Source organism: Klebsiella sp. K47, from assembly GCF_051858335.1.
Lineage (GTDB): Bacteria > Pseudomonadota > Gammaproteobacteria > Enterobacterales > Enterobacteriaceae > Klebsiella > Klebsiella pneumoniae.
The window spans coordinates 1-230686 of record NZ_JBPYUI010000004.1 but is presented as its reverse complement, the minus strand read 5'-3'; the positions used below and the strand labels follow the sequence as shown (position 1 = coordinate 230686).

Genomic DNA, 230686 nt, shown 5'->3' with positions numbered 1-230686 from the left:
CAGCGATTTCGCTGCAGTCCTGGCGCTTCGTGCTGGCGACGGCGGGGGGCATGCTCTCCACCGTGCTGATGATGCCGCTGGTCAACTTTATCGGCGGCGAAGACAAAGCGCTCGGCTTCCAGGGGGGCATCGCGGTGCTGTCGGTGATTGCCTTCCTGATGCTGGCCTTCTGCTTCTTTACCACCAAAGAGCGTGTCGAAGCGCCGCCGAGCAGTACCTCGATGCGTGAAGACCTGCGCGATATCTGGCGCAATGACCAGTGGCGGGTGGTTGGCGTGCTCACCATCCTCAATATCCTCGCGGTCTGCGTTCGCGGCGGCGCGATGATGTATTACACCACCTGGATCATGGGCTCGGCGGCGCTGTTCACCGCCTTCCTCACGACCTACTGCGTCGGCAACCTGATTGGCTCGGCGCTGGCGAAACCGCTGACCGACTGGAAATGCAAAGTCAGCGTCTTCTGGTGGACCAACGCCCTCCTGGCGGTGCTCAGCGTGGCGATGTTCTTCGTACCGATGGACGCCGAAATCACCATGTTTGTCTTTATCTTCGTCATTGGCGTACTGCACCAGCTGGTGACGCCAATCCAGTGGGTAATGATGTCCGACACCGTCGACTACGGCGAATGGTGTAACGGCAAACGCCTGACCGGCATCAGCTTCGCTGGCACCCTGTTTGTGCTCAAGCTGGGACTGGCGCTGGGCGGCGCGCTGATCGGCTGGATGCTGGCCGGCGGCGGCTATGATGCCGCCGCTAAAACCCAGAACAGCGCCACCCTCACCATCATTATCGCCTTGTTCACCCTCGTTCCGGCGGTGTGCTACCTGCTGAGCGCGGTGATCGCCAAACGCTACTACACGCTGAAAACGCCGTTCCTGAAAAAAATGATGGCCGAGCTGGCCGAGGGCGCGCGTCGCAACGAACAAGATTTCACCGCCGCCCCGATCGACAAAGAATGGCAAAACTAAGAGGACGTTTTAATGAAAATCAGTGATGGAAACTGGCTCATTCAACCAGGGCTCAACCTGATCCAACCCGTACAGGTTTACGAGGTGGAGCAGCAGGGGAATGAAATGGTGGTCTATGCCGCGCCGCGCGATGTCCGCGAACGCGCCTGGCAGCTGGATACGCCATTGTTCACCCTGCGCTTTTTCTCGCCGCAGGAAGGGATAATCGGCGTGCGCATGGAGCACTTCCAGGGCGCGCTGGATAACGGCCCGCACTATCCGCTGAACGTGCAGAAAGACGTCCATGTCGAAATAGAAAATACGGCCGGGTTCGCCGAGCTGAAAAGCGGCAGCCTCAGCGTGCGGGTGACTAAAGGCGAATTCTGGGGGCTGGATTTTCTGCGCGACGGCGTGCGTATCACCGGTAGCCAGCTAAAAAACAACGGCTACGTGCAGGATAGTAAGACCCAGCGCAACTACATGTTTGAGCGCCTCGACCTCGGCGTCGGCGAAACCGTCTACGGCCTCGGCGAGCGCTTTACCGCCCTGGTGCGCAACGGCCAGACGGTAGAAACCTGGAACGAGGACGGCGGCACCAGCACCGAGCAATCCTACAAAAATATCCCGTTCTATCTGACCAACCGCGGCTACGGCGTGCTGGTCAACCATCCGCAGCGCGTCTCCTTCGAGGTGGGCTCGGAGAAAGTCTCTAAAGTCCAGTTCAGCGTTGAAGGCGAATACCTCGAGTACTTCGTGATCGACGGCCCGACGCCGAAAGCGGTGCTTAACCGCTATACGCAGTTCACCGGCCGCCCGGCGCTGCCGCCGGCATGGTCGTTTGGTCTGTGGCTGACGACCTCGTTCACCACCAACTATGACGAAGCGACGGTGAATAGCTTCATCGACGGTATGGCTGAGCGCCATCTGCCGCTGCACGTCTTCCACTTCGACTGCTTCTGGATGAAGGCCTTCCAGTGGTGCGATTTTGAATGGGATCCGCTAACTTTCCCGGACCCGGAAGGGATGATCAAGCGCCTGAAGGCGAAAGGGCTGAAGGTTTGCGTGTGGATCAACCCGTACATCGGCCAGCGCTCGCCGGTGTTCAAGGAGCTGAAAGAGAAGGGCTATCTGCTGAAGCGCCCGGACGGTTCGCTGTGGCAATGGGATAAGTGGCAGCCGGGGCTGGCGATTTATGACTTCACCAATCCGGAAGCCCGCCAGTGGTACGCTGACAAACTAAAAGGCCTGGTGGCGATGGGGGTCGATTGCTTCAAGACCGACTTTGGCGAGCGTATCCCGACCGACGTCCAGTGGTTTGATGGTTCCGATCCGCAGAAAATGCACAACCACTACGCCTTCATCTATAACGAGCTGGTGTGGAAGGTGCTGAAAGAGACCGTCGGCGAGCAGGAGGCGGTGCTGTTCGCCCGCTCCGCCTCGGTGGGCGCGCAGCAGTTCCCGGTGCACTGGGGCGGCGACTGCTACGCCAACTACGAATCGATGGCGGAAAGCCTGCGCGGCGGGCTGTCGATCGGCATGTCCGGCTTCGGTTTCTGGAGTCACGATATCGGCGGTTTCGAAAACACCGCGCCGGCCCACGTCTACAAGCGCTGGTGCGCTTTCGGCCTGCTCTCCAGCCACAGCCGGCTGCACGGCAGCAAATCCTATCGGGTGCCATGGGCCTACGATGACGAGTCCTGCGACGTGGTGCGCCACTTCACGCAGCTGAAATGCCGCATGATGCCTTATCTCTATCGTCAGGCGGCGCTGGCCAACGAGTGCGGCACGCCGATGCTGCGCGCGATGCTGCTCGAGTTCCCGGACGATCCGGCCTGCGACTATCTCGACCGCCAGTATATGCTGGGCGATTCGGTCCTGGTGGCGCCGGTGTTCTCCGAGGCCGGCGAAGTGCAGTTTTATCTGCCGGAAGGGCACTGGACGCATCTGTGGCATAACGATGAATTGCCGGGTAGCCGCTGGCATAAGCAGCATCACGATGCGCTGAGCCTGCCGGTCTACGTTCGCGACAACAGCCTGCTGGCGCTGGGCAACAATGACCAGAAGCCGGATTACGCCTGGCATGAGGGCACCGCCTTCCAGCTGTTCCACCTTGAGGATGGACGCGAGGCACGCTGTGACGTTCCGGCGGCAGACGGCTCGACGATCTTCACCCTGAAGGCCAGGCGCCAGGGCAACGCCATCGCCGTGAGCGGCGAAGGCGAGGCCCGCGGCTGGACGCTGTGTCTGCGCAATATCCCGCAGATCGCGGGCGTGCAGGGCGGTACGCAGACCGGCAGCGAATGGGGGGTGGTAGTGAGCGCCGAGGGCAATACGCTGACGATTACGTTGTAAATAGGTTAACAGCAGCAGCCCTCTTCGCCCGGCGGAGAGGGTTTTTTTATTCCATTTTTGTACAAAAAGTAACGTTCATTTCATAGTGGTGACTCAGGCCGCAGACGCGGTTGTCGAACGGTGTTAGCGTATTCTGCCGCTGAGAGGAGCCCGCCATGGACGTAGAAAATATCTTTCGTGACGTGAAGCTAAGCAAAACGGAAATGACCGTGCTGCGCTTTATTCAGAACGACCCGGAGCAGTGTATCCGCCAGGGAGTTCGCGCTGTGGCTGAACAGTGCTACAGCAACCCCTCTTCCCTGGTCCGGCTGGCAAAGAAACTGAAGTTCAGCGGCTGGCTGGAGCTGGTCTATTTCATCAAGTTCAATATCACCATGCCGAAGCTCGATGTCACCAACGATATCGACTACATGAGCGTTCAGCCGGAAGAAGCGCTGACGCCGCTGCTGGCAAGCCTTAAACAGCAGCGCATCCTGATCCACGGCAGCGGCTTTTCACAGCTGATCGCCCAGTATATTTACAACAAGTTTCTCGTCACCGGCGTGAATGCCAGCCTGGCGCTGTGGCCCGATTACGAAATCCTCGAACAGAAAAACGCCGCCTGCTTCGACTCCATCTGGATCATTTCTAAATCCGGGCGCAGCAGCTCGGCGCTCAACTGGGTTAAGGCCCTGGAGGGGAAGGAGATTAATCTGGTCTGCTTTACCGGCGACTACCAAAGCCCGCTGGCGCAGGCCGCGGATACGGCGTTTATTATTCACGACCCGCAGAAGTTCGATGATGATATTTACTGGAGCAACCCGTTTTTCGGCTACTGCATCTTAGGCTTTGAGCGACTATTGAAGATGTGGTTTACCAGTCTACGTAGCAATAGTTAGCCCCCGCTAAGCGCGGTGCGAGCGGGGGGAGTTCCCGGATGGCGGCTGGCGCCTTATCCGGGCTACCGGGTGATACGGCTATTTTGCCGGGTGGCGGCTTACGCCTGACCCGGCCTACATAAAACACAAACCGCTCCGTTCGTAGCCCCGCTAAGCGCGGTGCGAGCGGGGGAATCCCATCGGCAGCGGATTACCGCCAGGCGGCGAACTGCTCATCGTCGAGATAGGCTTCGACCAGGGTTTTCGCCAGCGAATAGGAACCGATCAGCGGGTGCGCCATCAGCGCCCGCACCGCCAGCGATTTATCCTGCTGCAGGATCGCCGCCACCGCCAGCCGCTCATACTCCTTCACGCAGGCAATCATATTCTTCTGCGCTGTCGGCACCTTCACCGGCGTCACCGGCTTGAGGCCATCCCGGCTCAGGTCGCAGCTGATCTCGATCACGTCGTCCGGGCGTAAAAAATCGAGCGTGCCATTATTCTGGATCGACACCACGATCCGCTTGGTGGTGGTGCTGTTCACCGCTTCCAGGATATCCAGCGCCACTCCGGCATAGCCGCCGGTGTCCGGCTCTTCGATAAACTGGCGCAGCGTCAGCGGTTCGCGGGTGTGGAATTTCTCCTGCCGGGATTCGTTCTGCATATAGCTGTTTTCCCGGCGCAGATAATGCTGCATCCAGATGGTGAAGGCGGCCTCCGGTTGCGTTCTGGCATCCACGGTGCGCAGCGCCTCGCGCATCTCCTGATTGATGCGGGCGATCTGCTCTCCGCGCGTCTCGCCGGCCCCCTGAATCGCCTTCAGCGCCTCGTCGCGATAGTAGTAATAATAGAGATATTCATTGAGGAGCTGATTATCGCAAAGCCGTACCAGCTCCGGGGAGAAGTACTGCATCGCCGTCTTCTGGTACAGTTCCGGGCTGGCGATCAGCCGTTCGGTCACCTCTTCCCCACGGACGGTGAAGTGGGTAAACCAGGAGAAATGGTTCAGCCCATAGCATTCCACGCTGAGGTCGCGCTCCTCACAGCCAAGGATCGCCGGCAGTTCACGAATCAGCTCGGAGGGGGCATCGCAGATCCCATAGACCCGGCGCTTAAAGCCGGACTTAATAATCGCTTCCGTCACCAGACCTGACGGGTTGGTAAAGTTAAACAGAATAGCGTCTTCGGCGGCATGTTCTTCGATCAGCCGGCAATAGCGAAGGATCGCCGGGATCGAGCGCATGGCCATCGCGAAACCGCCGGCGCCGGTGGTCTCCTGGCCGAGAGTGTTATGCTCAAGCGCAATACGTTCGTCGCGAATGCGGCTTTCATCGCCGCCAACCCGCAGGGTGGTAATGATATAGTTGGCGTCCTGCAGGGCTGCGACCGGGTCGGTGGTGGTACTAAACTGAATATCCGGGCGAATGGTATTAAATACATAGCGGGCAATTTCGCCAAATATCGCCAGATTATCAGCAGAGTTATCGAGAAAAACGACTTCTGTTAAACCAATGCGGTGAGCGTTATAGGCCAGAGATTTCGCTAAAAATGCAGAGCGAACGCCGCCCCCGCCTAATACGGTTAATTTCATAAATACTCCTCATTAATTTTCTGCTAACCAGTTATCAACCCGGGAACGTACCTGTCCCACTTTGACGCCATAAATAACCTGAACTTCATTTCGATTGCGTACGACGCCGTTGGCGCCGGTATTTTTTAATTGCGTGTCATCAACCCGCGCCATATCGCGCACGGCCACGCGCAGGCGAGTAAAACAATTATCGACGGAGAGAATATTTTCCTTGCCCCCGAGGCCGCGGATAATGTCATCGGTGACCGACTGCGGTTGCGCGACTTTCTGGCGGTACTCTGCTTTGCTGTAGAGCTTCACGTTCTCGTCATCTTCCCGGCCCGGCGTTTTCAGGTTCAGCTTCACCACCAGGGTGCGGAAAATCACGTAGTAGACGGCGAACTGGCCGATACCGATAAGGACATAGCCCGGCCAGCGCGTTAAGGAGACCGGCAGCGGCAGGTTATAGATCAGAAACTCGATCAGGCCCGATGCACCCCAGGGACGTACGGTGAAGATGTCGCAAATGGCCTGCGAGGCAGCGGTTAACGTTGCGTGGATCACCCACAGCAGCGGCGAGACAAACAAGAAAGTAAACTCAATCGGCTCGGTGATGCCGGTCAGCATCGAGGTGATAATCGCCGGCAGCAGAATCGCCTTCGCCATCGCTTTCTTCTCCGGTTTCGCGGTGTGGTAGAACGCCAGCGAGGCGCCCGCCAGGCCAAAGATAGTGGTCATCCCTTGCTGCGAAAAACGTAATGCGTCGTTCATGACCGGCGTCAGGTCGGGATGGCGCATATAGGCGAGGAATATGGCCTGGGTGCCGGAGACCACCTGACCATCCACGTTCAGCGTGCCGCCAATCTGGGTGAGCTGGAAGGGGGACCAGACGAAATGGTGCAGGCCGGTGGGGATAAGGAATTTTTCAAAGAAACCATAGACGAAGACCCCGGCGACCCCGGCATTTTTCATAAAACCGGTGAGGGCGGAGATGCCGTGGGTCATAAAGGGCCAAATCCAGGTAAAGGCGATGGCGTAGAAGATAACCACCGGCGTCATCGCCACCAGCGTCAGCTTGGCGCCGCCGTACATCGACAGCGCGCCAGGCAGCTCAATGGCAGAGACTTTATTGTGCACCCACGCAATCGTGCAGCCGAGAATAATGCCCAGGAAAACGCCCATATCCACCACCACAAAGCCCAGCAGCTGGGTTTGCCCGGTGCCATAATATTCACCGTTAATTTTTTCGGCGAGTCCATGGGTGTGTTCCAGCCAGGAGTGGTTGGCGCCAAGAAACATAATAAAGCACATCACTGAAACCAGTGCGACTTCGGTTTTTTTATCCTTTGCCAGGCCATAGCTGATGCCGACGCAAAATAATAAGCCGAGGTTGCCAAATAAAGGCCAAAAGGTGTCGCCGAGCATTTGCCCAAGCTGATGTAAGAAACTGGTTTCAGCAATTAATGTCGGATTAGTTAATACTGAACTGAGGGCCAGAATTAAGCCAATGACCGGCAAGAACAATACGGCGCCGATCATGGCCCGGGAGAATTTTTGCATATTCTCCAGAATACGCTGACGTATTTCAGGCATGAATGATCCTTTTATATTTTTGTAGGTACAGGGAGCGGTTTTTTATCGACTTCCAGTGATTTGGTTATAGCAACTCTGATATTTGAAAGGAACCTGTTGCGCTAAATAGGTACAGATAGCCGCGTATTGCACACAGGTTTCAGGACTCGCACCCCAACTCTCTCCCTGAAAGGGAGAGAGTTGTCAGAGTGGAGTTTTGCCGGGAAGCAATCCCTCTCCCCATAGAGGAGAGGGAATGGGCATCGCTATGGGGTGACGGGAGTGGGCGCTGGCGCGGCGGGGGCGGGGCTGACCTCGCCGTTGCGCATGATTTGCGCCACCTGCTGTTTCTCCATATTCACGGCGCTGAGCTGCCCGTTGACCGTCGGTTTGAGCGGGGCATCGGCCTGCACGCTGCCGCTGGCGGTCAGCTGGAGATTGCCATCCCCGCTTATAGGTAGCGACGGCCAGCCCCAGGCCTGCAGAATATTCAGCGGCACGCCGCGGCCGCTGAAGCTCAGATTGACCTGGCGCTGCGGCAGCTGGGATACCGCGGCGGTGGCCTGCAAAATGCCGCGCTCGGTGAAGGCGCTAAGCTCAGTGATATTGACCGTCGAGGCTGTGGCGTTCAGTTTGAGTGATGGGCGGCGCACGTCGATCCGGTTGAAAGTCGCCGCCGCGGCGTTCAGCGTCGCGCTGCCGTTCCATACTCCCCAGCTACCGTTTTTCACCAGCTGTAGCTCGCCGCCATAGCCATCGAGGGCGGTAATTTGCCACGGGAAAGCAGGGTCCACATCGATGATCAGATTGCGGCTGGCGCTGAATTTTTTCAGCGTCAGGCTTTGCAGCCAGGCTGGCAGCGGCGTCATCCACAGCTGTTTCCAGTTCGCCGGCAGCGTGTACTCCAGTCCGGCGAAGGCGGTGTCGTCGAGCACCAGGGCGTTCCCGGCGCGCAGCCAGTTGCCGGAGGTGCGCACCATGCCGCCCTCCCAGCGCGAGGAGAACTGGCGCAGCGCAATGCCCTGGGGAGAGAATTCGGCATTGAGGATCGGGTCGAAAAGATGCAGCGAGCCGTAGATAAATTCGCTGGCGTTCATCGACAGCGTGCCGTCCTCGCTCTGCCAGCCGCCGTGGCTAAGGGTCAGGTTGCGCAGGCTCAGGTCGAGGTCGGTTACCGCCCAGTCCGGTCCCTGCAGGCGGGCGTCGGTGATGTCCAGGCGGCCAATCTGCAGAGAGGGGACCGTGGTTAACGGCGCGAAAAACTCGGTCAGCGAGGCGGGGCTCTGCAGTCGAATCTCGTTGAGCTGGAGGTTATCCACCCGCCAGCTGCCATCGGCGCTGCGTTTGGCATTGCCGGTTAAGGTGCCGCGGGCGACATCGGCGCCGAGGGTGGAGAGGGTGACCTCGCCCTGATCAATCTTACCCTGAATCAGAACGTTGCTGGCTTCGACGCCATTGAGCGTCATCGAGCCCGCGCTCATCTGGATCTGCGCCGTTTTCCCCAGCACATTGCCCGCCTCCGGCGTCCATGGGCTGACGCCGCCGGTGACGCGCTGCGCGCTGAGCGCCCAGCCGGTTTCCGGGCTGTTGAAAGCCATATTGCGCAACATCAGCCGGTCGGCAGCGAACGGCAGGTCTGCAGAGTGGGGTGACAGATTCAGAGTGCCGTCGTTAAGGACTATCTCATCCGCATGCAGCGGATCGCTAAACTGGCGGGTGCTGAAGCCAATATCGACCGTTTTTGCCACCAAAGTGGCAGGCTTGCCTTCCCGACCAAAGGTGACGTTTCGCAACTGCACATGAAGGGGGGAGGAGAAATCGTGCTCCATCTCATCGAAGGAGACCTGCCAGCCGGTGCCATTGCTGAGCCAGGCGCTGGCCTGGCGGGCGCCCCAGTGGGTTTGCAGCAGGAACCACGCGCCAATAATGACGAGCAGCAGAGCGACTAGCAGCCAGAGAATCAGCTTTCCAAGAAATTTCATGGTCTTCCATTCTGTGAGATGCACATCACCGTGTTATGCCCGATTTAGGCGCACTTCTCAAGGCAGGCGTGGTTTATTTCCGTGATGGGGCAGGTGGTTGGAGGACGTCCCGGCCGATGCGCGACCGGGAACGCATGAGATCACGCCTTTTCTGGCGGGAAAATTAAATTCAGAACAATCGCCGTGATACCGCCGGCGGCAATCCCGGAGGAAAGCAGGTTTTTCAGCCAGTCCGGGGCGAACTGCAGGATCAGCGGTTGCTGCGACACGCCGAGGCCTACCGCCAGCGACAGAGCGATAATCAGGATCGCCCGACGGTTCAGCGGTTCACGGGAGACGATGCGCACGCCGGACGCGGCGATGGTGCCGAACATCACCAGCGTGGCGCCGCCGAGCACTGGCTCAGGGATATGCTGGACAAAGCCGCTCACCGCTGGGAACAGGCCGAGGACGATCAGCATCAGGGCGACCACAAAGCCGACGTAGCGGCTGGCGACCCCGGTCAGCTGGATCACGCCGTTGTTCTGGCCGAAGCAGGAGTTCGGGAAGGTGTTGAAGACCGCGGAAACGAAGGAGTTCAGGCCGTTAGCCAGCACGCCGCCTTTCAGGCGTTTCATATACAGCGGACCCGAGACCGGCTGTTCGGAGACGTCGGAGGTGGCGGTGATATCGCCGATGGTTTCCAGGGAGGTGATCATAAACACCAGCATCAGGGGCAGCAGCAGACTCCAGTCGATGCCGAGGCCATAATAGAGCGGCGTCGGGACGGTGATGAGGCTGCTGTTGGTCGGGACGGTGTTGGCTGGCAGCATGTCGAGGAACCACGCCGCCAGATAACCGGCAGCCATGGCAATCACTAGCGAGGCGATGCGCAGGTACGGGTTGCGCTGGCGGTTGAGGATAATAATCAGCGCCAGCACGATACCCGCCAGCAGCAGATTTTTCGGCGCACCAAAGGTGTGGTCAGCCATCGCCGCGTAGCCGCCGCCGATGGAGGTCAGTCCGACCTGAATCAGCGACAGGCCGATAATCATCACCACCACGCCGGAAACCAGCGGGGTAATGATACGGCGCGCCAGGTGCAGGATCCGGGAGAGGACCATTTCGGTGCAGCTGGCCAGCATCAGGGTGCCGAAGAGGGCGGCCATCATGGTGGGGACGTCGGCGCCGCCGGTTTTCAAGGCGGTACCGCCCATGATCAGCGGGGCGACAAAGTTGAAGCTGGTGCCCTGGATGGAGAGCAGTCCGGAGCCGACCGGGCCCCAGGCTTTGATCTGAATAATAGAGGCGACGCCGGAGGCGAACAGCGACATGCTGATGATATGTTGGGTATCTTGCGCCGGGAGACCGAGAGCCTGGCAGATTAACAGCGCCGGGGTGATCACCGCGACAAACATCGCCAGCAGGTGCTGGAAGGCGGCGAACAGGGTTTGCGGTAGCGGCGGGCGATCTTCGAGGCGGTAGATTAATTCGCTGGCTGGTTTATGCGCAACCGGTTGCGCATTTTCTGACTCTGCGGTGTTAACGGACATCACAAGCAATCCCAAGGTGGCAAAGCGGGAATTTTATCGGACTGTAGACCAAAAGCAAACGTTTGCCAGCGTTTGCTCATAAAAATTTATACCGTGAATATGCGCAACGAGGTAATTAACATTTTGTATGCTAAATCGCATCATTAAGGATACAAAATATCTTTTTCTGTCAATTTTTCCGCCGTTCTGCGTAAAATCCCCCTCTGACTCCTCATGATGAGAAGCTAAAGACACCAGGAATATCGTCGCGTGTGAATGGATCATGCGCCCATAAGGAGCTTTTTATGTTTCATCTCGATACCTTATCGACGCTCGTTGCCGCAACGCTCGTGCTGTTACTCGGCAGAAAACTCGTACAAACCGTTCCCTTCCTTAAGAAATACACTATTCCTGAACCCGTTGCCGGCGGTCTGCTGGTGGCGCTGGCGCTGCTGGCGCTGAAAAAAAGCATGGATATCGAAATTGATTTCGATATGAGTCTGAAAGATCCGCTGATGCTGGCGTTCTTCGCCACCATCGGTCTTAACGCCAACCTCGCCAGCCTGCGGGCCGGCGGCAAGGTGCTGGGCACTTTCCTGATCGTGGTGGTTGGCCTGCTGCTGCTGCAGAACGCCCTCGGTATCGGCATGGCGACGCTGCTGGGGCTGGATCCGCTAATGGGTCTGCTGGCCGGGTCGATTACCTTATCCGGCGGCCACGGCACCGGGGCGGCGTGGAGTAAGCTGTTCGTTGAGCGCTACGGTTTTGCCAACGCCACCGAGGTGGCGATGGCCTGCGCGACCTTTGGCCTGGTGCTGGGCGGCCTGATCGGCGGCCCGGTGGCGCGTTATCTGGTGAAGCACTCTTCCTCACCGGACGGGACACCGGACGATCAGGTGGCGCCAACCGCCTTTGAAAAGCCGGACGTGGGGCGGGTGATCACCTCGCTGGTGCTGATCGAAAGTATCGCCCTGATCGCCATCTGTCTGACGCTGGGCAAGGTGGTTGCGCAACTGCTGGCGGGGAGCGTCTTCGAGCTGCCGACCTTCGTCTGCGTGCTGTTTATCGGCGTGATCCTCAGCAACAGCCTGGCGCTGGCGGGGTTGTATCGGGTGTTCGATCGCGCGGTATCGGTGTTGGGCAACGTCAGCCTGTCGCTGTTCCTCGCCATGGCGCTGATGAGCCTCAAGCTGTGGGAGTTGGCCTCGCTGGCGCTGCCGATGATTATTATCCTGGCGGTGCAGGCGCTGGCGATGGCGCTGTATGCGGTGTTCGTCACTTATCGGATGATGGGCAAAAACTACGATGCCGCGGTGCTGGCAGCCGGGCATTGCGGGTTTGGCCTGGGGGCAACGCCGACGGCGATCGCCAATATGCAGGCGATTACCGACCGTTTCGGGCCATCGCATATGGCCTTCCTGGTCGTGCCGATGGTGGGGGCGTTCTTTATCGATATCGTCAACGCGCTGGTGATTAAGCTGTACCTGCTGCTGCCGATGTTTGGTTGATAAAAAACCCGGAAGCGGTGCTGCGCACCTGTCCGGGCTACAAGATCGTGCTGTTTGGGGTTTTGTAGCCCGGCTCAGGCGTTTACGCCGCAAGCCGGGAATAACTTCACAATCTTACGCTTCGTCGTGCTCTTCCCACGCTAACGCGCGTTTCACCGCTTTCTTCCAGCCGCTGTAACGATAGTTACGCTCAGTAGTTTCAATCCCCGGGCGGAATTCGCGCTCAATCACCGCTTTCTCCTGCAGTTCATCCAGATTCTGCCAGAAACCGACCGCCAGACCGGCCAGATAGGCCGCGCCCAGCGCCGTCACTTCGCGTACTTCCGGACGCTCGACACGGGTGCCGAGGATATCGGACTGGAACTGCATCAGGAAGTTGTTAGCCACCGCGCCGCCGTCTACGCGCAGGGCGTGCAGACGAATGCCGGAGTCAGCCTGCATCGCTTCCAGCACGTCGCGGGTCTGAAAGGCGATGGACTCCAGCGTCGCACGGATAATGTGGTTGGAGTTCACGCCGCGGGTGAGGCCGAAAATCGCGCCGCGGGCATACGGGTCCCAGTACGGTGCGCCAAGACCGGTGAACGCGGGTACCACGTATACGCCGTTGGTATCCTTCACTTTGGTGGCGAAGTACTCGGAGTCGAAGGCATCGCTGATGAGCTTCATCTCGTCGCGCAGCCACTGAATAGACGCCCCGGCCATAAACACCGCCCCTTCCAGAGCGTAGTTCACCTCGCCGCGCGGGCCGCAGGCGATGGTGGTCAGCAGACCGTGGGTGGAGGTGACCGCTTTTTCGCCGGTATTCATCAGCATAAAGCAGCCGGTGCCGTAGGTGTTTTTCGCCATCCCTTCCTTGACGCACAGCTGGCCGAACAGGGCCGCCTGCTGGTCACCGGCGATCCCGGCGATAGGAATACGGGTCCCGCCTTTACCACCGATGTTGGTCTGGCCGTACACTTCGGAAGACTTGCGCACTTCCGGCAGCATGGCGCGCGGAATGTCCAGCGCGTCGAGCATCTTGTCGTCCCAGTCGAGGTCGTGAATGTTGAACAGCATGGTACGTGAGGCGTTGGTGTAGTCGGTGACGTGCACGCGGCCCTGGGTCATCTTCCAGATAAGCCAGGTGTCAACGGTGCCGAACAGCAGCTCGCCGCGCTTCGCACGCTCACGGGAACCTTCGACATGGTCGAGGATCCATTTCACCTTGGTGCCGGAGAAGTACGGGTCCACCACCAGGCCTGTGGCCTTGCGGATATACTCTTCCATCCCGTCACGCTTGAGCTGCTCGCAGATCTCCGCGGTACGGCGGCACTGCCAGACGATAGCGTTGTAGATGGGTCTACCGGTCTCTCGCTCCCACACCACCACGGTCTCACGCTGATTGGTGATGCCGATGGCCGCGATCTGATCGGAGTTGATATCCGCTTTGGCCAGCGCTTCGACCAGCGTCGAGCTTTGGGAAGCCCAGATTTCCATCGGGTCGTGTTCGACCCAGCCTGGCTTAGGATAAATTTGTTCAAATTCTCGCTGGGAGACGCTGACGATATTGGCATCATGATCCATCACAACGGCCCGGGAGCTGGTAGTGCCCTGGTCAAGCGCAACGATATATTTTTTGTCGGTCATAGTCGGTGTCCCGTAGTCAGATTACAGCGAAGCTTTATGTTGAGCGGTGGAAGAGGAGGGGCTCTGTTGCTCTTCCTCCACGCAGGTGTCGCAAGGCAGGTGACGGCCAATCAGCTTACGATAGCTGAATGCGCCCAGCGCCGCGCCGACCACCGGTGCGCACAGCGGCACCAGGAAATAAGGAATATCTTTGCCGCCGGTGAAGGCGACGTCACCCCACCCCGCCAGCCAGGCGAAGGCTTTCGGGCCGATGTCACGCGCCGGGTTCATGGCGAAGCCGGTCAGCGGTCCCATGGAGGCGCCAATCACCGCAATCAGCAGGCCAATCAGCAGAGGGGCCAGCGGGCCGCGCGGTATGCCGTTGCCATCGTCGGTCAGCGCCAGGATGACGCCCATCAGGATAGCGGTAATCACCATCTCTACCGCGAAGGCCTGCACAAAATTGATGTGCGGGTTCGGGTAAGTGGAGAAAATGCCGGCCAGATCGAGGCTTTCCACGCTGCCGCGAATCATATGGTGGGTGGTTTCATAATCGAGGAAAAGATTGTAGTAAAGCCCGTAAACTAATGCCGCAGCGCAAAAGGCGCCAGCGAATTGCGAAATAATAAAAGGAACCACTTTGCGGCCTTCGAAGCAGGCGAACAGCCACAGCGCGATAGTCACCGCTGGGTTAAGGTGCGCACCGGAGACCCCGGCGGTCAGGTAGATCGCCATGGCGACGCCCAGACCCCAGATGATGCTGATTTCCCATTGTCCGAAGCTGGCTCCCGCGACCTTGAGCGCAGCCACGCACCCAACGCCGAAAAAGATCAACAACCCGGTACCGAGGAACTCTGCGATGCACTGGCCTTTTAAGGTTGATGTTTGGCTCATAATCGAATCCTGAAGCGTGGTGATGATTATTGTATGTAGGGTGGTCACAGACGACCATATTGCCATGTAGGCATAGTGTTAATTTATCGTTAACGAGCAAAAACGAGAAATATCGAACTTCAAATGTGTGTGCCTCGTCAAGAAAATGAGCGTTTTCGCGCCATTTGCGCGCATTGAGAGCGCTGCCGGAGCGTTTCACCACGCATTTTGTTAACCATAAAATTAACATTGACCCATGAACTACGAGCGAACTGCGCTGAAAGCACCAGGTAAAGACTGAAAAGTGTTGCAAACCGCAATCTACGCGGCTTGCCGCTGGACAGGGGCGGCGGGGATTCATACAATCGACGATAACACCGCTATGTGCGCTAATTTTCGTTAAGGCGGGACCGCGTATACGAAACACGAGTTTCTATCAACGCCTTGCAAGTTCAGGAGAGGTATGACGATGTCATTAGAAGTGTTTGAGAAATTAGAATCTAAGGTTCAGCAGGCGATTGATACCATCACTCTGTTGCAGATGGAAATCGAAGAGCTGAAAGAAAAGAACAACACCCTGGTGCAGGAAGTTCAGAGCGCGCAGCATGGTCGTGAAGAGCTGGAGCGCGAAAACAGCCAGCTGAAAGAGCAGCAGCAGGGCTGGCAGGAACGTCTGCAGGCGCTGCTGGGTCGCATGGAAGAAGTCTAATCGCTTCGCGCCCTCTCCCGCCCGGGAGGGGGTCATCCTTACTCGCGTCTTTATATCCGCAAGTTATAGCCAATCTTTTTTTATTCTTTAATCATTGAATCGCTTTCTGGCACGCTTAACCCATCACAACACACATAAAGAGAGCGGTGCGATGAATAAGTGGGGCGTAGGGTTAACTCTGTTGCTGGCATCCGCCAGCGTTCTGGCAAAAGACATTCAGCTATTAAACGTATCTTATGATCCAACGCGCGAGCTGTACGAACAGTACAACAAAGCGTTTAGCGCACACTGGAAGCAGGAGACCGGCGACAACGTGGTGATCCGCCAGTCGCATGGTGGCTCTGGCAAACAGGCGACCTCGGTGATTAACGGTATTGAAGCGGATGTGGTCACGCTGGCGCTGGCCTACGATGTCGACGCTATTGCTGAACGCGGCCGCATCGATAAAAACTGGCTGAAACGCCTGCCGGATAACTCTGCGCCGTATACCTCCACCATCGTGTTCCTCGTCCGCAAGGGCAATCCGAAACAGATCCATGACTGGAACGATCTGATCAAACCGGGTGTGTCGGTCATTACCCCGAACCCGAAAAGCTCCGGCGGCGCCCGCTGGAACTACCTGGCGGCCTGGGGCTATGCCCTGCATCAGAATCACGGCGACCAGGCGAAAGCCCAGGAATTCGTCAAGGCGCTGTATAAAAACGTGGAAGTGCTGGACTCCGGCGCGCGCGGTTCGACCAATACCTTCGTAGAACGCGGCATCGGCGACGTACTGATCGCCTGGGAAAACGAAGCGCTGCTGGCGACCAACGAACTGGGCAAAGACAAGTTTGAAATCGTGACCCCAAGTGAGTCGATTCTGGCTGAGCCGACCGTCTCGGTGGTCGACAAAGTGGTGGATAAGAAAGGCACGCGTCAGGTGGCGGAAGCGTACCTGAAGTATCTCTACTCGCCGGAAGGCCAGGAGATTGCGGCGAAGAACTTCTACCGCCCGCGCGATCCGAATGTGGCGAAGAAATATGCTAACGAATTCCCGAAACTGAAGCTGTTTACCATCGATCAGGAGTTCGGCGGCTGGACGAAAGCGCAGAAAGAGCACTTCTCCAACGGCGGCACCTTCGACCAGATTAGCCAGCGTTAATTCTCTTGTCCCTGCTTGCGCTACGCTTAGCAGGGCTACAGTTTTGCGCGGTGCGTAGCCCGGGTAAGGCATCAGCCGCTACCCGGGATAACGCCCCGTCCACCATCTGTTTTCATTTAGTCATCAAATTACGCTACTCTTCCGCTTCAGGCTTAACAGGGAATGAAAATGAGAAGAGTAAGATACTTTTTGCTGGCGCTGCTGGTGGCGATCCTCGCGGCGCTGGCGGGCGGCTACTACTGGCTGCACTCTGGCAACCCGGACGCATTACGCAAGATTGTCCTGCAGCAGTGCGTACCCCATCAGCAACAGCAGCAAAACCCGTCGCCGTGCGCGGAAGTGAACCTCAAGGGCGGCTATGTGCTGTTTAAAGACCGTAACGGCCCGCTGCAGTATTTGCTGATGCCGACCTACCGCATCAACGGCACCGAAAGCCCGCTGCTGCTGGATCCGTTGACGCCGAACTTTTTCTGGCAGGCCTGGCAGGGGCGTGAAATCATGAGCCAGCGCCACGGCGCGCCGGTTCCTGATAACGCGGTATCGCTGGCGATCAACTCGCGCAGTGGACGTACGCAAAACCATTTCCATATTCATATCTCCTGCCTGCGCCCCGATGTGCGCGCGCAGTTAGATAAGGATGCCGCAGCGATCAGCAGCCGCTGGCTGCCGCTACCGGGCGGGCTTCAGGGCCACGAATACCTGGCGCGCCGGGTGACGGAGGCGGAGCTGGCCCAGCGTAGCCCGTTCCTGATGCTGGCGGAAGAGGTGCCGGAGGCGCGTGAACATATGGGACGCTTCGCGCTGGCAATGGCGCAACAGAGCGACGGCTCGCTGGTGCTGCTTGCGACGGAGCGTAACCTGCTGACCCTGAACCGGGCTTCAGCGGAAGAAATTCAGGATCATCGCTGCGCCATCCTTAACGCAAACCACTAGTTCTGGCGTTTACCTGTCTTACCTGTCGTCGTATTCTTGCTGAAAAAAACGACAGGAGACAGGCATGTCGCTCTGGCTTACCCACCCGCTGTTCCTTCCTTCATTGATTGTCGGCGTCACCATCGTGCTCTGGGCGACGTCGCTGCTGCCGGAATTTATCACCGCGCTGCTGTTCTTCTCAGCGGCAATGATGGCGAAAATCGCTCCGCCGGAGGTGATCTTCGGCGGCTTTGCCTCTTCGGCGTTCTGGCTGGTGTTCAGCGGCTTTGTGCTCGGCATCGCCATCCGTAAAACCGGACTGGCGGACCGGGCGGCGCAGGCGCTGTCGGCCAGGCTCACCGACTCCTGGCCGCGGATGGTCGCCAGCGTGGTACTCCTGAGCTACGCCCTGGCGTTCGTGATGCCCTCCAACATGGGGCGCATCGCGCTGCTGATGCCGATCGTGGCGGCGATGGCCCGCCGCGCGGGCATTGCCGACGGCAGCCGCGGCTGGTTCGGCCTGGCGCTGGCGGTGGGGTTCGGCACCTTTCAGCTGTCGGCAACGATTTTGCCCGCCAACGTGCCGAATCTGGTGATGAGTGGCGCGGCGGAAGGCTCGTACGGTATCCATCTGAATTATGTTCCCTATTTACTGCTGCATACGCCGGTGCTTGGCTGGCTGAAAGGGGCGGTGCTGGTGGCGCTGATTTGCTGGCTGTTTCCCGGCAAGCCGCATCCACCGCGCGACCTGGCGCCGCTGCCGCCGATGAGCCGCGACGAGAAACGTCTGGCGTGGCTGCTGGCGGTGGTCCTCTCGCTATGGGTGACCGAGAGCTGGCACGGCGTCGGCCCGGCGTGGACCGGCCTGGCGGCGGCTGTGATCACGCTGCTGCCGCGGGTGGGCTTTATTAACGGCGAGGAGTTTGCCAGCGGGGTGAATATGCGCACCTGCATTTACGTCGCCGGGATTCTGGGGCTAGCGATCGCCGTCACCCAAACCGGGATTGGCGGCGCAGTGGGCAATGCGCTGCTGCAGGTGATGCCCCTGGATAAAGACAATCCTTTCACCAGCTTTCTCGCCCTGACCGGGATAACCAGCGCGCTGAACTTTATTATGACCGCCAACGGCGTGCCGGCGCTGTATACCACCTTTGCCCAGAGCTTTGCCGACGCCACCGGTTTTCCGCTGCTAAGCGTGATTATGATTCAGGTGCTGGGCTATTCCACGCCGCTGCTGCCCTATCAGGCGTCGCCGATCGTGGTGGCGATGGGGTTAGGCAAGGTCCCGGCGAGGGCGGGGATGCAACTGTGTCTGGCGCTGGCGGCGGTGAGTTATCTGATTTTACTGCCGCTGGACTACGCCTGGTATCAGCTGTTGGGGAAACTGTAACGGCAAAAGAAAGCCCGGCTTGCGCTGTGCTAGGCCGGGCTCCCACGTTTTGTCAGTCAACCCGGTCGCGTGTCGCCACCGGGAAAAGCGAATTACGCTTTTTTCGCTGCTTCTGCTGCTTTAACGATCACCGCGAAAGCGTCAGCTTTCAGGGAGGCGCCGCCAACCAGCGCGCCGTCGATGTCCGGCTGGGTGAACAGCTCTGCGGCGTTGCCAGCGTTAACGGAACCGCCGTACTGGATGATCACTTGCTCAGCGATTTTGGCGTCAGCTTTAGCAATGTGGTCACGGATGAATTTGTGCACCGCCTGCGCCTGAGCCGGGGTCGCTGATTTGCCGGTACCGATAGCCCATACTGGTTCGTAAGCGATAACCACGCCTTCGAAAGCGGCAGCGCCCTGGGTTTTCAGCACGGCGTCGATCTGACGCGCGCAAACTTCTTCCGTTTTGCCCGCTTCGTTTTCGGCTTCGGTTTCACCGATGCACAGAACCGGGGTCAGACCCTGCTCTTTCAGCACCGCGAATTTCTTCGCGATCAGCTCGTCGGATTCTTTGTGGTAGGTACGACGCTCGGAGTGGCCGATGATGATGTACTGCGCGCCGATATCTTTCAGCATTTCGGCGGAGGTTTCACCGGTGAATGCGCCGGACAGGTTCACGTCAACGTTCTGCGCGCCCAGGTGAATGTGGCTGCCTTCTGCCGCGCGCTTAGCCAGGTCCAGATACATTTCCGGCGGGGCGATGGCAACTGCACAGCCGCTTACGCCAGCCAGCTCGGTACGCAGGTTCGCAACCAGTTCGTTTACCATGTGGCGGCTGCCGTTCAGTTTCCAGTTACCCATCACTAAAGGATGTCGCATTTTAATTCTCCACGCTACTTAAGCGAATTAAGGAATATAGCCGCCCCAGAGGGCAGCATGGTCTGTGAAACAGTATAGAGACTCGTCACTGGAAAGGCTTTGCTTTTTGTCATTTATTGTTACCTTCCAGCGTTTCAGATAGCGCCAGCTTAATCGGTTCAATGGCGAAGGTCAGGCCCTTTTCCCCATGATCTGCCACCACATAGCGCACGGCGCCTTCGGTATCGGCGAAGTAGCGCTTGCCCTTGCCGGCGGCCAGCAGTTTCTGCAGTTTTTGCTGGCTTTGCGCCTGGCTAAAAGTCGGCACGAAGGCGCGGATCATGGCGCTCATATACTCCAGCGCTTTGGTCCTGGCCGCCTTTTGCTCCGGCCCCTGGATCGGCAGCCAGGTGATCTGCATGGATTTGATCTTCAGCGTGCCGCGCTCCAGCGCGGTGGAGGCATAGAGATTTTCGTTAATTTTGCTGGCGGCGCGGGTCAGGTTAGCCCGATCGCGACTGGTGGCGATGGAACGGAATTCGTTCAGAGGCAGCTTTGGGTTATCGGCGTTGAATTTCTCGCGGAACTGACTGATCGACTGGTCAAAGCTCGGCGCGCCGGCGAGCAGGTAGGGCGCTGCCGCGGTCGTCGATTCGCTCTCTGCGGACAACGCGTGCGGGCCGACGGCAAGGCCCATCAGCCCACTTAACCACAAAATTGTCCACTTCTTCATGCCCGTCGTTCCTTTTTTTGCCTGCTGACGATTAAATCGGGAAGCGCGGCGCTTGTCAAAAAGTCACGACGCCAGGGTAAACTACGCAGACGATGATGATAAGGAAAAACGCATGACCCTACAGCAGTGGTTATTCTCAATTAAAGGGCGCATTGGCCGCCGCGATTTCTGGATCTGGATTGCCATCTGGCTGGTGACCATGAGCGCCCTGTTTACCCTGGCAGGCAGCAATCTGCTCAACCTGCAGACGGCGGCGTTTATTATCGTCTGCCTGCTGTGGCCGACGGCGGCGGTGGTGGTCAAGCGGCTGCACGATCGCGGCAAATCCGGGCTGTGGGCGCTGCTGATGGTTCTGGCGTGGATGCTGCTGGCGGGGAACTGGTCGATGTTGCCGCAGGTCTGGCAGTGGGGCGTCGGGCGCTTTGTGCCGACGCTGATTATCGTCATGATGCTGATCGACCTGGGGGCGTTTGTCGGCACCCAGGGCGAGAATAAGTTCGGCAAGGAGACCCAGGACGTGCGCTGGAAAGCGGACGCCTGATTACCAGTAGTGCTCCGCCGTCATATGGCCCGGCCGGCGACGCAGATGTTTGGTCATCTGCCGGGTCTCTTTTAACAGCTGTTGGGTATCGCGCACCATTTGCGGGTTGCCGCACAGCATCACATGGCTGGTGTCAGTGGTCATCGGTAGGCCGACGGCCTCTTCCAGCGCGCCGGTTTCAATCAGAAACGGCACCCGGCCGGTCAGCGAGCCTTCCACGGTTTCGCGGCTGACCACCGTCTGAATACGGAGTTTGCCGGCATAGCGCTGCTCCAGTTCGCGCATTAGCGGCAGATAGCTCAGGTCCGCGGCGTAGCGGACGGCGTGGACCAGCACCAGGTTGTTAAAGCGCTCAAGGTCCTTGCCTTCCTGCAAAATTGACAGGTACGGCCCCAGCGCAGTGCCGGTCGCCAGCATCCACAGGGTATCGCAATCCGGTACTTCCTCGAGGACGAAGAAACCTGCCGCTTCACTCACCACCAGGACTTCATCGCCCGGCTTCAGCGCCGCCAGACGCGGGCTCAGCTTGCCTTCCGGGACGGTGACCAAATAGAACTCGAGGTCGGGATTGCCGGGGGCGTTGACGTAGGAGTAGGCGCGCTGCACGCGTTCGCCGTCGATTTCCAGCCCGAGCTTGGTAAATTGCCCGGCGGTAAACGGATGAACAGGCGCCCGCACGTATAAACTGAACAAGGCGTCCGTCCAGTACTCCACTTTTGTCACTTTGCCGCTAACCCAGTCCGCCATCGTCTTCTCCTGTTGCCAAGCGATGCCTTATCTTCGGTCCAGACGAGCCAGATTTCCACCCCGAAGGCGCAAGAAAGCTCTATTGATCAAATATAAACGAAGAACAGGGCAACCGCCTGCGGACGGTTGCCTGGGAGAGAAAAAGCGGTATTACAGGATGTGCTGCTGAATGTCCGGATCTTTACGGTCGAGGTAATGAATCGACTGGATACGACGGATAGTGCGCGACTTGCCGCGGATCAGCAGCGTCTCGGTGGTGGCCATGTTGCCCTTGCGGGTGATGCCGTCCAGCAGATCGCCTTTGGTGATCCCGGTGGCGGAGAAGACGACGTTATCGCTGCGCGCCATTTCATCCAGACGCAGCACTTTGCCCGCTTCAATGCCCATGGTTTTGCAGCGCGCCAGCTCATTTTCACCGATGCGGCGGTTCTCTTCGTTATCGCCCTTCACGTGGTGGCGAGCCAGCAGGCGCCCCTGCATATCCCCGTCGAGGGCGCGGATCACCGCGGCGGAAACCACCCCTTCCGGCGCGCCGCCGATGCCGTACAGTACGTCGACTTCGCTATCCGGCATGCAGGTGAGAATAGAGGCCGCGACGTCGCCATCGGGAATAGCGAACACGCGCACGCCCAGCTGCTGCAGCTGGGCAATGACCGCGTCGTGGCGCGGTTTCGCCAGCACGGTGACGGTCAGCTCGCCCAGCGGCTTGTTCAGGGCGCGGGCGATATTGTGCAGGTTCTCTTCCAGCGGCAGATTGAGATCGATAGCGCCTTTAGCGCCCGGGCCGACGATCAGCTTTTCCATATACATATCCGGCGCGTTGAGGAAGCAGCCCTTATCGCCGACCGCCATCACCGCCAGGGCGTTGGCCTGGCCCATCGCCGTCATGCGGGTGCCTTCGATGGGATCGACGGCGATATCTACCGCATCGCCCTTGCCGGTACCCACTTTTTCGCCGATATAAAGCATCGGCGCTTCATCGATTTCGCCCTCGCCGATGACGATGGTGCCGTCGATATTGACGAGGTTAAGCATAATGCGCATGGCGTTAACCGCTGCGCCGTCGGCGGTATTCTTATCGCCGCGGCCCAGCCATTTATAGCCCGCCAGCGCGGCGGCTTCGGTGACACGCGAAAATTCGATGGCCAGTTCTCGTTTCATAATCCACTCGTTGTGTAGAAAAGTTGCCCGCAGCGCGGCAAAAGCGCGCTACGCGTTGGAATAGCGTTCGGTTTCCGGCATCCAGCGCTCGATAAGCGCCTGGGCCTGCAGCGGATAGCGTTCATGAATGTGGCGAGCAATGCGTTGAACATCGGGGATCATCGCCTGATCGCGCAGTAAGTCCGCCACTTTAAATTCGGCGTTGCCGGTCTGGCGGGTGCCGAGCAGCTCGCCGGGACCGCGAATTTCGAGGTCTTTCTGGGCAATGACGAAACCATCGTTGCTGTCGCGCAGGACCTGCAGACGTTTCTGCGCCGTTTTGGAGAGCGGCGATTTATAGAGTAGCACGCAGTGGGAAGCGACCGCGCCGCGCCCGACGCGCCCTCTGAGCTGGTGCAGCTGCGCCAGACCCAGACGTTCCGGGTTTTCGATAATCATCAGGCTTGAGTTAGGCACGTCGACGCCGACTTCAATCACCGTGGTGGCTACCAGCAGATGCATCTCGCCCTGCTTGAAGGCCTGCATCACCGCCTGCTTCTCCGCCGGTTTCATCCGCCCGTGGACGAGGCCGATATTGAGCTCCGGCAGCGCCAGTTTGAGCTCTTCCCAGGTGGCTTCCGCCGCCTGGGCTTCCAGCAGATCGGACTCTTCAATCAGCGTACAGACCCAATAGGCCTGGCGACCTTCATGGGTACAGGCGTTGCGCACACGGTCGATAATATCGCTGCGCCGGGTGTCGGGGATGGCGACGGTGGTCACCGGAGTTCGGCCTGGCGGCAGCTCGTCGATAATCGAGGTGTCCAGATCGGCGTAGGCGGTCATCGCCAGGGTGCGGGGGATCGGCGTGGCGGTCATGATCAGCTGATGCGGGTGGAATCCCTGCTGCTGACCTTTCTCCCACAGCGCCAGCCGCTGATGCACGCCGAAGCGGTGCTGTTCGTCAATAATCACCAGCGCCAGGCCGTTAAACTGCACCTGCTCCTGGAAGATGGCGTGGGTGCCGACAATCATCTGCACCTCGCCGCTGGCGATAGCCTCCTGCTGCGCCTGACGGGCTTTGCCTTTCTGTTTGCCCGCCAGCCAGCCGACTTCTATGCCCAGCGGTTCGAACCAGTTGCGGAAGTTATTGGCATGCTGCTCGGCAAGCAGTTCGGTGGGCGCCATCAGCGCCACCTGTTTGCCGTGGACGATAGCGCGCAAGGCGGCCAGGGCAGCGACCAGCGTTTTACCGGAGCCAACGTCGCCCTGCACCAGGCGCATCATCGGCACGTCCAGCGCCATATCGTGTTCAATCTCGGCGGTAACCCGCGCCTGCGCGCCGGTGGGCTTAAAGGGCAGGGAGGCCAGCAGTTGGTTTTTCAGGGTATCGTTGGCGCCGAGCGGCAGGGCGTGATAGCGCTGGGCGCCTGCCCGCAGCGCCAGCATGCTGAGGTTATGCGCCAGCAGCTCTTCCAGAATCAGACGCTGCTGCGCCGGGTGCTTGCCGCTTTCCAGCTCGCTAAGTTGCAAGGAGGGCGGCGGGCGGTGCAGCGTACGCAGCGCCTCCGGCAGGCTCATCATCCCCTGCGCCAGCTCCGGCGGCAGGAGTTCGCTAATCGCGCAGGTTTCCAGGAGCTCAAGCGCCTGATCGGTGAGCTTGCGCAGGGTCGCCTGCTTGATGCCTTCGGTGGTCGGATAGACTGGGGTTAACGTTTCCTGCAGCTCCGGAGTACTCATATCGCCTTGGACGCGATATTCCGGGTGGATCATCTCGGCGCCGTACTTCCCGCGTTTGGCTTCACCGTAGGCCAGCACCCGACGACCGGTCGCGAGGCTGTTTTTCATCGCCGCGTTGAAGTTGAAAAAGCGCATGGTGAGGATGCCGGTGCCGTCGCTGATCTGGCAGGTCATCATCCGCCGGCCGCCGAAGGTGATATTGCTGTTGAGCACTTCACCTTCCACGGTGGCATAAACTCCGGGAAGTAGCTCGGCTATCGGGTAAAGATGGGTGCGATCTTCGTAGCGTAAAGGCAGGTGCAGCAGCAGATCCTGTACCGTATGCAGGCCAATCTTCGCCAGTTTGCTGCTCTGCGCAGCGCCCACACCGGTGAGTGAACTGAGCGGAACGGCATCTAACAGGCGGCCTGACATTGGGTTTACCTCGCAGCCTGCATGGTAGCCCACCACGCGGCATCGGCTTCCACTTCGCCCTGCTCGTTAACGTGGGGGTAAGGCAGACCTTTTTGTCTGGCGACGCGGGCCAGCACCGGATAGCCGCCTTCGAACAGCAGGCGCTGCTGCTCTTGTGGCGGCAGCATGCTGTTGGCGCGTTGGTACATCCCGGCATTCTGCCGCTGGCGCTGCGCCTCGTAGAGGATCAGCGCCGAGGCGACGGAGACGTTCAGCGACTGCACCATGCCGATCATCGGGATAATGATGTCCTGATCGGCCAGCGCCAGCGCTTCCTGGGTGATGCCGGTTTTCTCCTGGCCCATCAGGATGCAGGTTGGACGCGTATAGTCGATTTCACGAAAATCGATGGCTTTGTCGGAAAGGTGAGTGGCAAGAATTTGCATGCCCTGGCCTTTCAGGTGGCCGACGGCATCTGCGATAGTGCGGTGGGTTTTAACCTGCACCCAGCTGTTGCTGCCCGCGGCGGCGGAGGCCATGGTACGCATCCGGCTGCTCGGCCAGACGGCATGCACTTCGTGTACGCCAACGGCATCTGCGGTCCGGATGACCGCAGAGACGTTATGAGGCTTATGGACCTGCTCCATGCAGACCGTCAGGTCAGGCTGACGCCTGGCGAGCATCTCGCAGATACGCTCGTAGCGCTTTGAGTTCATAAAGCTAGTTTCGGTTACGGGTGACTTTAATCACGTCCGGCATGACGCGGATTTTGCGCATGATATTCGCCAGATGCACGCGGTCGCGCGCGGTCAGGCGGATAAAGGCGCTGTATACGCGGCCATCTTTCTCTTCCGTATTCAGGCTCTGGATATTGGAAGACGCGGTGTTGATCGCCGCCGTCAGGTTAGCCAGCGCGCCCTGGTGGTTAAACATGTCCACCTTGATTTCGGTGATGAACTCCTGAGCGGTCTCTTTATCCCACTCAACCGCCATAAATTTCTCCGGCTCTTTCTGGTAGCCGCGAATGTTACGACATGATTCATGGTGGATAACCAGCCCTTTACCCGGGCTGACGTGGGCGATAATCGGGTCACCTGGAATTGGACGACAGCACTTGGCGAAGGTGATCAACACGCCATCGGCGCCTTTGATTGGCAGATGACCGTGGTTCGACGCGTTAGCCGGTACCGGCGCCGCAGCGGCTTCGCCCTGCTGCAGGTTTTTTGCCACCACGACGCTCATGGCGTTGCCCAGACCGATTTCCGCCAGCAGATCGTCAAGCGAGGCCAGCTTCATGCGATCGAGTTCGCGCTGGATATTCTCCGGTGGGATCTCGGCGAGTTTGCGGCTTCCGCCCAGCGCGTGATTGAGCAGACGACGGCCAAGGCTGACCGAATCGTCGCGCTTAAGGTTTTTCAGCAGCTGACGGATCTTGGCGCGCGCTTTCGAACTGACGACAAAGTTCAGCCAGGCGGCGTTCGGGCGAGCGCCCGGCGCGGTGATAATTTCGACAGTCTGACCGCTGGAGAGCGGCTGCGACAGCGGATAGGGCTGACGGTCGACGCGCGCGCCGACGCAGGCATGACCGATATCGGTATGCACCGCGTAGGCGAAGTCCACCGGCGTGGCGCCGGCAGGCAGTTCGACAATGCGCCCTTCCGGGGTGAAAACGTAAATCTCATCGGGGAACAGATCGGATTTTACGCTCTCGATAAATTCAAACGAGCTACCGGCGCTCTGCTGCAGCTCCAGCAGGCTTTGCATCCAGCGCTGAGCGCGGATTTGCGCGGTGGTGCTGCTTTCGCCGCCGTGCTCTTTATAAGCCCAGTGCGCCGCTACCCCCATCTCCGCCATCTGGTCCATGTCTTCGGTACGAATTTGTACCTCGACCGGGACGCCGTGGGGGCCGATCATCGAGGTGTGCAAAGACTGATAGCCGTTCGCTTTCGGAATGGCGATGTAATCTTTGAAACGACCTGGACGCGGTTTGTAGAGGCTGTGCATCTGGCCGAGCACGCGATAGCAGATATCGGCATCATGGACGATAACGCGGAAGGCGTAGATATCCATGATCGAGTGAAAACGCTGCTCTTTAAGCACCATTTTGCAGTAGATGGAGTACAGATGCTTTTCGCGACCGCTGACGCGGCAGGGGATCCCCGCTTCCTGCAACCGTCCTTCGATTTCGGAGAGGATTTTTTGGATCATCTCTTTACGGTTGCCGCGCGCCGCTTTGACCACCTCTTTAATGACGCGGTAGCGATTAGGGTACAGTGCTTCAAAGCCCAGCTCTTCGAGCTCGGTTTTGATGTGATGGATACCTAAACGGTGCGCCAGCGGGCTGTAAATTTCCAGCGTTTCGCGGGCGATGCGGCGGCGTTTATCCGGGCGCAGCGAGCCCAGAGTACGCATGTTGTGGGTGCGGTCGGCAAGCTTGATGAGGATGACGCGAATGTCCTGCACCATCGCCATGATCATTTTGCGAAAGTTTTCGGCCTGCGCCTCTTTCTTATCGCGGAACTTGAGCTTATCAAGTTTCGACACCCCCTCTACCAGCTCGGCGACGCTTTTACCAAAAAGCTGTTCCATGTCCTGATAGGTGGCGGGGGTATCTTCAATCACATCATGCAGCAGCGCGGCCATCAGCGTTTCATAGTCGAGCTTCATCTCGGCCAGAATGCAGGCTACCGCGACCGGGTGCGTGATATAGGGTTCACCGCTTGAACGTGTCTGACCCTCGTGAGCGTCACGTGCAACGAGATACGCCTGCCGCAGACGCTTAATCTGGTCTTCCGGCAGGTAGTTTTGAATCAGCTGATTCAGGCTTTCAAACAGATACAAGGGCGACCCGCTGTGTGATTAACGACGACCTTCAGCAATCGCGGTAACGGCTTGTAATTCAGCGGCTTCCTGCTCTTGCTGTTCCTGGCGCTCACGTACGTCGAGGATCTGGTTGTTGATCAGACCTTCTTCGATTTCGCGCAGTGCGATAACGGTGGTTTTATCGTTTTCTTCCGGTACCAGCGGATCCTTTCCGCCAACCTGCATCTGACGAGCGCGACGCGCGGCGACCAGTACCAGGTCAAAACGGTTACCAATTTTCTCTACAGCGTCCTGAACAGTTACGCGTGCCATACTTAAAATGCTCCACAGGTGAAGAAATGACTGGGCATGATACTGAATGTGGGTTCAGTCTGCCAATAGTTTGGTGATTAAAGCGCCATGTCGCTGCTTTTGGCGGCTCATGCGCAGACGTTCAGCGCGGATGATATTTTTCAGGTCGCTCAGGGCGGTGTCAAAATCATCGTTCACAATCAGGTAATCATATTCCGCGTAATGGCTCATTTCCGCAACGGCCTGGGCCATCCGTTTCGCGATCACCTCTTCGCTGTCCTGGCCGCGGCCGCGCAGGCGACGGTCCAGTTCATCTTTTGACGGCGGCAGAATAAAAATACTGCGCGCGCCGGGCATGCTTTTACGGATCTGCTGCGCGCCTTGCCAGTCGATATCGAGGAAGACATCGACGCCGGTCGCCAGCACCTGCTCGATCGCTTTACGCGACGTGCCGTAATAGTTGCCAAAGACCTCTGCATGTTCCAGAAACGCGTTTTCGCCAATCATCGAGCGGAATTCGTCGTGATTCACGAAGAAATAGTGTTCGCCGTGCACTTCACCCGGACGCGGCGCCCGCGTGGTATGGGAGACCGATACCTGGGTGTCATACAACGGTTGGGTTTTTAATAAAGCCTGAATCAGGCTGGATTTACCCGCGCCGCTAGGGGCGGAAACAATATAAAGCGTGCCTTGAGCCATGAGTGTCTTTTGTATGTGGTTATCGAAAGAGGTCCTACATACGAGCCTATTATACACGTCGCCGCGGCGTGACGCAGTCATTGTCACACTTTTTGCCGCTGTTTCTTTCATTTTGCCTGCCGTTTTCCTGCATTCGCCAGCCTTTGCTGCAATGAGGCGTAAATCCTGGAAGGCGTTTCGCAAGGCGAAAAAGCTTCCGTCGCGGCTCGCGGCATTCTGCAGCAGACTCTCCGCTAGGTGATGGAGGAGGGGACTGCAATGCGTAAAGGAGGGTGGTGGCTGGCGTTAGGGATGTTCTCTGCCAGCGCGCTGGCGACGTGTCCGGACTGGCCGCCGGCCAGAGGAAGGCAGGAGACATCCCGCCTTCATCAGCAAATTGTCGCCTGGAAAGAGGCTTACTGGCGGCAGGGCGCCAGCGGAGTGAGCGATGACGTTTACGACCAGCTCACCCTGCGCCTGGCGCAGTGGCGACAATGCTTTCCGGGCGCGACGCCTGAGGATGACGATCTGCCTCCGCCCACCGGCGATGCGCGTCATCCGGTGGCCCATACCGGCGTGCGCAAGCTGGCGGATGAGGACAGCGTTGCCCGCTGGATGAAAAATAAATCCGACCTGTGGATACAGCCTAAAGTGGACGGCGTGGCGGTGACTCTCGTTTATCGCCAGGGGCGTCTGGTTCAGGCCATTAGCCGCGGCGATGGTCTACGCGGTGAGGCATGGACCGCCCGAGCGCGGCAGATCCCGGCGCTGGCGAAAGTGATGACCGGTGAACTGGCCGACAGCGTACTGCAGGGGGAACTGTTTCTGCGCCGGGACGGCCATGTCCAGCAGCAGGCCGGGGGGATGAATGCGCGGGCGAAAGTCGCCGGGTTGATGATGCGAGCCGACGCGGCGGCGGCGCTCAGCCAACTGGACGTCTTTATCTGGGCCTGGCCAGACGGTCCGTCCGATATGCGCCGTCGTCAGCAGCTGCTGGCGCAGGCGGGGTTTAAGTACAGCGGACAATATACCCATCCGGTGTCGCGCATCGAGCAGGTGGCGCAGTGGCGCCAGCGCTGGTATCGCTCGCCGCAGCCCTTCGTCAGCGACGGTGTGATTGTGCGCGAAGGACGCGAGCCGCCGGGACGAGTCTGGTCGCCCGGAAAGGGCGAGTGGCTGGCAGCCTGGAAATATCCTCCGGCATCGCGGGTGATGCAGGTACGGGCGATCCGTTTCAGTACCGGCCGCAGCGGCAGACTCAACGTGGTGGCCGAGCTTGAGCCCCAGCGGCTGGATGATAAACGCGTGCAGCGGGTTAACGTTGGCTCTGTGTCCCGCTGGCAGATGCTGGATATTGGGGTTGGCGATCAGCTGCAGATCAGTCTGGCAGGGCAGGGTATTCCTCGGGTCGACGCCGTCGTCTGGCGGACGGCCGAGCGCCATAAACCGACGCCGCCGCCGGCGAAATTTAATGCGCTAACCTGCTATTTCGCCACCCCTGAGTGCAGCGAACAGTTTCTTTCCAGGCTGATCTGGTTGTCATCAAAGTCCGCCCTGAATGTCGATGGCGTGGGGGAAAATTTATGGCGCGTCATTCAGCAGCAAAACCCGATGACGCATATTTTTTCCTGGCTGGCGCTTACCGTTGAGCAGCTGCAGGCGGTGCCAGGGATTTCCGCCGCCCGCGGGCAGCACCTCTGGCATCAGTTTGATCTCGTTCGCAAACGACCTTTTATCCGCTGGGTGCTGGCGATGGGGATCCCGGTGCCGCAGGGGGCGCTGGCGCAGCTCGAAAGCGAGAACTGGCATTTGCTGGCGGCAAAAAGTGAAGCGCAATGGCGCACGCTGCCGGGCGTGGGGGAGATCAGAGCCCGCCAGCTGGTGGCTTTCCTGCACCATCCGGACGTGGTGGCGCTGGCGCAATGGCTTAGCGGGCAGCGCATCCCCGGATTTTAAGGCGGTTAGTGGGCGTCATGGGTGTAGTGGAAGACCGGTAGCCCCAGTTTCCAGCGTAGCGCCAGCATGCGGGCGGTAAAGCCGAACAGCAGTGTAGCCAGCACCACCACATCGTGGCTGCTGACGTAATGTTGCAGAGCAATATAGAGTACGGCTGCGGCAAAGGAGATCCCGGCATACAGCTCTTTCTGGAAGACCAGCGGAATGCGTTTGCAGAACATATCGCGCAGTACGCCGCCGAAGACACCGGTGATCACGGCGGCAATAGAGGCGATAACCGGGCCTTCGCCCATGTCCAGGGCGATCTGCGCGCCGATGATGGAAAACACGATCAGCCCCAGCGCGTCCAGCACCAGAAACAGCCGACGAAGGTGCGGCATCACCGGAGCGGCAATGGTCGTGAGGACGGCGGCGACGGCGACAATGATGACATATTCGGGATGCTTCACCCAACCAAGAGGATAGTGCCCCAGCAGGATATCGCGAACGGAACCCCCGCCCAGCGCGGTCGCAGTGGCGATAATGATGACGCCAAACGTATCCATCCGCCGGCGCCCGGCAGCCAGTGCGCCGGTCATGGCTTCCGCGGTGATACCGATTAAATACAGAACATGAAGCAGCATAGATCCCCCCAGGTAATGGCGGGCAGGTTAACGATTTGTGCGCAGGATCACGATTGAGATTTTCTAAAGCGAATCATTTACGCCAGGAAAAATTAATGGAAATAGTATCTGTGATGGCTTGATTTAAAGGTTTATTGATTTTTTAGGGATTTTTATTTATTAGAAAAAGTAATGCTAAGTGAAGCGATGGGTATCACTATCGAAAACACTATGATTACGCAATGTTTAAGTCTCGTCCTTTATTCTTTTATTTTTCCTTTTCAAGGCCAGAGAAAATGAGCGTCGCCGCCGGGAATAAAAATCATCTGATCCGCCTGATAGCCGTGGTATTAACCGGGATTCTGGCCGGTCTGTCCGGCATGGTTTTGGCACTAATTTTACACGCGATTCAGCACCTGGCTTTTGGTTACAGTTATGGGCAGATCGTCGGTTCGGTGTCATTTTTACAGGGCGTCACGGAGTCGTCCTGGCCACGCCGCATCGTGGCAATCGTGGCCGGCGGCGCCGTCGCCGGATTTGGCTGGTGGCTGCTTGGTCGCTATGGGCAGAGGCGGGTTTCCATTGCGGCGGCGGTGGCCAACCCCTGCGTACCCATGCCCGCGGGCACCACGACGATCCACGCGCTGCTGCAGATCGTCACCGTAGCGCTGGGCTCCCCGCTTGGCCGCGAAGTGGCGCCCCGGGAAATGGGCGCGCTGGGGGCGGGGATGGTGGCGCGTAAGCTGCGCCTGCTGGAAGATGAAACCCGCACGCTGATTGCCTGTGGGGCGGGCGCGGGTCTGGCGGCGGTCTATAACGTCCCGCTGGCCGGGGCGTTGTTCAGCCTTGAGGTCATGCTGCTGTCGTTTAGCTGGGAAAAAACGCTAGCGGCGATAATGACCTCGGCGATTGCCGCCTGGACGGCCACCCTGGGGTTAGGGGATGAATCGCAATACCATTTTGTTTCCAGCGCGCTTCCGCACACCTTTCTCTGGTGGGCGATTCTGGCGGGCCCGATTCTTGGCACCGGCGCCTGGCTCTTTCGCAAAGCGACCAGCGCGGCGCGTTCACGCGCGCGAAGTAACTGGCAGATGCCGGTGTTCTGTCTGCTGGGGTTTTCTCTTCTTGCCATCCTGAGTCTTTATTTCCCCGAGCTTCCGGGCAATGGCAAGGGTCCAATGCAGCTGGCGCTCAGCGACGGGCTGCCTCTCTCCATGGTCGCTGTCCTGTTAGTATTGAAGATGGTGGTGATTCTGGCGGTGCTGCGCGGCGGCGCGGAGGGTGGATTGTTAACCCCAGGGCTGGCGGTGGGCGGATTGGTCAGCCTGCTGCTCTGCGCGCTCTGGCAGCTCGGCTTCCCTGGCGGTGATAAAAGCAGCTTCGCTGTGGTGGGGGCGGCCGCGTTTCTCGCCGCCTCCATGCAGATGCCGCTGACCGCGGTGGCGCTGGTGATGGAGTTTACCCACATGGATCACAGCTATCTGGCTCCGGCGCTGCTGTGCGCGGCAGGGGCGTTTTTAACCTGCCGGGCGCTGGATAAAAAATAGGCTTACCGAGCCGCGGTGAAAGTCAGGGAGGGGCCCGTTGATCCTGAAAGTAAAATCAGCCGCGTTTTTCCCTGATGGTTGCCTCATGGTTAATAAGCCATATTTTTCGTGCAATGCCGCCGCCGTAACCGGTCATCGAACCATCTTTGCCGATAATTCGATGGCACGGGATGATAATCGCGACGCGGTTAGCGCCGTTTGCAGCAGCCACCGCGCGCGTGGCCGTTGGTTTACCTATCTCCATCGCAATCGATTGATAATGCGTCGTCTCACCGAAGCTAACGTGCTGTAAACGGCGCCAGACCGCTCGCTGGAATTCGCTGCCTGGGGTATCAAGCGCCACCTCGAACGATTGACGCTGTCCGGCGAAATACTCCGTTATTTCCTGTTGCGCCTGCCTGGTGTGGGCATTTTCACCTGCGATGATGCTGGCGTTGAACCGCCGCTGCAGGTCGCTGAATTCTGACTCCAGCGCTCGTCTGTCGACAAACTCCAGCAGACAAATTCCCCGTTGCGTTGCACAAACAAACATTGGCCCTAACGGGGTGGTAAAACGATGAATTAAAACAACCTGGCGTTGCGCGCTGGGTGCGAAACCGGTCAATTTTTTGCAGGTATAGCCGAAGCCGCTTAAGGACTCGTAACCGCTATCGAAAGCGACATCGGTAGTTGAGCGGCCTGCTTTTAATTCCTGAAGCGCCATATTCAAACGCTGCATCCGTTGAAAAGCCTGAAAGGTGATCCCGTGGTTTTGCAGGAACCAGCGGCGAACGCGTTCCGGGCTAATATCGTGCTGACGTAGCTCGCTATCGCTGAGGCGGACCTTTGGAGCTTCTCGCAGCAGGCGGAGCGCTTGTTCAACAAAGGCGGGGGCCGTCCGGGCATTCTCCGTCGGGCGACAGACTTTGCATGGCCGGAAGCCGGCATCCAGCGCGGATTTAAAGTCATTATAAAATTCGACGTTTTCCCGCCGGGGTTTTCGCGCCCGACAGACCGAGATACAAAATACGCCGGTGGTTTTCACGCCGACGAAAAAAACGCCGGTGAATTCCACCGCGCGTTCAAGCAGCGCCTGATACCAGATATCGCACTGCATGCTGTCGGTAATTTTCATGGTCAAAAAACACCTGAGAAAGAGTGTTGGGTTTGCACCTGACATAATAAGTCTTTCAGTCTGGCCTGCGTCGCAGCATAAATAAAATTGCCCATCGAAATTCGTTTTACGCCCAGTGTCGATAAGGTGCTGAAGTCAGCCAGCTCAGGCATACACATTACGTTTAAGGGTAAAGGCACGTGGTGAACGATGGCGGTAATATCCTCCGCGCGGGTGACGCAAGGCACAAAAAAACCGCATGCGCCGTGTTTGGCGTAGAGTTGACCGCGATAGAGCGTTTGAACCAGCGCATCTTGTACGTTGAGAAGAAAGGTATCGGTGCGGACATTAACAAACAGACCGGGACAGGCGCGGGTGATTTCCTGCAGTTTGACGGCAAAGCGCTCCGCATCGTCAAGACGACGCGTACTATCCACCACATGACTATCCTCGAGATTTATTCCACTCACGCCGAGATGCGCCAGACGCCGGATATTGTCAATGATGTGGCTGGTTGTCGCGCCGTAGCCCGCCTCTAAATCGACGCTTAACGGCAGTTCGCTAACGGTTTTGATGCGTGAGACGACATAAAACAGCTCGTCAAAACTCATCTCTTCGCCATCTTCATACCCTAACATTGCGGCGATAGCAGCGCTGGAGGATCCCAGCGCCTGATAACCAGCCTGCTGAGCAGCCTGAGCGCTGCTGGCATCCCAGACATTGGCAAGCAACAAAGGTTGGTTTTGCTGGTGAAGCGCATTAAAGTCCATTCTTTTCTCTCGCGGTAGTGTTTTCCTGACTGTGCCGCGTTGTGCTTATTTGCCACAACCGAAAACTGGACGACTATTTTTTATAAGTAGATTCTTATCATTCGCCCGTGAGAGAGATAAATAAAAAGGCCATGATTTATCATGGCCCTGGATACCGAAATACATTAACAAACGAGAAAGCGTTACTCGATATTCTGGATTTGCTCGCGCATTTGCTCGATGAGTACCTTCAGCTCAATCGCGGAGTTGGTCACCTCGGCGTTAATCGATTTTGACGCCAGGGTGTTCGATTCACGGTTGAACTCCTGCATCATAAAGTCGAGACGGCGACCCACAGCTTCTTTCTTCTTCAGAATGTTATAGGTCTCTTTAACGTGCGCTTCGAGACGGTCCAGTTCTTCGGCAACGTCGATACGCTGCGCCATCAGCACCAGCTCTTGCTCAAGGCGGTTATTTTCCAGCTGCACTTCCGCATCTTCCAGCTTGGCGACCAGACGCTCGCGCTGCCACTGGAGAATTTCCGGCATATGAGCGCGAACTTTCGCTACTTCGCCGCTCACGCCTTCAAGCCGCTGCTCGATAAGCGCTTTCAGGGCCTGGCCTTCCGTTTCGCGGGCGACGATGAAGTCGTCCAGCGCGCCGTCAAGAGCGGCCAGAATGTCGGCGGCGATGGCGTCGAGATCCTGCTCTTTGGCGGCCATCACGCCCGGCCAGCGCAGGATATCAACCGGGTTGATTTCCCCTTCATCGCTCTGCATTTTCACCCAGTTGGCAGCGTTTACCAGCTGTTTAGCCAGCTTTTCGTTGAGGATGAGTTCACCCTGAGCGCTGGGATCTTGTTCAAAACGCAAGGTGCATTCGACTTTACCGCGAGTCAGGCGGGCGCGAATGCGCTCGCGTACCACGGGCTCCAGACTACGGAACTGCTCCGGCAGGCGGAAGTACGTTTCCAGATAGCGCTGGTTTACCGAGCGCAGCTCCCATGCGGCGCTACCCCAGTCACCCTTGATTTCACGGCGGGCATAGGCGGTCATACTGCGGATCATAGGCGTTCCTGTTTTCGTAATAATGAATGCAAGGATTATAGCCGTGCGGGCGGTGACTTAACAGGAATAGTGATGAAATACTTCAAGGACGATTGTTTTAAGGGATATCGCCGCAAAGTTATTTTCGCCAGGGGCTGTAGGTGGGGTTATATATTATGGGAATCCGTAGTTAATATTTTCTGATATTAGATGCGGGCATGGAATTCGGATGCCTTTGTACAAATGCATATACCGCCAGACAAGCTATTCTGTGAGTTTTAGGAAGTATAACCACCAGAAATGAGATAGGGTATTACCTTTAAGCATTATGTATGTTTTTTTTGCATTGATTACTATAAATTTATTAAAACTTTGATGATTGTATTTATGGTGAGAATACTGTTGTATTAATTATATCTAATTGTTTTGTTTTGGCCTTTTTAAGTTTTATGCGGTATTGTCCGACTGAAAGAACGCTAGTATAGTCGTTTAAGATGAGTTCTATAAAAAGGATTTTAATATGGACGCTATCTTTGACAGAGTCGTAAGGGAATTTTTTCCAAATACAACCATACCTTTTTGGAAAAAATGGCTGTTCAGGACGGCATTTGGCAATAAGGTATTTTCTCGCTTAATATATAACGAGCGACTCGTTAATAAAAATGGGGTCGAGTGGGTTAATGCAGTTGTTGAACTCCTTGAGTTGAAATGTGAAAGCGAACACCACCAACTTAACAACATACCTGGGCATGGGGCTACGGTTGTTATTTCAAATCATCCGACGGTTATCGATGGACTTAGCTTAATACATACGGTCTCCCGAGTCAGGAGTGATATAAAAATAATAGCTAATCACGTTTTGCCAATTATATTCCCCCAGGTATCGGAACTTACCATTGGAATTGAGAATATGGCCGGTAAGATGAGCCATAAAAAATTCCGCGAGATGAACGATCACCTGCGAAAAGGAGGCGTATTGATTATATGTCCTGCGGGTAAGCTGGCTAACTGGTCTCTTTCCGGGTTACAGGAGCATAAGTGGAACCCCGGTTTTTTACAGCTTGCTATGAGAAATAATGCAGCATTGGTACCAATTCATATTACGGGAGCAAACAGTAAGATTTATTATCTTACTGCAACATTCTGGCGGCAACTGTCGAACATGATGGTTATTCGTGAAGCTCTCCGCCATCATGGCAAGACCATGAAAATCAATATAGGACAGCAAATAGCCTTATCCTCGTTTAAAGAATACAATAAAGATCTTTCTGCCGCGGCAAATGTATGTTTGACGCACCTCCAGAGTATAGCGAAGAATGGCCCGGCTATGTTAGATACGATTGCGCCGCAAGAATTAGAACCAGGTAAAAAGGAGCTAATTAGCGCAATAGAGGAGTGCGAAATATTAAGGCAGTTTGAAGACGGTAGAAAACTAGTGATATATCGCTGTAATACTAACCGAACCTCACCTATTATTGATGAGTTAGGGCGCTTACGCGAACGCTGTTATCGCGATATTGGTGCCGGAACTGGTAACGACCGAGATAACGATGTTTTTGATGAAAGTTATTATCATATCATTTTGTGGGATCCTTCTGATGTGGAAATCCTGGGAGCATATCGTGTTATGCCCGTTGGCGAGCAGCTGGCCCAACATGGTGTAACAGGCCTCTATAGCAACAGCTTGTTTAAATACCATGATAATGCCTATTCCTGTTTAGAGAAGTGTGTGGAAATTGGCCGCGGCTTTATTCAGAAACCTTATCAAAAAAGTAAGGTGCTTGATTATTTATGGCAAGGGATATTTGACTTTATAAAAAGATATCCGGACTATAAATACTTGCTGGGTGTGCTGACCATTCCTGGAACTTTTCCTGAAAAAGTACAGAAACTCATCATCAGTTTCTATAATATATACTTTTCCTCGACAGCTGATTTTTGTTCGCCGATAGCATTGTTCACTGCCGAAAATGTACAGGATGATACTCCATTTTGTGGCGAAGATTTTAGAGCAGACTGGAGCATGCTCAATCACCTGCTGAGAGAAGAAGGTTATGAACTTCCCTGGCCTTTTAAACAGAGTGCTAAATGGTTCTCCCCGGGCGGATCGTCGATTCTTGCATTCACAAAAGATGATTCTTTTAATTCGATAGCTGGGTTAAATCTGAGCTCTATAGATAAATTGAATGAAAGCTACGTTAAGCATTATTTAAAAGATTAAACTGACGATGGCTGTACGGTCCTGGAGCGAGCGTGCCTTAATCCAGACCGTAATGATAAGGGAAATGATATACGTATGGATGCGTTTTAATGCGAAAGCCAATAAATATATTTATTATATTGATATCGGTGCTGATACTCACCGGATGTGATAACAAATCAGATAACATGTTATCCGGTTATTCACATGGAGAATTTGTATACCTTTCATATTCTGGTAATGAAAAAATAGAACGGATCTTGATCAATAAAGGAGATAACGTCGCCGCAGGACAGGAGTTAGTGAAGATTGAGTCCTTCGATGCGCAAAATATTTTCCTGCGCGCTGAGGAAAAACTATCAGCAGAGAGCGCTCTATTACGAAATCTGGAATCTGGAGAACGGCCTGAAGAGCTGGATATTATACGTTCGCAGATTAAAAAAGCACAATCGGCAGAATCCCAGGTAAAGCGGCAGCTTGGGCGATATCGTAATCTTTACGCCAATCATGCCATATCGCTTGCGGAATGGGAGGATATCCGGGATGAATTAACTCAAAAAGGCGCACAGGTTGAAGAGTTAATTAATCAACTCAAAGCACGGCAACTCCCTGCCCGGCAGGATGAGATTAGCAAGCAGCGCTCAATGGTGGCCGCGGCAAAACTCGAACGGGATAAGGCGCTGTGGGATGTCCAGCAAACGACGATTGTTTCTCCGGTCAATGCTAAAGTCTTCGATATTATTTATCGTGCCGGGGAGCGCCCTTCTGCTGGTAAACCAATAATCAGTCTGTTACCTCCTGAGAATATAAAAGTACGCTTCTTTATACCCGAAGCGAAGCTCGGTAAATTTAAAATCGGATCTAAGGTAAAACTTATATGCGATGGTTGCGCTGAGCCCATTGCTGGCGTTATTAACTATATCAGCCCTGAGGCCGAGTTTACGCCTCCAGTTATTTATAGTACGAAACGTCGTGAGAAGCTCATTTTTATGGCGGAGGCTATCCCTGCGCTGCAGCAGGCAGGGCGGATGAAAATCGGCCAACCGTTTGATGTGGAGATTATTGGCGATGAATAATCTTTGTATTGATGTAAAAAATCTCAATAAACATTTTGGCGAGCATCACGTCGTAAAGGATTTCTCTTTACAGGTAGCAAAAGGCGAGATCTATGGTTTTCTCGGTCCGAACGGTAGCGGAAAAACGACATCGATTCGAATGATGTGTGGTTTGATTACGCCGGATTCCGGTGAAGGTACTTGTCTGGGTATGGATATCTTTACGCAGCGGGAAAAAATAAAAAAAAAGATAGGCTACATGACCCAGTATTTCTCAATGTGGGGAAATTTAACTATTCGGGAAAACTTACTTTTTATTGCGCGGTTATATAGCCTCGATCGGCGTAGAGAGCGGGTTGAACGTGCGCTTTCTGAGTTAGGCCTCACTGCCCGACAGCACCAGCTGGCTAAGGAGCTTTCTGGGGGCTGGAAGCAAAGAATGGCCCTCGCCGCCTGTATGTTGCATGAACCTGTTTTGCTATTTCTGGATGAGCCGACTGCTGGCGTGGATCCCAAGGCGCGGCGAGAGTTCTGGCAAATGCTGCACCAGCTCTCTGACCGGGGGATCTCGATACTGGTGAGCACGCATTATATGGATGAGGCTGAGCGCTGCCATAAGGTTGCCTATCTATCTTATGGTCGGCTGCTGGCGAATGGCACTATTGCGTCGATTATCGCCTCCCAGAATTTGATCACCATGCGAACCAGCGGCGCCGGTCTGACGCTGCTTGAAAGCCAGCTACAGCGCTTGCCGGATATTGAGCAAACGGTCATTTTTGGCAATCAGCTTTATATTACATCCAGAGATGAAGCGAAGTTAAAATCCGCGCTTTTTGCCTTTACGCAACAGGGTTATGAGTTCTGTAAGGTGGATACCAATCTGGAAGATGCATTTACCTACTTGATGAAAAATAATTGTGAAAAAAATTAATTTTAGCTTCTCCATTACGCGGTGGATTGGCGTGGTTATTAAGGAAATTCACGAGCTACGCCGTGATAAAGTCAGCATCAGTATGGTGCTCCTGACACCTCTTTTTCAGCTGATCATTCTTGGCTATGCCATCAATATGGATCCGCATAATCTTCCGACCGCCTTACTAAATTATGATACCGAACGCATGAGTCAAATCTTTGTGACGGAAGCGCAAAATACCGGGTATTTTTCGATGATTCCTGTCGATTCAGAAGAGGCGGCGCAGAAAGCCTTTGTGCGGGGGGATGTCACTTTTATCGTGACGATCCCTGAGGGGTTTACGCGCAAGTTACTGCGTGGAGAAAAGCCACAACTATTAATTCAGGGGGATGCCATCGATCCGATCACCACGGGGAATGCGCTCAGCGCCCTTGTGCAGGTGGTGAAGTCGATGTTTCAGCACGATTTGCCGGGCGACATGCGTGTGGTGCAAAAAGAGGATGATTTCGAGCTTATCATTCATCGCATGTTTAACCCTGAGGGGATAACCCAGTTTAATACTATTCCCGGTATTATGGGGTCTATACTCAGTACAACGTTAATCCTGATGACCGCCCTGTCTATTACCCGCGAGCGAGAAAACGGGGCGTTAGAAAATTTACTGGTCTCTCCGTTGTCCGGGCTTGAGGTCATTATTGGGAAAATAACGCCTTTTGTTATCATTGGTCTGTTTCAGGCGACGTTAATCCTGATTGTCGCCGTTTTGTTGTTCGATATCCCCCTTCACGGTAGCGTCTTCCTACTATTTTTTGTGCTGTTAATTTATGTCTTTCTTTGTCTGTCAATTGGTATCGGTATTTCTGGCTTAGCACAAAACCAGCTGCAGGCGCTGCAAATGTCGTCATTTTATTTCATCCCTTCACTTATGCTGTCCGGATTTGTCAGCCCCTTTATTAGTATGCCAGACTGGGCGAAAGCCATTGGCTCCTGTTTACCGTTGACCTACTTCATCCGCCTGGTTAAGGGCATTATGCTGAAAGGCTATTCAGCAACGGCATTGTTGCCTGACCTCTTGCCGCTGATAGGCCTGGCGGTGATTGTCATTGGTGTGGGGTTGAAATCTTATCGTAAAACGCTGGACTGACATTATCGGCGCGTCCGGCTGGAGTGGGCATAGGCTTTTTGCCATGAAATTCGTATAATGCGCCCTCACATTCGTTTCAAGCCGGAGATTTCTATCATGCGTCCAGCAGGCCGTAGCGCTAATCAGGTGCGTCCCGTCACCCTGACCCGTAATTACACAAAACACGCTGAAGGCTCCGTGCTGGTCGAATTCGGTGATACCAAAGTGCTGTGCACTGCCTCTATTGACGAAGGCGTTCCGCGTTTCCTGAAAGGCCAGGGCCAGGGCTGGATCACCGCTGAATACGGCATGCTGCCGCGTTCTACGCACACGCGTAACGCGCGTGAAGCGGCAAAAGGCAAGCAGGGCGGCCGGACGATGGAAATTCAGCGCCTGATTGCCCGTGCGCTGCGCGCAGCGGTTGACCTGAAAGCGCTGGGCGAATTCACGATTACTCTCGACTGCGATGTACTGCAGGCCGACGGCGGCACCCGCACTGCCTCCATTACCGGTGCCTGCGTGGCGCTGGCCGATGCGCTGAATAAGCTGGTCGCCGCCGGCAAGCTGAAAACCAATCCGATGAAAGGGATGGTGGCCGCGGTCTCCGTCGGTATCGTAAATGGCGAAGCCATCTGCGATCTGGAGTACATCGAAGACTCCGCCGCGGAGACCGACATGAACGTGGTGATGACCGAAGATGGCCGTATTATTGAGGTGCAGGGCACTGCGGAAGGTGAGCCGTTTACCCATGAAGAACTCCTCACTCTCCTGGCGTTAGCCCGAGGGGGGATCGAGTCCATTATCACGACGCAGAAGGCGGCGTTAGAAAATTAATGATTAAGGCGACTGAGAAGTCGCCTTTTTTTTGCGCTTTATCCTTCATCACACCTGCGAAGGGGAGCGCGCAGTCTGACAATGATGAAAAGTACCAAAGGAGCGAATCCATGAAGCCGTATCAGCGCCAGTTTATTGAGTTTGCGCTTAGCAAGCAGGTTCTTAAGTTTGGCGAATTCACGCTGAAATCCGGGCGCAAGAGCCCCTATTTCTTCAACGCCGGCCTGTTTAACACCGGGCGCGATCTGGCTCTGCTGGGCCGTTTTTATGCCGAGGCGCTGGTGGATTCCGGAATTGAGTTTGACCTGCTGTTTGGCCCGGCCTACAAAGGAATCCCAATCGCCACCACCACCGCGGTGGCGTTAGCCGAGCATCATGACCGCGATCTGCCTTACTGCTTTAACCGCAAAGAGGCAAAAACCCATGGCGAAGGCGGCAATCTGGTCGGTAGCCCGCTGCAGGGCCGGGTAATGCTGGTGGATGATGTGATCACCGCCGGTACGGCGATTCGCGAATCCATGGAGATTATCCAGGCCCAGGGCGCGCAGCTGGCGGGCGTTCTGATCTCCCTGGATCGTCAGGAACGCGGCCGCGGCGAGATCTCCGCCATTCAGGAAGTGGAGCGGGATTACGGCTGCCAGGTTATCTCAATCATCACTCTGAAAGAGCTGATCGCTTACCTGGAAGAAAAGCCGGAGATGGCGGAACACCTGGCGTCAGTTCGCGCCTATCGTGAAGCCTACGGCGTCTGATGATGCGCCCGGCAGCCTCGGCTGCCGGATTTCCGCTATATCAGCTTAGCGCCCTGCGCATTGACGTACAGCGAATAGATTGACGTGCTGGACGCCATAAACAGACGATTGCGCTGTTCGCCGCCAAAGCACAAGTTCGCGCAGCGCTCTGGCAGTTTAATGGTGCCGATATGCTTACCCTGTGGATTGAAGATCCGCACGCCGTCGAGTTCTTCGTTTCCGCTTCCCCATCCGCACCACAGATTGCCGTCTGCGTCGCAGGCGATCCCATCGGCGGTACCGTTCCCACAGTCGAGATATACCCGTTTATTTTTCAGCGTATTGCCTTCCACATCCCACGCCAGAATTAAGCGGTTCGGTGTCGCCCGGCTTTCCACCACGTATAAGGTCTTTTCGTCCGGCGAGAAACACAAACCATTTGGCCCTTTTACGTCGCCCAGTACCACGCTCAGTTTGCGGCTTTCCGGCTCCAGACAATAGACGTTTTGCGGCAATTCTGATGTTGCTTTGTGGCCTTCGTAAAAACCACTGATGCCAAATGGCGGATCGGTAAACCAGATGGTGCCGTCTGACTTCACAACGATATCGTTTGGAGAATTGAGGCGATGACCCTGGTAGCTATCGGCCAGTACGGTAACAGACCCATCGTATTCGGTACGCGTAATGCGGCGGGTGTCGTGCTCGCAACTGATTAAGCGCCCCTGTCTGTCGCGGGCGTGACCATTGCTATAATTGGCCGGGTAGCGAAAGACGCTGGTTTCTCCGCTGACTTCATCCCAGCGCATGATGGCGTTATTCGGAATGTCGCTCCACAGCAGCATTCGCATGTCGCCGAACCAGACCGGGCCTTCCGCCCAGCGGAAGCCGCTGGCGATGCGTTCGACCTTTGCGCTGGCAAGCATATAGCGACGAAAGCTATCATCGACGGCCACGATGCGTGGGTCCGGATAGCGTTCAGAGGGGGCCCATGCTGCGAAGCTTTTTTGACTGACCAGTAGCGATGCGGTTGCCAACCCGCCTATCTTCAGTAAATCCCGCCGTGACGTCGCCATCAAATCTCTCCTTGTCGGGTGGTGTTGGGGGAGGGTGAAATGTTCAGCAAGCTGGATAGTAGGAAAGGAAAGCGGAAACGCGCATTGGGCAATTCAACCAATGGCCCTGGGATTTGCGACAAACTTACGCAGATTGCGAGGAGAATCATGCAGCCTGGCGGCTGCATGTGAGGATTTACTGCAGCTGTGCGGCGACCAGCGGCCAGCGGGCGTCGAAATCATCCGTCGGACGATATTTGAACTCGCTGCGCACAAAGCGCGACAGCATGCCCTCGCAGAAAGCCAGCAGCTGGCTGGCCAGCAGGGTTTCGTCGAGGGTGTAGCCTTCGCCTTCGCGCATTTTTTTCTCGCGCATTACCTGGCGTAGCTGCGCTTCGATGCGCTCAAAAAGCTGGTTGATGCGACCCTGAAGCCGGTCCTGTTCGAACATCAGCGCGTGCCCGGTGAGGATACGCGTCAGCCCAGGATTACGCTCGCCAAAGCCAAGAATCAACAGAACGATCAGGCGCAGGCGCGCGGTGGTGTCCTTTTCATCTTTCAAAATCAAATTGATGCGCGTAATCAGACTGTCTTCAATGAACTCGATCAGGCTGTCAAACATGCGGGTTTTGCTGGGAAAATGGCGATACAGCGCGGCTTCAGAGACGCCGACGGAAGCCGCCAGTTTCGCGGTGGTAATACGCTGACTACCATCGCTGGATTCCAGCATCAGCGCCAGAGATTGAAGTATTTCTTCGCGACGATTCCGTTTCGCAGTTTGCTTTTCTGCCATGTTTTAAAATACCCCTGAAAATAAGCACTTGTCAGGCAGACATCCACAACGCGACCGCAAACCAGGGCTTGCGGTAATGTTATTGCGTTATGCGCGTTGGGATGCAGATTCCGTGTTGCTGGGCTTATTTACGCCCTGAGTGACCGAAGCCGCCTTCGCCGCGGTCGGTGGCATCGAAGGATTCCACCAGGTTAAATTCCGCCTGAACGACCGGCACAAAGACCATCTGTGCGATACGTTCGCCCGGCTCGATAATAAAGCTCTGCTGACCGCGGTTCCAGACGGACACCATCAGCTGCCCCTGGTAATCGGAGTCGATAAGGCCCACCAGGTTGCCCAGGACTACGCCATGCTTATGACCCAGGCCGGAGCGCGGCAGGATCACCGCCGCCAGAGAGGGATCGGCGATATGAATCGCAAGGCCGGTCGGCAACAGCGTGGTTGCGCTCGGCGCCAGCTCTACGGCGTCGTCGAGACAGGCTCGCAGGTCAAGTCCGGCGGAGCCGGAGGTGGCATAGGTCGGCAGCGGAAATTGCTGGCCGACACGCGGGTCCAGAATCTTAACGTCGATTTTTTTCATCATAACGGGTCACGATCTCGTCGAGTAATAATTGGCCCAGGAGTTCCTTGCGCTCAAGTGGTAAGCGCTTTTCCCCATCCTGCCAGAAAAGGTGTAGTGCGTTGCTGTCGCTGTTAAAGCCCTGATTAGGCTGGGAAACATCGTTGGCGCAAATCAGGTCGAGGTTCTTGCGGGCACGTTTTTGCCGCGCATATTCTTCCACATTATTCGTTTCGGCGGCAAACCCAACGACGTAGGGGCGATGTGATTTTAGCGCCGCGACCCCGGCCACGATATCCGGGTTTTTAACCATTTTTATTGTTAATTCATCACCTTGTTTTTTTATTTTATCTTCGGCGATGACGGCGGCGCGGTAATCCGCTACCGCGGCGCAGCCAATAAAAATGTGCTGCTGCTGGGCGCCAGCCTGGACGGCCGCTTCCATCTCCAGCGCGGTAGTGACATCAATGCGCTGCACAAACGGCGGGGTCGGTAGCGATACCGGCCCGCTGATCAAGGTCACGTTCGCGCCCCGCTGCGCTGCGGCGGCGGCAATCGCGAAGCCCATCTTGCCAGAGCTGTGGTTGGTGATATAACGCACCGGATCCAATGGCTCACGGGTCGGGCCCGCGGTAATCATGAGGTTGAGATGTTGCAAATCTTTGACAGGGGGGGCGAAATGCTGCGCGGCCATGTCTACGATAGTTAACGGATCGAGCATTCTCCCCGGGCCGACGTCGCCGCAGGCCTGGCTACCGCTGTCTGGTCCCCATAGCAGCAGCCCGCGGGTAGCGAGCGTCTGCAGATTATGCTGGGTGGCCTGCGCGCGATACATCTGCTGGTTCATGGCGGGCACCACGGCAACCGGGGATGGGGTGGCAAGACAGATCGTCGACACCAGATCGTTGGCCATGCCGGCCGCCACGCGAGCGATTAAATCGGCGGTCGCTGGGGCGAGGATCACCAGGTCGGCCCATTTACCGAGCTCAATATGGCCCATTGCCGCTTCCGCCGCCGGATCGAGCAGGCTGTCGGAAACCGGATAGCCGGATACCGCCTGCAGGCTGAGTGGGGTGATGAACGCTTTTGCCGCCTCCGTCATCGCGACACGCACTTCCGCGCCGCGTTCACGCAGCCGGCGCACCAGTTCCGGGGTTTTATACGCCGCGATGCCGCCGCTGACGCCCAGGACGATTTTTTTACCCGCCAGAGTCATCATGATGTCTTCCTGTTGCCGTAGACCAGAATCCGCGCATCTTATCACAATCCTGCCGCCGTCGTGCCTCTGCCGGGCATTCACTTTGCGAGCGGCTACGCAGGGTGAAAATCGGCGGGTCGGCAGCGCCGTCAGGCTGTGCCAAGATAGGCTGATTCATCCAGGAGGGCGCATGGACGGAATGGAAAATCTGATGCCACGGGAGAAGATGCTGCAATACGGCATCGAAACGCTAACGGATGTTGAGCTGCTGGCGCTTTTTCTGCGCGTCGGCACGCGTCGTCAGGATGTGCTCAGCTATGCCCAGGCGTTACTGCAGCGTTTTGGCTCACTCTACGCTCTGCTTTCCGCTGATAAAGCGCAACTGATTGCTGTGGACGGACTGGGGCTGGCGAAATATGCGCAACTGAAGGGCATTGCCGAGCTGGCGCGACGCTATTTTAGCTCGCAGCTGGTCGAGGAGGCCGCGCTGGTCACCCCCTCGATGACGCGCGAGTTTTTACAAAGCCAGCTGACGGAAGAGGAGCGCGAGATCTTTATGGTGATCTTTTTAGATAATCAGAACCGGGTGTTGAAACATAGTCGTCTTTTTTCTGGTACTCTTAGCCACGTTGAGGTGCATCCGCGAGAAATTGTACGCGAAGCCATCAAAGTGAACGCCGCCGCCGTGATCCTTGCGCATAATCATCCCTCCGGTAGCCCGGAGCCAAGTCAGGCCGACAGACTGATTACCGAAAGGGTGATAAAATGTTGTAGATTCATGGAGATACGCGTGCTTGATCATCTGGTTATCGGCCGCGGTGCGTATGTATCTTTTGCCGAACGTGGCTGGATTTAGCCCCGAACTGGCGATCCTTCGGGATCTTTGTCTGTTCGGGACTTGAGCACATCGCCGAGTCAGCGTATACTACGCCACCTTTGAGAATCTCGGGTTTGGCATTTGGGCCTGGCAGTCGAGAGTTCACATTGAACTGCGATGACCAGGCTGTAAAGCCTGACGAGGCGCCAATACCCCATACGAAGCTCGAGCTAATTTGATTTTTGGAGAATAGACATGTCCCGAGTCTGCCAAGTTACTGGCAAGCGTCCGGTGACCGGTAACAACCGTTCCCACGCACTGAACGCGACTAAACGCCGTTTCCTGCCGAACCTGCACTCTCACCGTTTCTGGGTTGAGAGCGAGAAGCGTTTTGTCACCCTGCGCGTATCTGCTAAAGGTATGCGTGTAATCGATAAGAAAGGCATCGATACAGTTCTGGCTGAACTGCGTGCCCGTGGCGAAAAGTACTAAGTACTTAGAGGAAATAAATCATGGCTAAAGGTATTCGTGAGAAAATCAAGCTGGTTTCTTCCGCTGGTACTGGTCACTTCTACACCACCACGAAGAACAAACGTACCAAACCGGAAAAAATGGAACTGAAAAAGTACGATCCGGTTGTACGTCAGCACGTTATCTACAAAGAAGCTAAAATCAAATAATTTTAGCCTCCTTGTATAAAAACCCCGCTTCGGCGGGGTTTTTTGTTTTTAAAACTCCCCCATATTGCTTTCACATACTCCCTTTTCAGTCACCTGTCCGTGAAGCACAATACGTCGGGTAAACGGAGGAAAATCATGCCTGAATTACCAGAGGTTGAAACCAGCCGCCGCGGCATCGAGCCGCACCTGGTTGGCGCAACCATTCTGCACGCCGTCGTGCGCAACGGACGGCTGCGCTGGCCGGTTTCCGAAGAGATTTATCGCCTGAGCGACGTTCCGGTTCTCAGCGTGCGTCGCCGCGCCAAATACCTGCTTCTGGAGCTGCCGGACGGCTGGATCATCGTCCATCTTGGGATGTCGGGGAGCCTGCGCATCCTGAGCGAAGAGCTGCCTGCTGAAAAACACGATCACGTTGACCTGGTCATGAGTAACGGCAAGGTGTTGCGCTACACCGATCCACGCCGCTTTGGCGCCTGGTTGTGGACCAGAACGCTGGAAGGCCATCCGGTACTGGCCCATCTTGGCCCGGAGCCGCTCAGCGACGCGTTCAACGCCGACTATCTCCAGCAAAAATGCGCGAAGAAGAAAACCGCGATCAAACCCTGGCTGATGGATAACAAGCTGGTGGTGGGCGTGGGGAATATCTACGCCAGTGAATCGCTGTTCTCCGCCGGGATCCATCCTGACCGGCTGGCGTCCTCGCTGTCGCGGGAAGAGTGTGAGCAGCTGGTGAAGGTGATTAAGCTGGTCCTGCTGCGTTCGATAGAGCAGGGCGGCACCACGTTAAAGGATTTCCTGCAAAGCGATGGCAAGCCGGGCTACTTCGCCCAGGAGCTACAGGTCTATGGCCGCAAGGGCGAACCCTGCCGGATCTGCGGCACGCCGGTCGTCGGGACCAAACATGCCCAGCGGGCGACCTTTTATTGCCGTCAGTGCCAGAAATAGTCTCAGGAACAGGAATGTTTGTCGGCCAGGTCAGCGGGCCTGCGGGTGCGCATCTGGTGGGCCGGGGGCGTTTGTAGTCCAGGTCAGCGTAGCGCCATCTGGCACAAAGACCGGGACAGAGCCGGTGTGAATGACCCAGCGGCGCAGTGCTGCGCCAGCCAATATGGCTCATGTCCCGGCAGATGCGTTACTTCAACTTATTCAACAGCGCCTGATGCACATTAGCTGGCAGAAAGTGAGAAACGTCGCCCTGGTGGCGCGCCACTTCCTTCACCAGTGAGGAAGAGATAAACGACCACTCTTTGCACGGCATCAGAAACACGCTCTCAAGGGTGGGCATCAGGTGGCGGTTCATATGAGCCAGCTGCATCTCATACTCGAAATCCGCCACCGCCCGCAGGCCGCGGATCAGGATATTGGCCTGCTGCGCGCGCGCGAAATTGGCCATCAAATCACTGAAGCCGATAACCTCCACGTTCACCAGGTGGGCCGTCGCCTGCTCTGCCAGCGCAATGCGCTCATCAAGGCTGAACATCGGCTTTTTACTCGGGCTGGCGGCGATAGCCAGCACCACTTTATCGAACATACTTGCCGCGCGGGTGACAATATCGATATGACCGTTGGTGATGGGGTCGAAGGTACCCGGATAGATCGCTTTTGTGCTCATGATGACTCTTTCTCCGAGTAGCCGTGGCTCAGCGCCCACAGCTCGGTATATTTCGTAAACGTATACTGCGCGTTGACCATCGCCAGTAACCATCCCTGTTTACCGTCCAGCACCCCACCGCGCAACAGCAGCGTCTTGAGGAACGCGCCCAGCGTATGGCTGAAAATCCCTGCCATCGAGGTCTTCTTGCCCTTCTGGTGACGCTCAAGCGCCCACGCGGCGGCATACGCCAGCTGTTTTTGCTGGAAGCCAGCGAAGTCGCGGCAGGTCAGGTGCAGGAGATCGCCGGTCAGCGGAATAACCTCGGCGCCCAGGCTATCCAGCGATTCATGGACCAGATTATCGTTATAGCGGTAACGGGCGCGTTCGTACAGGCGCAGGACGCGATCGGGATACCAACCGCTGTGGCGCATAAAGCGTCCGAGAAAATAGTTACGGCGGGCGATGCTGTAGATGGCGCCGCGCTGGGGGGCGTCCAGTACCTTAAGAATAGCCTGCCTGAGTTCTGGCGTGACGCGCTCATCGGTATCGATCATCAACACCCAGTCACCGGTGGCGTAATCCTGCGCGCGCTGGCGCTGAATGCCATAGCCTCGCCAGTCGGTATGGGTATAGACCTGGGCGCCGAGGCGGCGGGCCAGCTCAACGGTGTTGTCGGTGCTGCCGGAGTCGAGGACGATAATTTCATCCGCCCAGCTAACGGAGCCCAGACAATCCGGCAGCAGGTCGGCGGCGTTTTTAGCGATCATCACCACGGAAAGCCGGTTCGACATTAATGACTCCGCTGCGGCAGGTAAGGTTGCAGTAACTGTAGCAGACGCGACAGCGCGCCCTGGTTCTGGTGCAGCACTTCCACTGCGTGACGGCCATACCACAGACGGTAATCTTCATCGGTCAGGAGCGTGGACACCTCCCTGACCAGCGAATCGGCATCGGTAACGGTGATCAGGCCATCGTCCTGCTGCAGCTTGGCGCAGATATCTTTGAAGTTGAAGGTATGCGGGCCCATCAGCACCGGAATGGCGTGCGCCGCCGGCTCGAGCGGGTTATGGCCGCCGCGCTCCACCAGGCTGCCGCCGACGAAGGCGAGGTCGGCAATGCCGTAGAGCAGCATCAGCTCGCCCATGGTATCGCCAATGACTACCTGGGTACTGGAGGAGGGGATCTCGCCGGTGCTGCGCAGAGTAAAGCTCATCCCAGCCTTTTGTACCATCTCACGGGCGTCGGGGAAGCGCTCCGGATGGCGGGGAACAAGGATCAGCAGCAGGTTCGGGAAAGTCTCCAGCAGTTTTTTATGCGCCTGGAGGATGATTTGTTCTTCACCGTCGTGGGTGCTGGTGGCAATCCAGACCTTGCGGTGCGGTGCCCATTGCCGACGCAGCGTCACCGCCCGGGCCGCCAGCTCTGGCGTTACGGAGATATCGAATTTCAGGCTGCCGGTGACCGCCAGCTGGTTGCGCTTCAGCCCCAGAGAGAGGAAGCGGTTACCATCTTCTTCATTCTGCGCGGCGATAAGCGTAATGCGGCTCAACAGGCGGCGCATAAAGCCGCCCAGTTTGGCATAGCCTTTGGCGGAACGTTCGGACAGGCGCGCGTTGGCGATCACCAGCGGGATCTTACGCTTATGCAGCGCGGCCACCATATTCGGCCACAGCTCGGTCTCCATAACGATCACCAGCTTCGGCTGAACGGTGTTCAGGAAGCGGTTCATGGCGCCGGGCAGATCGTAGGGCAGATAGACGTGATGAACATCTTTGCCAAACGCCGACATGGCGCGCTCGGAGCCGGTCGGCGTCATGGTGGTGACAGTGATCGGCAGAGAAGGGTAGCGGTGGCGCAGGGCGCGGACCAGCGGAATGGCGGCTAAGGTCTCGCCGACGGAAACGGAGTGCAGCAGAATGCCATCCGGCTCTACCTTGTTCTGACAGAAGCCATAGCGTTCCGCCCAGCGTTTGCGATAGGCAGGAGCCTTACGACTGCGCAGCAGCAGCCGCAGCCACACCAGCGGCTGAATAAGGTAAAGTAGGGTGGTATAAAGCAATTCCAAACTATTTATCCGTTCTCTGTTTTGGCGGGCAAATTCTAAGCATTTAGCCCGCGTAAAGCTATCTCTTTGGCGGAAACAGCGGGTTTTTGGTCTATCCCGCGTGGCGATAACGCTTAATACGCAGATAACGGCGTCCCAGGCGCCAGCGTAAACGGAAAGTACAGGCGTTTTTCCAGATTAACCGCCAGATACCGCGGTCGAAGAACTCGTTAATAATAACATGCTTTTTGGACTCATCTTTCATGCTATCGAAGGTATGGATGATCCCCAGGCCTTCTTTGGCGATCTGCCAGCGACAGGCGGCGATATGGCGTACTTTATCCGGGTAGCGCTGGTTAATCGCCTCCAGCATCTCCAGAATCTTCATATAGTGGCGCGCCGAACGCATCAGCGTGTCGTCGTTGTCCGGCTTATGCGACACCGACTCAGAGTGAATGTAGTAATCATAGAACTGCTGACTGGTGTACTGCACGCGCTCCGCGGCCAGCAGGGCTTCTGTGGTCCATGGGATATCCTGATGGCGCAGGCCAGGCTCGAAATGGAAGTGATGCTGGCGGATAAAGTCGTGACGATAAATATTAAGCCAGGTGACGTGCAGAAACTTCCGCGAGTCCAGGGCCTGCTTAAGCCAGACATGGCCCGGCAGCACACCCGTCGAGGGCAGGCGATCCAGTGGGAAGATCGGGTGGCTCTCGCGGCGCTTTTCGTACACATAGGTGCCGTTGCAGGTGGCGATATCGAGATGTTCTTTCTCGGCCATCTCCAGCAGCGTGCGATACATGCCCGGATAGAGTTTGTCGTCGATATCCGGAAACGCGAGATATTTGCCGCTGGCGGCGGCGAGGCCGGTATTGCGCGCGACCGAGACGCCCTGGTTTTCCTGCTCCAGCACCTGGACGTTCTGCAGCCGCTCCTGCCATTCGGCGATCACCGCCAGGCTGTTGTCTGTCGAACCATCGTTCACCAGGATCAGTTCATAGCTGTCCAGCTGCTGCTGTTCAATGCACTCAAAGAATTGCGCTAGAAATTTCTCACCGTTGTAGACGGCAGCCACGATGCTCAATAAAGGCGTTTGACTCATAAATCTTCGATCCTGGTTAACTAACGGCGTCAGGTGCGCTGCAGCTGACGGTACTGCTGACAAATGGATACGACGCTGAATTTTTCCAGCGCGGCATCGTCGATGGCCGGCGGGTTATGGTAAATGCTTTGCATCGTCTGAGCCAGCGCCGGACTGGTGAGATCCGCCAGACCGCGGGCAAGTTCGCCGGTGAGGATCTCGGTGACGCCGCCGGGGCAGCGGGTGCTGGCGACAGGAGTATGTAACAGCAGCGCCTCCACCACCACATTGCCGAATCCTTCGCTATCGGAGCTCAAAACCAGCATCCGTGCGCCTTTGATCCACGGTAAGGGGTTTTTCTGAAAGCCTTTGAACCACACCCGATCGTCAATGTGCAGCGTTTTTGCCAGCTGGCGCAGGCGCTGCTCTTGCTCCGGTTTTCCCTGGCCTAGCAGCACCAGCGGTGCGTCGATGCCGCTCTGCGCATAGGCTTCAAGCAGGCGGTCATGGCGTTTGCCCGGATGGAAGCGACCGACGTGAATCAGGTAGTCACCGTCCGGGCGCTCGCTATCGGCTTCCGCCTCGGCGCGCAGGGCAGTGATATCGAAGGGATTGTAGATGGTTTTCAGCTGTGCCGGGCGCAGGGCAAACTCTTCCACCAGATCTCGCCCCACCGCGTCGGAAACCGTCACCACGTTGCGACCCTGATAAATTCGCTTAATTTTCTGCTGCTTCATCCAGCGGTCAAAGCCGGTGCGGTGCCCGAGATAGGAGGCAGAGAATACGCCGTGCAGACAGAACCAGACGTTACGCTCGCGCAGCGCCCGGCTGCGGGCGACGATGCGGTCGGTTTTGTGCAGGTTGGAGAGCACAAGGTCAAATTGCCCCTGCTGTTCGGCCCGCACGACTGCGGCATCCAGCTGGCGGGCGCGGCGGGACAGCTCGGTCAGCTTGCGCCACGGTTTACGGCAGCGATCGGCAACTACCTGGTAGTCGAGCCCCTCGGGCAATGGGTACTCGCAGACATCGCGCAGCGAAATGAGCGACACCCGATCGCCGTCGCGCAGGAACTGTGCCGCCAGGGTCAGGACCACTTTTTCCGCGCCGCCGCCGGGTAAACCGTCAATCACAAATAAGATGCGCATCGTTAATTCACCAGATCCTGATAAAGAGAAAGCAGCTGGGTTGAGAGTCGCTCGCTGGTGCAGGCCATAATGCGCTCGCGGGCGTGACCGCCTTCCGCGGAGCTCAGCGCGCGCGCGGGCAGGGCCATTACCGCCTGCTGTAGCGCCGGGATATCCAGAGCGTCGCAGACGTAACCATTGTGGCCGTCAACGATAAACTCCGCCCCGCCGCAGCCGGTGGTGGTGATCACCGGCAGACCGCAGGCCATCGCTTCGAGAATGACGTTGGGGAACGGATCGTAGAGGGTGGGCAGCAGCAGACCATCGGCCATCTGATAGAAGGGCAGCGTCTCCGACTGCATGCCGAAGAAGCGCACCCGCGCTTCGCAGCCGAGACTCTTCGCCAGCGCCTGATAGCGCGGCTGATCCTTATCTTTGCCAACCACCAGCAGATAGCGATCGGTGGGGGCGATGGCGCGGATTGCCGCCGCCAGTCCCTTGCGCTCAAAGCCGGAGCCGACGTAGATCAGGCAGGTCGCCTGCAGCGGTAGCTGCCATTTGGCGCGTAAGGCGGCAAAGGTGTCTTCGTCCGGCGGCAGGAAGCGCTGGTTGTCAATGGCGTTGTAAATAACGTGGATCTTCTCCGCCGGCAGGCCAAAGTCTTCGATAATCTCGCGCTTGATCATCTCGGCGTTGCAGATCACCCCGCGCAGGAGTGAGTCTTCATACATCTCGCGTTCCGCCTGCATGACGTAGCGGTGGTAACGGTCGGCGAACAGCAGGCGGCTTTTCCAGGCCGGTAAAATGCGCGAGCGCTGCTGCAGCCAGCGGCGATGAACGCCATCGCCAGCGCGGTAGAGATCGCAGCCGGGAATACGTTCATGGCTCTGCACCAGGTCGAAGGACTCGCGCTGCCAGAGCGCGCGCGCGGCGTTGGCAAAGCCGCGCTCGCGGCTGATGCGCCCCCATTTACGTGGGTTACAGATATGGATCTGCCAGTCCGGTTTCACCGGCCCCTGCCATTCGCGGGTGATGACGTTCAGTTGCAGATGACTGCTGTCGAGGGCTTCCAGCGCGCGGGAGACAAACCGTTCTGCGCCGCCGTCCGGGCGGTACTTCTGCCGCACCAGAGCCAGCCTGAATTTACTCATGCCAGTACCTTTTTCGCCGCCGCGATCACGGCGTCGGTAGGAATTAAATCAAGATAACGTTCGTCGGTGTTGGTGTTGATAGCGTCCGGATCGGGCAGCGGACCGAAGTCGCCGGCCCAGATCACCTCGCCTTTCGCCTGCCACGGACGCCAGAAGGTCAGCTTCGAGGGACCGAACAGGGCGACCAGCGGAGTGCCAAGGGCTGCAGCCATATGCATCGGCACCGAGTCGACGCCGATAAACAACCGGGCATGATCGATCACCGCCGCCAGCTGGCGCAGCGTTAACTGGCCGGCTAAAGAGTGTAGTCGCGCCTGCGGGCAGCCGGCGATGATGGTATCCACCATCTTCTTCTCTCTTGCATCGGGGCCGGAGGTGAGCACCACCGCGTATCCTTCGGCGGACAGCGCGTTGATCAGGGCGCTCATCCGATCTTCGCGCCAGCATTTAAAGAACCAGCGCGACGTCGGCTGGATGACGATGTAGTGTTCCCGGAAGTCCTCCGGCAGCAGGGCGCGGCTGGCGGCCCAGTCTGCTTCGCTGTAGCCCATCCGCGTCGGCGCATCGTTCAACTGGAGACCGAGCGGAGCGAGAATAGAGAGATTCTGCTGTACCGTATGCAGCTGGTTGTGCTGTTGGGTGGAGGCCAGCGCGGTGTGGCAATAGCGCCAGACCGGGTGGCGGCGCTTCGGAAAATCAAAACCAATCCGCGTCGCGGCGCCGGTCAGTTTGCTGATAACCGCGCTCGGCCACTGGTCGGCCAGGTTAAGCACCATATCGTACCGCTGCTGGCGCAGCGTCTGAATGAGCTGCCATTGCATCTTCAGCTGATACCTTTTTCCCTGCTTTTTCCAGCGGCGATCGAGACCATAAATATGGTGGATATCGGGGTTGGCTGCGAGCATATCCCGGGTCTCTTCATACAACAGGACATCCACGCTGGCGGCGGGGTACTGCTGTTTCAGCGCGTGAATAAGCGGCGTGATCAGCAGCATGTCGCCATGATGGCGCAGCTTAATGACCAGGATCCGCGCCGGGTTCAACGGGCCGCGGGAGAGGGTTTCAGGCGTCATACTCTGTTCTTCATCCAGGATAAGGGTTCCGATTCTAGGGGATCAGACAGATTGAGAGAAGCGTTGTATTGCTCTACCATGACCCGATACGTATGGCCTGAGGACGTTTTCGTGCACAATCCCGCATTTCTCATCACGATTGATACAGAGGGCGATAACCTCTGGCAAAAACATGACAGCATCACCACCGAGAATGCGCGTTATCTTCCGCGTTTTCAGCAGCTTTGCGAAAAGTATGGCTTTAAACCGGTCTATTTGACCAACTATGAAATGGCCATCGACCCCTTTTATATCGAATTCGCCAGAGACGTGATTGCCCGCGGCACCGCGGAAGTCGGCATGCATCTGCATGCGTGGAACAGCCCGCCGACCGAGCCGCTGACCGCAGATGACTGGCGCCATAAGCCTTATCTTATTGAATACAGCGACGCTATGATGCGTGAGAAGGTCGACTATATGACGCGTCTGCTGGAGGATACCTTCCAGACCAAAATGGTTAGCCATCGCGCCGGGCGCTGGGCCTTTGACGAGCGCTATGCGCGTCTGCTGGTGGAGTACGGGTATCAGGTGGATTGCTCGGTGACCCCGCGGGTGAACTGGAAGACCGCCAAGGGGGCGCCGCAGGGCGATGGCGGGACCGATTATCGCCGCTTTCCGCAGCATGCCTATTTCCTCGATGAAAATGACATCAGCCGCGAGGGTCACTCGCCGCTGCTGGAAGTGCCGATGAGCATCCAGTACAAGCACTCAGCGTGGATGAACAGCGTGAAGCAGGGCTACGACCGCCTGCGCGGCAAAGTGCGATCCCCCTCCGTACACTGGCTGCGACCGATGGGCGGCAATGTGGAGACGATGAAAAAAGTCGTCGAACAAACGTTGACGCAGGGCAATGACTACGTGGAATATATGCTCCACTCTTCAGAGTATATGCCCGGCGGCAGCCCCACGTTCAAGAATGAACGGGATATTGAGCGTTTATACGCTGACCTCGAAGCCTTTTTTAGCTGGCTGGCGCCGCAGGTGAAGGGCATGACGTTGGCAGAATATTACCAGCGGAAAATTACACAGCGCTAACACAGCTCAAGGTACCGTATGCGTATCCTTAAACAATTAACGCGGAAAAAGAATGCCTTTTTCCGCGGCATTAAATTTAATTTAATTAACTATCGATACAGAAATAAGCCGGCGCGTAAAGCGTTCGACCCAGCGGCTGTGCGCCGCGTACTGCTATTGCGTCTGGATGATAAAGTCGGTGATATGGTGGTCACGACAGGTTGCGCCAGAATACTGGCCGAACGGGGATATCAGGTTTCGGTGTTAACCGGACCAATATGCAGCGAAATATTAGCAGGCTCAGAATTCATTCAGCAAGTATATTTATATCGGCCCCGCATGTCCTTAAATACGTTGCGGGCGGCGGGTTTTGATGCGGTTATCGATTTTGATGACGTGACCAGCTATGAACGCTTTAAATTACTCGCCGATTTACGGGCGACCAGCGTGATTGGTTTTAATAAAGAGCCCTATAAACTTTACGATCACTCAATCGCTTTTTTTGACGGCAACAGCCATATTTCCCTGCGCTATAAGCAGGTGGTGAAGCTGTTTGGCATCGTTGACGACCGCCCGTATCACTATCATCTCCCCGGCTGCCGCCATGAGCGGGAGAAAGTGGCCCGCTTGCTTTCTCAGGCCGGAGAGGTCGAACTGCGTATCGCCATTAACCCTTTTACCGCCTCCGAGGATAAAGACTTCTGTCGTCACCAGGTGGCGACCCTGGTCGAGCGGCTACATGCTCTGCCTTACCGGGTCTGTATCGTGATGGTGGGGCGCAGTGAAAAAATCCGCCAGCTGGGGCTGGATATGGCGCTGTACATCGCCGACAGCACCATCAACTCCGCCGTAGAAGTGATCCGCAGCTGTGATTTAGTCATTACGCCGGACACCTCTATCGTGCATATTGCCCGGGCTTTCGATAAGCCGATGGTGGCGGTCTATAACAAACGCAAACTCAAGAATACCGGGCTGCCCGGCTATCACATCTGGGCGCCGGGCTATGACAAGGCGAAGCAGATAGTCTGTGAAGAAGCGAATGTCGCCGATGTGGCGATTGAGTCGGTGTGGCCCGTGATTAAAGAGCAGGCCGACCGGCTGGTCGCCGCCCGCAGTTAATTTAAAAAGTTAATATAAAAAGGGCCGCTGACGGCCCTTTTTGTTAGCGTTTTTCCGCCAACCCTTTGCTGAGCGCAATGCCCAGCGGCAGCCAGAACAGCACCCAGGTTTCCCGGGGATTGCTGATGATAAACATCCCCTGCGAGGCCATAAACACCAGCGCGTAAAACAGGATCGCCAGACTGTAGCGGCTGTCGGTATGGCGCTTGCGCCACGCCTGCCATAGCCCGCAGGCAATGATCGCCAACAGCAGCAGTAACCCCACGATGCCGCCTTTCAGCAGGGCGCCCATATACACACTGTGGGTGGTGGTGATGTGCTCGCCGCTGTAGTTGATGAAATCCAGTTCATAGCTGAAACCGCGCCCCAGCCACGGCTGGCTGGCCATCTCCGACAGCGTATGGTGCCAGATGCTCAGGCGCAGCCCGCTTTGGGTGCCCAGCTCCTCGAAACGGGCGAGCAGCATGTCGCCCACCGGCGTCATGACCAAAAGCAGCGCTACCAGCACGGCCAGCGCCGCGGCGATCAGCAGGTTGCGGCGGGTGAAGACGTGCAGGTGCAGCGTACAGCCGACCGCCAGCACCAGGGCGATGATCGGCCCGCGGCTTTGGGTGAGCAGCAGCATCACCAGCATGATGACCACCGGCAGATAGAGCCAGTGGCTGGCTTTTTCTTTCAGTAGCATGCCGCAAATTAAAATGCCGATGCCGCAGTAACCGGCAAGGTCGATAACGTTCGTTGGTCCGGGGTTCTCGGGGGAGACCGCTCGTTCGGTGAGAACCAGCGTATGGTCGATAATCAGCGTCCACAGGGAGAGCACGGTGATCCCGCCGACCACCGCCAGCATCGCCAGTCGGCGGGTTCGTCCGTCCCTGAGCAGCATCGTCATCAGCAACAGATACCCGGTCAGATACACGCCGTGGGTGATCGGCGAGTCAATATGCTGCGGCGTATGGCCCCACACATTACTGAGGGCGTAATAGATAAAGAAAGCCGCCAGCAGCGTCCAGGTCTGCCACTGCTCGCGTAACACCCCGGCCAGCGCCTGGCGGTTTTCCTGGCGTACCAGCGACAGCAATAGCAGCAGGATCGATAAATGCAGCAGATTATTGGTCCGGGTGGACATGCAAAAAATCGCGCTGAAAAATAAAAACAAAGGAAAGACAATCGAGTAACCCTGTCTGGCGAAGTTACTCACTTTTAAAGTACTCATTAAACGCAACCTTTTCGAAGATAGTATCCGGCACAGCGCTTTCTGGGGAAAAATTAATCACCCGAATCTGGCGTTGCTGCAGTACCTGCGCGGCATGCGCAAAGGAGGGCATGACGAGGGTATCCACTTTTGTTGCCAGGTAAGAAGGCAATTTTTCTTGTTGTGTTTCGTAGAATCGCGGCTGGTTAAAGTTGGTCATATCCAGGCCGCTCACCAGGATAGTATTGAAGCCCAGCCAGGCGAGAATTTGCAGCGCCCAGTAGACCACCGTGCCGGCATCAAAGATGCCCTGGCGAATATCGGTGCTAAAACAGATATCCGGGCGCTGAGGATGAAAGCACATCGCCGCATTCTGCTGGTAAGTGCGCTTTATCGCTTCGCTGGCGACTTTCGGCTGGTAAATCTTATAGCAACCGTCCTCAATCAACGCCAAACGGCAGCGCAGCGCGTCCCCATAGCGATCGACGATTTTGGCGATCCCGTGCATGGTGGTGAACAGCAAAATATCCGGCTGGCTGACAATGGCGCGGATAATGTCCGGCTTCTTATCGAAAAATTCCATGTCGACGATGGTATAGAGCGAAAAGTGCAGCCGGTCGGCAAGATGCCAGGCGCCATTGACGCCCATCACCGGGATCGTTTTCGACAACAGGGAAAAATCGATATTGCGGGTTGAGGGGCCGGTGGCGGTCAGCAGGACTTCGCCCTGCATACTGTTTTTCAGCGCGCTCAGGCTGACCAGCGGCACCGTTTTCCCTTTATAGCGTAACGCGCTGATTTCGCCGCTTGGCGCACGCGCAATACGGGTAAAAGGCCACAGATTTTCATTGTGGCGATACGCGCGAGGGCGCGTATAGCGGTAGATCTGCTTAAACAGGGATCCCATCAGAGCAGCCCCTGATTTTGCAGGAGAAGATGAATCCGGCTGGCCGCAATATCGCCGGTGCTGGCGCTGTTTTCCGGCCGCACGATATGCTGGTTTTTACCGTATCCGCCAATCAGCCCCGGGTCGGTCGGGCCGTAGAGCGTAAAGTTCGGTTTATCCAGCGCGGCGGTCAGATGGCTCAGCCCGGTATCGACCGAGACGACGGCCCGGGCGCCGGCCAGAACCTGCGCCACCTGCTCAAGGCTCATGCGCGGCAGCACTTCAACATACTCCCGGCCTTCCGCCAGCCGCTTCGCCCGCGCCTCTTCGTGCGGGGCCCCCCACGGCAGCTTAATGTGGACGCCGCTGTCGGCCAGCAGATCGAGAAGCTCCTGCCAGCGGGTTTCCGGCCAGTGCTTATCGTCGCGGGTGGTAGCGTGCAGAAACACCAGATAGGGCGCGGCAGCGCTAGCCTCGTGCTGCAGGAAATGGCGCGCAATGGCGTAATCCCCCTGGGCCTGGGGTTTCGCGTAGCCAAGGCTTTTGGCGAACAGCTCACGGGTACGCTCCACCGCGTGCTGCTGTTTCGCGATATGGTGGCGGCGGTTGTAAAACAGGCTCGCCAGCGGCTCGCGGGCCGTTTGCCAGTCCATACCGTGCTTGACGCCGTGCGCCAGGCGAGTAACCAGCGCGGCGCTTTTCACCAGCCCCTGGGCGTCGATGATGGCGTCATACTTTACCGCCTGAACGGCCTCGCGAAAGGCTTGACGCTCGGCTTTGATCGGCGCGGAGAACCAGGCTTTGCGCCAGCGGCGGATCGCCACCGGGATCACCCGTTCGACGCTTTTATGCCAGGAGGGGATCTGCGCGAAACCCTCTTCAACCACCCAGTCGAAGCGGATGCCGGGGATAGCCTGCGCGGCGTCGGTTAGCGCGGGCAGCGTGTGCAGCACGTCGCCCATGGAGGAGGTTTTAACGATCAATACCCGCATCCGTTACGCTTCCTCGTGCTCGGTTTTTTCCGCTAACAGTTCGTTCAGCTCTTGCAGGACGCGTTCTGGGGTGATGTCGATCAGGCTCTGATGATAGCCTTCGGCGGCATCGCCTTTGCGCACCTTGTGGTAGCCGGTAATCAGACGGATAACCCGCGCTTTATGCGACAGCGGCGGGGTAAAGTCCGGACTGCTCGGGCCATACAGCGCCACCAGCGGGCGGTCCAGCGCTGCGGCGACGTGCATCAGCCCCGAATCGTTAGTCACTACAGCTTTACAGGCGGCGATCAGAATGACCGCCTGCTCCAGCTGGGTTTCACCCGCCAGATTACGGCACCAGGCCTGCTGCTCGCTGCTGAGGGCGGCGATGATCTCTTTGCCGGCCTCGTTATCTTTCGCCGAGCCGAATAACGCAATCTGATAGCCATCGTCGATAAGCTTTTTCGCCAGCGCAGCATAATGATAGTGCGGCCAGCGTTTGGCCGGGCCGAACTCCGCGCCGGGGCAGAAGCCGACGATCGGCCGATCGTTGGACAGGTTAAAGGCGCTGCAGGCCTGCGACTTTTCCCCTTCGTTGACCTGCAGCTGCGGCCACAGCAGCGGCTGCGGCAGATCTTTGGCGCAGCGCATCACGCCGTTGTCGTAGGCCAGCGCCACGTAGCGTTCCACCATCAGCGGCCAGGCGTCTTTGTCCAGCACCCGGGCGTCGTTGAGCAGTCCGTAGCGCATCTCGCCGCGCCAGCCGGTGCGCAGCGGGATATTGGCAAAGAAAGGGACTAATGCCGATTTAAACGAGTTCGGCAGCACGTAAGCGCGATCGTAGCGACGCTCGCGCAGGCTGTGGCCGAGCTTACGGCGTTCGCCGATAGCCAGCGCGCCGTGACCCAGCGGCATCGGGATCGCTTCGTTCACTTCCGGCATGCGCGAAAGCAACGGACGGCACCAGGCTGGCGCCATCACGTCGATAATCGCCTGGGGATAGCGCGCCCTGAGCGTACGATAAAGACTTTGCGACATCATCATGTCGCCCACCCAAGACGGGCCTACCACCAATATTTTCATGCTTGTTTCTTACGCGTCGCGGTTTAGCCAGGCCATATATTCCGTTACGCCTTCGGCAACGGTTTTGAACGGTTTGTCATAGCCCGCTTTGCGCAGGTTAGTCAGATCCGCCTGAGTGAACGCCTGGTAGCGGCCTTTCAGTTTGTCCGGGAACGGGATGTACTCGATGCTGCCTTTTTTGTGGTACGCCAGGGTCGCATCGGCGACGGCCTGGAAGGATTCCGCACGGCCGGTGCCGAGGTTAAAGATGCCGGAAACGCCGTTTTCCCAGAACCACAGGTTGACGTCAGCCACGTCGCCCACGTAGACGAAGTCGCGCTTGAAGCCGTCGCTGCCTTCAAACAGTTTCGGGCTTTCGCCATTATTCAGCTGGGTATTGAGGTGGAAAGCGACGCTCGCCATGCTGCCTTTGTGGCCTTCGCGCGGCCCGTAGACGTTAAAGTAGCGGAAGCCGACGATCTGCGAATTGGCTTCCGGCAGGATCTGGCGGACGTATTCGTCGAACAGGAATTTGGAGTAGCCGTAAACGTTCAGCGGCTGTTCGTACTCGCGGGACTCGATGAAGTCGCTGGTGCGTCCGCCATAGGTGGCCGCGGAGGAGGCGTACAGGAACGGGATTTCGCGCTCCAGGCAGTAGTGCAGCAGCTCTTTGGAGTACTGATAGTTGTTGTCCATCATGTACTTACCATCCCACTCGGTAGTGGAAGAGCACGCGCCTTCGTGGAAGATTGCTTCGATTTCACCGAACTCTTCACCCGCCATAATCTGGATCAGAAAGTCTTCTTTATCCATGTAGTCAGCGATGTTCAGGTCAACCAGGTTTACAAACTTGGTGCCGTCTTTCAGATTGTCGACAACCAGAATGTCGGTGATGCCTTTGTCATTCAGCGCTTTAACGATGTTGCTGCCGATAAAGCCTGCGCCGCCGGTAACGATGATCATAACTGTACCTTTGAAGTTGAGAGCCCGGAGACAATCCGGACATGAATGCTCTTATCATATCACCACATGAGCAAGCCTACAGCCATTCGCAGAATAAGGTGCTGGGCTGACGTGATTTATGCTGCAAATAATTCATTCAGGCCTGCATCATCTCGTATCAGCGTATAGCTTTGGGTAATATGTGCCAAATTTTGCCGAATCTGGAGAGTTGCAATGCGTGGTGATTTCTACAAACAGTTAACTAGCAATCTGGAGACCGCTCGGGCCGAAGGGTTGTTCAAAGAAGAGCGCATCATCACCTCGGCGCAGCAGGCGGACATTACCGTCGGCGACAGCCACGTGATTAACTTCTGCGCCAATAACTATCTGGGTCTGGCGAACCACCCGGAACTGATTGCCGCGGCGAAATCCGGCATGGACAGCCACGGTTTCGGGATGGCCTCGGTACGCTTCATCTGCGGCACCCAGGATACGCATAAGCAGCTGGAGAAGAAGCTGGCCGATTTCCTCGGTATGGAAGACGCGATCCTCTACTCCTCCTGCTTCGACGCCAACGGCGGCCTGTTTGAAACGCTGCTCGGCCCGGAAGACGCCATTATCTCCGACGCCCTGAACCATGCCTCGATCATCGACGGCGTGCGTCTGTGTAAAGCGAAGCGCTTCCGCTATGCCAACAACGATATGCAAGAGCTGGAGGCGCGTCTGAAAGAAGCTCGCGAGGCCGGCGCGCGTCACGTGCTGATCGCCACCGACGGCGTGTTCTCGATGGATGGCGTGATCGCCAACCTGCAAGGCGTTTGCGACCTGGCGGATAAATACGATGCGCTGGTGATGGTCGATGACTCCCACGCCGTCGGCTTCGTCGGCGAAAACGGCCGCGGCTCCCACGAATACTGCGATGTGATGGGGCGCGTCGATATCATCACCGGCACGCTGGGTAAAGCGCTGGGCGGCGCCTCCGGCGGCTACACCGCCGCGCGCAAAGAGGTGGTTGAGTGGCTGCGCCAGCGCTCCCGTCCGTATCTGTTCTCCAACTCTCTGGCGCCGGCCATCGTGGCCGCCTCCATCAAAGTGCTGGAGATGGTTGAAGAGGGGGCAGACCTGCGCGATCGCCTGTGGGCTAACGCGCGTCTGTTCCGCGAAAAAATGACCGCGGCAGGCTTCACGCTGGCCGGCGCCGACCACGCCATCATTCCGGTGATGCTGGGCGAGGCGGTGGTGGCGCAGAACTTTGCCCGCGAGCTGCAGAAAGAAGGGATCTATGTCACCGGCTTCTTCTATCCGGTGGTACCGAAAGGCCAGGCGCGTATTCGCACCCAGATGTCGGCGGCGCATACCCCTGAACAAATTGAGCGTGCGGTGGAAGCCTTTACCCGCATCGGCAAACAACTGGGCGTCATCGCCTAATAAGGGTATGAGATGAAAGCGTTATCCAAACTGAAAGCGGAAGAAGGCATCTGGATGACCGACGTACCGGAACCGGAAGTCGGCCATAACGATCTGCTGATTAAAATCCGCAAGACCGCCATTTGCGGGACCGACGTGCACATCTACAACTGGGATGAGTGGTCGCAGAAGACCATTCCGGTGCCGATGGTGGTCGGTCACGAATATGTCGGCGAAGTGGTGGGGATTGGTCAGGAAGTGCGCGGCTTTAAGATTGGCGACCGCGTCTCCGGCGAAGGGCATATCACCTGCGGCCACTGCCGTAACTGCCGCGCGGGCCGCACCCATCTGTGCCGCAACACCATCGGCGTGGGCGTCAACCGCCCGGGCTGCTTTGCTGAGTATCTGGTGATCCCGGCCTTTAACGCCTTTAAAATCCCCGACAATATCTCTGATGACCTGGCGTCTATCTTCGACCCGTTCGGCAACGCGGTGCACACCGCGCTCTCCTTCGATCTGGTCGGGGAAGACGTGCTGGTTTCCGGCGCCGGTCCGATCGGCGTGATGGCGGCGGCGGTAGCGAAACACGTCGGCGCGCGTAACGTGGTGATCACCGACGTCAACGAGTACCGTCTTGAGCTGGCGCGCAAAATGGGCGTTACCCGCGCGGTGAACGTGGCCAAAGAGAACCTTAATGACGTGATGGCCGAGCTGGGGATGACCGAAGGTTTCGATGTGGGTCTGGAGATGTCCGGCGCGCCGCCGGCGTTTCGCAGCATGCTGGATACCATGAACCACGGCGGCCGTATCGCGATGCTGGGTATCCCGCCGTCGGATATGTCCATCGACTGGACCAAGGTCATCTTCAAAGGGCTGTTTATCAAAGGTATCTATGGTCGCGAAATGTTCGAAACCTGGTACAAGATGGCGGCGCTGATCCAGTCTGGTCTGGATCTCTCACCGATCATCACCCACCGCTTCGGCATTGATGACTTCCAGAAAGGTTTTGACGCGATGCGCTCCGGCCAGTCCGGTAAAGTGGTTTTGAGCTGGGACTAACCCCCCATGCTGGCGTAAAAATCAGCAAAAAAGGCGCCTGCGGGCGCCTTAATTTAGATTTGGATAACATTTTTAGCCTGCTTAATATTAAGCGCACAATTTCTACATCGATTTTACGGTTATTCGCTTATACAGTGTGTTTAGTCGCAGTTTAACTTTGTAACTATCATGCTTAAACTCTCCGTATGCTTACTGACCTGTAACTCTGCGCGCCTGCTGATGGAGGTACTGCCGCCTCTGCTGAAGGTTGCCGATGAATGTATCGTCGTCGACTCCGGCAGTACCGACGAAACCGTCGCTATTTGCCAGCAGTTTGGTCTCACCGTCCATCACCATGCCTATAAAGCCCACGGCGCGCAGATGAACTATGCCATCGGGCTGGCCAGCCATGACTGGGTGCTGTGCATGGACAGCGACGAAATTCTTGATAATGACGTGGTGACGGCCATTCAGGCGCTAAAAGCGGGGGAGGAGCCTGACCCGACCTGCGCCTGGCGTCTGCCGCGCTACTGGTTTGTGCTAGGCAAACAGGTACGGACTATCTACCCCATTTCCTCACCGGATTATCCGGTGCGCCTCTTTAATCGCCAGCAGGCGCGGTTTAACGATCGGCCGGTGGATGACCAGGTGGTCGGACACGCGAGCTCCGTCAGGCTGCCGGGCTTCGTTCGCCACGATACCTTTTATTCGCTGCATGAAGTGTTTAATAAGCTGAACAGCTATACCACCCGGCTGGTGAAGTACCAGCAGATTAAACCTTCGCTGACGCGGGGGATCGTCAGCGCCATTGGCGCTTTCTTTAAGTGGTATCTGTTTAGCGGGGCGTGGCGCTATGGCAAGGTCGGCGTGGTGACCGGCCTGTACGCGACGTTTTACAGCTTTCTGAAATATTTTAAGGCGTGGTACGCCCACGAAGATAACCAGGCGCCCGTCGCGCAAAAGCGAACGGACCCCTGAGTAGTCTAGTTGCCGGGGTTGTCCCAGCCCTGCCATTTGAGGCGATAGTACTGGATCAGCGCGCTCTGGCTGATGCTATCGCTGAGGATAGTGAAGAAGCGACTGGCGTTCACAGGCTCCAGCGGGCGCTTCGGTTTGCAAGACTTCACGCCATGGAACGGATTACGCGGCTTCTGCTGCGTTTGTTGCGCGGGCGGCTGGGCGTAGTTTGGCGTCGAGTTGTCGACCTGCGGCTCGTTGAGCAGGCTGCTCGGGCGCACCAGCGTGATATCCGGCGGCAGGTTATAGACCATCTGCTGCAGCACCCGCACCGTCGTCGGATGCGGATGGCCAATGGCTATCGCCGAACCGTTGCGCCGCGCCAGGGCGATGGCGCGATTGAACTGGTTGCGGATATCGGCTTCATTCTGCGTATCGTCGAGAAACACTTTGCGCTTAATCACCTTCACGCCGGTACCCTGCGCGGCGCGCATGGCCTGGGTGTTGCCGATGGTGACGCTGTCGAGAAAATAGAGATTGTAGCGCTCCAGGGCCTGCATCACCTTCTGCATGCCAAACAGGTTGGAGGTCATCGCGCTGCCCATATGGTTATTCAGCCCGACGGCGTAAGGGACTTTGCCGTAAGCCTCGCGAATAATGCGCTCGATCTCCTCGCTGCTCATTTCGGGACGCAGGGTGTCTTTTTCCAGCGGCTGTTTGCTGAGCGGTGCCATTGGCAGGTGGATGAGCACTTCATGGCCCTGATTATGCGCTTTAGTGGCCATTTCCCGGGCGTGCGGCGCGTTCGGCAGCACGGCGACGGAGATAGTTGCCGGCAGCGCCAGCACCTGATTCTCGGTCTGCGGGCGGTAGCCAAAATCGTCAATAACGATGGAGAGTTTGCCAGCGAACGCTGGCGCCGCCAGAGCCAGCGAACCGGCTACGGCAAGAGCAATTGCGCGAAATTGAAGCAAAACTTATCTTCCCAACCACGGCTGTGGATTGACCGCCTGACCCTGGCGGCGAATTTCGAAATAGAGCGACGGACGGCCCTGACCGCCGCTGCTGCCTACGAGCGCGATAGGCTGGCCGGCACGCACCTGGGTACCAACGCTGACCAGCGCGCTTTGGTTATAGCCATACAGGCTCATGTCGCCTTTGCCATGTTCGACCACCACCACCAGACCATAGCCCTGCAGCCAGTCGGCCAGAATGACCCGACCATCGGCAATGGCTCTGACTTCGGTGCCTTCAGACGCGGCGATAACCATCCCTTTCCAACGTAGTTCACCTTGCAGCTGTTCGCCATATCGATGAAGGAGCGGACCGCGAACCGGCCAGAACGCCTGACCGCGCGGCGAGCCCAGCCCGCCGGTGCGTGACATCAGCGAACGCTCGCTTTCCGTTGGTTTATAGGTGGTGCCTTTGCGCGATGCTTCCTGCTGGCGGTCGCGCACCGCCTGCGCGTCGCGTGCTTCCCGATCGGCTCGGGCTTTGGCGGCAGCCTCCGCCTGGGCGATACGACCGCGTAGGCGCGATTCGTTAGCCCGCAATTCACTTAACTGTTGCTGACCTTGCTGAATGGAGGATTCCAGTCCGGAAAGGGTCTTTTTCCGTTCGTTACGCGCCTGCTCCAGCTTCGCCTGCTGGGCCTTTTGCTCGTAGACCAGCGTCTGCTGCTGGCTCTGCTTCTCTTCGAGCATCGACTTTTGCACCGCCATCTCTTCGCGCGTTTTCTTCAGTTCCGCGATAGTCTCCTGGCGGGCCTGGTTGAAATAGCTGAAATAGACCTGCATCCGCTGATTGCGCTGGCCCTCTTCACCGCTGAGCACCATCTGGATGCCGGTATGCGGCCCCTGGCGGAAAGCGGCATCGAGCTGCGCGGCGAGGTTCCGCTCCTGAGACGCGCGCTGGCGCTCCAGCTTCGCGAGAGCGGCGTTCATCTCGTCAATCTGCTTATTGAGCTGGTTCAGGCTATCCTGGGTTTCGCGCAGTTTGCGGGCCGCGGCGGCGATCGCCTCTTCCTGCGCTTTGAGCTGGGCGAGCAGGCTTGCGCGCTGCTGCTGCTGTTGCTTAATCGCCCGCTGCCTGGCGGCGATGTCGGCCTGGATGGACTTTAGCTGATCGCGATCGTCGGCATGCGCAGATGACGCGCACAGCAATACGCCAGCGCTGAGCGCGCTGGCGTAAAGGACGGATCGAACTGCCGCTGCGATCCATGTAGTTGAATACATCGCCTTTCCCCTCATGGGGAAGGATTATTCCACGATGAACAGCGGCTTGCCAGTCATCTCTTGCGGGATTTCCATTCCCATCAGCGACAGCATGGTCGGGGCGATGTCGGAAAGTTTGCCGCCGTTGACCGCTTTGACCGCTTTATTACCGACGTAGATCAGCGGAACCGGCAGATTGGTATGGGCGGTGTGCGCCTGGCCGGTGGCCGGGTCGCGCATCTGCTCGGCGTTGCCGTGGTCGGCGGTGATCAGCAGCTGGCCGCCAACGGATTCCACCGCCTGAGCCACCTGGTCGATGCAGCGATCCAGCGCTTCAACCGCTTTTACGGCAGCTTCCATCACCCCGGTATGGCCAACCATATCGCCGTTCGGGTAGTTACAGATGATGGTGTCGTATTTTCCGCCTTTGATGGCGGCGACCAGTTTCTCGGTCAGCTCGGCGGAGCTCATTTCCGGCTGCAGATCGTAGGTCGCCACTTTCGGCGAGTTAATCAGGATCCGCTCTTCGCCTTTAAACGGCTCTTCTACGCCGCCGTTGAAGAAGAAGGTGACGTGAGCGTATTTTTCAGTTTCGGAGATGCGCAGCTGGGTTTTATCGTGCTTCGCCATCCACTCGCCGAAGGTATTGGCCAGCGAGGCGGGCGGATAGGCGCAGGCGACTTTGATGTCGGCGGCGTATTCGGTGAGCATCACGAAATCGAGATTAACCACTTTCTTACGCGCAAAGCCGTCGAAGTCGGCGTTGACGAAGGCGCGGGTGATTTCACGCGCGCGGTCGGCACGGAAGTTCATGAAGATCAGCGCGTCGCCGTCTTCCATCGCGGCATCGGCCTGGCCGGCGGCGCGGATAACGGTGGCTTTCACGAATTCGTCGTTTTCGTCACGGGCGTAGGCGGCCTGCAGACCCGCGACGGCGGTATCGGCCTGGAATTCGCCTTTGGCCAGGGTCAGCAGATCATAAGCTTGTTCTACGCGATCCCAGCGGTTGTCGCGGTCCATGGCGTAATAGCGGCCGATGAGCGATGCGATGCGACCTTTGCCCAGCGCGGCAAATTTGGCTTCGAATGTCGCCAGCGTTTTTTCCGCACTGCGCGGCGGCGTATCACGGCCGTCGAGGAAGGCGTGCAGGTAGATCTTCTCAGCGCCGCGCTCTGCCGCCAGCTCCACCATCGCCATGATGTGATCTTCGTGGCTGTGGACGCCGCCTGGCGACATCAGGCCCATGATATGTACTGCTTTGCCGGCGGCAACCGCTTTATCGACCGCGGCGGTCAGTACCGGGTTGGCGAAGAAGGTGCGTTCTTTAATTTCCACATCGAGACGGGTCAGGTCCTGATAGACGATACGACCGGCGCCCAGGTTGACGTGGCCTACTTCGGAGTTCCCCATCTGACGGTCCGGCAGGCCGACTTCGAGGCCGGATGCATCGATCAGGGTATGTGGACGTTTGGCCCACAGCGCGTCCATTACCGGCGTTTTAGCGCTATAAATGGCGTTATCCTGTTGGTCTTCGCGATAGCCGTAGCCATCCAGAATCACCAGTACCATAGGTTTTTTAGAAACCGACATTGCGACAACCTCATGCTCAAAGACAGAAATTTTGCGTAATTTTACTACAGCTGAATCGTTTAAATCCCCGTGAAAGATCAAAGAAAGGGAGCGGCCGGGCCGCGCCGGGTCAGCGAGAGCGGCTTTTTTTCGCCACCGCCCGCAGAAAATACATTACATCGCGCTCACTGGCTGTAATTGCCGCAAGGCACAGGTATACTCCTTTCCTGGTTTTTTTCTCACTTAGTCGGGAGTTGTAACCCCCCATGCAAGAAATTATGCAATTCATCGGCCGTCACCCGGTCCTGAGCATCGCGTGGATCGCGCTGCTGGGTGCGGTAGTGTTCACCACCTTCAAGGGGCTGATGTCGAAAGTTAAAGTCATCACCCGTGGTGAAGCGACGCGTCTTATCAATAAAGAAGATGCGGTGGTGGTCGACCTGCGTCAGCGTGACGATTTCCGTAAAGGCCATATTGCCGGCGCTATTAACCTGCTGCCCAGCGATATCAAAGCCAATAACGTCGGCGAGTTGGAAAAACACAAATCGCAACCCATTATTGTGGTAGACGGTTCCGGCATGCAGGCGCAAGAGCCCGCCAGCGCGCTGAACAAAGCCGGGTTTGAAAAAGTCTTTGTACTGAAAGAGGGCATTGCTGGCTGGAGCGGCGAAAACCTCCCTCTGGTACGCGGCAAATAACTTACCTCGCGTGGTGATGCCGCCGCGTTTTCTCCTTCATGCCTGACGTGAAGGGAACACAGGCTGCGGCGTAAAACCCTCAGGGTAACAACAGGAGTGAAGTCATGGCCAATATTGAGATCTACACCAAAGCGACCTGCCCGTTCTGCATCCGCGCGAAAGCGCTGCTGAACAGCAAAGGCGTAACGTTCCATGAGTTGCCGATCGATGGCGATGCCGCGAAGCGTGAGGAGATGATCCAGCGCAGCGGACGGACGACGGTTCCGCAGATTTTTATTGATGCGCAGCACATTGGCGGCTGTGACGACTTGTATGCGCTTGATTCACGTGGTGGACTTGATCCCCTCTTGCGCTAATTTTTGCGCGCTTTCCCTGGCGGAAGCGCGTATTTAAGGACAACACGAAAGGGTTTTACTATGTCAGAACAAAACAGCACCGAAATGACCTTCCAGATCCAGCGTATCTATACCAAAGATATCTCTTTTGAAGCGCCGAACGCGCCGCAAGTTTTCCAGAAAGACTGGCAGCCGGAAGTTAAACTTGATCTGGATACCGCCTCCACCCAGCTGGCTGAAGGCGTTTATGAAGTGGTGCTGCGTGTGACCGTGACCGCTGCGCTGGGCGAAGAAACCGCGTTCCTCTGTGAAGTACAGCAGGGCGGTATTTTCTCCATTGACGGCATCGAAGGCACCCAGATGGCGCACTGCCTCGGCGCATACTGCCCGAACATTCTGTTCCCGTACGCGCGCGAGTGCATCACCAGCCTGGTTTCCCGCGGTACCTTCCCGCAACTTAACCTTGCGCCAGTGAACTTCGACGCGCTGTTCATGAACTATCTGCAGCAGCAGGCTGGCGAAGGTGCTGAACAACATCAGGATGCCTGATGAACGCACTTAATGCTGCAATGACTGTGATCGGTGCCGGCTCTTACGGCACCGCTCTTGCCATCACCCTGGCAAGAAATGGCCACCACGTTGTGCTGTGGGGCCATGACCCGAAACATATCGCGACGCTGCAACACGATCGCTGCAACGCCGCGTTCCTTCCCGATGTGCCTTTCCCGGATACGCTGCATCTTGAGAGCGACCTGGCCACCGCGCTGGCCGCCAGCCGCGACATCCTTGTCGTGGTGCCGAGCCATGTATTCGGTCAGGTGTTACGCCAGATTAAACCGCTGATGCGTTCCGACGCGCGGCTGGTGTGGGCCACCAAAGGCCTTGAGGCCGAAACCGGCCGTCTGCTGCAGGACGTGGCGCGTGAAGCGCTGGGCGATGATATTCCGCTGGCGGTGATCTCGGGGCCAACCTTCGCCAAAGAGCTGGCCGCCGGCCTGCCGACGGCGATTTCGCTGGCGGCCACGGATCCGCATTTTGCGGAGGACCTTCAGCGCCTACTGCACTGCGGCAAAAGCTTCCGCGTCTACATCAACCCGGACTTTATCGGCGTGCAGCTCGGCGGCGCGGTGAAAAACGTCATTGCCATCGGGGCAGGTATGTCGGACGGCATCGGCTTCGGCGCCAATGCGCGTACGGCGCTGATTACCCGTGGGCTGGTGGAAATGTCCCGCCTCGGCGCGGCGCTGGGCGCCGATCCGGAAACCTTTATGGGCATGGCCGGCCTCGGTGACCTGGTGCTCACCTGCACCGACAACCAGTCCCGTAACCGTCGCTTCGGCATGATGCTCGGCCAGGGTATGGACGTGCAGAGCGCCCAGGACAAGATTGGCCAGGTGGTTGAAGGCTACCGCAATACCAAGGAAGTTCGCGTTCTGGCACAGCGTTTAGGTGTCGAAATGCCAATAACCGAGGAAATTTATCAGGTATTGTATTGCGGAAAAATTGCGCGCGAGGCAGCATTGACCTTATTGGGTCGCGCCCGCAAGGACGAGCGCAGCAGCAATTAGCTTTCCTTTGTCACCTGAATGACCCTGCCAGCGCAGAACTGGCAGGTCATTACTATATCGCCTGGAGTATGCAATGCCGTGTGAAGAACTGGATATCGTCTGGAATAATATTAAAGCCGAAGCCCGGGCTTTGGCTGACTGTGAGCCGATGCTCGCCAGTTTTTACCACGCAACGCTACTCAAGCATGAAAATCTCGGCAGCGCGCTGAGCTATATGCTGGCCAACAAGCTGGCTTCCCCGATTATGCCGGCGATCGCCATTCGCGAAGTGGTGGAAGAGGCCTACGCCGCCGATCCGGAAATGATCGCCTCCGCCGCCTGCGATATTCAGGCGGTGCGCACGCGCGACCCGGCGGTGGATAAATACTCCACGCCGTTGCTCTATCTGAAGGGTTTCCATGCCCTGCAGGCCTATCGTATCGGCCACTGGCTGTGGACTCAGGGGCGACGCGCGCTGGCGATTTTCCTGCAAAATCAAGTCTCCGTCTCTTTCCAGGTGGATATCCACCCGGCGGCGAAAATCGGCCGCGGGATCATGCTCGACCATGCCACCGGCATTGTGGTCGGCGAAACGGCGGTGATTGAAGATGACGTCTCTATTCTGCAGTCGGTCACCCTCGGCGGGACCGGTAAAACCAGCGGCGACCGTCATCCGAAAATTCGCGAAGGCGTAATGATTGGCGCCGGGGCGAAGATCCTCGGCAATATTGAAGTCGGGCGTGGCGCGAAGATTGGCGCCGGTTCGGTGGTATTGCAGCCGGTTCCGCCGCACACCACCGCGGCGGGCGTACCGGCGCGTATCGTCGGCAAGCCGGAGAGCGACAAGCCGGCGATGGATATGGATCAGCATTTCAACGGCATCCACCACACCTTCGAGTACGGCGACGGGATTTGATGTATTGCCCTGCTAAGCACAGAAATGTAGCCCGGATAAGGCGCAACGCGCCGTAATCCGGGAACCGCTCAGGTTAGCTGCGCAAGACCGCGCCAGGATACCCCAGCTGGCGCCAGGCTTCATACACCACCACCGACACCGCGTTTGACAGGTTCATACTGCGGCTGTCCGGCATCATCGGAATACGGATTTTCTGCTCCGGCGGCAGGGCATCGAGGATGCTGGCCGGCAGACCGCGGGTTTCCGGGCCAAACATCAAGAAATCGCCGTCCTGATAGCTCACTGCGCTGTGCGCAGGCGTGCCTTTGGTGGTCAGGGCGAACAGACGCTGCGGCTGCGCGCTGGCGACAAACGCCGCGTAATCCGCATGGCGCTGCACGGCAGTGAACTCGTGATAGTCCAGTCCGGCGCGTCTCAGGCGTTTATCGTCCCAGGTGAAGCCCATCGGCTCAATGATATGCAGACTGAAGCCCGTGTTGGCGCACAGGCGGATAATATTCCCGGTGTTCGGCGGGATCTCTGGTTCGAATAACACGATGTTCAGCATACTGCCCCCTTAATTGCGGGGGGCAGAATAGCAGATATTTGGCGAACCCTCACCCTGAGGGAGAGGGGCGGCGTAAGGGAAAACGTGGAGAATTACGCGGCGTTATTCTGCTTCAGCGCATCGAAGGTCTGCAGCGCTTCGGCGTTCTGCACCAGCGAATCACGGCTGATTTCACGGATACTTTTCGCCCCGGTGAGGGTCATCGCCACTTTCATCTCTTTCTCGATGAGGTTCAGCAGATTCGCCACGCCCTGCTTACCGTGGGTCGCCAGGGCGTACAGGTAAGCGCGGCCCAGTAGCACGCTGTCGGCGCCCAGAGCGATCATCCGCACCACGTCGAGCCCGTTACGGATGCCGCTGTCGGCGAGAATAGTGATGTCGCCTTTCACCGCGTCGGCAATTGCCGGCAGGGCGCGGGCCGAGGAGAGCACGCCATCGAGCTGGCGGCCGCCGTGGTTGGAGACGACAATGCCGTCAGCGCCGAAGCGCACCGCATCGCGGGCGTCCTCCGGATCGAGGATCCCTTTGATCACCATCGGACCGTCCCAGAAATCGCGGATCCACTCCAGGTCTTTCCATGAAATCGACGGATCGAAGTTATTCGCCAGCCAGCCGATGTAATCCTCAAGCCCGGTCGGTTTGCCGAGATAGGCGGAGATATTGCCCAGATCGTGCGGGCGACCGTTAAGGCCGACGTCCCACGCCCACTGCGGATGGGTGACGGCCTGCCAGTAGCGGCGCAGGGCGGCGTTCGGGCCACTCATGCCGGAATGGGCGTCGCGGTAGCGGGCGCCGGGAGTCGGCATATCGACGGTAAAGACCAGCGTCGAGCAGCCGGCGGCTTTGGCGCGCTCCAGCGCATTGCGCATAAAGCCGCGGTCGCGCAGGACATACAGCTGGAACCACATCGGGCGCTTGATGGTCGGGGCGACCTCTTCGATCGGGCAGACGGAAACGGTAGAGAGGGTGAACGGAATGCCTTTGTCGTCCGCCGCGCCGGCGGCCTGCACTTCGCCGCGGCGGGCGTACATCCCGCACAGCCCGACCGGCGCCAACGCCGTCGGCATCGCCAGCTTCTCGTTGAATAACGTCGTTTCCAGACTCAGGTCCGACATATTGCGCAAAATACGCTGGCGCAAGGCTACATCGGAAAGGTCCTCGACGTTGCGGCGCAGGGTATGTTCGGCGTAGGCGCCGCCGTCAATATAGTGGAACAGAAACGGCGGCAGGATACGCTGTGCGGCGGCGCGATAGTCGCTGGCGGCGGAAATAATCATCACGAGTTCTCCCTGGAATTTTCATTGTGGTCACCGGGCAGGCGGGTAATTCGCGCCTGGCGGGCCTGGTCTTCATCAAAACGTTTGATGGTGGCGTGGACAAAGCCTAAGTGGCCCATCATCGCCTGGCGCGCCGCCTCGGCGTCGCCGGCGACAATCGCCTCCATGACGGCCTGGTGCTGTTCGGTCAGGCGGGCAAACACCGGCGGCACCTGATACATGCGCTGGCGGCTCTGCTTAACGGAGGAGTGCAGCAGGTCGAAAAAGCCGCGCATGGTTTGCAGGAGCACCACGTTATGCGAGGCTTCGGCGATCGCCAGGTGAAAGCGGACATCCGCCTGCGAGGCGATATCCGGGTCTTCACTCTGGGTCGCTTCAAAGCACAGACGAATTTTTTCTTTATCGGCGTCGGTGGCGCGCATCGCCGCGTGCCACGCGGTGCTGGCTTCGATGGCGTGGCGAGCTTCGAGGATATCGAAGCTGTAGTCCGGGTCATCGGCCAGCAGCGTCTTCAGCGGCTGGACGATGTTTTGCTCTGACCACGGCTCATGCTGAAAGCGGACGAAGGTGCCGCCGCCGCGACGGCTCAACAGCACCCCTTCATTGACCAGCATCGCCAGCGCTTCGCGCAGGGAATTGCGTGAGACGCCGAGCTGGGCGGCGAGCTGGCGCTCGGCGGGCAGTCGCATGCCCGCCTCCAGCTGTTGTTCTTCAATCAGCGCCCGGACGCGACGCGCCACGTCGTCGGCCAGGCGTTTAGGCATCACTATCACGGGATCATCCAGGTTAAAACGTAGGCCTGCAGCGTGGTGATCAGCCCCACCATGCAGGTGAAGATCAGGCTATGTTTGACGGTAAAGCGGAACAGATCCGACTCTTTGCCCACCAGGCCTACCGCGGCGCAGGCGATGGCGATCGACTGCGGGGAAATCATCTTGCCGGTAACGCCGCCGGTGGTATTAGCCGCGACCAGCAGAATATCGGAGACGCCAATCTGCTGCGCCGCCGTTGCCTGCAGCGCGGCGAACAGGGCGTTAGACGAGGTGTCCGAACCGGTCAGGAATACCCCCAGCCAGCCAAGGAACGGCGAGAAGAAGGTAAACGCGTGGCCGGTATGGGCCAGCGCCAGGGCCAGGGTCGACGACAGCCCGGAATAGTTAGAGATAAAGGCGAACGCCAGCACCATGCCGATAGAGTAGATCGGCAGCGCCAGATCCTTCAGCGTCCCGGCGAAGGTGGTCAGCGCATCTTTCGGCTTCATGCGCAGCCAGACGATGGACAGCAGGGCGGCGAACAGAATGGCGGTGCCAGTTGCCGACAGCCAGTCGAATTTATATACCGCGGCGTAGGGCGTTGCGGCGCTAACCACCGGCGGCATACGGGCAACCATTTTGTCGAGGAATGGTACCGAAATATTGATAACGAAGTCATACATCGCGCCGCCAGGAGCGAACAGCGCTTTGAATGGCGGCACGCTCCACAGGGTCACGGTGGCGGTCAGGAACAGGAACGGCGACCAGGCGCGGATCACTTGTCCCGCCGTGTAGCGTGTGCGGGCCAGCGTCATATCCACCTGCGAGGCGCCGAGATCGCCGAAGCGGAAGATGCGTACCGGATGCCAGCGTTTGAGGAACAGGGTCAGACAGACCAGGGAGACCAGCGACGAGATGATATCCGGCAGCTCCGGGCCAAGGAAGTTAGAGCTGAGGTACTGGGCAATAGCGAACGAACCGCCTGCGACTATCACCGCCGGCCAGGTCTCTTTAATGCCGCGCCAGCCATCCATAATCGCCATGATCCAGAACAGCACGATAATGGTCAGGAACGGCAGCTGGCGGCCCACCATCTGGCCGATGGCGAAGCTATCGATACCGGTCACCTGGCCGGCGACCAGAATCGGGATGCCCATCGCACCGAAGGCCACCGGCGCGGTGTTGACGATCAGGCACAGGCCAGCCGCATACAGCGGGTTAAACCCGAGACCAACCAGCAGCGCGGCGGTAATCGCCACCGGTGCGCCGAAACCCGCCGCCCCTTCGAGAAAGGCGCCGAACGAGAAGCCGACGATCAGCATCTGCAGGCGCTGGTCCGGCGTAATCGACAGAATCGATGAGCGGATGATGTCGAACTGTCCGGTCTTCACCGAGATTTTATAGACGAAGACCGCGGCGATAATAATCCACGCGATAGGCCACAGGCCGTAGAAGAAGCCGTAGACCACCGAGGCTAAGGCGCGGTCCACCGGCATTTTATAGAACAGTAAGGCAACGACCAGCGCGATTGCGACGGTCCAGGTGGCAGCGATGTAGCCTTTCAGTTTGAGCTTAATCAGCGCAAAAAAGAAAAACAGAATCGGTAGCGATGCGATAAGACTGGATAGCCAGATATTACCGGCGGGATCGTAGTTTTGTTGCCAGAGATTCATGCAGGGTCTCCATCGGGCCGCCAGGAGAGGAGGGCTGAGTCTGCGCTCATTGCCGATCCCATCGAAGGTAAAATTGGCCCGGCCAATTAAGGGTATCAGGGTTGATGACAACGAATGGTTAATCAGATGTTGCTCACAAGCAACGGGTTTGTGATGGGTTTTGACGGATTTGTGAACTGCAAGGGGGTGGATGAAATTATTGGTTGGACCAATCGACCCGGCTGAAGGTAAAAATGTGGGGGAGTGAAGACAGAATAGCCCTCTCCGTACGGAGAGGGCTGGGGATCAAAATTCGCTGCGGGCGAAACCGGTCATCTCTTTCAGACCCATTTCCCGGCCCAGGGCGGTCATCGGATGGACAACCACCAGGCCGCGAACGCTTTTCTTCAGCTTGCCCATATCGGCCTGCTCTTTTTTGGTAATCGCGCGGCGAAACGGCAGGCTCATCAGCTTCTGCGCCTCTTTGCTCAGCTTCTGGCTCTGGACGGAACGCAGACGTTCAATCTCCGTTTCCAGAGTGGCTTTTTCTTTTTCCAGTTCAGCGTATTTATCGGCGGCTTCCACCAGCGACAGCTCGGCCTGCTGGTGGCGGATGGCGTCGAGACGATCGCTCAGACGCTTGATTTCATTCTTTTCGACTTCTTTCATGGTGATTTGATCTGTTAATAAAGGGGCTTCATTCGCCTATAGTATGTGCCGTGACCGCTATTGTTGATAGCTATTTATCAAAAATTCGCCGTTTGTCGCCCGCGGAATGCAATATCATTTATCGCTAATAATTTGAATTTTATTAATATTCCGCCTAATACCCGTTCTAATTTCATTTCTGTGAAGCCTGTCGGCAGATAAGCACGTTTTCCTTAACCCACGCCGGTGAATTGGCTAATGCTTAATCAGATTATTCCCAAAAGGAGGACGTGATGGCAAAGATCGGCGACGGCGTACCACGTTTAATCGACAAAGCGGTTGATTTTATGGCTTCCAGTCAGGCGTTTATGGAGTATTTGAAAAAGTCTCCGCGTCTGCAGCATGTACCGCGAGACATTCCTCAGGATAAGGAAGCGTTGTTCCTGCAGCGTCTGGAATATTATCGTCAGCTTTACCGGCCGACCTGCGACCAGACGGAACCGGAATCAGAGCGTTGATTTCTGAAAGGCTTTTTTTAAGCTGATTCGTGAAATCAGCTCAGTCAGGGACAGCACCATCGTTGAGCGCACCATCTGCTGGTAACGCAGTTTCTGCATTGCCAGCAGTTCGGCATCGCTGTCATCAAATTGCGGCGTTGGCGGCAGGGCGGCGACGCAGTGCAGCTCGCCGAACGGACCGATAATTTCGTCGTCGGTAAAGCTGTACTCATTGCCGTCGTGGTTAAGCTCTTCGCGCAGGGCCATCAGCAGCTCGGCGTCTTCATATTCGGCACGACTTATCACCCCAAGGCCATAAATCAGCTTCAGGCGTACAGAGAGATCGCCGAGCGGCCCGCTGCCCTCCAGCAAGGGCTCGACGGCGTATTTCACCGCGTAGTCGTCTTTACGGAACACCTGAAGCACCAGAATATTGACCGCTTCCGTTAACAGCTCGACGGTGGCGATCAGGAAGCTTCGTACGGTTTTGCCAGCATTCAGACGCTCAAGCACACGGTTTTCAAATGCTTGTGTTTCTTCCATCATTGCCTGCATATCTGACAGGAGTCGTAATGGGCGCGACGTCGGCCGCGCCAGGTTGTGCATCATTTTTCCGCGTTGTAGTCGTTAACGGCCTCCGCGACGACATCACTTGCGGCATCCAGGCCGGAAATCTGCGCCAGCGCGGCCTGCGGCCCCTTGTCGGCGATCAGTGCCGCCAGCTCCTGCGCCTGCGGATCGTCTTCGCTACGGAAATGCATCGCCGCCGCAATCCCTTTCACCAGGTTGCGGTGCGGCAGCCCGTATTCCAGTGTACCCAGCAGCGGCTTAATTAAACGGTCGCCAGCGCTCAGTTTGCGCAGCGGCTGACGGCCAACGCGCTCAACATCGTCTTTCAGGTACGGGTTCTCGAAACGGCCAAGTATTTTCTGGATATAAGCCGCGTGCTTCTGCGGGTCAAAGGCGTAACGTTTGATCAGCACCGCGCCGCTCTCTTCCATCGCGCCCTGCACGACGGCACGAATTTTCTTGTCGAGGATCGCGTCGCGAATCGTCTGATGGCCCGCCAGTTTTCCGAGGTAGGCGGTTATAGCATGCCCGGTGTTCAAGGTGAAGAGCTTGCGTTCGACAAATGCCATCAGGTTATCAGTTAATTCCATCCCCGGGATAGTCGGCAGCGCGCCCTTGAACTGAGTCTTATCGACAATCCATTCGCTAAAGGTTTCCACGGTGACTTCCAGCGGGTCATGAGTGGCGGAAGCCGATGGCGGCACAATACGGTCAACGGCAGAGTCGACAAAGCCGATATGCGCTTCCACCCACGCTTTATCTTCTTCCGCCAGCGCGTTAAACACGTGGCCTTTTAACTGCGTGGTGCCGCGCACCATATTTTCGCAGGCGATGATGTTCAGCGGGCGTTCGGTGCCCTGCGCTTTGCGCTGCGCCAGCCCTTTGGCGATCGCTGGCGCGATGCGCTCGAGCACGACGGGACCGACGGCGGTGGTGACCAGATCCACCTCAGCGATCAGGTCCACAACCTCATCGCCGATGCTGCTGACGGCATTGACGCCGGAGACGGTGTCCACCTGCTCATTCTCACCGACGACGTGAACCTGATAGCTATGACGGGCATTCAGGGCATCAAGTACGGTCTGATTGACATCGGCAAACGTCAGTTCGATGCCCGCGTCGGCCAGCAATTTACCGATAAAGCCACGTCCGATATTACCTGCGCCAAAATGTAATGCTTTCATAGTATTAACCTTCAATTAATGTTTTCACCTGAGAGGGCTGGGGTGAGGCCTTTCCCCTCACCCCAACCCTCTCCCAAAGGAGAGGGTTGGATAGCGCTGATTATTTATTTAACAGTGCCAGAACTTCGTCGACGCTGGTGGTTTTCGCCAGGCGCTCAATCACGGTTTCGTCATCCAGGGCGTTAGTCAGACTGGTGATAACCTGAATGTGCTCGTTATTACGAGCGGCGATGCCGATGACCAGACGCGCGACTTCATCTTCTTCTTCACCGAAGCGCACGCCTTCCGGGTACTGGCAGAAGACGACGCCGGTTTTCAGCACGCGGTCCTTCGCTTCGATGGTGCCGTGCGGTACCGCGATGGACTCGCCGAGATAGGTCGAGGTCAGTTTTTCGCGATCCAGCATCGCCTGCACATATTCCGGCTCGACGTAGCCGCCTTTCACCAGCTGCTCACCGGCGAAGCGAATGGCTTCTTCTTTGGTGGCTGCTTTGCGACCGAGGAAGATGTTATCCGCGCCCAGCTGGAACAGGTTGTTGTTAGTATCGTCAAAGCTGTCTTTCAGGCTATCGGTGACTTTGACTTCGTTGTCGATGTGGCGCTGGGCCGCGACCAGGCGCTCGGTCAGGCTGGTGTACAGACCGCTGTCGAGGAAGTTGGTCAGCGAAATATGCTGCGCCTGCGGTACCTGGCGCATGGCGCGCTCGGTAAGGTCGCGGTGGGTGATGACCAGGTCAACATCCGGCGGCAGGTTATTGATTGCGCTGTTGGTGACCGAGATGTTGCTCAACCCGGCATCCTGCACTTTCTTGCGCAGTACCCCGGCGCCCATGGCGCTGGAACCCATCCCGGCGTCGCAGGCGACGATGATTTTACGCACATGGCTCAGGTCGTTGGTGACATTGCCGGCCGCCAGCGGGCTGGCGCCTTTGGATTCCGCTTTCATGTCATGCATACGACGCGTTGCGGCTTCGATATCGTCTTCTTCTTTGACTTTGCTGGTCTTGAGCAGAACCGCAGAGACCACGAAGGAGACCGCCATCGCTGCGATAATCGCGGCGATGTTAGCGAAGTAGGCGCCTTTCGGCGTCATCGCCAGTACCGCCAGGATAGAGCCTGGGGAAGCCGGGGAAACCAGACCGCCATTGAGGATAGTCAGGGTGAAGACACCGGTCATCCCGCCGAGGATAACGGCCAGGATCAGGCGCGGGTTCATCAGTACGTACGGGAAGTAGATTTCATGGATACCACCCAGGAAGTGGATGATAGCCGCCCCGCCTGCAGACTGTTTTGCGCTGCCGCGGCCAAAGAACATGTACGCCAGCAGAACGCCCATCCCTGGACCCGGGTTAGCTTCAATCAGGAAGAAGATGGATTTACCCAGCTCGTGGGACTGCTGAATACCCAGCGGCGAGAAGATACCGTGGTTGATGGCGTTGTTAAGGAACAGGATTTTTGCCGGTTCGACGAAGATAGACGCCAGCGGCAGCATGTCGTGCGCCACCATAAAGTTAACGCCAGCCGCCAGAATTTTCGACAGAACTTCGACCGCCGGGCCGATGCCGAGGAAGGCCAGAATGGCGAGGATCATCCCGATGATGCCGGCGGAGAAGTTATTCACCAGCATTTCAAAACCGGATTTGATCTTACCGTCTACCCAGTTATCGAATTTCTTGATGCAGTAGCCGCCCAGCGGGCCGGCAATCATGGAGCCGAGGAACATCGGCATATCCGCGCCGACGATAACGCCCATGGTGGTGATCGCCCCGACCACGCCGCCACGTTCGCCGCCGACTAATTTACCGCCGGTGTAACCGATCAGCAGCGGCAGCAGGTAGGTGATCATCGGACCGACCAGCTTCGCCAGCGTTTCGTTTGGCAACCACCCTGTCGGAATGAAAAGCGCGGTGATGATACCCCACGCGATAAACGCGCCGATATTCGGCATCACCATATTGCTGAGGAAACGACCAAAGCTTTGCACTTTGATCTTGATATCGGATGACATAAAACACCCCTTCTTCTGTTTTGCGTAGCGCGCAGGCTTAAAGCCCGAGGTTTGTTGTTAATGTGGCGGCAGAGGTAGCCGGGCCCTGATTGATAGTGCGAAATCTGGCACTGAATCGTTTAGCTGTCCAGCCAGCGCCCTTTTATGTGATTTGGATCACATGAATATAGGGGGCTAAGAGGGTTTTGTAGTGATGATGATCACAAAATTACTGTGTAAAAAAACAACACAGCGCCTTTTTAGCCGCTGATTCGCCTTTTTGTGTGATATTTGTCACATTTTTGTTTCGTGTTTTTGTTGTTTGTTTGTGATTTTGATCACAAAGAATTTCGCGAGGGGTTTACGCCGCTGTGATCTCGGCCCGGTTTTGCTTCCACGCCGGGATGACCCTGTAACTAAGCAACCTTAATTGCCGAATAACTTTTTTACGCCGGATGGCATAAATGAAAGGCGTGAATTATCCTCAAAATAGCGGGGCGAATATTAGTATATTGTGAATAAAATCATATAAATAATCCCGTAAAGCCGAACCGATAGAGCCACTCAGCGCGTCGAGAAAGGCGAGGCGCTATTTACGATTGACCCGGCGTCCAATCAGGCGCGAGTCGACCGCCTGCAGGCCAACCTGGTAACGACGCTGTACTGTATTAACGTCCCCAAGCCGCAGCTCTCTGAGGCCCAGGCCAATACCACCCGCGTGTCGACGGAACGCGATCGCTTGAACAAGGGCTATCAGCATTACCCGATGGTATCTACGCGCAGGTGGCGCTCTACTCCGACCATTTCACCCACGTCTCGGTGATGCGTAAAGTGCTGCTGCGGATGACCAGCTGGATGCACTACCTCTATCTCGATCATTAATGCGATCGGCGGCAGGTTGAGCCGGACGCTCACCTGCCTTTTGTCCTGCCCTGAGCCATACTCATATCTTTGTTGGCGATAATTTGTTGGCGATAAGGAGCAGGCTATGAAACTGATCGGCAGCTACACCAGTCCCTTTGTGCGCAAAATATCGGTGATCCTGCTGGAAAAGCGCATCCCTTTTGAGTTTGTCAACGAATCCCCCTACAGCGAAAGCAACGGTGTGGCGCGCTATAACCCGCTGGGCAAGGTACCAGCGCTGGTGACGGACGACGGTGAGTGCTGGTTTGACTCCCCGGTCATCGCCCAGTATCTGGAGCTGCTGGGCGTGGCGCCGCCGATGATCCCCGCCGACCCCAGAGCCGCTCTCAGGATGCGCCAGCTAGAGGCGCTGGCGGATGGCGTGATGGAGGCCGCCCAGGCGCTGGTGCGTGAAAAGGCTCGCCCGGGCGCGCAACAGTCAGAGCAAGAACTGCTCCGCCAGCGGGAGAAAGTGGCTCGCGGTCTCGACAGGCTGGAAGCCTGCGCGGCAGACGGAACGCTGCGCGGCGACGAGGTTAATCTGGCGACCATTTCCACGGCCTGCGCCATTGCTTATCTGAACTTTCGCCGGGTCGCGCCCGGCTGGTGCGCCACCCGGCCGCAGCTGGTGAAGCTGGTGGATGCGTTGTTCCAGCGCGCCAGCTTTGCGCGCACTGAACCGCCGCGGACTTGACCCAGGCAGGTAACAGTTTGCGCAAGGAGGCGTTACAATCGCCGCTGATTGTTGACTCCCTCTCCCGTCGGGAGGGGGGAAAATAACTTACCGCCAGGCCCATTCATGACTACCGAAATTCGTGCGCTTTATACCCGGCTTCCGGCCATTGACCGCTTACTACGCGACCCCGCTTTTTCTCCCCTGCTGGCGCAGCACGGCCATTCGCAGGTGGTGGCGCAGCTGCGCCAGATGCTGGATGAGGCGCGGGAGCAAATCCGCCAGTATCAGACACTGCCGGACTGGAGCCATGACTGGCCGAGCGCCTGCGCGCAGCGGCTCACCGCCGGCCGGCAGAGCGCCCTGCGTCCGGTGTTTAATCTCACCGGTACGGTATTGCATACCAATCTGGGGCGCGCCATTCAGGCGGAGTCGGCCGTGGAGGCGGTCGCCAGCGCGATGCGCGCGCCGGTGACGCTCGAATATGATCTCGACGACGCCGGGCGCGGCCATCGCGATCGCGCCATTGCCGATCTGCTGTGCCAGATCACCGGCGCGGAAGACGCCTGTATCGTGAACAACAACGCGGCGGCCGTTCTGCTGATGCTGGCGGCCACCGCCAGCGGTCGCGAAGTGGTGGTCTCTCGCGGCGAACTGGTGGAGATCGGCGGGGCATTTCGCATCCCCGACGTGATGCGCCAGGCGGGTTGCCAGCTGCAAGAAGTGGGTACCACCAACCGCACCCATGCCAAAGATTATCGCCAGGCGGTGAATGACAATACCGCGCTGCTGATGAAGGTCCACACCAGCAACTACAGTATTGAGGGCTTTACCAAAGCCGTCGACGAAGCGGAGCTGGCGGCCATTGGTCGCGAACTGGATGTTCCGGTGGTAGCCGACCTGGGCAGCGGGTCGCTGGTGGATCTCAGTCAGTATGGCCTGCCAAAGGAGCCGATGCCGCAGGAGATGATCGCCGCCGGGGTGAGCCTGGTCAGTTTCTCCGGCGACAAGCTGCTCGGTGGCCCGCAGGCCGGGATTATCGTCGGCAAACGCGCGCTGATTGCCCAGCTGCAAAGCCATCCGCTGAAGCGGGCGCTGCGCGCCGATAAAATGACCCTCGCGGCGCTGGAGGCTACGCTGCGCCTCTATCAGCACCCGGAGGCGCTGAGGGAGAAATTGCCGACGCTGCGCCTGCTCACCCGTCCGGCGGAGGAGATCCGCCGGCTGGCTGAACGCCTGCAGCCTGACCTGGCGGCACACTATGCTGATTTTGCCGTCAGCGTGGCAGCCTGCCAGTCGCAGATTGGCAGCGGCTCGTTACCCGTCGACCGCCTGCCCAGCGCGGCGTTGACCTTTACCCCGCATGACGGCCGCGGTAGCCGGCTGGAGGCGCTGGCGGCCCGCTGGCGCGCGCTGCCGTGTCCGGTGATTGGCCGCATTTATGACGGTCGGCTCTGGCTGGACCTGCGCTGTCTGGAAGATGAAACCCGCTTTATGGAGATGTTGTTACGATGATTATTGCCACCGCTGGACATGTTGACCACGGCAAAACGACGCTGCTGCAGGCGATAACCGGCGTGAATGCCGATCGTTTGCCGGAAGAGAAAGCGCGGGGAATGACGATCGATCTCGGCTATGCCTACTGGCCGCAGCCGGACGGGCGGGTGCTGGGATTTATTGACGTTCCCGGGCACGAAAAGTTTTTGTCCAACATGCTGGCGGGGGTGGGGGGTATTGACCATGCGCTGCTGGTGGCGGCCTGCGATGACGGGGTGATGGCGCAAACCCGCGAACACCTGGCGATCCTGCAGTTGACCGGAAAGCCGACGCTGACCGTGGCGCTGACCAAAACGGACCGCGTGGCGGCCGCCAGGGTGGCGGAGGTTCAGGCTGAGGTCGAGCAGACCCTGGGCGAGCTGGGCTTTGACGCCGTCGCTTTCTTTCCCACCGCGGCGGCGGAAAACATCGGTATTGCGGAACTGCGCAGCCATCTGCTGCAGCTTGCGGAGCGCCCCCGCCCGCAGCAGCAGCGGTTTCGCCTGGCGCTGGATCGCGCTTTTACCGTCAAAGGCGCGGGGCTGGTGGTCACCGGGACGGCGCTCTCCGGCGAAGTACAGGTCGGGGATACCCTGTGGCTTACCGGCGTCAACACGCCGATGCGCGTCCGCGGCCTGCATGCCCAGAATCAAGCGGTTGAGCAGGCGCACGCCGGGCAGCGCATTGCGCTGAATATTGTCGGCGATGCGCAAAAAGAGGCAGTGCACCGCGGCGACTGGCTGCTCTCCTCACCACCGCCGGAGCCAGCAGAACGGGTGATTGTCGAGCTGCAGTGCCATACGCCGCTCAGCCAGTGGCAGCCGCTGCATATTCACCATGCTGCCAGCCACATTACCGGCCGGGTGTCGCTTCTTGAGGGCAACCTGGCGGAGCTGGTGCTGGATACTCCGCTGTGGCTGGCGGATAACGACCGGCTGGTGCTCCGCGATATCTCCGCTCGCTTGACGCTGGCGGGCGCACGGGTGGTGACGCTGGATCCTCCGCGTCGCGGCAAACGTAAACCGGAATATCTGCAGTGGCTGCACGCCCTGGCAGCGGTCGGCGCTGACGATGCGCAGGCGCTGGAGCTGCATCTGCAGCGGGATGCCGTCCGGCTTGAGCACTTCGCCTGGGCGCGGCAGCTCAGCGAAGCCGGAATGGCGGCCCTGATCCAGCGACCGGACTATCTGCAGGCCGGACAGCGCCTGCTTAGCGCGCCGCTTGCCGCCCGCTGGCAGCGAAAATTGCTGGATGCCCTTGCGCGCTACCATGAGCAGCATCGAGACGAGCCGGGCCCTGGCCGGGAGCGCCTGCGCCGCATCGCGCTGCCGATGGAAGATGAAGCGCTGGTGCTGCTGCTGATTGAGCAGATGCGCGAGAGCGGCTTAGTCCACAGCCATCACGGCTGGCTGCATTTGCCGGAGCATAAAGCCGGGTTTACCGACGAGCAGCAGGCGGTCTGGCAGAAGGTGGAGACTCTGTTCGGCGACGATCCGTGGTGGGTGCGCGATCTTGCGCGCGAAGTCCATGTTGAAGAGTCCCTGATGCGCGCGGTGCTGCGCCAGGCGGCGCAGCAGGGGATGATTACCGCGATCGTCAAGGATCGTTACTACCGCAACGATCGCATTGTGCAGTTCGCCCAGCGGGTGCGCGAGCTGGATCGGCTGCGCGGTTCAACCTGCGCGGCGGATTTCCGCGATACCTTAAACGTAGGGCGGAAGCTGGCGATCCAGATCCTGGAGTATTTCGATCGGATTGGCTTCACCCGCCGTCGCGGCAACGATCATATCCTGCGCGATAAGGCATTGTTCCGGTAATCATTAACGTCGGCTCCCCGGCGGACTTCGTGCCGGGGAGCTGGCGAAAAGAACTTGTTAAAACCACTACGTGAGACCGCCGAAGCAATTTCGCGTGAGCTGGGTTTCACGGTGCGTGAAGCGTCAGGCAAATGACCACATCCTGCCGGCCATCTGACAAAAAACAGCGCTGATTCCATTCAGGATCAAAGCGCGGGCAGGGGATATTCTGGCACCCTGCGGTTTTATCCCCAGGGAGCAGAGGATGAACCAGTTTCTTATTGCCAATGCCCAGCGGTGCATCGGCTGTCGTACCTGCGAAGTGGCCTGCGCGGTGGCGCACCAGCAGGCGCAGGATGTCGCCGCCCTGTCGACGAACCATTTCGCGCCGCGTATCCGGGTGGTGAAAAGCGGTGACATATCGACGGCGATGGCCTGTCGGCAGTGCGAGGATGCGCCCTGCGCCAGCGTTTGCCCACAGGGGGCGATTCAGCGCGACAATGACGTCTGGTGGGTCGACCAGCGGCGCTGCATCGGCTGCAAAAGCTGCATGGTGGCCTGCCCGTACGGCGCGATGACCGTTACGGTAATGAACCAGCAGGCGCAGGCGTTGAAATGCGATCTATGCCATCACCGCGCCGAAGGACCGGCCTGCGTGGCCGCCTGCCCGACGCAGGCGCTGCGGGTGATGGTTCCCGCGGAGCTGGAAGCGCTATGCGCGCAAAAACGCCAGCGGCTGGCGCTGGCGTGAATGGGGTCGCTGACGAACGTTACCCGCCCGCGGCGTCCGAGACTATGCTTCCTGTTCGCGCCAGGCAAATTCAACCTCTTCGGCGAGGATTTTCACTCCGGCTTCGATTTTTTGCGGGTCCGGTACATAGTTCATGCGCATACACTGGTGGGTGTGCGGCCACGGTTTATCCAGACCAGGGAAGAAGTAATCCCCCGGCACCATCAGCACGCCGCGCTTTTTCAGCCGCTGATACAGCAGCTCGGTGGAGATCGGCAGATCCTTAAACCACAGCCAGAGGAAGATTGCCCCCTCCGGTTTGTGAATAAGGCAGCGCTCCTCCGGCAGATAGCGGCGAATAATGGCGATGGTTTCCTGCACCCGCTGGTAATAGAAGGGCTTGATCACCGTCTCTGACAGGCGCAGCAGATCCTGTCGTTTAATCATTTCGCACATCATTGCCGGCCCGATGCCGCCAGGGGCGAGGCTGATAATGCCGTTCATGTTGCTGATGGCGGTGATGATTTTTTCGTTGGCGATGATAATCCCGCAGCGGCTGCCCGGCAGGCCCAGCTTGGACAGGCTCATACACAGCACGATGTTCGGATTCCACAGCGGTCGGGCGTCGCTAAAGATAATGCCCGGGAACGGTACGCCGTAGGCGTTATCAATCACCAGCGGGACCCCGTGCTGATTCGCCAGCGCATCCAGTTTGATCAGCTCTTCATCAGTGATGACGTTGCCGGTCGGGTTGGTGGGGCGCGAGACGCAGATCATCCCGGTCTCTTCCGTCACCTGCAGATGCTCAAAATCAACATGGTACTTAAACTGGCCTTCCGGCAGCAGTTCGATGTTCGGCCGGGTGGCAACGAACAGATCCTCTTCCAGACCGGCATCGGCGTAGCCGATATATTCCGGCGTCAGTGGGAACAGTACCTTACGGGTGGTGCCATCTGCCCGACGGCCTGCAAACAGATTAAATAAGTAGAAAAATGCGCTCTGACTGCCGTTTGTTAGCGCAATATTCTGTGGTTCGATCTCCCAGCCCAGCTCGTCGCGCAGCATATTCGCCAGCAGAGCCAGCAGCTCGCTTTTGCCCTGTGGACCATCATAATTACAAAGCGCATCAAGGGCTTTGCCATTATCCAGCATGTCGGCCAGCAGCTGCTGGAAGTAGTCATTCATTTCCGGGATCTGAGCGGGGTTGCCGCCGCCCAGCATAATAGCGCCCGGCGTGCGCAGACCGTCATTAAGGTCTTCCATCAAGCGGGTGATGCCTGAATGACGGGTGAATTTGTCGCCGAAAAGGGAAAATGTCATCGCGAATAGTCTATCGGTGGTTCTGGAAAGTGGCTAACCATAACGCCAGCGCTGGCGTGGTGCAAATCGGCGGGAGGAGGCGGCTTTTTATCTTTATCCTGTAAATTGCTATTTTGTTAGCGTTTTGTTCTGAATGGCTCCCCGCCAGGGCGGAGAGCCACCTGTGGATTACTGCTGCTGTCCGGCCCAGATGACCATCACTTTGTCTTCACCGCTCTCACGCACGAACCCGTAACCACGCGACATCGACAGCGTTGTCTGTTTGCCCATGCCGATTGCCGGATGGCGAGCGCGGAACTGGCCGATCTTCTGCCAGTGGGTAACGCTGCGGGCCGCCTTGCCGTTGACATCCTGCCAGTTCATCTCCGAGCGGGTACCCTGCAGCGGGTCCGAGCCGGTGGGGCCGAACGGGCGCGATGATTCGTCGCCATAGAAAATCTGCACGGCGCCAGGGGCCAGCAGCAGTAGCTCCGCCGCGGTGGTGCCGCCTTCGCGGAACAGCCGCGTATCGTGCGAGGAGAGGTAGCTCAGGACGTTAAAGCTCTGCAGCTTGTCCGCCATTTGCTGCCAGGTGAGGTCAATATTGGCCATACAGGTCGCCGCTTTCGCCGCCTGGTCCTGGTAGTCGAAATTGATCATCGCATCAAAACCGTGGCGATAATAATCGCTCTGCATCACTCCATGTCCCCAGGCTTCGCCGGTCATCCAGAACGGCGCCGCATCCAGCGCTTTATCCGGATTGGCTTTCTTCCACTCCGCCAGCGCGGCGGTGGCCTGGGTTTTTAACTGCTGCCAGGCGTCCATCTCCACATGTTTGGCGGTATCGACGCGGAAGCCATCGATGCCGTAGTCACGTACCCACTGGCTCAGCCAGTGTGTCAGATAGTCGCGCGGCGTATAGCCCGGGATCGCTTTCGCTGCGGTGTCTGGTTTATGGTTATAGAAGTTCGGCAGGCCTGAGACCTCCTTCGATTCGGTTTTCAGGTCCGGCAGGAAGGCCAGCGACATGGTGAGATCGTCATAGCCCGGATTGTCGTAATCGCCGATATCGGTGCGGATCCACTTCTTACCCCACCATTTCTCCCACCCGGCTTTGTCGCTGAAGTTGATATAGTCGTTAAAGCTGTGCCAGGTCTGTCCAGCGCCCGGCTTCCAGTCCGTCCAGCGCTCGCCGAGAGTTTTTTTCAGCTCATCGCCTTGCAGATACAGGGAGCCGAACTGGAACTCCTGCATGTCGGCCAGGGTGGCGTAGCCGGCATGGTTCATCACCACGTCGAACAGAATACGTATTCCGCGCTTATGCGCTTCATCCACCAGTCGGCGGAGATCCGCTTCGGTCCCCATGTTGGCGTCCAGTTTCGACCAGTCCTGGGTGTAATAGCCGTGATAAGCGTAGTGAGGGAAATCGCCCTTCGTGCCGCCGCCGACCCAGCCGTGGATCTGCTCGAGCGGGGAGCTGATCCACAGGGCGTTAACTCCCATCTGCTGCAGATAATCCAGCTTGCTGGTTAATCCCTGCAGGTCGCCGCCGTGGAAGGTTCCGATCTCCTGCATGCCGTCTTTATGGCGACCATAGCTGTTGTCGTTGGCCGGGTTACCGTTTACGAAGCGATCGGTCAGGACGAAGTAGACGGTGGCATTGTGCCAGTCAAACGGCGCCGGGGCGGCCGTCTCGGCGCGCTCAAGCAGCAGCAGACCATTGCTGCCGAAGGCGGGCTGCAGGGTGATTTTGCCGCCGCTGACGGTCGCGACATTGCCGCTGTAGAAATCGCGGACCTTGCTGCCCTCGGCGAAGGTTTTGCTGACGTCGATGGTCAGCGGTTTTCCGTCCCACTTCGGACACTGGCGGATCTGCGGCGCCGCGGCGCTGGTCTCTTTTTCCTCCAGCGAAATCATCATCGTTGGCGTGCCGGAACGGGTATCCACCTCCAGGGTATACAGACCCTGGCGGAAGATGCGCCATTGCGGCGGTGTGCCGCGACAGGGCTCCATGGACAGCATCTGGTTGAGCTTAATGCCGCCGGAAGGCTGCCAGCACTGCTGGTCAAAATTTAGCTGCAGGGGACGTGTACCCTTCTCAACCACTTTCTGGCTGATGAATCGGCCGGTCCCTTCTTCGGTAAAAGCAGGAAAGTCGGTGGTAGTCCAGGCGGCAAAAGCCATCCCAGGCACGAATAACGTGGCAAGCGCAGCGAGTTTCATTGCGAGATCCTGTGAGCGGTTTTTATCTAGTGTGCCTTGTCGCCGCGCGGGTGAACTCCTCCTGACGCGCGTTTTACCAGGAGGATGAAAAGGGGTGAGTGACACCGCTCAAAAAATAGGCTAAAAATGAGACGAAGCTAGCATTTTCGCGCTGGCGATGCGCCGCAGAAACCGATTTCAGATGACAGCAATTCGGAATTGGACTATTTCTGTTGATGCCCTCAGTGCGTATTTTTGATACTATTAGCGATTCAGCTATCGTTTTTTTGTGAAAAACAAGGTGTTGGAATGCATATATCCGACCAGGAGACCTGATGATATCGAATCCCATACGACGATATGGGGCCGCCATACTTATGTTACTAACCTGCATCTTTTCAGGTAGTGTGTTGGCGACAACGCACACAGCGACAAAGAGTCATAAAGCCCCAACGGTAAAGAAGATAAGTAGTACTAAGGTAAGCAGTAAACAAGAGTATTCTCGCAATAGTGTAAAGAGCAGTTCACTTCCTGACTTGCGAAAATACCCTTCCGGAACACCAAGGAAAAAAGCGTTTCTCCGGACGGTCATGCCTTATATTACCAAGCAGAATCAGGCGATTACTGCGGATCGTAACTGGCTTATTTCCAAGCAGTACGATGCTCGCTGGTCACCGACTGAGAAGGCGCGCCTGAAGGATATCGCTTCCCGTTATAAGGTGAAGTGGTCAGGCAATACGCGTCATGTGCCCTGGAACGCGCTGCTTGAGCGTGTCGACATTATTCCGAACAGCATGGTGGCGACCATGGCGGCGGCGGAAAGTGGCTGGGGTACCTCCAGGCTGGCGCGCGAGAATAACAACCTGTTCGGCATGAAGTGCGGCGCCGGTCGCTGCCGCGGCGCGATGAAAGGTTACTCGCAGTTTGAGTCGGTAGAGCAGTCGGTGCAGGCTTACGTAACAAACCTGAACACCCACCCGGCCTATTCTTCTTTCCGCAAGTCGCGCCTGCAGCTGCGCAAGGCGGATCAGGAAGTAACTGCCAGCACCATGATCCATAAGCTGAAGGGGTATTCGACCAAAGGGTCGAGCTACAACAACTATCTCTTCGCGATGTATCAGGACAATCAGCGGCTCATCGCCGCCCATCTGTAATCAGGATGCCCGGCCTTGTCGCCGGGCATTTTTTTACCCTACAGCATCACCTCGCTGTGCCGATCGCGGTACTCCTTCGGCGTCACGTCGTACTCCTTCTTAAACACCGAATAGAAATATTGCAGCGACGGATAGCCGCACATCTGCGAAATCTCATTGATCGACAGACTAGTGGACACCAGCAGGCTGCGCGCCTTTTCCAGTTTTTCGCTGTGGATCACCGTGTGGATGGTCTCCCCGACCTCCTCTTTGAAGCGTTTTTCCAGATTAGAACGAGAGATGCCCACGGCGTCGAGCACCTGTTCCACCTTGATGCCTTTGCAGGCATTGTTGCGAATGTAATGCATCGCCTGTATCACGGAGGGATCGTTTAACGACCGGTAGTCGGTGGAGCGTCGCTCAACGACGCGCATCGGCGGGATCAGCTGGCGTTGCAGCGGGAGGGCCTCGTTATTCAACAGCCGGTGGAGTAATTTTGCCGCCTGATAACCCATCTGGCGGGTGCCCTGGGCGACAGAGGAGAGGGCGACGCGAGAGAGATAGCGGGTTAGCTCCTCGTTATCGATGCCGATAACGCACAGTTTCTCTGGCACCGGGATATGCAGCAGCTCGCAGGCCTGCAGGACGTGGCGGGCGCGGGCGTCGGTGATGGCGATGATGCCGGTTTGCGGCGGCAGGGTTTGCAGCCAGTCGGCGAGCCGGTTTTGCGCGTGCTGCCAGTTCTCCGGCGCTGTCTCCAGCCCCTGGTAGACCACGCCGCGATACTTCTCCTTCGCGACCAGCTGGCAGAAGGCATACTCGCGCTCTACCGCCCAGCGTTTACCGCTGGAGGCGGGGAGTCCGTAAAACGCGAAGCGGTGCACCCCTTTTTCCTTCAAATGGAGAAAAGCGCTTTCCACCAGCGCGGCGTTGTCGGTGGCGATATAGTGGACCGGCGGGTACTGCTCTGGCTGATGATAAGATCCGCCGACGCCGACGATGGGCACGTGGACATCGGCCAGCAGCTTTTCGATTTCGGGATCGTCATAGTCGGCGATAACGCCATCGCCCAACCACTCTTTGATGTTTTCGATGCGTGCCCGAAAGTCCTCTTCAATAAAGATATCCCATTCCAACTGGGAGGCCTGCAGATACTCGCCGACACCTTCAACTACCTGGCGGTCATAAGCTTTGTTGGCGTTAAATAACAGCGTAATACGGTGACGCTTTTCAAACATAGATAATGTTCCTGCTCTAACCCCGGTCATACCCCTTCATTCAAGATGTTGCCGATGGCCTGACTTACCACTCATCCCGGCCACGTACGCCGGTACGCGGCCGGGGGCGCCGTCTGCAACCCGAATGATGTTGGGTATACACTACCGGCTAATGCCCGAGATATTTCAAGCGCCTTATGGCGAAGTTTGGCGGTAGCGCAAAGAATTCAGACATTCTTCAGAGAGTCTCTCCTTATGCGCGCCGCTTGGTGGCAGAGTCCATCCACACCGCCAGCAGCAAAATGGCGCCTTTAACGATATATTGCCAGAAGGTGGCGACGTCCATCATGCTCATGCCGTTATCCAGGGCCGACATAATAAACGCCCCCATTACCGCCCCGGCGACGCTGCCGATGCCGCCCGCCAGGCTGGTGCCGCCGATGACGCAGGCGGCGATGGCGTCCAGTTCGGCGATATTGCCCGCCGAAGGCGACCCCGCGCCGAGCCGTGAGCTGAGGATTAGCCCGGCAATGGCGACCATCAGGCCGTTAATGGCAAACACCGCCAGCTTGGTACGCTCGACGTTAATCCCGGACAGACGGGCCGCCTCCAGGTTGCCGCCGATGGCGTAGATGCGGCGACCAAAGGCGGTGCGGGTGGCCATAAACAGGCCCGCCAGCAGCAGGGCGGCGAGGATCAGCACCGGGGTTGGTACGCCGCGATAGTCATTGAGCAGCCAGATTGCGCCCAGCACAATCACCGCGGTAATGGCCTGGCGGCCGACGGCGGCGGTGGAGGACGAGGTCGCCAGACCTAACGCCTGCCGGCGCATCCGCCCGCGCCACTGCCAGACGATAAACACCGCCATGCCGACAACGCCGATGCCGAAGCCGATGCCGTCTGGCAGGTAGCTTTGGCCGATCTGCGACATCGCCGGACTGGTGGGCGAGACGGTGGTCCCGTTGGTGATGCCGATCAGAATGCCGCGAAACGCCAGCATCCCGGCAAGGGTGACGATAAACGAGGGCACTTTGCGATAGGCTACCCACCATCCGTTCCACGCCCCGAGCAGCAGGCCCATCACCAGCGTCACCAGAATGGTGAGCGGCAGCGGCCAGCCGAGCCAGACGTCAAAGATCGCCGCAGCGCCGCCCAGCAGCCCCATCATCGAGCCAACGGAGAGGTCGATTTCTGCCGAAATAATCACAAACACCATGCCGACGGCGAGGATGCCGGTGATGGCCGTCTGCCGCAGCAGGTTGGAGATATTGCGTGCGCTCAGGTAGGCGCCATCGGTAACCCAGGTGAAAAACAGCATAATGACGACGATGGCGGCGATCATCACGAAGACCTGGAGATTCAGCCCCTTCAGCGCCGGCAGGGCCGCGGGGGCGGTTGGGGTGAGTTTGATTTCAGACGACGTGTTCTTCGACATGGCGTTCGCTCCTCAGCGCGGCTTCCATCACCTGTTCCTGGGTCAGATGTTGATTAACCAAATTGGCTTTTAGTCTGCCTTCGTGCATGACCAGCACCCGATCGCTGAGACCGAGCACCTCGGGCAGTTCGGATGAAATGACAATGACCGCGATGCCCTGCTGCACCAGCTGGTTAATCAGTTTATAAATTTCATACTTCGCCCCGATATCGATGCCACGGGTGGGTTCGTCGAGGATCAGAATGCGCGGATTGAGCAGCAGACAGCGCGCCAGAATCGCCTTTTGCTGGTTGCCGCCGCTCAGACGGCCAATCGCCAGCTCCGGCGAGGAGGTTTTAATTTTCAAACGCTGAATGGACTGCTGAATGCAGTGCTGCTCGGCGGCGTCGTCCAGGCTACTCATTGCGCCGGTGAACTGGTTGAGCGCCGCGAGGGTAATGTTTTTGCCCACCGCCATCACCGGCACGATGCCGTCTTTTTTGCGGTCTTCCGGCACCATGGCGATGCCGTGGGCAATGGCCTGCTGGCAGTTAGAGATGCTCACCGGCTGGCCATCAATAAAGATCTCCCCTTGCCAGCGCCCCGGCCAGACGCCGAACAGGCACTGTACCGCCTCGGTACGTCCGGCGCCGACCAGCCCGGCGATACCGAGGATTTCTCCGCGACGCAGGGAAAATGAGACGTCATTGACCCGTTTAATATGGCGGTTTACCGGGTGCCAGGCGGTTAAATGTTCAACCCGCAGGATCTCCTCGCCGTGGGCGTGCGGCTCGCTGGGATAGAGCGCGGTGAGCTCGCGGCCGACCATCATGGTGATGATATCGTCTTCGCTCATGCCGCTGGCATCGCGGGTGCCGATGTGCTGGCCGTCGCGGATCACGCAGATCGTATCGGAGATCGCTTTGACCTCATTGAGCTTATGCGAGATATAGATGCAGGCGATATCGTGGTTTTGCAGATCGCGAACGATCGCCAGCAGCGTCGCGGTTTCTTGTTCGGTTAAGGAGGCGGTCGGTTCGTCGAGGATCAGCAGGCGAACCTGTTTATTCAGCGCCTTGGCGATCTCCACCAACTGCTGCTGACCAAGGCCGAGGTCGCCGATGCGGGTATCGGGGGAAATGGGCAGATTGACCTGCGCCAACAGCTTCTGACAGCGCAGCGTCATGGTTTCATAATCCAGCAGACCATGGCGGGATATCTCGGCGCCGAGGAAAATATTCTCCAGCACGGTGAGATGTTTCACCAGCGCCAGCTCCTGATGAATAATGGCGATGCCTTTGCGTTCGGTATCGCGAATATGGTTTGCCTGCAGCGTTTCGCCGGCAAAAATAATCTCGCCCTCATAGCTTCCGTGCGGATAGATACCGCACAGCACCTTCATCAGCGTCGATTTCCCCGACCCATTTTCACCGCATAACGAGACCACCTCGCCTGCGTTCAGGCGCAGGCTGACGTTATCCACGGCTTTAACAGCGCCGAAGGTTTTGGTGATGTTCTTCATTTCGAGTAGCCAGGTCATAAAGACTCCGCAACAGTGATATCCGGCGGGATGAAAATGACGCCCCGCAGCGGGGCGTCAGCCATTACAGTTCACTCTTTTTATGGAAACCGTCTTTAATCACCGTGGCGTCGATATTCTCTTTATTCACCTCAATTGGCGTTAACAGGCGCGAAGGGACGTCTTTTAAGCCGTTATTCAGCGTGGTATCGGCCTTCGGCTGCTTATCGTTACCCAGCTCAACGGCGATTTCAGCGGCGTTGGTGGCCAGGGTGGTTATCGGTTTATAGACGGTCATCGTCTGGGTACCGGAAATAATGCGCTTCACGCCCGCCAGGTCAGCATCCTGACCGGAGATCGCCACTTTGCCGGCCAGCCCCTGGGCGGTTAAGGCCTGGATGGCGCCGCCGGCGGTGGCGTCATTGGAGGCGACCACGGCATCGATCTTGTTATTATTCGCCGTTAGCGCGTTTTCCATTATTTTCAGCGCGTTCTCCGGCAGCCAGCCGTCAACCCACTGATCGCCGACAATCTTAATTTTGCCATCATCGACATACGGCTTGAGAACCTTCATCTGTCCGGCGCGGAACAGTTTAGCGTTATTATCCACCGGCGAACCGCCCATCAGGAAATAATTACCCTGCGGCACTTTGTCGACCAGACTTTGCGCCTGCATTTCACCAACTTTTTCATTATCGAAAGATATATAGAAATCAATGTCGGCATTATTAATCATACGGTCATAGGCCAGGACTTTAATACCTTCCTGCTTGGCTTCTTTAATAACGTTACTGAGTACCTGGCCGTTATAAGGAATAATGACTAACACATCGACGCCGCGGTTGATCATGTTTTCAATTTGCGACATCTGCGTTTCTTCATTGCCATTAGCGGACTGGACAAAAACTTTGGCGCCTAAGGATTCCGCTTTATTGACGAAAATATCACGGTCTTTCTGCCAGCGCTCCAGACGCAGATCGTCGATGGCCATGCCAATCTTCACTTCTTTCGCCATCCCCGCCATGCTGGCGAGCAGGAGGGAGCTGGCGCAAAGCGTAAGGCAAAGGTTCTTTATCTTCATAATAACGATACCTTTTTTGTAAGGGTAGGTAAGACGAACGGAAAATAATGTTTGATACATGAGGTTGCGGATACGTTACAGATTCTTAACGCGGAAAGCAGGGCTGGCAATTACCGGTTCTTATTTTGCCGTTATGAAATTTCGTTTAATGTGCAAATTATGACGGCGATCGTATTTTATTCATGCACGCTCTTATTATTGCACTGGACTGTCTCTGACAAAGCGGCGCAACGGCGACTGGATATTATTTTTGCGAGCTGGCGCACGTTTGTGGATTCTCTCAATGGCGGTGTGAAATAACGTAATTGAGGAAAATGAAAGCGAAATTCTATATTGGCTTAAACCCGTCATACTTCAAGTTGTAGGTGGGTTGGTGACATTCGTTGCTCCGCCCCCGGTTACCGGGGACTCGCGCTCCTGCCGCCTTCCTGCAACTCGAATTATTTAGGGTATCTGATTGGTTATTCGCCGCATCTCTGAATATGGAGTTCTCTATGCAGACCTATTTCGATCAACTCGATCGCGTTCGTTACGAAGGCCCGAAATCCACTAACCCGCTGGCTTTCCGTCATTACAACCCGGATGAACTGGTGCTGGGCAAACGGATGGAAGATCATCTGCGTTTTGCGGCCTGTTACTGGCACACCTTCTGCTGGAATGGCGCCGATATGTTTGGCGTGGGCTCCTTTGATCGTCCCTGGCAGCAGCCTGGCGACGCCCTGGAGATGGCCAAACGCAAAGCCGATGTGGCGTTCGAATTCTTCCATAAACTCAACGTGCCTTACTACTGCTTCCACGACGTTGACGTCTCGCCGGAAGGCGCTTCGCTCAAGGAGTACAGCAATAACTTCGCCCGGATGGTCGAGGTGCTGGCTGAGAAACAGCAGCAGAGCGGCGTGAAGCTTCTGTGGGGGACCGCAAACTGCTTTACCAACCCGCGCTACGGCGCCGGCGCGGCCACCAACCCGGATCCGGAAGTATTTAGCTGGGCGGCCACCCAGGTGGTCACCGCCATGAATGCCACCCATCAACTGGGCGGTGAAAACTATGTGCTGTGGGGCGGTCGCGAGGGCTATGAAACCCTGCTGAATACCGACCTGCGCCAGGAGCGTGAGCAGATTGGCCGCTTTATGCAGCTGGTGGTGGAGCATAAGCATAAAATCGGCTTTAAAGGCACGCTGCTGATTGAGCCCAAACCGCAGGAGCCGACCAAGCATCAGTATGACTATGATGCCTCTACCGTTTACGGCTTCCTCAAACAGTTTGGTCTGGAAAAAGAGATTAAACTGAATATTGAAGCTAACCATGCCACGCTCGCCGGCCATTCGTTCCATCATGAAATTGCGACGGCCATTGCGCTGGGGCTGTTCGGCTCCGTTGACGCCAACCGCGGCGATCCGCAGCTGGGCTGGGATACCGACCAGTTCCCGAACAGCGTCGAAGAGAACGCGCTGGTGATGTATGAAATCCTCAAAGCGGGCGGCTTCACCACCGGCGGGCTCAACTTTGATGCGAAAGTGCGCCGGCAGAGCACCGACAAATACGATCTGTTCTATGGTCATATTGGCGCGATGGATACCATGGCGCTGTCGCTGAAGGTCGCGGCGCGGATGATCGAGGACGGCGAACTGGATAAGCGCGTGGCCAGACGCTACGCCGGCTGGAACGGTGAGCTGGGGCAGCAGATCCTTAACGGGCAGATGACCCTGAGCGATATTGCCCAGTATGCCGCTCAGCATCAGCTGGCGCCGCAGCATCGCAGCGGCCAGCAGGAACAACTGGAAAACCTGGTCAACCATTATCTGTTTGACAAGTAATCATGCGGCGGCGCCCGGGGTGACCGGCGCCGCAACCAGGATGCTCTGTTCGCGCCACGCTCAGCCGTGGCGCGCGTTTAAGGAGAGGGAGTATGTATATCGGCATCGATCTGGGGACGTCGGGCGTCAAAGCCATCCTGCTCAATGAGCAGGGTGAGGTAGTGGCATCGCATACCGAAAAACTCACCGTCTCGCGTCCGCATCCGCTGTGGTCGGAGCAAGATCCCGAACAGTGGTGGCTGGCGACGGACACGGCGATGAAAGCCCTGGGCGCGCAGCATAGCCTGCGCGACGTGAAGGCGCTGGGCATTGCCGGGCAGATGCACGGCGCCACCCTACTGGATAAATCGTTACAGGTGTTGCGTCCGGCCATTTTATGGAATGACGGCCGCTGCGCCGAAGAGTGCCAGCTGCTGGAAGACAAAGTCAGCGCTTCCCGGCAGATCACCGGCAACCTGATGATGCCGGGCTTTACGGCGCCGAAGCTCTTATGGGTACAGCGCCACGAGGCGGCAGTGTTCAGCCAGGTCGATAAAGTGCTGCTGCCCAAGGATTATCTGCGCCTGCGCATGACCGGCGAGCTCGCCAGCGATATGTCTGACGCCGCCGGCACGATGTGGCTGGACGTCGCCCGGCGCGACTGGAGCGACGAGATGCTCGCCGCCTGCGATCTCAGTCGGGATGCGATGCCGGCGCTGTTCGAAGGCAGCGACGTCACCGGGCAACTGCGACCTGAGGTGGCGCAGGCGTGGAATATGCCGCCGGCGCTGGTGGTGGGCGGCGGGGGCGACAACGCCGCGGGCGCGGTCGGGGTCGGCATGGCCGATGCCGGTCAGGCGATGCTGTCGCTGGGTACGTCAGGCGTCTACTTCGCCGTCAGTGAAGGGTTCCTTAGCAAACCCGAAAGCGCGGTGCACAGCTTCTGCCATGCCCTGCCGGGCCGCTGGCATTTGATGTCGGTGATGCTCAGCGCGGCCTCCTGTCTGGACTGGGCGGCAAAATTAACCGGTCTCGCCAGCGTGCCGGCGCTGATCGCGGCGGCGCAGACGGCGGATGAAAGCGCCGGTCCGGTGTGGTTCCTGCCCTATCTGTCTGGCGAACGCACGCCGCACAACAACCCGCAGGCTAAGGGCGTCTTTTTTGGCCTGACGCATCAGCATGGGCCGGCAGAGCTGGCGCGGGCGGTGCTGGAGGGGGTGGGCTATGCGCTGGCGGATGGTATGGACGTGGTGCACGCCTGCGGCATCAAGCCGCAGAGCATCACGCTTATCGGCGGCGGGGCGCGCAGCGCTTACTGGCGGCAAATGCTGGCGGATATCAGCGGCCTGCAGCTCGATTACCGTACCGGGGGCGATGTCGGCCCGGCGCTGGGGGCGGCCAGGCTGGCGCAGCTGGCGGTTCACGACGAGGCAGACCGCCCCGGGCTGCTGAAGCCGCTGCCGCTTGAACAAGCCCATCGCCCGGACGATCGCCGTGTGGCCCACTATGCGCCGCAGCGGGAAACCTTCCGCCAGATTTATCAGCAACTGAAACCGCTGATGTCTTAGCCTCAGTCCGTCCGGCAGCGCCGGGCGGATTCCCTTCCTGAATGTCCCGGCTACATCCATCCATAAATGCGTATTTATTTATTCCGAAATCTCCGCTTTGTCGTACGTAATCTGAGGCATCGACGAGGGAGTCGGTCATAATCAGCCCCTGTCGACCAGGGAGGTGAGATGATCACAAAACGCAATATTGCCAGGGGGATGATGGCGACAGGATCGCTGGTTTATCTGCTCGGTATCTGGCGGACCTGCCCGCTGTTCAGCGGCAAAGGGTATTTTCTCGGCGTGCTGGTGATGGGGATGTTTGCTGTTCTCGCCCATCAGCGCGCCAGTCAGTGGCAGGAACAGGACGACGGTTTTATTGCCTTATGCCGGCTGGTGCTGCTGCTATCGGTCGGCCTGCTGCTGGTCGGCGCCTGGTATGTACCGGCAGACTGGCATGAAAAAGCCGTCTATATCGCGGCATGGTTTGTCTGCTTATATGGCGCATCGGCAACCCCCGAACGGACCCGCATCGCCCGCGCGATGCAAAAAACGGAATAAGCGCCGCCCCGAGGCGCGTAAAAGGTAAAAAGTGATGGAAAACAAGCACGCGACGTATTCTCCTGCGTTTCATTTGATCTCCTGGATTGCCCTGATCGGCGGCATCGTCACCTATCTGGTGGGGCTGTGGAATGCCGATATGCAGTTGAATGAGAAAGGCTATTATTTTGCCGTCCTGGTACTGGGGCTGTTTGCCGCGGCATCTTATCAAAAGACGGTGCGCGATAAGTATGAAGCCATTCCGACCACCGCGCTGTACTACACCACCTGTCTGGTGGTCTTCGTTATCGCTGTAGGTCTGCTGGTTATCGGACTGTGGAATGCCACTCTGCTGCTCAGCGAGAAAGGGTTCTATGGGCTGGCGTATTTTTTGAGCCTGTTTGGCGCTGTTGCGGTACAGAAAAACGTGCGTGATGTCTGGGACCCGACGCGCTTACGGGAACCTCTCAGCGTGACGGAAGAGGGGCCTGAGACGTAAGTCGGGCCCCCCCGGGCGGCGGACCGTTAGCTGACCAGCCGGCGGCTATCAATCCGCTGCACCAGGCCTGACAGCAGCAGGCTGCCGAGCAGGGCGGCGCTAAATATCCACACAATATCCAGCAGCGGCCAGCGGGATAGCTCCAGATGGCTGGCGCGCAGCGCATGCACTATCAGGGCATGAAAGCCGTAGATCCCCAGCGAATGTCGCGCAATGCAGGCGATACCGGGCAGGGGACGCGCGTTAAGCCAGTTTTTGGCCAGCGTCAGCAGGGTGACCGCGCAAACAAACACCGCCGGTCCGCAGTAGAGATACCAGGTGTCGCCGAAGTCTCCGCGCCAGCGCAGCTCATGCAGCGTGCCGCGGGAAATGACCCACACGGCGGCGATGAACAGCGCGGCGCAGAGCGGTGTTAGCCATTTTTTATCGGTGTCCAGGGTGCCAATGGCTCTGCCCAGCACGCCGTAGAGCACGTAGTAGAAGGTGTCGCCGTTGATATAAAGGTTGACTGGCAGCCACTCAATCCCGGCGGCTTTAACGCTGACCATATTGGGGTTGGCCAGAATGCCGAGGATCGCCATCAGCGCCAGCAGCATTGTGCTACTGGTGGACTTAACCTGAAGCAGCGGCGAGAGCAGGTAGATGACGGCGATAGCAAAGAAAAACCACAGGTGGTAGAAGACGGGCTTCTGCAGCAAATTCTTTAACGACAGCTCGACGTTGATATGGGTAAACAGCGTGATATACAGCAGAGATAGCGCGCTATAGAACGCAATGCACAGGCCAATCCGCCAGAAATGGCGCGGCTGGGCGCTGCGTTCCCCAAAAAAGAGGTAGCCCGAGATCATAAAAAACAGCGGCACGCTGACGCGGGAGGCGGAATTGAGCAGATTGGCGATATCCCATTGCAGCAGGGTAATCGCATGGGGGTGAGTGATATACCAGCTGGTGCTGTGGATCATCACCACCATCATGCAGGCGATGCCGCGCAGGTTGGTGATCCAGTGTATCTTTTCTTGCATCAGTCCCTCAATGTCTGCTGGCGAAATAAGATATGACCTGCCCGGTTTCCCGGTGTCGCAATAGATTAGTCTGAGTTTTCGGTCACAGACTTGTCGCAGTTTCATGATATTCGCAAAATACCTGTAATACTGAATCTTTAGGATAACAACTTGCTAACAAGTCGGTGGAGGAGAACGTGGTGAAAGGTGTTGTTTCCGTCATGCTGGTGCTGCTCCTCGCGGGCTGCAGCGAGACCGTCTCCCCGCCGACGCAAAAAGCGCAGCGCGCTCGTATTACGCCGCAAACCACGCTCAATATGGCGCAGCTTTGCAAGGATCAGGCGGCTATCCGCTATAACACGCAAACGCAGCTCGTTGACGTGAACCACTTTGAACAATTCCAGGCGAGCTATGAGCTTTCTGGCCGTACCGGCAAGAATGAGCGTTTCATCTGTTCCTTTGACCCGGACGGCCAGTTTATGCATCTTTCGATGCGCTGAATCGACCCCGCCTGGCGTAAATTTCGTCCGTTTTCCTGAAACAACGCCGTTTCGTACTGTATATCTCGCAGCCAGCGGGTATACTGACTCCTTCCTTTAAATCCACACGTATCCAGCACGAAATCATATGCAAAAGTTTGATACCAGGACCTTCCAGGGCCTGATCCTGACCTTACAGGATTACTGGGCTCGTCAGGGCTGCACCATTGTTCAACCACTGGACATGGAAGTCGGCGCCGGCACCTCTCACCCGATGACCTGCCTGCGCGCGTTAGGACCGGAGCCGATGGCGACCGCCTACGTGCAGCCTTCCCGTCGTCCAACCGATGGCCGCTATGGCGAAAACCCGAACCGTTTACAGCACTACTATCAGTTCCAGGTGGTGATTAAACCCTCTCCGGACAACATCCAGGAGCTGTACCTCGGGTCGCTGAAAGAGCTGGGTATGGACCCGACTATCCACGACATTCGCTTTGTCGAAGACAACTGGGAAAACCCGACGCTGGGCGCCTGGGGTCTGGGCTGGGAAGTGTGGCTCAACGGCATGGAAGTGACGCAGTTCACCTACTTCCAGCAGGTCGGCGGCCTCGAGTGTAAGCCGGTGACCGGCGAGATCACCTACGGTCTGGAGCGTCTGGCGATGTACATCCAGGGTGTGGACAGCGTCTATGACCTGGTCTGGAGCGATGGCCCGCTGGGGAAAACCACCTACGGCGACGTGTTCCACCAGAATGAAGTGGAGCAGTCCACCTATAACTTCGAATATGCCGACGTCGACTTCCTGTTCACCTGCTTCGAACAGTATGAGAAAGAGGCCCAGCAGCTGCTGGCGCTGGAGACCCCGCTGCCGCTGCCGGCCTACGAGCGTATTCTGAAAGCGGCTCACAGCTTCAACCTGCTGGATGCGCGTAAAGCCATCTCCGTCACCGAGCGTCAGCGCTATATCCTGCGCATTCGCACCCTGACTAAAGCAGTGGCGGAAGCGTACTACGCTTCCCGTGAAGCGCTCGGCTTCCCGATGTGCAACAAGAATAAATAAGAGGCGGCCATGTCTGAGAATACTTTTCTGGTGGAAATCGGCACTGAAGAGCTGCCACCAAAAGCGCTGCGCAGCCTGGCGGAATCTTTTGCTGCGAATGTGACCGCGGAGCTGGATAACGCTGGCCTTGCGCACGGTAAAGTGGAATGGTTTGCCGCCCCGCGTCGTCTGGCGCTGAAGGTGGCCAACCTGGCGGCGGCGCAAGCCGATCGCGAAGTGGAAAAACGCGGCCCGGCTATTGCCCAGGCGTTCGATGCCGAAGGCAAGCCAAGCAAAGCGGCCGAAGGCTGGGCGCGCGGCTGCGGTATCACCGTCGATCAGGCCGAACGTCTGACCACGGACAAAGGCGAGTGGCTGCTGTATCGCGCCCATGTGAAGGGCGAAAGCACCGAAGCGCTGCTGCCGAACATGATTGCCAGCTCGCTGGCGAAGCTACCGATCCCGAAACTGATGCGCTGGGGCGCGTCTGACGTCCACTTCGTGCGTCCGGTACACACGGTGACTTTGCTGCTGGGTGACAAAGTGATCCCGGCCACTATCCTCGGTATTCCGTCCGATCGCGTGATTCGCGGCCATCGCTTTATGGGCGAGCCGGAGTTCACCATCGACCATGCCGACCAGTACCCGCAGATCCTGCTGGAGCGCGGTAAAGTCATCGCCGATTACGAACAGCGTAAAGCCAAAATCAAAGCTGATGCGCAAGAGGCGGCGCGTAAGATTGGCGGTCAAGCCGATCTGAGCGAAAGCCTGCTGGAAGAGGTCACCTCGCTGGTGGAATGGCCGGTGGTGCTGACGGCGAAGTTCGAAGAAAAATTCCTCGCGGTGCCGTCTGAAGCGCTGGTTTACACCATGAAGGGCGACCAGAAGTACTTCCCGGTCTACGACAACGCCGGCAAACTGCTGCCGAACTTTATCTTCGTGGCCAACATCGAGTCCAAAGATCCGCAGCAGATCATCTCCGGTAACGAGAAGGTGGTCCGTCCGCGTCTGGCCGATGCCGAGTTCTTCTTCAATACCGACCGTAAAAAACGTCTGGAAGATAACCTGCCGCGTCTGGAAACCGTGCTGTTCCAGCAGCAGCTGGGCACCCTGCGCGACAAGACCGATCGCATCCAGGCGCTGGCGGGCTGGATTGCCGAACAGATTGGCGCTGACGTGAACCACGCAACCCGCGCGGGCCTGCTGTCCAAGTGCGACCTGATGACCAACATGGTCTTCGAGTTCACCGACACCCAGGGCGTGATGGGGATGCACTACGCGCGCCATGACGGCGAAGCGGAAGACGTGGCCGTGGCGCTGAACGAGCAGTATCAGCCGCGATTTGCTGGCGACGCGCTGCCATCTAATCCGGTGGCCTGCGCGGTAGCGATTGCCGATAAGATGGACACCCTGGCGGGTATCTTTGGTATCGGTCAGCATCCGAAAGGCGATAAAGACCCGTTTGCGCTGCGTCGCGCCGCGCTGGGCGTGCTGCGTATCATCGTTGAGAAGAACCTGGATCTCGATCTGCAGACGCTGACCGAAGAAGCGGTTCGTCTGTACGGTGAGAAGCTGACCAACGCCAACGTGGTTGATGATGTGATCGACTTTATGCTGGGCCGCTTCCGTGCCTGGTATCAGGACGAAGGCTACGGCGTCGACACGATCCAGGCGGTACTGGCGCGTCGTCCAACCCGCCCGGCGGATTTCGATGCGCGTATGAAGGCGGTATCGCACTTCCGTACTCTGGAAGAGTCCTCCGCGCTGGCGGCGGCAAACAAACGTGTCTCCAACATCCTCGCGAAATCCGATGAGACGCTGAACGACATCGTTCACGCTTCGGTGCTGAAAGAAGCGGCGGAAATTAAGCTGGCGGGTAATCTGATGGTGCTGCGCGACAAGCTGCAGCCGTATTTCGCCGCAGGCCGTTATCAGGATGCGCTGATTGAGCTGGCCGCGCTGCGCGAGCCGGTGGATGAGTTCTTCGAGAACGTGATGGTTAACGCTGAAGACAAAGATGTTCGCATCAACCGTCTGACGCTGCTGTCCAAACTGCGTGAACTGTTCCTGCAAGTGGCGGATATTTCTCTGCTGCAGTAAGCGTATCGGTAATAATAAAGACCTGCCTCAGGGCAGGTTTTTTTATACGTGAAATATAAATAGGTGAACCGTTAATAATTCTGCCATTGATATCTTCATTATTTGCATTCATCGATGAGAAATGTTTTAGGAATATATAAACATAATTCCGAGAGGTATTTACGCTAGAATGGCGGCGGGTGCTTGAGACTGTGTGTCTCAGGTATTCAGCGGGAGACAGACAGAGAAAAGCCCCACCTGATAGTAATCAAAGTGCACTGCGCCCATTTAGTTGGACTCTCAAATTGGAGAGTTCCATGTCCAGACGTAAGTACACCTTTCAACAGCGCCTCGAAGTGGTTATGCACTATTTCGCTACCGATGAAGGCTATCGCTTAACTTCAGCTCGCTTTAACGTTCCCAGAACCCAGGTAAGAATTTGGGTTGCAGCCTATGATGCTTATGGAGAAGAAGGTCTGAAGCCCAGGGATAAGGGCGTATCAATCGATCCCGATATCAGAGTCGAAGCCGTGAAGGCTGTACTGACGGGACAGATTTCCCAGACGCAGGCTGCTGCGAAATTTAACGTCGCGGGTTCGGCCTCGGTTGGGAAGTGGATGAAGGTGTTCAGCGAACATGGAGAGGAAGGGCTTCGTTCTCTCCGTGTGGGCAAGAAAAGGGCACTTCATATGATTGATGATCCTGTTGCGCTTGAGGTAGAACTGGAGCGTTCGAAAGATAAACGTATTCAGGAGCTTGAACAAAAAGTCCGCCGTCTGGAATTGCGGATACTTTATTTAAAAAAGTTGAAAGCCTTAGTTCGGTAAGGGATAAGGTCAGAATTATCGACGAACTGAGGCAGCACTATTCGTTCGACCAGCTTTTGCAGATAGCTCAGATACTCAGGAGTACGTTTTACTATCATCTGAAAGCACTCCGCTCTCCGGGAAAATACGATGAAGTGAAATGCAGAATCAAAGAGATCTATGATGAGAACCTGGGCCGCTATGGTTATCGGCGGATAGCACTGGCGCTCAGAAGAGAGGGAGGAGCGTTGAACCACAAAGTGGTTCAACGTCTGATGAATGTGCTTCGTCTCAAAGCTGCGATAAGAGTGAAGCGCTACAGTTCATGGCGGGGTGAACATGGGCGCGCTGCTGACAATATCCTGCAACGAAACTTCAAAGCCAGCCGGCCCAACGAAAAATGGGTCACCGATGTCACTGAATTCGCCGTCAGTGGCCGCAAACTCTACCTTTCACCCATTATTGATCTCTTCAATAACGAAGTGATCTCCTACAGTATTTCAGAACATCCAACCATGCCGATGATCGATGACATGCTCATTAAGGCATTTGCCAGGCTTGATGCGGGTACCAATCCGGTTCTTCATTCAGATCAGGGCTGGCAATACCGTCATCGATGGTACCAGTATCAGTTACGGGAGTTTGGCATCATCCAAAGTATGTCCCGCAAAGGCAACTGCCTCGATAATGCCTGTGCAGAATGTTTTTTCGGGACTTTAAAATCAGAATGTTTTTACACCAGTAAATTTAAGGATATTGATGAACTTAAGATAGTTATTGAGGATTACATACGATACTACAATACCCGACGAATTAGCCTTAAATTCAAGGGACTCAGCCCGGTTGAATACCGCCTAAAGAGCTATCCAGGCAGAAATTAACAAGGCTCTGTACAGGGATTCTATCAGGAAACCTGAACGTCGTTGGACACGCTCACGCAAATGTCTGCTATGAGCGATGAGCGGATATTCACACCGACTGATAGCTGATTTTGAGTTACCAAAAAAAGCACTCCTATTCAGTACTAAAAAGATGGTAATGTTTCATAAAATCTCTTAGGCCTTGCAGGAATGGTTTTGAAATGAATGGATCTTGTTTGTGTGGAACAATTGAATTTGAACTTACTCATAAACCAGCAGTGTTTTATCGTTGTCATTGCTCGCTTTGCAGAAAGCAGAGCGGTGTGGGTTACAATCTCGCCACACTAGTCAAAGACAGTGAGTTTCGCTGGATTAAAGGGGAAAACTGCATTGCTTCATGGTCTAAGCCAACGGGGTACCGTACAGATTTTTGCAATGTATGTGGCTCAACTGTGCCTAACAGTCTGCGAGACGTACCTTATGTCTGGGTTCCTGTTGGTTTAATTGACGAACGTCTTGACATGGAATGTGCAGGAGACTTCTGCACTGATGATGCAATGCCCTGGGATGAAACCCGCTCACCTAGTGGCCACGCTGGACCTGTCGAGTCGCTTGCCTCGCTTTTAAAGTGCCTGAAACTCAATTCCTGAGCGTCCGCACCCAGCACAAAGCGGACATCAGTATTCAAAAAAATAAAAAAACGATGATTTTATGTATAGCATATGCTATACGTGGTGGTTGTGCTATTCTTGTAAAGCAAATGCTATACAAGAGAGGTGTGTATGAAATCAGATGTTCAACTCAACCTAAGAGCTAAAGAGTCTCAGAGAGCACTCATCGATGCCGCTGCAGAGATCCTTCATAAATCGCGAACCGACTTTATCCTGGAGATGGCCTGCAAGGCTGCGGAGAATGTGATCCTTGATCGCCGTGTTTTCAATTTTAACGACGAACAGTATGCAGAGTTCATCGATATGCTCGATGCACCAGTCGAGGATGAGCCCGCCATTAATAAACTACTGGCAAGGAAACCTCAGTGGGACGTATAACCGCGCCCGAGCCGTTATCCAGCGCTCATCAGCTGGCTGAGTTCGTCAGTGGAGAGACAGTCCTCGATGAATGGCTAAAACAGAGAGGTTTAAAAAATCAAGCTCTTGGCGCTGCCCGAACGTTCGTTGTTTGCAAGAAGGGTACGAAGCAAGTAGCTGGTTTTTACTCTTTGGCCACCGGTAGCGTTAACCATACGGAAGCGACAGGCAGTCTTCGGCGTAACATGCCAGATCCTATACCGGTGATTATACTCGCTCGCCTGGCGGTAGATGTCTCATTGCGCGGAAAAGGGCTTGGCGCTGATTTACTTCATGATGCAGTACTTCGTTGCTATCGGGTTGCCGAGAATATAGGTGTACGTGCAATCATGGTTCATGCGCTCACAGAAGAAGCCAAAAATTTCTACATTCACCATGGTTTCAAACCATCACAAACTCAGCCGCGGACACTGTTCCTCAGACTCCCTCAGTAATGCGAAAGGACCTTTTGTTCGGAACTTTATGAGCAATAATTAAATAGTGCGCATGCGGTTAGTTCAATAGACATACTTCATGTGAGAAGATGGTGAACGAGTTATTGGCTAGACAAGAATGCACGTGCAGTAGGAATGCTGTGGAATGGATAATACAGCTGCGAAATTGATTATTTAGCATTATAGGGAACAAAAAAGAGCCCATGTATTAAATGGACTCTTTCTCTGATGCCTCGGTTAATCTGTCCAACTTTTTGGGGTCAGTACAAAGTGAGGCTCCCCTATGCATGAACACCATAAGAGTAGCCTCTTACTTGTTGAAAATCAACACTGGAGGCGAGGAATGCCGCAAAAGTATCTGTTGTTTGGCTTAGTAGTGATTTGCTTCACTATTTTATTATTGACCTGGATGGTTCGTGATTCGCTATGTGAATTACAGCGCAGGCAGGGAAATATTGAGCTGGTGGCATTCTTAGCCTGTGATATTAAACAGTAAGAGCATCTGGTGGGGATCTATCCCCACCATGCTTGCGGTGTCAGGCATTCTCAATGCACCCTTTCATTGTTCACCAAATAAATCATTTGCCTCCTGATATCAGGAGGCCTTTTTATTTTTACAAGATCGTTGAATAAAACAGGCTTGCAACGCATACCGGAGTGTGGCTATCCTATGTCCCGACGAATCCCTCGTCTCACCGGAGCGCGCCCCACAAATGAACAAACACGACTGATGAATTTCACGCCTTACCTCGCAGACCTTGCGGGTAGGGGAGTATTGATTTCATTCAGGAGTGCTTATGGCTCATTGCGCCCACATCCCCGCTTTTGTTTTACATCAGGTCACCTGTCAGTTTGCGACGGGACAGACCCTGTTTGGTCCGCTCAGCGTCTCGCTGGAACCGTCCCTTTGCGGCCTGGTCGGCCGGAACGGCGTCGGCAAGACGCGTCTGCTGCGTCTGCTGGCCGGTCTGGATTCCCCCGCCGACGGTCATATTGAACGCGCGGCTTCCATTGCCTGGGTGGCGCAGCAGCCGAACGTCACGCCAGAGATGACCCTCGCGGCGCTGCTGGGCTATGCGCCGATATTTGATGCCTTGTCTCGCCTTGAACAGGGTCAAGTGCTGGCTGCCGATTTCGATCTATTGGATGGCCACTGGGATCTCCCCGATCGCCTGAGTTTAGCTTTCCGTGAAGCCGATCTCCCGCCGTTCTCTGCCGATCGTCCCGTTTTTTCACTCAGCGGCGGCGAGCGGATGAAGGCTCTGCTGTGCGGCGCCTTTGTCTCCGGCGCCGATTATCTGCTGCTGGATGAGCCCACCAACCATCTGGACCGCCAGGGGCGGGAGTGGCTCTATCACCAACTGGAAAGCTGGCAGGGTGGGGCTCTGATCGCCAGCCACGACCGCGAGTTACTGACGCGGATGCCGAGGATTATTGAGCTGACGCCGACGGCGCTGCGCAGCTACGGCGGCAACTATGATGAATATCAGCGCCAGCGTATGGCGGAGCAGCAGGCTGCGCGCGCGGCGCTGGAGCATGCTGTGACCGAGCGACGGCGCACCCGCGCGCGAATGCAAAAGGAGCATGACGCCGCGCAGCGGCGCTCGGCTCAGACGCTGCGGACCGTTGATACGCTAAATATCGCCTCGTTTGAACGTGTGAAGTACAAAGGCGCGGCAAAAGAGCGCCCGGGAGCGCTGCGCCGTCAGCATCGTGAACAGAACAGCAGTCTGAATGCCGCCGTGCAGCAGGCGCGGGAGCGGGTTGAGGAAGAGACCCCAGTGATGTTTACCCTGCCGGGTAGCGAAGTGGCCGCCGGCAAGCAGGTACTGGTGGTGGAGTCATTACAGCTCGACCATGCGCCGGCTGCGCCGCTGAACTGGCGTATCGATGGCCCGATGCGCATCGCGCTAAAGGGGCCAAACGGCTGTGGCAAAACCACTTTGCTGAAAACGCTGTTGGGGCTGGAGCAGGCCGCGTCAGGCGATGTCCGGCTTTCGGTGAGCGCCGCTTACCTCGATCAACATCTGACGCAGCTGGATTTATCCCTGTCGGTAATGGCGCACCTGAGCCTGGAAGATACCCCACTGGATGAGGGCCTCCTGCGCACCCGCCTGGCGCAGCTCCAGCTGGGCGCGGATAAGGTCACTCTGCCGCTGTCGGCGCTCAGCGGCGGCGAGCGCCTGAAAGCGGCGCTGGCGTGCGTGCTCTGGCGACGCGAGCCTGCCCAGCTGCTTTTGTTGGATGAGCCAACCAACCATCTCGATTTAGCATCGACGCAGGCTATTGAAAGCGCGCTGGCGGCGTTTCCCGGCGCGATGCTGGTGGTGTCGCATGATGAGGCGTTTTTACAAGGTCTGAAGCTGACCCATAGTCTGGCGTGGCGGGAGACGAGCTGGCACTTTTCCCTGCTTTGAATGCCCGGTAGCCGCCATCTTATGCTGGCGGCTACTGGCGACAGATAAAAAAAATCCCCGCCATCAGGCAGGGATTCTCGATTCTTAGCGGCTTGAACTTACAGAGAAGTTACGTTGCCAGCTGCCGGGCCTTTAGCGCCGCTTTCGATGGTGAAGGATACTTTCTGACCTTCGTCCAGGGATTTGTAGCCATCGTTCTGGATAGCAGAGAAGTGTACGAACACGTCTTTAGAGCCATCGTCAGGAGTGATGAAGCCGAAGCCTTTGTCAGCGTTGAACCATTTTACGATACCAGTCATTTTACCGGACATAGTGAATTACCTTTAAAAAAATAAGTGAGCCTTGCGGCGTAGGGGTCTGGACTACAGATTTAAAGCGATAAAGGGAAAGTTCACTACGGGGGTATCTTTGGATAACCTTAGAAGGACTGCTCTATTCGACTGCTCTGTGGTCTGTACATCAAACCTGCGAGCATTAACGCACGTTCAGCACCTGATAGCAAACTTTTTTTTACGGTGCAGCGGCAAAAGCTCCCTTACTGGCCTTTGCCGCTGCGCGCGAGATTAATCGAGTAATTGTCGTGAAAGCTGTGGATTGGCCTGAATCAGGCGCATCAATTTCAGCTCGGTGGGAGACGGTCTGACCCGTCTCGACTCCCACTCTCTTACCATGGCGACGCTCACGCCCATGACGTTGGCAAAGTCGTCAATCTTAAGTCCAGTGCCTTTACGCAGCTGTTCAAATTCACTAAACACAGTGGACTTACGGTTTGAGGTAAGTTTCTGATTATCATCCTTAAAAACGATGTGTTCCAGGCTGCTCAGCAGTTCAAACACGGGATCTTTATATTCCATTGAGAACTCCTTTTATCACACAGCGGAAAAGATTTTTCTATAGCTCATTAAGAATAGTCAGAAAATGGCGCAAGGGATGGTAACGTCGGTGATTATTTGCCAACAGGCTATCGAATCTGCCCCGACAGCCAAACGGCAGCGTAGCCTAAAAGAATGATTATTAACGCGATGAGGTGGCTTCGAAAATTTTTGTAAACGGATAAGAAAAAAGCGGCAAAGCCGGCGCGGGGCGCCGGCTTATAGGGTTAGGCTTTCTGCAGGCTTCTCGCCTTATCTGTCGTCGCCGGCACGGATTTACTGACCCGGTACTTGATCAGCAGCGCAATGGCTGACAGGAACGCCGGGATGGCCAGCAGGGTGAAAATGGTCTCAAAGGAGAGCTGAGCCTGCATCAGGAAGGCGCCGCTGAACGCGCCGAGGATGCCGCCGAAGCGGCCGATACCCAGCATCCAGGCGACGCCGGTGGCGCGCCCCTGCGTCGGATAGAAGCCAGCCGCCAGCGCCGGCATCGACGACTGGGCGCCGTTCATAATGCTGCCGGCGATAAAGACCATCACTCCCATTAGCGCCAGGCTGCTGGTGGAGAACCCCACCAGGCAGACAAAAACGCCGGTCAGCAGCCAGCCGACGGCCACCACTTTATTGGGGTTGATCTTGTCCATCAGGGCGCCGAGGATCAGCACGCCAATCCCGCCGCCGAGCGGGAACAGGGCGGTGATAATTGAGGCCTGACTCATCGAGGCGCCGGTTTCACGGATGAGCAGCGGCAGCCAGCTGGTCAGCAGATAGAAAATCAGCAGACCCATAAAGTAGGTCAGGCACAGCATCACGGTACCCACCGCGTAGCGAGGAGAGAAAATGACGCCGATCGCGGATTTCTCTTTCACCTGGCCTGCTTCGCGTAGTACAAATTCCACTGTCTTCGGCAGCGGCGCGATATGGCGCAGAATAGCAGCAATGCGCTGCGCCGGGTGCTGCTTCACTACCAGATAGCGGACGGACTCTGGCAGCAGGAATATTAATGCCACCGCCAGCAGGAGGGGCATCACGCCGCCCAGCACCAGCACGCTCTGCCAGCCATAGTGCGGGATCATCCAGGCGGATAAAAAGCCGCCCAGCGAAGATCCCATCGGAAAGCCGACAAACATCAGGTTCACCAGCAGCGCCCGACGGCGCTCCGGCGCATATTCACTCATTAGCGTCGCGGCATTCGGCATCGCCGCGCCAAGGCCCAGACCGGTCAGGAAGCGCAGCAGCGTCAGCTGATTAAGGCTGGTGGCGAAGGCGGTGAGCAGGCTGAATCCGCCGAACACCACGATCGACATGATCAGCACTTTTTTGCGGCCGATGCGGTCAGCCAGCGGCCCTGCGGTTAAGGCGCCGACCGCCAGGCCCACCAGCGCGGCGCTCATCACCGGGCCGAGGGCCGATTTTTCCACGCCCCACTCTTGCACCAGGTCGGAGGCGATGAACCCGATAATTGCGGTATCGAACCCGTCCATCGCGACGGTGATAAAGCAGAGCGCAAGGATCATCCACTGGTAGCGGGTGAAGGGGTGCTCGTTGATAAAGGCCTGAATGTCGATGGTTGTCTTAGTCATACGGCTTTCCTGGCAGACTGAGCGAGGGACAGAGGTTTATTATTATCGTCGCCTTCGCGTCGTTGAGTTTGATTTGTGCGATAATCGAACATGTCGCCGTTAATCGCTCATTCATCAAATCATTGAAGTGCGAGGCAGGCAATCCAGACGCGTGCCAAAGCGTGCGATTATCGTCCGCTTTAAGGCGCAGTGCCGGGTTGTAGCTTTTTATTTATATTAATATCAATGGCTTATGAAGTTCTGGCCCACCTGATCTTAAGACCATATTTGTGATGCGCATAACAGACGTTCTACAGCGCGACGATGGCGTGCAAAATGGTGTTTTTCCCGCGTAAGATTAGCAGGAAAGGGTATCCTGCGAGGCCGAGCTGGACTATCCTTGTCAGCGTCTGGCACGTGTGTGCCGTTGTGCGCTTTTTTTGGCTGAAAGGAGTAAAAAAATGGCGACAGGAAAGTCCTGCTCTCGCTGGTTTGCGGCTATGGCGGCCTTATTGATGGTGGTTAGCCTGAGTGGGTGTTTTGATAAAGAGGGCGATCAGCGCAAAGCGTTTATCGACTTCCTGCAGAATACGGCGATGCGTAGCGGTGAACGTCTGCCGACGCTGACCGCCGATCAGAAAAAACAGTTTGGGCCTTTTGTCTCTGACTACGCGGTGATCTACGGTTACTCGCAGCAGGTGAGCCAGGCGATGGACGCTGGTCTGCGCCCGGTGGTGGACAGCGTCAATGCGATCCGCGTCCCGCAGGATTATATGACCCAGCGTGAGCCGCTGCGTCAGGCGAACGGCGCGCTGGGCGTGCTCAGCCAGCAGCTGCAGAATGCGAAAATGCAGGCCGATGCCGCGCATGGCGCGCTGAAGCAGGCTGACGATCTCAAGCCGGTCTTCGATCAGGTTTACGCCAAGGTGGTGACGGCGCCAGCCGACGCGCTGCAGCCGCTGATCCCGGCCGCGCAGATCTTTACCCAGCAGCTGGTTCAGGTTGGGGATTTTGTCGCTCAGCAAGGGACGCAGGTGAGCTTTGTCGCCAACGGCATTCAGTTCCCAACCTCCCAGCAGGCCAGCCAGTACAATGCGCTGATTGGGCCGCTGGCGGCGCAGCATCAGGCGTTTAATCAGGCATGGACGGCGGCGGTGAACGCCACCCGTTAATGCTTCATCTGGCTGACGTTGGCTGCGGCGAACGGGCAGGATGATGGACAGGATGCAAAAAGAACCCGGGGAGGGCGGTTGCCGCCGTTACCCGGGTTTTTTTATGGCTTATTTTACCTGCGGATTGACGCAGTTTTTCTCTACGTTGCCGTTCAGGGCGTCGATCAGGTTGTCCACCGCACAGGCCGCCATATTGTAGCGCGTCTCATGGGTGGCGGAGCCGATATGCGGCAGCGCGACGACGTTCGGCAGGCTCAGCAGCGGTGAGTCCTTGGCCAGCGGTTCGTGTTCGAACACATCGAGACCGGCAGCGTGGATCTCACCGTTCTGCAGGGCGGCGATCAGCGCCTGCTCGTCCACTACCGGGCCACGCCCGGCGTTAATGAAGATGGCGGAAGATTTCATTTTGGCAAACTGCGCCTGACCGAACAGATGGTGAGTCTCTTCGCTCAGGGGCAGGATCAGGCAGACAAAGTCAGCCTCCTGCAGCAGGGTATCGAGATCGCAATAGCGGGCATTGAAGCGTTCTTCCGCCTGCGGATGCTGGCGACGCGCGTTATACAGGATCGGCATGCCGAACCCGAAGTGGGCGCGCTGCGCCAGCGCCATACCGATGCGGCCCATGCCGACGATGCCTAAGGTTTTATGGTGAACATCCGTGCCGAACCAGTCCGGACCAATGCTCTTCGTCCATTCACCCGCTTTGACGCGCTCCGCCACTTCCACCACCCGGCGCGCGGTACTCAGCACCAGCGCCATGACCGTATCGGCGACGGTCTCGGTCAGCACGGTCGGGGTATGCATCAGCAGCACCCGGCGGGCGTTCAGCGCCTCGACGTCGAAGTTGTCATAGCCAACGGAAACGGTGGAGGTCGCACGCAGCTTCGGCATCTTCTCCAGCAGCGCGGCGTCAACCTTTTCGCTGGAGCCCAGCAGGCCTTCAGCCTGGGCGAAGGCCTCAGCGTGCTGCGAAACGGTCTCCGGCCGCAGGTTTTTCACCTGAGTGACGGAAAAGTGCTCCTCCAGACGCTGTAGCAGGTCGTCGGGAAGCGTTTTATAGAGAATGACAGACGGCTTCATGCGAATCTCCGTAGTATGAGTCGTTCAGGCGTGATGAGCGCCAAGTGGAAGGTTTTGATTATTAGCAGGCTTAACAATCAAAGTCAGCCATACTGAGGCGAAAAGCGCTACCCCCATAAAAATATAGGACGCTGCGGGGCTGCCGGTGGCGCCGTTCAGGTAGCCGACAAACCACGAGCCGCAGAAGGAGCCCAGGGCGCCCATGCTGTTGATCAGCGCCATGGCGCCCCCGGCGACGTTGCGCGGCAGCATTTCCGGAATAATGGCGAAGAAGGGGCCGTAAGGCGCATACATTGCCGCCCCGGCCACCACCAGCAGGGTGTAGGAGACCCAGAAGTGGTTGGCGCCGACCGCCCAGGAGCCGATGAAGGCCAGTCCGCCAATCAGCAGCAGCGGCCAGACGAACAGCTTACGGTTTTGCAGTTTATCCGAGGCCCAGGAGACGACGATCATGGCGATGGTGGCCGCCAGGTACGGGACAGAAGAGAGCCAGCCCACTTCCACCATCCCCATATTTTCACCGCCGCTGCGGATAATCGACGGCAGCCACAGTACAAAGCCGTATACGCCGATACTCCAGGCAAAATACTGCGCGCAGAGCAGGATCACGTTGCGGGAGCGGAAGGCTTCGCCATAGTTACGCACCGCTTTGATGCCTTGCTGTTCACGATCCAGTTGTTCCTGCAGCGCCGCTTTTTCACTCTCCGCCAGCCAGGACACCTGCGACGGCTTATCTTTCACCAGCACCCACCAGCAGAAGGCCCAGATCACCGCCGGCACCCCTTCGATGATGAACATTTCCCGCCAGCCGAAGGCCTGAATCAGGTAGCCGGAGACTACCGACATCCACAGGACCGTCACCGGGTTACCGAGGATCAGGAAGGTGTTGGCGCGAGAGCGCTCTGATTTGGTGAACCAGTTGCTGATATAGATAAGCATCGCCGGCATCACCGCGGCTTCGACGACGCCGAGGATAAAGCGGATCGCCGCCAGCGCCGGGATATTATGCACAATACCGGTCAGGGAGGCGCAACCGCCCCACAGGATCAGGCAGATAAAGATCAGTTTGCGAACGCTGCGGCGCTCCGCATAGATAGCGCCGGGGATCTGGAAGAAGAAGTAGCCGAGGAAGAACAGCGCCCCCAGCAGGGAGGAGATCCCCTTGGTGATGCCCAAGTCTTCGGTAATGCCTGCCGCGGAAGCGAAGCTGAAGTTGGCGCGGTCGAGGTACGCCAGGCTATACGTGATAAACACGATAGGCATGATGTACCACCAGCGTTTCGTTGCATTTGTTGAGCTATTCATAGGCTTGCCTCTGTCAATGAGGAGACATACGTCCGTCGAAACGGACGCTGCTGTGCCGCGCTGCAGGTAGGGTACAGGACGGCTGTTATCGTTGCGTAGAAAAGTTACTCGCCCAGCGCGTCGCGAGTGGGCAGCCCCTCGCTGTCGCCCTGGACCTGAATCGCCAGCGAACCGATTTTATTGCCGCGGTTCACCGCCTGAAGCAGGGTTTTGCCTTCCAGCAGGGCGCTAATCACCCCGACGGCAAAGCCGTCGCCGGCGCCGACGGTATCGACGACGTTATCGACTTTAATGGCATCGACCGTTCCCTGTTCGCCGCTGGCGCTCTTGAACCAGGCGCCGTCGCAGCCGGTTTTAATGACTACCGCCTTGACGCCGCGGGAGAGATAGAAATCGGCAATCCCTTCCGGGGTCTGCTGGCCGGTAAGAATCACGCCCTCTTTCAAGCCTGGCAAAACCCAGTCAGCCTGGAAGGCGAGACGGTTGAGTTTCTCCACCATCTCGGCTTCGCTTTTCCACAGTACCGGGCGCAGATTGGGGTCGAAAGAGAGGGTTTTTCCTTCGGCTTTCATTACCTTCGCCGCATGCTCCAGCAACGCGTAAGAGCTCTCAGAAAGGGCCGCCGCGACGCCGCTCAGGTGCAGATGGCGGGCGCTGGTGAAGTAGTCGGCGCGAAAATCGTCCGGCGAAAGATGGCTGGCTGCGGATCCTTTGCGGAAATACTCCACAATGGGATCGGTTCCATTTTCGACTTTCGATTTCATCTGGAAACCGGTAGCGAAGCGGTTGTCGATGGCCACAGCGTGGCTATCGATCCCCTCTTTCGCCAGCGATTGCAGTACGAAGCGGCCAAAGCTGTCGTTGCCGACGCGGCTCACCCAGCCGACTTTCAGACCCAGGCGCGCCAGGCCGGTGGCGACGTTCAGCTCGGCGCCGGCGACACGTTTCATGAAATGCTCCACCTCGGCCAGATCCCCGGTTTCGGTGGCGACAAACATGGCCATAGCTTCGCCGATGGTGATGACATCTAAATTTTCCACGACTTAATCCTCGCGTAACAGGTTGACGTAGCGGCGGGTCACGGCCGTCAGGTCATGGCCAGTCAGCGGAAACTCGATTCCACGCGGCGCGTCGGCGGGAAGATTATCGAGCAGGGCCAGCCAGCGTTCGGCGGCCTGATCCGGCGGTACAGCGCGGAATTTCTCATGATGAGGCTCCGCCGCTTTAACATGAATATAGCTGACCGCCGGCGCAAGATGACGTGCCGCCTCTTCCGGCGAATCGCCAACCCACAGCCAGTTGCCCATATCAAACGTTAAGGTGATCGGCAGCTGATGGACCCGGCAGGCGGCTTTGAAGCGCTGCATCGGCGCCAGCTGGCCGCAGTCGGTCTGGTCATTCTCTACCACCAACGCCATGCCGCTGTCGCTGAGGATATCGCGCAGCTCATCCAACTGCTGATTGTGGAGGAAATGGCCAAGGGAGAGCTTCAGCCACAGAGCGTTCAGAGTTTGCGCTTCCGCGAGCAGCGTCGGGAGATCCGGGTTAAGCTCGCCGTTGTCGGTGAACAGCGCCTGCGGCGCGGAGTAGCAGGCCAGCAGGCCGTGGCGCTCAATGGTGGCCGCCAGCGAGGGCAGAGCGTTGAGCTCTTCCGCGCTGCACAGCTCGCGGCGGATTTCGACGCCGTCCGCGCCGGCGTTGGCGATAAACGGCAGGACAGCGGCCTGCCCGCCTAAGGATTTAACATGGTCATTACCATACGCAGCGGTAACGACAATAATTTTTCTGGCCATCGCGCTCTTACTCCCGGCGTTTGTTGCTTAATCTTCTTAATACGCTAGATGGTATCGGTTCCATAAGAAAGGGCGAGATGTTTAATTTATGATCGGCATCACGAAGGATCGTTAACGGGAGGTTGATCCGCGGACGATAAGCTCGCCGGAAAATACCCGTTCGCGGATGGGGTCGTTAGTGCCGGCAATGCGCCGAATAACCTGTTCGACCGCCGCGTAGCCGATCTGCCACGTCGGCTGTTTGAGGGTGGTAATACCGACGCCGGCCAGCTCCGCCCACTCCAGTTCGTCGAAGCCCAGCAGGCCGATATCGCTCCCCCAGATCAGGCCGACGCGCTTTAGGGCGCGGGCTACCTGCAGCGTCAGCGCGCCGTTGGCGGAGATGACCGCTTTGCGCATCCCGCGGTGGCGGGCATGGAACTGACGCAGGACGTTGTCCAGCATCGCGCCGTCGTTAAGCTGCACCTCGGCGTTTTCGGCCACCACGCCGTGGTGGCGGGCAAGCGTGGCGCGAAAGGCGCTCAGGCGCTCGCGACGGGTATTCACCGAGCCCAGCGGTTCGCTGAGAAACAGGATGGCCTCGAATCCTTTTTCCACCAGATGTTCGGTGGCGGTGGTGGCGGCCTGGGCGTTATCAAGCCCGACCACATCGCAGGCGAAATCGGGGATTTTACGGTCGATCAGCACCATCGGCAGGGCCGACTGCTGCAGGCGGTTCAGACCATCCTCCCGCATGCCGACCGCGTTGACGACAATACCCTCCACCTGGTAGCTGCGCAGCAGGTCCAGGTAGTGCAGCTCCTGATCGAGCTCGTTATTGGTATTACACACCAGCAGGGTGAAGCCCTTTTCCCGGCAGGCTGCTTCAATGCCGCTCATGACGTTGACCGAGTAGGGATTGGTGATATCGGCGATGATCAGGCCGATGAGGCGGGTTCGGCCGTGCTTGAGGCCGCGGGCCATCAGGCTGGGGCGGTAGTCGAGTTCGGCAATGGCTTTTTCAATACGTGATAACAGGTCGTCGGAAAGCAGATGCTTCTCGCCGTTAAGATAACGTGAAATGCTGGTTTTGCCGGTCTTTGCGGCTTTCGCCACATCGCTGATAGTTGCACGCGCCGCTTTCGCCATGGTGGCTTCCTTTGCTGAAAATCTGCCAACACCTTAGCGCGAAAAATAGCGATATCAAGCATTTTGCCCGGCAGAGCGGCTGCCGGGCGACATGAGGTTGCGCTTACTGCAGCGGGCTGAGGGTAATTTCCACGCGACGGTTCTGCGCTTTGCCTTCCGCCGTGCTGTTGCTGGCGATCGGGTTCGCCGGGCCCATGCCGGTGGTGCGAATGCGATTGGCCGCCACGCCCTGGGTGATGAGCGCGCTGGCGACGCTGTCCGCACGCTGTTGCGACAGACGCATATTCAGCTCCTTGCTGCCGGTGCTGTCGGTGTAACCGACCACGTTAACAGCGGTTTTCTCATACTCTTTCAGCACCATGGCCACGCCGGTCAGGGTGTTGGCGCCGGCCGGCTTCAGGTTGGCGCTATTGCTGTCGAAGGTGACGTTATTCGGCATGTTCAGCACGATATTGTCGCCATTTCGCGTCACGCTGACCCCGGTTCCCTGCATTTTGTCGCGCAGCTTCGCTTCCTGCACGTCCATGTAGTAACCAATGCCGCCGCCGAGCGCCGCGCCGGCCGCTGCGCCAATCAGCGCGCCTTTGCCGCGGTCATGTTTGGAAGAGGAGAGCGCGCCGACGCCAGCGCCCACTAAGGAGCCAATACCTGCGCCAATACCGGATTTGCCTGCTTCACGTTCACCGGTATAGGGGTTGGTGGTGCAGCCAGAAATGGCCAGAGTGCCGCTGACCAGCGCCGCAATCATAAGTACGCGTTTTTTCATTTAATGTCCTTAATCCTTTTTATTCTTTGTCACAGCGAACGTGACGGTTGATTATGACGCGCGATTACGGAGAAAATTCCCCGGATACCATCTCTTTTTGTAAATAACATTGAACGGTTGCCCATCACGCCGTCATGACACCTGCATTCGCTGACCAGGAGCCGCCCTTGCCAACCTCATCTGCAACCAAAACCATCTTAACCGCCGCCCACTGGGGACCGATGCTGGTGGAAACGGACGGGGAAAACGTCCTCTCTTCCCGCGGCGCGCTGGCGACACCGTTTGCCAACTCGCTGCAAACGGCAGTGCGCGATCAGGTGCACAGCAAAACCCGCGTGCGCTATCCAATGGTGCGTAAAGGCTTCCTTGCTTCACCGGACAAGCCCCAGGGGGTCCGCGGTCAGGATGAATTCGTGCGGGTGAGCTGGGAGCAGGCGCTGGATCTGATCGATGCCCAGCATCGGCGGATCCGCGACAGCTACGGTCCGGCCTCCATTTTTGCCGGCTCCTACGGCTGGCGCTCTAACGGCGTATTGCATAAGGCGGCGACGCTGCTGCAGCGCTATATGAGCCTGGCGGGCGGCTATACCGGCCATCTTGGCGATTACTCCACCGGCGCGGCGCAGGCGATCATGCCTTACGTCGTTGGCGGCAATGAGGTGTATCAGCAGCAGACCAGTTGGCCGCTGGTGCTCGAGCACAGCGAAGTGGTGGTGCTGTGGAGCGCCAACCCGCTGAACACGCTGAAAATTGCCTGGAATGCCTCCGACGAGCAAGGGATCCCGTGGTTTGATCGGCTGCGCCAGAGCGGTAAGCGGCTGATCTGCATCGATCCGATGCGATCGGAAACCGTCGATTTCTTTGGCGATTCGATGGAGTGGATCGCGCCGCATATGGGCACCGACGTCGCGCTGATGCTGGGGATCGCCCATACGCTGGTGGAAAATGACTGGCAGGATGATGCGTTTCTTACCCGCTGCACCAGCGGCTACGATATTTTTGCCCGCTATCTGACCGGCGAAAGCGACGGCGTAGCGAAAACCGCTGAGTGGGCAGCAGCGATCTGCGGCGTTAAAGCAGATAAAATCCGCGAACTGGCGCAACTTTTCCACGAAAATACCACTATGCTGATGGCCGGCTGGGGCATGCAGCGTCAGCAGTATGGCGAGCAGAAACACTGGATGCTGGTCACTCTGGCCGCCATGCTGGGACAGATCGGCACCCCCGGTGGCGGGTTTGGTCTTTCCTATCATTTTGCCAACGGCGGCAACCCGACCCGCCGCGCGGCGGTGCTGGGCTCGATGCAGGGGAGCGTGGCCGGAGGCGTGGACGCGGTGGAGAAGATCCCGGTCGCACGAATTGTCGAGGCGCTGGAGAATCCGGGGGCGGAGTATCAGCACAACGGCATGGCGCGGCGCTTTCCCGATATTCGCTTTATCTGGTGGGCCGGCGGCGCCAACTTTACTCATCATCAGGACACCAACCGACTGATTCAGGCGTGGCAGAAACCGGAGCTTATCGTCATTTCCGAATGCTTCTGGACCGCCGCCGCGCGCCATGCCGATATCGTCCTGCCGGCGACCACCTCGTTTGAGCGCAACGATCTGACCATGACCGGGGACTACAGTAACCAGCATCTGGTGCCGATGAAGCAGGTGGTTGCCCCGCGAGATGAAGCGCGCGACGATTTCGCGGTCTTTGCCGACCTCAGCGAACGCTGGGAGGCGGGTGGCCGCGAACGCTTCACCGAAGGGAAGAGTGATTTGCAGTGGCTGGAGACTTTCTATCAGATGGCCGCCCGGCGCGGCGCCCAGCAGCAGGTGACGCTGCCGCCATTTGCCGAATTCTGGCAGGCTAACCAGCTGATTGAGATGCCGGAGGAGCCGGAGAATGCCCGTTTTGCGCGTTTCGCCGCCTTCCGCGCCGATCCCCAGGCCAACCCGCTGAAAACGGCGAGCGGTAAAATAGAGATCCACTCGCCGACCATCGCCGCTTTTGGTTACGCCGACTGTCCGCCGCATCCGATGTGGCTGGAGCCCGACGAGTGGCATGGCAACGCAGAGGCGGGGCAGCTGCAGCTGCTGTCGGCCCATCCGGCCCACCGTCTGCACAGTCAACTGAACCACACCGCGCTGCGCGAGCGCTATGCCGTCGCCGGGCGCGAACCGGTGACTATTCATCCGCAGGATGCGCAGGCGCGCGGGATTGTCGATGGCGATTTGGTGCGGGTATGGAACGCCCGCGGTCAGGTGCTGGCCGGCGCCGTGGTGACGGAGGGGATCCGCCCGGGGGTGATTTGCCTGCATGAAGGAGCGTGGCCCGACCTGGATCCGCAGGTCGGCATCTGCAAAAACGGGGCGGTGAACGTCTTAACCAAAGATATTCCGACATCCCGGCTGGGCAACGGCTGTGCCGGGAACACCGCCCTGGCGTGGCTGGAGAAATATACCGGCCCGGCGCTGCCGCTTACGGCATTTGATCCGCCGGCCAACGCATAATCCACGTCGGGTGCTGAGTATCGTCCTGCCATGCGCAGTCTTCAATCCGGAAGCCCTGCGCATGGTAGAAACTGACCGCCGATTCGTTCTTCTGATAAACCTCAAGGCTCAGCCAGGCGTAGTGCTGTTTGACTTCATCCAGCAGCGCCCGGCCAATACCCTGGCGGGTGGCGCCCGGCGCGACAAACAGCGCGCCGACGAAACGGGAGTCCAGCACGCTCACAAAGCCTTTTAACTCGCCATCCTGCTCCCAGACCCAGGTGCTGGCGGCGGGAAGATAGACATCCCGTACTACCGCGACGCTGTCGCGCCAGTAGCTTTCGCTGATAAAAGGATGGGCATGAATCGTGCTGTCCAGCCACAGCGCCAGCAGCGGCGCGGTATCTTCAGTGTCCCACTTGCGGATCATCCTGACCTCCAGGGTGACAGAAGCAGCCGGTGACATGGTCGTTGACCAGCCCACAGGCCTGCATAAAGGAATAACAGATTGTCGAGCCGACAAACTTAAAGCCGCGTTTTTTCAATGCTTTCGACAGCGCATCGGAGGCCGGCGTCGTGGCGGGAATTTCCGCCAGCGTCGCAGCGCGGGTCACCTGTGGCGCATTGTCGACGAAGGACCAGACAAAATCAGTGAACGACTCGCCATTTTCTTCCATCGCCAGATAGGCGCGGGCGTTGCCGATAATGGCCTGGATTTTTCCCCGATGGCGAATGATGCCGGTATCCTGCAGGAGTCGCTCGATATCGTCATCACCCATCGCCGCCACGCGCACCAGATCGAACTGGTGAAAAGCCTGGCGGTAGTTCTGCCGTTTTTTTAACACCGTGATCCACGATAAACCGGCCTGCTGGCCCTCAAGGCAGATCATTTCAAACAGCTGGCGACCCTCTTTTTGCGCCACACCCCATTCGGTATCGTGATACTCGATGTATAACGGATCCTGACTCACCCATCCGCAACGCTGCATAGCTGTTTCTCCCTCTGCGCTAAAAAAGTGGACGCCCGCCTTGACGGCTGAAAGATAAAGATAATAGTTAATACAGGGAAATCGTATCCCCACTAAAAACACAGCAATATTGCCGATTCGGCTCTTTTCTGGAGTCGCATTAATGATAATAAAGAAATGCAATGGCCTCCGGGGGTTCTTGATCCCGGCGAGCGTATCCGTCTGGGTGTCATGTGTCTCTGGAGCGAATGCCTGGCAACAGGAATATATCGCTATCGATACAAAAAGTAATACGTCGGAACGCTATACATGGGATAGCGATCACCAACCACGTTATGAAGATATTCTCGCCGAGCGGATGAAGTCCTCTGAGACGCCCGGCGGGCTGGCGTTAAACCAGGGGCTGGCGCCGCCGGACAGCGGCCGCGGCCTGAGCGTTGGCTGGAATTATCCGCTGGCAAACGGCGTAACCTCCGGGCCGGTGGCCAGCCTGCGCAGCGACGTCACCGCGCCGACGGTGAGAAACGCAGGCGAGGCGGGCTACGTTAACACGCTCGGCTGGCGCATGGATTATCAGGCGCTGTGGGGCGTGCATCCCTGGGCGCAGGTGAGCTATAACCAGTCGCTCGCCAGCGATGTCTGGGCGCCGATGACCCGTGCCAGGGGGGGAGGCTGGAGCGATGTCACCCTGGGCGCTGATATGCGGTTGGGATCCCACGTGGCGGCATGGGCAACGCTGTCGCAGGCGGATAACCTGCCGTCAGGGGAAAATACGCTCTATTTGATGGGGGTCAGCGCCAATTTTTAATCGGGAATTGTTACGCATTTGAAACGATGTGGTTATTGTTAAATCTCAGCAATGGCGCATTTCTGTGAGATAGCGCACACTAACTTTTTGCCTGTAATTTACGGAATGAATGTTATGCAATGCCATTCATTCCAACATTAATGCATTTCATTCCCCGCTGATGGCAGTTCATGCCTTTTTCCCCCACTGGATGAGGGGCCTTCGCTATTGTGGCGGCAGTTAATTTATCAGGACAACTGCTATGAACGCTGCAAACCGTCAATCGACCCGCTGGCTGACACTGATCGGCACCATCATCACCCAATTCGCTCTCGGTTCGGTTTATACCTGGAGCCTGTTTAACAGTTCGCTGTCTGACAAACTGGGCGAGCCGGTCAGTCAGGTGGCTTTTTCCTTTGGTCTGCTAAGCCTCGGGCTGGCGCTCTCTTCGTCGGTCGCCGGCAAGCTGCAGGAGCGCTTTGGCGTGAAGCGCGTCACCATGGCCTCCGGGATCCTGCTCGGCCTGGGCTTCTTCCTGACCGCGCACTCCAGCAGCCTGATGATGCTGTGGCTGAGCGCGGGCGTGCTGGTGGGGCTGGCGGACGGCGCCGGTTACCTGCTGACCCTGTCGAACTGCGTGAAATGGTTCCCGGAGCGTAAAGGGTTGATCTCCGCCTTCTCCATTGGCTCCTATGGTCTCGGCAGCCTGGGGTTCAAATTCATTGATTCCCACCTGCTGGCCACCGTTGGCCTGGAAAAAACCTTCGTTATCTGGGGCGCTATCGTGCTGGTGATGATCGTCTTTGGCGCGACCCTGATGAAAGATGCGCCAAATCACCCGGCAGCCACCGCGGCCAACGGCGTCGTGGAAAACGACTTCACCCTCGCCGAATCGATGCGTAAACCGCAGTACTGGATGCTGGCGGTGATGTTCCTGACGGCCTGCATGAGCGGTCTGTACGTAATTGGCGTAGCGAAAGATATTGCCCAGGGAATGGTCCACCTGGATGTCGCCACGGCGGCCAACGCGGTAACGGTTATCTCGATTGCGAACCTCAGCGGTCGCCTGGTGTTAGGTATCCTGTCTGATAAAATCTCCCGCATTCGCGTGATTACCATCGGTCAGGTCGTGTCGCTGGTGGGGATGGCCGCGCTGCTGTTCGCCCCGCTGAATGCCTTGACCTTCTTCGCCGCCATCGCCTGCGTCGCCTTTAACTTCGGCGGCACCATTACCGTCTTCCCGTCGCTGGTGAGTGAGTTCTTTGGTCTGAACAATCTGGCGAAAAACTATGGCGTGATTTATCTGGGCTTCGGTATCGGCAGCATCTGCGGCTCTCTCATCGCTTCGCTGTTCGGCGGTTTCTACGTGACCTTCTGCGTGATCTTCGCCCTGCTGATCCTCTCGCTGGCGTTATCCACCACCATTCGTCAGCCGAAAAGCACGGTATATAACGAGGCGCACGCCTGAAACCTGCGGCGTGAAACGTGCCCCTGGTTATTTCCCTAAGCAAATAGTGCCAATCCAGCCAAATGTTTTGTAAATGTTTGGCTGGATCACATTCCCTCCTGATACTTTTCTCGTTCCCTGTGGTCTACTTATCGCGGTTTGTAGAGGTTTCTGATAACCAACCCTAACGCACCCTATTAGCCTACTGACTCGTGCCACAGCGTCAGGCGGTGTTTTATTCTTCTTTTTCCAGGTTTGCTTGCATGAAATATATTAGAACGATGACGCAGCAGAAGCTTAGTTTTTGGCTGGCGCTGTACATCGGCTGGTTTATGAACGTCGCCGTTTTTTTCCGGCGTTTCGATGGTTATGCTCAAGAGTTCACTTTCTGGAAAGGGCTTTCCGGTGTTGTTGAACTGGTTGCCACGGTATTTGTCACCTTCTTCCTGTTACGTCTTCTGTCGCTGTTCGGCCGCCGTATCTGGCGCATTCTGGCGACGCTGATTGTCCTGTTTTCCGCCGCGGCGAGTTACTACATGACGTTCCTCAATGTGGTGATTGGCTACGGGATCATCGCTTCGGTGATGACCACCGATATCGACCTGTCGAAAGAGGTCATCGGCTGGCACCTGATCCTCTGGCTGGTGGCGGTGAGCGCGCCGCCGTTGCTGTTCATCTGGAGCAACCGCTGCCGCCATACGCTGCTGCGCCAGCTGCGCACCCCGGGCCAGCGGGTTAAAAACGTGCTGATCGTGGTGCTGGCCGGACTGATTGTCTGGGGACCCATCCGCCTGCTAGAGCTGCGCCAGCATGATGTGGAGCGCCATTCGGAAGTGGATATGCCGAGCTATGGCGGGGTGATCGCCAACTCTTACCTGCCGTCGAACTGGTTGTCGGCGCTGGGTCTGTACGCCTGGGCGCAGGTGGATGAATCCTCAGACAACAAATCGCTGATTAACCCGGCGAAGAAGTTCACCTACGTCGCGCCGGAAGGTCTGGATGATACCTACGTGGTGTTTATCATTGGCGAAACGACCCGCTGGGACCATATGGGCATCCTCGGCTATAGCCGCAATACCACGCCAGAGCTGGAGAAAGAGAAGAATCTCGTCGCCTTCCGCGGTTACTCGTGCGATACCGCTACCAAACTGTCGTTACGCTGCATGTTTGTGCGTGAGGGCGGGGCGGAAGATAACCCACAGCGGACGCTCAAAGAGCAGAATGTCTTTGCCGTGCTGCATCAGCTGGGCTTCAGCGGCAATCTGTACGCCATGCAGAGCGAGATGTGGTTCTACAGCAACACGATGGCCAACAATATCGCCTACCGCGAGCAGATTGGCGCCGAGCCGCGCAACCGCGGTAAGAGCGTTGACGATATGCTGCTGGTGGATGAGATGAAGCGCGGTATGGCGCAGGGCAACGCCTCCGGTAAGCATCTGATCATTCTCCACACCAAAGGCTCCCACTTTAACTACACCCAACGCTACCCGCGCAGCTTCGCCCAGTGGAAACCGGAGTGCGTCGGCGTCGACAAAAAGTGCTCGAAAGCGGAACTGATCAATTCCTACGACAATAGCGTGACCTATGTCGATCACTTTATCGTCAGCGTCCTCGACCAGCTGCGGGATAAGAAAGCGATTGTGTTCTATGCCGCCGACCACGGGGAGTCGATTAACGAGCGTGAACACCTGCACGGTACGCCGCGCAAGATGGCGCCGCCGGAGCAGTTCCGCGTGCCGATGATGGTGTGGATGTCGGATAAGTACCTGGAAAATCCCGATCACGCCGCCGCGTTTGCCCATCTGCAGCAGCAGGCTGCGATGAAGGTGCCGCGCCGTCACGTCGAGCTGTACGACACCATTATGGGCTGCCTCGGCTATACCTCGCCGGATGGCGGGATCAATGAGAACAACAACTGGTGCCGGTGGAAAAAGTAAGGCCCGATAGTTTTCAGATTCTCGGGTCTGTTTTCCTTTCCTGAGCCCAGGATAAGCTAATCCCTCGCCGGCTGACGCCGCGCGAGGGATTTTTTTCGCACAGTGGACGTGTCTGGCAGGTGACCTCTTCTTCTTTGATTACCCCTGTTTCCTCGCTTCCCCTGTGCATGAACTTTTCATGGAGAGAAAGGATGAAGGTGATAAAGGGGTTGGTCCTACTGTGCCTGATGATGCTCGCGGGCTGCCAGTCTGAGGAAGAGACCAGCCAGTTCCTGCTGGCCTGTAAATACGATGCGCCAGCGACGATCGCAGCCATGCTGGATAACGGCATTGATGTGGATGGTCAGGATAAAACCGGCTTAAGCGGCCTGATGGTCGCTGCTGCGGAAAATCGACGCGATGTGGTGGAATTGCTGCTTAAGCGTCGGGCGAAGCCGAACCTCCAGACGCGCCAGGGCGTCACGGCGCTGATGCTGGCGGCGGCGCGTGGCAGCGATACCGCGATTATCGGCGATCTTCTCCAGGCGGGAGCGTCGGTGAATCAGACCTCCATCGACAAGAGTACGGCATTGATGTCCGCCATCTCCGACGGCGGGGACATCAGAAACGACTATCAGCATATTCTGGCGATGAAAAAGCCCGATGCGCCTGTCGAAGAGGAGAGTACGCTGGACAAGATAGTTGGCGCAACGGCGGCGAAATCGCTGGCGACGGGCAATCGCGCGCTGATGACCGAAGACATGGCGTTACAACTGGCGCCCGGCGCGTTTAAGAAGAACGTCGACGAGATCGTGGCGCTGCTCCTCAAGCACGGCGCGGACGTGAAGGCTGTCAACGCGTCCGGGGAATCGGCCTTTTTCCTCGCTGTCGATCACGCGCGATCGGCGGAAACCATCACGACGTTGGCCAACGCCGGGGCGGACACCAGCCTGGCGGATAAATCCGGCACCACACCGCTGATGCTGGCGGCGGCGGGGGATGATCCCGATCTGGTGCTGGCGCTGTCGGCCTCCGGGGTGGAAGTGGATCAGCCGAACCGTGAAGGACTCACGGCGCTGCAGGTGGCGGCGGGGCAGGGGGCGCCTGCGGTGATCGCGGCGCTGGTGCAGCGCGGCGCAAAGGTGGACCAGCTTTCCGCCAACGATCTCAGCCCGCTGATGCTGGCGGTCAAAATGAATAATAAAGCCAATGTCGAGGCGCTGCTTGCGGCTGGCGCCAGCGTCAACCTCAGCAATAAGGCCGGCTATACGGCGATTGGCTACAGCCGGGCCGGCGAGGTTCGCCAGCTGCTGCTGGCACAGCATGCCGAGCTGAAGGGGCAGGCCGCGCATATGGCGCAAAGCGAACTGCAGTTTTGTGCTAATGCCTTTGCCGACAAGCTGGCATACAGCGACATCGCCCGGGCGGTGAATAACGATACCCGCCCGGATATTATGCGTCATCAGCAATCCTGCCCGGAGCTGGGGGAGCTGACGATGCTACTGGGAGAGTTTACATTCACCCCGGCGGGCGCGACCTATCTCGGCGAGCCGGTGACATGTAAGGTATCCGAGTATCGCAAAACGTTTGAGGTCAACTGCCGCTAAAAACGTTGAGCAACCGGCGATTCGCTGCTCAGGCTGCTGAGTTTCTCGCCGGTTGAGCGATTTTTTGAAAATAAGGCATTGACGGGTAGGCATCCCAGCAGTAAGATGCGCCCCGCATTCGGTGATTGGCGCAGCCTGGTAGCGCACTTCGTTCGGGACGAAGGGGTCGGAGGTTCGAATCCTCTATCACCGACCAAATTCGAAAAGCCTGCTCAATGAGCAGGCTTTTTTGCATCTGGGGCCTGCGAGGATGAGAACCTCCGGGGGCAGGAGGTTCGACTCGAGCGAAGCGAGAGAACGTTGCGTCAGCAACGGCCCGCAGGGCGAGCCACGAAGTGGTGAGTCATCCTCTATCACCGACCAAATTCGAAAAGCCTGCTCAATGAGCAGGCTTTTTTGCATCTGAGGCCTGTGAGGATGAGAACCTCCGGGGGCAGGAGGTTCGACTCGAGCGAAGCGAGAGAACGTTGCGTCAGCAACGGCCCGCAGGGCGAGCCACGAAGTGGTGAGTCATCCTCTATCACCGACCAAATTCGAAAAGCCTGCTCAATGAGCAGGCTTTTTTGCATCTGAGGCCAGTGAGGATGAGAACCTCCGGGGGCAGGAGGTTCGACTCGCGTTTCGTAGGCCCGCGCAAGCGCAGCGCCGCCGGGCATCATCAGTGCACGACTGGCCAAAAATACCACCAAAATCACAATAAACGTCTTTACTCACGTTTTCAGCCGGCTATTCGCTATTTTGTGACATCTTCCATTGCATTTTTTTATCGATGAACAGATCTTTTTTCGCGAAGCTTATGGCTGAATGCAGCATTTTCCGCTGTGCGTTTTAACGTTCACGCTATTAATCGCTCACATATTGGTCACACAGCAAGAAATTTTTCTCATTTGCTGGCATTGTTTCCCACTGGGTGTTGCAAATTAATAAGGTCTTTATTCTGCTGAATTGCCAGTAGCATAAATTTCTCTGCTGAAAATAGCGTCCTGAAGTTTTTTTAATCTTTGCCTGCCGTTTCTCACGCTGGATGTAAAACCCGGCTGGCTGTATTGACGTTTCCCCATTCTGTTGACAGATTGTAGGGCATGAGGGGCATTTCATGGAGAATCCGTACTGCAACTCAGTCGTTTTTGCGAAAGGAATCCCCATCTCTCTCTACGCCTTCGGGCACCACCGACCGGACCGGGTAAAAAATAAATAAAGGTCCGGCGGATATATGCAAACAACATCACAATTTTGGAGCAGAATAATGAGTATTTCCTTGAAGAAATCAGGGATGCTGAAGCTTGGTCTGAGCCTGGTCGCCATGACCGTCGCCGCCAGCGTGCAAGCGAAAACCCTGGTTTATTGTTCTGAAGGCTCGCCGGAAGGATTTAACCCACAGCTCTTCACCTCTGGCACCACCTATGATGCCAGCTCCGTACCGATCTATAACCGCCTGGTCGAATTTAAAACCGGTACGACGGAAGTTATTCCAGGACTTGCTGAGAAATGGGAAGTCAGTGCGGATGGCAAAACCTATACTTTCCACCTCCGTCAGGGTGTGAAGTGGCAGGATAATAAAGACTTTAAACCAACCCGTGACCTGAACGCCGATGACGTGGTGTTCTCCTTCGATCGCCAGAAGAATACTAATAACCCGTACCATAAAGTTTCAGGCGGCAGCTATGAATACTTTGAAGGGATGGGCTTACCGGACCTGATTAGCGAAGTGAAGAAAGTGGACGATAATACCGTCCAGTTCGTCCTGACCCGTCCGGAAGCGCCGTTCCTCGCTGATCTGGCCATGGACTTCGCCTCCATTCTTTCGAAAGAGTATGCTGACAACATGCTGAAAGCCGGCACGCCGGAAAAAGTGGATCTCAATCCTATCGGTACCGGCCCATTCCAGCTGCTGCAATACCAGAAAGATTCCCGCATTCTGTATAAAGCCTTCCCGGGCTACTGGGGCACCAAGCCGAAGATCGATCGTCTGGTCTTCTCCATCACCCCGGACGCTTCCGTGCGCTATGCCAAGCTGCAGAAAAACGAGTGCCAGGTGATGCCGTACCCGAACCCGGCGGACATCGCGCGCATGAAGGAAGATAAGAACATTACCCTGCTGGAACAGCCGGGTCTGAACGTTGGTTATCTCTCCTTTAACACCGAGAAGAAACCGCTGGACGACGTCAAAGTACGTCAGGCGCTGACCTACGCGGTCAACAAAGAAGCGATCATCAAAGCGGTTTACCAGGGCGCAGGCCAGGCGGCGAAGAACCTGATCCCGCCGACCATGTGGGGCTATAACGACGACGTTAAGGACTACACCTACGATCCGGAGAAGGCGAAGCAGCTGCTGAAAGAAGCGGGCCTGGAAAAAGGCTTCACCATCGATCTGTGGGCGATGCCGGTACAGCGTCCGTACAACCCGAACGCCCGCCGCATGGCGGAGATGATTCAGGCTGACTGGGCCAAGATTGGCGTCCAGGCCAAGATCGTCACCTACGAGTGGGGCGAGTATCTGAAGCGGGCGAAAGCGGGCGAGCACCAGAGCGTGATGATGGGCTGGACCGGCGACAACGGGGATCCGGATAACTTCTTCGCGACCCTGTTCAGCTGCGCCGCGGCGAAAGACGGCTCCAACTACTCGCGCTGGTGCTATAAGCCGTTTGAAGATCTTATTCAGCCGGCCCGCGCTACCGACGACCACAACAAGCGTATTGAACTGTACAAACAGGCTCAGGTAGTGATGCATGACCAGGCTCCGGCGCTGATCATTGCTCACTCCACCGTCTATGAGCCGGTGCGTAAAGAAGTCAAAGGCTATGTGGTGGACCCGCTGGGCAAACACCACTTCGATAACGTCTCTGTCGAATAATAAGCACGATGCCTGACCCCCTCTCCCCGCGTGGGAGAGGCGGGGGGCGTATTCCCGCTATTCCGGGGAATGCTTTTGTGAGCAATACAGACGCCCTGTCGCCAGGCGGGGCGTCACTAGAGAGAATCCGGGTTATGTTGCAGTTTATTCTCCGACGTCTGGGACTAGTCATCCCGACATTTATCGGTATCACCCTTCTCACCTTTGCTTTCGTCCATATGATCCCCGGCGATCCGGTGATGATTATGGCGGGCGAACGTGGTATTTCCCCCGAACGTCACGCGCAGCTGCTGGCCGAAATGGGCCTTGATAAGCCGCTGTGGCAGCAATATGCCCACTATATCTGGGGCGTGCTGCACGGCGATTTAGGCATCTCGCTGAAAAGCCGCATTCCCGTGTGGCAGGAGTTTGTCCCGCGCTTTAAAGCCACTCTTGAGCTGGGCGTCTGCGCGATGATCTTCGCCGTCGCCGTCGGCATTCCGGTGGGCGTGCTGGCTGCGGTAAAACGCGGCTCCATCTTTGACCACACCGCGGTGGGCCTGGCGCTGACCGGCTACTCAATGCCTATCTTCTGGTGGGGCATGATGCTGATTATGCTGGTTTCGGTGCAGCTAAACCTGACGCCGGTCTCCGGGCGTATCAGCGATACGGTGTTCCTTGACGATACCCTGCCGCTGACCGGCTTTATGCTGATCGACACCGCCATCTGGGGCGAGCAGGGCGACTTTATTGACGCCTTAATGCATATGATCCTGCCCGCTATCGTGCTGGGCACCATCCCGCTGGCGGTGATCGTGCGTATGACCCGTTCGTCGATGCTAGAAGTGCTTGGCGAAGACTATATCCGTACCGCGCGCGCCAAAGGCCTGACCCGGATGCGGGTGATCGTGATCCACGCGCTGCGTAACGCGATGCTGCCGGTGGTCACTGTGATTGGTCTGCAGGTGGGCACCCTGCTGGCGGGCGCCATCCTGACCGAAACCATTTTCTCATGGCCTGGTTTAGGTCGCTGGCTGATCGACGCGCTGCAGCGTCGCGATTATCCGGTGGTGCAGGGCGGGGTGCTGCTGGTGGCGACGATGATTATCCTCGTCAACCTGCTGGTCGACCTGCTGTACGGCGTGGTGAACCCGCGTATCCGGCATAAGAAGTAAGGGGCCATCATGTCACAAGTTACTGAAAATAAAGTTATCGCTGCGCCGGTACCCATGACTCCGCTGCAGGAGTTCTGGCACTATTTCAAACGCAACAAAGGGGCGGTCGTCGGGCTGGTATACGTGGTGGTGATGATCGTCATCGCGGTATTCGCCAACTTCCTCGCCCCCTATAACCCGGCGGATCAGTTCCGTGATTCGCTGCTGGCGCCGCCGTTCTGGCAGGACGGCGGCAGCATGGCGCATCTGCTCGGCACCGACGACGTGGGCCGCGATATTCTGTCGCGCCTGATGTACGGCGCCCGCCTGTCGCTGCTGGTGGGCTGCCTGGTGGTGGTTCTGTCGCTGATCCTCGGCGTGGTGCTCGGCCTGGTAGCGGGCTATTTCGGCGGAGTGGTGGACTCAATCATCATGCGCGTCGTCGATATTATGCTGGCGTTGCCGAGTCTGCTGCTGGCGCTGGTGCTGGTGGCAATCTTCGGGCCCTCCATCGTCAACGCCTCGCTGGCGCTAACCTTCGTGGCGCTCCCGCACTATGTGCGTCTCACGCGCGCCGCGGTGCTGGTGGAGGTCAACCGTGACTATGTGACCGCCTCCCGCGTAGCGGGCGCCGGCGCGATGCGCCAGATGTTCGTTAATATTCTGCCTAACTGTCTCGCGCCGCTGATCGTTCAGGCGTCGCTGGGCTTTTCCAACGCCATTCTCGACATGGCAGCGCTGGGGTTCCTCGGCATGGGCGCGCAGCCGCCGACGCCGGAGTGGGGCACCATGCTTTCCGACGTGTTGCAGTTCGCGCAGAGCGCCTGGTGGGTAGTCACCTTCCCGGGCGTGGCGATCCTGCTGACGGTGCTGGCATTTAACCTGATGGGTGACGGTCTGCGTGACGCGCTCGATCCCAAACTGAAGCAGTAAGAGGTTCGAGATGGCGTTATTGAATGTAGATAAATTATCGGTGCATTTCGGCGATGAAAACGCGCCGTTCCGCGCCGTAGACCGCATCAGCTATAGCGTGAAGCAGGGTGAAGTGGTCGGTATCGTCGGAGAGTCCGGCTCCGGTAAATCTGTCAGCTCGCTGGCGATTATGGGGCTGATTGACTATCCCGGCCGGGTGATGGCGGACAAACTGGAATTTAACGGCCGCGATCTGCAGCGCATCTCTGAAAAAGAGCGGCGCCAGCTGGTGGGGGCGGAAGTGGCGATGATCTTCCAGGATCCAATGACCAGCCTCAACCCGTGCTTTACCGTCGGCTACCAGATTATGGAAGCGATTAAGGTCCATCAGGGTGGTAATAAGCAAACCCGCCGCCAGCGGGCCATCGACCTGCTGAACCTGGTGGGCATTCCCGATCCGGCCTCGCGGCTGGACGTCTATCCGCATCAGCTTTCCGGCGGCATGAGCCAGCGCGTGATGATCGCGATGGCGATTGCCTGTCGGCCAAAACTACTGATTGCCGATGAACCGACCACCGCGCTGGACGTGACCATTCAGGCGCAAATCATTGAGCTACTGCTGGATCTGCAGCAGCAGGAGAATATGGCGCTGGTGCTGATCACCCACGACCTGGCGCTGGTGGCGGAAGCCGCGCATAAAATTATCGTTATGTACGCGGGTCAGGTGGTGGAGACCGGTGACGCGAAAGATATCTTCCGCGCGCCGCGCCATCCTTATACCCAGGCGCTGCTGCGCGCGCTGCCGGAATTCGCCCAGGATAAAGCGCGTCTGGCCTCGCTGCCGGGCGTGGTGCCGGGGAAATATGACCGTCCCAACGGCTGCCTGCTTAATCCGCGCTGCCCCTATGCCACGGATAAATGCCGTAGCGAAGAGCCGGCGCTCGCGGATCTGACCGGCGGCCGCCAGTCTAAATGTCACTACCCACTCGATGATGCCGGGAGGCCTGGATTATGAGTACGCAAAAGGCCGCCACGCCACAACCGCTGTTGCAGGCCATTGATCTGAAAAAACACTATCCGGTGAAGAAGGGGTTATTCGCCCCGGAACGGCTGGTGAAGGCGCTGGACGGCGTCTCCTTTACCCTTGAGCGCGGTAAAACGCTGGCGGTAGTGGGGGAGTCGGGCTGCGGCAAATCGACCCTCGGTCGTCTGCTGACGATGATTGAGATCCCCACCGGCGGCGAGCTCTATTATCAGGGGCAGGATCTGCTTAAGCACGACCCGCAGGCGCAGAAGCTGCGGCGGCAAAAAATCCAGATTGTGTTCCAGAACCCGTATGGTTCGCTGAACCCGCGTAAAAAAGTGGGGCAGATTCTGGAGGAGCCGCTGCTGATTAACAGCAGCCTGAGCAAAGAGCAGCGGCGTGAAAAAGCGCTGGCGATGATGGCGAAAGTGGGCCTGAAAACCGAGCATTACGATCGCTACCCGCATATGTTCTCCGGCGGTCAGCGTCAGCGTATCGCTATTGCTCGCGGGCTGATGCTGGATCCAGATGTGGTGATTGCCGATGAGCCGGTCTCCGCGCTGGACGTTTCGGTACGCGCCCAGGTGCTGAACCTGATGATGGATCTGCAGCAGGATTTAGGGCTGTCCTACGTGTTTATCTCCCACGACCTGTCGGTCGTCGAGCACATCGCCGATGAAGTGATGGTGATGTATCTCGGCCGCTGCGTGGAGAAGGGCACCAAAGACCAGATCTTCAACAATCCGCGTCATCCGTACACCCAGGCGCTGCTGTCGGCGACGCCGCGTCTGAACCCAGACGACCGGCGCGAGCGGATCAAGCTGACCGGCGAACTGCCGAGCCCGCTAAATCCGCCACCGGGCTGCGCCTTTAACGCGCGCTGTCGCCGTCGCTTTGGCCCCTGCACTCAGCTCCAGCCGCAGCTGAAGGATTACGGCGGCCAGCTGGTGGCCTGCTTTGCCGTCGACCAGGATGAGAATCCGCAAAAGTCCCACGCCTGATGGCGCGCTCCCGGTCCCATGGCCGGGAGCTTCTCTCCCGCCGTGGATAAAACCTGGCGCTTACGCATATTGCCGCAGTTTATGTCACGCTCTCAGAGCATTCTTCGTAGATTATCCGAAAAAATAAGCCTTTCAGTCCATTTTTATAGAATTAAAGAGAAATTAAAATGGTTCAGGTTTATTCTTTCGCTGATCTGACGCTATGATTTCATCATGACCTAATACTTTATATAAAAACGACTGGGAAGCGTGGTGATTGCGGGAAGTTAAGGATGTACGCATACCTAAAAAATGGGGCTACCCTTCTGCAAGGGAAATGTTAGTGTAGCGATACTTCTGCCGTGGAATCATCCCGAAAATCAAATTCTAAACTATTATAACCCTGTCAATCGTGTGTATTGGTACGTCACCATCGGCGCGTTATCTGCCATCCCAGAAGCGTCACGATATTTTTAATATACCCAGAAAATAACAACAAACTTAATATGAAATTTTTAAAATCATGAGGTTATCAATGAGCCATTATGATGATCTGCAGCGCTTTCAAGAAAAAACGCGGACGCAAAACCTCAACTTTCAGAATCTTTCTTCGCAAGCCGCCACGCGGGAACACGGCGACTGGGCAATCCTCAATCAGCTAAATCCCGGCGCCGAGAAACCCTCTTCTCTGGCGCTGGGAGGCTCGGTCTCCGCGCCGTTGCCGCAGTCGGTGCCCGCGGATCTGTTCCGCCAGGTAGAGGCGGCCGTAGCAGCGGCGCCAACCTCTGATCCTGTTGTGTCTGCCGCTTCGGCCGCGCCTGCTACTTCCCAGCCGGTCGTGGAGACCGCCGCAGCCGCACCGGAGCCGGTCAGGCAGGAGCCTGCGCCGACCCCTGCGCCTTCAATTCCGGCGTCGGAACCGGCCATGGCGCCGCCGCCGAGAATGGCCCCCCGACCCGCGCCCGCCGCCGAGAACTATGCCCACCTGTTCGCCGCGAAAAGCGCGGAGCCGGTGGCGAAAAATAAAGACCAGCCTTTGAAATCACTTCTGGAAAGGATCGCGACATGCCGTTGATTTGCGTCTGTTCACCGAAAGGCGGCGTAGGGAAAACGACCCTGGCGGCCAATTTAGCCTATTCGCTGGCGCGGACGGGCAGCAAAGTTCTGGCGCTGGATTTTGATGTCCAGAACGCGCTGCGTTTGCATTTTGGCGTACCGCTGAACGATGAGCGGGGCTATGTGGCGAAGGCGCTGGAGCTGCACGACTGGAGCCAGTGCGTGTTGAGCGCCGGCAGTAATATTTTCGTCCTGCCATATGGCGAAGTGAGTGAGGCGCAGCGTCAGGCGTTTGATGAGCAACTGACCCATAATGACCATTTCCTCCAGCGCGGTCTGTCCGCGCTGCTTAATTATCCCGGGCTTATCACCATCGCCGATATGCCCCCTGGACCTTCGCCCGCGCTAAAGGCGCTGACGGGGCTGGCGGACCTGCATCTTATCCCGCTGCTGGCGGATACCGCCTCGATGTCGACCCTGGCGCACGTAGAAAAGCAGCGCCTGACCGGCGCGGCGCTGAATTATAAGCACGGGCACTATTTCGTCATTAACCAAAGCGATAGCCGTCGCCAGGTCAGCCGGGACGTCACCAGCCTGATGGAAGAGAAACTGGGCGAGCGACTGCTTGGCGTGATCCATCGTGATGAAAGCGTGGTGGAGGCCAATGCCTCGCAGAAGTCGATCCTGGACTTTAACGCTTCCTCGGCAGCGGCCTTCGATATTGAAATCATGGCTAAAAAAATATCTTCGCTGTTGGGTATTCATATTGGCGATGGCACGGTGCACAGCCAGCCACGCATGTCAGGGCGTTAACTTTTTGCAGGGCTGCTGAATGAAAAAATCTCTTTTTTGGTTGCTGGCGCTGGTGCTGTCACCCGTCGCCGTGCTGGTGGTGATCACGCCGATGGACAGCCAAAAGCAGTATATTTTTGGTCTGTTAAGTATCGGTATTCTCTTTCTGATGGGCTTCAGCAAGCGCCGCAGCGTATCGGTCATTATGGTCGTCACGTCGCTGCTGATGTCCACCCGTTACATGTATTTTCGCCTCACGCAGACCCTGCACTTCAACTCGTCCATTGAAGCTATTCTCGGCATGGGACTCTTTCTGGCGGAAGTCTATATCTGGGTGATGCTACTGCTGAACTATCTGCAGACGGTCTGGCCGCTGAAGCGCGGCATTGTTCCGCTGCCGGATGATATGAGTAAGTGGCCGACGGTCGATATCTATATTCCGAGCTATAACGAACCGCTGGAGGTGGTGCGCGATACCGTCCTGGCGGCACAATGCATTGATTATCCAAAAGATAAAATGAAAATCTATCTTCTGGATGACGGTAAGCGCAGCGAGTTTGCCGTGTTCGCCGCCGACGTTGGGGTGGGCTATATCACCCGCAATGACAACAAGCACGCCAAAGCGGGGAACCTTAACCATGCGCTGACCCTGACTCAGGGGGAGCTTATCTGCGTTTTCGACTGCGACCACGTCGCCACGCGCGTCTTCCTGCAGGCCACCGTCGGCGGCTTCCTGAAAGACCCGATGCTGGCTCTGGTGCAGACGCCGCACTACTTCTATTCCCCGGATCCATTTGAACGTAACCTCTCCGTCGGACGCAACATTCCCAACGAAGGGATGTTGTTCTATGGCCCGATTCAGCAGGGGAACGACAACTGGAACGCCACCTTTTTCTGCGGCTCCTGCGCGGTGATCCGTCGCGAGGCGCTGGCGCAGATCGGCGGTTTCGCCGTCGAAACGGTGACCGAAGATGCTCATACGGCGCTGAAGTTTCAGCGTCTGGGGTGGAAGTCGGCCTTTCTCGATATCCCGCTGGCCGCAGGCCTCGCTACTGAACGCCTGGTGGTGCACGTCATCCAGCGTACCCGCTGGGCGCGCGGGATGACGCAGATTTTCCGCGTCGATAATCCGCTGTTTGGCCGCGGGCTGACTTTTCAGCAGCGCTTGTGCTATCTCAGCGCCATGCTCTACTACCAGTTCGCGCTGCCCAGGGTGGTGTTTGTCACCGCCCCGCTGGCTTACCTGCTGTTTAACCTCAATATTATTTACTCGTCGGCGAGCCTGATTGTCTCCTATGCCCTGCCGCACCTGTTCCTCGCTATTTACGTTGGTTCGCGAATGAACGGCCGCTATCGCTACAGCTTCTGGGGGGAGATCTACGATATTGTGCTGGCCTTCCACCTGGTGCTGCCGACTCTGGTGACGATGATTTTCCCCAAACGCGGCAAGTTTAACGTTACCGATAAGGGGGGGCTGCTTGACGTCGGCTACTTCGATTTCACCGTGGTGCGCCCGCACCTGGTGGTGGCCTGCCTGCTGGCCCTGGGGGTGATCGTCGGCATCGTCCGGGCGATTGGCCATGACTATTTTGGCTCGGATCCCAACGTTATCGCCCTCAACGTCGGGTGGGGGATCTACAGTCTGATCTTCCTGCTGGCGGCGATTGCCGTGGCGCGCGAAACGCGGCAGGTGCGAAAAACCATTCGTATCGATGTCGACATTCCGGTGGTGATCCATTACGCCAGCGGCATCGTCTCGCGCAGCCATACCGCGGATCTGTCGATGGGCGGCTGCCGCGTGGTCGCGCTTGATAATCGCCATCTGGAGGATGACATCGAAGAGATTGAGCTGATCCTGCAGTCCGGGGCTATCTCGATTCCGGCCCAGCTGGTCACCTCTGACGAGCGCTTCCTGCGCCTCAAGTTTGATGAAGATATTCCGCTTTCGCGCCGCCGTGAACTGGTGCGCGTGGTGCTGGCCCGCGCGGATGCGTGGATTAATCCGCCGCGCCCGCAGGATAACCCGTTCCGCTCCTTCTTCACCATTTTACGCTGCGTGTTCGAACTGTTCTGGCTGACGTGGAAAACCCGTCGCAGCCAGCGCAATCGGGCAACAGTGGCGAAAACGGCGCAGGAGGATGGGACGTTATGAAGCGATTAACCACGCTGGCGCTGCTGGCAGGGATGCTCTCTGCGCCTGCGCTACACAGTGAAGAACCGGGCTCCGGCGCCGCTGCCCCGCTGAGCTTCCCGCAGCTCAACGACGCGGCGGACAGCGAGCCAGGCGACGAACCTCCGGCTGCCTCGCCGGAGGAGGGCGCCTCTCCGGCAGCCCCCGCCACCGCCGGCGATGCGGCGGCGACGGCCCCTGCGCCGGTTATGCCGGACTTACCCCCGCCGGTGAGCGGCACGGCCGCGCCGGAGGTCATTCCTGTCGCTCCGGTCTGGGGAGGCGATCTGAATCTGGCGCAGATGGGGATGCCGGACGGGATTATCCTCAGCGGCGGCCAGCGACAGGGTGGGGTCAGCTTTACCCTGCCTGCCGATCAGGTGGTGATCCATTCGCAGCTCAGCCTTGCCGTTCGCGTATCGCCGGAGATGGCGAGCCGCAACGCCACCCTGCAGCTGATGCTCAACGGTCAACCGCTCGGCACGCTGCCGCTGGGCGCCGATGGCGAGGATGTCTCCCATTATCAGCTGGATATTCCGCCCGCGCTGATGGTCTCCAGCAATAACCTGAGCGTGAAGATCAACGATGGCGATACCCTGCAGTGCCAGCGTGACATTCATGATACGTCGCGGGTGACGGTGCTGCCCACGTCGCATTTCAGCTGGGAAAGCCAGCAGCTGAACATCAGCGACGACCTGAGCCACTTCCCGCGGCCCTTCTTTGACAGCATGCAGATGACCCCGGCGGACATTGCGGTCGCCTATGGGGCCAAGCCGTCGGCGGACGTCTTCAGCGCCGCGGCGCTGATCTCCTCCTGGCTGGGTATCCAGGCGGACTATCGCGGCATTGCCTTCAGCGCTCTGCGCGACCGTCTGCCGGAACGCCACGGCATCGTGATTGGCCATCCGGGGGAGCAGGTGGGCGGCATGATGCTGCCGGAAACCGATAAGCCGCTGCTGCGCATCATCGCCAACCCCGCCAATCCGGCCTATAAACTGCTGCTGATTGTCGGTAAAAACGATACGGCGCTGCGCATGGCCGCCTGGCGGTTAACCCGCGGCAACTTTGCGCCGCAAACCGCGACGCTGGATGTCGAACCGCAGACCATCCCGGTTGGCAAAGCATATGATGCCCCGCGCTGGATCCCCACCGATCGTCCGGTCAAGCTCAGCGAGCTGCTGCGTAAGGATCAAAGCCCGACCGTCAGCGGCGTCTGGCACGAACCTTTACGTATCGCCTTCCGCGCCGCGCCCGATCTCTATCTGTGGGATGGGGAGACCATTCCGCTACAGGTTGGCTACCGCTTCCCATCGGAAAGCTGGATTAATGAGGACAAGTCCTTGCTGAGCGTAACGCTCAACGGCACCTTCCTCAACAACCTGCCGATGAACAAGCAGGGGCCGCTGGAGAAAGTCTGGCGCTACCTCGGGGGCGATGCGCGCCAGGAGCGCTTTACCATCCCGCTGGCGCCCTACCTGATTTACGGCGATAACCAGCTGTCGATGTACTTCAATGTGGTGCCAAAGGACGATGTTCCGTGTTCGGTGCTGCTGAATAACAATATCAAGAGCCGGATCACTGACGACTCCTGGATCGATTTGAGCAAGACGCGTCACTTCTCGCTGTTGCCCAATCTCTCCTACTTTGTCGGCGCCTCGTTCCCCTTCTCGCGGCTGGCGGACTATTCGCAGACGACCCTTCTGCTGCCGGCGGACCCGTCTGAAACCCAGGTGGCGACCCTGCTGAATCTGGCGGCACGCTCCGGGAACGCGACCGGCACCGCGCTGGCGAATAACCGCGTCGTGCTCGGGATGCCCACCGGCGGGGGGGATTTGCAGTCGCTGCGTGAACGTGACGTGCTGGCGGTCACCGCTCTCGATCAGCAGGCCTTTAACCAGAGCCTGCTGGCCGACTCACCCTACCGCCCGGTAGATAATGTGCTGAGCGTCCGCGAGCCAGACCTGTGGCAAAAAGTCCAGCGCCGGCTCACTGGCGACTGGACTTCCGCCAGCCTCGACGCCGATCGCTACTTTTCGTCGAGCAGCGCCTGGCGCGGGTTCATCAGCTATCGCTCGCCGTGGAATTCCACCCGCCTGGTGGTGGTGGCGCTGGCCAGCAATGATGACCAGCTGGCGCGACTGAAGACCGATCTGGAATCGCCGCGCATTAACGCCGGGATCCGCGGCGATACCGCGGTGATCACCAGCGATAACGGGGTGCGCAGCTTCCAGGTGAGTACGCCGTTCCCCAGCGGTCAGATGCCGTGGTACATGATGGCGGTCTGGTATGCCAGCCAGCACTCAGGTTTCCTGGCGGTGCTGGGGCTGATTGCCACCTCGATAATGGGACTGGCGCTGACCGCGATGTTTAAACGTCACGCCCGTAAGCGTCTGGGTTCGGGGGATAACCAATGAAAAGAAAGATAATAATAACGATGAAGACCTCCCGTCGGCTCACCACCTTCTGCCTCACCGGCGCGTTGACTCTCGCTGCCTCGGGCGGCGCGCTGGCGGCGGGGAACGACGCGGCGCTACAGGCGCTGTTCGCTCAGGCCAACTACTGGCATGAGAAATCTCATGACGAGCTGGCGATGGAGTCCCTGCAGAAGGTGCTCTCGGTGGATGCCAACAACACCCAGGCGCTGTATCTGATGGCGCTCTGGTCGCAGCAGGGCGGCGATATGCAGGCGGCGGCGCAGTGGCGCGCGCGGCTGGCGAAAGCGGCCCCTGACAGCCCGGGACTACAGGATCTGGACAACGCCAAAAAGATGTCGCAGATGCCGCAGGGCCAGCTCAACCTGGCCCGCCAGCAGGCGCGCGGAGGCAATATCCCCGGGGCGCTGGCGACCTGGCGCAGTATGTTCAATGGCAATACGCCGCCTGCCGGGCTGGCGGCGGAATATTACCTGACCATGGCCAGCGACAAATCGCTCTATCCGCAGGCTATCAGCGAGCTGCGCCAGTACGTGGCGCAGCATCCGCAGGAGAACGCCCCGCGGGTGGCGTTGGGCAAAGCGTTAACCTGGCGGGAAGAGACTCGCCGGGAAGGGATCGCCCTGCTCGAGCCGATGGCCAGCGGCAATAAAGAGGCGGACAGCGGCTTGCGCCAGGCGCTGCTCTGGCTGGGCCCGCAGGCCGGGGATGAGCAGTATTACGACACCTGGATGCAGCGGCATCCCCAGGACAGCGAAGTTCAGAATTACTTTCGCGAACGGCGCAGCGGTCAGGCGCGCGGCCAGGGCTACGCCAATCTCAACAGCGGCAATACCGCCGCCGCGAAGCAGCAGTTTGAAGAGGTATTGCAGACCAACCCCCAGGATGCCGATGCGCTGGCGGGCATGGGCTATATCGCCCAGCGCAGCGGCGACTACCAGGCCGCGTCGCAGTATTTGAGCCGGGCCGCGGACCTCGGCGGCGACGCCTCGGCGACCCGTCGTCAGCAGGCGGCCGATGCGCTGTTCTACGGCCAGCTGGCGCAGGCCCAGCAGGCCTATAAGCAGGGCAATATCAGCCAGGCGCTGGCGCTCTCCGCGCCGTTGGCGCAGCAGAGCGGGGCGCAGGGCGCCTCGGCGAAGCTGTTCCGCGCCGATGTGCTGCGGCACAACAAAGATTTGCCCCAGGCGGAGCAAACGCTGCGCTCACTGTTAAATGACGATCCGCAGAACGCGGCGGCGCGGGAAAACCTCTATTACGTGCTGCGCGAGCAGAATAAATCCGCCGAGGCGCAGGCGATGCTGCAGACGCTCCCGCAGAGCCTGCGGCAAAAACTGCAGCCGCGGGTGGTGGCCGGTATGCCGGGCGATGCCCTGCGCCGTCAGGCCCAGGCGCAGGTCAGCAGCGGTAACCCAGCCGGCGCCATTGCCACCCTGCGCGAAGGCGTCGCCCGCTATCCGGACGATCCCTGGCTGCGCCTCGACCTGGCCCGGCTGCTGCAAAAATCGGGTAACGGCAGCGAGGCCTCTTCGCTGATGTCGGCGGCCTATCGCCCCGGCGCCAGCAACAGTGCGCTGTATGCCGCCGCCCTGTTTGCCAGCGAAAACGGCGCCTGGCAGCAGGCGCAGACGCTGCTGGCGCGCATTCCCGGCGGCAGCCAGACCAGCGACATGCGCGATTTGCGCCAGCGGGTGAACTACAACCTGCAGTTGGTGACGGCCGAAAACTACCTGGCGCAGGGCAATACCATCGCCGCCAGCAATACCCTGCGGGCGATGGCCTCCACGCCGCCAAAAGCCCCGGCGGACGCCGGCAAGCTGGCGCGTCTGCTGGCCGAGAGCGGCGACCTGACCACCGCGGTCTCGCTGGTGCGCAACAATATCAGCAGCGGCGTATCCGGCAATGCCGGGGATTACGCCGATCAGATCGCCGTCCTGAATCAGGCCGGGCTGACCGGCGAGGCGCAGAACCTGATCAGCAATCCGCAGCTGCAGGCCAGCAGTACGCCGACGCAGCTGGCGAGCATTCGCAATGGCTATGTGATCAACGAAGCCGACCGCCTGCGCGAGCAGGGCAATTACGCCGCGGCGTATGACAAGCTGATCCGCGCTATGCAAAGCGATCCGCAAAATACCGATCTGATGTTCGCCATGGCGCGGCTGTACCAGAGCGGCAAAATGAACAAAGAGGCCGGGGTGGTCTATGACTACCTGATGACGCGCGATACGCCGAACCAGGATGCGCGCGCCGGGGCCATTGACGTGGCGCTGTCGGCGGGGAACAACGATCGCGCTGAACAGCTGGCCGGCGGTTTGCGCCAGGATAACTCCCCGGATCGCCTGCTGCTGCTGGCGAGAGTGGCGGAGGCCCAGGGACATCATCAGCAGGCGATGACCTATCTGCGCAGCGCCCGCGGCAAACTGCTGGGCATGCAAAGCACCAACAGTAGCGAAACGCCGACCGTCGGCGGGGTGCTGGCGGCGGATAACCCCTTTATCGGCGTGTCGCAAACGTCGGCGCCGACGCGGACGGCCTCCGCCTACGGGCAGTACATGCCGTGGCAGGTTGCCCAGTCGGCCGCCGCGCCTGGTTCCACGCTGCCGGGGATCCAGCGCACCGATCTGCCGGTGGACACCGCCCAGACGCGGATGCTGCGTCAGGTGGACACCATGATGGAGTCGCTGCAGGAGAAAACCGGCAGCTGGCTGCAGGGGGGAATGGACGTGCGTGGACGCGACGGCGAATCGGGCACCAGCAAGCTGACGGAGCTCCGGACGCCGCTGACCTGGTCATCCTCGCCGTTTGGCGACTCGCGCTTTGACTTTACCGTCACCCCGGTGTCGTTGAACGCCGGGACCGCCAGCGGCGACGCCTGGCGTCGCTACGGCGCCAACCCGCTGGCTAACGCGGTCTCCAACATGGTGAGTACCGCCACCAGCGAGCAGGCGGCGATCGCCTCGATGACCGAGGCGGAGCGGACGGCCTATTTCGCCAGCAATCCAGGGGCCGAGGCGTTAAGCGGCCTCGGCACCCTGAACGCGGCAGATTTCAATCCGACCACCAGCAGCGGGATGGAAAACCTGGCGAAGCTCGGGAGCTATGATGCGGGGCAGGTGGCCAGCTATCTCTCTTCGTCCAGCCGCAAGCCGAACGTTGACCAGACCAGCGGCTCGACCGATTCGCAGAAGGCCAATGGCGTCGAACTGGCGCTGGCGTTAAGCGGTGACGATTACCGGGTCGATATCGGCAGCACGCCGTTGGGCCAGGATCTTAATACCGTAGTCGGCGGGGTGAAATGGTCGCCCAAGCTGACCAACTATCTGTCGCTGATCCTCACCGGCGAACGCCGCTCGCTAACCGACAGCCTGCTTTCCTACGTGGGTCTGAAAGACGCCTATTCCGGAAAAACCTGGGGGCAGGTGACGAAAAACGGCGGCACCCTGCAGCTGAGCTATGACGACGGCGACGCGGGCTTCTATGTCGGCGGCGGTGGATACAGCTATCTGGGGCAGAACGTCGCCAGCAACACCAGTATCAACGCCAATGCCGGGGTCTATCTTCGTCCCTACCATGACGAATACCGCCAGCTGCAGGCCGGGTTGAGCATGAGCTATATGGATTACTCCAAAAACCTCAGCTACTTCACCTATGGTCAGGGGGGCTACTTTAGTCCGCAAAACTACGTCAGCGTATCGCTGCCGGTCAGTCTGACGGAGAAATATGATAACTGGACCATGAAGCTCGGCGGCTCGGTGGGCTATCAGTCTTACAGTCAGGATAAGAGCGCCTATTTCCCGACCAATTCGGAGTGGCAGCAGACCCTGGAGACGGCGGTGAGCAACGGGTTTGCCAAGGAAGCCTACTACTCCGCGACCTCGAAGAGCGGCATAGGGTATACCCTGCGCGCCGGGGCGGATTACAAGGTCAACAAACAAATGACCCTGGGGGGCCAGATTGGCTATGACACATTCGGGGATTATAACGAAAGCACCGCCGGGCTCTATATTCGCTATATGTTAGGAGATCATTGATGATGACGGAGAACAATAACCCGGTGGTGATGACCTGGTTTCAGCAGCAGCAGACGCCTGCCGGATGGTTCGATCTGTTGATTATTATGGTCGAAGGTATGCTAAATAATGCCGGCGAGCTGGAAAGCCAGCCCTTCCTGCGTCAGATGGGCGCCTCGCTGGCGGAGACCCATCCGCTGCCGGCGTCGGAGACGGTGGGGGATCTGGAGGCCAATATCAACCGGCTGCTGACTCATTTTCACTGGGGCGTGGTGACCATCGATGTCGGTGAGGACGGCCTGCGCCTGCGCCATCAGGCGTTGCCGGTCAGCCGCGCCGAAGCGGGGCGCGTGCGCTGGTGCAACGCGTTCTGTGCCATACTCGAGGGGTTATATTCTCGCTGGCTGCAGAGTCAGGGAGGCAGTGCCCACGTGATACTGCAGCGTGAGCGGGTGTTCTCCGTCTCTGACGTTCAGTTTCTCTACTACCATCCATAAAGAGTGAATTTATGCCCCTGCGTGCTTTAGTGGCGGTGATAGTGACAACGGTAGTGATGCTGGTGCCCAGGGCGTGGGCGGATACGGCCTGGGAGCGCTATAAGGCCCGTTTTATGATGCCGGATGGTCGTATCATTGATACCGCCAATGGCAATGTGTCGCATACGGAAGGTCAGGGCTTCGCCATGCTCCTGGCGGTGGCGAATAACGATCGTCCGGCGTTCGACAAGCTGTGGCAGTGGACGGACAACACCCTGCGCAACAAGTCTAACGGGCTGTTTTACTGGCGCTATAACCCGGTGGCGCCGGACCCTATCGCCGATAAAAACAACGCCTCCGATGGCGATACCCTGATCGCCTGGGCGCTGCTGCGCGCGCAAAAGCAGTGGCAGGATAAGCGCTATGCGATTGCCTCTGACGCCATCACCGCCGCCCTGCTGAAGTCTACGGTGGTGTCTTTCGCCGGTCGCCAGGTAATGCTCCCGGGTGTGAAAGGGTTCAACCTCAATGATCACCTGAACCTTAACCCTTCCTATTTCATCTTCCCGGCCTGGCGCGCCTTCGCGGAGCGGACGCATCTCACCGCCTGGCGGACATTGCAGAGCAACGGACAGGCGCTGCTGGGGCAAATGGGCTGGGGGAAATCACATCTACCCAGCGACTGGGTGGCGCTGCGGGCGGATGGCAAGATGCTGCCAGCCAAAGAGTGGCCGCCGCGGATGAGTTTCGATGCGATCCGTATCCCGCTGTATCTCTCGTGGGCCGATCCGCACAGCGCCTTGCTCGCGCCCTGGAAGGCCTGGATGCAGAGTTACCCGCGCCTGCAAACCCCGGCGTGGATCAACGTCAGCACCAACGAGGTGGCCCCCTGGTATATGGCCGGCGGCCTGCTGGCGGTGCGCGATCTGACGCTGGGTGAACCGCAGGAGGCGCCGCAGATTGACGACAAGGATGATTATTACTCTGCCAGCCTCAAGCTGTTGGTCTGGCTGGCGAAACAGGATCAGCGCTAAATACGGTGATTGATTTGCCGCCTTCCCCGCCCGTATGCCTGCGGGCTGAGAAGGTAGAATGGGAACGTCTCACGATGTAAGGCCGCCAACATAGGCGGCCTTGTCGCTTATTGCGGATAAGGCACCCAGCTACCGCCATTCAGCTGGACATAAGGCTTGCCCTGATACTGGATGACGATGGCGTTGGCGTTCTCGGACACCGCCGCGCTCTGCGGCAGGTTGGCGACATACTGCTGCCAGTTGACGCTGTCCTCACTGAACATTTTGCCGTCGAGGGCGCGCACCACCAGCTCCGACACCGCCAGATAACTGCTGGGCTGATCGATGATAATCGGCGCCCCTTCATGCGGCGCCTTCATGCCGAAGAATTTCACCGCCGTCGGGACGTTAGTGATCGACGGGCTTGGAATATCGCGCAGGCCAGATACCTGCATCTTATCGCCCTTCAGCGCGCCGCCGTGTTCCGGCACCACCACCACCATCACTTTCCGCCCCGATTTCTCCAGCTCGGTGAAGAAGTTATCCAGGTCATCAAACAGCTTCTGCGCCCGCACTTTGTAGTCTGCGGTTTTGCTTTGTCCCGGGAAGTGGTTGCCGTCATGCAGCGGCAGGGTGTTATAGAAGGTGGCGTTCCGCGGATTGCTGCTGGCCTCTTCGGTCTTCAGCCAGCGGTTGAGGACCGCCAGATCCTCATACACCGGGGAGCCGTCAAACGCCTGCAGGCTGACCGGCAGGCCGGTCTGGTCCATCAGCGGACTCTGCATGCCGCCCAGCGAACGCAGTTCTTTCAGGAAGTCGCCGAACAGACCGTTATGGCCGAGCATCAGCTGCTGGTTGAAGCCGAGCTTCGCCAGGTTTTCAAACAGGTAGCAATCGGCGCCGGACGGCTGATACAGGTTAGTATGCGACAGCTGGCCGCAGCTGGCGCGCAGCAGGCGCACCGCCGCCGGGCCGCTGTAGGAGGTCGCGGAGTTAAAGTTTTTGAAGACAATATCAAAGTGCTTCCATAGCGGATGATCCATCAGACCGGCGGCTTCAATATCCGACCAGGAGAGGGAGCAGATGTTGATCACCAGCAGGTCAAACGGCTGCGCATCCGCCGGCAGCTGGTCCGGGAACGGCGTCTTGCGCTTCTGCTCGGCGGCATAGAAAGCGTTCAGCCAGTTGGTCAGGTTGGCTGAGGTCGGCGGCTCGGTCTGCGGCGGAATATCGCTGTTGGCGGGGCTGGACGCGGCGCCAGCGGCGGCGTTGGCCCCGGTATTGGCCTGTGCGGTCGTGGCGGCGGCCGTGGTGGGCTGACCGGAGGGCCATAGGGTAAAGGCCGGCAGCAGCGGGCTGACCGCCAGCCAGACGACCATTGCCGAGACAAACACGGTGACGCGCAGCCACTGGCTGATAAACAACCATAGCACCAGCAAAACAAAGAAGGCGCCAACCATGCTCCAGTTGATAAAGCGGACAATCAGATCCCAGATATAGCTGGCGCTGAAGCCGGCGATTTGCGACCCCTGGCTAAAAATCGACTCTGGCCCGGGCAGCCAGGTATCGTGCCAGAACAGCGCGAATCCCAGCGGAATAGCGATCCAGTGGCGGATACGGTGTAGCTTTTCGCGCGGGATCGGCACCAGCAGAAAGGCGAGAAATACCAGGTTCAGCATCGGATGGAAATTGAGATACCCGGCCCACAGCAGGGCAAACTTGACCAGAAAGTAGAAGTTCCAGCCGCCAAGGCCGCGCCAGTACTGCCAGAGCGGAAGCGGTGCCGCGGTCGTTTTTTTATTTGTCATTTGTTCGCTTTGCCTTGCTTAACCGTTGTTCCCCGGCGTAATACCCCTGCCGGTTTCACGTAACGGGGTTTAAAGAACATCAGTCTTAACGTCGTGCGGATCCGGCGCTGATAGTGGCGCGTCAGGTAGCCCAGCGGAAAAAACAGCAGGGCGCAGAGCACCACCAGTTGCAGAATATCGGCGAGAGACATCATCAGGCTTGCTCCTCGCGGGTGGTTAACCGGAGTGGTTCGGGGTAGCGTCGCCAGTGGCGTCCATCGTGGGTGGCGTTAATGGTCTCGTTTTTACCGACCGAGAGAGGCAGCGGCGTGTTCCAGCGCGCCGGCTCGACGCCGCGCATGATTACGATTTCCGAGAGGATTTGCTTGTCTTCAAACCACACCATACGGTTAGAAAAAATATCGCCGGTCGGCAGCGGGAAAATGTGGTTTAGCGCGGTATCGAGGTCATTGATCCGGCAAAACGACAAAAACAGCACCAGCCGGTTATTGCCGATGGTCATGATGTCGCCCATCCGGTTAGGTTTGCATAACGTCAGCGCCTGCTCAACGCGCAGCCCCGGCGCCGGGCGCAGGGCCACCATCACGCCTTTGCTGTCGGGTGGAAGCAGGGTATTGGTCATCACGTTGTGTACCGCTTCGCAGAAGGCATCCCACTTCTGGTAGCCGCGCAGCTTTAACGGCTGACTCCAGGTCAGCAGGGTGGCAAAATCTTCCGGGATATGGCGGGAGAACTTTTGGTTCTGTACGCTTTCGATTAGCGTCAGGCAGCGGGAGAGCGATGCGCTGCTGGGGATCACCAGGCTGGCGCCGCTGCTGAGCAGTAGCCGCTCATCGGTCGCGCGCAGGCTCGGGGTTTGTTCACGGACGATGATTTTCAGCGCCGTACCGCGCTGGCGACGTAGGGTATGAATATAGCGGCCCAGCTGTTCAATTTGCGTATTTTGGGTAATGGAGAAGAGGATCGTCGCCGCTTGCGCGGTGCGCCCGGCGTTGAAGACCTCGTCGTTGGTGTCAAACAGCGTCCAGTATTCCGACAGCGGCGGGGCGCCTTCCAGCACGCGCACATGGCTGAGGATCGCTTTTTCGTCGCTGCGCGGCTGCACGCTGGTTTCAGCGTCCTGCGCTAATCGCCAGCCAGCGTCATCATGTTGCACCATCAGCTGCTGTTGGGCGCTGATACCCTTATCGCTTCCCCACCAGGCAATATCAAAGATATGCCGGTCGCCCTGGTAACGAATACTTGCCAGTCCGGAAAGGGAGCGGTACTCACGTAATAAGGGAGTCAGCTGCCGATCGATTTCCTGCGCGGAATTGATCGCTAAGAACGCGCAACGGTGATATTGCGCCCAGCGGCTGGTCTTTTCTACCCAGGCGCATAACTTTTCATTATTTATATTTTGCCAGGCATTTTCAGCGCATAGCAGAATAAACAAATAATTGCCAGGTTCGAGGGAGCAGACTAAATCGCGGTGTATTTCCTCCAGCGCCTGCGGGCGATTCGGCAGGGTGAACAGCGCGATATTATCCGGACCGTGAGTATGATCTAAGGAAATGATATCCTTGGGTTTGTTTCCCATAACCAGCGCGGCAACGTGGCTGTTTTTCGCCTGCGCGGCCAGCGTCTGATTAAACAGGCTGACGGCATCGGCATAACGGTCGACGTTGAGCCACCATACTCCGCCGACCGGCATATGGCACACTTCATCCCATAATGATGAAATACCCAAAGTAAATACATTATCCACGGCATCCCTCGTGCGCCCTGATTGACACTGAATAAGTTTACTAGCGAAACCGACAGAGTAAACCTAACATTGAAATTAAAGGTCATCAGTTTTAGCATGTACACCTGCTTTTAAGGATGAGCTGTATACGTCCTCTGGTTTAATAATAAATTTCGAACGGACAGAGATATGCCAGCAAAAGATCCTGCGGTACCCACGGACGCCACGCTGGGGTACACCTTTCAAAATGATTTTCTGGCGCTTAGCCGGGCATTTTCCCTGCCGGATATTGATTATCATGATATTTCCAGGCGCGAACAGCTGAACGCGGCGCTGAAGCGCTGGCCGCTGCTGGCAGAGTTTGCAGAGAAAAAATAAGGAAGCCGGAGATGGCTATTCTGGGATTACAGGGCGTGCGCGGGGGAACTGGCGTCACGTCCATTACGGCTGCACTCGCCTGGGCCCTGCAATTGCTCGGTGAAAGCGTGCTGGCGATCGACGCCAGCCCGGATAATATGCTGCGCTTTTTCTTTAATACCGATATCCATCATCAGGACGGCTGGGCGCGGGCGCTGCTCGACGGCCGGGACTGGCGTGACGCGGGCTTGCGCTATACGCAGCATATCGATCTGCTGCCGTTTGGCCAGCTCAGCGCCGGCGAAAGAGAAAATGTCGACCAGCTGCAGCCCACCCTGGGGGCGATAGAGGAGGCAGTACAGCAGCTACAGGGCCAGTACCGCTGGCTGCTGCTGGATCTGCCGGCGGGTTATTCGCCGTTGACTCGCGAGCTGCTGACGCTTTGCGATCGCTCGCTGGTGGTGGTTCATCCCGACGCCAATAGCCATATCCGTCTACACCAGCAGCCCCTCCCGGCCAACGGCGATATTCTGATTAACGATCTGCGGGTCGGCAGCCAGCTGCAGGAAGATCTCTACCAGCTGTGGCTGGAGAGCCAGCCGCGCATCCTGCCGGTGACGATTCACCGCGACGAGGCGATGGCCGAGTGCCTGGCGGCGAAACAACCTCTTGGGGAGTATCGTCAGGATTCGCTGGCGGCGGAAGAGGTGCTGACCCTGGCGAACTGGTGCCTGATCCACTATTCCGCCGGGAGAGCGGCATGATCCGCCTCAGTACGCTGCTGCTGGCCCCGCCGGTGGGGGAGCGGCTGCGTGCGCGCTATGATGACTATCGGCAGCACGGCGCTTCGTGGCTGTCGGCGTCGCTTGGCTGTCTGTGGGCGTCGCTGGTCTGGGCGCTGATGCCGCTGGAGACGCCGCGCTGGCAGGCGATTCTGGCCCGCCATGAAACCTATTTTCCCCACATAAATCCGCATCGCCCGCGTCCGCTGGATCCGCTGCGCTACCTGCTGCAATCCCTGTGGTTACTGACGACGCGCGTGCCGGAGCCGGAGAAAAAGGTCAACTGGCGTTCGCTGGCGGCGCTGGAAGGGGTGCACGGTCGCTATACGCAGTGGCTGGAAAAATTGCCTGAGCAGATGAACGCCCGGACCGGCCATCTGGATAAACAGAAAGAGCTGGCACACCTCAATCCTAAACTGCGCCGGGCGATCCTTGGGGGGGTGACCTTCTGCTCGCTGGTGCTGGCGCTGATGTGTATTACGCAGCCCTTTAACCCGCTGTCGCAGTTTATCTTCCTGATGCTGCTGTGGGGCGTGGCGCTGCTGGTGCGACGCATCCCGGGCCGTTTCTCGGCGCTGATGCTGATCGTGCTGTCGCTGACGGTGTCGTGCCGCTATATCTGGTGGCGCTATACCTCGACGCTGAACTGGAACGACCCGGTAAGTCTGGTGTGCGGGATCATTCTGCTGTTCGCAGAGACCTACGCCTGGGTGGTGCTGGTGCTGGGCTACTTCCAGGTGGTCTGGCCGCTGAATCGCCAGCCGGTGCCGCTGCCGGAGGACATGGATTTGTGGCCAACTGTGGACATCTTCGTCCCCACCTATAACGAAGATCTCAACGTGGTGAAAAACACCATTTACGCCTCGCAGGGTATCGACTGGCCGAAGGACAAGCTGAACATCTGGATCCTCGACGACGGCGGACGGGAAGCGTTTCGCCAGTTTGCCAAAGATGTTGGGGTGCACTATATCGCCCGCACCAGCCACGAACACGCCAAGGCCGGCAACATCAATAATGCGCTGAAATATGCCAAAGGGGAGTTCGTCTCGATCTTTGACTGCGACCATGTGCCGACGCGCTCGTTTCTGCAGATGACCATGGGCTGGTTCCTGAAAGAGAAAGAGCTGGCGATGATGCAGACCCCGCACCACTTCTTCTCGCCCGATCCCTTTGAGCGCAACCTTGGTCGTTTTCGCAAAACGCCGAACGAAGGGACGCTATTCTACGGCCTGGTGCAGGACGGGAACGACATGTGGGACGCCACCTTCTTCTGCGGCTCCTGCGCCGTTATCCGCCGCGGCCCGCTGGATGAAATTGGCGGGATAGCCGTCGAAACGGTGACCGAAGATGCCCACACCTCGCTGCGTCTGCACCGGCGGGGATATACCTCCGCCTATATGCGTATTCCGCAGGCGGCGGGGCTGGCGACGGAGAGTTTATCCGCGCATATCGGCCAGCGCATCCGCTGGGCGCGCGGGATGGTGCAGATATTCCGCCTCGATAATCCGCTGTTTGGCAAAGGCCTGAAGCTGGTGCAGCGCGTCTGCTACGCCAACGCCATGCTTCACTTTCTCTCCGGTATTCCGCGCCTCATCTTCCTCACGGCGCCGCTGGCCTTTTTGCTGCTCCATGCCTATATCATTTATGCGCCAGCGCTGATGATCGCGCTATTCGTGTTGCCGCACATGATCCACGCCAGCCTGACCAACTCGAAGATTCAGGGCAAATATCGCCATTCGTTCTGGAGTGAAATTTACGAGACGGTGCTGGCCTGGTATATCGCGCCGCCCACTTTTGTGGCGCTGATCAACCCGCATAAAGGCAAGTTCAACGTCACCGCGAAGGGCGGGCTGGTGGAAGAGGAGTATGTCGACTGGGTGATCTCCCGGCCCTATATCTACCTGGTGCTGCTCAATCTGGTCGGCGTCGCGGTGGGGATCTGGCGCTTCATGTACGGCCCGGAAAATGAAATCCTCACCGTCTGGGTGAGTATTGTCTGGGTATTCTACAACCTGATTATTCTTGGCGGCGCGGTGGCGGTCTCGGTTGAAAGCAAGCAGGTTCGCCGTTCGCACCGTGTCGAAATGAGCATGCCGGCGGCTATCGCCCGCGAAGATGGCCACCTGTTCTCCTGCACCGTCCACGACTATTCCGACGGCGGACTGGGGATCAAAATTAACGGCGACGCGCAGGTGCTGGAAGGCCAGAACGCCAGGCTGCTGCTCAAACGGGGACAGCAGGAGTATGCCTTCCCGGTCAGGGTCGCGCGGGTCAACGGCAGCGAAGTGGGGCTCCAGCTGCTGCCGTTAACCAACCAGCAGCATATCGATTTTGTGCAGTGTACGTTTGCCCGCGCTGATACGTGGGCGCTTTGGCAGGATAGCTTCCCGGAAGATAAGCCGATGGAAAGCCTGCTGGATATCCTCAAGCTGGGCTTTCGTGGCTATCGTCACCTGGCGGAGTTTTCGCCGCCGTCGGTGAAGGTGGTTTTTCGCGCGCTCACTTCGCTGGTGGCCTGGATAGCGTCGTTTGTACCCCGACGCCCTGAACGCGCCGCGCCGACGCTCTCCGCAGACCCGGCAATGGCTCAACAATGATGATAATGCGATGAAAAGAAAACTTTCCTGGATGTGTGCAGTAGCGGTGGGCATGTGCAGCTGGTATCCACTGGTCTCTTACGCGGCGCCGGCCGCGGTGGCGAACGCTGCCCCTGGCGTTCAGCCGCAGGCCGCGACCCCGGCTGCGCCGATCGTGGTGGGCGAGCCGACGGCGACCCTCGCCGAACCGACCGCTCCGGCGGCGGTGGCCGAGAACGTGCCGCAGCGGGAGGTGAAGCTGAGCTTTGCCACCATCGCGCCGCCGCCCGGCAGCATCGTGCTGCGCGGCTCACGGCCTGACGCGTCGGTCGAATTCGGCATGCGCAGCGATGAGCTGGTCGCCAACGCGCTGCTCAATCTGGAATACACCCCATCGCCCTCGCTGCTGCCCGTGCAGTCGCAGTTGAAGGTCTATCTTAACGATGAGCTGATGGGCGTCCTGCCCGTCACTAAAGAGCAGCTGGGGAAAAAGATCCGCGCGCAGCTGCCGATTGACCCGCTGTACATCACCGACTTCAACCGCGTACGGCTGGAGTTTGTCGGCCACTACCGCGACGTCTGCGAAAACCCGGCCAGCAGCACGCTGTGGCTGGACGTCGGACGCGAAAGCTATCTGGATCTCACCTACCAGTCGCTGAAGGTAAATAACGATCTGTCACACTTCCCGGTGCCGTTCTACGATCCGCGCGATAACCGCCCGCTGAAGCTGCCGATGATTTTCCCGGGCTCGCCAGCGGTCACCCAGCAGCAGGCGGCGGCGATAGTCGCCTCCTGGTTCGGCAGCAAGGCCGGCTGGCGCGGCCAGCAGTTCCCGGTCTATTTCAATGAACTGCCGGATCGTAACGCCATTGTCTTCGCCACCAACGACAAGCGTCCGGACTTCCTGCGCGATCATCCGCCGGTCAAGGCGCCGACCATCGAAATGATCGACAACCCGAACGATCCCTACGTCAAGCTGCTGGTGATTTTCGGCCGCGATGATAACGACCTGCTGCTGGCGGCGAAGGGGATTGCTCAGGGCAATATTCTGTTCCGCGGCAGCAGCGTCACCGTGGACGGCATCAAAACCCTGCAGCCGCGTCAGCCTTACGACGCGCCGAACTGGGTGCGCACCGACCGCTCGGTCACCTTCGCTGAGCTGAAAACCTATGAGCAACAGCTGCAGTCCAGCGGCCTGGTGCCGGATGCCATCACCGTGGCGCTTAACCTGCCGCCGGATCTCTATCTGCTGCGGGCCAACGGCATCGATATGGATCTGAAATACCGCTACACCATGCCGCCGGTGAAGGACAGCTCGCGGATGGATATCAGCCTCAACGACCAGTTCCTGCAGTCGTTCAGCCTTAACAGCTCCCAGGACGTGAACAAACTGATCCTGCGCCTGCCGGTGCTGCAGGGGCTGCTGGACGGCAAATCGGAGGTCACCATCCCCGCGCTGCGTCTTGGGGCGGTCAACCAGCTGCGCTTTGACTTCCAGTATATGAACCCGATGCCCGGCGGCTCCATCGACAACTGTATTACCTTCCAGCCGGTGCAGAACCATGTGGTGATTGGCGACGATTCGACCATCGACTTCTCGAAGTATTATCACTTTATCGCCTTGCCGGACCTGCGCGTCTTCGCCAATGCGGGCTTCCCTTACAGCCGTATGGCCGACCTCTCCGACACGCTGGTGGTGGTGCCGAAGGCGCCGACCCAGGGCCAGGTGGCGACGCTGCTGCAGGCGCTGGGGGGCATCGGCTCGCAGACCGGTCTGGCGGCGATTAATCTGCAGATGACCGACGATGGCAACCAGATCAAGAATAAAGACGCGGATCTGCTGCTGATCGGCGCGATCCCGTCGTCGCTCAAGGACGACACCAAAATCAACCTGCTGGTCGAGGCGACCAAAAGCTGGGTGAAAATGCCGATGCGCCACTATGACCTGGCGAGCATTTATCCCGACGATGAGGCCCGCACGCCCAATACCCGCACCGACATTACCTCTTCCGGGCCGATGGCGGCGGTGATTGGCTTCCAGTCGCCGTATAACGATCAGCGCAGCGTGGTGGCCCTGCTGGCCGACAGCCCGCGCGGTAATGAACTGCTGACCAACGCCCTCAACGACAGCGGTAAGCGGGCAGCGATGTTTGGCTCGGTGGCGGTGATCCGCGAATCCGGCGTCAACAGTCTGCGGGTGGGGGATATTTACTACGTGGGTCATCTGCCCTGGTTCGAGCGCATCTGGTTCGCGCTCTCTAACCACCCGATACTGCTGGCGATCTTCGCCGCCATCAGCATTGTGCTGCTGGCATGGGTGCTGTGGCGCATGCTGCGCATCATCAGCCGCCGCCGTCTTAGCCTGGATGATGAGTAAACCATGATGAAAGTACTTTGTGGCGCGGTGCTCTCGGCGCTGCTGCTGGCGGCGGGCCAGGTGGGCGCCGCCTGCCAGTGGCCCGCCTGGGAGCAGTTTAAACAAGCGTACGTCAGCCCCGAGGGACGGGTGATTGACCCCAGCGATGCGCGCAAAATCTCCACCTCGGAAGGACAGAGCTATGGCCTGTTTTTCGCCCTGGCGGCCAACGATCGCGCAGGGTTCGACAAACTGCTGACCTGGACGCAGAACAACCTGGCGGAAGGCGATCTGAAACAACATCTGCCGGGCTGGCTGTGGGGCAAAAAGGACGATGAGCAGTGGACCCTGCTGGACAGCAACTCGGCGTCCGACTCGGATCTGTGGATAGCCTGGGCGCTGCTGGAGGCGGGCCGCCTGTGGCAGCAGCCGCAGTACACCGAGACCGGTAAAGCCCTGCTGGCGCGGATTGTCGCTGAAGAGACGGTGGCGGTACCGGGCCTCGGCACGATGCTGCTGCCGGGAAAAGTCGGTTTTGCCGATGACAGCGGCTGGCGGTTTAACCCCAGCTATCTTCCGCCGCAGCTGGCCACCTACTTTGTGCGTTTTGGCGCGCCGTGGCCCGCTCTGCGCGACAGTAACCTGCGCCTGCTGCTGGAGACCGCGCCGAAAGGCTTTACCCCGGACTGGGTGCGCTATGAGAAAGGGAAAGGCTGGCAGCTGAAAACCGAAAAGCCGCCGATCGGCAGCTATGACGCGATTCGCGTCTACCTGTGGGTGGGCATGCTCCATGATGGCGATAAGCAGAAAGCGCGTTTGCTGCAACGCTTCGCGCCGATGGCGGCGCAGACCACGGAGCAGGGGGTGCCGCCGGAGAAAGTGAATATCGCCACCGGCAAAACCAGCGGTCAGGGGCCAGTGGGCTTCTCCGCGGCAATGCTGCCGTTTTTACAGGACGACGAGGCCCGGTCGGTGCAACGCCAGCGCGTCGCCGATAACTATCCCGGCGCGGATGCCTACTACAGCGCAGTTCTGACGCTGTTCGGCCAGGGTTGGGATCAACACCGTTTTCGTTTCACGGCGAGTGGCGAATTACAACCTGACTGGAACCAGGAATGCGCAAGCTCTCACTAAGTTTACTCACGCTGTCCCTCGGCGTTGCGCTGCTGCCGTTAGCGCAGGCGGCGACGACGCCTGCCCAGGAGCATCTGCTGGAGCAGGTGCGCCTCGGCGAGGCCAGCAATCGTGAAGACCTGGTGCGCCAGTCGCTGTACCGTCTGGAGCTGATTGATCCCAACAACCCGGAGCTGATTGCCGCGCGAATGCGCTATCTGCTGCGTCAGGGGGATGCCGCCGGGGCGCAAAAAGAGCTGGAACGACTGACGAAGCTGGCGCCGGACTCCCCGGAGCTGAAGGCGTCGCGCAATGAGATGAAAAGCAACACCGGCGAGGGCCGCCAGGCGCTGCAGCAGGCGCGACTGCTGGGCGTGGCCGGGAAGGTCGATGAAGCCATCGCCGCCTATGAAAAACTGTACGGCGGGGTGCCGGATGACGTTGACGTCGCCATTGAATACTGGACGCTGGTGGCGCGCCTGCCGGCCCGCCATAGCGAAGGCGTCAGCCAGTTGAAAAAACTGAACGCCAGCGCGCCGGGCAACGTCAGCCTGCTGACTTCGCTGGCGAAGCAGATGTTCGCCGATAACAAACCGCAGGAGGGGTTCGCCTATCTGGCGGAGATGGCCCGATCGGCCTCGGGACGCGGTATCGCCGCCGATATGTGGTTCAGTGAGGTGAAAAGCATGCCGGTGAGTAAGGCCAGCGTGCAGGCGTTGCAGCAATTTCTTCTGCAGTTTCCCACCGGCTCGGTGGCGGCGAACGCCCGCGTTCTGCTCGACCAACAGCAGGCGCAGCTGCAGGATCCGACTTTCCGCGCCCGCTCGGAAGGGCTGGCGGCGGTCAAGTCCGGGAATACCACGCAGGCGGTCGCGGATCTGCAGAAAGCCGTTCAGGCCGACAGCCGCGACAGCGACGCGGTGGGCGCTCTCGGCCAGGCCTATTCCCAGCGCGGCGACCGCGCGCGGGCAGTGGCGCAGCTCAGTAAAGCGATTGCCATGGACCCTGACAGCCCGAACCGCGGCAAGTGGGACAGCCTGCTGCAAACTAACCGCTACTGGCTGCTGATAAAGCAGGGGGATAACGCCCTGAAAGCCGGCCAGCTTTCGCAGGCGCAGAACTATTATGCCCAGGCGCAGCGGGTCGATCGCACCGACAGCTATGCCGTGCTGGGGCTGGGGGACGTCGCGGCGGCGCGCAAAGAGGCGGCGGCGGCGGAGCGCTATTACCAGCAGGCGTTGCGCCTGGATCGCGGCAATAACCTGGCGGTGCGCGGCCTGGCCAACCTCTATCGCGCCGAATCGCCGGAGAAAGCCAGCGCCTGGATCGCCGGCCTCCCTCCCGCTCAGCGGCGCAGTATCGATGATATTGAGCGCAGCCTGACTAACGACCGGCTGGAGAAACAGGCGCAGGCTCTGGAGAGCCAGGGCAACTGGGCGCAGGCGGCGGAAGTTCAGCGTCGGCGCCTGGCGCTGGATCCGGACAGCGTCTGGATAACCTACCGTCTGGCGCGGGATCTGGTCAGCGCCGGCGAACGCCAGGAGGCCGACGCGCTGATGCGGACGATGGTCAACCGCCAGCCGCAGGACGCCGAACGGGTCTACGCCTCGGGACTCTACCTGTCGGGGAACGACCAGGACGATCTGGCTCTGGCGCAAATCGCCGCTCTGCCGCGCAGCGCGTGGACGGATAACATTCGTGAACTCGAAGCGCGCCTGCAAAGCGACCGGGTGCTGCGCCAGGCCAACCAGCTGCGCGACAGCGGCGACGAAGCGGGGGCGATCGCCCTCATCAAACGGCAGCCCGCCTCGGTGCGCTATGATCTGACGCTGGCCGACTGGGCGCAGCAGCGCGGCGACAGCCAGACGGCGATTGCCAACTATCAGCGGGTGCTGCGTCAGGAGGCCGACAACGGCGATGCGCGCCTCGGCCTTGCGGAAGTCTACCTGGCCGAGGGCGATAAACCGGCCGCCCGGGCGCAGGTCATGCAGCTGAAAGGCGCAGAGACCGAATCCATGAACATGCAGCGGCGGGTGGCGCTGGCGCGAGCTGGCCTTGGCGATACCGCTGACGCGCAACGGATTTTTAATCAGATTGTGCCGCAGGCGAAGGCGCAGCCGCCCTCGATGGAGAGCGCGCTGGTGCTGCGCGATGCCGCGCGCTTTGCCACCCAGAGCGGGGCGCCGCAGCAGGCGCTGACGCACTACCGGGAAGCGATGGTGGCCTCCGGCATTACCCCCGCGCAGCCGCAGGATAACGATACTTTTACGCGGCTGACGCGCAACGACAGCCATGATGACTGGCTGAAGCGTGGGATCCGCAGCGATGCCGCCGACCTTTATCGTCAGCAGGATCTGAACGTCACCCTGGAACATGACTTCTGGGGTTCCAGCGGCACCGGCGGCTATTCCGACCTGAAGGCGCATACCACCATGCTGCAGGTGGATGCTCCGCTGGCGGATGGCCGGATGTTCTTCCGCACCGACCTGGTCAATATGGATGCCGGCAGCTTTTCCACCCACAGCGACGGGAGCTACTCGCCCAGCTGGGGCACCTGCGGGGAGATCGCCTGTACCAGCGGCAGTAAAAATCAGACCGACAGCGGGGCCAGCGTGGCGGTCGGCTGGAAGAATGACACCTGGAGCGGGGATATCGGCACCACGCCGATGGGCTTCAATGTCGTCGATGTGGTGGGGGGGCTGAGCTACAGCAGCGACGTCGGGCCGGTGGGGTACACGGTCAACGTCCACCGGCGGCCTATCTCCAGCTCGCTGCTCTCCTTTGGCGGGCAGAAGGACAGCAGCAGCCATACCGGCGCCACCTGGGGCGGCGTCCGCGCCGACGGCGGCGGCCTGAGCCTGAGCTACGATCGCGGGGAGGCTCACGGCATCTGGTCCTCGCTGGGCGCCGACTCGCTGACCGGTAAAAACGTGGCGGATAACTGGCGCGTGCGCTGGATGACCGGGTACTACTACAAGGTCATCAACGAGAATAATCGTCGCGTCACCGTCGGCCTCAACAATATGATCTGGCACTACGACAAAGATCTCAGCGGCTACACCCTCGGCCAGGGCGGCTATTACAGCCCACAGGAGTATCTCTCGTTCGCCGTGCCGGTGACCTGGCGTCAGCGCACCGAGAACTGGTCCTGGGAGCTCGGCGGGTCGGTGTCATGGTCCCATTCGCGCACCCAGACGCAAGCCCGCTATCCGCTGCTGAACCTGATCCCGTCCGACTACCGGCAGCGCGCCAGCGAGCTGACGGAGGAGGGGAGCAGCAGCCATGGATTCGGTTACACCGCCAGAGCGCTGGTGGAGCGGCGGGTGACCAGTAACTGGTTCGTCGGCGCCGCGGTCGATATTCAGCAGGCGAAGGATTACACCCCGAGCCATGCGCTGCTTTACGTCCGCTACTCGGCGGCCGGCTGGCAGGGGGATCTGGATATGCCGCCCCAGCCGCTGGTGCCCTACGCCGACTGGTAGCAGAATAGGCTGAATTACGTTACAGAGCGCCACTCCGCGACGCGCTTCGCGTATACTCGTGAGGCGTTGCCCACCGTTGGCCGTCGGGGATGTATCCCGGCGTCCGCGCCACCGCGCGGAAATATCCCGTCACTTCATCCCTCGCGGGCGTGGGCGAAGGATTTAAGTATATAATCAGCCTGAAACGACCGGGATTGAAGGATTGATACCGGGTATGTATTCAGTATCAGTGGAGAACACCGTTGCGCGTCAGCCGTTCACTTACAATCAAACAGATGGCGATGGTCGCGAGCGTGTCCATGGCCTTTGTATTGGTTTTTTGTACTATTTTGCTGTTTCACTTTGTGCAACAGAGTCGCTTTACCACGGCCACGCAGTTAGAAAGTATCGCGCGATCCGTTCGCGAACCGCTGTCTGCGGCTATTCTGAAAGCCGATATTCCGGAAGCGGAAGCCATTTTAAGCCGTATCCAGCCTGCTGGCATCGTCAGCCGGGCGGATGTGGTATTGCCGAACCAGTTCCAGGCGCTGCGGATGCGATTTATCCCCGAGCGGCCGGTGCCGGTAACCGTCACCCGGCTGTTTGAGCTGCCGGTGCAGATTTCGCTGCCCATTTATTCGCTGGAGCGGCCGGCCAACCCGCAGCCGCTGGCCTATCTGGTGCTGCAGGCCGACTCCTATCGCATGTATAAATTCGTCATGAGCGCCCTTGCTACGTTAGTGACTGCTTACTTGCTTCTGGTGCTGATGCTGACGGTGGCGCTCACCTGGTGCATCAACCGGCTGATGGTTCGCCCTCTGCGGCGTATCGCCCGCGAGCTGAACGATCTCTCCCAGCAGGAGCGTCTTGGCCATCAGCTGACCCTCCCGCGCCTGCACCATGACGACGAGATCGGTATGCTGGTGCGTAGCTATAACCGCAACCAGCAGAGCCTGGTCCGCCAGCATGATGAGCTGTCCATCCAGTCGACCCGCTTCCCGGTCTCCGAGCTGCCGAATAAAGCCTTTTTGCTGGCGATGCTGGAGCAGACGGTGGCCCGCCCGCAGAGCGCCGCGCTGATCGTCGTCGCCTGTGAAACCCTGCAGGACGCCGCCGGGGTCCTCAAGGAGAGTCAGCGCGAAATGCTGCTCCTGACGCTGGTGGAGAAGCTGCGGGCCGCGATCCCGCCGCAGATGGTGCTGGCTCAGGTGAGCGGGTATGACTTCGCGATTCTCGCCGATGGCCTCGCCGAACCGTGGCAGGCGGTAACGTTAAGTAAGCAAGTGCTCACTATTATTAATGAACGTTTACCGCTGCATGGGCTGCAGCTGCGCCCCTACGCCAGCGTCGGGATCGCCATGTTCCACGCCGGGCTCAGCGCCGAGCAGTTTTACCGGCGCGCGGTGTCGGCCGCCGTCACCGCACGACGTAAAGGCAAAAACCAGATCGAATTCTTCGATCCCGAGCAGATGGAAAAGGCTCAGCGCCGCCTGATGGAAGAGCACGACATTATGACCGCGCTCGATAACCAGCAGTTCGCGATCTGGCTGCAGCCGCAGGTGGCCTGCGCCAGCGGCGAGATCTGCGGCGCCGAGGTACTGCTGCGCCAGCGGCAGGCGGATGGCAGCTGGTCGCTACCGCCGTCGCTGATTGAGCGCATTGAGTCCTGCGGGCTGATTATCCCGGTCGGCTACTGGGTGATGGAAGAGGCCTGCCGCCAGCTGGCGGCCTGGCAAAGCCAGGGGATTATGCTGCCGCTGTCGGTCAATGTTTCGCTGCTCCAGCTGCTGGAGCATGACCGCGGCGAGGAGATGCTGAAGCTGATCGCCCGCTACCGCATCGCCCCGGGCACCCTCATCCTCGAGGTGACGGAGAGCTGCCGGATGGACGATCCGCAGGATGTGATGGCCCGGTTGCGCCCGCTGCGCGAGGCCGGGGTGCAGATTGCGCTGGATGATTTTGGCATGGGTTATGCCGGGTTGCACCAGCTGCAGCAGATGAAAGCTCTGCCGGTGGATATTCTGAAAATCGATAAAGTATTCATCGATATGCTGCCGGAGGATGTCAGCATGGTGCCGGCGATGATCCAGCTCGCGCGCGGCCTGTCGCTGCGTATCGTGGCGGAAGGGGTGGAGAACGACGCCCAGCGCCGCTGGTTGCAAGCCGCCGGCGTCGAGGTGCTCCAGGGCCATCTGTTCGGTTGCGCTTTGCCGCAGGAGGCATTCAGCGCGCGCTATCTCTCCCCGGCCCGGGAGGATGAAAATTTGTAAATGTTTTGTTGACTTGTGCGAGTCAGCTCAAAGATTTTAACAATTGCGTTGCACTTTCAGCGTTAGTTATTTCTGAAATGTTTCCAGGGTGTTATTTTTAAGCCACAGACGTCAAATATCCCTTCTTGCTCTGTGGTTATTCCCAAAGGACACCCTATGAAAACCTCTATCTTTAAAAGCCTCTATGTCCAGGTGCTGACGGCCATAGCGATCGGTATTCTGCTGGGCCATTTTTACCCGGAACTGGGCGCGCAAATGAAACCCTTCGGCGACGCCTTCGTTAAGCTGATTAAAATGGTGATTGCTCCGGTTATCTTCTGTACCGTCGTGACGGGGATCGCCGGGATGGAAAGCATGAAAGCCGTCGGCCGTACCGGGGCGGTGGCGCTGCTCTATTTCGAAGTGGTCAGCACCATCGCGCTGATTATCGGTCTGATTATCGTCAACGTGGTGCAGCCTGGCGCCGGGATGAACGTCGACCCGTCGACGCTCGATGCGAAAGCGGTGGCGGTGTACGCTGAGCAGGCTAAAGATCAAGGGGTAGTGGCCTTTTTACTGGATGTGATCCCGGGCAGCGTCATTGGCGCCTTCGCCAGCGGCAACATTCTGCAGGTTCTGCTGTTCGCCGTCCTGTTTGGTTTTGCCCTGCACCGTCTGGGCAGCAAGGGCCAGCTGATTTTCAACGTCATTGAAAGCTTCTCCCAGGTTATCTTCGGCATTATCAATATGATCATGCGCCTGGCGCCGATCGGCGCCTTCGGAGCCATGGCCTTTACCATCGGTAAATATGGCGTCGGCACCCTGGTGCAGCTGGGGCAGCTGATCATCTGCTTCTATATCACTTGTATCCTGTTCGTGGTGGTGGTGCTGGGGAGCATCGCCCGGGCCACCGGCTTCAGCATCTTCAAATTTATCCGCTATATCCGGGAAGAGCTGCTGATTGTGCTGGGGACCTCCTCATCAGAATCGGCGCTGCCGAGAATGCTCGACAAGATGGAGAAGCTGGGCTGCCGTAAATCGGTGGTAGGCCTGGTGATCCCGACCGGCTATTCGTTCAACCTCGATGGCACCTCTATCTATCTGACGATGGCCGCAGTCTTTATCGCCCAGGCGACCAACAGCCATATGGATATCTTCCATCAGATCACCCTGCTGGTGGTGCTGTTGCTCTCCTCGAAAGGGGCGGCAGGGGTGACCGGCAGCGGCTTCATCGTGCTGGCGGCGACCATCTCGGCCGTCGGTCATTTACCGGTGGCTGGTCTGGCGCTGATCCTCGGTATCGACCGCTTTATGTCCGAAGCCCGCGCGCTGACTAACCTGGTGGGTAACGGCGTTGCCACGGTGGTGGTGGCGAAATGGGTGAAAGAACTGGATGCCAAACAGATGGATGACGTTCTGAATAACCGTGTTCCGGCGAACAAAACGCACGAATTATCCTCTTAAATCCTCCTCTTAGGCCCGTACTCCCTTGCTGGAGTACGGCCTCCTGCGCATAATTAGAGGTCATTCCCGCCCGGTGGGAATGACACGAAATGATTATTTTACGTTGTCATGCGACATTTTCGTCTCCGTGTGGTCTAACCGACGTATTTCACTCTCACTTTTTTCGGCAGCCCGTCAGTGGGGTGCTGTTGTAACCAGGAATGTTCATCAGGGGTTCACATGCAGGGCACAACAATTAAACTCTTAACGGGCGGTTTGCTGATGGTAGCGGCGGCCGGTTATGTGCAGGCAGAAGCGCTCCAGCCTGATCCGGCCTGGCAACAAGGGACCTTAGCGAATGGTTTGTCGTGGCAGGTATTGGCCACGCCGCAACGTCCCAGCGACCGTATCGAAGTCCGTTTGTCCGTCAATATTGGCTCGCTGAGCGAAAGCACTCAGCAGAGCGGTTTCAGCCGCTTTATTCCCCGCCTGGCGTTGACGCAAAGCGGCAGCCTGCCGACGATGCAGGCGCGCTCTTTATGGCAGCAGAGTATTGACCCGAAGCGTCCTCTGCCGCCGGCCATCGTCTCCTACGATTACACGATGTTTAATCTCAGCCTGCCCAATAACCGCAACGATCTGTTGAAAGAGGCGCTGAGCTGGCTGGCGGACGCCAGCGGTAAACTGGCCATTACGCCTGAATCGATCAATCATGCGCTGCAGGGCAGCGACATGGTGGCGACCTGGCCACTGGATACCAAAGAGGGTTGGTGGCGCTATCGCCTGAAAGGGTCCACCATGCTGGGCCATGACCCCGCCGCGCCGCTGAAGCAGCCGATCGACGTGGCTCAGCTGAAAGACTTTTATCAAAAATGGTACACCCCCGACGCCATGACGCTGATCGTGGTGGGGAATGTCGACAGCCGCAGCGTTGCCGAGCAAATCAATAAGACCTTTGGCGATCTGAAGGGCAAGCGGGAAACCCCCGCAGCGGTGCCGACCTTATCGCCGCTGCCTACCGTGCCGGTCAGCATCATGACCAACGCGGTGCGTCAGGACAAACTGTCCATCATGTGGGATGCGCCATGGCAGCCGATCCGCGACTCCGCGGCGCTGCAGCGCTACTGGCGTGACGATCTCGCCCGTGAAGCGCTGTTCTGGCACGTGCAGCAGAGTCTGAGCAAAAATAACGTGAAGGATATTGGCCTTGGCTTTGACTGCCGGGTGCTATATCAGCGCGCGCAGTGCGCCATCAACATCGATTCCCCGGGCGAGCGCCTGAACAACAACCTGAGCGTGGTTTCGCGCGAGCTGGCGAAAGTGCGGGACAACGGGCTGCCTCAGGAGGAGTTTGACGCGCTTATCGCTCAGAAAAGCCTCGAGCTGCAGAAGCTGTTTGCCACCTATGCGCGCACTGACACCGACATTCTGATGAGCCAGCGCATGCGCTCCCTGCAGAATCAGGTGGTGGACATCGCGCCGGAGCAGTACCAGAAGCTGCGTCAGGAGTTCCTCAACTCCCTGACGGTGGACATGCTGAACCAGTATCTGCGCCAGCAGCTCTCGCAGGACATGGCGCTGGTGCTGCAACAGCCGAAGGGCGAACCGGAATACAATATGAAGGAGCTGCAGGCCACCTGGGAAAAACTGATGGCGCCGAATCCGGCGGCCACGGCGGCTAGCGGCAGCGCCGATACGGTTGACGCCCACAGCGAGGCCAGCGACATCCCGCCGGGGCAGTAACCTAACGCCTCTCCGACGCGCCAGCGGCGGCCGGAGAGCGCTTTGTGCGGAGAATTACTGCGGCATCGCTTCCCGCGGGATGATCGCCCCGCGATACTGGATCACCGTGCTGGCGGTCAGGTGTCCGCGTCTGGCGGCGGATTCGGCATCGCCGCCGGTCAGGCGAACGGCCAGGTAGCCGGCGCTGAAGGAGTCTCCGGCGGCGGTGGTATCCACCACCTTCTCTTTGACCAGCCTGACGGCCGGCACTTCCCGCAGCGGTTGCCCGCTAACCGAGACCAGGCAGGCTTCCGCGCCGCGCTTCACCACCACCTCTTCCACGCCGGCGGCGTGGGTGCGGGCGATCACCTCAGCAACCGGTTTTTCTCCCCACAGCGCGTCTTCATCATCGAGGGTCAGAAACGCGATATCGGTGCAGGCGAGCATCTCCTGATAGACCTGCTGCGTTTCCGCCTGGCTGGCCCACAGGCGCGGACGATAGTTGTTGTCGAAGATCACCTTGCCGCCGTTGGCGCGGCACTCACGCAGCAGCGTGAACAGCTTGTCGCGGCTGGCCGGGCTGAGAATGGCGAGACTGATGCCGCTCAGATAGAGATAGTCGAAAGTGGCCAGCTCTTCGCAAATCGCCGCCGCGCGATCGCTCTCCAGCCAGAACTTTGCCGCCGCCTCGTTGCGCCAGTAGTAGAAGGTGCGCTCGCCGGTGTCATCGGTTTCAATGTAATACAGCCCCGGCAGGCGGTCGGCCATCCGCTGGATAAGATCGGTGTTGACGTTTTCCTGTTGCCAGCTGTCGAGCATCTGCTGGCTGAACGCATCGGTTCCCAGGGCGGTGACGTAGTGGACGCTCAATGCGCTGGCATCCGTCTGCCGCGCGATATAGACCGAGGTGTTTAAGGTATCGCCGCCAAAGCCGCGGTTAACGGCCCCGTTTTTCTCTGACAGCTCAATCATGCATTCGCCAATAACGGCAATTTTTTTAGACATAGCCAGAACCTGCAATGGAATCGATATAAGCGCTAGTGTGCGCTGCGCTGTTTTGCTGGTCAATCATATTAAAACATCGTTCCATTATTTTTTTGACCTGACGCGCGTAATGTGACGAAAAGCGCATTTCCAGGATAAACGCCGCTTTTTGACTATATTCAGGACTGACGTGATGCAAAAGGAGCGGAGTAGGGATGAGCAGAACCCGTAAAACGTTGGTTATCATCACAGGAACGATACTATTGCTGATCGTTCTTTTCTTTATCGTGCTGGCCACCTTTGACTGGAACCGGCTGAAGCCGACGATCAATCAGAAAGTGTCCGCCGAACTTAACCGCCCGTTCGCCATCCGCGGCGATCTCGGCGTGGTCTGGGAACGGCAGCCGGACGAGCGCGGCTGGCGCAGCTGGATCCCGTGGCCCCACGTACACGCGGAGGATATCGTGCTGGGCAACCCGCCGGCCATTCCCCAGGTGACCATGATCCATCTGCCGCGGGTGGAGGCGACCCTTGCCCCGCTGGCGCTGCTGAGCAAAACGGTGTACCTGCCGTGGATCAAGCTGGAGCAGCCCGACGTACGGTTGATCCGCCTGGCGGAAGACAACAATAACTGGACCTTTCAGCTGGCGGGCGATAAGCGTACTCCGGGCGACAGCGCGCCCTCCAGCTGGTCCTTTCGCCTCGATAATATTCTCTTTGATCGCGGGACTATCGCCATTGACGACAAGATCACCCGCAGCGATATCACCATCCTCGTCGATCCCCTAGGCAAACCGCTGCCGTTCAGCGAAGTGACCGGCACAAAAGATAGCCATAGCGCGGCGAAACCAGGCGACTATGTCTTTGGTCTGTCGCTGAAGGGCCGCTACAAGGGCCAGCCGGTCACCGGCAACGGGAAAATCGGCGGCATGCTGGCCCTGCGCAGCGCAAGCGCCCCCTTCCCATTGCAGGGCGACTTCCACTCCGGTAACACCCGGGTAGCGTTCAGCGGCACGGTCAGCGACCCGCTCAACGTCGGCGGCATTGACCTGCGGCTAAAATTCGCCGGCGACTCGCTGCGCGATCTCTACGACCTGACCGGCGTGCTGCTGCCGGAGACGCCGTCATTCTCCACCGACGGCCGCCTGCGCGCCGACTTTACGCAAAAAAACCGCATGCGCTTTAACTATCAGAATTTTAACGGCCGAATCGGCGATAGCGACATTCATGGCTCCCTGACCTACACCACCGGCAAGCCGCGGCCGAAACTCAGCGGCGATATGGAGTCGAAGCAGCTGCGTCTGGCGGACCTCGGGCCATTAATCGGCGTCGATTCCGGCAAAGGGACGAAGAAAAGCGCTTCGCGCCAGGCGGGGGACCGGCCGCAGCCGGCGGGTAAAGTGCTGCCGGCGGACCGCTTTGAAACCGACAAGTGGCAGGTGATGGATGCCGATGTGCGCTTTAAGGGCCGGAGAATTGAGCACGGCGGCACCCTGCCGATCAGCGATCTGTCGACCCATGTGATTCTGGAGGATGGTGACCTGCGCCTGCAGCCGGTGCGCTTTGGCCTGGCCAACGGGTCGATTGCCGGCAGCGTACACCTGCAGGGCGATAAAAAGCCGCTGCAGGGTGAGGCCAATCTGCAGGCGCGACGCCTGAAGCTGAAGGCGCTGATGCCAAACGTCGAGATGATGCAGAAAACCCTCGGCGAGATGAATGGCGACGTCCAGCTGCGCGGCAGCGGCAACTCGGTGGCGGCCCTGCTCGGCAACAGCAACGGTAACCTGAAGCTGCTGATGAACGACGGACTGATCAGTCGCAACCTGATGGAAATCCTCGGTCTTAACGTCGGTAACTACCTGATCGGCCAGATTTTTGGCGATGAGGAGGTTCGGGTAAACTGCGCCGCGGCCAATATCGACGTAACCAATGGCGTCGCCCGGCCGCAGATTTTTGCCTTCGATACAGAAAACGCGCTGATCAATGTGACCGGGACCGCCAGCTTCGCCTCCGAGCAGCTGGACCTGACCATCGATCCGGAAAGCAAAGGCTTTCGGGTAATCACCCTGCGTTCCCCGCTGTATGTCCGGGGCACCTTTAAATCGCCGCAGGCGGGGGTGAAGGCCGGGCCGCTGATTGTCCGCGGCGCGGTAGCGGCGGCGCTGGCAACCCTGGTGACGCCGGCCGCCGCGCTGCTGGCGCTGATCTCCCCGGCGGAGGGCGATAGCAACCAGTGTCGGACCATTTTGTCGCAGATGAAAAAGTAGAGGAGAGCCCTGACGCCGGGGGCGTCAGGGCGAAGGATCACAACGACTGGTGGCGGGTCTCGTGGGTCAGCAGCAGGGCGATCAGCGTCAGCGCCGCCATCGCCGCCAGATAGGTGCCGACCGCCGCGAGACCGTAGTTACCCTGCAGCCAGGCGGCAATGTACGGCGCGACCGAAGCGCCGAGGATCGACGACACGTTATAGGAGAACGACGCGCCGGTGTAGCGCACTTCCGTCGGGAACAGCTCCGGGAGCAGCGCGCCCATCGGGCCAAAGGTCAATCCCATCAGGCTTAAGCCCAGCAGCAGGAAGGCGAAGACCAGCAGCGGATTGCCGGAGCCCAGCAGCGGTTTAAAGGCGAACAGGGCGAACAAAATAATCATCGTGGTGATGATAATCATGCTCTTGCGACGACCAAAAGCGTCCGCCAGCAGGCCGGCGACAGGCACCATTACGCCAAAGCCAATCACCGCCATCATCAGCATCCACAGCACTTCGTTACGCGGCAGACCCAGGCCATTCGGCGCCGCGCCGGTGCTGAAGGTCATCGAGTAGACGGTCATGATGTAGAACAGGGTATAGGTGGCCAGCATGATGAAGGTGCCCAGCACCGTCACCCGGACGTGTTTGGTCAACAGGGTACCCAGCGGGATTTTGACCTGTTTTTTCGCCGCCGCTACTTTGGCGAAGACCGGGGTCTCATGCAGCGAGACGCGAACATACAGACCGATGATCACCAGCACCGCGGAGAAGATAAACGGCACGCGCCAGCCCCACTCCATAAACTGCTGGTCGGTCAGCAGCCAGGAGAGCAGCAGGAAGGTGCCGTTGGCGAAGAAGAAGCCGATCGGCGCGCCCAGCTGTGGGAAGGAGCCGTACAGGGCGCGCTTGCGCGCCGGGGCGTTTTCCGTAGCCAGCAGCGCTGCGCCGCCCCATTCCCCGCCGAGGCCAAGGCCCTGACCGAAACGCGCCAGCGCCAGCAGCATCGGCGCGACAATGCCAATGCTTTCATAGCCGGGCAGCAGGCCGATCACCACGGTGGAGATCCCCATGGTTAACAGCGAGGCCACGAGGGTGACCTTCCGGCCGACGCGATCGCCGAAGTGGCCAAACAGCGCGGAGCCGATCGGCCGGGCGACGAAGGCGATGGCGAAGGTGGCCAGCGACTGCAGGGTGGCCGCAGCGGCATCGCCCTGCGGGAAAAAGATATGCGGGAAGACGATGACCGCGGCGGTGGCATAGATGTAGAAGTCGAAAAACTCAATGGCGGTGCCAATGAGCGAGGCGACAACAACCTTGTTGCGTGAGTTGACCGGGGCGGTTTCCTGCGTGTTTTCGAGAGTGGTGGCTGTGGCTTGCATAGATCTTTCTTATTTTTGCGCGAACGAAAAGCCATATAGCCACAGCCACAGGGACATTTCAATCTGTAACAAACGCGGGAAATGGGCAAAAAAGAGGCAAAAAGCGGATAATTTTTACACCAGTAAAAATAGTTCTATGAAATGCTTCACACAATTAAAAAGATAGAGAATAAAACCAGTTTTGAGTTAAATAAAAGTTACATGCTGGATTTATCTGCTGAAATCAAGCGCGAGGATGAATTTTGCCTCTTTTATTCATCCTCGCAATACCTCAGCGGTGGGTTTTGCCCGGCATCCGCCGGTCGTCTTTATACTCCGCGGTGGCGATCCACGCGGCGCAGAATAGCGTCAGGCGGGCGAAGAAATAGAAAAAGGCCATCAGCCCCAGCACCGATCCGAACGCCGCCCCGGAGGGGGATTTCACCAGCGCCGGCAGCGTCCAGGTCATGACGATTTTTATGATTTCAAAGCCAATCGCCGCGATAAGCGTGCCGCGAAACAGGGCCTTGCGCCGCGGACGATGGCGCGGCAGGCGCCAGAAAATCCAGAAAAAGAGCAGATAGTTGGCAAAAATCGAGATGGCGAGGCCGATTAGCCGCCAGGCGGGTTTCAGCCATTCAATGTTGTCGAGATACAGCGCGGAGATAATCATCTGCTGGGCGGAGCCGGCGACGGAGGTGATCGACAGCGTAATAATCAGCGCCACCAGCAGACCGATCAGCGAGATAAGATCGCGGAAGTACTTTACCCAGATTTTCTCCTCGTCCTGCGGCCGGCGCTCCCAGACGTCGCGCGATTGAGCGCGGATCGCTTCGCGCAGGTTGCCCATCCAGTTAATACCGGAATAGAGGGCGACCAGCAGGCCGACCAGACCGACGGCGGTGCGCTGTTGCACCGCGGTGTTGATGGTGTTTTTCAACGTTGCCGCCAGCGTTGGGTCGCTGACGTTTTGCAGAATTTTGTCGAAAATGTCCTGCAGCAGGGTTGGGTGCCAGGCCAGCACGAAGCCGGCGGCGGCAAAGGAGACCATCAGGATCGGGATCATCGACAGGAACGAGAAATAGGTGATAGCTGCCCCAAACTGATTGCCGAGCCGGTCATTGAAGCGCTCTGCGGCGCGCAACAGATGGGCGATCACCGGGTTGCGCTGCACTTTGGCCGCCGTTCCGGTGACGGTCTTCAGCGCCTGGCTGGCTTTTTGCCCGACGGCGGTGTCATTAAGGGCCTCGAGCGTGCTTTTGCTTTTCTCCGGCTGCGTATCCGGTTCCTGTGGCGGGCGTCGATCGTCGTTTTCCGGCGTCATACGTAATTTCTTCCTTTTTTACAGCGAGATTCAGCAAAAAGTATACCTTAAATGCCGTATCCTGCAGGAATGCCTCTCCCCGCCGCCCGTTTTCCAGCCGCGCCGCTCAATCGACATACGCTTTCATCAGTCCGCCCAGCCACTCCATAAACAGATTTACCCGGCGGGAGAGATTGCGCCGGTGCGGGTAGATCAGCGAGACCGGCAGCGGCTCGGCGCGGTACTGGGGCAGGATCTCAATCAGGTCGCCGGCGCGTAACGCCTCGCGCACGCCGGTGCGTGGCACCTGAATAATCCCCAGCCCGGCGATACAGGCTGCCTGATAGGTTTCCGTACTGTTGACCGTCAATATGCCGCCGGTTTTTACCCAGCGCACCGCGCCGTCGATCATTACCTCAAAGCCGGGGGGACGGACCCCGAGGGTGCTGGCGTAGTGGATCAGGGCATGATCCGCCAGATCCTCCAGGGATTGCGGATAGCCAAAACGCGCCAGATAGTCCGGGCTGGCGCAGTTAATTTGCGTCAGCTTGCCCAGCGGGCGGGCAATCAGCCCTGAGTCTTTGAGCGCGCCGACGCGCACCACGCAGTCAAACCCCTCGCGGATCACGTCCACCAGCCGATCGCTGCTGCTCAGCTCCAGTTCGATGCCCGGATACTGCTGTAAAAAAGTCGGCAGATGCGGGATCACCATTTTTTTAGCAAAACCGACCGGCATATCCACCCGCAGCCGGCCGCTGATGCTCGCCGGATCGTGCTGGAACATGCCGTCCAGTTCGTCGAGGTTGCTCAGCAGATCTTTCGCCCGCTCGTAGTAGACCATCCCATCCTGGGTGAGCTGGACCCGGCGGGTGGTGCGGTGCAGGAGCCGCACGCCAAGATGGCTTTCCAGGGCCTGAATCTGTCGCGAGACGCTACCCTTAGGTAGCGCCAGGGTCTCGGCGGCGCGGGAGAAGCTCTCCAGATCCGCTACGCGAATGAATAACTGCATTGCATGAATTTTATCCATGCCGATCGCCTATTGTTGTTGTTACTGAAACAGTAAAACGCAATATAGCGTATTTATTGTTGCATGAGCAGTTAATAAGCTACAACACAATCACAACGCAACCTGAAAGGGGCTTCTGATGACACAACGTATCGCTTTAGTGACCGGCGGCAGCCGCGGTCTGGGTAAAAACGCCGCGTTGAAGCTGGCGGCAAAGGGAACCGATATTCTTTTGACCTATCACAGCAACCGCCAGGCGGCCCTCGACGTGGTGGCGGAAATAGAGCAAAAAGGGGTCAAAGCGGCAGCATTAGCGCTGAACGTCGGCGATTCCACAACATTTGACGCATTCGCCAGCGAGGTGGCGCAGGTGCTGGCGCAGAAGTGGGGACGCACAACCTTTGATTATTTACTGAACAATGCCGGGATCGGACTCAACGCGCCCTTCGCCGAGACCAGCGAAGCGCAGTTTGACGAGCTGATGAATATCCAGTTCAAAGGGCCGTTTTTCCTGACCCAGCGTCTGCTGCCTCTCCTGCAGGATGGGGGGCGTATCCTCAATGTCTCCAGCGGCCTGGCGCGCTTTGCCCTGCCGGGCTATGCGGCCTACGCCGCGATGAAGGGGGCGATGGAGGTTCTGACCCGCTATCAGGCGAAAGAGCTGGGCGGACGGGGGATATCGGTGAACATCATCGCGCCGGGGGCCATTGAGACCGACTTTGGCGGCGGGGAGGTGCGCGATAACGCCGAGGTGAATCGGCATATCGCCGCCCAGACTGCGCTGGGGCGCGTTGGGCTGCCGGATGATATCGGCGACGCCATCGCCGCCCTGCTCAGCGATGAGCTGGCGTGGATGAACGCGCAGCGTGTGGAAGTCTCGGGCGGGATGTTCCTCTGATCCTGACTGCCCCCAGCCTGTGACCGGCGGTGCGCTACGGCGCATCGCCCTCCCCACGCAGCCGACCGAACAGCCAGTCGTTGTGCCAGCGTCCGTTGAGCCAGTAGTTTTCCCGCAGCTCCCCCTCCAGCCGGAAGCCGGCTTTGAGCAGTAACTGCTTAGACGTCTCGTTGCCGGCGGTGACGCTGGCGGTCAGGCGGCGGACGCCGCCGGTGGTAAAGGCGTAGTCGCACAGCGCGCGCAGCGATTCGTAGCCGTAGCCCCGACCCTGCGCCGCCGGGGCGAAGAGAAAGCCAACCTCGGCAATGTCGCGCTGATGATGCTGGTAACCGGTCAGGCCGAGCGGGGTATGGGTCAGCCTGTCGCGCACCACCAGGCACAGCCAGTGTTCATCCCCGGGCGTCCACGGCGGCAGCCGCGAATCGAACGCCTCGCGGATGGCCGCCTGCGGTCGGGGATCGGCGACGTAGAGCATGACCTGCGGATCCTGCTGCAGGGAAAGAAAAAACGACCAGTCGTCCAGCTGCAGCGGTGAGCAGCGCAGGCGCGGCGTCAGAAGTTCAGGCATAAGCGTCGTTCCGGGCAGGGCGAATCCTCTGAACATAGCAGGAGAAAGCCGCCGGGAACAGCCCGACTAGGTTGGCTCACCGTACAGGCCAATCAGTCGGCGCACCACGCCGTTGGTCCAGCCAAAGCCATCCTGCAGGGGATACTCCCCGCCGCCGCCCTCATGGGGGACGCCGGTGGCAATATGGTATTTTTCAATCAGCTTGTGATGCTGCTTGTAAAAGTGGTTGACCGTCTGCAGCCAGCTCCAGGCAATCTCATCTCCCAGCGGATCCTGGCCGTAACGTTTAAATCCCTGGATCGCCATCCACTGCAGCGGCGCCCAGCCGTTGGGTTTATCCCACTGCTCACCGCTTTCGTATTCGGTGGCCATGATCCCCCCGGGGGTGAGCAGGCGGGCCCGCACCGCATCGGCAAGGCGTTCTGCCTGTTCGTGGGTCGCCAGGCCGACGTAAAGGGTGACGATACTGGCTGCGGAAAACAGCGCCAGCTGTTCACGGCGCCAGTCATAATCGCGGAAACAGCCGTTCTCATCATCCCACAGATAGCGGTTGACCGCCGCCCGCCGATCCTGGGCCTTCTGGCGGAAGGCCGTCTCCGTCTCGCGATCGCCCTTCAGGCCGGAGAGGTTGGCAATGGTCGTCTCCAGCTTGAACAGGAAGGCGTTCAGGTCGATGGGGATAAACTGCGTCGTGCGGATGCTGGCCAGCCGCGTGATATCCCGCAGCCAGCGGCTGGAGTAGTCCCAGCCGGACGCGGCGCCCGCCCGCAGGTCGCGGTATACTTCATTGGCGGGCCGCCCGGAGTGTCGGGCGGTCTCCACGTCTTCGCGCCACGACTCATCCCGCGGCGTGTCACGGTCGTCCCAGTAGCGATTGAGCAGGGAGCCATCCGGCATACGCACCACGTGGCGATACGCCTGGTGCGGGATCAACGACTCGGCCCCGTCCATCCAGAAGGCGTGCTCCATCTTCAGATGGTCCAGATAGCGCTTCGCGCCACGCACACCATCCTCTTCAAAGAGTTCGACCATCAGGGCGAACACCGGCGGCTGCGAGCGGCTGAGGTAGTAGGTGCGGTTGCCGTTCGGAATGTGGCCGTAGGTTTCAATCAGCCAGGCAAAGTTATCGGCCATGCATTTCAGCAAATCTTCCCGGCCGCTCTCCGCCAGCCCCAGCATGGTGAAATAAGAGTCCCAGTAATAGGTTTCGCTAAAGCGACCGCCGGGCACGATGTAGGCCTGCGGCAGCGCCAGTAGCGATGACCACGGGATATGATCCTGAGGCTCGCGGGTCAGCACCGGCCACAGCTTGTCGATGTGTTCTTTCAGGGTCAGGCTGGGGTCGGAGATATAGATGTCGCTCTGGCTCTCCGGCAGCCAGAAGTTGTCCTCAACGAACTGCCGCAGATCGAAGTCGGGCTGGCGTTTGACCTTGCGGTAGTTCCGCAGGATGTCCAGCGGATCGTGTTTCGGTGCGCAGTCGGGGAAGGTTTTGCTGTCCGCGAAAATGCGTGATTTCTGCACGTTGGTAAACAGCTCAAGATAGCGATCCGCCGGGGTGAGGGCATCGGACGCCGGAAGCCCCTCGATCACCTCAGGCTCCGGTTCAGCGTCTATCATCTCATCCAGCTTTAATTCGTACGGATCGGCTTCGTAGCAGGGATCGATGTCGATCCTTAACTCGTCGTCTTCAACGTGGCGTAATTTCTGGCTGAACATAGCGATACGGACCTCCGGATAGCGTGAGTTCGGGGCCGGGCATACCCGGCCTTGTCTATTAAGCGTAGACAGTCGCTTCGGTGAGTGTGAAGCAAACTGTGCGTGAGATCACGCTTTTCCGCCGAGAAGAAAAGCTGCCATTTCAAAGTACGCTGTTGATAAGTAATTAAAAATTGTACATCCTGGCGCAGATGAAATTCGGAGCATTCATTATGCAACAAAATTTTATCCCGGGGCGCTCACTCCCACGCCGCCTCCAGCATCTCCAGCAGCTGTTCGCCGCTCAGGCTGACCGGGTTGGCCTTCATCGATGAGGAGGTGCTGGCGGCCAGCGCCGCCGGTTCCAGCGCATCGCGCGCTACGCCGAGGTCGCGCAGGGTGCCAAGGCCAGCGCGATGGCTCCATTCCCGCAGACTGTCCCAGACCTGATCCACAGGGACGTCCAGCCCGTCGGCCAGCCAGCGGCGGACATCGTTAACGCGCTGGCGCAGGCCAGGGTCGTTGATCTGCGACTCATTGAGCGCCAGGCCAAACGGCAACAAACTGCCGCATAGGGCGCCGTGCGAGGCGCGGCTCAGGCCGCCCAGCGGGCCGGCGAGGCCGTGGATCACCCCCAGCCCGGCGTTCGCCAGCGCCAGTCCGCCGCACAGGCTGACCCAGGCCATCTCGTCGCGGCTGGCCGGACACTCTTGTTCCATCAGGATTTTTAGCGCGCGAATTCCCCGCGGGATCGCCTGCTGGCAGAGAGCATCGGTGAAGGGAGTGGCCCGGCTGCAGAGCCAGGGCTCGATCACCTGGGTCAGGGCGTCGAGGCCGGAGCTCAGGGTGATGCTCCGCGGCGCGTTGTCGGTTAGCGCCGGGTCGACAATCGCCAGGTCAGGCAGCATTCGGTCGTCGCGCAGGCTCACTTTCCGCTGCTGTTCCGGAACGTTGATCACCGCATTTTTGGTGACCTCCGCGCCCGTGCCAGCGGTGGTGGGGATCGCCACGAACGGCAGGGGACTGGCTTCCAGCTGACGGCCCGTTCCCACCACCTCCAGATAGTCGATCACCGGGCCAACGGCGGGGACCAGCGCCGCAATCGCCTTACCGGCGTCAATCACCGCGCCGCCGCCGAGGCTGACCACCGCTCTGATCCCTTTCTCGCGCGCCAGCTGGACGCCCTGCTCGATATCGCTAAGCCAGGGTTCGCGACTTATCGCCAGCGTCGTGACCGCAAGCTGCAGCGCCTCCAGCTGCTGGCGGAGAAACGCCGCCCGCTGCGGGCTGGCGCCATGCACCAGCAGGATTGGGCCGCCCTGTTGCGCCAGCCAGGGGGCGGCGCTCTCGGCCTGACCACGGCCAAAACGAATATTTGCAGGCATCAAAACGGTAAAAGGGGTCAACATGTCGGGTTCCTTTTCGGCAAACAGGCTGGAATCAACTATACACATTATCCAGCGCTCTGCCTTGTTGCTGGCTGGCAATAGAGTAGAGTGAATGAACTGTCTTTTATGGCTGAGGAATCGCTGACGATGCTAACAATTCTGGGTAAACGCTCTTCAATCAATGTACGGAAAGTGTTGTGGACCTGCGAGGAAGCCGGGCTGGCGTACCAGCAGGAAGATTACGGCAGCGGATTTAAGCCCCTGGATACGCCTGAGTTTCAGCGTCTGAATCCTAACAGCCTGGTGCCGGTGTTACTGGACGATGACTTCGTGCTCTGGGAGTCGAACAGTATCTGCCGCTATCTGGCGCGCAAAGCGGAGCGCTGGGATCTGCTGCCCGCCGAGCCGCAGCCCGCCGCCGAGGTGGAGCACTGGATGGACTGGCAGGCGACCGAGTTTAACACTGCCTGGCGCCATGCTTTTATGGGGCTGGTGCGTAAAGATCCGCGCTTTCAGGATCCGGTGGCGATTAAAGAGAGTATTGCCGCCTGGACCCACTGCGTGCGCATTGTTGAAGCGCAGCTGCAGCGTACCGGGGCGTGGGTAGCCGGCGAGCGCTTCACCCTGGCCGATATCGTGCTGGGGCTGTCGGTGCATCGCTGGAAAATGACCCCTTTCGCCCATCCGGAGATGCCAGCCGTGGAGCGCTGGTATATGGCGCTCAATCAGCGCCCGGCGTTTATGCGCCATGGCAATAACGGCGTGGCCTGAGCATAAAAAAAGAAGCCCCTGGGGGCTTCTTTTTATCATCCGGCGATCGCGTCTTAGCGCATGGTGACGAACTCTTCTGCCGCCGTCGGGTGAATGGCGACGGTGTTGTCGAAGTCTTTTTTGGTGGCGCCCATCTTCAGGGCCACCGCAAAGCCCTGCAGCATCTCATCCATCCCGAAGCCGATGCCGTGGATGCCGACAATCTTCTCTTCCGGGCCGACGCACACCAGCTTCATGCGGCACGGCTGACGGTGAGAGGTCACGGCGGTATACATCGCGGTGAAGGAAGATTTGTAGACCTTCACGGCGTCGTCGCCGTACTGCTCGCGCGCCTGCGGCTCGGTCAAGCCGACGGTGCCGATTGGCGGATGGCTGAAGACCACGGTCGGGATGTTGCTGTAGTCCAGATGCTCTTCCGGTTTGTTGTTAAACAGGCGTTCGGAGAGACGTCGGCCTGCGGCCACGGCGACCGGCGTCAGCTCAACGGCGCCGGTATTATCGCCCACCGCGTAGATGCCCGGCACGTTGGTGTTCTGGAATTTATCAACGATGATGTACCCTTTATCGTTGGTTTTAACGCCCGTTGCCGCCAGATTGAAGTTGTCGGTCGCCGGTTCGCGGCCAATCGCCCAGATCAGGCAGTCAACGGTCTGGCTGCGGCCATCTTCCAGCTCCAGCGTCAGGCTGCCGTCGGCATTCTTCACCACCGCTTTCGGGATCGCATTGGTATGCAGCTGCGGGCCTTCGGCGTTCATCACTTCCACCAGGGTCTCAACGATCAGCGGATCGAAGCTGCGCAGCGGCGCGTGTTTACGCACGAACAGGTGGGTTTCGGCGCCGAGGCCGTTAATCACCCCCGCCAGCTCAACGGCGATATAGCCTGCGCCGACCACCGCCACGCGCTTCGGCAGCGCCGGCAGTTCGAAGAAACCGTCGGAATCAATACCGTATTCGACGCCCGGAATATCCGGGTGGCTCGGCCGGCCGCCGGTGGCGATCAGGATATGGTCAGCGGTGATGATCTCGCCGTTGACTTCCACGGTGTGGGCATCGACAAAGCGCGCGAAGCCTTTGATCACGTCGACTTTATTCTTACCCAGTACGTTGTCGTAAGAGGTATGAATACGGTCGATATAGGCGCTACGGCTGGCGACCAGCTTCTCCCAGTCAAAATGGTTGATGGTGGTATCGAAACCGTAGTCCGGGCCGTAAAGATGAATCGCTTCGCGGATCTGCGCCGCATGCCACATCACCTTTTTCGGCACGCAGCCGACGTTGACGCAGGTGCCGCCCAGCTCTTTGGCTTCAATCAGCGCGCACTTCTGGCCGTACATGGCCGCGCGGTTAATTGAGGCGATACCGCCGCTACCGCCGCCGATGGCGAGGTAATCATAATGTTTGCTCATGCCCATATGTCCTTAATCGTTGATTGCCGCGATTGTAGCGCGAGGCTTAAAAGGTTCCACCGATGGTTGCGATTACTCCGGTACGATCCAGCTGACGGTGGCGTGGCCGGTGCCGGTCGGAACCAGTTTGCTGTGCAGCCACGGCAGCACGTTATTCATCTGCTGCTCCAGCTTCCACGGCGGGTTGATGACGATCATCCCGGAGGCGGTCATGCCGCGCTGGTCGCTGTCCGGACGCACCGCCAGCTCAATCTGCAGGATTTTGCGGATGCCGGTGGCTTCTAACTCTTTGATCATGCGTTTGATTTGCGCGCGCAGCACCACCGGGTACCACAGGGCGTAGGTGCCGGTGGCGAAGCGTTTGTAGCCTTCGTTAATCCCGGTGACCACCGCCTGATAGTCGGTTTTAATTTCGTACGGCGGGTCGATCAGAATCAAACCGCGGCGCGATACCGGCGGCAGCTTGGCTTTCAGCTGCTGGTAGCCATCGGCTTTATCGATGCGCGCGCGGCTGTCTTTCTGGAATTCAGCGCGCAGCAGCGGGAAGTCGCTCGGGTGCAGCTCTGTCATCTGCAGGCTGTCCTGCTCGCGCAGCAGCTGGCGGGCAATCAGCGGCGAGCCCGGGTAGTAGCGCAGCTGGCCGTTACGGTTGAAGTGTTCGACTACCGAAATATACGGCTCCAGCTCCGCCGGCAGGTCGTCCTGCTGCCAGATGCGGGCGATGCCTTCAAGATACTCGCCGGTACGTTCGGCGTGCTCGCCGCTCAGCTGATAGCGGCCCGCGCCGGCGTGAGTGTCCAGGTAGAGAAACGGTTTTTCTTTCTCTTTCAGTGATTCAATGATCAGGCTCTGAACGGTGTGTTTGAGGACGTCGGCGTGGTTGCCTGCGTGAAAGCTGTGGCGATAACTGAGCATGGATGCAGAGATTCCGGGAAGTAAACAAGTTAACCGATAGTTTACCGCAGATCGGCCGAGATTACCGCTGCGCCGCCGCGCTGTTTCATTTCTGCCAAAAGCGTTGCAAAACATAACGCTGTCATAAAAACGTCAAACGGCCGCGCTAGCGTCGGATACAGGCAAGGTAATTATTTGAATAAAAGGAAAAATAATGAAAAGGCAACTCTCGCTGCTGGCCGTCGCGCTGCTGCTGGCGCAACCGGTTCTGGCTAAAGACATCCCGCTGAACAGGGCGGCGGCCCTCGCCAATAGCGTGACGCCGGCTGCCTCCAGCCAGGCGTATGACGATCTTGAGCAACAGGCGCTGGCGCAGCTACGCCACGCTCTGCAGGGGAATGCCGCCACGCTGACCCGCGATCGGCTGGCGCACACCAAACAAAACCAAACTCAGGCCGATACCGCCTGGCTGAAGGCCAGCGGCTATGACTTCCAGACCCGGGCCAACCAGCAGGCGGGCATTGCGCTGCTGTCGGCGTTCAGCACCCTGCCGGAGACCGTCGTGAAGCAGAATCTGGCGACGGTGACCGCCATCAATCGCGACGCCGTGCAGACCACGCGCCGTCAGGCGCTGGCCGATGCGGAAGGCATTAGCTACCTCTACTTCCTCAACGACGCGCTGGGGCCACGCCTTGGCAAAGCGTTTCTGACCGCCTATGACCAGGGCGCGCTGGGGAAAGCGGCAGCGTTGATCAAAGCCTCGGAGGTCAGCACCGGCGAGGCGAAAAAGCACTTCAACAATCCGCGGCCGTTTCTGGTGCAGGGCAACACCATTCACCTGGTGCCTGACGATGTGGTGGTGAAAGATAACCAGCCCTACACCGCCGACGGCGGCTCGTTCCCCAGCGGCCACACCAACACCGGCTATACCGATGCGCTGCTGCTGGCGGCGATGATCCCGGAGCGCTACGACGCGCTGGTGGCGCGCGGCGCCCGCTATGGCTACTCGCGCATCGTGCTGGGCGTCCACTACCCGCTGGACGTGATCGGCTCGCGAATGGTGGCCGAGCGCAACGTGGCCCACTATCTTAACGATCCGCACTACCGGGTATTATTTAACGAAGCCCGCGATCAGCTGCGCGCCGCGCTGGCGAAGGCCTGCGGCACATCGCTTGCCGAGTGCGCGAAGAGCAGCGTGAAAGACGATCCCTGGCGCGATCCGGCGATGCGTGATTTCTCTCGCTTCACCATGACCTACGATCTGCCGCAGCAGAAGGGTCCGCAGCCGCGTTTACAGGTGCCGGAGGGGGCGGAAGTGCTGCTGGAAGATGCCCTGCCGCATCTGTCAGCGGCCCAGCGTCGGGCGCTGATGGTCAACACCGCGCTGCCGGCGGGTTACCCGCTATCCGGCGCCACCCCCGAACAGCAATTCTGGCAGCGGCTGAATCTGTCGGCGGCCTGGGAGATGGCGCAAAAAAGGCATTAATGTGGTTTCCGGCACGCTGCACTGCGTGTCGCGCTTTTCCGGCAACGGGCGGACTTATCGCAGCAATACCCAGGCTGACGCACCGCCCGTCATTGAAATTCCCCCAACTATCCCCCATTCTAGATCTCATGCATAAGCGCCGGACGCGCGCTTCATTCACCCTTTTCAACAGGACAGCGCATATGACCAATCCATTATTGACGCCTTTCTCCCTGCCGCCTTTTTCTGCGATCAAACCAGAGCACGTGGTCCCTGCGGTCACCAAAGCGCTGGAGGATTGCCGGGCCGCGGTGGAAAGCGCGGTGGCGCATGGCGCGCCGTATAGCTGGGAAAATCTTTGCCAGCCGCTGGCGGAAGTGGACGATGTGCTGGGACGCATCTTCTCGCCTGTCAGCCATCTGAATTCGGTTAAAAACAGCCCTGAACTGCGTGAGGCCTACGAACAGACGCTGCCGCTGCTCTCCGAGTACAGCACCTGGGTCGGCCAGCATGAAGGCCTGTATAAAGCCTATCGCGACCTGCGCGATGGCGATAACTACGCCACGCTGAATACCGCGCAGAAAAAAGCGGTTGATAACGCGCTGCGCGATTTTGAATTATCCGGGATTGGCCTGCCGCCGGAGGCGCAGAAACGCTACGGTGAAATCGCCGCGCGCCTCTCTGAGCTGGGCAACCAGTACAGCAACAACGTCCTCGACGCCACCATGGGCTGGAACAAGCTGGTGACCGATGTCGCTGATCTGGCCGGCATGCCGGAAAGCGCGCTGGCCGCCGCTCAGGCTCAGGCGCAGGCCAAAGAGCAGGAAGGGTATCTGCTGACCCTGGATATTCCGAGCTATCTGCCGGTGATGACCTACTGCGATAACCAGGCGCTGCGCGAAGAGATGTATCGCGCCTATTCCACCCGCGCCTCCGATCAGGGCCCGAACGCCGGGAAATGGGATAACAGCCCGGTGATGGCGGAGATCCTCGCCCTGCGTCACGAGCTGGCGCAGCTGTTGGGCTTTGACAGCTATGCGTATAAATCCCTCGCCACCAAAATGGCGAAGGATCCGCAGCAGGTGCTCGATTTCCTCACCGACCTGGCAAAACGCGCCCGTCCGCAGGGCGAAAAAGAGCTGGCCCAGCTGCGCGCCTTCGCCAAAGCCGAGTTTGGCGTCGATGAGCTGCAGCCGTGGGACATTGCCTACTACAGCGAAAAACAGAAGCAGCACCTCTACAGCATCAGCGATGAGCAGCTGCGCCCCTATTTCCCGGAAAACAAAGCCGTTAGCGGCCTGTTTGAAGTGGTTAAGCGCATTTACGGTATTACCGCTAAAGAGCGTACCGATGTCGATGTGTGGCATCCGGAAGTGCGCTTCTTCGAGCTGTATGACGAACACAACGAGCTGCGCGGCAGCTTCTATCTCGACCTGTATGCCCGCGAGCATAAGCGCGGGGGGGCCTGGATGGACGACTGCGTCGGCCAGATGCGTAAACTGGATGGTTCCCTGCAGAAGCCGGTCGCCTACCTGACCTGTAACTTCAACCGCCCGGTCAACGGCAAGCCGGCGCTGTTCACCCATGACGAAGTGATCACCCTGTTCCACGAGTTCGGCCACGGTCTGCACCATATGCTGACCCGCATCGACACCGCCGGGGTTTCCGGCATCAGCGGGGTGCCGTGGGATGCGGTCGAGCTGCCGAGCCAGTTTATGGAGAACTGGTGCTGGGAGCCGGAAGCGCTGGCGTTTATCTCCGGCCATTATGAAACCGGTGAACCGCTGCCGCAGGAGCTGCTGGAGAAAATGCTGGCGGCGAAAAACTACCAGGCGGCGATGTTTATTCTGCGCCAGCTGGAGTTCGGCCTGTTCGATTTCCGCCTGCATGCGGAGTACAAACCGGAGCAGGGAGCGAAAATCCTTGAAACCCTGGCCGAGATTAAAAAGCAGGTCGCCGTGGTGCCGGGGCCGACCTGGGGCCGCTTCCCGCACGCCTTCAGCCACATCTTCGCTGGCGGCTATGCGGCAGGCTACTACAGCTACCTGTGGGCCGACGTGCTGGCGGCAGACGCCTTCTCACGCTTCGAAGAAGAGGGGATTTTCAACCGTGAAACCGGTCAGTCGTTCCTCGACAATATCCTGAGCCGCGGCGGTTCCGAAGAGCCGATGGAGCTGTTCAAACGCTTCCGCGGGCGTGAGCCGCAGCTGGACGCGATGCTGGAGCATTACGGGATCAAAGGCTGATTGCTACGTGAAGATCTGCTTAATTGATGAAACAGGCGCCGGTGACGGCGCCTTATCTGTTTTAGCCGCCCGCTGGGGGCTGGAGCAGGATGACGATAACCCGATGGCGCTGGCGCTGACGACGGAGCATCTGGAGCTACGCAAGCGCGATGAGCCCAAGCTTGGCGGCATCTTCGTCGATTTCGTCGGCGGGGCGATGGCCCACCGGCGCAAGTTTGGCGGCGGCCGCGGCGAAGCGGTGGCTAAAGCGGTGGGTATTAAAGGCGATTACCTGCCGGATGTCGTCGATGCGACGGCCGGGCTGGGACGCGATGCCTTTGTGCTGGCGTCGGTCGGCTGTCGCGTGCGGATGCTGGAGCGTAATCCGGTGGTCGCCGCGCTGCTCGATGATGGCCTGGCGCGCGGCTATGCTGACGCGGAAATCGGCGGCTGGCTGCAGGAGCGGCTGCAGCTGATCCACGCCTCCAGCCTGACGGCGTTAACCGATATCACCCCGCGCCCGCAGGTGGTGTACCTCGATCCGATGTTCCCGCATAAGCAGAAAAGCGCGCTGGTGAAGAAAGAGATGCGCGTCTTTCAGTCGCTGGTGGGGCCGGATTTAGACGCCGATGGCCTGCTGGCCCCGGCGCGCCAGCTGGCGACCAAACGAGTGGTGGTCAAGCGCCCTGATTATGCGCCGCCGCTGGCGGATGTCGCCACGCCGAATGCGGTGGTGACCAAAGGGCATCGGTTTGATATTTACGCCGGTACGCCGGAGTAATATTACGCCGTGGTGGTAACTCCCGGATAGCGGCGCAACGCGCCTTATCCGGGCTACCGAATCGTCGCCCGGCTCAGCGTAGCGCAAGCCGGGAACCACAATATCTGAACAAACGGCGCCAGTGCGGATCGGCCATCTCAAACGGTTATTCGGCGCTGGCCGGGGTATTAATCATCCGGTTCAGCCACGGCACCATCAGCGCCATTACCACCGTGACGCCCAGCGTCACCAGGCCAATTTTACTGAACACATTGGTGTAGACCGGCAGGGTCTGCAGCGGGTCGGTGATGTTTTCCGGCACCGCGGTAAAGGTCGCCACATAGCCGCCCAGCAGGAAAGCGGCGGCCTGGGTCAGAAACCACATCCCCAGAATAAAGCCCATCAGATGCTGCGGCACCAGCGCGGCAACCATCGCCAGCCCCAGAGCGCTGATTAACAGTTCCCCCAGACTCTGGAACAGATAGACCAGCACAATAAACCACGGCGAGGTTAACCCCTGGGCGTCGGCGAACCACATCCCGGCCGCCGCGGCGGTCAGGAAGCCCAGCGCGCAGAGGAACATCCCGAGGGTAAATTTCACCGGCATGGTCAGGTCTTTACCCTTATGACCGAGATGGGTGTAGATCGCCGCCAGCACCGGGCTGGCGACCACTACCCAGAAGGGATTCAGCGCCTGGAAGCTGACCGGGTTGATGGTAAAGCCAAGGATCTCATGATGGACGTTGTTGATGGCGAAGAAGTTCAGCGAGGTCGGCATCTGGGCATACAGAATGTAAAACAGCACCGCCTCGATCATCAGAATAAAGGCGACGAACATTTTGTTGCGTCCAGTTTTATCGAGGCGAAACGCCTCACGGAAAAAGAACGCAATAACCACGACCGACAGAACAATCAGCACCAGGTTGGCGATCATCACGTTATGCATCAGCCAGGCGCAGAGAAAAATCATTACCACCGTACCGGCCAGCACCAGCGCCAGATTGCGTAGGCTGAGGGGGCGATGATCCGGCTCGGAGCCAATATCTTTCACCATCCCGCGGCAGGCGAAGTAGACCAGCAGCGCGATAATCAGCCCCGCGCCGCACAGGTTATAGGTTACCGCGTAGCCAAATTTTTCGGCGATCACCGGCGCCAGCGACAGCGACAGCAGCGAACCGATGTTTATCGACATATAGAACAGGGTAAATGCCCCGTCGAGACGGGCATCCTTCGGCGGATAGCATTTGGAGAGCAGGCTCGCCGGGTTGGCTTTAAACAAACCGTTGCCGACGGCGATGGTGCCGAGAGCGATAAAGATCAGCTGCGGTTTCAGCAGCGACATCCCGGTCATAAAGTAGCCGATAGCCAGCACAATGGCGCCGAGCACCAGCGTGCGTTTGGTCCCCAGCAAATGGTCGCCCACGTAGCCGCCGATGGAGATCAGCCCGTAAACCAGCGCCGCGAAGGCGCCGAAGGTGATAAAGGCCTGTTCCTGAGAGAAGCCCAGCTGTTTAACAAAGAAGACCGCCAGGATCCCCTGAACGCCGTAATAGCCAAAACGTTCCCAGAGCTCCACAAAGAAGATCATAAAGAACGGACGAGGTTGCTGCAGCAAGCCCGTAGGTGCAGTTGTATTCATATTCCTTCGCCTTGTATTACTTTCCCAAAAAGTATGAACGCGTATGCCAGAACGCGCCGAAAATGTCTGATAACTCGCCATGCTGCGGTTATTGGCTTATGGAATAGATTATTATATAGATATTTCGCCGAATAACTGGTTGATCACACTAATTTAATGGCGATTTTATGGATTGAAGTTCTGCCGCATGGCGAGGGAAAGCGAAAATAAAAAACGCCCGCATCGGCGGGCGTATTGCGCGGATAAAACGAGACGGTTATTCGTCTTCTTCGTCGCGCAGCGGGACGATCAGCATGTCGACATGAACGGTGTTAATCAGCTGGCGGGCAGAGGACATCAGCTTGCTCCAGAAGTCCTGATGATGGCCGCAGACCACCAGGTCCATATCGTATTTTTTAATCGCATCGACCAGCACCTGGCCAAGGTCGCCGCTGCCGCTCAGGGTCTCGGTGATGGGATAGCCTGCGTTGGTCGAGAGCTCGGTCAGCGCGTGATGGGTCTCTTCGGAGATGCGTTTTTGCATGTCGCCGAGGTTAACGTCAATCAGCCCGGTGTAGAGGTCGGAGTAATTCACATCCACATGGATCAGGGAGACTTTCGCGTTATACGGGCGGGCCATAGAAACGGCTTTTTCAACCAGTACTTTACTCTCCGGGGACAGGTCTACTGCAATCAGAATATGTTTGTAAGCCATAGTGTTACTCCTTCCATAAGTTTGTCGATGACCATTGGACCTGACAGCTGGCGCTGCCGTTTCGCCCGCGTCCTGCGTGCTACATTCGCGGGAGGGTAGCCTTTAAGGACTTCATTGTAGAAGATATTTCCTACCTTATAGCGCCCCCCGCACTCCGTCAATGCACTGGGTTCACCTAAAAGTTAAACAAATTTATCCGTCTTACGTATTGATAACGAATAACCTTGTGGTAAAAAAATTAATGGATCTCCTACACTATTTAATGAGCCGGTCGGAAAAATAAATGTGATCGGAATCGCACTCTTTACGGTATCGTCGTGGGTTATTTGGGGAGCGGTAGCCGCGGAGGTTTTCTCCGTAGGCGGGTCGCCGGGGAGGAGGTATGATCAGCACTATTGCGCTGTTTTGGGCCCTGTGTGTCGTTTGTGTGGTGAATATGGCACGCTACTTCTCATCGTTGCGTGCATTATTGGTGGTGCTACGTGGTTGCGATCCCTTGCTCTATCAGTATGTTGATGGCGGCGGCTTTTTTACCTCGCACGGGCAGCCCAGCAAACAGATGCGGCTGGTGTGGTATATCTATGCCCAGCGCTACCGTGACCATCACGATGATGAATTTATTCGTCGCTGCGAACGTGTTCGTCGCCAGTTTATCCTGACCAGCGCCCTGTGCGGCCTGGTGGTGGTGAGCCTGATTGCGCTGATGATCTGGCACTAACGTTTCAGAATAAAAAAACGGGCCAGCAAGCTGGCCCGTTTTGAACGAATAACGCTTAAATCAGTTTCAGGGAGAGCCAGTAAAGGACGCCTGAAAGGATAATCGCTGCCGGCAGGGTCAGCACCCAGGCCATCAGAATGCTGGTCACCGTCTTTTTCTGCAGACCACCGCCATCCACCAGCATCGTCCCCGCTACCGAGGAGGAGAGTACGTGGGTGGTGGAAACCGGCATCCCGGTGTAGCTCGCCAGACCGATAGAAACCGCTGCGGTCATCTGAGCCGACATCCCCTGAGCGTAGGTCATGCCTTTCTTACCAATCTTCTCACCGATGGTGGTCGCCACGCGGCGCCAGCCGATCATGGTGCCGATACCCAGCGCCAGCGCGACAGCCATGATAATCCAGATTGGCGCGTACTCGATGGTGCTCAGCATATCGGTTTTCAGTTTCTTCAGCAGACGCTGGTCGTCAGCGCTCACATCCGGCAGCTTCGCCACCTTGTCGGTGGTGTCGGAGATGCAGAGCATGATGCGACGCAGCTGGCCGCGCTGTTCCGGTTTTAGCGACTCGTAGTTCTCAACGCCGGTCAGCATGGTTTTGACGCGGTCAAGGGCGTTGATGGTGTTCGCCGGATGGCAGTGGAACTCGCCATTGGCCGCGGTATTGGTATCCGGAGAAGGCACCAGCTGATCGACGCCGGTGGCTTTTTTCAGCAGTTCAGGACGCTGCTGGAAGAAGGTTTCCACGTTGTTGACCGCATCGCGGGTACGGGTGATTTCGTAACCAGAGGCATTCATATTCACCACGAAACCCGCCGGCGCGACGCCGATCAGCACCAGCATCACCAGGCCAATGCCTTTCTGCCCATCGTTAGCACCGTGAGAGAACGACACGCCAATAGCAGACAGGATCAGCGCGATACGGGTCCAGAACGGCGGCTTTTTCTTACCGTCTTTCTTTTCACGCTCTGCGGGCGTCAGGTGGATACGCGCGCGTTTTTTGGTTCCGCTCCAGTAGCGACGCAGCAGGAAAATCAGGCCGCCCGCGATCACCAGACCGACGATCGGCGAGATGATAAGCGAAGCAAAAATACCGATGACTTTCGGGATATTCAGCGCATCAACCACGGAAGTACCGGTCATCAGCGCATTGGTTAAACCAATGCCGATGATGGCGCCAATCAGGGTATGAGAACTGGAAGCTGGAAGACCGAAGTACCAGGTGCCGAGGTTCCAGATGATCGCCGCCAGAAGCATAGAGAACACCATGGCGAGGCCATGTGCGGAACCCATGTTAAGCAGCAGATCGGTCGGCAGCATATGCACGATGGCATAGGCTACGCTGAGACCGCCCAGCAGAACGCCGAAGAAGTTGAAGAGCGCCGCCATCGCCACAGCGAGCTGTGAGCGCATTGCGCGAGTGTAGATAACCGTAGCCACCGCGTTTGCGGTATCATGGAAACCGTTAATCGCTTCGTAAAACAGTACAAAAGCTAAAGCAAGCAATAATAATAGTCCGGTATGTAAATCCAGACCGGCAAATAAATGTAGCATAGGACGTTACGCCATTTTGAGGACATGAACGCGGCGCATTATCAGTGACTTTAGCGGCGCGGGCAAAGTGAAATATAGACTTTTTTTGATTTTCTTCCTGTTTAGGTTTTACCCTGTTGGGAGTAATCCTATATCTTTCAATGATGTATCTAATGCGGGATTTTTCCCGCTGGTGTGACCAGAGTGAAATATTTACAAAACCCGACAATTGGGGAACGAGGAACGCGGTGTGGAAAGGTTTGATGCCATTGTCGTTGGCGCCGGAGCGGCGGGAATGTTTTGCGCAGCGCAGGCGGGCCAGCTTGGCTGCCGCGTCCTGCTGCTGGATAACGGCAAAAAGCCGGGGCGAAAAATTCTGATGTCCGGCGGCGGCCGCTGCAACTTTACCAACATGTATGTTGAACCGGCGGCCTATTTGAGCCAAAACCCGCATTTTTGCAAATCTGCCCTGGCGCGCTACACCCAGTGGGACTTTATCGAGCTGGTCGGTAAATACGGCATCGCCTGGCATGAGAAGACCCTCGGCCAGCTGTTTTGCGATGATTCGGCGGAGCAGATCGTCAATCTGCTGCTCGCGGAATGTGAAAAGGGCGGCGTGCAGATCCGTCTGCGCAGCGAAATCCTCAGCGTGGAGCGCGATGAACAAGGCTACCGGCTACAGGTGAACGGCGAAACGCTGGTGACCAAAAAGCTGGTGATCGCCTCCGGCGGTCTGTCGATGCCGGGGCTCGGCGCCTCGCCGTTTGGCTATAAAGTCGCCGAGCAGTTCGGCCTGAAGGTGCTGCCGACCCGTGCGGGGCTGGTGCCGTTTACCCTCCACAAGCCATTGCTTGAGCAGCTGCAGGTCCTCTCCGGCGTGTCGGTGCCGTCGACCATTACCGCCGAGAACGGCACTCTGTTTCGCGAAAATCTGCTGTTCACCCACCGCGGCCTTTCCGGACCGGCGGTGCTGCAAATTTCCAGCTACTGGCAGCCCGGCGAGTTCGTCACCGTTAATCTGCTACCGGACTGCGATCTTGATGACTTCCTTAACGAGCAGCGCAGCGCGCATCCCAACCAGAGCCTGAAGAACACCCTGGCGATGCAGCTGCCGAAGCGGCTGGTGGAGTGTCTGCAGCAGCTGGGGCAGATACCTGATGTGACGCTCAAGCAACTGAACGTTCGCGATCAGCAGACGCTGGTGGAGACGTTAACCGCCTGGCGCGTGCAGCCGAACGGCACCGAAGGCTACCGGACGGCGGAGGTGACCCTCGGCGGCGTGGACACCAACGAACTCTCGTCGCGTACTATGGAGGCGCGTAAGGCGCCGGGTCTCTACTTTATCGGCGAAGTGATGGACGTTACCGGCTGGCTCGGGGGGTATAACTTCCAGTGGGCGTGGTCAAGCGCCTGGGCCTGCGCGCAGGCGCTGGTGGAAGGGTAATCTACGCGTCCGGGCGCCCTGGTGCCCGGACGTATATGATCAGTTCAACCCAAGAAAATACTGGGCGATTTTGAAATAGATAATCAGCCCGGTGCCATCAATCAGCGTGGCGATAAAGGGCGCGGAAACTACCGCCGGGTCAATGCCGATCCGCTTAAGCACCATCGGAATGACCGAGGAGACAATCGCGCTCCACAGGGTAATGCACACCAGCGTCAGGCTGACGATGAGCGTGATTTCCATGCCAATCCCCATCATCCAGGCGCGCAGGCAGCCCGCCAGGCCCAGGGTCAGGGCAATCAGAAACGAGGTCGATACCTCTTTGCGGATCACCCGCCCCATATCGCGCAGTCGCACTTCCCCCAGCGCCATCGAGCGCACCAGCGTCGAGGTGATCTGCGTTCCGCTGTTGCCGCCGGTGCCGATGAGCAGCGGAATAAAGAAGGCCAGCGCGATGGCCGATTCCAGGGCTTCTTCGAAATGCTGCAGTACGCTGCTGGTGTAGGCTTCGGCCACGAACAGCAGCAGCAGCCACACCGAGCGTTTTTTCCACAGCGTCCAGGGGCTGATCTCGAGGTACGGTTTTTCCAGCGGCAGCGTTGCCCCCTGCAGCTGAGCATCTTCGGTGACGTCATCCTCCAGCAGATGGGCGATCTCCTTCTCCATCAGGCAGCCGACCAGCTCGCCTTTATCGACGACGGGGACCAGGTCGAGGCCGCGCTCGCTGAGCTCGGCAATCACCTGCTGGCGCTCATCGTCAGGTTTGACGCGAAACAGGCAGCTGTCCATCAGGTGGCGGATAGACTGGTTGATATCCGTTTCCTGGAGTAGCTTTTTGACCGACAGGCTGCCACGCAGCTTCTTGCCGGCGACGACAAACACCTGCCCGGGAATATCATCGCTGGCCAGTTGGGAGATAAAGTGTTCGCGCGCCTCATGAACGCTGAGATGTTCCTGCAGCGTAATAAAATCGGTACGCATGTACTGGGCGATCGCATCGCCGTCGAAGCCAGAGGTCGCCTGATGGGCGGCGCAGAGTTGAATGGAAGACATGTTTAAAAATCCCTATAAAAAATCACTCATAGGGGCGAACAAGACAGGGTTAGCGCAGGCAGATCCCTACGTCCTGGTTTTAGCACTGCATAACGTATCTGAACGGTCATGACCGCCAGAAGTTACCTTGGCAACACCTTGATTCGATGGAAGCCTGTATTTCCCTGAGTGGTCTCTCTCGATACCAACAGGGCGGTAACTTGTATTTATGCAGGAGCCTCGCCATAACGAGATCGTTAAATGAGGCGCCATTATTGGCGAAGAGGGATAATTCACAAAGCGTATAGTTTATGTGGTTTATCAACTGTTGATAAACCACCCAAGAATTTTCAAATAATTAATCATCCGCTAAACACTGCAAATGCCCATGGCGCACGCCGCGCTGGGCAATCACGTCGTCGGCAAAATGCTGTACCTCGGCCATATCACCTTTCAGCACCGCAATCTCCAGGCAGTCGTCATGACTGATATGTACATGCAGCGTGGCGACGGAGAGATCGTGATGATGATGCTGGGTGGCCACCAGCCGGCTCGCCAGTTCGCGTTTCTCATGTTCATACACGTACGACAGGACGGCATACCCGCGCCGTGATTCCGGCGACGGAGGATCCTGGTTGAGGGCGTCGCGCAGAATATCGCGTACCGCCTCCGAACGGTTGTGGTAGCCGCGGCGGGCGCTTAGCGCATCGAGGGCGGCCAGCAGGTCATCATCAAGGGTCAGGGTTACGCGCTGCATGGCATGGCCTCGTTAAGCAGAGTGGCAGGAAAAGGGGGGAGCACCGCCTGCTGGAGCGCCTGTCCGGCAGGGGAACGCAGGCGTAGCGGTAGACTAACCGTTGCGGTTTCGACGATGCGCCCGTGCTCCATCACCAGCACTCGCTGGCAAAAGCGCTCCACCAGCCGCAGGTCATGGGTGATGAACAGGCAGGCGGTGTCAAACTGCGCCTGCAGACGCTTCAGCAGGGCGATAATCTCCGCCTGCAGCAGCAGATCGAGATTTGAAACCGCTTCATCAAGGATCAACAGCTGCGGCCGTACCGCCAGGGCGCGTGCCAGGCAGACGCGCTGCAGCTGTCCGCCGCTGAGCTGCGCCGGGCGCTTATCGAGCAGCGACGGCGCGAGGTCGACGGCCAGCAGCATCTCTTCCACCCGCCGCGCACGCGCCTCACGCGACAAGCACAACAGATGGCGCAGCGGCTCGCTGACGATCTCGCGCACCGTTTTGCGCGGATTCACCGCGCTGAAGGCATCCTGAAATACCAGCTGAATATCACGGCGGAAGGCGCCGATGGCCTCGCCCTTCAGGGCAGTCAGCGGCGTGCCGCGCCAGGCAATATCACCGTGCTGCGGCGTTTCCAGACCCACCAGCATCCGCGCCAGGGTGCTTTTCCCACAGCCGCTGCGTCCGAGCAGGGCCACCGTTTCGCCGGGGGCGATGGCGAGATGGATCGCATGCAGGACCCTGCCGTGGTGAGGATAATCGTGACTCACCCCGGTAGCGCTGAGTAAATTCATGGTGTTTTCTCCAGACCGTATAACGCCAGATGCGCGGCCAGCAGGCGCTGGCTGAGCGGGTGCCGCGGGGCGCTAAATAGCGTATTCACATCGCAGTGTTCAACGAGGCGACCGTTCTCCATCACCGTTACGTGATGCGCCAGCCGCGCCACGACGCCCATGTCATGCGTCACCAGCAGCAGTCCCAGACCGCGCCTGGCGACAATATCCGCCAGCAGGTCGAGGATGCGCGCCTGGGCGATGGCATCGAGATCGGTCGTCGGCTCGTCGGCGATGATAAAGGGCGCGCGGCTGAGCAGGGCGAGAGCGACCATCATCCGTTGCAGCATGCCCCCGCTCATTTCAAAAGGGTAGCGCTTCAGTAGCGCCCGCGGATTGTCCAGACCGACCTCCTCCATCGCTGCCAGCAGCACGGCGTCATTCGTTTCACGACCCGCTGCCCGGCAGGTTTCCCGGGCATGCGCGGCCATGGTCTGCAGCGGGTTAAAGGCGCTACGCGGGTTCTGCATGATGGTGGCGATGGTCGCCCCGCGCAGCTGTTCGCCGTGCACCGGAATGCCGTCGAGAAGCACCCGGCCGGCGGTTTGCCTGACGCCGGGCGGCAGCAGGCCCAGCGCGGCGGCGCAGGTCAGCGATTTTCCGCAACCACTGCTGCCGAGCAGCGCCAGCACCTGGCCGCGGCGCAGGGTGAAGGAGACGTCGCTGACCAGCGGTCGGTCAGCGGCAAGCGAGATCTGTTCCAGTTGGATCTTCTGCGGCATCAGTGGCTATGCTCCGCGATCAGGTGGGGATCGAGACGATCGCGCAGCGCGTCGCCCAGCAGGTTAAAAGCCATCACGCTGATGAACAGCGCCAGCCCCGGCCAGACCATTTGCAGCGGCTGGGTCCAGATATACTGCCGGGCGTCGTTGATCATCACCCCCCATTCCGCCGTCGGTGCGCTGACACCGAGACCGAGGAACGACATGCCGGCTACGTGAAGCATCATATGGCCGATATCCAGCGAGGCGAGCACCAGCAGCGAGGGGATCACCGCGCCGGCCAGATGGTCGCTGAACAGCCGCCACTGGCTGGCGCCGCTCAGACGGGCGGCGAGGATAAATTCGCGCTGGCGCAGGGAAACCACCAGGTTACGCACCATTCTGGCGTACCAGGCCCAGTGTGACAGCGCAATGGCGAGGATCACATTGGTCAGCCCGGTACCCAGCACTCCCACCATAAAGAACGACAGGATCGAGGTCGGAAAAGTCATAAACAGTTCGGCGATGCGCATCAGGCCGCGGTCGGCACGGCCGCCCAGCAGTCCGGCGCTGCCGCCGACCGCCAGGCCGATCAGCAGCACCAGCAGCAGACAAGCCATCACCGCCCCCAGCGAAACGCGGGTGGCGGCCAGCAGGCGTGAGAAAATATCCCGGCCGAGATGATCGGTGCCGAGCCAGTGCGCTGCGCCCGGCGGCAGCAGCCGCTGCTGAAGGTCAATCGCCGCTGGATCCCAGGGCAGCCACCAGCCGCTGCCGATGGCGATGACCGCCAGCAGCGCGATGACTAACAGGGCGAGTTTTACCGGCCAGCGAAAACTTTGTAGCCCTCTCATGCGCTCACCTCCTCGTGGCGGCGCAGGCGCGGGTCGAGCGCCGCGTTAAGCACATCCACCGCCAGATTAGCCAGCACGAACACCGTCACCATCATCAGGGTAAAGCACTGGATCACCGGGTAATCGCGATTGAAAATGGCGGAAACCGCGTAGCGGCCGACCCCGGGCCAGGCAAAGATATTTTCGATAATCATGGTGCCGCCGATCAGCTCCCCAATGTGCATGCCCATGGCGGTCACCACCGGCAGGGTGGCGTTGCGCAGGATATGTCGGCGCTCCACCTGGCGCGCGCTCAATCCGCGCAGCCGCGCCCATATCACGTGACGCTGGCTGGCGGCGTCCAGCATGCTGGCGCGCAGCAGGCGGGCGTTGATCGCCAGCGACATAAAGGCGATGGAGACGGCGGGCAAAATCAGGTGCTGCCAGTCGCCATACCCCATCGCCGGGAGCCACTGCAGATGCACGGAAAAGAGCATCACCAGCAGAAAGGCCAGCCAGAAGTTGGGCATTGAGACGCCGAGGAAGGCAATCAGCCGTACGACATAGTCCGGCAGGCGATCGCGATGGCGCGCCGCCCAGATGCCCAACGGCATGGAGGTGACGAGGATCAGCGCCAGCGCCGCGCCGGTGAGCAGCAGGGTGGCCGGCAGGAAGTGCAGCAGGTCGTCCAGCACCGGGCGCTGGGTGGCATAGGAGAGACCGAAATCCAGGTGCAGCGCCCGCCATAGCCAGTGCAGATACTGTATTGCCAGCGGCTGGTTGAGCCCCAGCAGCTCGCGGGTCGAGGCAACCATCTCTTCAGTGGGCGGCAGGTTCGACAGGCGTAAATAATCCAGCGCCGGGTCGCCGGCGCCGAGCCGTAGCAGCAGAAAGATGATGGCGGAGGCGGCGAGCAGCAGCGGGATCAGCAGCAGCAGGCGGCGTAAAATATAGCGTAGCATTATGGCGTTACCGGGGTAATCTGGTCGAAAGGGATCTCGCTGGTCACCGGGGCGAACGGGATCTCCCCGACCTCCTGGCGCGCGACCGACATCAGCGAGACATAGCTGATGGGCAGATACACCGCGTTCTGATGCAGACGGGTCAGCACATCATGGTACAGTTTTCTCCGCTGCGCCTCGTCCCCGGTGGTCAGCACTTCACTAATCTCTTTATCAATCAGTGCCTTGTCTGGCAGGCCGCGCTGGGCCTGGTAATCCGCATGCGACGGGACGCGCATTGAGCTTAAAAAGGCATGCGGATCGTAGGGCGCGCCCCAGGTGCGATTGAAGATCATGCCGAAGCGGCCTTCGCGCTGGCGCGCGTAAATGCTGCTTTCCTCCTCGCCCACCAGGGTGACCTGCACGCCGACCTGCCGCAGATTGGCCTGAATAATTTCGGCCATCGATTTAGCCAGCGCGTCGGTGCCAATAAACGCCAGCTCAATCGCCAACGGTTGCCCGGCTTTTTGTCGCCAGGGCTGGCCCTCCAGCTGCTGCCAGCCGGCCTGTTCCAGCAGGGCGCGGGCTTTTGTCGGGTCGTAACGGCGCGGCGTCAGATCCTGCGGGGCGTAGGGGACGGAGGGGGCAAACAGGGTGTCGGCAACCTGCTGGGTGCCATACAACACGCTATCGACAAGGGTCTGTTTATCGACGGCGTAGTTGAGCGCCTCACGAACCGCCTGCTCGCGGGTCGGGCCCTGGCTGGCGTTTAGCGCCAGCATTACCGTCTCCGCCGGGGCGGACAGGCGCGCCACGTAGCCGGGGTGATGGCGAAAGCGTTCGAAGGTGTCCAGCGGCAGCAGCCCTTCATCGCCGTAGAGCATATCGATTTCCCCGGTTTCGAACGCCACCGCCCGGCTGGTGGCGTCAGGGATCACCTTGATGGTGATTTGCTGTAGCGCGGGTTTGCGACCCCAGTAGCGCTCATTGCGCACCAGCACATCGCGCTGATTGAGCTGCGAGCTTGCCAGCCGCCACGGGCCGGTGCCGATCGGGGCTTTAATGCCCCTGGCGGTGCCGCCATCGATAAACTGCGAGGGGGCGATGAAGCGGAACGGGCGGGGCAGGGCCAGCTCTTGCAGTAAGGGGGCGTAGGCGCTTTTCAGGGTGATCTGCAGCTCGGTGGCGCTGAGGGCCCGCACGTCGGTTATTTGGTTGGCGAGCTCAAGCCAGGCGTGGCGTTGGCGGTTGGCCAGCACCGCCTGAAAATTGGCCGCCGCGGCCTGGGCGTTAAACGGTTCGCCGTTGGAGAAGGCCACATCGTCGCGCAGGGTGAACCACCAGGTTTTTCCGTCGGTGGAGTGACGCCAGCGGGTTGCCAGCCATGGCTGTACGCTGCCGTCAGCCTGATACTTCACCAGCGGTTCATAGACCATGCTTTGGGCAAACATCTGGTTGGGCGTATAGAGATGGGGATTCAGCGGGCCGACGTTAACCGGCCAGGCGGTGGTGAGCTGGTACGGCGCGGCCTGAGCCAGCAGAGGGACGCAGGCGACCAGCGCCAGCAGGGTGAGGCGGATAATAGACAAGACGGCAATCTCAACGACAGGAAAGTATGACGATTTTAGTTATTCATCATACTTTGGGAGTAACCTGGATCAATATTGCGCCGGAAAGTATAAGAAAATCGTATCATTACGCCCAGGCGACCAGCGCCGCCTTACCCCTCAGGGCGTCCGGAACAACGCCAGCAGCGTGGCCACCTGTTCGTCGATCGGCGCTAGGTCCCGCTTGACGATCAGGTGCAGCGGCGTCGCGCGGCGCGCGCCATGGCTGAGGGGCAACCGCTTCAGCACGCCCTGATCGAGATGGGGGCGAATGCGCTCCTCCGGCAGCCAGCCGAAGCCGACCTGATACATCACCGCATCAATGGCGGCATCAATGGTGGAGAAGGTCCAGGCGTCTCGCGGCGCCTGGCCATCGCCGCCCTGATCGGCAATGCGCACCAGCGGCCACGGCGCCAGCGCGCTATCCTCCAGCGGTCCGTCCAGCGCGGCGAGAGGGTGGTCGCGGTGGGCGACGGCGATGAAATCAATATTCATCAGCCACTCCCCGCGGCCGGTAATATCCTGGCGGCGGGTTAGCACCATCACATCGGCTTCCGTCCGCGCCGCGCTCTCGTCATCCAGGTTTTCCAGCACTTCGGTGAGCCTGACCTGGGTCTGCGGATAGCGCTGCTGAAACTGGCGTAAAATCGCGAACAGCCGCTGGCGCGGGAAAATACTGTCGACCACCAGATCCAGGCGGGTCCGCGCCCCGTTGCGCAGAGTGGCGGCGTGCGTCTCGACGTAGGCGAAGGCCTGCAGCAGCGGCTTGACCTGATTCAGCAGTAGTTCGCCAGCCGGCGTCAGCACCGCCCGCCGGCCGGACGGCGCCAGCAGCGCCACGCCTAAGCGCTCCTGCAGCAGCGCGAGGTTATAGCTTACCGATGACTGACTGCGATTGGTCTCCTCCGCCGCTCTGGCAAAGCTCCCCAATTCCACTACCTTTTCGAGTAACGCCCACTGCTCCAGGGTTGTCTTGTGCATAATCAATCTAAAATTTGAATATATTTAATCCAAACATAGCGTTATTCATTCATTTTTTAAAGACGTATGCTGTCCTCAACAAAACAGAGGAGAATAAATGATGAGCACTTTCGACAAACATGACCTCAGCGGCTTTATCGGTAAACATCTGGTCTATACCTACGACAACGGCTGGAACTACGAGATTTACGTCAAAAATGGCCACACCCTCGACTACCGTATTCACAGCGGCATCGTCGGCAATCGCTGGGTGAAAGATCAGGAAGCGTACATTGTGCGGGTGGGGGAAAGTATCTACAAAATCTCCTGGACCGAACCGACCGGCACCGACGTCAGCCTGATCGTCAACCTGGGCGACAAACTGTTCCACGGCACTATTTTCTTCCCGCGCTGGATCATGAATAACCCGGAAAAAACCATCTGCTTCCAGAACGACCATATTCCGCTGATGAATTCGTATCGCGATGCCGGCCCGGCCTACCCGACGGAAGTGATTGACGAGTTCGCCACTATCACCTTCATTCGCGACTGTGGCGCGGATAATGACGAGGTCATTAATTGCCCGGCGAGCGAATTGCCTGCGGATTTTCCTGCAAATTTGTAATTCAGCAGAAATAACTTTGTGATCTGCGCTAACTTTTTGTCATTAAGCGTGACAATGACAGAATAATAAATTGTGAACTGGTTTAGTTCTCGTTTAATTTCAACTATTGCGTTCCTGTTCTCTTTTTCGTGACAGGAACGCTCCTCCGTCAAATTTCTGCCATAAAAAACACCTATCATACTGTTTATTAATAAGTTATTTCTTGTTCTAAAGAAATATTAATTTCTTAATATTATCCTAAGCAAGGTCGACTACATTAATAGTGGTCGAGATACCCTGAAATGGAATGCCGTGCTGAAATCACTTCATTTTAATTTCGTTTAAGTCCGCAGGCGCAGGATATTTTATTCTAACGACCCAGATTCGTGCGTGGGTCATCTACAGAACAGGATGATGATGAGCGATTTTTTGCCTTTTTCGCGCCCGTCGATGGGCGACGCAGAGCTGGCAGCCCTGCGTGAAGTTTTAGCGTCGGGCTGGATCACCACCGGGCCGAAGAATCAGGCACTTGAAGCGGCATTCTGCCAGCTGACCGGCAACCGTCATGCGATTGCCGTCAGTTCAGCGACCGGCGGGATGCATGTGACCCTGATGGCGCTGGGTATTGGTCCCGGCGATGAAGTCATTACGCCGTCCCAGACCTGGGTCTCCACTCTCAATATGATCTGCCTGCTGGGCGCCACGCCGGTGATGATCGATGTCGATAACGACAATCTGATGATTACCCCTGCAGCGGTGGAAGCGGCGATCACCTCGCGTACCAAAGCGATAATTCCCGTGCATTACGCCGGGGCGCCAGCCGACATTGACGCCATTCGCGCGGTGGGCGAGCGCCATGGCATTTCGGTGATCGAAGACGCCGCCCATGCGGCCGGTACTCATTATAAAGGCCGCCACGTGGGCTGGCAGGGGACCGCCATTTTCTCGTTCCACGCGATCAAAAACATGACCTGCGCCGAAGGCGGGCTGATTGTCACCGATGACGACGAGCTGGCCTCCCGCATCCGTAGCCTGAAATTCCATGGTCTGGGCGTGGACGCTTATGATCGCCAGACCCACGGCCGCGCGCCGCAGGCGGAGGTGATCACCCCGGGCTTCAAGTACAACCTTGCCGATATCAACGCCGCTCTGGCGCTGGTCCAGCTGGAAAAACTGAGCCACGCCAATCAGCGCCGGACCGAGATTGCCCAGCGCTACCTGCGCGAGCTAGCGGACACGCCGTTTAAACCGCTGAGCGTCCCGACCTGGGAGCACCAGCACGCCTGGCATCTGTTTATCATCCGCGTCGATGAGGCCGCGTGCGGCATCAGCCGCGACGCGCTGATGGAAAAGCTGAAGGCGATGGGCATCGGCACCGGCCTGCACTTCCGTGCGGCCCATACGCAAAAATATTACCGCGAGCGCTTCCCTGAGGTTTCCCTGCCGAATACCGAATGGAACAGTGCCCGCATCTGCTCTCTCCCGTTGTTCCCGGATATGACCGATGACGATGTCACTCGCGTTATCTCCGCACTGCGCCAGTTGTCAGGACGTTGATATGCTTACTTACCCTCCCGTGAAGAAGGTCTCGGTGGTTATCCCGGTTTATAACGAACAGGATAGCCTGCCGGAACTGCTTCGTCGTACGGATGCCGCCTGCGCCACCCTGGGGCGGCAATATGAAATTCTGTTGATCGACGATGGCAGCAGCGACGATTCCGCGCGCATGCTCACCGAAGCCGCCGAGGCGGAAGGCAGCCACGTCGTCGCCGTGCTGTTAAACCGTAACTACGGCCAGCACTCGGCGATCATGGCCGGCTTCAGCCATGTAACCGGCGATCTGATTATTACCCTCGACGCCGACCTGCAAAACCCGCCGGAGGAGATCCCGCGGCTGGTGGCGAAGGCTGATGAAGGTTACGACGTGGTGGGCACCGTCCGCCAGAACCGTCAGGACAGCATCTTCCGTAAAACCGCGTCGAAGATGATCAACCGCCTGATCCAGCGCACCACCGGCAAAGCGATGGGCGACTACGGCTGCATGCTGCGCGCTTACCGCCGCCATATCATCGACGCCATGCTCAACTGCCATGAGCGCAGCACCTTTATCCCGATCCTGGCGAATACCTTCGCCCGGCGCGCGGTCGAGATCCCGGTGATGCACGCCGAGCGCGAATTCGGCGACTCCAAATACAGCTTCATGCGCCTGATCAACCTGATGTACGACCTGGTGACCTGTCTGACCACCACGCCGCTGCGTCTGCTCAGCATTTTCGGCAGCGTGATTGCCCTGCTGGGCTTCGCCTTCGGCCTGCTGCTGGTGGTGCTGCGTCTGGCCTTTGGCCCGCAGTGGGCGGCGGAAGGGGTGTTTATGCTCTTCGCCGTGCTGTTCATGTTCATCGGCGCCCAGTTTGTCGGTATGGGCCTGCTCGGGGAGTATATCGGCCGCATCTATAACGACGTGCGCGCCCGCCCCCGCTACTTTATTCAACGTGTTGTTCGCCAGCCGGAAACGGCATCTAAAGAGGAAGATCGTTCATGAAAGCCGTAGTCTTCGCTTATCACGATATGGGCTGCACCGGTATCCAGGCTCTGCTGGACGCCGGGTATGATATCGCTGCTATTTTCACCCACCCGGATAACCCTGGCGAAAACCATTTCTTTGGCTCCGTGGCGCGCCTTGCCGCCGAGCAGGGCATTCCGGTGTGGGCGCCGGAAGACGTGAACCATCCGCTGTGGATTGAGCGTATCCGCGAGATGAAGCCGGACGTGCTGTTCTCCTTCTACTATCGCAACCTGCTGGGCGATGAGATCCTCAATCTGGCGCCGAAAGGGGCGTTCAACCTGCACGGTTCGCTGCTGCCAAAATATCGCGGCCGCGCGCCGCTGAACTGGGTGTTGGTCAATGGCGAAAGCGAAACCGGCGTCACCCTACACCGGATGGTGAACCGCGCAGACGCTGGCGATATCGTCGCCCAGCAGGCCGTGGCGATTGGCGCGGATGACGCCGCCCTGACGCTGCATCGTAAGCTGTGCGCCGCCGCCACTGAGCTGCTGAGCCGGGCGCTGCCGGCGATCCTCGCCGGCACCACCGATGAGCGTCCGCAGGATCACAGCCAGGCAACCTATGTGGGGCGTCGTACCCCGGAAGATGGCCGGCTGGACTGGGAGCTGCCGGCGCAGACCCTGCACAATCTGGTGCGTGCGGTCTCGGATCCGTGGCCGGGCGCCTTCGGCTACGCCGGAGCGAACAAGTTTATCGTCTGGAAATCCCGCGTTCGCCACGATTTGCCAGCAGCTAAACCGGGCACCGTGCTCTCCATTGCTCCGCTGATCGTCGCGTGCCAGGACGGGGCGCTGGAGATTGTCACCGGCCAGACCGAACGCGGCGTGTACATGCAGGGCGCTCAGCTGGCGCAGGCGCTGGGCCTGGTGTCCGGGGCGGTGATCAGCAGCAAACCGGTGGTGGCGATTAAGCGTCGCACCCGGGTGCTGATCCTCGGCGTCAACGGCTTTATCGGTAACCACCTGACCGAGCGCCTGCTGCAGGACGACAACTATGAGATTTACGGTCTGGATATCGGCTCCGACGCCATCAGCCGTTTTCTCGACTGTCCGCGTTTCCACTTTGTGGAAGGCGATATCAGCATTCACTCTGAGTGGATCGAGTATCACATTAAGAAATGCGACGTGGTGCTGCCGCTGGTGGCCATCGCCACGCCTATCGAATACACCCGCAACCCGCTGCGCGTGTTCGAGCTGGATTTCGAAGAGAACCTGAAAATCATCCGCGACTGCGTGAAATACAATAAGCGCATTATCTTCCCGTCGACCTCGGAAGTGTACGGCATGTGCACCGACAAAAACTTCGACGAAGATAGCTCCAACCTGGTGGTGGGGCCGATCAACAAACAGCGCTGGATCTACTCGGTCTCCAAGCAGCTGCTCGATCGCGTGATCTGGGCCTATGGCGATAAGAACGGCCTGAAGTTCACCCTTTTCCGTCCGTTCAACTGGATGGGGCCGCGTCTGGATAACCTTAATGCCGCGCGTATCGGTAGCTCCCGCGCCATCACTCAGCTGATCCTCAACCTGGTGGAAGGGTCGCCGATCAAGCTTATCGAAGGCGGCAAGCAGAAGCGCTGCTTCACCGACATCAGCGACGGTATCGAAGCGCTGTTCCGCATCATCGAGAACAAAGACGGCCGCTGCGACGGGCAGATCATTAACATCGGCAACCCGGATAACGAAGCGAGTATCAAAGAGCTGGCCGAAATGCTGCTCGCCTGCTTCGAACGTCATCCGCTGCGCGATCGCTTCCCGCCGTTCGCCGGCTTCCGTGAAGTGGAAAGCAGCGATTACTACGGAAAGGGCTACCAGGACGTTGAGCATCGTAAGCCGAGCATCCGCAACGCCAAACGCTGCCTGAACTGGGAGCCGAAGGTGGAGATGGAAGAAACGGTCGAACACACGCTGGACTTCTTCCTGCGCACGGTTGAACTGGTGGACGATAAAAATCCATGAAACAGGTCGGCTTACGCATAGATGTCGATACCTTTCGCGGCACGCGGGACGGCGTTCCGCGGCTGCTGGAGCTGCTGGGCCGGCATGGGATCCAGGCAAGCTTCTTCTTCAGCGTCGGGCCGGACAATATGGGGCGCCACCTGTGGCGCCTGGTAAAACCGAAGTTTCTGTGGAAGATGCTGCGTTCCAGAGCCGCCTCGCTGTACGGCTGGGATATTCTGCTGGCCGGCACCGCCTGGCCGGGGCGCCGCATCGGCGCAGGGAACGAAGCGGTGATCCGCGCCGCCGCCGAATCTCATGAAGTCGGCCTGCACGCCTGGGACCACTACAGCTGGCAGGCGTGGAGCGGCGTCTGGCCGCAGGAACGGCTGGCGCTGGAGGTTGAGCGCGGCCTGCTGGAGCTCGAGCGCATCATCGGCCGGCCGGTGACCTGCTCGGCCGTCGCCGGCTGGCGCGCCGATCAGCGGGTGGTTAAAGCCAAAGAATCCTTCGATTTTCTCTACAACAGCGACTGTCGCGGCACGCGGCCGTTTCTGCCCCAGCTCGGCAGCGGCGTCTCTGGTACCGTGCAGATCCCGGTCACGTTGCCGACCTGGGACGAGGCGGTGGGCACGGCGGTGGATATCGCCGGCTTTAACCGCTACCTGCTGGACTGCATCCATCGCGATGCGGGCGTGCCGGTCTATACCATTCACGCTGAAGTGGAAGGCATTGCCTACGCCGATCAGTTCAATGAACTACTGACCATGGCGGCGGAAGAAGAAATTCAGTTTTGCCCACTGAGCCAGCTGCTGCCCGCTGACTTTAGCGAGCTGCCCTCAGGCAAAGTGGTTCGTGGTGAACTGGCTGGCCGGGAAGGCTGGCTCGGACGTGAACAATTACTGACTTCGGGTATTTGATGAAAAGCATTCGCTATGGCGTCTCTCTGATTGCGCTGTTTGCGCTGTATTATCTGCTGCCGCTCAATTTCCGTTTGCTTTGGCAACCCGACGAAACCCGCTACGCGGAGATCAGCCGTGAAATGCTGGCCACCGGCGACTGGGTGGTACCGCATTTTCTCGGCCTGCGCTACTTCGAAAAACCGATTGCCGGTTACTGGATCAACAGTATCGGTCAGTGGCTGTTTGGCCATAATAACTTCGGCGTACGCTTCGGGTCGGTCTTCGCCATCACCATGACCGCCCTGCTGGTGGCCTGGCTGGCGTGGCGGATCTTTCGTGATAAGCGGGTAGCTATCCTGTCGCCGATTATCTTCCTCACCGCGATGCTGGTGTATGCGATTGGCACCTATGCGGTGCTGGACCCGATGATCACCCTGTGGCTGGCGCTGGCGATGTGCAGCTTCTGGGGCGCGGCGCAGGCGCAGAGCCGCAGCGGCAAAATACTGGGCTACGTGCTGCTGGGCGTCGCCTGCGGGATGGGGGTGATGACCAAGGGCTTCCTGGCGCTGGCGGTGCCGGTGGTGGGCGTTCTGCCGTGGGTGATCGCCCGTAAACGCTGGCGTGAAGTGCTGACCTACGGCTGGCTGGCGGTAATCGTCTGTACGCTGGTGGTGCTGCCCTGGGGGCTGGCTATCGCTCAGCGCGAGCCGGACTTCTGGCGCTACTTCTTCTGGGTCGAGCATATTCAGCGTTTTGCTGAAAAAGACGCCCAGCACAAAGCGCCGTTCTGGTACTACATCCCGTTCCTGATCGCCGGCAGTCTGCCGTGGCTGGCCCTGCTGCCGGGGGCGCTAAAGCGCGGCTGGCTTGAGCGCGATGAGGCCCGCGGCGCGCTGTATCTGTTAGGTTGGGTGGCGATGCCGTTCCTGTTCTTCAGTATCGCCAAAGGCAAACTGCCGACCTATATTCTGCCGTGCTTTGCGCCGCTGTCGATCCTGATGGCCCGCTACGCGCTGGAGGCCGCAAAGACCGGCGCGAAAGCGTTGCGCATCAACGGGATGATCAACCTGGGCGTTGGTTTGCTGGGGCTTATCGCCGTGCTGGTGGTCTCGCCGTGGGGCTTCATGCATAGGCCGGTGTGGACCAAGATTGAGCTGTATAAATGTCTGCTGGCGGCGATCGCTTTTGCCGTCTGGGCGCTGATGGGCTGGCTGGCGATGAAAGACTCTGGCCGCCGCTGGAGCCTCGCCGCGCTCTGTCCGCTCGGCCTGGCGCTGCTGGTGGGCTTCGCCATCCCGGACCGGGTTATCGACAGCAAACAGCCGCAGTTCCTTGTGGAGATCGTCAGCGAATCCCTGCAGCCCAGCCGTTACGTCCTGACCAACAACGTTGGGATCGCCGGCGGCCTGGCCTGGGAGCTGAAGCGAAGCGATATTATTATGTTCGACAAACAGGGTGAGCTGAAGTACGGTCTCGACTGGCCGGATGCTCAGGGAAGCTTTGTCAGCCAGGCCGGTTTTGCCGGCTGGCTGGCCGCGCATCGTCAGCAGGGGCCGGTCTCACTGGTGCTGTTGATGGATAAAGGAGAGAGTATGCTCGACTTACCGTTACCGAAACCGGATAACGCCTACGAGCTGGGCCGGGTCGTTTTCCTTCAGTACCTGCCGCAATGAGCGTCTGGATCTGTCTGGTGTGCGCCAGCCTGCTGAGCTGCGCCGGACAGCTCTGCCAGAAACAGGCGACCCGCCCGTCCCGTCGCGGACGGCGGAGTCGCCATATACTCTTCTGGTTGGGGATGGCGCTGTTATGTCTGGGCTGCGGCATGCTGCTGTGGCTGAGCGTCCTGCAGTCTATTCCGGTCAGCATCGCCTATCCGATGCTGAGTCTGAATTTCGTCTGGGTTACCCTCGCGGGCTGGGGCATCTGGCATGAGCCGGTCGCCCGTCGCCACTGGCTTGGCGTCGGGTTGATCGTCGTGGGCATTGTCATTCTGGGGACCAGCGTCTGATGGGCTTTTTCTGGGCATTACTCAGCGTCGGCCTCGTCAGCGCCGCGCAGTTGCTGCTGCGCAGCGCCATGGTGGCCTTGCCGCCGCTGACCGATATTGTGGCATTTCTCCAGCATCTGCTGCATTTCCAGCCCGGGACTTTCGGCCTGTTTTTCGGCCTGCTGGGCTACCTGCTGTCGATGGTCTGCTGGTACTTTGCCCTCCATCGCCTGCCGCTGTCGAAAGCGTATGCGCTACTGAGCCTGAGCTATATCCTCGTGTGGGCCGCCGCCATCTGGCTGCCCGGCTGGCATGAGCCGTTCTACTGGCAATCGCTGCTGGGCGTGGCGATCATCGTCGCCGGCGTATTGACCATCTTCTGGCCGGTGAAACGCCGCTAGCCGGGGAGCCGGCTTTTGGGACGGCCCGGGCCGAGCAGGATCGCCAGCTTGCTGCCCCCGACGGTGGTTTCCATCCAGATTTTACAGACGCTGGTTAACGGCACCGAGAGCAGCATTCCCACCGGCCCCAGCAGCCAGCCCCAGACCAACAACGACAGGAACACCACCAGGGTCGACATCCCCAGCCGGTGGCCCATCATGCGCGGCTCCACCATGTTGCCCAGCACCATATGCACCACCAGAAACAGCGCCCCTACCAACAGGCACTCATAGATGCCGCTGAACAGCAGCGCCTGCAGCATGGGGGGGATAGCGGAGATGGCGGAGCCAATGTTCGGCACATAGTTCAGCAAAAACGCCAGCACCCCCCACATCAGGGCGAACTGTACCCCCATCGCCAGCAGCCCCAGCCAGACAATCAGCCCGGTCCACAGGCTAATCAGCGTCTTCAGCGCCAGATAATGGGTGACGCCTTTCAGCGCCCGGTGCAATCCGGCGATATGCAGGCGCGGGTTATTGAGGGCAAAACGCAGTTTGTAGGGCAGGTGGCGAACCTCAAACAGCATAAAGATCACCGTCATCACCAGCAGCACGATGCTGGCCATCGCCCCGGAAAGCTGGGTCATCAGCGTCGTGGCCCAGGTCATCAGCCGTTCTGAATCCATGCGCCGCAGCATCCGCTCCGGATTGATATGCAGATTAAGGAAGGGAAGATACTCCTGGAGCTGGAGGATCTTGCGCGTCAGGGCGCGGTTGAAATCGGGCAGCATGGCGACAAAGTCATTGAGCGACGCCGCCAGCACGCCGAGCAGCGCGGTGAGCATCACCAGCATCGCCGTCACCACCAAGGTAATGGCGAACGGACGCCGCACCCCGCGGCGAATGAGCCAGGTGACCAGCGGGTTGAGAACAATAGCGAAAAACAGCGCCAGCAGCAGCTGCACCAGGATATCGGCGGCGGCGTGGATCCCGGCGAGGATAATCACCAGCGCCGCCAGCTTAAGTAAAATATGAAGTCCGGCTTTATCAGCCTGCGGAGGGGACATAGGTATTCCTTTTATGAGTCGCGCCAGATAAGTGTAGCGGTTCGCCGACTGCCAATATTCCGAAAGGAGGGCTGCTTTTCCGCTGACAGCGTGGTAATAGTGAAAGCTGGTTGTCGAAATCTGGTGGAACCTGATGCCCGAACCCGTCGCCGAACCGGCGCTAAATGGACTGCGCCTCAATCTGCGGATTGTCTCTGTCGTTATCTTTAACTTTGCCAGCTACCTCACCATCGGCCTGCCGCTGGCGGTGCTGCCCGGCTATGTTCATGATGTCATGGGCTTTAGCGCTTTCTGGGCCGGGCTGGTGATTAGCCTGCAATATTTCGCCACGCTGCTCAGCCGCCCGCATGCCGGGCGCTATGCCGACCTGCTGGGGCCCAAAAAGATTGTCGTCTTCGGCCTCGGCGGCTGCTTTTTGAGCGGTTTGAGCTATCTGCTGGCCGCCTGGGGCAGCGGCTGGCCACTGATTAGCCTGCTGCTGTTATGCCTCGGACGGGTGATCCTTGGTATCGGCCAGAGCTTCGCCGGCACAGGCTCGACGCTGTGGGGCGTCGGCGTGGTCGGTTCGCTGCATATCGGGCGGGTGATCTCGTGGAACGGGATTGTGACCTATGGGGCGATGGCGATGGGCGCGCCGCTCGGCGTGCTGTGCTATTCGCACATTGGCCTCAGCGGTCTGGCCGGGGTCATTATGGCGGTAGCGCTGGTGGCTATCCTCTGCGCGCTGCCCCGCGCGGCGGTGAAGGCTGCCAAAGGCAAAGCGATGTCGTTTCGCGCGGTGCTCGGCCGGGTCTGGCCCTACGGCATGGCGCTGGCGTTGGCCTCCGCCGGCTTTGGGGTGATCGCCACCTTTATCACGCTATTTTATGACGCCAAAGGTTGGGACGGCGCGGCTTTCGCGCTGACATTATTCAGCTGCGCATTCGTTGGCGCGCGGCTGCTGTTTCCCAACGCCATTAACCGACTCGGCGGGCTGAACGTGGCGATGCTCTGCTTTAGCGTGGAGGCGATCGGCCTGCTGCTGGTCGGCTTTGCCGATACGCCGATGATGGCGAAAATCGGTACTTTCCTTACCGGGGCTGGCTTTTCGCTGGTCTTTCCGGCGCTGGGCGTGGTGGCGGTGAAAGCGGTGCCGCAGCACAATCAGGGGTCGGCGCTGGCGACCTATACCGTGTTTATGGATTTGTCGTTGGGCGTCAGCGGGCCGCTGGCCGGATTGCTGATGGCGTGGACCGGGATCTCGATGATTTATCTCGCCGCGGCGGGGCTGGTGATGGCGGCGCTGCTGTTGGGCTGGCGGCTAAAAAAACGGCCCCCGGTTAGCGAACCGGAGGCCAGCGCACCAGGCCAGTAATTACTGGATGGTGAGGGTGTTGATGATGCTTTCCGCTTCGGTCTGCGCCTGCTGCTGGTTATCCGCCGGCAGGGTGACCTGCAGGGTCAGCAGCTTGTCATCCACTTTGCCGAGGATCACGGAAGACCAGGCGGTCTGCCCCTTGGCGGAGATGATGCTGTTCAGCTGCTGCAGGGTATGGCCTTTAATCTCCAGCGGTTTATTGCTCACCACCTGCAGCTGCGGGTCGCGGCTGCGCTGCTGATCTTCCAGGCGTTTCGCCAGCACCGCCAGATCTTCATTGGTGCTGTCGCCGACGATGACGATGACCGCTTTCTGGCCGGTAGCGTCAGAGTAGACGTGCATATTGTTCGCCTGGGTACCCAGTTTGCCGCTCTGGTCGGCCATGCCCGCAGGCAGGGTGAAGCTCAGCTTGCCATCCAGCAGGCTGATTGCCTGGCCGCTGGCATTGCTCTCCGCTGCTGCGCCAACGGTTGGCGCTTTTGAATCGCTGTTATCGCAGGCGGCAAGCCCCATCACCAGCAGGCCAATACCGACATATTTAACCAAATTGCGCATTGACATCTTCCTTTCGATAAACGGCCACTAATGGCTCATCCGGCTATCTTAACACATCAGCCCGCGAGTACCTTTAACTCGGCTGTAATGCCGACAAATCAGATTTATCCGCCAGTCTTTTCAACAGCATATTTAACAGCACGCCGTACATCGGCAGGAAGAAAATGATGCTGATAAGCACTTTAAAGCTGTAGTCGACGAGGGCGATTTCCCCCCAGTGGGCGGCCATAAACGGGTCCGGGCTGCGCCAGAAAGCGATAAAGAAAAACGCCACGGTATCGCTGATGTTGCCGAACAGCGTCGAGGCGGTAGGGGCCAACCACCAGCGGCGGCTCTGCCGCAGGCGGTTAAAGACGTGAACGTCGAGGATCTGCCCCAGCGCATAGGCCATAAAGCTGGCGACGGCGATGCGCGCGACGAAGAGATTAAAGGTGCCCAGCGCGGCAAAGCCCTGCCATTCGCCCATGTAGAACAGCGCGGAGATGCCGTAAGAGATGGCCAGCGCCGGGACCATCACCGCGAAAATGATGCGTCGCGCCAGCGGGGCGCCAAAAATTCGCACCGTCAGGTCGGTGGCGAGGAAAATAAACGGAAAACTAAACGCGCCCCAGGTGGTATGGAAACCAAAGATGGAGATCGGCAGCTGAACCAGATAGTTGCTGGAGGTGATGACCAGCAAATGAAATAGCGAAAGCCAGACGAGCGCTTTTTTGCGCTGTACGGTAGTAAACGGATTCATATTGTGACCTTTTTATGCCCGTCATGCTTCAGGTGAATGAGCAATCGGCAGCGGAACGTTGGGGTGAGGGAACCCAATTAAAAACGGCTGCATGATACTGCGTTGCCGGCGTAATGCAATGGTTGTTTTTCGCGCAAACGTTAACCTGGCTTGCGTACTGGCGAGCAGGGGGTAAACTAGGGCCGTTTTATTGACGTGAGACTAAAATGAGCGAACTTTTCTCCACTCCTGACCACACCCTGGATGCCCTGGGACTCCGCTGCCCGGAGCCGGTCATGATGGTGCGTAAAACCGTGCGGACGATGCCGGTGGGCGAGACGCTGCTGATTATTGCTGACGATCCGGCCACCACCCGCGATATCCCGGGATTCTGCCGCTTTATGGAGCATGAGCTGGTGGCCCAGGAAACCGAAGCCCTGCCGTACCGCTACCTGATCCGCAAAAGCCACTGAGCCTCTCCCGGATGGCGGCGCGTAGCGCCTTATCCGGGCTACCCCTTTATGCCGTTATGTTGTCTTTTGCCGGGTGGCGGCTACGCCTGACCCGGCTTACAGCAGCAACAAACCGCTCCACCCGTAGGCCCGCGCAAGCGCAGCGCCGCCGGGCGCTATTTCAGGCACAGTGTCCGATATTTTCCCCGGTGGCGGCTGCGCCTGACCTGGCCTACGTCCCTGAGCCTCTCCCGGATGGCGGCGCGTAGCGCCTTATCCGGGCTACCCGACGGTCTGGAACCGTAGCCCTGCTAAGCGTAGCGCGAGCAGGGAAGCCGGTATCGATGCTACAACTTCTTACGCAATAACCGCAGCGCGTTAGCCGTTACCAGCACGGTGGCGCCGGTATCCGCCAGCACCGCCAGCCACAGACCGGTCAGGCCGAGCAGGGTGGTGACGAGGAAAATCCCCTTCAGCCCTAAGGCAATCGCGATGTTCTGGCGGATATTGGCGTGGGTGGCGCGCGCCAGGGAAATCATCTGCGCCAGGCCGGTCAGACGGTTATGGGTCAGCGCGGCGTCGGCCGTCTCCAGCGCCACGTCGGTTCCGCTGCCCATGGCGATGCCGATGGTGGCCGCTTTCATCGCCGGCGCGTCGTTGATACCGTCCCCGACCATCGCCAGCGGCGCGTCGGCATTCAGCGCTATCACCGCGTTGACCTTGTCCGCCGGTAGCAGACCGGCGCGGAATTCCAGCCCCAGTTCGCTGGCGATGGCCGCCGCGGCGCGCGGGTTATCCCCGGTAAGGATCACCCCCTGAACGCCCAACTGATGCAAAGCATCCACCGCCTGACGCGCGTCGTCGCGCAGGGTATCGCGCAGCGCCAGAATGCCGAGCAGCGTCTCGCCGCGCATCACCAGCACTACCGTTTGCCCGGCGCTTTCCAGCTGCTGGATCTGCGCCTCATGCTCTGCCGGGGCGGCTTTGCTGGCGGCGCAGATCAGGATGCGGCTGCCGTTGACTTCGGCTTCGATACCAGAGCCCGCCAGCGCCCGCTGGCCGCTGGCAAGCGGAATGCTCAGCTGACGCCGCTGCGCTTCACGGACGATAGCCTGCGCCAGCGGGTGGCTGGAGCCTTGCTCCACCGCCGCCGCCAGCGCCAGCAGCGCGTTGTCGTCAACTTCGGCCGTGGCAATAACCGAAGTCACCTGCGGCTGGCCGACGGTCAGGGTGCCGGTTTTATCGAACGCCACCTGGCGCACCTGGCCCAGCTGCTCCAGCGCCGCGCCGCCTTTGATTAGCGCCCCGCGGCGGGCGGCGACCGCCAGGCCGGAGGTGATGGCCGCCGGCGTGGAGATGACCAGCGCGCACGGACAGCCGATCAGCAGCAGCGTCAGCCCTTTATAAATCCACGGCAGCCAGGCGCTGGCGAAGAACAGCGGCGGGACAATGGCGACCAACAAGGCCACGACCATAATGGCCGGGGTGTAGATCCGGCTGAAGCGGTCGATGAAGCGCTCGATTGGCGCCCGACGCTCCTCAGCCTCTTCAATCAGCTTCAGGATGCGGTCGATGGCGCTGTCGCCCGGTTCGGATATCACGGTAAGCTGCACCAGGCGATCGACGCTGGTGGCGCCCGCCGCTACCCGTTCCCCGGCCTGACGCTCCACCGGCACCGACTCGCCGGTCAGGGCGCTTTCATCAAAGCTGGCAAACGGCGACAGCAGTTGTCCATCCGCCGGCAGACGCCCGCCGGCAGCCACTTCAATCACATCTCCGGGACGCAGGTCGCGCTGGGCGACGGTTTCCCGCACGCCGTTGCGCAGACGGATGGCGGTGTCGGGCTTCAGCGCCATCAGCGCGCTCACCCCCTGCCGTGCGCGGCTGGCGGCCCAGCCTTCGAGACGCTCGCCGATCAGGAACAGCAACAGCACCATCGCCGCCTCCGCGGTGGCGCCGATAAACAGCGCCCCGATGGCGGCGACGCTCATCAGCGTTTCAATGGCGAACCAGCTCCCGCTCTTGATCAGGCGTAGCGCCTGGCGGGCAACCGGCCACAGGCCAACCAGGGTGGTGGCAATAAAGGCCAACTGACCGGCAGGGTGGTTGGCCTGCTCCAGCCCCCAGCTCAAGGCCATCATGATAACCAGCGTCAGTAACGGCAGATTGTCGCGCAGCAGCGACCCTCGGGTTTGCTTAGCTGCGGGAGCATCGGCATCGCGCAGCGTATACCCCGCCTGGCGGACCGCGTTCTCAACCTGAGCGCGGACATCGCCCTCGGCGTTAACCAGCAGCTTTTCTGTGGCGAACAGCACCTGGACCTGACTGACCCCGGGCACCTGACGGACCGCGGTTTCCACCTTGCGGGCGCAGGCGGCGCAGTCCATGCCATCTACCTGCCAGCGGTAGCGGGCGTCGCTAAGCGCTTCGGCGGCAGGGGCGGACTCTGTGGCGCAGGCGTGATCTGTACAGCAGCTCTCCGCCGGGGCGGTTGCTGGCCGCATGGTGAAAGACGAGAATTGTGGAACTTTTTTATCCTGCGCGTCTGGAGTCGACATGGCACCCTCCGGGAAATGATAATTTTCTCATTAGCCGTAGGATACACTCTGGAGTCGACTCCAGAGTCAAGGACTAAATTACAGGTACAGCGCGCGCACGATCAGGAAGTGGCCGGCAAAGTAGAACGCGGCGGCGATGGCGTTATCGGCGCGGAAGCGGCGACGATAGTGGCTCACCAGCCACACGGCATTGCTCAGCAGCAGCAGGGCTGCGCCGGCGAAACCGGACAGCGCGGTGTTGGTGGGGCGGGCAAACCACAGCTCACCGGCCAGCCAGACCATTACCAGCGTCATTCCGATAAAGGTCAGCACCGGCATTTTCATCTCTTCCAGCCGACTCCAGATCACCGCCATTAGCAGGGCGCCGAATACCAGCAGCACCAGCGGCAGCGGCCAGAAGAACGACAGCGTCAGCTGGCTGGCGAACCAGATGGTATACAGCAGATGTGACAGGAAGAAAGCGCCCACCGCGTACATCACCCGCTGGCGCGGCAGCAGGGTCAGGGCGTCGCCGAGCAGCGAGGCGCACAGGCCAGCCAGCACCAGATAGCTGATGGCATTGAACATCGGCGCCTGCCAGGCCAGTAACAGCAACAGAATCAGGGTGACAGGTTTAAAAACCCAGCGTCGCCATGCCGGCCCACGATAGGATGCATCGACATAAAGCCATGCGGAGAAACAGACAGCAATAAATGACCAAAGCATAGTAAGTCCCTGTATCTGTTATCATAAAGAAAGTTACGGATGCGTGATGCTACTACTCAGTGTAGTGGTTTGGTGTAGCAGATGACAATGTTATTCCCGACGCAGTATGCTGATTCCTGATATTTTTTATGGGTAACCCTAATGAGTAAAATGCCCCTCTTTTTTGTTCTGGTCGTCGCGGTGATTGTGGTGGCGGCTTCGTTTCGCTATGTCCAGCAGCGCCGTGAGAAACAGGCGAATGACGCCGCGCCGTTGCTACAAAAGCGGGTTATCGTCAGCAATAAACGGGAAAAAGTGATTAACGATCGGCGCTCGCGGCAGCAGACGGTGACGCCTGCAGGCAGTGAGATGCGCTATGAAGCGAGCTTTCGCCCCGAAAACGGTGGGCTGGAGGTGGTGTTTCGCCTTGACGCGCCGCAATATCACGCGCTGAGCGTCGGCGATCGTGGGATGTTGAGTTATAAGGGCACAGCGTTCGTGGCGTTTACGCCCGATCCCTGAGCCCTTTTCAGGACTATTTTTTCAGCGTCGCCTTCAGTTTTTTCTGCCAGGCGACGAGCTCAAACACGCCGAAAATAAAAATGCGGATTTGCTCAAAGCGGCTCAGCGGCGGCGCCTCTTTCGGCTGCGTCGCCTTGAGCAGCGTCAGCTGCAGACCGTGCATCAGGATCATGAAAATCAGCGCGACGTTGACAAAGATATTCAGCGGCTTCGGGAAGGGCTGAAACAGATTCAATAACAGAAAGGCCCAGACGCACAGCATCAGCAGGCGGCCTAAATTAATCAGCATGGTGCTCTCCTTGGGCCTCACGTTGGTAAAGACGGTAGGCGACCTGTCCGGCCACTTTTTCACGATACAATTGCCAGTTAGCCGGCACCGGCGGTAAGCCGTTTTCGACTTCGCTTTCGACGTACACCAGGGCCTCATCGGCCAGCCAGCCTTGTGTCTCCAGCAGACGTAGCGTCTCCTCCAGCAGCCCCTGACGGAACGGCGGGTCGACGAACACGATCTGGTGCGGGGTCCCCGGCTGGCTCAGGAAGCTGAGGGTGTTGGTGGTGATCACCTTGCCGCGATCCGCTTTCAGGGTGGCGAGATTTTTTTGCAGCTGCTGGGCTACGCCGCGCTCCATCTCCAGCAGCGTGGTGCTGGCCGCATAGCGGGACAGCGCTTCCAGCCCCAGCGCGCCGCTGCCGGCAAAGCAATCGAGGCAGTGCGCGTCAACAATGGACGGCGCCAGCCAGTTAAAAAGGGTTTCGCGAACCCGGTCGGTGGTCGGCCGCAGGCCCGGGCTCTCCGGCACCGGTAATTTACGGCCGCGCCATTGCCCGCCGATGATGCGGATCTGGCCGCTGCCCGCGTGGTTTGGTTTTTTCATCTCTCTGCTCAAGTCTCAACTTCCAGCCTGCTATTCTAGCGATCGACGGCGGTTGACGAAACCTTAATCCGGGGGCGGTGCTGCGAGTTAAGTTAAGTGATAGACTATCCAACTAATTTCATCATTTTTTCAGCTTCTGATGAAGCTGCGCCATGAATAAACAGCGAGGAGTGTGGTCGCAAATGGCAAAAGAGAAAAAACGTGGCTTCTTTTCCTGGCTGGGCTTTGGACAGAAAGAACAGGCACAGGAAACCGAGACTGAGCAAAAAGTAGAAGAACAGCAAGCGGTTGCCGAAGAGATACCGGCGGTTGAAACCCCTGCTGAGCCGAGCGCGCCGAAAGCAGACCCGGAGGCGTTTGCCGAAGACGTCGTCGAAGTGACCGAGACGGTGGTCGAAAGCGAAAAAGCGCACCTCGCGGAGCCTGCCAGCGCGCAGGAAGAAGAGTGGGTGGAAACGCCTGTTCTGACCGAAGAAACGCCTGTTGTTGAACCGGAGCCCGCGGTCAGCGAACCGCCTGAACAGCCTGCGGTGGTTGAGCCGCTGGCGGAAGAGGTTATCGCCGAACCGGTGGTGGCGGAAGCCGTAGCAGAGCAGCCTGTGGAAGGCATCGTTGTCCAGCCGCAGGAGACAGAAGCGCCCGAAGAGGACGCGCCGTTAAGCGATGAAGAGCTGGAAGCGCAGGCGCTGGCGGCCGAAGCGGCAGAAGAGGCGGCGGTAGTGGTGCCGGCGCCCGAGGACGAGGCGCCGCTTGAAGCGCTGGCTCAGGAGCAGGAAAAACCGACAAAAGAAGGTTTCTTCGCCCGCCTCAAACGTAGCCTGCTGAAAACGAAGCAAAATCTCGGTTCCGGATTTATCAGCCTGTTCCGCGGTAAGAAGATCGACGATGATCTGTTTGAAGAGCTGGAAGAACAGCTGCTGATCGCCGACGTCGGGGTGGAAACCACCCGCAAGATCATTACCAACCTGACGGAAGGCGCCAGCCGTAAGCAGCTGCGCGATGCAGAAGCGCTGTACGGCCTGCTGAAAGAAGAGATGGGCGAGATTCTCGCCAAAGTAGACGAGCCGCTGAACGTTGAAGGCAAAACGCCATTTGTTATTCTGATGGTCGGCGTGAACGGGGTGGGGAAAACCACTACCATCGGCAAGCTGGCGCGTCAGTTTGAACAGCAGGGTAAGTCGGTGATGCTGGCGGCGGGGGATACCTTCCGTGCGGCGGCGGTGGAACAGCTGCAGGTCTGGGGCCAGCGTAATAATATCCCGGTGATCGCCCAGCACACCGGCGCCGACTCCGCCTCGGTAATTTTCGACGCCATTCAGGCGGCGAAGGCGCGCCATGTTGACGTACTGATTGCCGATACCGCCGGGCGTTTGCAAAATAAATCGCACCTGATGGAAGAGCTGAAGAAGATTGTCCGGGTAATGAAAAAGCTGGACGTCGACGCGCCGCACGAGGTGATGTTAACCATTGACGCCAGCACCGGGCAGAATGCTATTAGCCAGGCCAAACTGTTCCATGAGGCGGTAGGATTGACCGGGATCACCCTGACCAAGCTGGACGGCACCGCCAAAGGCGGCGTGATCTTCTCGGTGGCCGATCAGTTCGGCATTCCGATTCGCTATATTGGCGTCGGCGAGCGTATTGAGGATCTGCGTCCGTTTAATGCGGGCGACTTTATTGAGGCACTTTTTGCCCGAGAGGATTAAGAATGATTCGCTTTGAACAAGTCAGCAAAGCCTATCTCGGTGGGAGACAAGCGCTGCAGGGGGTGACCTTCCACCTGCAGCCGGGCGAGATGGCGTTTCTGACCGGCCATTCCGGCGCAGGGAAGAGTACCCTGCTGAAGCTTATCTGTGGTATCGAACGGCCCAGCGCCGGGAAAATCTTCTTCAGCGGTCATGAAATCAGCCGTCTGAAGAGCCGTGAGGTGCCGTTCCTGCGCCGCCAGATCGGTATGATTTTCCAGGACCACCATTTGCTGATGGATCGTACCGTGTATGACAACGTGGCGATCCCGCTGATTATCGCCGGCGCCAGCGGCGATGATATTCGTCGTCGCGTCTCGGCGGCGCTGGACAAGGTTGGCCTGCTGGACAAAGCGAAGAATTTTCCCATTCAGCTCTCCGGCGGTGAGCAGCAGCGCGTGGGAATCGCTCGCGCGGTGGTCAACAAGCCGGCGGTGCTGCTGGCGGATGAACCGACCGGCAACCTCGACGAGGCGCTCTCGGAGGGGATTTTACGTCTGTTTGAAGAGTTTAACCGCGTCGGGGTGACGGTACTGATGGCCACGCACGATCTGGGGCTTATCTCCAGTCGTCCGTACCGCGTGCTGACGCTTAGCGACGGCCATCTGCATGGAGGCATTCGGGGTGAATAAGCGCGACGCAATGAACCAGATTCGCCAGTTCGGCAGCAAGTTCGATCGCCTGCGCAACGCCGCGGGCGGCGGCGGTGGCGGGCGCAATGCGCCAAAACGGCCGAAAGCGGCGCCTAACCCGGCCTCGCGTAAGAGCAACGTATTCAACGAGCAGGTGCGCTATGCCTGGCACGGCGCGCTGCAGGATCTAAAAAGCACGCCGCTGGCGACCTTCCTGACGGTAATGGTCATCGCCATTTCGTTGACCCTGCCAAGCGTCTGCTACATGGTCTACAAAAACGTCAGCAGCGCGGCGTCCCAGTATTATCCCTCGCCGCAGATCACCGTTTATCTGGAAAAAACGCTGGATGACGATGCCGCGGCGCGGGTGGTGGGCCAGCTGCAGGCGGAGCAGGGCGTCGACAAGGTAAACTATTTGTCCCGTGACGAGGCGCTGGGGGAATTCCGTAACTGGTCTGGCTTTGGCGGCGCCCTGGATATGCTGGAGGAGAACCCGCTGCCGGCGGTCGCCATCGTGGTGCCGAAGCTGGATTTCCAGAGCACCGAGGCGCTGAATACCCTGCGCGATCGGGTAACGCGGATCCAGGGCGTCGATGAAGTGCGGATGGACGACAGTTGGTTTGCCCGTCTCTCCTCGCTCACCGGGCTGGTAGGACGCGTGTCGGCGATGATCGGCGTGCTGATGGTGGCGGCGGTGTTCCTGGTGATCGGCAACAGCGTGCGCCTGAGCATCTTCGCCCGCCGCGATACCATTAACGTTCAGAAGCTTATCGGCGCCACCGACGGCTTTATCCTGCGTCCGTTCCTCTACGGCGGAGCGATGCTGGGCTTTTCCGGCGCGTTTTTATCGCTGATCCTGTCGGAGATTCTGGTAATGCGCCTCTCGTCGGCGGTGACCGAAGTGGCGAAAGTCTTCGGCACCCAGTTTGAGCTGAGCGGCTTAGGCTTCGACGAGTGTCTGTTGATGTTGATCGTCTGCTCGATGATCGGGTGGGTAGCCGCCTGGCTGGCGACAGTGCAACATTTACGTCACTTTACTCCCGATTAATAAAAGCGTGATATAATCTTTCCCTGCTGCAATGAGTTCCTGTTCGCAGGGAAAGATACCGCAAGCTTGTTCCCCTTTTCCTGCCCTCACTTTTTCATCGTGGTGTCACATTTTGTGCGTAATTTATTCACACCGTTGCATGGAACTTGTGGATAAAATCACTGTCTGATACTAATGTGAGTGATATTCTCGTTGCTCATGAATGCTGGCATGCTTGTTGCCTGATGGGGACAAGAACGCGTCAGAAGATATCAATTGAGAGGATTTGAATGACCAAAGAAATGCAAACTTTAGCTTTAGCCCCCGTTGGTAACCTGGAATCGTACATCCGGGCCGCTAACACTTGGCCGATGCTGTCGGCTGATGAAGAGCGGGAGCTTGCTGAAAAGCTGCATTACCAGGGCGATCTGGAAGCAGCGAAAAAGCTGATTCTGTCTCACCTGCGCTTTGTTGTTCACATTGCTCGTAACTACTCGGGCTATGGCCTGCCGCAGGCGGATCTGATCCAGGAAGGCAATATCGGCCTGATGAAAGCCGTGCGTCGCTTTAACCCGGAAGTGGGTGTGCGCCTGGTCTCCTTCGCCGTGCACTGGATTAAAGCCGAAATTCACGAATACGTGCTGCGCAACTGGCGTATTGTGAAGGTCGCTACCACCAAAGCACAGCGTAAGCTGTTCTTTAACCTGCGTAAAACCAAACAGCGTTTGGGTTGGTTCAACCAGGATGAAGTGGAAATGGTGGCCCGTGAGCTGGGCGTGTCGAGCAAAGACGTCCGCGAGATGGAATCCCGTATGGCGGCCCAGGACATGACCTTCGACATGTCGTCCGACGATGAGTCAGACAGCCAGCCGATGGCGCCGGTCCTGTATCTGCAGGACAAAACGTCTAACTTTGCCGACGGCATCGAAGACGATAACTGGGAAGAGCAGGCGGCGAATAAGCTGACTGACGCGATGCAGGGCCTGGACGAGCGTAGCCAGGACATCATCCGCGCCCGCTGGCTGGACGAAGATAACAAGTCCACGCTGCAGGAACTGGCCGACCGCTACGGCGTCTCCGCAGAGCGCGTGCGTCAGCTGGAAAAGAACGCCATGAAAAAACTGCGTGCCGCTATCGAAGCCTGATACGCCACGCCTGCCTGATACCTGATATCAGGCTCCCCGATAACGCCCCGCCTCAGGTTGGGGCGTTTTGTTTTTCTGCGTCCTCCCGGAGCAGGAGCATCTGCGGGCAGTGCGTCTGCAGGCAGCCGAGTAAGACGCTGAACGCCGACGCCATCTGCTCTTCGGGCTGGCTGGCGAATCCCATCAGTAATCCTTTCTTGCGCGCCGCCGTCAGGTAGTAGCGCGACAGCGGCCGCACCAGAATGTGCCGCGCATTGGCCTCTCTGGCGATCGCCACATCGTCAGCCTCTGCGGGCAAATTGAGGATCAAATGCAGCCCGGCATTATCGCTGAAGTCAGACAGGGCGTACGGCATACAGTGCTGCTGGATAAGCTCAGTTAAAAAGGCGCGGCGACGGCTGTAGAGCAGCCGCATACGGCGGATATGGGCCGAATAGTGGCCGGCGGTAATAAACTCCGCCAGCGCCATCTGGATCAGCGAATGGCCGCCGCGGTAAAGCTCGGCATGGGCGTGCTTCAGGTCGCTGACCAGCGGCCGCGGGATCACCACGTAGCCCAGACGCAGGCCGGGATAGAGCGTCTTGCTGAAGGTGCCGATATAGACCACCGGGGCGTCGGCGACCAGACCCTGCAGGGCGGGGATCGGCTGACCGGAAAAGCGAAACTCGCTGTCATAATCATCTTCGACGATCCAGCTCCCCTGCTGACGGGCGAGCGCCAGCAGGCGCTGGCGGCGCTCAAGGCTCATCACCGCGCCCAGCGGATACTGGTGGGAAGGCGTAACGAAGATCAGCCTCGGCGCATCGTCAACCGTCTCCGGCGGGCACAGGCCGTTGGCATCGACGGTCAGGGGTTCTGCCCGAACGTCGTTCATCGCCAGCACGTGGCGGATCCCCCAGTAGGAAGGCTCCTCCACCCACGCCAGATCGCCGTTATCACACAGCATGCGGGTGACCAGATCGATCGCCTGGTGGATCCCCTCGGTGATAAGAATTTGATCTGACTGACAGTGGACGCCGCGCGACACGCGCAGATAATCCACCAGCGCCTGCTGCAGTTCCGGAGTGCCGCCGTTGCAGCTATAGCTGAGCCGCTCCGGTTTGGGCCGACGGCTGATGCGGGCCTGGATCTTACTGAACAGCGGGTGGGGGAAGGCGTTAACGTCCGGCACGCCGGGTATAAACGCTCCCCACTGGCGCGGGCTGGCGCTGACCTGGCCGAGCAGATGCTGGCCTCGGTGTGAAAGATGCGCCGTCGGTGCCGCAAGACTGTTGTTTTCCCGCTCTTCTTTAGCCGTCAATGAGCTCTCAGGGGCGGTTTGGGCAACGAATGTTCCGCTTCCCCGACGGGAAACCACATATCCTTCCGCCAGCAATTGTTCATAAGTTGTTAATATGGTGTTTCTTGATACGCCAAGTTCGCCCGCCAGGTCCCGCGACGGCGGCAGACGGCTTTGCGGCGCCAGCGAACCGTCGAGGATCGCGCGGCGCAGCGCGTTATATAAGCGTTTGTGCAGAAGAGGATCCCGCTCTTCCTGCAGACGGACCAGCACCAGGTCACCCACCAGCGAACGCAATTGGATCCCTCAGATATTCAAAATTGGTACTCGATTATAGGGCCAACTCCTGTGTAAATAAACGACATCGTTTCTAATTTGTTGCGATAACGTGACATACACGACAGGAGATTCGCAGGTGAAAAGCTCAGAACTGAATCAACGTCGCCAGCAGGCGACGCCGCGCGGCGTAGGCGTAATGTGTAACTACTTTGTCGAGAAGGCGGAAAACGCCACGCTGTGGGATATCGAAGGCAATGAGGTGATCGATTTCGCCGCCGGGATCGCCGTGTTAAATACCGGTCACCGCCATCCGAAAGTGGTCGCCGCGGTTGCCGACCAGCTGCAGGCGTTCACCCACACCGCCTATCAGATTGTGCCGTACGAAAGCTATGTTTCGCTGGCGGAGCGTATCAACGATCTGGCGCCAATTGACGGGCCGGCAAAAACGGCTTTCTTCACCACCGGCGCGGAAGCGGTCGAGAACGCGGTGAAAATCGCCCGCGCTTACACCGGTCGTCCGGGGCTGATTACCTTCGGCGGTGGTTTCCACGGCCGTACCTTTATGACCATGGCCCTCACCGGTAAGGTCGCGCCCTACAAAATCGGCTTCGGGCCGTTCCCGGGCTCGGTGTATCACGGCGTTTACCCCAATGCGGCGCATGGCGTGACCACCGCGGATGCGCTGAAAAGCCTGGAGCGCATTTTCAAAGCGGATATTGCGCCGGACCAGGTAGCGGCCATCATTCTCGAGCCGATCCAGGGGGAAGGCGGCTTTAACGTCGCGCCGGCCGATTTTATGCAGGCGCTGCGCGACCTGTGCGATACCCACGGCATTCTGCTGATCGCCGATGAAGTGCAGACCGGTTTCGCCCGCACCGGCAAGCTGTTCGCTATGCAGCACTATGAGGTGAAACCGGATCTGATGACGATGGCGAAAAGCCTCGCCGGCGGTTTCCCGCTGTCGGGCGTTGTCGGTCGCGCCGAGGTGATGGATGCGCCAGCCCCAGGCGGGCTGGGCGGAACCTATGCCGGTAACCCGCTGGCGGTGGCCGCGGCGCACGCGGTGCTGGATGTCATTGCCGAAGAGCAGCTGTGCCAGCGCGCTGAACAGCTGGGTAGCCATCTGCAGGAAGTGCTCAACCAGGCGCGCGCTACCTGCCCGGCGATCGTGGATGTCCGCGGCCGGGGGTCGATGGTGGCGGTGGAGTTTAACGATCCGCAAACAGGCGAACCGTCGCCGGAGTTCACCCGTCAGGTGCAACAGAAAGCGCAGGAGAACGGCCTGCTGCTGCTGAGCTGTGGCGTCTACGGCAACGTGATCCGCTTCCTGTATCCATTGACTATCCCCGACGCCCAGTTCTCGAAAGCGCTGGATATTCTGGCGCGCGTACTGAAGAGCTAACGTCTCCCCGGCGGGCTGCGGCGGCAGGGAAGCCGAACAGAAACAGGACGCCGCAGCCGGCTGTTTATGCTCAGCGTGAGTGGTTTATCACCCTGATATCACCTTTTTTCCGGCGGTGACAACCGCCGGAGTAAAACGGAAAGTATTATGTCTGAAAACTCCACCTTTTCTCCCGTCCTCACCGGCCGGGAACGTACGGCTGTCCCTGCAAAATCTCTGAGCTTCGTCGAAGGGGTATCGATGATTGTCGGTACCAATATTGGCGCGGGCGTCCTCTCTATCGCCTATGCGTCAAGCAAAGCGGGCTTTTTACCACTGCTGTTCTGGCTGGTGCTGGTGGGTGGTCTGACCACGGTGACTATGCTCTATGTCGCGGAATCCACGCTGCGCACCCGTAAACATCTGCAGCTCAGTGGATTATCGAAGCGCTACGTCGGCGGCTTTGGCGCGCTGATGATGTTTCTCTCCGTCTGCGTCAATAGCGTCGGGGCATTGACGGCGTATATGACCGGCAGCGGTAAGCTGCTGCACTCCCTGTTTGGCATCTCGCCGGCGCTGGGCAGCGTGCTGTTTTTCGTTCCGGCGGCAGGGGTACTCTACCTGGGGCTGAAGGCGATCGGCCGCGGTGAGAAATTTATCAGCATCGGCATGGTGGTGATGATCTCGGTGCTGGTGATTGCCACGCTGTTGAAAGAGACCACCCGCGTCGGCTATCTGCTCGACGGCAACTGGCTGTATATGGTTCCGGTCTTCAACGTCGTAGCATTCTGCTTCTCGGCACAGTATATCGTGCCGGAGATGGCGCGGGGCTTCGCCGACAAACCGGAAAAATTGCCTAAAGCCATCATGGTCGGCATGGCGCTGACCTTTACCCTGCTGGCGCTGGTGCCGTTGTCGGTGATCTCGCTTAACGGTCTGGACAATATCTCGGATGTGGCCACCATCTCCTGGGGGCGGGCGCTTGGCGAATGGGCCTTCTTCTCAGCCAATCTGTTTGCGCTGTGCGCGATGCTGACCTCCTACTGGGGACTGGGCGGCAGCTTCCTGACCAATATCTTCGATCAGTTCCGCCTGGGGAATGACGAACAGCCCGCCCGGCGCCTGATGGTGCTGCTGGTGGTGGCGATCCCGCCGTTTGTACTGGCCTATAGCGGCATGGTTTCCTTCGTCAACGCGCTCTATTTTGCCGGGGTGTTCAGCGGCGTCATTTTATCGATTATGCCGATCCTGATGCTCAAGGGCGCCCGCCAGCGTGGCGATCTGACCCCGGGCTGGACCTGTCCGGCCTGGATGACCCATCCGCTTATCCAATGCTTCATTGTGTTGTTGTATCTTTGCAGCGCCGCCTACGCGATAGCATCCGCGGTGGGCTACCTACCCGCAGGCTGGTAATCAGGCTCTGTTTTGCACCGCGTCCGGTTCATGCTGGCGCGGTTTTTTTATTTGTCACTTATCTGTTACATAGCCCGCAATTTAGTCGTTTCAAATTCCTCAGAATGACGGTATGTTTAGCATAGTGTGCTGCAAAAGCGCGGGCAGCCCCCGGTTGATTAGCTATCATATGCTTTTCCTATCGGTATAAACAAAATAATGCGCTAATAAACAACATCACAACAAATGCAAAAACCATAATAATGGGGAGCCTCAGGATGAATATGAAGGGTAAAGCGTTACTGGCAGGATGTATTGCCTTAGTTATGAGCAGCGCGGCGCTGGCAGAAGATATCAAAATCGCGGTAGTCGGGGCGATGTCCGGCCCGGTGGCCCAGTACGGCGACCAGGAGTTTACCGGCGCAGAGCAGGCGGTAGCGGATATCAACGCTAAGGGCGGCATCAAGGGCAATAAGCTGCAGATCGTCAAATATGATGACGCTTGCGACCCGAAACAGGCGGTAGCGGTAGCCAACAAAGTGGTCAACGACGGCATCAAATACGTTATTGGTCACCTGTGTTCCTCTTCCACTCAGCCGGCGTCTGATATCTATGAAGACGAAGGCATTCTGATGATTACCCCGGCAGCGACTGCTCCGGAGCTGACGGCGCGCGGCTATAAGCTGATCCTGCGCACCACCGGTCTGGACTCCGATCAGGGGCCAACCGCGGCGAAATACATTCTCGACAAAGTGAAGCCGCAGCGTATCGCAGTGGTACATGACAAACAGCAGTACGGCGAAGGTTTGGCCCGTGCGGTGCAGGATGGCCTGAAAAAAGGTGGGGCAAACGTGGTCTTCTTCGACGGGATCACCGCCGGTGAGAAAGATTTCTCCACCCTGGTGGCGCGCCTGAAGAAAGAGGATATCGATTTCGTCTACTACGGCGGCTATCACCCGGAAATGGGCCAGATCCTGCGTCAGGCGCGCGCCGCCGGTCTGAAAACCCAGTTTATGGGCCCGGAAGGCGTAGCGAACGTCTCCCTGTCTAACATCGCCGGCGAGTCGGCGGAAGGCCTGCTGGTAACCAAGCCGAAGAACTACGACCAGGTGCCGGCGAACAAACCGATCGTGGATGCGATCAAGGCGAAGAAACAGGATCCGAGCGGCGCCTTCGTGTGGACCACCTACGCGGCGCTGCAGTCGCTGCAGGCAGGCCTGAATCAGTCTGACGATCCGGCGGAAATCGCTAAATACCTGAAAGGCGCGACAGTAGACACCGTGATGGGCCCGCTGTCGTGGGATCAGAAAGGCGACCTGAAAGGCTTTGAGTTCGGGGTCTTTACCTGGCATGCGAACGGTACGGCGACCGACGCCAAATAATTTAACCGGCGCCTTTCACGCTGCAAATGCGTTGTCTGCGGCCCTCAACCCCGGTCACTTACTGATGTAAGCTCCCGGGGATTTCGGGTCTTGACGCCTTTTTGCAACGCGAAATGCTGGGTTAAATGGGTGGGGACTTTCACGCTGCAAATGCGTTGTCTGCGGCCCTCAACCCCGGTCACTTACTGATGTAAGCTCCCGGGGATTTCGGGTCTTGACGCCTTTTTGCAACGCGAAATGCTGGGTTAAATGGGTGGGGACTTTCACGCTGCAAATGCGTTGTCTGCGGCCCTCAACCCCGGTCACTTACTGATG

General features: G+C 58.5%; 198 protein-coding genes, 1 tRNA gene, 2 other RNA genes, 5 pseudogenes and 1 riboswitch (1 of these 207 cut by a window edge). Of the genes and pseudogenes, 110 read left to right on the top strand and 96 right to left on the bottom strand.

Annotation, left to right across the window (positions count from 1 at the left end; all coding sequences use genetic code 11):
* The 3 genes and pseudogenes from RRF55_RS05725 to RRF55_RS05715 all read left to right on the top strand — a co-directional run.
* Positions 1 to 968: pseudogene (locus RRF55_RS05725) on the top strand (glycoside-pentoside-hexuronide family transporter); it begins 426 nt to the left of the window's first position.
* Positions 969 to 980: 12 nt separating this feature from the next.
* On the top strand, positions 981 to 3299 hold the full coding sequence (yicI, locus tag RRF55_RS05720) for an alpha-xylosidase (RefSeq protein WP_130974855.1): 2319 nt from the start codon (positions 981 to 983) through the stop codon (positions 3297 to 3299).
* A 155-nt stretch (positions 3300 to 3454) separates the two neighbouring features.
* Positions 3455 to 4177: a MurR/RpiR family transcriptional regulator gene (locus RRF55_RS05715; RefSeq protein ID WP_004173889.1), complete on the top strand. Its 723-nt coding sequence runs from the start codon at positions 3455 to 3457 to the stop codon at positions 4175 to 4177.
* 190 nt (positions 4178 to 4367) lie between these two features.
* Here RRF55_RS05715 and RRF55_RS05710 read toward each other — a convergent pair whose 3' ends face one another.
* From RRF55_RS05710 to RRF55_RS05695, 4 genes are all read right to left on the bottom strand, one after another.
* Complete coding sequence (locus tag RRF55_RS05710) at positions 4368 to 5747, bottom strand: family 4 glycosyl hydrolase (RefSeq protein WP_004150228.1); 1380 nt, start codon at positions 5745 to 5747, stop codon at positions 4368 to 4370.
* A gap of 12 nt (positions 5748 to 5759) precedes the next feature.
* A complete protein-coding gene (locus RRF55_RS05705; RefSeq protein WP_002922953.1) occupies positions 5760 to 7319 on the bottom strand; it encodes a PTS transporter subunit EIIC in 1560 nt (519 codons plus the stop codon).
* A gap of 245 nt (positions 7320 to 7564) precedes the next feature.
* On the bottom strand, positions 7565 to 9280 hold the full coding sequence (locus RRF55_RS05700) for an AsmA family protein (protein ID WP_023283074.1): 1716 nt from the start codon (positions 9278 to 9280) through the stop codon (positions 7565 to 7567).
* A 140-nt stretch (positions 9281 to 9420) separates the two neighbouring features.
* Positions 9421 to 10812 carry a nucleobase:cation symporter-2 family protein gene (locus RRF55_RS05695; RefSeq protein WP_439419101.1) on the bottom strand — a complete coding sequence of 464 codons (1392 nt, stop codon included), beginning with the start codon at positions 10810 to 10812 and terminating at the stop codon, positions 9421 to 9423.
* A 284-nt stretch (positions 10813 to 11096) separates the two neighbouring features.
* Between RRF55_RS05695 and gltS the strand changes: the two genes are divergently transcribed.
* Positions 11097 to 12299 (top strand): sodium/glutamate symporter, encoded by a 1203-nt coding sequence (gene gltS / locus RRF55_RS05690; RefSeq protein ID WP_002922948.1) that lies wholly within the window; start codon positions 11097 to 11099, stop codon positions 12297 to 12299.
* Between the two features lie 114 nt (positions 12300 to 12413).
* Here gltS and glpK read toward each other — a convergent pair whose 3' ends face one another.
* Both glpK and RRF55_RS05680 read right to left on the bottom strand, forming a co-directional pair.
* Positions 12414 to 13925, bottom strand: coding sequence for a glycerol kinase GlpK (gene glpK, locus RRF55_RS05685; RefSeq protein WP_130974857.1), 1512 nt, complete (start codon positions 13923 to 13925; stop codon positions 12414 to 12416).
* A 21-nt stretch (positions 13926 to 13946) separates the two neighbouring features.
* Positions 13947 to 14798 carry an MIP/aquaporin family protein gene (locus tag RRF55_RS05680; protein ID WP_002922941.1) on the bottom strand — a complete coding sequence of 284 codons (852 nt, stop codon included), beginning with the start codon at positions 14796 to 14798 and terminating at the stop codon, positions 13947 to 13949.
* 442 nt (positions 14799 to 15240) lie between these two features.
* On the opposite strand from RRF55_RS05680, the gene zapB reads away from it, so the two are divergent.
* From zapB to RRF55_RS05660, 4 genes are all read left to right on the top strand, one after another.
* Positions 15241 to 15486 (top strand): septal ring assembly protein ZapB, encoded by a 246-nt coding sequence (gene zapB / locus RRF55_RS05675; protein WP_004150222.1) that lies wholly within the window; start codon positions 15241 to 15243, stop codon positions 15484 to 15486.
* A 151-nt stretch (positions 15487 to 15637) separates the two neighbouring features.
* Complete coding sequence (locus RRF55_RS05670; RefSeq protein WP_002922936.1) at positions 15638 to 16627, top strand: sulfate ABC transporter substrate-binding protein; 990 nt, start codon at positions 15638 to 15640, stop codon at positions 16625 to 16627.
* Positions 16628 to 16789: 162 nt separating this feature from the next.
* Positions 16790 to 17560, top strand: a complete 771-nt coding sequence (locus RRF55_RS05665; protein WP_014906767.1) for a CDP-diacylglycerol diphosphatase — start codon at positions 16790 to 16792, stop codon at positions 17558 to 17560.
* A 64-nt stretch (positions 17561 to 17624) separates the two neighbouring features.
* A complete protein-coding gene (locus RRF55_RS05660) occupies positions 17625 to 18929 on the top strand; it encodes an SLC13 family permease (protein ID WP_032439048.1) in 1305 nt (434 codons plus the stop codon).
* A 92-nt stretch (positions 18930 to 19021) separates the two neighbouring features.
* Here the strand turns inward: RRF55_RS05660 and tpiA are convergent, their stop codons facing one another.
* Both tpiA and RRF55_RS05650 read right to left on the bottom strand, forming a co-directional pair.
* Complete coding sequence (gene tpiA / locus RRF55_RS05655; protein WP_002922909.1) at positions 19022 to 19789, bottom strand: triose-phosphate isomerase; 768 nt, start codon at positions 19787 to 19789, stop codon at positions 19022 to 19024.
* 109 nt (positions 19790 to 19898) lie between these two features.
* A complete protein-coding gene (locus RRF55_RS05650) occupies positions 19899 to 20501 on the bottom strand; it encodes a YiiQ family protein (RefSeq protein ID WP_002922908.1) in 603 nt (200 codons plus the stop codon).
* Between the two features lie 112 nt (positions 20502 to 20613).
* Here RRF55_RS05650 and RRF55_RS05645 point away from each other — a divergent pair, with 112 nt between their 5' ends.
* Positions 20614 to 21042, top strand: a complete 429-nt coding sequence (locus tag RRF55_RS05645) for a DUF805 domain-containing protein (protein WP_004901418.1) — start codon at positions 20614 to 20616, stop codon at positions 21040 to 21042.
* Here the strand turns inward: RRF55_RS05645 and fpr are convergent, their stop codons facing one another.
* The 7 genes from fpr to gmk all read right to left on the bottom strand — a co-directional run bounded on the left by fpr (position 21043) and on the right by gmk (position 28872).
* On the bottom strand, positions 21043 to 21789 hold the full coding sequence (gene fpr, locus RRF55_RS05640; protein WP_004173895.1) for a ferredoxin--NADP(+) reductase: 747 nt from the start codon (positions 21787 to 21789) through the stop codon (positions 21043 to 21045).
* A 150-nt stretch (positions 21790 to 21939) separates the two neighbouring features.
* Positions 21940 to 22950 carry a class II fructose-bisphosphatase gene (gene glpX, locus RRF55_RS05635; protein WP_002922903.1) on the bottom strand — a complete coding sequence of 337 codons (1011 nt, stop codon included), beginning with the start codon at positions 22948 to 22950 and terminating at the stop codon, positions 21940 to 21942.
* Between the two features lie 48 nt (positions 22951 to 22998).
* Entirely contained in the window at positions 22999 to 25080 is a 2082-nt protein-coding gene (gene recG, locus RRF55_RS05630) for an ATP-dependent DNA helicase RecG (protein WP_004151504.1), read from the bottom strand.
* Positions 25081 to 25085: 5 nt separating this feature from the next.
* On the bottom strand, positions 25086 to 25775 hold the full coding sequence (trmH, locus tag RRF55_RS05625) for a tRNA (guanosine(18)-2'-O)-methyltransferase TrmH (protein WP_004181538.1): 690 nt from the start codon (positions 25773 to 25775) through the stop codon (positions 25086 to 25088).
* A gap of 4 nt (positions 25776 to 25779) precedes the next feature.
* Complete coding sequence (gene spoT, locus RRF55_RS05620; protein WP_004150214.1) at positions 25780 to 27900, bottom strand: bifunctional GTP diphosphokinase/guanosine-3',5'-bis pyrophosphate 3'-pyrophosphohydrolase; 2121 nt, start codon at positions 27898 to 27900, stop codon at positions 25780 to 25782.
* Between the two features lie 18 nt (positions 27901 to 27918).
* Positions 27919 to 28194 carry a DNA-directed RNA polymerase subunit omega gene (gene rpoZ, locus RRF55_RS05615; RefSeq protein ID WP_000135058.1) on the bottom strand — a complete coding sequence of 92 codons (276 nt, stop codon included), beginning with the start codon at positions 28192 to 28194 and terminating at the stop codon, positions 27919 to 27921.
* A 54-nt stretch (positions 28195 to 28248) separates the two neighbouring features.
* A complete protein-coding gene (gene gmk, locus RRF55_RS05610) occupies positions 28249 to 28872 on the bottom strand; it encodes a guanylate kinase (protein WP_002922664.1) in 624 nt (207 codons plus the stop codon).
* 258 nt (positions 28873 to 29130) lie between these two features.
* On the opposite strand from gmk, the gene ligB reads away from it, so the two are divergent.
* Positions 29131 to 30807 carry an NAD-dependent DNA ligase LigB gene (gene ligB / locus RRF55_RS05605; RefSeq protein WP_021313902.1) on the top strand — a complete coding sequence of 559 codons (1677 nt, stop codon included), beginning with the start codon at positions 29131 to 29133 and terminating at the stop codon, positions 30805 to 30807.
* A gap of 5 nt (positions 30808 to 30812) precedes the next feature.
* On the opposite strand, the gene RRF55_RS05600 is transcribed toward ligB, so the two are convergent.
* Complete coding sequence (locus RRF55_RS05600) at positions 30813 to 31430, bottom strand: trimeric intracellular cation channel family protein (RefSeq protein WP_002922654.1); 618 nt, start codon at positions 31428 to 31430, stop codon at positions 30813 to 30815.
* Positions 31431 to 31705: 275 nt separating this feature from the next.
* Between RRF55_RS05600 and RRF55_RS05595 the strand changes: the two genes are divergently transcribed.
* Positions 31706 to 32956, top strand: a complete 1251-nt coding sequence (locus RRF55_RS05595) for a chloride channel protein (protein WP_004188107.1) — start codon at positions 31706 to 31708, stop codon at positions 32954 to 32956.
* Positions 32957 to 33011: 55 nt separating this feature from the next.
* Here the strand turns inward: RRF55_RS05595 and RRF55_RS05590 are convergent, their stop codons facing one another.
* The 3 genes from RRF55_RS05590 to RRF55_RS05580 form a co-directional block, all read right to left on the bottom strand.
* Positions 33012 to 34070, bottom strand: coding sequence for a bifunctional transcriptional activator/DNA repair enzyme AdaA (locus RRF55_RS05590; protein WP_004151500.1), 1059 nt, complete (start codon positions 34068 to 34070; stop codon positions 33012 to 33014).
* Positions 34071 to 34072: 2 nt separating this feature from the next.
* Positions 34073 to 34819, bottom strand: a complete 747-nt coding sequence (locus RRF55_RS05585) for an isocitrate lyase/PEP mutase family protein (RefSeq protein ID WP_004181536.1) — start codon at positions 34817 to 34819, stop codon at positions 34073 to 34075.
* A gap of 182 nt (positions 34820 to 35001) precedes the next feature.
* Positions 35002 to 35865 (bottom strand): YicC/YloC family endoribonuclease, encoded by an 864-nt coding sequence (locus RRF55_RS05580; RefSeq protein ID WP_002922636.1) that lies wholly within the window; start codon positions 35863 to 35865, stop codon positions 35002 to 35004.
* A gap of 499 nt (positions 35866 to 36364) precedes the next feature.
* Between RRF55_RS05580 and RRF55_RS05575 the strand changes: the two genes are divergently transcribed.
* Positions 36365 to 38065, top strand: a complete 1701-nt coding sequence (locus tag RRF55_RS05575) for a lysophospholipid acyltransferase family protein (protein WP_032415813.1) — start codon at positions 36365 to 36367, stop codon at positions 38063 to 38065.
* 37 nt (positions 38066 to 38102) lie between these two features.
* Here RRF55_RS05575 and RRF55_RS05570 read toward each other — a convergent pair whose 3' ends face one another.
* The gene (locus RRF55_RS05570) at positions 38103 to 38234 is read right to left on the bottom strand and encodes a hypothetical protein (protein ID WP_050486007.1); all 132 of its coding nucleotides are present in this window, start codon (positions 38232 to 38234) and stop codon (positions 38103 to 38105) included.
* On the opposite strand from RRF55_RS05570, the gene RRF55_RS05565 reads away from it, so the two are divergent.
* From RRF55_RS05565 to pyrE, 5 genes are all read left to right on the top strand, one after another.
* Positions 38194 to 39120 (top strand): HlyD family secretion protein, encoded by a 927-nt coding sequence (locus RRF55_RS05565; RefSeq protein WP_269465353.1) that lies wholly within the window; start codon positions 38194 to 38196, stop codon positions 39118 to 39120. The genes RRF55_RS05570 and RRF55_RS05565 overlap by 41 nt on opposite strands.
* The gene (locus tag RRF55_RS05560; RefSeq protein ID WP_004181533.1) at positions 39113 to 40030 is read left to right on the top strand and encodes an ABC transporter ATP-binding protein; all 918 of its coding nucleotides are present in this window, start codon (positions 39113 to 39115) and stop codon (positions 40028 to 40030) included. The genes RRF55_RS05565 and RRF55_RS05560 overlap by 8 nt, the downstream gene beginning before the upstream one ends.
* Positions 40017 to 41156, top strand: a complete 1140-nt coding sequence (locus tag RRF55_RS05555; RefSeq protein ID WP_032415812.1) for an ABC transporter permease — start codon at positions 40017 to 40019, stop codon at positions 41154 to 41156. The genes RRF55_RS05560 and RRF55_RS05555 overlap by 14 nt, the downstream gene beginning before the upstream one ends.
* A gap of 96 nt (positions 41157 to 41252) precedes the next feature.
* A complete protein-coding gene (rph, locus tag RRF55_RS05550; RefSeq protein ID WP_002922602.1) occupies positions 41253 to 41969 on the top strand; it encodes a ribonuclease PH in 717 nt (238 codons plus the stop codon).
* Positions 41970 to 42079: 110 nt separating this feature from the next.
* Positions 42080 to 42721, top strand: a complete 642-nt coding sequence (gene pyrE / locus RRF55_RS05545) for an orotate phosphoribosyltransferase (RefSeq protein WP_004173904.1) — start codon at positions 42080 to 42082, stop codon at positions 42719 to 42721.
* A gap of 35 nt (positions 42722 to 42756) precedes the next feature.
* Here the strand turns inward: pyrE and RRF55_RS05540 are convergent, their stop codons facing one another.
* The 4 genes from RRF55_RS05540 to coaBC form a co-directional block, all read right to left on the bottom strand.
* A complete protein-coding gene (locus tag RRF55_RS05540; RefSeq protein WP_004150200.1) occupies positions 42757 to 43773 on the bottom strand; it encodes an SMP-30/gluconolactonase/LRE family protein in 1017 nt (338 codons plus the stop codon).
* Positions 43774 to 43948: 175 nt separating this feature from the next.
* Entirely contained in the window at positions 43949 to 44545 is a 597-nt protein-coding gene (gene slmA / locus RRF55_RS05535) for a nucleoid occlusion factor SlmA (RefSeq protein WP_002922598.1), read from the bottom strand.
* 124 nt (positions 44546 to 44669) lie between these two features.
* Complete coding sequence (dut, locus tag RRF55_RS05530; protein ID WP_032415811.1) at positions 44670 to 45128, bottom strand: dUTP diphosphatase; 459 nt, start codon at positions 45126 to 45128, stop codon at positions 44670 to 44672.
* Positions 45106 to 46320 carry a bifunctional phosphopantothenoylcysteine decarboxylase/phosphopantothenate--cysteine ligase CoaBC gene (coaBC, locus tag RRF55_RS05525; RefSeq protein ID WP_064153064.1) on the bottom strand — a complete coding sequence of 405 codons (1215 nt, stop codon included), beginning with the start codon at positions 46318 to 46320 and terminating at the stop codon, positions 45106 to 45108. Before coaBC ends, dut begins: the two co-directional genes overlap by 23 nt.
* 172 nt (positions 46321 to 46492) lie before the next feature.
* On the opposite strand from coaBC, the gene radC reads away from it, so the two are divergent.
* The 4 genes from radC to mutM all read left to right on the top strand — a co-directional run bounded on the left by radC (position 46493) and on the right by mutM (position 48744).
* Positions 46493 to 47158, top strand: a complete 666-nt coding sequence (gene radC, locus RRF55_RS05520; RefSeq protein WP_002922589.1) for a RadC family protein — start codon at positions 46493 to 46495, stop codon at positions 47156 to 47158.
* 216 nt (positions 47159 to 47374) lie between these two features.
* Positions 47375 to 47611 carry a 50S ribosomal protein L28 gene (gene rpmB, locus RRF55_RS05515; protein WP_000091955.1) on the top strand — a complete coding sequence of 79 codons (237 nt, stop codon included), beginning with the start codon at positions 47375 to 47377 and terminating at the stop codon, positions 47609 to 47611.
* A gap of 20 nt (positions 47612 to 47631) precedes the next feature.
* The gene (gene rpmG, locus RRF55_RS05510) at positions 47632 to 47799 is read left to right on the top strand and encodes a 50S ribosomal protein L33 (protein ID WP_002922510.1); all 168 of its coding nucleotides are present in this window, start codon (positions 47632 to 47634) and stop codon (positions 47797 to 47799) included.
* 135 nt (positions 47800 to 47934) lie between these two features.
* A complete protein-coding gene (mutM, locus tag RRF55_RS05505) occupies positions 47935 to 48744 on the top strand; it encodes a bifunctional DNA-formamidopyrimidine glycosylase/DNA-(apurinic or apyrimidinic site) lyase (RefSeq protein ID WP_004173907.1) in 810 nt (269 codons plus the stop codon).
* Between the two features lie 187 nt (positions 48745 to 48931).
* On the opposite strand, the gene coaD is transcribed toward mutM, so the two are convergent.
* The 7 genes from coaD to rfaQ form a co-directional block, all read right to left on the bottom strand.
* Entirely contained in the window at positions 48932 to 49411 is a 480-nt protein-coding gene (gene coaD / locus RRF55_RS05500; protein WP_002922501.1) for a pantetheine-phosphate adenylyltransferase, read from the bottom strand.
* Positions 49408 to 50184, bottom strand: a complete 777-nt coding sequence (locus RRF55_RS05495) for a glycosyltransferase family 2 protein (RefSeq protein ID WP_004145264.1) — start codon at positions 50182 to 50184, stop codon at positions 49408 to 49410. Before RRF55_RS05495 ends, coaD begins: the two co-directional genes overlap by 4 nt.
* Complete coding sequence (gene waaA, locus RRF55_RS05490) at positions 50184 to 51458, bottom strand: lipid IV(A) 3-deoxy-D-manno-octulosonic acid transferase (RefSeq protein ID WP_004145263.1); 1275 nt, start codon at positions 51456 to 51458, stop codon at positions 50184 to 50186. Before waaA ends, RRF55_RS05495 begins: the two co-directional genes overlap by 1 nt.
* 91 nt (positions 51459 to 51549) lie before the next feature.
* Positions 51550 to 52539 (bottom strand): glycosyltransferase, encoded by a 990-nt coding sequence (locus tag RRF55_RS05485; RefSeq protein ID WP_002922498.1) that lies wholly within the window; start codon positions 52537 to 52539, stop codon positions 51550 to 51552.
* A 29-nt stretch (positions 52540 to 52568) separates the two neighbouring features.
* On the bottom strand, positions 52569 to 53663 hold the full coding sequence (locus RRF55_RS05480) for a glycosyltransferase (RefSeq protein WP_004145262.1): 1095 nt from the start codon (positions 53661 to 53663) through the stop codon (positions 52569 to 52571).
* A 2-nt stretch (positions 53664 to 53665) separates the two neighbouring features.
* On the bottom strand, positions 53666 to 54793 hold the full coding sequence (locus tag RRF55_RS05475; protein WP_032415809.1) for a glycosyltransferase family 4 protein: 1128 nt from the start codon (positions 54791 to 54793) through the stop codon (positions 53666 to 53668).
* Complete coding sequence (rfaQ, locus tag RRF55_RS05470) at positions 54790 to 55866, bottom strand: putative lipopolysaccharide heptosyltransferase III (RefSeq protein WP_032415808.1); 1077 nt, start codon at positions 55864 to 55866, stop codon at positions 54790 to 54792. The genes RRF55_RS05475 and rfaQ overlap by 4 nt, the downstream gene beginning before the upstream one ends.
* 111 nt (positions 55867 to 55977) lie before the next feature.
* On the opposite strand from rfaQ, the gene RRF55_RS05465 reads away from it, so the two are divergent.
* Positions 55978 to 56940 carry a polysaccharide deacetylase family protein gene (locus tag RRF55_RS05465; protein WP_004186133.1) on the top strand — a complete coding sequence of 321 codons (963 nt, stop codon included), beginning with the start codon at positions 55978 to 55980 and terminating at the stop codon, positions 56938 to 56940.
* A gap of 18 nt (positions 56941 to 56958) precedes the next feature.
* Positions 56959 to 58038, top strand: a complete 1080-nt coding sequence (locus tag RRF55_RS05460; RefSeq protein WP_002922472.1) for a glycosyltransferase family 9 protein — start codon at positions 56959 to 56961, stop codon at positions 58036 to 58038.
* A gap of 43 nt (positions 58039 to 58081) precedes the next feature.
* Here RRF55_RS05460 and RRF55_RS05455 read toward each other — a convergent pair whose 3' ends face one another.
* The 5 genes from RRF55_RS05455 to rfaD are packed head-to-tail and all read right to left on the bottom strand — an operon-like array spanning position 58082 to position 63112.
* Entirely contained in the window at positions 58082 to 59251 is a 1170-nt protein-coding gene (locus RRF55_RS05455) for an O-antigen ligase family protein (protein WP_004164973.1), read from the bottom strand.
* A complete protein-coding gene (locus RRF55_RS05450) occupies positions 59229 to 60137 on the bottom strand; it encodes a sugar glycosyltransferase (RefSeq protein WP_004181525.1) in 909 nt (302 codons plus the stop codon). Before RRF55_RS05450 ends, RRF55_RS05455 begins: the two co-directional genes overlap by 23 nt.
* The gene (gene rfaC, locus RRF55_RS05445; protein ID WP_004181524.1) at positions 60137 to 61108 is read right to left on the bottom strand and encodes a lipopolysaccharide heptosyltransferase RfaC; all 972 of its coding nucleotides are present in this window, start codon (positions 61106 to 61108) and stop codon (positions 60137 to 60139) included. The genes RRF55_RS05450 and rfaC overlap by 1 nt, the downstream gene beginning before the upstream one ends.
* 3 nt (positions 61109 to 61111) lie before the next feature.
* Entirely contained in the window at positions 61112 to 62170 is a 1059-nt protein-coding gene (rfaF, locus tag RRF55_RS05440) for an ADP-heptose--LPS heptosyltransferase RfaF (protein ID WP_002922465.1), read from the bottom strand.
* A 9-nt stretch (positions 62171 to 62179) separates the two neighbouring features.
* On the bottom strand, positions 62180 to 63112 hold the full coding sequence (rfaD, locus tag RRF55_RS05435; protein ID WP_002922463.1) for an ADP-glyceromanno-heptose 6-epimerase: 933 nt from the start codon (positions 63110 to 63112) through the stop codon (positions 62180 to 62182).
* Positions 63113 to 63325: 213 nt separating this feature from the next.
* On the opposite strand from rfaD, the gene kbl reads away from it, so the two are divergent.
* From kbl to RRF55_RS05420, 3 genes are all read left to right on the top strand, one after another.
* Positions 63326 to 64519 carry a glycine C-acetyltransferase gene (kbl, locus tag RRF55_RS05430; protein WP_002922462.1) on the top strand — a complete coding sequence of 398 codons (1194 nt, stop codon included), beginning with the start codon at positions 63326 to 63328 and terminating at the stop codon, positions 64517 to 64519.
* A gap of 12 nt (positions 64520 to 64531) precedes the next feature.
* Positions 64532 to 65557: an L-threonine 3-dehydrogenase gene (tdh, locus tag RRF55_RS05425; protein WP_002922461.1), complete on the top strand. Its 1026-nt coding sequence runs from the start codon at positions 64532 to 64534 to the stop codon at positions 65555 to 65557.
* A 168-nt stretch (positions 65558 to 65725) separates the two neighbouring features.
* On the top strand, positions 65726 to 66514 hold the full coding sequence (locus RRF55_RS05420; RefSeq protein ID WP_002922460.1) for a glycosyltransferase family 2 protein: 789 nt from the start codon (positions 65726 to 65728) through the stop codon (positions 66512 to 66514).
* Positions 66515 to 66519: 5 nt separating this feature from the next.
* Here RRF55_RS05420 and RRF55_RS05415 read toward each other — a convergent pair whose 3' ends face one another.
* The 3 genes from RRF55_RS05415 to gpmM are packed head-to-tail and all read right to left on the bottom strand — an operon-like array spanning position 66520 to position 70296.
* Positions 66520 to 67467, bottom strand: a complete 948-nt coding sequence (locus tag RRF55_RS05415; protein ID WP_002922459.1) for a divergent polysaccharide deacetylase family protein — start codon at positions 67465 to 67467, stop codon at positions 66520 to 66522.
* A 3-nt stretch (positions 67468 to 67470) separates the two neighbouring features.
* A complete protein-coding gene (gene envC, locus RRF55_RS05410; protein WP_002922458.1) occupies positions 67471 to 68742 on the bottom strand; it encodes a murein hydrolase activator EnvC in 1272 nt (423 codons plus the stop codon).
* Between the two features lie 9 nt (positions 68743 to 68751).
* Entirely contained in the window at positions 68752 to 70296 is a 1545-nt protein-coding gene (gene gpmM / locus RRF55_RS05405) for a 2,3-bisphosphoglycerate-independent phosphoglycerate mutase (protein ID WP_004152046.1), read from the bottom strand.
* 245 nt (positions 70297 to 70541) lie between these two features.
* Between gpmM and RRF55_RS05400 the strand changes: the two genes are divergently transcribed.
* The 5 genes from RRF55_RS05400 to cysE all read left to right on the top strand — a co-directional run bounded on the left by RRF55_RS05400 (position 70542) and on the right by cysE (position 73771).
* The gene (locus RRF55_RS05400; protein WP_002922436.1) at positions 70542 to 70973 is read left to right on the top strand and encodes a rhodanese-like domain-containing protein; all 432 of its coding nucleotides are present in this window, start codon (positions 70542 to 70544) and stop codon (positions 70971 to 70973) included.
* A gap of 104 nt (positions 70974 to 71077) precedes the next feature.
* Positions 71078 to 71329, top strand: coding sequence for a glutaredoxin 3 (gene grxC / locus RRF55_RS05395; protein ID WP_002922429.1), 252 nt, complete (start codon positions 71078 to 71080; stop codon positions 71327 to 71329).
* Positions 71330 to 71389: 60 nt separating this feature from the next.
* Positions 71390 to 71857: a protein-export chaperone SecB gene (gene secB, locus RRF55_RS05390; protein WP_002922428.1), complete on the top strand. Its 468-nt coding sequence runs from the start codon at positions 71390 to 71392 to the stop codon at positions 71855 to 71857.
* Positions 71857 to 72876, top strand: a complete 1020-nt coding sequence (gpsA, locus tag RRF55_RS05385; RefSeq protein WP_130974860.1) for an NAD(P)H-dependent glycerol-3-phosphate dehydrogenase — start codon at positions 71857 to 71859, stop codon at positions 72874 to 72876. Before secB ends, gpsA begins: the two co-directional genes overlap by 1 nt.
* A gap of 73 nt (positions 72877 to 72949) precedes the next feature.
* Entirely contained in the window at positions 72950 to 73771 is an 822-nt protein-coding gene (cysE, locus tag RRF55_RS05380; RefSeq protein WP_002922426.1) for a serine O-acetyltransferase, read from the top strand.
* A gap of 73 nt (positions 73772 to 73844) precedes the next feature.
* On the opposite strand, the gene trmL is transcribed toward cysE, so the two are convergent.
* The 5 genes from trmL to RRF55_RS05355 all read right to left on the bottom strand — a co-directional run bounded on the left by trmL (position 73845) and on the right by RRF55_RS05355 (position 78668).
* Complete coding sequence (gene trmL, locus RRF55_RS05375) at positions 73845 to 74318, bottom strand: tRNA (uridine(34)/cytosine(34)/5-carboxymethylaminomethyluridine(34)-2'-O)-methyltransferase TrmL (protein WP_002922423.1); 474 nt, start codon at positions 74316 to 74318, stop codon at positions 73845 to 73847.
* 92 nt (positions 74319 to 74410) lie between these two features.
* Positions 74411 to 75595 (bottom strand): FMN-dependent L-lactate dehydrogenase LldD, encoded by a 1185-nt coding sequence (gene lldD / locus RRF55_RS05370; protein WP_002922420.1) that lies wholly within the window; start codon positions 75593 to 75595, stop codon positions 74411 to 74413.
* Entirely contained in the window at positions 75595 to 76368 is a 774-nt protein-coding gene (gene lldR / locus RRF55_RS05365) for a transcriptional regulator LldR (protein ID WP_002922415.1), read from the bottom strand. The genes lldD and lldR overlap by 1 nt, the downstream gene beginning before the upstream one ends.
* Positions 76365 to 78020 (bottom strand): L-lactate permease, encoded by a 1656-nt coding sequence (lldP, locus tag RRF55_RS05360; protein ID WP_130974861.1) that lies wholly within the window; start codon positions 78018 to 78020, stop codon positions 76365 to 76367. Before lldP ends, lldR begins: the two co-directional genes overlap by 4 nt.
* Before the next feature lie 285 nt (positions 78021 to 78305).
* Positions 78306 to 78668 carry a YibL family ribosome-associated protein gene (locus tag RRF55_RS05355; protein ID WP_002922410.1) on the bottom strand — a complete coding sequence of 121 codons (363 nt, stop codon included), beginning with the start codon at positions 78666 to 78668 and terminating at the stop codon, positions 78306 to 78308.
* A gap of 272 nt (positions 78669 to 78940) precedes the next feature.
* Between RRF55_RS05355 and RRF55_RS05350 the strand changes: the two genes are divergently transcribed.
* Entirely contained in the window at positions 78941 to 79165 is a 225-nt protein-coding gene (locus tag RRF55_RS05350) for a hypothetical protein (RefSeq protein WP_002922402.1), read from the top strand.
* On the opposite strand, the gene mtlR is transcribed toward RRF55_RS05350, so the two are convergent.
* The 3 genes from mtlR to mtlA all read right to left on the bottom strand — a co-directional run bounded on the left by mtlR (position 79154) and on the right by mtlA (position 82906).
* Entirely contained in the window at positions 79154 to 79750 is a 597-nt protein-coding gene (gene mtlR / locus RRF55_RS05345) for a mannitol operon repressor MtlR (RefSeq protein ID WP_002922401.1), read from the bottom strand. The genes RRF55_RS05350 and mtlR overlap by 12 nt on opposite strands.
* The gene (mtlD, locus tag RRF55_RS05340; RefSeq protein WP_019705056.1) at positions 79750 to 80898 is read right to left on the bottom strand and encodes a mannitol-1-phosphate 5-dehydrogenase; all 1149 of its coding nucleotides are present in this window, start codon (positions 80896 to 80898) and stop codon (positions 79750 to 79752) included. The genes mtlR and mtlD overlap by 1 nt, the downstream gene beginning before the upstream one ends.
* Positions 80899 to 80998: 100 nt before the next feature.
* Positions 80999 to 82906, bottom strand: coding sequence for a PTS mannitol transporter subunit IICBA (mtlA, locus tag RRF55_RS05335; RefSeq protein ID WP_002922397.1), 1908 nt, complete (start codon positions 82904 to 82906; stop codon positions 80999 to 81001).
* 523 nt (positions 82907 to 83429) lie between these two features.
* Here mtlA and RRF55_RS05330 point away from each other — a divergent pair.
* From RRF55_RS05330 to RRF55_RS05300, 7 genes and pseudogenes are all read left to right on the top strand, one after another.
* Positions 83430 to 83648: pseudogene (locus tag RRF55_RS05330) on the top strand (hypothetical protein); the annotation flags it as partial.
* Positions 83636 to 83767, top strand: a pseudogene (locus RRF55_RS05325) (hypothetical protein); the annotation flags it as partial. The pseudogenes RRF55_RS05330 and RRF55_RS05325, both read left to right, overlap by 13 nt.
* A gap of 106 nt (positions 83768 to 83873) precedes the next feature.
* Positions 83874 to 84482, top strand: coding sequence for a glutathione S-transferase (locus RRF55_RS05320; protein WP_004145238.1), 609 nt, complete (start codon positions 83874 to 83876; stop codon positions 84480 to 84482).
* A gap of 105 nt (positions 84483 to 84587) precedes the next feature.
* Positions 84588 to 85976 carry an L-seryl-tRNA(Sec) selenium transferase gene (gene selA, locus RRF55_RS05315; protein WP_032437382.1) on the top strand — a complete coding sequence of 463 codons (1389 nt, stop codon included), beginning with the start codon at positions 84588 to 84590 and terminating at the stop codon, positions 85974 to 85976.
* On the top strand, positions 85973 to 87814 hold the full coding sequence (gene selB, locus RRF55_RS05310) for a selenocysteine-specific translation elongation factor (RefSeq protein ID WP_048975205.1): 1842 nt from the start codon (positions 85973 to 85975) through the stop codon (positions 87812 to 87814). The genes selA and selB overlap by 4 nt, the downstream gene beginning before the upstream one ends.
* Positions 87815 to 87856: 42 nt before the next feature.
* A pseudogene (locus tag RRF55_RS05305) lies at positions 87857 to 87949 on the top strand (IclR family transcriptional regulator); the annotation flags it as partial.
* Between the two features lie 109 nt (positions 87950 to 88058).
* Positions 88059 to 88544: a 4Fe-4S dicluster domain-containing protein gene (locus RRF55_RS05300; RefSeq protein WP_002922360.1), complete on the top strand. Its 486-nt coding sequence runs from the start codon at positions 88059 to 88061 to the stop codon at positions 88542 to 88544.
* A gap of 42 nt (positions 88545 to 88586) precedes the next feature.
* Here the strand turns inward: RRF55_RS05300 and avtA are convergent, their stop codons facing one another.
* Together avtA and RRF55_RS05290 are read right to left on the bottom strand one after the other, a co-directional pair.
* On the bottom strand, positions 88587 to 89843 hold the full coding sequence (gene avtA / locus RRF55_RS05295) for a valine--pyruvate transaminase (protein WP_002922359.1): 1257 nt from the start codon (positions 89841 to 89843) through the stop codon (positions 88587 to 88589).
* Between the two features lie 168 nt (positions 89844 to 90011).
* On the bottom strand, positions 90012 to 92045 hold the full coding sequence (locus RRF55_RS05290; RefSeq protein WP_004173926.1) for an alpha-amylase: 2034 nt from the start codon (positions 92043 to 92045) through the stop codon (positions 90012 to 90014).
* 314 nt (positions 92046 to 92359) lie between these two features.
* On the opposite strand from RRF55_RS05290, the gene RRF55_RS05285 reads away from it, so the two are divergent.
* Entirely contained in the window at positions 92360 to 93178 is an 819-nt protein-coding gene (locus RRF55_RS05285) for a protein bax (protein ID WP_004188166.1), read from the top strand.
* 38 nt (positions 93179 to 93216) lie between these two features.
* On the opposite strand, the gene xylR is transcribed toward RRF55_RS05285, so the two are convergent.
* The 4 genes from xylR to xylF all read right to left on the bottom strand — a co-directional run bounded on the left by xylR (position 93217) and on the right by xylF (position 98388).
* The gene (gene xylR / locus RRF55_RS05280) at positions 93217 to 94395 is read right to left on the bottom strand and encodes a D-xylose utilization transcriptional activator XylR (RefSeq protein ID WP_130974862.1); all 1179 of its coding nucleotides are present in this window, start codon (positions 94393 to 94395) and stop codon (positions 93217 to 93219) included.
* Positions 94396 to 94627: 232 nt separating this feature from the next.
* Positions 94628 to 95809 (bottom strand): xylose ABC transporter permease XylH, encoded by a 1182-nt coding sequence (gene xylH, locus RRF55_RS05275; protein ID WP_002922349.1) that lies wholly within the window; start codon positions 95807 to 95809, stop codon positions 94628 to 94630.
* Positions 95787 to 97328: a xylose ABC transporter ATP-binding protein gene (locus tag RRF55_RS05270; protein ID WP_130974863.1), complete on the bottom strand. Its 1542-nt coding sequence runs from the start codon at positions 97326 to 97328 to the stop codon at positions 95787 to 95789. The genes xylH and RRF55_RS05270 overlap by 23 nt, the downstream gene beginning before the upstream one ends.
* 64 nt (positions 97329 to 97392) lie before the next feature.
* Positions 97393 to 98388: a D-xylose ABC transporter substrate-binding protein gene (gene xylF, locus RRF55_RS05265; RefSeq protein ID WP_004152040.1), complete on the bottom strand. Its 996-nt coding sequence runs from the start codon at positions 98386 to 98388 to the stop codon at positions 97393 to 97395.
* Positions 98389 to 98882: 494 nt separating this feature from the next.
* On the opposite strand from xylF, the gene xylA reads away from it, so the two are divergent.
* The 4 genes from xylA (at position 98883) to yiaA (ending at position 102770) form a co-directional block, all read left to right on the top strand.
* On the top strand, positions 98883 to 100205 hold the full coding sequence (gene xylA, locus RRF55_RS05260) for a xylose isomerase (protein WP_002922139.1): 1323 nt from the start codon (positions 98883 to 98885) through the stop codon (positions 100203 to 100205).
* A gap of 92 nt (positions 100206 to 100297) precedes the next feature.
* On the top strand, positions 100298 to 101752 hold the full coding sequence (gene xylB, locus RRF55_RS05255; protein ID WP_004150156.1) for a xylulokinase: 1455 nt from the start codon (positions 100298 to 100300) through the stop codon (positions 101750 to 101752).
* 168 nt (positions 101753 to 101920) lie between these two features.
* Positions 101921 to 102292: an inner membrane protein YiaB gene (yiaB, locus tag RRF55_RS05250; RefSeq protein ID WP_002922133.1), complete on the top strand. Its 372-nt coding sequence runs from the start codon at positions 101921 to 101923 to the stop codon at positions 102290 to 102292.
* 31 nt (positions 102293 to 102323) lie between these two features.
* Positions 102324 to 102770 (top strand): inner membrane protein YiaA, encoded by a 447-nt coding sequence (gene yiaA / locus RRF55_RS05245; RefSeq protein ID WP_004188180.1) that lies wholly within the window; start codon positions 102324 to 102326, stop codon positions 102768 to 102770.
* 26 nt (positions 102771 to 102796) lie between these two features.
* Here yiaA and RRF55_RS05240 read toward each other — a convergent pair whose 3' ends face one another.
* Positions 102797 to 103792 carry an acyltransferase gene (locus tag RRF55_RS05240; RefSeq protein WP_016946692.1) on the bottom strand — a complete coding sequence of 332 codons (996 nt, stop codon included), beginning with the start codon at positions 103790 to 103792 and terminating at the stop codon, positions 102797 to 102799.
* Positions 103793 to 103971: 179 nt separating this feature from the next.
* Between RRF55_RS05240 and RRF55_RS05235 the strand changes: the two genes are divergently transcribed.
* The 9 genes from RRF55_RS05235 to RRF55_RS05195 all read left to right on the top strand — a co-directional run bounded on the left by RRF55_RS05235 (position 103972) and on the right by RRF55_RS05195 (position 112973).
* Positions 103972 to 104271 (top strand): YsaB family lipoprotein, encoded by a 300-nt coding sequence (locus RRF55_RS05235; RefSeq protein WP_002922129.1) that lies wholly within the window; start codon positions 103972 to 103974, stop codon positions 104269 to 104271.
* Positions 104272 to 104398: 127 nt separating this feature from the next.
* Positions 104399 to 105310, top strand: coding sequence for a glycine--tRNA ligase subunit alpha (gene glyQ / locus RRF55_RS05230; RefSeq protein ID WP_002922128.1), 912 nt, complete (start codon positions 104399 to 104401; stop codon positions 105308 to 105310).
* Positions 105311 to 105319: 9 nt separating this feature from the next.
* Positions 105320 to 107389: a glycine--tRNA ligase subunit beta gene (gene glyS / locus RRF55_RS05225; RefSeq protein WP_439419100.1), complete on the top strand. Its 2070-nt coding sequence runs from the start codon at positions 105320 to 105322 to the stop codon at positions 107387 to 107389.
* 296 nt (positions 107390 to 107685) lie between these two features.
* Positions 107686 to 109055, top strand: a protein-coding gene (locus tag RRF55_RS05220; RefSeq protein ID WP_087830479.1) for an IS3 family transposase whose coding sequence is annotated in 2 segments (ribosomal slippage) — positions 107686 to 108175 and positions 108175 to 109055 — 1371 coding nt in all. Because the reading frame shifts where the segments join, the coding sequence is not laid out codon by codon here.
* A gap of 200 nt (positions 109056 to 109255) precedes the next feature.
* Complete coding sequence (locus RRF55_RS05215) at positions 109256 to 109684, top strand: GFA family protein (protein WP_071786700.1); 429 nt, start codon at positions 109256 to 109258, stop codon at positions 109682 to 109684.
* Between the two features lie 132 nt (positions 109685 to 109816).
* Positions 109817 to 110083 (top strand): DUF1778 domain-containing protein, encoded by a 267-nt coding sequence (locus RRF55_RS05210; RefSeq protein ID WP_003026799.1) that lies wholly within the window; start codon positions 109817 to 109819, stop codon positions 110081 to 110083.
* Positions 110071 to 110556, top strand: a complete 486-nt coding sequence (locus RRF55_RS05205; protein ID WP_021312536.1) for a GNAT family N-acetyltransferase — start codon at positions 110071 to 110073, stop codon at positions 110554 to 110556. Before RRF55_RS05210 ends, RRF55_RS05205 begins: the two co-directional genes overlap by 13 nt.
* A gap of 343 nt (positions 110557 to 110899) precedes the next feature.
* Positions 110900 to 111052 carry a type I toxin-antitoxin system toxin HokA gene (gene hokA, locus RRF55_RS05200; RefSeq protein ID WP_002922102.1) on the top strand — a complete coding sequence of 51 codons (153 nt, stop codon included), beginning with the start codon at positions 110900 to 110902 and terminating at the stop codon, positions 111050 to 111052.
* A gap of 301 nt (positions 111053 to 111353) precedes the next feature.
* On the top strand, positions 111354 to 112973 hold the full coding sequence (locus RRF55_RS05195) for an ABC-F family ATP-binding cassette domain-containing protein (RefSeq protein WP_032415799.1): 1620 nt from the start codon (positions 111354 to 111356) through the stop codon (positions 112971 to 112973).
* A gap of 98 nt (positions 112974 to 113071) precedes the next feature.
* Here the strand turns inward: RRF55_RS05195 and cspE are convergent, their stop codons facing one another.
* From cspE to RRF55_RS05180, 3 genes are all read right to left on the bottom strand, one after another.
* A complete protein-coding gene (cspE, locus tag RRF55_RS05190) occupies positions 113072 to 113284 on the bottom strand; it encodes a transcription antiterminator/RNA stability regulator CspE (protein ID WP_000014594.1) in 213 nt (70 codons plus the stop codon).
* Between the two features lie 252 nt (positions 113285 to 113536).
* A complete protein-coding gene (locus RRF55_RS05185) occupies positions 113537 to 113827 on the bottom strand; it encodes an HTH-type transcriptional regulator (protein ID WP_002921931.1) in 291 nt (96 codons plus the stop codon).
* Between the two features lie 245 nt (positions 113828 to 114072).
* The gene (locus RRF55_RS05180) at positions 114073 to 115428 is read right to left on the bottom strand and encodes an MFS transporter (protein ID WP_032415797.1); all 1356 of its coding nucleotides are present in this window, start codon (positions 115426 to 115428) and stop codon (positions 114073 to 114075) included.
* A gap of 440 nt (positions 115429 to 115868) precedes the next feature.
* Between RRF55_RS05180 and RRF55_RS05175 the strand changes: the two genes are divergently transcribed.
* The gene (locus RRF55_RS05175; RefSeq protein WP_002921929.1) at positions 115869 to 116579 is read left to right on the top strand and encodes a DUF3053 domain-containing protein; all 711 of its coding nucleotides are present in this window, start codon (positions 115869 to 115871) and stop codon (positions 116577 to 116579) included.
* Between the two features lie 108 nt (positions 116580 to 116687).
* Here RRF55_RS05175 and ghrB read toward each other — a convergent pair whose 3' ends face one another.
* The 6 genes from ghrB to RRF55_RS05145 form a co-directional block, all read right to left on the bottom strand.
* Positions 116688 to 117659 (bottom strand): glyoxylate/hydroxypyruvate reductase GhrB, encoded by a 972-nt coding sequence (ghrB, locus tag RRF55_RS05170; RefSeq protein WP_004145219.1) that lies wholly within the window; start codon positions 117657 to 117659, stop codon positions 116688 to 116690.
* Between the two features lie 24 nt (positions 117660 to 117683).
* Complete coding sequence (locus RRF55_RS05165; RefSeq protein WP_002921927.1) at positions 117684 to 118964, bottom strand: MFS transporter; 1281 nt, start codon at positions 118962 to 118964, stop codon at positions 117684 to 117686.
* 104 nt (positions 118965 to 119068) lie between these two features.
* Positions 119069 to 120004 (bottom strand): sugar kinase, encoded by a 936-nt coding sequence (locus RRF55_RS05160; protein ID WP_002921921.1) that lies wholly within the window; start codon positions 120002 to 120004, stop codon positions 119069 to 119071.
* Between the two features lie 3 nt (positions 120005 to 120007).
* A complete protein-coding gene (locus tag RRF55_RS05155) occupies positions 120008 to 120757 on the bottom strand; it encodes a sugar phosphate isomerase/epimerase family protein (RefSeq protein ID WP_002921919.1) in 750 nt (249 codons plus the stop codon).
* A 111-nt stretch (positions 120758 to 120868) separates the two neighbouring features.
* Positions 120869 to 121885, bottom strand: a complete 1017-nt coding sequence (locus RRF55_RS05150) for a LacI family DNA-binding transcriptional regulator (protein WP_002921918.1) — start codon at positions 121883 to 121885, stop codon at positions 120869 to 120871.
* 103 nt (positions 121886 to 121988) lie between these two features.
* The gene (locus RRF55_RS05145; protein WP_032415795.1) at positions 121989 to 122651 is read right to left on the bottom strand and encodes an OmpA family lipoprotein; all 663 of its coding nucleotides are present in this window, start codon (positions 122649 to 122651) and stop codon (positions 121989 to 121991) included.
* A 167-nt stretch (positions 122652 to 122818) separates the two neighbouring features.
* On the opposite strand from RRF55_RS05145, the gene RRF55_RS05140 reads away from it, so the two are divergent.
* Positions 122819 to 125149: a molybdopterin guanine dinucleotide-containing S/N-oxide reductase gene (locus RRF55_RS05140; protein ID WP_004152428.1), complete on the top strand. Its 2331-nt coding sequence runs from the start codon at positions 122819 to 122821 to the stop codon at positions 125147 to 125149.
* Here RRF55_RS05140 and RRF55_RS05135 read toward each other — a convergent pair.
* Positions 125118 to 125558 (bottom strand): N-acetyltransferase, encoded by a 441-nt coding sequence (locus RRF55_RS05135; protein WP_004173935.1) that lies wholly within the window; start codon positions 125556 to 125558, stop codon positions 125118 to 125120. The genes RRF55_RS05140 and RRF55_RS05135 overlap by 32 nt on opposite strands.
* Positions 125536 to 126117, bottom strand: coding sequence for a DNA-3-methyladenine glycosylase I (tag, locus tag RRF55_RS05130; RefSeq protein WP_439419099.1), 582 nt, complete (start codon positions 126115 to 126117; stop codon positions 125536 to 125538). The genes RRF55_RS05135 and tag overlap by 23 nt, the downstream gene beginning before the upstream one ends.
* A gap of 205 nt (positions 126118 to 126322) precedes the next feature.
* On the opposite strand from tag, the gene RRF55_RS05125 reads away from it, so the two are divergent.
* The 20 genes and pseudogenes from RRF55_RS05125 to RRF55_RS05030 all read left to right on the top strand — a co-directional run bounded on the left by RRF55_RS05125 (position 126323) and on the right by RRF55_RS05030 (position 150726).
* The gene (locus tag RRF55_RS05125; RefSeq protein ID WP_072310930.1) at positions 126323 to 126904 is read left to right on the top strand and encodes an autotransporter outer membrane beta-barrel domain-containing protein; all 582 of its coding nucleotides are present in this window, start codon (positions 126323 to 126325) and stop codon (positions 126902 to 126904) included.
* 241 nt (positions 126905 to 127145) lie between these two features.
* A complete protein-coding gene (locus RRF55_RS05120; RefSeq protein ID WP_002921907.1) occupies positions 127146 to 128351 on the top strand; it encodes an L-lactate MFS transporter in 1206 nt (401 codons plus the stop codon).
* A 242-nt stretch (positions 128352 to 128593) separates the two neighbouring features.
* Entirely contained in the window at positions 128594 to 130267 is a 1674-nt protein-coding gene (eptB, locus tag RRF55_RS05115) for a kdo(2)-lipid A phosphoethanolamine 7''-transferase (protein ID WP_257952428.1), read from the top strand.
* 191 nt (positions 130268 to 130458) lie between these two features.
* A complete protein-coding gene (locus tag RRF55_RS05110) occupies positions 130459 to 131853 on the top strand; it encodes an ankyrin repeat domain-containing protein (RefSeq protein ID WP_023288068.1) in 1395 nt (464 codons plus the stop codon).
* A gap of 119 nt (positions 131854 to 131972) precedes the next feature.
* Positions 131973 to 132049, top strand: a tRNA-Pro gene (locus RRF55_RS05105).
* A gap of 34 nt (positions 132050 to 132083) precedes the next feature.
* A non-coding RNA gene (locus tag RRF55_RS05100) (RtT sRNA) lies at positions 132084 to 132216 on the top strand.
* A gap of 34 nt (positions 132217 to 132250) precedes the next feature.
* Positions 132251 to 132383, top strand: a non-coding RNA gene (locus tag RRF55_RS05095) — RtT sRNA.
* Positions 132384 to 133099: 716 nt separating this feature from the next.
* Positions 133100 to 134707, top strand: a complete 1608-nt coding sequence (gene dppA / locus RRF55_RS05090; protein ID WP_002921789.1) for a dipeptide ABC transporter periplasmic-binding protein DppA — start codon at positions 133100 to 133102, stop codon at positions 134705 to 134707.
* Between the two features lie 134 nt (positions 134708 to 134841).
* Entirely contained in the window at positions 134842 to 135861 is a 1020-nt protein-coding gene (gene dppB, locus RRF55_RS05085; protein ID WP_002921786.1) for a dipeptide ABC transporter permease DppB, read from the top strand.
* A 9-nt stretch (positions 135862 to 135870) separates the two neighbouring features.
* The gene (dppC, locus tag RRF55_RS05080; protein ID WP_004145207.1) at positions 135871 to 136773 is read left to right on the top strand and encodes a dipeptide ABC transporter permease DppC; all 903 of its coding nucleotides are present in this window, start codon (positions 135871 to 135873) and stop codon (positions 136771 to 136773) included.
* 10 nt (positions 136774 to 136783) lie between these two features.
* Entirely contained in the window at positions 136784 to 137767 is a 984-nt protein-coding gene (gene dppD / locus RRF55_RS05075) for a dipeptide ABC transporter ATP-binding protein (protein ID WP_002921785.1), read from the top strand.
* Entirely contained in the window at positions 137764 to 138777 is a 1014-nt protein-coding gene (gene dppF / locus RRF55_RS05070) for a dipeptide ABC transporter ATP-binding subunit DppF (protein ID WP_002921784.1), read from the top strand. Before dppD ends, dppF begins: the two co-directional genes overlap by 4 nt.
* 18 nt (positions 138778 to 138795) lie before the next feature.
* Positions 138796 to 138975, top strand: coding sequence for a hypothetical protein (locus RRF55_RS05065; protein ID WP_004145206.1), 180 nt, complete (start codon positions 138796 to 138798; stop codon positions 138973 to 138975).
* Positions 138976 to 139291: 316 nt separating this feature from the next.
* Complete coding sequence (locus tag RRF55_RS05060) at positions 139292 to 139831, top strand: cellulose biosynthesis protein BcsO (RefSeq protein WP_032415793.1); 540 nt, start codon at positions 139292 to 139294, stop codon at positions 139829 to 139831.
* A 1-nt stretch (position 139832) separates the two neighbouring features.
* Positions 139833 to 140625 (top strand): annotated as a pseudogene (locus tag RRF55_RS05055) (cellulose synthase operon protein YhjQ/BcsQ).
* 19 nt (positions 140626 to 140644) lie between these two features.
* Positions 140645 to 142756, top strand: coding sequence for a UDP-forming cellulose synthase catalytic subunit (gene bcsA / locus RRF55_RS05050; protein WP_004901226.1), 2112 nt, complete (start codon positions 140645 to 140647; stop codon positions 142754 to 142756).
* A complete protein-coding gene (gene bcsB / locus RRF55_RS05045) occupies positions 142753 to 145188 on the top strand; it encodes a cellulose biosynthesis cyclic di-GMP-binding regulatory protein BcsB (RefSeq protein ID WP_004151435.1) in 2436 nt (811 codons plus the stop codon). Before bcsA (RRF55_RS05050) ends, bcsB (RRF55_RS05045) begins: the two co-directional genes overlap by 4 nt.
* A complete protein-coding gene (locus tag RRF55_RS05040) occupies positions 145185 to 149237 on the top strand; it encodes a cellulose biosynthesis protein BcsC (RefSeq protein WP_032415791.1) in 4053 nt (1350 codons plus the stop codon). The genes bcsB (RRF55_RS05045) and RRF55_RS05040 overlap by 4 nt, the downstream gene beginning before the upstream one ends.
* Entirely contained in the window at positions 149237 to 149713 is a 477-nt protein-coding gene (gene bcsD / locus RRF55_RS05035; protein ID WP_032104426.1) for a cellulose biosynthesis protein BcsD, read from the top strand. Before RRF55_RS05040 ends, bcsD begins: the two co-directional genes overlap by 1 nt.
* Positions 149714 to 149724: 11 nt before the next feature.
* Positions 149725 to 150726: a glycosyl hydrolase family 8 gene (locus RRF55_RS05030; protein ID WP_439419098.1), complete on the top strand. Its 1002-nt coding sequence runs from the start codon at positions 149725 to 149727 to the stop codon at positions 150724 to 150726.
* Between the two features lie 107 nt (positions 150727 to 150833).
* Here the strand turns inward: RRF55_RS05030 and bcsG are convergent, their stop codons facing one another.
* Genes bcsG through bcsE form a run of 3 tightly spaced genes read right to left on the bottom strand, consistent with a single transcriptional unit; the run spans position 150834 to position 154260 of the window.
* Positions 150834 to 152513 carry a cellulose biosynthesis protein BcsG gene (bcsG, locus tag RRF55_RS05025; RefSeq protein ID WP_004173944.1) on the bottom strand — a complete coding sequence of 560 codons (1680 nt, stop codon included), beginning with the start codon at positions 152511 to 152513 and terminating at the stop codon, positions 150834 to 150836.
* On the bottom strand, positions 152510 to 152707 hold the full coding sequence (gene bcsF / locus RRF55_RS05020; RefSeq protein WP_002921518.1) for a cellulose biosynthesis protein BcsF: 198 nt from the start codon (positions 152705 to 152707) through the stop codon (positions 152510 to 152512). The genes bcsG and bcsF overlap by 4 nt, the downstream gene beginning before the upstream one ends.
* Positions 152707 to 154260 (bottom strand): cellulose biosynthesis protein BcsE, encoded by a 1554-nt coding sequence (gene bcsE / locus RRF55_RS05015; RefSeq protein WP_032415790.1) that lies wholly within the window; start codon positions 154258 to 154260, stop codon positions 152707 to 152709. Before bcsE ends, bcsF begins: the two co-directional genes overlap by 1 nt.
* Positions 154261 to 154428: 168 nt before the next feature.
* On the opposite strand from bcsE, the gene bcsR reads away from it, so the two are divergent.
* From bcsR to RRF55_RS04970, 9 genes are all read left to right on the top strand, one after another.
* Positions 154429 to 154617 (top strand): cellulose biosynthesis protein BcsR, encoded by a 189-nt coding sequence (gene bcsR / locus RRF55_RS05010; RefSeq protein ID WP_002921513.1) that lies wholly within the window; start codon positions 154429 to 154431, stop codon positions 154615 to 154617.
* An 11-nt stretch (positions 154618 to 154628) separates the two neighbouring features.
* Positions 154629 to 155360, top strand: coding sequence for a cellulose biosynthesis protein BcsQ (gene bcsQ / locus RRF55_RS05005; RefSeq protein ID WP_048333157.1), 732 nt, complete (start codon positions 154629 to 154631; stop codon positions 155358 to 155360).
* The gene (bcsA, locus tag RRF55_RS05000; protein ID WP_002921508.1) at positions 155357 to 157975 is read left to right on the top strand and encodes a UDP-forming cellulose synthase catalytic subunit; all 2619 of its coding nucleotides are present in this window, start codon (positions 155357 to 155359) and stop codon (positions 157973 to 157975) included. Before bcsQ ends, bcsA (RRF55_RS05000) begins: the two co-directional genes overlap by 4 nt.
* A 10-nt stretch (positions 157976 to 157985) precedes the next feature.
* Positions 157986 to 160331 (top strand): cellulose biosynthesis cyclic di-GMP-binding regulatory protein BcsB, encoded by a 2346-nt coding sequence (gene bcsB, locus RRF55_RS04995; RefSeq protein ID WP_004194769.1) that lies wholly within the window; start codon positions 157986 to 157988, stop codon positions 160329 to 160331.
* Between the two features lie 3 nt (positions 160332 to 160334).
* Positions 160335 to 161444 (top strand): cellulose synthase complex periplasmic endoglucanase BcsZ, encoded by a 1110-nt coding sequence (gene bcsZ / locus RRF55_RS04990; protein ID WP_004151431.1) that lies wholly within the window; start codon positions 160335 to 160337, stop codon positions 161442 to 161444.
* The gene (gene bcsC, locus RRF55_RS04985; RefSeq protein WP_032415787.1) at positions 161426 to 164905 is read left to right on the top strand and encodes a cellulose synthase complex outer membrane protein BcsC; all 3480 of its coding nucleotides are present in this window, start codon (positions 161426 to 161428) and stop codon (positions 164903 to 164905) included. Before bcsZ ends, bcsC begins: the two co-directional genes overlap by 19 nt.
* A gap of 242 nt (positions 164906 to 165147) precedes the next feature.
* On the top strand, positions 165148 to 167154 hold the full coding sequence (hmsP, locus tag RRF55_RS04980) for a biofilm formation regulator HmsP (protein ID WP_032415786.1): 2007 nt from the start codon (positions 165148 to 165150) through the stop codon (positions 167152 to 167154).
* A gap of 156 nt (positions 167155 to 167310) precedes the next feature.
* Positions 167311 to 168597: a dicarboxylate/amino acid:cation symporter gene (locus RRF55_RS04975; protein ID WP_002921438.1), complete on the top strand. Its 1287-nt coding sequence runs from the start codon at positions 167311 to 167313 to the stop codon at positions 168595 to 168597.
* 219 nt (positions 168598 to 168816) lie between these two features.
* A complete protein-coding gene (locus tag RRF55_RS04970) occupies positions 168817 to 170319 on the top strand; it encodes a M16 family metallopeptidase (RefSeq protein WP_002921436.1) in 1503 nt (500 codons plus the stop codon).
* A 54-nt stretch (positions 170320 to 170373) separates the two neighbouring features.
* On the opposite strand, the gene RRF55_RS04965 is transcribed toward RRF55_RS04970, so the two are convergent.
* Positions 170374 to 171303 carry a sugar kinase gene (locus RRF55_RS04965; RefSeq protein WP_032415784.1) on the bottom strand — a complete coding sequence of 310 codons (930 nt, stop codon included), beginning with the start codon at positions 171301 to 171303 and terminating at the stop codon, positions 170374 to 170376.
* Between the two features lie 194 nt (positions 171304 to 171497).
* Here RRF55_RS04965 and RRF55_RS04960 point away from each other — a divergent pair, with 194 nt between their 5' ends.
* Positions 171498 to 173549: an AsmA family protein gene (locus tag RRF55_RS04960; RefSeq protein ID WP_004186039.1), complete on the top strand. Its 2052-nt coding sequence runs from the start codon at positions 171498 to 171500 to the stop codon at positions 173547 to 173549.
* Between the two features lie 37 nt (positions 173550 to 173586).
* On the opposite strand, the gene RRF55_RS04955 is transcribed toward RRF55_RS04960, so the two are convergent.
* The 3 genes from RRF55_RS04955 to RRF55_RS04945 form a co-directional block, all read right to left on the bottom strand.
* Complete coding sequence (locus RRF55_RS04955) at positions 173587 to 174909, bottom strand: MFS transporter (protein ID WP_004150118.1); 1323 nt, start codon at positions 174907 to 174909, stop codon at positions 173587 to 173589.
* A gap of 271 nt (positions 174910 to 175180) precedes the next feature.
* Positions 175181 to 176212 carry an inner membrane protein YhjD gene (gene yhjD, locus RRF55_RS04950; RefSeq protein ID WP_002921337.1) on the bottom strand — a complete coding sequence of 344 codons (1032 nt, stop codon included), beginning with the start codon at positions 176210 to 176212 and terminating at the stop codon, positions 175181 to 175183.
* A 106-nt stretch (positions 176213 to 176318) separates the two neighbouring features.
* Positions 176319 to 177218, bottom strand: coding sequence for a LysR family transcriptional regulator (locus tag RRF55_RS04945; RefSeq protein ID WP_004145179.1), 900 nt, complete (start codon positions 177216 to 177218; stop codon positions 176319 to 176321).
* A 118-nt stretch (positions 177219 to 177336) separates the two neighbouring features.
* Here RRF55_RS04945 and RRF55_RS04940 point away from each other — a divergent pair, with 118 nt between their 5' ends.
* Positions 177337 to 178095 (top strand): SDR family NAD(P)-dependent oxidoreductase, encoded by a 759-nt coding sequence (locus RRF55_RS04940; RefSeq protein WP_002921336.1) that lies wholly within the window; start codon positions 177337 to 177339, stop codon positions 178093 to 178095.
* 34 nt (positions 178096 to 178129) lie between these two features.
* Here the strand turns inward: RRF55_RS04940 and RRF55_RS04935 are convergent, their stop codons facing one another.
* The 3 genes from RRF55_RS04935 to RRF55_RS04925 form a co-directional block, all read right to left on the bottom strand.
* Entirely contained in the window at positions 178130 to 178663 is a 534-nt protein-coding gene (locus RRF55_RS04935) for a GNAT family N-acetyltransferase (RefSeq protein ID WP_004901185.1), read from the bottom strand.
* Positions 178664 to 178729: 66 nt separating this feature from the next.
* Positions 178730 to 180382: an alpha,alpha-trehalase gene (locus RRF55_RS04930; RefSeq protein WP_004150117.1), complete on the bottom strand. Its 1653-nt coding sequence runs from the start codon at positions 180380 to 180382 to the stop codon at positions 178730 to 178732.
* A gap of 239 nt (positions 180383 to 180621) precedes the next feature.
* Entirely contained in the window at positions 180622 to 181770 is a 1149-nt protein-coding gene (locus RRF55_RS04925; protein ID WP_032415782.1) for an iron-containing alcohol dehydrogenase, read from the bottom strand.
* Between the two features lie 126 nt (positions 181771 to 181896).
* Between RRF55_RS04925 and RRF55_RS04920 the strand changes: the two genes are divergently transcribed.
* Positions 181897 to 182520 (top strand): glutathione S-transferase family protein, encoded by a 624-nt coding sequence (locus tag RRF55_RS04920; protein ID WP_004173953.1) that lies wholly within the window; start codon positions 181897 to 181899, stop codon positions 182518 to 182520.
* A gap of 53 nt (positions 182521 to 182573) precedes the next feature.
* On the opposite strand, the gene gorA is transcribed toward RRF55_RS04920, so the two are convergent.
* On the bottom strand, positions 182574 to 183926 hold the full coding sequence (gene gorA, locus RRF55_RS04915) for a glutathione-disulfide reductase (RefSeq protein ID WP_002921271.1): 1353 nt from the start codon (positions 183924 to 183926) through the stop codon (positions 182574 to 182576).
* Between the two features lie 72 nt (positions 183927 to 183998).
* Positions 183999 to 184841, bottom strand: a complete 843-nt coding sequence (locus RRF55_RS04910; RefSeq protein ID WP_032415781.1) for a 23S rRNA (adenine(2030)-N(6))-methyltransferase RlmJ — start codon at positions 184839 to 184841, stop codon at positions 183999 to 184001.
* Between the two features lie 193 nt (positions 184842 to 185034).
* Here RRF55_RS04910 and RRF55_RS04905 point away from each other — a divergent pair, with 193 nt between their 5' ends.
* The 3 genes from RRF55_RS04905 to rsmJ all read left to right on the top strand — a co-directional run bounded on the left by RRF55_RS04905 (position 185035) and on the right by rsmJ (position 189291).
* Positions 185035 to 186306: an acid phosphatase gene (locus tag RRF55_RS04905; protein ID WP_130974866.1), complete on the top strand. Its 1272-nt coding sequence runs from the start codon at positions 185035 to 185037 to the stop codon at positions 186304 to 186306.
* Between the two features lie 182 nt (positions 186307 to 186488).
* Positions 186489 to 188531, top strand: a complete 2043-nt coding sequence (gene prlC / locus RRF55_RS04900) for an oligopeptidase A (protein WP_004151426.1) — start codon at positions 186489 to 186491, stop codon at positions 188529 to 188531.
* Positions 188532 to 188538: 7 nt separating this feature from the next.
* Positions 188539 to 189291, top strand: a complete 753-nt coding sequence (gene rsmJ, locus RRF55_RS04895; RefSeq protein ID WP_004188262.1) for a 16S rRNA (guanine(1516)-N(2))-methyltransferase RsmJ — start codon at positions 188539 to 188541, stop codon at positions 189289 to 189291.
* A gap of 145 nt (positions 189292 to 189436) precedes the next feature.
* Here rsmJ and dtpB read toward each other — a convergent pair whose 3' ends face one another.
* Positions 189437 to 190909: a dipeptide/tripeptide permease DtpB gene (gene dtpB, locus RRF55_RS04890; protein WP_002921264.1), complete on the bottom strand. Its 1473-nt coding sequence runs from the start codon at positions 190907 to 190909 to the stop codon at positions 189437 to 189439.
* Positions 190910 to 191165: 256 nt separating this feature from the next.
* Positions 191166 to 191603, bottom strand: a complete 438-nt coding sequence (gene uspA, locus RRF55_RS04885) for a universal stress protein UspA (protein ID WP_004145166.1) — start codon at positions 191601 to 191603, stop codon at positions 191166 to 191168.
* Between the two features lie 382 nt (positions 191604 to 191985).
* Here uspA and uspB point away from each other — a divergent pair, with 382 nt between their 5' ends.
* Positions 191986 to 192321, top strand: coding sequence for a universal stress protein UspB (gene uspB / locus RRF55_RS04880; RefSeq protein ID WP_002921203.1), 336 nt, complete (start codon positions 191986 to 191988; stop codon positions 192319 to 192321).
* A 55-nt stretch (positions 192322 to 192376) separates the two neighbouring features.
* Here the strand turns inward: uspB and pitA are convergent, their stop codons facing one another.
* Positions 192377 to 193873 (bottom strand): inorganic phosphate transporter PitA, encoded by a 1497-nt coding sequence (gene pitA, locus RRF55_RS04875; RefSeq protein WP_002921200.1) that lies wholly within the window; start codon positions 193871 to 193873, stop codon positions 192377 to 192379.
* Between the two features lie 229 nt (positions 193874 to 194102).
* On the opposite strand from pitA, the gene RRF55_RS04870 reads away from it, so the two are divergent.
* Entirely contained in the window at positions 194103 to 195296 is a 1194-nt protein-coding gene (locus RRF55_RS04870) for an NAD(P)/FAD-dependent oxidoreductase (RefSeq protein WP_004150109.1), read from the top strand.
* Between the two features lie 39 nt (positions 195297 to 195335).
* On the opposite strand, the gene RRF55_RS04865 is transcribed toward RRF55_RS04870, so the two are convergent.
* From RRF55_RS04865 to RRF55_RS04830, 8 genes are all read right to left on the bottom strand, one after another.
* Entirely contained in the window at positions 195336 to 196349 is a 1014-nt protein-coding gene (locus tag RRF55_RS04865; RefSeq protein ID WP_004181490.1) for a magnesium transporter, read from the bottom strand.
* A gap of 57 nt (positions 196350 to 196406) precedes the next feature.
* A riboswitch (M-box (ykoK) riboswitch) is annotated at positions 196407 to 196588 on the bottom strand.
* Between the two features lie 98 nt (positions 196589 to 196686).
* Positions 196687 to 197085, bottom strand: coding sequence for a nickel-responsive transcriptional regulator NikR (gene nikR, locus RRF55_RS04860; RefSeq protein WP_002921188.1), 399 nt, complete (start codon positions 197083 to 197085; stop codon positions 196687 to 196689).
* Entirely contained in the window at positions 197073 to 197864 is a 792-nt protein-coding gene (gene nikE / locus RRF55_RS04855) for a nickel import ATP-binding protein NikE (RefSeq protein WP_009308750.1), read from the bottom strand. The genes nikR and nikE overlap by 13 nt, the downstream gene beginning before the upstream one ends.
* The gene (locus RRF55_RS04850; protein ID WP_004173959.1) at positions 197861 to 198625 is read right to left on the bottom strand and encodes a nickel import ATP-binding protein NikD; all 765 of its coding nucleotides are present in this window, start codon (positions 198623 to 198625) and stop codon (positions 197861 to 197863) included. Before RRF55_RS04850 ends, nikE begins: the two co-directional genes overlap by 4 nt.
* Positions 198625 to 199458: a nickel ABC transporter permease subunit NikC gene (gene nikC, locus RRF55_RS04845; RefSeq protein ID WP_004188270.1), complete on the bottom strand. Its 834-nt coding sequence runs from the start codon at positions 199456 to 199458 to the stop codon at positions 198625 to 198627. Before nikC ends, RRF55_RS04850 begins: the two co-directional genes overlap by 1 nt.
* Positions 199455 to 200399: a nickel ABC transporter permease subunit NikB gene (gene nikB, locus RRF55_RS04840; RefSeq protein WP_032415779.1), complete on the bottom strand. Its 945-nt coding sequence runs from the start codon at positions 200397 to 200399 to the stop codon at positions 199455 to 199457. The genes nikC and nikB overlap by 4 nt, the downstream gene beginning before the upstream one ends.
* On the bottom strand, positions 200399 to 201967 hold the full coding sequence (gene nikA / locus RRF55_RS04835; protein ID WP_032415778.1) for a nickel ABC transporter substrate-binding protein: 1569 nt from the start codon (positions 201965 to 201967) through the stop codon (positions 200399 to 200401). The genes nikB and nikA overlap by 1 nt, the downstream gene beginning before the upstream one ends.
* A 138-nt stretch (positions 201968 to 202105) precedes the next feature.
* On the bottom strand, positions 202106 to 202966 hold the full coding sequence (locus RRF55_RS04830) for a LysR family transcriptional regulator (protein ID WP_019705029.1): 861 nt from the start codon (positions 202964 to 202966) through the stop codon (positions 202106 to 202108).
* Between the two features lie 97 nt (positions 202967 to 203063).
* On the opposite strand from RRF55_RS04830, the gene RRF55_RS04825 reads away from it, so the two are divergent.
* From RRF55_RS04825 to arnF, 8 genes are all read left to right on the top strand, one after another.
* On the top strand, positions 203064 to 203570 hold the full coding sequence (locus tag RRF55_RS04825; RefSeq protein ID WP_004181483.1) for a phenolic acid decarboxylase: 507 nt from the start codon (positions 203064 to 203066) through the stop codon (positions 203568 to 203570).
* Positions 203571 to 203966: 396 nt separating this feature from the next.
* Positions 203967 to 205106, top strand: coding sequence for a UDP-4-amino-4-deoxy-L-arabinose aminotransferase (gene arnB, locus RRF55_RS04820; RefSeq protein ID WP_032415777.1), 1140 nt, complete (start codon positions 203967 to 203969; stop codon positions 205104 to 205106).
* 1 nt (position 205107) lies between these two features.
* Positions 205108 to 206091 (top strand): undecaprenyl-phosphate 4-deoxy-4-formamido-L-arabinose transferase, encoded by a 984-nt coding sequence (gene arnC / locus RRF55_RS04815; protein WP_002921035.1) that lies wholly within the window; start codon positions 205108 to 205110, stop codon positions 206089 to 206091.
* Positions 206088 to 208073: a bifunctional UDP-4-amino-4-deoxy-L-arabinose formyltransferase/UDP-glucuronic acid oxidase ArnA gene (gene arnA, locus RRF55_RS04810; RefSeq protein WP_004173963.1), complete on the top strand. Its 1986-nt coding sequence runs from the start codon at positions 206088 to 206090 to the stop codon at positions 208071 to 208073. The genes arnC and arnA overlap by 4 nt, the downstream gene beginning before the upstream one ends.
* Positions 208070 to 208972, top strand: a complete 903-nt coding sequence (arnD, locus tag RRF55_RS04805; RefSeq protein ID WP_009308746.1) for a 4-deoxy-4-formamido-L-arabinose-phosphoundecaprenol deformylase — start codon at positions 208070 to 208072, stop codon at positions 208970 to 208972. The genes arnA and arnD overlap by 4 nt, the downstream gene beginning before the upstream one ends.
* Complete coding sequence (gene arnT / locus RRF55_RS04800; RefSeq protein ID WP_048332057.1) at positions 208972 to 210627, top strand: lipid IV(A) 4-amino-4-deoxy-L-arabinosyltransferase; 1656 nt, start codon at positions 208972 to 208974, stop codon at positions 210625 to 210627. Before arnD ends, arnT begins: the two co-directional genes overlap by 1 nt.
* A complete protein-coding gene (arnE, locus tag RRF55_RS04795; protein WP_002920864.1) occupies positions 210624 to 210962 on the top strand; it encodes a 4-amino-4-deoxy-L-arabinose-phosphoundecaprenol flippase subunit ArnE in 339 nt (112 codons plus the stop codon). Before arnT ends, arnE begins: the two co-directional genes overlap by 4 nt.
* Positions 210962 to 211342, top strand: coding sequence for a 4-amino-4-deoxy-L-arabinose-phosphoundecaprenol flippase subunit ArnF (gene arnF / locus RRF55_RS04790; protein ID WP_002920863.1), 381 nt, complete (start codon positions 210962 to 210964; stop codon positions 211340 to 211342). The genes arnE and arnF overlap by 1 nt, the downstream gene beginning before the upstream one ends.
* On the opposite strand, the gene RRF55_RS04785 is transcribed toward arnF, so the two are convergent.
* Entirely contained in the window at positions 211339 to 212388 is a 1050-nt protein-coding gene (locus tag RRF55_RS04785) for an AI-2E family transporter (protein WP_048288929.1), read from the bottom strand. The genes arnF and RRF55_RS04785 overlap by 4 nt on opposite strands.
* 133 nt (positions 212389 to 212521) lie before the next feature.
* On the opposite strand from RRF55_RS04785, the gene RRF55_RS04780 reads away from it, so the two are divergent.
* On the top strand, positions 212522 to 213742 hold the full coding sequence (locus RRF55_RS04780; protein ID WP_004173981.1) for an MFS transporter: 1221 nt from the start codon (positions 212522 to 212524) through the stop codon (positions 213740 to 213742).
* On the opposite strand, the gene RRF55_RS04775 is transcribed toward RRF55_RS04780, so the two are convergent.
* Positions 213743 to 214300: a DcrB family lipoprotein gene (locus RRF55_RS04775; RefSeq protein ID WP_064153057.1), complete on the bottom strand. Its 558-nt coding sequence runs from the start codon at positions 214298 to 214300 to the stop codon at positions 213743 to 213745.
* Between the two features lie 73 nt (positions 214301 to 214373).
* Complete coding sequence (locus RRF55_RS04770; protein ID WP_002920860.1) at positions 214374 to 215039, bottom strand: 7-cyano-7-deazaguanine/7-aminomethyl-7-deazaguanine transporter; 666 nt, start codon at positions 215037 to 215039, stop codon at positions 214374 to 214376.
* A gap of 206 nt (positions 215040 to 215245) precedes the next feature.
* On the opposite strand from RRF55_RS04770, the gene tusA reads away from it, so the two are divergent.
* A complete protein-coding gene (gene tusA / locus RRF55_RS04765) occupies positions 215246 to 215491 on the top strand; it encodes a sulfurtransferase TusA (RefSeq protein WP_002920858.1) in 246 nt (81 codons plus the stop codon).
* A gap of 326 nt (positions 215492 to 215817) precedes the next feature.
* On the opposite strand, the gene zntA is transcribed toward tusA, so the two are convergent.
* Positions 215818 to 218028, bottom strand: coding sequence for a Zn(II)/Cd(II)/Pb(II) translocating P-type ATPase ZntA (gene zntA, locus RRF55_RS04760; RefSeq protein ID WP_032415774.1), 2211 nt, complete (start codon positions 218026 to 218028; stop codon positions 215818 to 215820).
* Positions 218029 to 218106: 78 nt separating this feature from the next.
* Positions 218107 to 218733: a lysoplasmalogenase gene (locus RRF55_RS04755; RefSeq protein ID WP_004173987.1), complete on the bottom strand. Its 627-nt coding sequence runs from the start codon at positions 218731 to 218733 to the stop codon at positions 218107 to 218109.
* A 150-nt stretch (positions 218734 to 218883) separates the two neighbouring features.
* On the opposite strand from RRF55_RS04755, the gene RRF55_RS04750 reads away from it, so the two are divergent.
* Positions 218884 to 219234 carry a DUF2500 domain-containing protein gene (locus RRF55_RS04750; protein ID WP_004173989.1) on the top strand — a complete coding sequence of 117 codons (351 nt, stop codon included), beginning with the start codon at positions 218884 to 218886 and terminating at the stop codon, positions 219232 to 219234.
* 13 nt (positions 219235 to 219247) lie between these two features.
* Here RRF55_RS04750 and RRF55_RS04745 read toward each other — a convergent pair whose 3' ends face one another.
* Positions 219248 to 219523: a DUF1145 family protein gene (locus RRF55_RS04745; RefSeq protein ID WP_002920822.1), complete on the bottom strand. Its 276-nt coding sequence runs from the start codon at positions 219521 to 219523 to the stop codon at positions 219248 to 219250.
* Positions 219513 to 220109 (bottom strand): 16S rRNA (guanine(966)-N(2))-methyltransferase, encoded by a 597-nt coding sequence (gene rsmD, locus RRF55_RS04740; protein WP_002920820.1) that lies wholly within the window; start codon positions 220107 to 220109, stop codon positions 219513 to 219515. The genes RRF55_RS04745 and rsmD overlap by 11 nt, the downstream gene beginning before the upstream one ends.
* Positions 220110 to 220291: 182 nt before the next feature.
* On the opposite strand from rsmD, the gene ftsY reads away from it, so the two are divergent.
* The 4 genes from ftsY to rpoH all read left to right on the top strand — a co-directional run bounded on the left by ftsY (position 220292) and on the right by rpoH (position 224658).
* Entirely contained in the window at positions 220292 to 221815 is a 1524-nt protein-coding gene (ftsY, locus tag RRF55_RS04735; RefSeq protein WP_004188286.1) for a signal recognition particle-docking protein FtsY, read from the top strand.
* A 2-nt stretch (positions 221816 to 221817) separates the two neighbouring features.
* Complete coding sequence (gene ftsE / locus RRF55_RS04730; protein ID WP_002920817.1) at positions 221818 to 222486, top strand: cell division ATP-binding protein FtsE; 669 nt, start codon at positions 221818 to 221820, stop codon at positions 222484 to 222486.
* Positions 222479 to 223534, top strand: coding sequence for a permease-like cell division protein FtsX (gene ftsX / locus RRF55_RS04725; protein WP_004173994.1), 1056 nt, complete (start codon positions 222479 to 222481; stop codon positions 223532 to 223534). Before ftsE ends, ftsX begins: the two co-directional genes overlap by 8 nt.
* A 269-nt stretch (positions 223535 to 223803) precedes the next feature.
* A complete protein-coding gene (gene rpoH / locus RRF55_RS04720) occupies positions 223804 to 224658 on the top strand; it encodes an RNA polymerase sigma factor RpoH (protein ID WP_002920815.1) in 855 nt (284 codons plus the stop codon).
* A 52-nt stretch (positions 224659 to 224710) separates the two neighbouring features.
* Here rpoH and RRF55_RS04715 read toward each other — a convergent pair whose 3' ends face one another.
* Positions 224711 to 226234 carry a PLP-dependent aminotransferase family protein gene (locus RRF55_RS04715; RefSeq protein WP_032447926.1) on the bottom strand — a complete coding sequence of 508 codons (1524 nt, stop codon included), beginning with the start codon at positions 226232 to 226234 and terminating at the stop codon, positions 224711 to 224713.
* A gap of 118 nt (positions 226235 to 226352) precedes the next feature.
* On the opposite strand from RRF55_RS04715, the gene RRF55_RS04710 reads away from it, so the two are divergent.
* The 3 genes from RRF55_RS04710 (at position 226353) to livJ (ending at position 230371) form a co-directional block, all read left to right on the top strand.
* The gene (locus RRF55_RS04710) at positions 226353 to 227618 is read left to right on the top strand and encodes a 4-aminobutyrate--2-oxoglutarate transaminase (RefSeq protein WP_004181475.1); all 1266 of its coding nucleotides are present in this window, start codon (positions 226353 to 226355) and stop codon (positions 227616 to 227618) included.
* A 147-nt stretch (positions 227619 to 227765) separates the two neighbouring features.
* A complete protein-coding gene (locus tag RRF55_RS04705) occupies positions 227766 to 229010 on the top strand; it encodes an aromatic amino acid transport family protein (protein ID WP_075394438.1) in 1245 nt (414 codons plus the stop codon).
* 257 nt (positions 229011 to 229267) lie between these two features.
* Complete coding sequence (gene livJ, locus RRF55_RS04700; RefSeq protein WP_032447925.1) at positions 229268 to 230371, top strand: branched chain amino acid ABC transporter substrate-binding protein LivJ; 1104 nt, start codon at positions 229268 to 229270, stop codon at positions 230369 to 230371.
* Positions 230372 to 230686: the final 315 nt, after the last annotated feature.

Bases quoted from the DNA above. Each gene is read 5' to 3' on its own strand.
- yicI (WP_130974855.1), top strand. From the start codon at position 981: ATGAAAATCAGTGATGGAAACTGGCTCATTCAACCAGGGCTCAACCTG.
- RRF55_RS05715 (WP_004173889.1), top strand. From the start codon at position 3,455: ATGGACGTAGAAAATATCTTTCGTGACGTGAAGCTAAGCAAAACGGAA.
- RRF55_RS05710 (WP_004150228.1), bottom strand. From the start codon at position 5,747: ATGAAATTAACCGTATTAGGCGGGGGCGGCGTTCGCTCTGCATTTTTA.
- RRF55_RS05705 (WP_002922953.1), bottom strand. From the start codon at position 7,319: ATGCCTGAAATACGTCAGCGTATTCTGGAGAATATGCAAAAATTCTCC.
- RRF55_RS05700 (WP_023283074.1), bottom strand. From the start codon at position 9,280: ATGAAATTTCTTGGAAAGCTGATTCTCTGGCTGCTAGTCGCTCTGCTG.
- RRF55_RS05695 (WP_439419101.1), bottom strand. From the start codon at position 10,812: ATGTCCGTTAACACCGCAGAGTCAGAAAATGCGCAACCGGTTGCGCAT.
- gltS (WP_002922948.1), top strand. From the start codon at position 11,097: ATGTTTCATCTCGATACCTTATCGACGCTCGTTGCCGCAACGCTCGTG.
- glpK (WP_130974857.1), bottom strand. From the start codon at position 13,925: ATGACCGACAAAAAATATATCGTTGCGCTTGACCAGGGCACTACCAGC.
- RRF55_RS05680 (WP_002922941.1), bottom strand. From the start codon at position 14,798: ATGAGCCAAACATCAACCTTAAAAGGCCAGTGCATCGCAGAGTTCCTC.
- zapB (WP_004150222.1), top strand. From the start codon at position 15,241: ATGACGATGTCATTAGAAGTGTTTGAGAAATTAGAATCTAAGGTTCAG.
- RRF55_RS05670 (WP_002922936.1), top strand. From the start codon at position 15,638: ATGAATAAGTGGGGCGTAGGGTTAACTCTGTTGCTGGCATCCGCCAGC.
- RRF55_RS05665 (WP_014906767.1), top strand. From the start codon at position 16,790: ATGAAAATGAGAAGAGTAAGATACTTTTTGCTGGCGCTGCTGGTGGCG.
- RRF55_RS05660 (WP_032439048.1), top strand. From the start codon at position 17,625: ATGTCGCTCTGGCTTACCCACCCGCTGTTCCTTCCTTCATTGATTGTC.
- tpiA (WP_002922909.1), bottom strand. From the start codon at position 19,789: ATGCGACATCCTTTAGTGATGGGTAACTGGAAACTGAACGGCAGCCGC.
- RRF55_RS05650 (WP_002922908.1), bottom strand. From the start codon at position 20,501: ATGAAGAAGTGGACAATTTTGTGGTTAAGTGGGCTGATGGGCCTTGCC.
- RRF55_RS05645 (WP_004901418.1), top strand. From the start codon at position 20,614: ATGACCCTACAGCAGTGGTTATTCTCAATTAAAGGGCGCATTGGCCGC.
- fpr (WP_004173895.1), bottom strand. From the start codon at position 21,789: ATGGCGGACTGGGTTAGCGGCAAAGTGACAAAAGTGGAGTACTGGACG.
- glpX (WP_002922903.1), bottom strand. From the start codon at position 22,950: ATGAAACGAGAACTGGCCATCGAATTTTCGCGTGTCACCGAAGCCGCC.
- recG (WP_004151504.1), bottom strand. From the start codon at position 25,080: ATGTCAGGCCGCCTGTTAGATGCCGTTCCGCTCAGTTCACTCACCGGT.
- trmH (WP_004181538.1), bottom strand. From the start codon at position 25,775: ATGAACTCAAAGCGCTACGAGCGTATCTGCGAGATGCTCGCCAGGCGT.
- rpoZ (WP_000135058.1), bottom strand. From the start codon at position 28,194: ATGGCACGCGTAACTGTTCAGGACGCTGTAGAGAAAATTGGTAACCGT.
- gmk (WP_002922664.1), bottom strand. From the start codon at position 28,872: ATGGCTCAAGGCACGCTTTATATTGTTTCCGCCCCTAGCGGCGCGGGT.
- ligB (WP_021313902.1), top strand. From the start codon at position 29,131: ATGCGTAAAGGAGGGTGGTGGCTGGCGTTAGGGATGTTCTCTGCCAGC.
- RRF55_RS05600 (WP_002922654.1), bottom strand. From the start codon at position 31,430: ATGCTGCTTCATGTTCTGTATTTAATCGGTATCACCGCGGAAGCCATG.
- RRF55_RS05595 (WP_004188107.1), top strand. From the start codon at position 31,706: ATGAGCGTCGCCGCCGGGAATAAAAATCATCTGATCCGCCTGATAGCC.
- RRF55_RS05590 (WP_004151500.1), bottom strand. From the start codon at position 34,070: ATGAAAATTACCGACAGCATGCAGTGCGATATCTGGTATCAGGCGCTG.
- RRF55_RS05585 (WP_004181536.1), bottom strand. From the start codon at position 34,819: ATGGACTTTAATGCGCTTCACCAGCAAAACCAACCTTTGTTGCTTGCC.
- RRF55_RS05580 (WP_002922636.1), bottom strand. From the start codon at position 35,865: ATGATCCGCAGTATGACCGCCTATGCCCGCCGTGAAATCAAGGGTGAC.
- RRF55_RS05575 (WP_032415813.1), top strand. From the start codon at position 36,365: ATGGACGCTATCTTTGACAGAGTCGTAAGGGAATTTTTTCCAAATACA.
- RRF55_RS05570 (WP_050486007.1), bottom strand. From the start codon at position 38,234: ATGTTATCTGATTTGTTATCACATCCGGTGAGTATCAGCACCGATATC.
- RRF55_RS05560 (WP_004181533.1), top strand. From the start codon at position 39,113: ATGAATAATCTTTGTATTGATGTAAAAAATCTCAATAAACATTTTGGC.
- rph (WP_002922602.1), top strand. From the start codon at position 41,253: ATGCGTCCAGCAGGCCGTAGCGCTAATCAGGTGCGTCCCGTCACCCTG.
- pyrE (WP_004173904.1), top strand. From the start codon at position 42,080: ATGAAGCCGTATCAGCGCCAGTTTATTGAGTTTGCGCTTAGCAAGCAG.
- RRF55_RS05540 (WP_004150200.1), bottom strand. From the start codon at position 43,773: ATGGCGACGTCACGGCGGGATTTACTGAAGATAGGCGGGTTGGCAACC.
- slmA (WP_002922598.1), bottom strand. From the start codon at position 44,545: ATGGCAGAAAAGCAAACTGCGAAACGGAATCGTCGCGAAGAAATACTT.
- dut (WP_032415811.1), bottom strand. From the start codon at position 45,128: ATGATGAAAAAAATCGACGTTAAGATTCTGGACCCGCGTGTCGGCCAG.
- coaBC (WP_064153064.1), bottom strand. From the start codon at position 46,320: ATGACTCTGGCGGGTAAAAAAATCGTCCTGGGCGTCAGCGGCGGCATC.
- radC (WP_002922589.1), top strand. From the start codon at position 46,493: ATGGACGGAATGGAAAATCTGATGCCACGGGAGAAGATGCTGCAATAC.
- rpmB (WP_000091955.1), top strand. From the start codon at position 47,375: ATGTCCCGAGTCTGCCAAGTTACTGGCAAGCGTCCGGTGACCGGTAAC.
- rpmG (WP_002922510.1), top strand. From the start codon at position 47,632: ATGGCTAAAGGTATTCGTGAGAAAATCAAGCTGGTTTCTTCCGCTGGT.
- mutM (WP_004173907.1), top strand. From the start codon at position 47,935: ATGCCTGAATTACCAGAGGTTGAAACCAGCCGCCGCGGCATCGAGCCG.
- coaD (WP_002922501.1), bottom strand. From the start codon at position 49,411: ATGAGCACAAAAGCGATCTATCCGGGTACCTTCGACCCCATCACCAAC.
- RRF55_RS05495 (WP_004145264.1), bottom strand. From the start codon at position 50,184: ATGTCGAACCGGCTTTCCGTGGTGATGATCGCTAAAAACGCCGCCGAC.
- RRF55_RS05485 (WP_002922498.1), bottom strand. From the start codon at position 52,539: ATGAGTCAAACGCCTTTATTGAGCATCGTGGCTGCCGTCTACAACGGT.
- RRF55_RS05480 (WP_004145262.1), bottom strand. From the start codon at position 53,663: ATGCGCATCTTATTTGTGATTGACGGTTTACCCGGCGGCGGCGCGGAA.
- RRF55_RS05475 (WP_032415809.1), bottom strand. From the start codon at position 54,793: ATGAGTAAATTCAGGCTGGCTCTGGTGCGGCAGAAGTACCGCCCGGAC.
- rfaQ (WP_032415808.1), bottom strand. From the start codon at position 55,866: ATGACGCCTGAAACCCTCTCCCGCGGCCCGTTGAACCCGGCGCGGATC.
- RRF55_RS05460 (WP_002922472.1), top strand. From the start codon at position 56,959: ATGCGTATCCTTAAACAATTAACGCGGAAAAAGAATGCCTTTTTCCGC.
- RRF55_RS05455 (WP_004164973.1), bottom strand. From the start codon at position 59,251: ATGAGTACTTTAAAAGTGAGTAACTTCGCCAGACAGGGTTACTCGATT.
- RRF55_RS05450 (WP_004181525.1), bottom strand. From the start codon at position 60,137: ATGGGATCCCTGTTTAAGCAGATCTACCGCTATACGCGCCCTCGCGCG.
- rfaC (WP_004181524.1), bottom strand. From the start codon at position 61,108: ATGCGGGTATTGATCGTTAAAACCTCCTCCATGGGCGACGTGCTGCAC.
- rfaF (WP_002922465.1), bottom strand. From the start codon at position 62,170: ATGAAAATATTGGTGGTAGGCCCGTCTTGGGTGGGCGACATGATGATG.
- rfaD (WP_002922463.1), bottom strand. From the start codon at position 63,112: ATGATCATCGTTACCGGCGGCGCAGGCTTTATCGGCAGCAACATCGTT.
- kbl (WP_002922462.1), top strand. From the start codon at position 63,326: ATGCGTGGTGATTTCTACAAACAGTTAACTAGCAATCTGGAGACCGCT.
- tdh (WP_002922461.1), top strand. From the start codon at position 64,532: ATGAAAGCGTTATCCAAACTGAAAGCGGAAGAAGGCATCTGGATGACC.
- RRF55_RS05420 (WP_002922460.1), top strand. From the start codon at position 65,726: ATGCTTAAACTCTCCGTATGCTTACTGACCTGTAACTCTGCGCGCCTG.
- envC (WP_002922458.1), bottom strand. From the start codon at position 68,742: ATGAGGGGAAAGGCGATGTATTCAACTACATGGATCGCAGCGGCAGTT.
- gpmM (WP_004152046.1), bottom strand. From the start codon at position 70,296: ATGTCGGTTTCTAAAAAACCTATGGTACTGGTGATTCTGGATGGCTAC.
- RRF55_RS05400 (WP_002922436.1), top strand. From the start codon at position 70,542: ATGCAAGAAATTATGCAATTCATCGGCCGTCACCCGGTCCTGAGCATC.
- grxC (WP_002922429.1), top strand. From the start codon at position 71,078: ATGGCCAATATTGAGATCTACACCAAAGCGACCTGCCCGTTCTGCATC.
- secB (WP_002922428.1), top strand. From the start codon at position 71,390: ATGTCAGAACAAAACAGCACCGAAATGACCTTCCAGATCCAGCGTATC.
- gpsA (WP_130974860.1), top strand. From the start codon at position 71,857: ATGAACGCACTTAATGCTGCAATGACTGTGATCGGTGCCGGCTCTTAC.
- cysE (WP_002922426.1), top strand. From the start codon at position 72,950: ATGCCGTGTGAAGAACTGGATATCGTCTGGAATAATATTAAAGCCGAA.
- trmL (WP_002922423.1), bottom strand. From the start codon at position 74,318: ATGCTGAACATCGTGTTATTCGAACCAGAGATCCCGCCGAACACCGGG.
- lldD (WP_002922420.1), bottom strand. From the start codon at position 75,595: ATGATTATTTCCGCCGCCAGCGACTATCGCGCCGCCGCACAGCGTATC.
- lldP (WP_130974861.1), bottom strand. From the start codon at position 78,020: ATGAATCTCTGGCAACAAAACTACGATCCCGCCGGTAATATCTGGCTA.
- RRF55_RS05355 (WP_002922410.1), bottom strand. From the start codon at position 78,668: ATGAAAGAAGTCGAAAAGAATGAAATCAAGCGTCTGAGCGATCGTCTC.
- RRF55_RS05350 (WP_002922402.1), top strand. From the start codon at position 78,941: ATGGCAAAGATCGGCGACGGCGTACCACGTTTAATCGACAAAGCGGTT.
- mtlR (WP_002922401.1), bottom strand. From the start codon at position 79,750: ATGCACAACCTGGCGCGGCCGACGTCGCGCCCATTACGACTCCTGTCA.
- mtlD (WP_019705056.1), bottom strand. From the start codon at position 80,898: ATGAAAGCATTACATTTTGGCGCAGGTAATATCGGACGTGGCTTTATC.
- mtlA (WP_002922397.1), bottom strand. From the start codon at position 82,906: ATGTCATCCGATATCAAGATCAAAGTGCAAAGCTTTGGTCGTTTCCTC.
- RRF55_RS05320 (WP_004145238.1), top strand. From the start codon at position 83,874: ATGAAACTGATCGGCAGCTACACCAGTCCCTTTGTGCGCAAAATATCG.
- selA (WP_032437382.1), top strand. From the start codon at position 84,588: ATGACTACCGAAATTCGTGCGCTTTATACCCGGCTTCCGGCCATTGAC.
- selB (WP_048975205.1), top strand. From the start codon at position 85,973: ATGATTATTGCCACCGCTGGACATGTTGACCACGGCAAAACGACGCTG.
- RRF55_RS05300 (WP_002922360.1), top strand. From the start codon at position 88,059: ATGAACCAGTTTCTTATTGCCAATGCCCAGCGGTGCATCGGCTGTCGT.
- avtA (WP_002922359.1), bottom strand. From the start codon at position 89,843: ATGACATTTTCCCTTTTCGGCGACAAATTCACCCGTCATTCAGGCATC.
- RRF55_RS05290 (WP_004173926.1), bottom strand. From the start codon at position 92,045: ATGAAACTCGCTGCGCTTGCCACGTTATTCGTGCCTGGGATGGCTTTT.
- RRF55_RS05285 (WP_004188166.1), top strand. From the start codon at position 92,360: ATGATATCGAATCCCATACGACGATATGGGGCCGCCATACTTATGTTA.
- xylR (WP_130974862.1), bottom strand. From the start codon at position 94,395: ATGTTTGAAAAGCGTCACCGTATTACGCTGTTATTTAACGCCAACAAA.
- xylH (WP_002922349.1), bottom strand. From the start codon at position 95,809: ATGTCGAAGAACACGTCGTCTGAAATCAAACTCACCCCAACCGCCCCC.
- RRF55_RS05270 (WP_130974863.1), bottom strand. From the start codon at position 97,328: ATGACCTGGCTACTCGAAATGAAGAACATCACCAAAACCTTCGGCGCT.
- xylF (WP_004152040.1), bottom strand. From the start codon at position 98,388: ATGAAGATAAAGAACCTTTGCCTTACGCTTTGCGCCAGCTCCCTCCTG.
- xylA (WP_002922139.1), top strand. From the start codon at position 98,883: ATGCAGACCTATTTCGATCAACTCGATCGCGTTCGTTACGAAGGCCCG.
- xylB (WP_004150156.1), top strand. From the start codon at position 100,298: ATGTATATCGGCATCGATCTGGGGACGTCGGGCGTCAAAGCCATCCTG.
- yiaB (WP_002922133.1), top strand. From the start codon at position 101,921: ATGATCACAAAACGCAATATTGCCAGGGGGATGATGGCGACAGGATCG.
- RRF55_RS05240 (WP_016946692.1), bottom strand. From the start codon at position 103,792: ATGCAAGAAAAGATACACTGGATCACCAACCTGCGCGGCATCGCCTGC.
- glyQ (WP_002922128.1), top strand. From the start codon at position 104,399: ATGCAAAAGTTTGATACCAGGACCTTCCAGGGCCTGATCCTGACCTTA.
- glyS (WP_439419100.1), top strand. From the start codon at position 105,320: ATGTCTGAGAATACTTTTCTGGTGGAAATCGGCACTGAAGAGCTGCCA.
- RRF55_RS05215 (WP_071786700.1), top strand. From the start codon at position 109,256: ATGAATGGATCTTGTTTGTGTGGAACAATTGAATTTGAACTTACTCAT.
- RRF55_RS05210 (WP_003026799.1), top strand. From the start codon at position 109,817: ATGAAATCAGATGTTCAACTCAACCTAAGAGCTAAAGAGTCTCAGAGA.
- hokA (WP_002922102.1), top strand. From the start codon at position 110,900: ATGCCGCAAAAGTATCTGTTGTTTGGCTTAGTAGTGATTTGCTTCACT.
- RRF55_RS05195 (WP_032415799.1), top strand. From the start codon at position 111,354: ATGGCTCATTGCGCCCACATCCCCGCTTTTGTTTTACATCAGGTCACC.
- cspE (WP_000014594.1), bottom strand. From the start codon at position 113,284: ATGTCCGGTAAAATGACTGGTATCGTAAAATGGTTCAACGCTGACAAA.
- RRF55_RS05185 (WP_002921931.1), bottom strand. From the start codon at position 113,827: ATGGAATATAAAGATCCCGTGTTTGAACTGCTGAGCAGCCTGGAACAC.
- RRF55_RS05180 (WP_032415797.1), bottom strand. From the start codon at position 115,428: ATGACTAAGACAACCATCGACATTCAGGCCTTTATCAACGAGCACCCC.
- RRF55_RS05175 (WP_002921929.1), top strand. From the start codon at position 115,869: ATGGCGACAGGAAAGTCCTGCTCTCGCTGGTTTGCGGCTATGGCGGCC.
- ghrB (WP_004145219.1), bottom strand. From the start codon at position 117,659: ATGAAGCCGTCTGTCATTCTCTATAAAACGCTTCCCGACGACCTGCTA.
- RRF55_RS05165 (WP_002921927.1), bottom strand. From the start codon at position 118,964: ATGAATAGCTCAACAAATGCAACGAAACGCTGGTGGTACATCATGCCT.
- RRF55_RS05155 (WP_002921919.1), bottom strand. From the start codon at position 120,757: ATGGCCAGAAAAATTATTGTCGTTACCGCTGCGTATGGTAATGACCAT.
- RRF55_RS05150 (WP_002921918.1), bottom strand. From the start codon at position 121,885: ATGGCGAAAGCGGCGCGTGCAACTATCAGCGATGTGGCGAAAGCCGCA.
- RRF55_RS05145 (WP_032415795.1), bottom strand. From the start codon at position 122,651: ATGAAAAAACGCGTACTTATGATTGCGGCGCTGGTCAGCGGCACTCTG.
- RRF55_RS05135 (WP_004173935.1), bottom strand. From the start codon at position 125,558: ATGATCCGCAAGTGGGACACTGAAGATACCGCGCCGCTGCTGGCGCTG.
- tag (WP_439419099.1), bottom strand. From the start codon at position 126,117: ATGCAGCGTTGCGGATGGGTGAGTCAGGATCCGTTATACATCGAGTAT.
- RRF55_RS05120 (WP_002921907.1), top strand. From the start codon at position 127,146: ATGAACGCTGCAAACCGTCAATCGACCCGCTGGCTGACACTGATCGGC.
- eptB (WP_257952428.1), top strand. From the start codon at position 128,594: ATGAAATATATTAGAACGATGACGCAGCAGAAGCTTAGTTTTTGGCTG.
- RRF55_RS05110 (WP_023288068.1), top strand. From the start codon at position 130,459: ATGAAGGTGATAAAGGGGTTGGTCCTACTGTGCCTGATGATGCTCGCG.
- dppA (WP_002921789.1), top strand. From the start codon at position 133,100: ATGAGTATTTCCTTGAAGAAATCAGGGATGCTGAAGCTTGGTCTGAGC.
- dppB (WP_002921786.1), top strand. From the start codon at position 134,842: ATGTTGCAGTTTATTCTCCGACGTCTGGGACTAGTCATCCCGACATTT.
- dppC (WP_004145207.1), top strand. From the start codon at position 135,871: ATGTCACAAGTTACTGAAAATAAAGTTATCGCTGCGCCGGTACCCATG.
- dppD (WP_002921785.1), top strand. From the start codon at position 136,784: ATGGCGTTATTGAATGTAGATAAATTATCGGTGCATTTCGGCGATGAA.
- dppF (WP_002921784.1), top strand. From the start codon at position 137,764: ATGAGTACGCAAAAGGCCGCCACGCCACAACCGCTGTTGCAGGCCATT.
- RRF55_RS05065 (WP_004145206.1), top strand. From the start codon at position 138,796: ATGGCCGGGAGCTTCTCTCCCGCCGTGGATAAAACCTGGCGCTTACGC.
- RRF55_RS05060 (WP_032415793.1), top strand. From the start codon at position 139,292: ATGAGCCATTATGATGATCTGCAGCGCTTTCAAGAAAAAACGCGGACG.
- bcsA (WP_004901226.1), top strand. From the start codon at position 140,645: ATGAAAAAATCTCTTTTTTGGTTGCTGGCGCTGGTGCTGTCACCCGTC.
- bcsB (WP_004151435.1), top strand. From the start codon at position 142,753: ATGAAGCGATTAACCACGCTGGCGCTGCTGGCAGGGATGCTCTCTGCG.
- RRF55_RS05040 (WP_032415791.1), top strand. From the start codon at position 145,185: ATGAAAAGAAAGATAATAATAACGATGAAGACCTCCCGTCGGCTCACC.
- bcsD (WP_032104426.1), top strand. From the start codon at position 149,237: ATGATGACGGAGAACAATAACCCGGTGGTGATGACCTGGTTTCAGCAG.
- RRF55_RS05030 (WP_439419098.1), top strand. From the start codon at position 149,725: ATGCCCCTGCGTGCTTTAGTGGCGGTGATAGTGACAACGGTAGTGATG.
- bcsG (WP_004173944.1), bottom strand. From the start codon at position 152,513: ATGACAAATAAAAAAACGACCGCGGCACCGCTTCCGCTCTGGCAGTAC.
- bcsF (WP_002921518.1), bottom strand. From the start codon at position 152,707: ATGATGTCTCTCGCCGATATTCTGCAACTGGTGGTGCTCTGCGCCCTG.
- bcsR (WP_002921513.1), top strand. From the start codon at position 154,429: ATGCCAGCAAAAGATCCTGCGGTACCCACGGACGCCACGCTGGGGTAC.
- bcsQ (WP_048333157.1), top strand. From the start codon at position 154,629: ATGGCTATTCTGGGATTACAGGGCGTGCGCGGGGGAACTGGCGTCACG.
- bcsA (WP_002921508.1), top strand. From the start codon at position 155,357: ATGATCCGCCTCAGTACGCTGCTGCTGGCCCCGCCGGTGGGGGAGCGG.
- bcsB (WP_004194769.1), top strand. From the start codon at position 157,986: ATGAAAAGAAAACTTTCCTGGATGTGTGCAGTAGCGGTGGGCATGTGC.
- bcsZ (WP_004151431.1), top strand. From the start codon at position 160,335: ATGATGAAAGTACTTTGTGGCGCGGTGCTCTCGGCGCTGCTGCTGGCG.
- bcsC (WP_032415787.1), top strand. From the start codon at position 161,426: ATGCGCAAGCTCTCACTAAGTTTACTCACGCTGTCCCTCGGCGTTGCG.
- RRF55_RS04975 (WP_002921438.1), top strand. From the start codon at position 167,311: ATGAAAACCTCTATCTTTAAAAGCCTCTATGTCCAGGTGCTGACGGCC.
- RRF55_RS04970 (WP_002921436.1), top strand. From the start codon at position 168,817: ATGCAGGGCACAACAATTAAACTCTTAACGGGCGGTTTGCTGATGGTA.
- RRF55_RS04965 (WP_032415784.1), bottom strand. From the start codon at position 171,303: ATGTCTAAAAAAATTGCCGTTATTGGCGAATGCATGATTGAGCTGTCA.
- RRF55_RS04960 (WP_004186039.1), top strand. From the start codon at position 171,498: ATGAGCAGAACCCGTAAAACGTTGGTTATCATCACAGGAACGATACTA.
- RRF55_RS04955 (WP_004150118.1), bottom strand. From the start codon at position 174,909: ATGCAAGCCACAGCCACCACTCTCGAAAACACGCAGGAAACCGCCCCG.
- yhjD (WP_002921337.1), bottom strand. From the start codon at position 176,212: ATGACGCCGGAAAACGACGATCGACGCCCGCCACAGGAACCGGATACG.
- RRF55_RS04945 (WP_004145179.1), bottom strand. From the start codon at position 177,218: ATGGATAAAATTCATGCAATGCAGTTATTCATTCGCGTAGCGGATCTG.
- RRF55_RS04940 (WP_002921336.1), top strand. From the start codon at position 177,337: ATGACACAACGTATCGCTTTAGTGACCGGCGGCAGCCGCGGTCTGGGT.
- RRF55_RS04935 (WP_004901185.1), bottom strand. From the start codon at position 178,663: ATGCCTGAACTTCTGACGCCGCGCCTGCGCTGCTCACCGCTGCAGCTG.
- RRF55_RS04930 (WP_004150117.1), bottom strand. From the start codon at position 180,382: ATGTTCAGCCAGAAATTACGCCACGTTGAAGACGACGAGTTAAGGATC.
- RRF55_RS04925 (WP_032415782.1), bottom strand. From the start codon at position 181,770: ATGTTGACCCCTTTTACCGTTTTGATGCCTGCAAATATTCGTTTTGGC.
- RRF55_RS04920 (WP_004173953.1), top strand. From the start codon at position 181,897: ATGCTAACAATTCTGGGTAAACGCTCTTCAATCAATGTACGGAAAGTG.
- gorA (WP_002921271.1), bottom strand. From the start codon at position 183,926: ATGAGCAAACATTATGATTACCTCGCCATCGGCGGCGGTAGCGGCGGT.
- RRF55_RS04910 (WP_032415781.1), bottom strand. From the start codon at position 184,841: ATGCTCAGTTATCGCCACAGCTTTCACGCAGGCAACCACGCCGACGTC.
- RRF55_RS04905 (WP_130974866.1), top strand. From the start codon at position 185,035: ATGAAAAGGCAACTCTCGCTGCTGGCCGTCGCGCTGCTGCTGGCGCAA.
- prlC (WP_004151426.1), top strand. From the start codon at position 186,489: ATGACCAATCCATTATTGACGCCTTTCTCCCTGCCGCCTTTTTCTGCG.
- dtpB (WP_002921264.1), bottom strand. From the start codon at position 190,909: ATGAATACAACTGCACCTACGGGCTTGCTGCAGCAACCTCGTCCGTTC.
- uspA (WP_004145166.1), bottom strand. From the start codon at position 191,603: ATGGCTTACAAACATATTCTGATTGCAGTAGACCTGTCCCCGGAGAGT.
- uspB (WP_002921203.1), top strand. From the start codon at position 191,986: ATGATCAGCACTATTGCGCTGTTTTGGGCCCTGTGTGTCGTTTGTGTG.
- pitA (WP_002921200.1), bottom strand. From the start codon at position 193,873: ATGCTACATTTATTTGCCGGTCTGGATTTACATACCGGACTATTATTA.
- RRF55_RS04865 (WP_004181490.1), bottom strand. From the start codon at position 196,349: ATGTCTTCCATTCAACTCTGCGCCGCCCATCAGGCGACCTCTGGCTTC.
- nikR (WP_002921188.1), bottom strand. From the start codon at position 197,085: ATGCAGCGCGTAACCCTGACCCTTGATGATGACCTGCTGGCCGCCCTC.
- nikE (WP_009308750.1), bottom strand. From the start codon at position 197,864: ATGAATTTACTCAGCGCTACCGGGGTGAGTCACGATTATCCTCACCAC.
- RRF55_RS04850 (WP_004173959.1), bottom strand. From the start codon at position 198,625: ATGCCGCAGAAGATCCAACTGGAACAGATCTCGCTTGCCGCTGACCGA.
- nikC (WP_004188270.1), bottom strand. From the start codon at position 199,458: ATGAGAGGGCTACAAAGTTTTCGCTGGCCGGTAAAACTCGCCCTGTTA.
- nikB (WP_032415779.1), bottom strand. From the start codon at position 200,399: ATGCTACGCTATATTTTACGCCGCCTGCTGCTGCTGATCCCGCTGCTG.
- RRF55_RS04830 (WP_019705029.1), bottom strand. From the start codon at position 202,966: ATGCACAAGACAACCCTGGAGCAGTGGGCGTTACTCGAAAAGGTAGTG.
- RRF55_RS04825 (WP_004181483.1), top strand. From the start codon at position 203,064: ATGATGAGCACTTTCGACAAACATGACCTCAGCGGCTTTATCGGTAAA.
- arnB (WP_032415777.1), top strand. From the start codon at position 203,967: ATGAGCGATTTTTTGCCTTTTTCGCGCCCGTCGATGGGCGACGCAGAG.
- arnC (WP_002921035.1), top strand. From the start codon at position 205,108: ATGCTTACTTACCCTCCCGTGAAGAAGGTCTCGGTGGTTATCCCGGTT.
- arnA (WP_004173963.1), top strand. From the start codon at position 206,088: ATGAAAGCCGTAGTCTTCGCTTATCACGATATGGGCTGCACCGGTATC.
- arnD (WP_009308746.1), top strand. From the start codon at position 208,070: ATGAAACAGGTCGGCTTACGCATAGATGTCGATACCTTTCGCGGCACG.
- arnT (WP_048332057.1), top strand. From the start codon at position 208,972: ATGAAAAGCATTCGCTATGGCGTCTCTCTGATTGCGCTGTTTGCGCTG.
- arnE (WP_002920864.1), top strand. From the start codon at position 210,624: ATGAGCGTCTGGATCTGTCTGGTGTGCGCCAGCCTGCTGAGCTGCGCC.
- arnF (WP_002920863.1), top strand. From the start codon at position 210,962: ATGGGCTTTTTCTGGGCATTACTCAGCGTCGGCCTCGTCAGCGCCGCG.
- RRF55_RS04785 (WP_048288929.1), bottom strand. From the start codon at position 212,388: ATGTCCCCTCCGCAGGCTGATAAAGCCGGACTTCATATTTTACTTAAG.
- RRF55_RS04780 (WP_004173981.1), top strand. From the start codon at position 212,522: ATGCCCGAACCCGTCGCCGAACCGGCGCTAAATGGACTGCGCCTCAAT.
- RRF55_RS04775 (WP_064153057.1), bottom strand. From the start codon at position 214,300: ATGCGCAATTTGGTTAAATATGTCGGTATTGGCCTGCTGGTGATGGGG.
- RRF55_RS04770 (WP_002920860.1), bottom strand. From the start codon at position 215,039: ATGAATCCGTTTACTACCGTACAGCGCAAAAAAGCGCTCGTCTGGCTT.
- tusA (WP_002920858.1), top strand. From the start codon at position 215,246: ATGAGCGAACTTTTCTCCACTCCTGACCACACCCTGGATGCCCTGGGA.
- zntA (WP_032415774.1), bottom strand. From the start codon at position 218,028: ATGTCGACTCCAGACGCGCAGGATAAAAAAGTTCCACAATTCTCGTCT.
- RRF55_RS04755 (WP_004173987.1), bottom strand. From the start codon at position 218,733: ATGCTTTGGTCATTTATTGCTGTCTGTTTCTCCGCATGGCTTTATGTC.
- RRF55_RS04750 (WP_004173989.1), top strand. From the start codon at position 218,884: ATGCCCCTCTTTTTTGTTCTGGTCGTCGCGGTGATTGTGGTGGCGGCT.
- RRF55_RS04745 (WP_002920822.1), bottom strand. From the start codon at position 219,523: ATGCTGATTAATTTAGGCCGCCTGCTGATGCTGTGCGTCTGGGCCTTT.
- rsmD (WP_002920820.1), bottom strand. From the start codon at position 220,109: ATGAAAAAACCAAACCACGCGGGCAGCGGCCAGATCCGCATCATCGGC.
- ftsY (WP_004188286.1), top strand. From the start codon at position 220,292: ATGGCAAAAGAGAAAAAACGTGGCTTCTTTTCCTGGCTGGGCTTTGGA.
- ftsE (WP_002920817.1), top strand. From the start codon at position 221,818: ATGATTCGCTTTGAACAAGTCAGCAAAGCCTATCTCGGTGGGAGACAA.
- rpoH (WP_002920815.1), top strand. From the start codon at position 223,804: ATGACCAAAGAAATGCAAACTTTAGCTTTAGCCCCCGTTGGTAACCTG.
- RRF55_RS04705 (WP_075394438.1), top strand. From the start codon at position 227,766: ATGTCTGAAAACTCCACCTTTTCTCCCGTCCTCACCGGCCGGGAACGT.
- livJ (WP_032447925.1), top strand. From the start codon at position 229,268: ATGAATATGAAGGGTAAAGCGTTACTGGCAGGATGTATTGCCTTAGTT.